Source organism: Maricaulis maris (assembly GCF_003634045.1).
GTDB classification, from domain to species: Bacteria; Pseudomonadota; Alphaproteobacteria; order Caulobacterales; family Maricaulaceae; genus Maricaulis; species Maricaulis maris.
Map to the genome: position 1 here is coordinate 111,991 of NZ_RBIM01000005.1, position 230,686 is coordinate 342,676.

The window sequence follows — 230,686 nt, forward strand, 5'->3', positions numbered from 1 at the left end:
AGGATGATGAGGATTTCGGCGAGTTCAACATCGACAAGGACGAGGACCTCTAGGCCTCTGCTGTTGCGCTGCATTTGACGCGCAAAAGAGGCTTGATCCCGGTGAAAACCGGGACTAGGTTCCGCGCCTCTCGCCGAGGGCATGATCCTGATTGCCCACGGTGACCCGAGTTTCGGGGCCATAGCTCAGTTGGGAGAGCGCTTGCATGGCATGCAAGAGGTCGTCGGTTCGATTCCGTCTGGCTCCACCAAGATCAAACCCCGCCGGTTCCGGCGGGGTTTTTTCTTGAAACAACGGACAGGATTCGGAATTTCGTTGTTCGGTCAGTCGGGCATATCATTCCAACCCAGCCGCAGCTGCCAGGCGGCGCGCCGGGCCGCCACGTCGTCGTCGGATGTGTTGGCCTGCTCGTCGGCGAGCACCGCGGCTTGCTGTGCCGCGTCATCATCGCCCAGCTCGGCCGCGAGCTCGTAGAGGACCCTCGCCTCGACCGGGTCGGTCTCACCCCAGCCCGGGTCCAGCCAGCTGTCTGCGAGTGCGATCAGCGCCAGCGTATCGCCGGCCTCTGCCCCGGCCTCCCAGGCCCGCCGGGCGGCGTCCGGGTCAAGTGGACCGGCCAAACCTTCGGCGGCACCGATTCCGAGAATATAGTGGGCCCGCATCAGGTCGGATTGCCGGTCCAATGCGTCGCGGGCCAGGGTGACGGCTCGCGCCGCGTCGACCTCGCCATCACCGTCAAACATCAGGGTTTCTGCCAGTGTCAGGCTGGCGAGCGGACCGAGTTCGACGTCGGACAACAGGGTTTCCAGGATGGCGATGGCTGCGTCGCGCTCGCCGTCATAATCATACAACATCAACTCGGCGAGATCGTGACCGGCGGACGGATCCGCGGCCTGCCAAGCGAGCTCGAAGAAGGCGCGGGCGCGGTCGATATCCGGGTCGACGCCGAATCCGTCGCGATAGATCACGCCGAGCATGTGATTGGCGGGAGCCAGGCCGGCATCCGCCGCCTGCACCAGCCAGTACCGACCCGTTACCGTGTCGGGTTCGCCCTCTTCGGGAAAGCTGAGTTCATAGCCGTAGGCATAGGCCGCCTCCGGGTCGCCGCTCTCGGCCATTTCCCGCAGGCTGGGGGGTGGGGTCTGGGCCATGGCAGGGGCGCTTCCCAGCGCCAGCCAGCCGGCCAATAGGCATGCACCCAGCAGACATATGCGCAGCATGTCGGGTCTCCTGACAATCTCAAGCGTCAGGTCACCACAATCTTGCTGAACCGGTGATGAGTACCCTGTTCAGGCGGTTCAGGCCGCGTCGCTGGCCGGTTCTCCCGCCAGGACAGCGTGAACGGCGTCGGTATTGGGCGCGGCACGCAGACGTTGGCGGACATCCTCACGGCGCAGCAGGCGGGAAACCCGGGCCAGAGCCTTGAGATGTTCCGCGCCGGCGTTTTCAGGCGCCAGCAGCATGAAGATGAGATCCGCGGGCCGACCATCGATGGATTCGAAGTCGACCGGCGTTCGGAGCCGGGCGAAGACGCCGACCACTTCGTCCACACCGCTCAAGCGGGCATGGGGAATGGCGACGCCCTGTCCGACTCCGGTCGAGCCGAGGCGTTCGCGCTGGAGCACGGCATCGAAAATCGTCCGGGACGCTTGTCCCGTCAGACCGGCAGCCAGTTCGGACATGGCCTGGAGGGCCTGTTTCCGGCTGGACGCACCCAAATCAATGCTCACGCCCGCATTCGGGATCAAATCTGCTAACGCCATTGTTCGACTACTCGCTCCTAGGCCGGCTCTGAGCGATCTTCCCGCGCCGGGTTCAGCCATCCGATATGGCCGTCCGGTCGCCGGTAGACGATGTTGAGACCACCATTGGCGGCGTTGCGGAACATGAGGAAGGACGAATCCGCCGCATCCAGTTCCAGCGACGCCATGCCCACGGTCAGGGTGCGGACTTCTCCGACCTGTTCCGCGATGACGATCGGCTCCGGCGCACCATTGAGCGGCGCGCCACTTGTGTCGTCCTCCTCATAATCGTCCTCATCTTCAACATGGCTGTCGCGCATGCCCTTGAGGACGACGATGGGGAGACTTTCGGCCGGAAGTTCGGCCTTGTTGTCATTGTGGTGGTTCTTCAGTTTCCGCTTGTAGCGGCGGAGGCGCTTCTCCAGGCGCTCCATCGTGTTTTCCGCTGCCTTGTAGGCGTCATCGGCTTCGCCGTGGGCCTGCAGCATCACCCCCGAGGGCAGATGCACTGAACATTCGACGCGAAAGCCTGTGCCCTCGCGCGAAATCGATACATAAGCTTCACCGGGACGGTTGAAGTATTTGGCAACTCCGTCTTCGACGCGGCCGAGAATTTGCTCCCGCAGCGCGCCACTGACGTCGATACCCTTGCTGACCACCTGAATATGCATGCGCTCCTTCCCGCCGGCCATACACCGGCACGTGAGGCGTTGACGTGCAGTTCCGCCTCTCCTCGGAAAGCGGGCGGAACCTAGTCGCGGGCCGCGGGGGGAGTCAATGACTGTTCTCCGGATGCCAGCGGGCCGCGATCTCGGTGGAGATTTCCACCGGGGCGCCCGGACAAGCGATCCCTAGCCAGCACGTTTGAGCATACGACGACGCTGGACCGAGGACGGGATGTTGAGCGCCTCCCGGTATTTGGCCACAGTCCGGCGTGCGATTTCAATCCCTTCATCACGCAATTGTTCGACGAGGCTGTCATCGGACAGCACGTCATCGGCCGATTCCTGGCCGATCATCGTCTTGATCCGATGGCGGACAGCCTCGGCAGAGTGGGCTTCCCCGCCTCCGGCCGACGGGATTGCGGAGGTGAAAAAATATTTCAGTTCAAACATGCCGCGCGGAGTTGCGACATACTTGTTCGAGGTGACCCGGCTGACGGTCGACTCATGCATGCCGATCGCGTCGGCCACGGTTTTCAGGTTGAGCGGGCGCAGATAGGCGACGCCATGGGCCAGGAACATGTCCTGCTGGCGCACGATCTCGCTGGCGACCTTCAGAATGGTCCGGGCGCGCTGATCGAGGCTTTTGACCAGCCAGGACGCATTCTGCGAGCACTCGGTGATGAAGGTCTTGTCGGTTTCCGACTTGGCGACGGCGGTGATCTCGTTGAAATAGCTGTTGTTGACCAGCACGCGCGGCAGGGTTTCCGAGTTCAACTCGACCTGCCAGCTGCCATCCGGCGACTGGCGGATGAAGACATCGGGTTCCACGGCGCGGGTCGAATCGACCCCGAAGGCATGACCCGGCTTCGGGGTCAGGGCGCGGATCTCGGCGATCATCTCGTCGAGATCCTCATTATCGACACCGCACAGTGATTTCAGCGCGGCATAGTCGTGCTTGGCCAGGCGTTCCAGATTGTCGAGCAGGGTGGCCATGGCCGGGTCGAGCCGGTTCTTGTCCTTGAGCTGCAGGGCCAGGCATTCCGGCAGGTCGCGTGCCATCACGCCGGCAGGATCGAAAGTCTGGGTCAGGACGAGCACCGCTTCCACGCGTGCCCGGTCGACGCCGAGCTGGGCCGCGATCTCATCGAGATCGGAGCGCATGTATCCGTCATCATCGGCGAGATCGATCAGGTGGGCGCCGATCAGGCGGTCGATCGGATCGCGGGCGGCGACCGAGAGCTGATTGTGCAGGTGATCGGCGAGGGAGATGTCGCGCGAGGAATTGGCGATCGCGTCATAATCTTCGCTGGCCGGGCCGCGACCGCTTCCGGCGGTATAGTTCGAACCGGCACCGGCGCCCATGGCTGCGCCGCTCTCGACACCTTCAACGCCGGACAGGTCCGACTTCGAATCATCGCCGTGCATCATGTCGGTATCGGCATCCATCGAATCATTGGCGTCGGCCGATGGTGCCGCGAGTTCCAGCTCGCGCGGCTCGCCCTGACCTTCTTCGCGCAATGATTCGGTGGATGTGTCGCGATCATCGCGTTCGAGCAACGGATTGCGTTCCAGTTCGCCTTCAACGAACTCGGCAAGCTCGATATTCGAGAGCTGCAACAGCTTGATGGCTTGTTGGAGCTGGGGTGTCATCACCAGGGATTGTCCCTGACGCATGTCCAGCTTCTGCATCAATCCGGCCATGTGAACCTCTGTTTGGTACGTTTCATGCAGAGGTTAATCAGCCAAAGCTTTCTCCGAGATAAACGCGGCGCACGTCTGGGTCGGCGCGGATCTGGGCCGGCGAGCCTTCGAACAGCACTTCACCCTCGTGAATGATCGTGGCTCTGTCCGTGATTTCAAGGGTTTCGCGGACATTGTGGTCGGTAATAAGAATCCCGATTCCCCGCTCTTTCAAAAAACGGATCAGGTCGCGGATATCGGTGATGGCCAGCGGATCAATGCCGGCAAAGGGCTCATCCAGAAGCATGAAGGAGGGGCGGGTCGCCAGGGCGCGGGCGATTTCCATGCGACGCCGTTCGCCGCCGGACAGTGACGGTGCCGGGGCCTTGCGCAGGTGCGATATGCGCAGCTCTTCCAGCAATTGATCGACCAGGGCATGGCGGGCATCGCGGTCTTTCTCGACCACTTCGGCAACAGCCAGAATGTTCTGTTCCACGGTCATGCCGTGAAAAATCGATTTTTCCTGCGGCAGATAGCCGATGCCGAGCCGGGCGCGCTGATACATGGGCAGGCGCGTGATGTCCTCGCCATCCAGCAGGATGCGTCCGTAATCGGCTTCGACCAGGCCGGTGATCATGTAAAAACAGGTCGTCTTCCCGGCGCCGTTGGGGCCGAGCAGGCCGGCCACTTCCCCGCGCTGCAGGGATACCGAGACGCCTTTGACGACGGGCCGTTTGCGATAGGCCTTGCCGATCTGTTCGACGACGAGCCCGCCAGCCGGTTCGGTTTCGGCCGCAGGCATGGGTTCGGTAAGCGCCATGAAAAACGTGTCCTTGTGCCGGCAGCCGGAAATCAGCCTTCGGGTGTGTCAGACGATTCGGCCTCGTCGGTGGTGCGGGCCGGTTGCAGGACCATGCGCACGCGCTCGCCGGTGCCGGCTTCGCCGAAATTGGAATTGCCGGTCGCCAGATTGTTCACGAAACGATTGGTGGTGATCACATTATCGCCCTGGGTGATGACGACCTCGCCGGTCAGGGTGATGATCTCCTCGGCCATCTGATAGACGCCGCGGTCACCGCGCGCGCGCTGGGCCGGTGTGATGTAGAAAACATTGTCGGTGGCGACGATACGGTCGATATCGCCCCAGCCACCGCCTTCGCCCTCGCTTTCGCCATTATAGTACACGTCCATCCGGTCAGCCTGCAGGCTCGATTCGCCCTGCACGACGTGGACATTGCCCAGCCAGACGATGTGGCGCTCGGCGTCAAAGACCTCGAATGTGTCCGCTTCGATGTCCAGCGGAAGCGAGGAGTTGCCGATCTGGGCCAGGGCGGCATTGCCCGTGAGTGCAGCGCTCATAAGCCCGGTCAGGGCGATAGCAAGCAGGCGCATCATTGATTTCCTTCCTCGGGCGGCGCTGTCGTGTCGGGCGCGGTTCGGTCCTGTACCAGCCGTGCCCGGACATTACCGGAAAAGATGATGTGATTGCCACCATCGGAGATTTCATAGCTGTCGGCCCGGATTGTACCCATCGGGCCGGTTCCTTCCACCGCTTCCTCACCGGTCACGCGCTCATCTCGCAGGAAGATGCGGGCGTGGTTGGACTGGAATCTGTAGCCGGCGCGGGTCCGGAAATTGACGTCTGAGTAGAGATCGAGAATGCGATTGGGCAGATCGTAGCGGCCGGATTCTGCCAGCACTTGCGACACATCGGTGCCGGCTTCGAGAAAGTTATAATCGAGCCGGGGGCGCTCGAGCTCGGTGACGCCATCGGCGGCATCACGGCGCCGTATCGCGACGTCGGCCGTCACCGCATAGGGGGTGAGGTTTTCGTCCCGGCCTGTGAAACGCGGATTGGTCATGCGTACATCCGTGCTGACCGACTCGGTCTCGCCGACAGCCGCGCCACTCGACCCGAGGACCAACTGAACCACCAGCAGGCCGGTTATCGTCAGGGCGCCTGCCGTGAAGAAGAGCCGCAGGCCACGAACGAAGGCGGTTCGACGCCGGGCAACGCTCAACGCCAAGGCACGACGCGGCTCCCATCGCGCATAGGCGTTGGATTGCTGCGGCTGGAAGCCGGAAGGGGCGGTCAAGCTGGTCACCGGGTCAAATACATCCGATTGGGTCGTCGCACACGACCCTCGCGCCAGAAAGACCAGTCTTTGCTGGCCTTTTCAAGGCGGCCGCGGTCAGGAATGAGCAAAAATGTCGATTTCCGGCCAGCCGGCGAGGTCGAGACGGGCCCGCGTCGGCAGGAAATCGAAACAGGCCTTGGCCAGATCCATCCGTCCTTCCCGCTCGAGCATCATCGTCAATACGTCGCGCAGCTTGTGCAGGTGCAGCACATCCGAGGCGGCGTATTCCAGCTGTGCCGGCGACAATTCGGCGGCGCCCCAGTCCGAGGATTGCTGCTGCTTGTTCATGTCGGCGCCGACCAATTCGCGGGTGACATCTTTCAGGCCGTGGCGATCAGTATAGGTGCGGGCCAGTTTCGAGGCGATCTTGGTGCAGAAAATCGGCGCCATCGTGACGCCGAGATATTTCTCGACCATGGCGACGTCGAACCGGGCAAAATGCAGGATTTTCTCGACCGCCGGGTCGGCCAGAACCCGCTTGAGATTGGGGCAATCATAGGTCGGTCGGTCCATCTGCACGACATGGGCATCGCCATCGCCGGCCGATAGCTGGACCACGCACAACATGTCGCGGGTCAGGGACAGGCCGAGGGTTTCGGTGTCGACGGCGACGATCGGGCCGAGGTCGAGATCGGCGGGCAGGTCGCCCTTGTGGTAGTGCACAGTCATGGCGTCATCCTTGTTTGGCCCTGCGTCTAGCGCCGCGCGGCGCGCGGTGCAATGCGCGCCAGCTTGTCGGCGACGCTGATTTCATCATCGCCGTTGAGGAATTGCGGTGTTTCCAGCTCGGCCGACGGATTGCCGGCGGCAACCGCGTCCAGCATGGCGGTTACCGCGCGCCCATCCTCAGTGGCGAGCCAGGCGGCACGCCGCGCCTCGATGGCAGCTGACGTGGCACCCATCGTCTCCGGGCTCAGGCGGTCACCGGTGGTGCGGGCATCGTGCGGCCGGTCGCCAGCCATCACCGCCAACATGTCGGCACCGACATTCGGCAGGTAGTGTGATGGCTCGTAGAAGGTCGGATGGGCCTCGGTCGCGTCGGCACCCGGTGCCGCGACGGCTGCAAAGGGTCTGAAACCTGAGAAGTCCCAGACTTGTGCGCCATCGCCCGGCAGGCAGGCGTCGACGGGTTCGCGGTCGGCATGGCGGGCGAATGTGTCGGCGAGCGCGGTGCGGAAGGCGAGGTAGTCATCGCCGCGCCCGGCCCGGAACAGGGCTTCCTCGCGCCAGGCATGCAGCGGATGGATGAAGCCGATGACCTGCACCCCTTCCGCCGTCAGCCGGTCGAGCACGGTCTCGAACAGGGCCAGCCGTTCCGGATCGAAGCGATAGCCGAGATAGAAGCGATAAATGCCCCGGGCACCGCTTTCATAGCGCGTCCGCTGGGCGCCGGCCGGATAGGTATCGGCCCAGGGCACGCGCGGCTGCGATCCGGTCAGATTGTCGGCGATCAGCTGGATCGAGGCGCCGAACGTGCTGGGCGACAGGGCGACCCGGGCGCGGGCGAAATCGGCATTGCCGTCGCGCAGTGCCGACAGCCAATAGGTCGCCTTGGCCTTGGAATGGGTGCCGAACTCGTCGAGATCAAGCCCGATCACGACGCACTGCAAGGTCTCGCTGCCGGCTGCCAGGGCGGCCGCTTGCGACAGTTCAAAAATATTGGTGCCGCGCATGCCGGCATTGATGAAGCCGTCCGGCAAGTCGGCCGGATCACGCGGGAAACCATCGACCGTGCGCGATGATCCCAGGATGAGCGCGCGTTCGCCGCCGCGGGCCAGCTGGTCGCCGACATGGACCCGGCCGCCATCCTCATAGAGGCGCGTATCGCGAACGGTCAGGCCGGGAAGGTCCGGCGATCCCATGATGCCGAACGGATCGATCAGCGCATTGAAGCCCGCAAACCCGGCCAGGGACGCAAACAGGGCAATCAGCAATGTCACGGCATAGCGGTGCATCTCGGCGCGGTCCTAGAAGGTGTAATAGATGAATTCGGAGGTCTTCCAGGCGTTCAGCACCGACAGGAAGAGCAGGAAGGCGGCGCCGATGGCGGCCAGCCGGGTGAAGCGCCAGCGCAGGCCGGGTTTGGGTTTGATCTGGGCGTCCTTGAGAGTCTGTTCGTCGATCACATCGGCAAACAGTTCCGGCGTGTCGGGCAGCGACCAGACCAAAACCAGGCCGAACAGGACCCAAGCGACCAGCTCGGTCGGGACACCTTCGAGGCCGAGACCCGAAAACCCGAACATGCCAGCCAGTATGCGGCCGGCACCGGACCAGGTCTCGGCCCGGAAGAAAACCCAGGCAATGGTCGTGAAGGCGAAGGTCAATCCGATGGCGATAAAGCGGCGATGGCCATCGAACCAGCCCTTGGGTCCCCACTTGTTCCAGTAATGGTTCACCGTCAGGCCAAGGCCATGCAGCCCGCCCCAGATCACAAAGGTCCAGGCGGCACCGTGCCAGAGGCCGCCGAGCAGCATGGTCGCCATCAGATTGATCGAGCGCCGCGTCTCGCCATGCCGGTTGCCGCCCAGCGGGATGTAAAGATGGTCGCGCAGGAAATGGCTCAGCGTGATGTGCCAGCGGCGCCAGAACTCGACCACCGAGGCGGATTTGTACGGCCCGTTGAAATTGACCGGCAGGCGGAAGCCGAGGCAACGGGCCAGGCCCAGCGCCATGTCGGAATAGCCCGAGAAATCGAAGAAGATCTGCAGCGCATAGGCAATGGCTCCGAACCAGGCCGCGACCAGGCCTGGCGTGTCGCCGCGTTCGGCCATCGCAAACAGCGACGATGCGTAAGGCTCGATGCTTTCCGCAATCAGCACCTTTTTGGCCAGGCCGACCGCGAACAGCGACAGGCCGACGCCGAGATTGTCCCAGAGATCGTCCTTGCGTGTGGTGTCGTTGAATTGCGAGGCGATCTGGTGGTGCTGGATCAGCGGGCCGGCGACGATGTGCGGGAAGAAGGACACAAACAGGGCGTGCGCGAAGAAGCGGCCCGGATCGGTCTTCCGGCGTGCCACATCGACCAGGTAGGAAATCTGCTGGAAGGAGAAGAAGGATATCGCCAGCGGCAGGCCGAGGCCGAGCTCGGGAATATCCAGCCCGGTCAGCGCATTGATATTGCCGGCCAGGAAGTCGGCATATTTGAAAAAGCCGAGCAGGGAGAGGTTGAAGATGATGCCGATGGCCAGCAGGGGCTGGTTGCCCCATCGACGCATCAGTCGCGCCACGATGTGGTTGATGATCACTGAGCCGAGCAGCAGCAGGACGTGGCGGATGAACCAGAGCGAGCGGATCAGGCTCTCAAGCGTCCAGCCGTCCAGCTCGTGCCAGGGTGCCCGCGACAGGTCCCACCACGCATAGAAGAAGAAGCTCGCGGCGGCGAGCAGTGACAGCGCCGTCCAATGCGAGATGTAACGCCGCGCCAGATAATAGGTGAGCAGCACGCCGGGCAGGAAAAGGAACAGGAATTCGAAGGAATTGAAGATCATTGCCGCGCCGCACCGGAAGTCGCAGCGACGCTAGCCCTCCCCCGTCCAGGCGGCAAGGCAGGCCTGCACGCGGCAGCGTTATCCACAGGGGGCGCCTCCTTTTGTGACATTTGGATGTCTTAACGGGGTGTAAATGGAAAAAATTCTGCATCAAAATGTCCACGAGGGTGATGCAATAGCCTTAATTTTCATGCCATGCGGTCCATTACGAAAACTTTCGAACGATCCGTATACGGACTTTACATTCGCGGCATGATCTGTAACATTAGTGTCATACACAATCCTATCGAGTTTCTCGCAGGAGGGAGACCACATGAAAAACCAAAGCAAAATGATCGCCGCTTCCCTCGCCGCGTCCTTCGCCTTCATGGCACCGGCCCCGGCCCAATCCCCCGACAGTGGGGAAGCATTCCTTCTCGAAATGATGGGCGAACGCGCCTGGGAAGTATCCTGTCAGTTGACGCAGGGTGATGGCGACAGTGTCGCAACCCGCGAGCGGGGCCGCGGCCTCCTCGACAATGGCCGCTTCTCCGTTGGCGACGTCGTCGGTGGCCTGTGCACCTATTCGGTGCCGGACCGCGGTGAGCTGCGCCTCACGCTGCATGTCGAACATACCCAGCTGGAATGCCCGTTCACGGTCACCGAGGCCGGCTTCTGCCGCGCCTATCTCCAGCCTGGCGACAGCGGCAGCTTCAATGTCCAGCGCCGCTCAACGCCGGTCGCGACCGGCTCGTAAGCGCCACATGCGATAACCTGTACGAAGCACGACAGGTAAAAAGACGCCCGGCTGCCTCCCCCGCAGCCGGGCGTTTTCGTGTGGATGTCTGATCCGGTGGTGACCGGACCGGACGGCGCAATCCTAGTCCGGCAAGTCAATCGAGTTCATGATCGCTTCGACTTCCGGCGCGACCGCATCATAGTAATGCAGCTCCGGCGCCATGAAGAGCACCAGGTCGAGCCGGTCATCATGCGCGATGGTGGCGGCCTCGCCCTTCACCCGCATGCCATTCTGCCAGATGCCGGTCAGGCCGAAGCGCAGCCCGTCGACGCCGTCAAACTCTGCCGGCCGGATCAGATCGGCCTCGACATCGCTATAGCCGATCATTTCCAGGCTCGATGTGATGAATTCGACGATTTCGAACTCGCTCGACCCGGCGGTGTAGAGCGGCATTTCAACATTGCGGCGGGCGCGCACGAGGCCTTCGGAGTCAGGAATGGAAACCAGGTGGACCCGGTTGAGCAGAACGCCGTCCTGCGTCAGGAACTCGCCATTGGTCGCCGGATTGATTTGCGACGGCCAGCGCGACCAGTCTTTCTGCAGCATCACCGAAAAGTCACCCTCGGTCTCGAACGGTCCGGCCGGTGCGGCAACCGGCACAACGGCGCAGGCGGAAAGGCTGGCGGCGACAAGGCCGCAGATCAGAAGGCGTTTCATGGTTGTGTCCCCGTCAAGTCAGTGATCAGGCGTTCGATCAGATACCGGTCGCGTGCCTGGGGTGAATGGTCGAGATAGGCCTGGAAGGCTGCTGCAGCTGCCGGGTTGTCGCCTTGTGCCCGGCGCATCTCGCCGATAGCGCGCCAGGCATCCGCCGGTGCGTCGGCGTGGCGGGTCGCCGCTTCAAACTCGGCCAAGGCGAGCGCGTCATCGCCGTCATCGGCCCGCATCGCATAAATGCGGCCGCGCGCATATTGCAAGACACCGAGATCCTCGCCCTGCCCGGCCAGGCGATCAACCAGCGCCAAGGTGGCGCCGTGGTCTCGCCGTACGATATGCATGTCCAGCCAGTCCTGAAGGAAGGGGCGGATGATCCGGCGATAAGCGGCGCGATCGCCGTCATGGACGGGCAGGTCCGCAGCCTGGGCGGTGAGTGATGCAATGCGTACATCAATATCGGGATGCGTGCCGAAAACCCCGCCATCATTGCCCCGGCGGGTCACCTCGTCATGGTCGGACGCGGTCAGTTCATCCAGGAGATTGCTCCAGATTGCCGCGCCGGCATCGGCGGAGTAGCCGGCCTCGGTGGCATGGATCAGCCCCTTGGTGTCGGCCTCGGTTTCCTGGGATCGCGAGAAGGACAGGGCGCCGCCATAGGCGAGAAGCGAGCCGAATGATGACAGTCCGCCGCCGCCTGCCACACCGATGACGCTGCCCAGCACCGTGGAGGTGACATTGGCGTTGCGCATGGCGGCATGACGTTCGAGGAAATGGTTTTCCTCGAAATGTACGAATTCATGTCCCAGCACGAAGGCCAATTCATCGGTGGTTTCCGCGCGCAACAACAAGCCGGTATTCACGATCGCCATGCCGTTTGGCGCCATTGAGGCATTGAAAGTGGGCGATTCCAGTATGTAAAGGCGCAGGTCGTCGCAGAATGTGCCGGCCACCTCACAGATGCGCGCATTCACCCACGCGTTGAGCGCCGGGTCGGAATTGAGTTGTCCCGAGGCCTGCAGTCGGGATTCGGCTTCATCGGTCTGGTACCACAGGCTGGCTTCCGTCGATGACAGGTCCATCGGACGATCGCCGGCGCTGCGAACCCCGTGGTCGGTCGAGGCGCAGGCAGCAAGGCTCACTGCGAGGCCGGCCGCAAGGCCGAGCCGGGTCAGGGAGTTCAGCATCGGAGCCGCCCTATTCGAGCGGCAGATTGTTCAGAACGCGCGTGACGATGCCGGCCGACTCGCCTTCGTCGCGCGCATCGCCAAGCGTGGCCTGTGCGCGCTCAACGATATCGCCAGTCTCCAGATCGATGATCGTGCCGATCGTGGCCCGGACATTCTGCGATGGCGGGGTGAAACCGGTCGCCGTCCCGACTAGGACCTGGGTCATGAACACGCCGCCGCTTTCGATCTGCGAGTAGTGATCGACGAAAATCGCGCGGTCGGCATTGTAATGCTCGCGCAGCAAGGATGCTGTCTCGCCCAGCGTAATGTCGTGATTGCTGCCCCGGCCGCCCTTGTGCGGCATGTTCAGATCGGCCGAGGCTGAGACCAGTTCGAACAGGTAGAGCAGTTGCTGGATCTCGTCAGCGTGCTGCGCATCGCTGTCAAAGCCTGTCACCGTATAGCCGGCGGAGGAGATCTGGTCGCTGAAATGGCCGCGCAGATTATTGGTCGCCGCCTCGGTCCAGTCGGCACGCACTTCGGCACCACCGGTGGTGATGAAGATGATCTCGGCATTGGGTTCCATGATCAGGTACTGCGCCGGCGCATGGCCGTCGGCAGGGGCGTCATCGGCATGAGCAGAAAACGGCGCAATGAGTCCCCCGACCGCCAAGGTGGCGGCCAACGCAACATGTTTCATGGATAGTCCCCCAGAATATTTCCGGTTCATCCTGAAAGGCGGCGCCCGTGTCCGTCAAGTCCGATCTCACGTAAGGTTGTGGATTTTTGCACCAGTAGGCGCGCCGGATCCGGCAATGCACTGCGAAATCATACCGAAGAATTCCGGACAACCTGCCCGTCGGCGCGACGGGTTTATTCCTTGAAAGGAAAGCAATGGTGCCCAGGAGAAGACTCGAACTTCCACTCCCTTGCGGGAACTGGCACCTGAAGCCAGCGCGTCTACCAATTCCGCCACCTGGGCAGGTGTGCGAGGCGCGGTAACTAAAGCCGGGGCGGGGCGCTGTCAACGGGCTGATTGCACGCCGCGCTGTGTTCGACACTTCAGTACCGTGCGCATTGCCGCATGGACAGGCGCGCGGTTTTTTGGTCTATCCCGGACAAAGCCTATTTGCACGAGGGCATTCCATGCTGCGAGACGAGATCATCACCGTGTTCGGCGGGTCCGGCTTTGTCGGGCGTCATGTGGTTCGGGCGCTGGCCAAGGCCGGCTACCGGGTGCGCGTCGCCTCGCGCCGACCGCATCTGGCGCAGGACCTGCGGGTCATGGGCGTGGTCGGTCAGGTCCAGCTGGTGCAGGCCAATTTGCGCGTTCCGGCCTCGGTCGAGCGGGCGCTGGATGGTGCCGCTGGCGTGGTCAATCTGGTCGGTGTTCTCAATGAGGGCGGTCGTCAGACCTTTACCCGCCTGCATGCGCTGGGCGCCAAGACGATCGCCGACACGGCGGCGGCGATGGGCATCGAGCGCATGATCCAGGTCTCGGCCATTGGCGCCTCGGACGACAGTGCCTCGCGCTATGCCCACACCAAGGCCGAAGGCGAGGCTTCGGTGCTGGCGGCCCTGCCGCAGGCCACCATCCTGCGGCCCTCGATCGTGTTCGGCACTGAGGATGGTTTCTTCAACCGCTTCGGCGCGATGGCCCGCTTCGTGCCGGCCCTGCCGCTGTTCGGTGGCGGCAAGACCCGGTTTCAGCCGGTCTTCGCCGGCGATGTCGGCAAGGCTGTCCTGGCGGCGTTTGAGCGCAGCGATGCGCGCGGCGAAACCTACGAGCTGGGTGGTCCCGGCATCTATACATTTGAAGAGCTGATGCGCTTCATCCTGGCCGAGATCGACCGGCCGCGCCTGCTGCTGCCCTTGCCCTGGACAATCGGCAAGGTGATCGCGACGATTTCCGAACTGGTCGGCGCCCTGCCGCTGATGCCGACCCTGATCACCAATGACCAGCTGGTGCAGCTGAAGTCCGACAATGTCGTGTCGGATGGCGCCAAGGGTCTGTCTGATCTGGGTATTGTGGGTGAAACCGTCGAAGCGATCGTGCCGAGCTATCTGGTCCGCTATCGTCGTTATGGGCAATTCCACGAACGCGAAGCCTGAGCGGGTTTCAGTCCTGGTGAGTTTTTGACGGGCCGCGTGTCAGCGCGGCCCGTTTTCATGCCGATTTGGTCGCGGTGCTGTGGCGAAACCAGGCAAGCAGCGGCAGTCCGGCGGCGAGGACCAGCATGCCGCCGAGCCCGAGTGGCCCGTTCCACGGCCATTGCGGGGCTGACAGAAAGATCAGTGACGCGCCGGCGACGGCATTGAGCGACCCGTGCATACCGGCGGCGGCTATCAGCCCGCCGCGCTCGCGCGCCAAGGCGTGATAGGGTGTCCACAGGATTGTGAAGACCGTCATGACCGCGACACCGGTCCATCCCAGGCCGGGATAATTATAGCCCATCAGGATAATCGGGCCGTGCCAGATGCCCCAGATGGCACCAATCACCAGGCACATCGGCCAGAAGCCGAGGCCGGCCAGTCGCGGCTGCAGCCAGCCACGCCAGCCGATCTCCTCGCTGATCATCAGGAAGACCGTGTTGAAGGCGATGCCAACCGGCAGACCGATCGCGAATTGCAGCGTCAGCAGGGTTGCCGGTTCCATCGGCACGGTCTGTCCGCTCGCCTCGACCTGGGCGACCAGGAAGGCTGCCGGATCACCAGCAGGCTGTCCGGACAGGGCAAGAGTCACGATGACCGACAGGGCGCAAATGGTCACCGGGACCAGCCAGGCCAACAGGGTCCAGCGCAGGACTTGCGCGACCCGGAAGCCCCGCAGGCCCAGCGCCGCGAGGCGACGGCCCTTGTCAAACAGGAGGCTGGTCACCAGAGCGGCGACGCCGGGCCCCATCATCATGAGCGCGAGCAGGCCGGCGCTGCCGAGCGGGCCCTGGGCGCCAAGGCCACCCGTTGCGTGAATATACCCGGCGACACTCCAGCTCGACGCAAAGGCAAGCAACAGGAATACGGTGATGGCACGCATGGCGGAGTCCCCTCCATTCGTCTCAGGGCTTTGAGCATGGCCCCGAGACATTATGGCGTCACTCTAAATAGCGAAGGCCAGCAGGGCGAGACCCAAGGCGATGCGATAGAGGACGAAGGGCAAAAACCCGATCCGGTCGACCAGCTTCATCAGAACTGCAATCGCCGCCCAGGCTGTCACGAAGGACAGGCCAGCCACGATCAGACCGTCTGTCAGGCTGGCGCCACCGCCATCGGCACCGGCGCGGGCCAGTTCGATCATTGAGATGAAGCCGAACGCGCCGATCACCGGGATTGCCATCAGCATGGAAAAACGGGCGCTTTCGCTGCGGGTCAGTCCCAAAGCGCGGCCGGCGGTCATGGTCACGCCTGAACGCGAGGCGCCGGGGATCAGGGCGAAGAGCTGGGCCAGTCCGATCAGGGCGGCCTGTTTGAAACTCATCGTCTCGATTGTGTGGATTTTCGGGCCATAACGGTCGGCGAGCCAGAGCGGCAGGGCGAACACCAGGGTCGAGATCGCGATCACGGTCGGCGAGCGCAGCGTATCGACGAGGTCAAGGGCGACCAGGGCGCCGGCGATGATGAAGATCGGCGGCATCGAAGCGCCGACCAGCAGCGCGATTCGCCCGCCCGGCGTGAGACGGCCTCGCAGCAGGGCCAGCTTGCCGAGGGCGACTGAGCCGATGTCACGGCGGAAATAGACCAGCACGGCGAGCAGCGAGCCGGCATGCGCCATGACGTCGATCAGCGGACCCTGGTCGGCTTGGCCGGTCAGTTGCGGGGCGAGGATGAGATGGGCCGAGGACGAGATCGGCAGGAATTCGGTGATGCCCTGAACGAGCGCGAGAATAACGAGATAGATCAGGCTCATGGCAGGGTCCTGCGGCAATCGGGCGGGCCGATAGTCGGGCAAAGCAGCGCGCTTGGCCAGTGCTCCGTTCGCCCGGCTGCAGGCGGGGCGCTGCGGCCTGATTGACGCCGGCGGCGTAGCGGACCAAAACCGCAGCAAAGGATATCGCCATGCCTCATGACTTCGCCGCCGGTCCCGGCGGACCCGGACGTCTCAGCCCGAAGGATGCGCTCAGCCATACCGGCCAGGCGACGGCGGCGTCTGTGGTTGTCGCCCTGATCCTGACCCTGACCAAGGCGGTTGTCTGGTGGATGTCCGGGTCGGTCGCCCTGCTGGCTTCGATGGCCGACAGCCTGCTCGATCTGACCGCCTCCCTGACGGTCTATCTTTCGGTGCGATACGCTGCCGAACCGGCCGATGCCGAACACCGGTTCGGGCATGGCAAGGCGGAGGCCTTTGCCGGCATATTGCAGGCGATTTTTGTGGCGATGTCGGCGGTGTTGCTGTTGCGCGAAGGCGTCGAGCATTTGTTCAACCCGGTCGAAATCCGGGCCGGTGGTTGGGCGCTCGGTGTGATGGTTCTTTCTATCGTGCTGACCGTAGGCCTGCTCGTGATCCAGACGCGGGCCGTCAGGGAGACCGGATCGGTCGCCGTTGAGGGGGACAGGGCGCATTATTTCTCGGACCTGGGCGCCAATGGCGTTGTCATCATCGGCATTCTCGGTGCCACGCTGGGTGGTTGGTTCTGGCTCGACGGGCTGGCGGCACTTGCTGTTTCAGGCTGGCTGTTCTGGACCGCCTGGGGCGTGGCCCGGTCGGCCGCCGATCAGCTGATGGACCGCGAACTTCCCGACGCGGCGCGTGACCATATCGCGGCATTGGCGCGCGATGATCCACGTATCATTGACATTCACCAGCTCCGCACCCGTGCCGCTGGTCCGCTGGTCCATATCCAGTTTCACATGGCACTGGATCCGGGCCTGTCCCTGCGCGAGGCGCATACCATCCTGATCGAGTGCGAGCGTCGCTTGCTGGCCGCCTATCCGGCAGCCGACATCATCATCCACGCCGATCCGCACGGCGAGGCGGAACCGCATGGTGGTGAATTCTTCAATACAGAAACCACGTCCAAGGACGCTTAGACTTCCGGTTGAAGCGGGTTAGCCTGATACCATGCGAACGCTCCACTTCTGGCCCCTCGACCCGTTTTCCCGACAGGTTCGCCTCGCGCTCGAGGAGAAATCCCTGCGCCATGACCTGCAGCTGGAAGTGCCGTGGGAGCGTCCGGACGATCTCTTGTCGCTCAATCCCGCCGGCACGACGCCGGTCCTGGTCGATGAGAGCGGCGGCGGCCGCCGGGTGATCGTCGAGAGCCGCGCCATCCTGGAATATCTCGAAGAAACAACGCCCAGCCCCTGCCTCTTGCCGGGCGGACCGGCGGAGCGCGCCGAGGCGCGCCGTCTGGTGGACTGGTTCGACCGCAAATATGATGGCGAGGTCAACGCCTATCTCCTGCATGAAAAACTGGAGAAGCGGGCCCAGGGCCTCGGCGCTCCCGACCCGGCCGCCCTGCGCGCCGGGCGCGAGCATCTGCGCTGGCATCTCGACCATCTCGCCTGGCTCTTGGAAGCCCGCGACGGCCTCGCCGGGCCGCGCTATACGCTGGCCGATATCGCCGCCGCCGCCCACCTGTCCTGCGCCGACTATCTCGGCGATGTGCCGTGGGACGAGTTCGAGCCGGTCAAGCAATGGTATTCCCGCGTCAAATGCCGCCCGGCCTTTCGCGGCCTCTTGACTGACAAACTGCCCGGTGTTCCGGCAGCGGCGCATTATGCGGATCTGGATTTTTGATGATGCGATTGTTCGTTCTGATTGTCTTGCTGTTTGGTTGGCTTCCGGCGGCACCAAGTCTTGCCCAGAGCGCGGACAATGCCGCGGTCTCATTTGAAGATACCCAGCGTGTCATCGAGTGGGTGAATGATCGAAATTCGGTGTTGGGGCAGATGGTAGTCGCGCCGGCCCGATTGGTGGCAGTCGTTCAGGAGTTGCGGCCGCTGCTGGAAACGCAAGAAGACCCGGAACGGCTTCGCCAGGCTTTTGACGAGGCGATCGAAAGATTGATTCGTGCCCAAGAACGAATGTCGGAGGCGAATGCGGGGCTATCCGAAGCGCCGGTCGTCGCTGGAGACGAGTCACAAAGCCATCGCCTCGAAGCGTCCCGGCGTTCCGTGGACCTGATTCATCGGCAGGCTGACGACATTCTGGCGCGAGGCATCGCCGAGTTGCGGAGCACCCGTGACAGTTTGGAATCTGCCAACTTCACATTGCGGGTTTTGAGCGTTGATGCCGAGATAGCGCTGCTTGAGGCCAACATCCTGCAGAAAGAAACGATGCGCTCAAACGACCCAACAAATCCAGGGAGTCTTGCAAATCTTGCGAGTGAGCAAGTGTTGAGAATGAACAGAGACCTGGCGGTAATGGTGCGGAGTTGGATCGTCGGCGAGGGACTCGAAACCGCGTTGTTTCAGGCGCAGATCGTTGAGCAGTATCGCGATCTGATAATGGCGCAGCAAAGCGGTATCCGGCGCATTGTCTACGAGCAACTCAATATATTGGAGCAGTCGCTTGTCGATATGCCCGACGATGAGCGCACGGAATGGTTTGCATCCTTTACCATGCTATCTGAGTTTTTTTTGGCCTACGAGGAAACAGCAGACCTGCTGCTCGAAAGTGCCGGTGTGATCGACGACTTTCTTGACGTGTATCCTGATGCTGAGTCGGAACAACACAGGCTGCAAATCATTGGTCAAACGGCGCAACGCCTCAACGCGCTAACGCTGCGCCGTAACGAGTTGCTTGTCAGGCAAGACCGAATGGCCAGCGAGGTCGCACAGGCTATGGAAAATCATTGAACGGCCAAGACCTCAAATCCCTCGCCCTAGAGCTCGGCTTCTCCACCGCCCGCATCTGCCGGGCCGACGAGGCCTGGTCTGCCGGTGAGCGTCTCGCGGAATATGTCGCCGACGGGCATCACGGTTCGATGGCCTGGATGGAAGAGACGCTCGAGCGGCGTCAGCATCCCACCGCCATGTGGGCGGACGCAAAATCTGCCGTGGTGGTCGGTCTGAATTACGGGCCGGAGCAGGATCCGCTGCCTTTGCTGGAGCGGCGCTCGGAAGGCGTGGTTAGCGTCTATGCGCAAAACGCCGATTATCATGATCTGCTGAAGAAGCGTCTGAAACATCTGGCGCGCGCCTTTGCCGAGAAAACCGGCAAGCAGGTCAAGGTCTTCGTCGATACCGCGCCATTGATGGAAAAGCCGCTGGCGGAAAAAGCGGGTGTCGGCTGGCAGGGTAAACACACCAATCTGGTCAGTCGTGAGTTCGGATCCTGGCTGTTTCTGGGGGTGATGCTGACCGAGGCCGAGCTGGAGCCGGATGAGGCCGAACGCGACACCTGCGGCTCGTGCCGGGCCTGTCTCGATATCTGCCCGACAAGGGCCTTTCCTTCGCCCTACCGGATCGATGCACGGCGCTGCATTTCCTACCTTACCATCGAGCACAAGGGCGTCATTGCGGAGGAATTCCGCAAGCCGATGGGCAACCGGATTTATGGCTGTGATGATTGTCTGGCGGTTTGCCCGTGGAACAAGTTCGCGCAGACCAGTGTGGAAACGGCCTTTCATCCACGGCCGGAGCTGAAAGGCCCGCTCCTCGCTGAACTGGCGGCACTTGATGACGCGGCTTTCCGGCAGGTCTTCACAGCGTCGCCGGTCAAGCGGATCGGTCGGGACCGTTTTGTTCGCAATGTGATGATTGCGGTCGGCAATTCGGGTGATCCGGCCTTGCTGGCCACGGTCGAGGCGGGGCTTGAAGACGCGTCGGCCCTCGTCCGCGGCATGGCAGTATGGGCGTTGGCACAGCTCGATCCGGGCCGCGCGCGGACCCGGGCCGAACGCGATGCCGAGGCCGAAGGCGACGAAGCTGTTCGTGCTGAATGGCGGGCCGTGTCGCGGTCCGGCGATCAAACGGTTTCGTATTGAGGGGATATTATCCTTTTGCGGACAGATTGACGGCTTGGAATTTTGTGACAACGCGTCGGGGGGGCGCCAGTCATGGCTCTACGATACAAGGGGCGTCACCGATGACGTCGACTGATTTTCAATCCGACATGGCGTCCGACACGATCTCGGTGCTGATCTGTGAGAACAGCTCGGTCCAGCTGCGCATCCTGTCCGAAGCCGTGCGCCAGGCCGGCTACAGCGTCCAGACGGCCGGCAGCGCTGAAGAGGCGTTGAGGCTATTGCAGCTCGTGCCCGTCGACATCTTTCTGACCGGTATCGAGGTCGGGGTCGTTTCCGGTCTTGAGGCCTGCTGGTCGCTGAAGTCGAACAGCGAAACCGAGTCCGTCTACACGATTGTGGTGACGGCCTCCGGCGAGGACCGGCGGCTGGAAGAATCGCTCGATGCCGGCGCTGACGATTTCATTCGCAAGCCGGTCAACATGACCGAACTTCGCGCACGCCTGCGGGCCGCCAGCCGTCTGGTGCGGATGCAGAAACAGTTCCGCCGCCTGGCCGAGACCGATGCGCTGACCGGTGCCGCCAACCGGCGCGCCTTCATGCAGTATCTCGACCTGCAGGTGCAGCGCGCCAGCAATGATGATTTGCCGCTCTCGGTGATCATGATTGATCTGGATTTTTTCAAGGCGATCAACGACACCCATGGGCATGCTGCGGGCGACAAGGTGCTGATCGAAGCGGTCGCGGCAACACAGGGCTGTCTGCGCACCGGGGACATGCTGGGGCGCATCGGCGGCGAAGAATTCTGCGTGATCCTGCCGGGTGCCGGCCTGCATTCGGCAGCGCTGGCCGGCGAGCGCATTCGCGCCGCCCTCGAAGCAATGGACATTGTCAGCGATGCCGGAGCGGCTATCCCCGTCACCGCCAGCCTCGGCGTGGCGAGCCTGGCGTGCGGTGATCTGATTTCGGCGCCGGACGCCTTGTTGCAGGCCGCCGACACGGCGCTCTATCGCGCCAAGGAAAGCGGCAGAAACCGGGTCGTCCTTGACGGGGCCAATGATGATGAGCCGCCCGCCTTGCAGGCTGTCGGGCTTTAGTCAGCCGCTGCCTGTCGGCGCGCTTCCAGAATGGCGCCGCGCAGGAGAAGTGTCGGGATGTCGTCGGGTTCCTGCTCACGGGCCCGCTGCATGTCCTGCCAGGCGAGGTCGAGTTGACCGGTGGCAAGCCGGACCTGTCCGCGATAGCGCCATCCTGCCGCCAGCCAAGGCGCGATCTCGATCAGTCTTTCCGCGTCGGTGCTGAGGGCGGCCCAATCATTGCGCCCGGCGTGCAGCCCGGCACGTGCCAGGCGCGCCGGGATAGCGTCGGGCTGCAGGGCCAGTGCGGCGTCATAAGCGGCGGCCGCGTCGTCCAGCTGGCCGGCCATGAAGCGCGTATCTCCGGCCAAGGTCAGAAGTTCGGTGCGTTCGGCATCGACCATGCCGATAGCCGTGCCATCGGCGAGATTGACCAGGATGTCGGCGCCGATCTCGCCCTCGCCAAGGGCAATCAGGGCCCGCGCCTCACACACTTCTGCCGGCCAGCCACCGCCCTCGATGCGCCAGGCCTGGGCCCGTTCAAGCGCGTCGGTCGCGTCGATCTGAACCTGGCCGAGACAGGTGTCGAACCGGACCCGCTCGCGATAGGCCGCGTCGTTCTGGGCATGAAGGGGCGGGGTGGTGGCCAGCGCCAGAACGCAGGCAGTGAGGGTAAACCGCATCGGGTAACTCCATCGGTACGGGCCGGCAGGGATCAGGCCGGCGGATACAGCGGCGAGACCCCCCCCCGGACCGGCCTCGCCTTGTCCAGATACGGCAGGATGATGGTGTGACGATAGCCCCCTTGGCATCTAAAAGCGGGTTTGTTTTCCGGCGCGAGCTATGGAAGAAGAAGGCAGGCTAGCGCGCGCGCCATGCCGCATGCTCGAGGATGTCCGGCTTTTCATGATCCTTCTCCAGGTTATCCCGGAACTAGACGCCGGCGGCGCCGAGCGGACCACGCTGGAAGTTGCCGAGGCGGTCATCGAGGCCGGCGGACGGGCCGTCGTGGCCAGTCAGGGCGGTCGTCTGGAAGAGGAGCTGGCGGCGCTGGGGGGCGAACTCGTGCACCTGCCGGTCGCCAGCAAGAACCCGTTTGTCCTGTGGTCGAACATGCACGCCCTGATCCGGCTGATCCGAAGCGAGGGGGTCGATATTGTCCATGCCCGCTCGCGGGCGCCGGCCTGGAGTGCCAAATGGGCCTGTGACCGGACAGCGGCGCATTTCGTGACCACCTATCATGGCACCTACAATGCGCGATCAGCCCTGAAACGTCGTTATAACGCGGTCATGGCTGCGGGTGAGCGGGTGATCGCCAACTCGAACTTCATTGCCGACCATGTCCGCGCCGAACACGGTGTCGGAGAGGACCGGCTGGTCGTCATTCCGCGCGGCGTCGATCTGGCGCGCTTCGATCCGGCCGCGGTTTCGCAATCCCGCATTGACACCTTGCGTACGCGCTGGGGTCTTGACGGGTTGGGAGATGCACCGTGCCTTCTTCTGCCTGGCCGGCTCACCGGCTGGAAGGGCCAGCGTGAAGCCATCCGGGCACTCGCGGCCTTGCCGCCGGACGGGCCGTCACCGCACTTATTGCTCGCCGGTGATGCCCAGGGGCGCGACGCCTATGTCGCGGAGCTTGATGCCCTGGCACTTGAACTGGGTGTGCCGGAACGGGTTCACCGGGTCGGGCATTGTACCGACATGCCGGCCGCGCTCGCTCTTTGTGACCTCGTCCTGACCCCGTCGGTCGAACCGGAAGCCTTTGGCCGCACGGCGGCCGAGGCGGGCGCCATGGGGCGGCTTGTCATTGCCGCCGATCATGGCGGCGCGCGCGAAGTTGTTGAGCACGGCAAGACCGGCTGGCGTGTTCCACCCGGCGATCCGGCGGCGCTCGCGAAAGCCATCGCCGACGCGCTTGCACTCGCGCCCGATGACCGCGCAATCATGGTCGCTGCGGCGCGCGATCATGTCACAACGCATTTTTCTACCCGCAGCCTGCAAGCTTCGACTTTGCGGGTTTATCATGAGGTCCTAAACTCACGCCCATGACCGAGCCGCAGCGCGACATAACCTATATCCTTCATTGGGGTGACCTGACCGCGACCGTGCGCATGCTGGCCGCCGCGAAAACCATTCGCGACACCTATCGCCGGGACCGGATCATCCTGCTCACGACGTCCGATTTCGAGAGCCTGCTCAAACATTGCCCCTGGTTCAATGCGATCGAGACCGATGCCTGTCCGGATACGCGTCCGATGGCGGGCCTGCGCGACAAACGGTTGAAACTGGCCAAGCCCGCGCGTGTTTTTGATCTCGTCGGCTCGGCGGACTCGCGCAAGATCAAGGGCAATTTCCGCTTCGCGAAGACCAAGTGGCACGAGGTTGCTCCTGTGGCTGACGCAGGCGTGCACCCGGTCGATGCCGCGGCCGGTGTGCTCAACGGTGTGCTGGGCTTTGAGCCAACCCGCTTCCCGCTCGGCGGCGCCCCGGCCCCCGATGCGAGCTGGGTCGATTTCCTCGCCAAGCAGTCGCGCATGCTCGATCCGGAATATTTCGGGCTCAATGGTCCCTTCGCCCTGCTGGCCCCGGCCGGGGACAGTGTCAAACCGGCCCTGCGCTGGCCGAAAGAAAAATGGGCCGCTCTGGCGCATGAGCTTTTGCAGTCCGGTATTACGCCGGCATTGATTGGCGGGCCGGACACACGCGATGTCGGTCGCCATGTCTCGCAGGTGACGCCGGGTGCGCGGGATCTGACCGGTAAGGCGAAACTGCCGCAATTGGCGGGCCTTGCCCGGCGGACGCGCTTTGTGTTCTCCGAGGATACGCCGCTGATCCATTTGCTGACAGCGTCCGGCGCCCCGGCGCTGGCGCTCTATGGCAATGTCGATGATCCGGCGCCGCTGGCCCCGCGCGGCCCGTCTCCGGTCATTCTCATGCACGCCACCACGCTGGCCCAGGTGACGCCGGAAGAGGCAATTGCCGCGATGCGCTTTGCCGGTGGATTCGCTGATGCGCCGGCGGCAGCGTGAGCCGCTTTGCAGACTTGCCAATTGTGATCATTTCACCATAGTGCCCGCCTCCCGGCGGACCTGAGGTGCATTTTGCCTGTTTAGGGCTTGATCCAGCGCCCTCCCGGGAGGATTAGTTAGGTTCAGCTTTGGGGCAACAAGGGAGAAGATGCCATAGCCCGTAGACCGCACGCTGCGCAACCGCCCAAGAAAGAGGGCCCGCGCATTAACCGGGATATCCGCGTACCGCGGGTGCTCCTGATCGACGAATCTGGAGAAAAACAAGGCATTATGCCGACTGAAGCCGCTATTGAAGCCGCTGAGGAAGTCGGACTCGACCTCGTTGAAGTGTCGCCCAATGCCGATCCGCCCGTTTGCAAGATCGTCGATTATGGCAAGCTGAAATACCAGGAACAGAAGAAGAAGGCCGAGGCCAAGAAGAAGCAGAAGATCGTCGAGATCAAAGAGATCAAGATGCGTCCGAACATCGATGTGCATGACTATGAGGTCAAGACCAAGGCCATGCACCGCTTCTTCGAGGCCGGCGACAAGGTCAAGGTGACCCTGCGATTCCGGGGCCGGGAAATGGCTCACCAGGATCGCGGCATGGACATCATGAACCGGGTCAAGGAAGACTTCGGCGACGTGGCCAAGGTCGAGTTCGAGCCCAAGCTTGAAGGTCGTCTCATGGTCATGGTGATGGCGCCGCGCTAGCGCGTGCTGCCTTGCGATCAATGAAAACGGCGTCCCATCGGGGGCGCCGTTTTTTGTTGCCGGTCAGCTGGCAGGTTTGGCGGGCTCTTCCTCGACATGTTCCAGCTCATCCGTCCGTGCCAGTTGCGGGAAGAGGCGGAACCAGGCGGCGGCTGTGACCAGCGCCATGCCACCGCCCAGCAGGACGGCGCCGATCGGGCCAAGGAAGCGGGCGGCAACCCCGGACTCGAATTCGCCGAGCTCGTTCGAGGCCGAAATGAAGATGAATTCAACCGCCGAAACCCGTCCGCGCATGCCCAGTGGCGTGGCCAGCTGTATGATCGATTGCCGGATGAAGACCGAGATCATGTCGGCCGCCCCGGTCACCGCCAGGGCGATCATGGACAGGATCAGCACTTCGGACAGGGCGAAGCCGATCATGGCGACGCCATAGACGGCGATGGCGCCCAGCATCCAGGCGCCGATGCGCCGGGTCAGCGGCCGGGTCGCCAGCAACAGCGCGATCATGGCGGCACCAATGGCCGGCGCAGTCCGCAACAGGCCCAGGCCGACCGTGTCGGTATGCAGCACGTCGCGCGCAAAAACCGGGAGGAGCGCGGTCACGCCCCCGAACAGCACCACCACCAGGTCCAGTGAAATCGCGCCGAGCACGACCTTGTTGTCGCGGACATAGCGCAGACCTTCGATCACCATCGACAGGCCGCGCTGGCCTTGCAGTTTTTCGTGGCGCGGCGTCCGGGCGGTGGCGATGAAGCCGGTCGCCAGCAGCAACATGGCCGCGCTGACCAGATAGACCGTGGTCGGGCCGAGAATATAAAGCAGACCGCCGATCGCCGGGCCGCCGATTGCTGCTGCCTGGAAGCCAAGCGAGTTCCAGGCAATGGCCTGGCGCATATCGGCGCGCGGCACGATCCGCGCCATCAGGGCGCTGGACGCGGCCGGTGAGAAGGCATGGGTGACGCCAAGGAAGCCGGCGGCGCCAAACACGATCACCAGCGTGACCGGCCCGGTAAAGAAGGGGCTTATCGCCAGCGCGATGGCGCAGGCCACCCGGATGAGGTTGGTGGTTACGAGGATGAATTTGCGGTCGAGCCGATCTGCCGCCTGTCCGCCGAGCAGGGACAGGAAAAAGACCGGCGCGAACATGGCCAGGCCAACGAATCCCAGCAGCAATGCCGATTCCTCGACCGAGCGGGTCTGGCGGGCGACATCATAGACCTGCCAGCCGATTGCGACGGCCTGCATCTGCCGTGCGGCAGACAGCAATTGCCGCATGATCCAGTAGTGACGATAGGCCTGGTTGGCGAAGATCGAGAGGGAGGGTGTCAGCACGCGGCAAATCCGATCTTTGCCTTGCGGCAGGACGTGGTCGCCGATTAACCCGGTTTCGCCGGAAAATTCAACAGGCTGGAAGATCGGGCCCGGGCTGTGCCGCATTACCGCCGCGTGTGTGCCGAAATGGCGACTCACCCGTTCAGATGATGTTCAGCGCCGGGGATTTCTGATGAAATCAATGAGAAAGCATGATCAATTGATGCGCAATCGGATCTGCGTCGTGACGTCCACCGGACAGGAGACATGATGAACGGCCCCTGGATTTTCGCCCTTTTGCCAGCTCTGGCGCTGACCGCATCGGTTGGCCCGGGTATGGCGCTGGCCGTTGCGGACGGTCCGGGCGAGGGGGTTTATCTGTCGGCCGGGTTCACACCGGACCCGCAGTCTGTCGAGCTGGCCTTCGAGGCCCGCCTCGATGCGACGGCGGAGATATCGCCGGATTGCCACGGTTATATCAGCGGCAGCACGCCGGATGTCGCGGTCTATTATAACGCCGGATCCTTCCCGCTCATCCTGTCGGCCAGTTCGCACGAGGACATGACACTGGTCGTCAATGCGCCTGATGGTGCTTGGTATTGCGATGATGACAGCGGCAGCGGTCTCAACCCGTCGATCCGTTTCGGCGAGCCGCAATCCGGCAATTACGACATTTGGGTCGGACGCCTGCTCGGTCCCGGCCCGGCGACAGCACGCCTGTCGATTTCGGAACTTTACAGCGAGTGACACTTCAATCCTGGGGGAGAGAGACATGAAGTTGAAACTGATGACCGGAGCCGCGATGGCGGCCATGCTTGCGATCGCACCTGCCCACGCGATCCAGGACCCGAACGCCGCGCCGGCTTACGGCTCGAGTGATGTGAATGCCGGCTTCGTGCCGGACCCGATCTCGGTCGGGCTGCGTGCCGGTGGCGCGATGCCGGCCAGCGAAGCCTCGGAATGGTGCCCGGGCTTTGTCAGCTACCAGCCATCCTACAATCTCAACTACGATGCCGGCAGTTTCGACCTGTATCTGTCTGCCGCGTCGGATGTGGATACGGTCCTGCTGGTCAATGCGCCGGATGGTAGCTGGCATTGTGATGATGACGGTGCCGGCAGCGGTCTCAATGCGGGCATGCTGTTCGAAGCGCCGCAGAGTGGTGTCTACAATATCTGGGTTGGCACTTTTGGCTCGGGCGGCGGCTACGAGCCGGCCATGCTGCATATCTCCGAACTTGGCTTTGAGGACGATAATCCCTACTCGCAGGCACCGTCGGCCGACCTGCCGCCGGAGTATGGCACGCTGAGCCTGTCGGAAGGTTTTGCCAATGATCCGCGCACGCTGAATGTTGAAGCGGGCGGCCCGGTCGAGCTGGACCGCTTCGCCGACGGCATGTGCTGGGGGCAGGCTGATCAGGCGCCGGACCTCTGGGTCGACTATGCCGGCAGCGACACATTTGACCTCTATGTTTCGATGCAGTCGGACTCCGACACCACGCTGGCGGTACAAGCGCCTGACGGGGCTTGGCATTGTGATGATGACAGCGCGGAGAACCTGAACCCGGGTGTCCAGATCCGCGACCCGCTGCCGGGCCGCTACGCCGTCTGGACGGCCCGCTACTCGTCCAACCAGCGCGTGCCGGCGACGGTTTATGTGTCCGAACTCGGCTTTCTCGGCATGGTCGATGAGCCAGCCGTGCTCGACTATTCGCTGCCGTCGCAGTCCGGATCGGTTTCGCTTGATGCCGGATTTGTCCCGGATCCGTATAATGTCGATGTCATGGCTGGCGGCGATACCGATGTCTACGAGGCTGTCGGCGAGTCTTGCCGTGGCTGGGCCGACAGCGCTCCGGACTTCGACCTGAACTACCAGGCCGGCGATTTCGATCTCTACCTTTCGGCCACGTCGGACAGTGACGCGACGTTGATCGTCAATGCGCCCGATGGCAGCTGGCATTGTGATGATGACAGTGCCGGTGAGCTCAATCCGGGTCTCGTGTTCGATGAGCCGATGTCCGGTCGCTACGACATCTGGGTCGGAACCTATGGCGAATATGATGCCGGTCCCGCGACCCTGCACATTTCCGAACTCGGTTTTGGCGGTGGCTTCCTGCCCGAGACCCCGCTCGATTATTCGCTGCCGGCCAATTACGCCGATGTCGAACTGTCCGGCGGTTTTGTGCCCGACCCGTATCTGGTCGAACTGATGGCCGGCGGTGATGTTGAAGCTGAGTCGGCGGCGGACCGTTCCTGCCGGGGTTTCGTGACCCTGGCCCCGGATGTCGAGCTGACCTTCGAGCCGGGTGGCCTGGATCTCTACATTTCGGCCGTCTCCGACCGCGACACCACGCTGGTGATCAACGGGCCGGACGGCGAGTGGTATTGCAATGATGACGGCGCCGGCAATTTCAATCCGGGTGTCCGCTTCATCGAGCCGCAAGCCGGTGTCTACGACATCTGGGTCGGCACCTACTCGTCGGGTCCGGCGGCTGACGCCGTGTTGGCGATTTCCGAACTCGGTTTCCACGAAGACTAAAGCCGCGCAGCGCGCGGGGATCGGAAGGGCGGCCCCAAAGGGGTCGCCCTTTCTCGTTGTGCCGGGAAAATTTCTGGTGGCGCAGTTAGACGGTTTGCAAAGTCTGGATGTTATACTATATCATCGACATATTGCAGCCGGATCGACCATGCCCCTTCATCGTCATATCTCATCCAATCAGGGCAAGTTCGACGCCACTGGCGTCGGCCTCTCGGTCCTTTGTATCGCACACTGCCTGCTACTGCCCGCCGCCGCCGCCGCGACACCGATGCTGGTGCCGGAAGCAGGCGCCCTGTTCGGCCTCAGCCATGATTGGCATTTGGCGCTGTTGGCGCTGGCCGCGCCGGTGTCGCTGATCGGGCTGGGCTGGAGCGTCAGGACAACACGGGCCGGCTGGCCGATTTTCCTGGTGGGCCTGGTCGGGCTTGCGGTCATGGCAACGGGGGCCTCGCACCTGTTCTCGCCATTGGCCGAAACCGCCCTGACCCTGACCGGGGTGACCATCCTCGCCGGCGCCCATTTCGCGAATTGGCGCTCCCGGGCGAAAGCCGGCCATGTGCATGAGCGCGATTGCGGCCTGTGTGACGACCACGCCGTGTGACGCCACGCGGTTTGACGACCGACAGTCCTGACGCCGCAGCGCTCGCCGACTCGCATCACCGCTTGCAATCAGGCGGATTGTGCGTATAAACCCCCGCTTCCAACACCAGCCAACCGGGCCAAATCGACATGCCCGCTGGCTGAACCATCCATCGGATGCGCGCGCCGCGTCCTGCAAAGGAGATGAAAATGTCGAAGATGAAGACGAAGAGCGGCGCGAAAAAGCGCTTCAAGCTCACCGCCACGGGTAAAATCAAGGCGGGCCAGACCGGCAAGCGCCACGGGATGATCAAGCGGACGCCCAAGCAGATCCGCAACAAGCGCGGCCAGGTGACCCTGTCACCCCAGGACGCCAAGATCGTCAAGAAATACATCCCGAACGGCCTTTAAGCCGCTGGCACCGAGTAGGAGCACTTAGATATGTCTCGAGTTACATCCGGACCGGCGACCGCTAAACGCCACAAGTCAGTCATCAAGAAAGCCAAGGGCTATTACGGCCGCCGCAAGAATACGTTCCGCGTTGCCGTCCAGGCCGTGGAAAAGGCCGGCCAGTACGCCTATCGCGACCGTCGCGCCAAGAAGCGCAATTTCCGCTCGTTGTGGATCCAGCGCATCAATGCCGGCGCCCGCCAGTATGACATGAATTATTCGGTCTTCATGAACGGCCTGACCAAGGCCGGCATCGAAGTCGACCGCAAGGTCCTCGCCGACATCGCCATGCACGAGCCGGATGCCTTCAAGGCCCTGGTCGACCAGGCGCGCGCGGCTCTGGGCTAAGCCCCCGGAACATCGAATGTCGAAAAGGCCCGCCAGCGCATCGTTGGCGGGCCCTTTTTGTTTGCGGCAGAAACCCCCTCATCCCCCCTGCGGGGACCTTCTCCCGCGAGGGGAGAAGGCGCATGAGCCAGCCGCTGGCAAGAACGCCCTCTCCCCTCGCGGGAGAGGGTGGCCCGAAGGGTCGGGTGAGGGGGCCTTCCGGCCACAGCGCCAGACGCCGCAAGCATTTGCCACCCTCTCAGCCGTCACTCCCGGTCGACACACAAAACCCCAGCCGCTAAATCCAATCCCGACCGTATGGGACGACACGACATGACCGACACTTCCAATCTCGACACGCTTGAAGCCGGGGTCCGCAGCCAGATCGATGGCGCGACGGATGAGGCCGGGCTGGACGCGGTGCGCGTTGCGGCGCTGGGCAAGAAGGGCTCGGTTTCGCTGATGATGCGCGAGCTGGGCAGGATGAGCCCGGAAGAGCGTCAGGTGATGGGCCCGGCGCTCAATGGTCTAAAGACCCGGCTCAATGACGCCATCGAGGCGCGCAAGGCGGATCTGGAAGCGGCGGCCCTGAATGCGGCGCTGGCGTCGGAGACGGTCGATGTCACCCTGCCGGTGCGACCGGAACCGAAGGGCTCGCTGCACCCGATCACACAAGTGATGGAAGAGCTGGCGGTGATCTTCGCCGATATGGGTTTTGCCGTCGCCGAAGGGCCGGATGTGGAGACCGATTTCCACAATTTCACCGCCCTGAACTTCCCCGAAGGTCACCCGGCCCGCGACACCCAGGACACGTTCTTCATGAAGCCGGACGCGGAGGGCCTGCGCAAGGTTCTGCGCACGCACACCTCGCCGGTGCAGATCCGCACCATGCTGGAAGGCAAGACGCCGATCCGCATCATCGCGCCGGGCCGTGTCTATCGCTGTGACTGGGACCAGACCCACACGCCCATGTTCCATCAGGTCGAGGGGCTGGTGATCGACAAGGAAACCCATATGGGTCACCTCAAGGGCACGCTGATGGATTTCATCGCCGCCTTCTTCGAGACCGACCAGGTTGAGGCGCAATTCCGCCCGCACCATTTCCCCTTCACCGAACCCTCGGCCGAGATGGATGTGCGCTATGAGCGGGTCGGCGATGCGGTGAAGGTTGGCTCCGGCGACAAATGGATGGAAATCCTCGGCTGCGGCATGGTCCACCCGAATGTGATCCGCAATTGCGGCCTCGACCCGGACGAATATCAGGGCTTCGCCTTCGGCATGGGCGTCGACCGTCTCGCCATGCTCAAATACGGCGCGCCGGACCTGCGCGACTTCTTCAATTCCGACGTCCGCTGGATGGCGCATTACGGCTTCAGCCCGCTGCTGCAGGCCAATCTGGCGACGGGGCTGAGCTGAACCGATCATGTGGCGCTGGCTCACAAATAACCACCAGACGCTGACAGGCGTTGGCGCGATGCTTGTGGGTGTCGCAGCGCTGTTCGTCGCCTGGGATCAGGGCCGGGTTATGCGGGCGCAGCAGCATGGGGCGGTGGTGCCGGTGCTGCAGCTTGACGGCTTTGTGAGCTCCACCCCCGACCTGCGCAGTGTTGGTCTGCGTGTCGTCAATAATGGCGTCGGTCCGGCGATGATCGAAAGTGTCAGCCTGAGGCGTCGTGGTGTGGTGTCCGATAACTTCGACGCGCTGATTGCGCTGTTGCCGGTTGGGTTCGATCGATCCTGGTCGAGCGTAAATGGCCGGGCGTTGGCGCCGGGCGGCGAAGTCGAACCGGTCATGTTCATGTGGGAGCGTGGTTCGCTCAGCGAGGATGAGCTGGGCGCGCTTCTGGCAGAATGGCAACACTGGTCTGTCGAGGCCTGTTACTGCTCAGTCTTCAATCGATGCTGGACCTCCTCGTCCGGCAATGCGGGTCGGTCCCCTGTGCGCAGCTGTCCTGCGGTCGATGTTGATCCGTTTGAGCGCATCGGTGTGGCCGGCGGACCGAACGGCGGGCAGGCTTCACGCATCGCCACCGGGGCGGAGGTGCCAGTCCCATGAAATCGATCATCGCCTGGCTCAAATCCAATCACACCGCCATCACCTCGCTGGCAGCGATCCTGATTTCGGCCATTGCGCTGTTCGTGGCGTGGGACCAGTCGCGGGTGATGCGGGCGCAGCAGCATGCCGATGTCTGGCCGGCGGTGCAGGTTGAGACCCAGATGTCGACCGAGGATGGCCAGCACATCTTTCTCGTCGGCATGACCAATGACGGCATTGGTCCGGCCCTGATAAACCGGATCGACGCGGTCTTTGCCGGTCAGCCACTGCGCCACTGGGAAGAGATGGGGACGCGTCGGCCGGAAGGTCTGCCCCGCCCTGACATGTGGACCGGCGGCAGCCAGGGCGCGATCCTCGCGCCGGGTGAAACCGTCATCTTGGCGCAGATCACCTGGCCAGCGAGCGAGGAGCGCTGGCCGCTCATAGGTGAGTATCAGGCCGACTTCTTCGCTGTCACGGTCGAGGCCTGTTACTGCTCCGTCTATGGGCGGTGCTGGACGGCCCTTCGTGATGGCCGGACCAATCATCCCGAACCGATCGACGCCTGTCCGGCGGCCGATCCGGATTCCAACTTGTAAGTGACGGCAGGAGCCGACGATGAAATTCCCGCTTTCTTGGCTGAAATACCATCTGGAAACCGACGCCTCCCTTGAGGCGATTGCGGAAGCCATGACCATGGCCGGTCTGGAAATCGAGGATATCGACAATCCGCTGGAGAAGTTCGCGGCCTTCACGGTCTGCCATGTCACCCATGCGGAAAAGCATCCAGACGCCGACAAGCTGAAAGTGTGCACGGTCGAGACGGTAGATGGCACCAAGCAGATCGTCTGCGGCGCTCCGAATGCGCGCACCGGCATGTATGCGATCTATGCGCCGCTGGGAGCCTATATTCCGGGTCTCGATTTCGCCCTCGACAAGAAGCCGCGCAAGATCCGCGGCGTCGAGAGCCATGGCATGATGTGTTCGGCCAAGGAGCTGGAGCTCGGCGAGGATCATGACGGCATTATCGACCTGCCGGAGCCCTTCGAGATCGGCACGCCGGCGGTAGTCGCGCTCGGCATGGCTGACCCGGTCATCGATTTCGAGGTGACGCCCAACCGCCCCGACTGGCTCGGCGTGCGCGGCATTGCCCGCGACCTGGCTGCAACCGGCATCGGTACGCTCAAGACCCATGATATCGACGCCATCCCCAGCAACTTCCCTTGCCCGGTCCAGGTCGAGCTGGACTGGCCGGAAGCCTGCCCGGTCTATGCCGGTCGGGTGATCCGCGGCGTCAAGAATGGCGAGAGCCCGGACTGGCTGAAAAAGGCGATCAAGGCGATCGGCCTGCGTCCGATCAATTTCCTCGCCGACATCACCAACATGATCTCGGTTGATCGCTGCCGTCCGCTGCATGTCTATGACCTGGCCAAGCTGGAAGGCCCGATCCGGGCCCGTCGCGGCCGCGGCGAGGCGGATCGGTTCGAGGCGCTCGACAACAAGGAACATGTGCCCACCGAGGACCAGTGCGTGATTGCCGACGACGCCCGTTGCCATGGCTTTGGCGGTGTCATGGGCGGCACCTATTCCGGCGTTTCGGCTTCGACGACCGATGTCTTCATTGAAAGCGCCTGGTTCGAGCCGCTCCTGGTCCGGGCGACGGCCAAGGCGACCGGGATCGACAGCGATGCCAAATACCGCTTCGAGCGCGGTGTGGATCCCGCCTCGCCGCAGGCCGGCATCGAGCAGGCCACCGAGCTGGTTCTGAAATATTGCGGTGGTGAAGCCTCCGAGGTGATTGTCGCCGGTGAAACGCCGGCAGCACCGGCCGCCATTGAATTCCCGATCGCCGAGGTCAAGCGCCTCACCGGGCTCGACCTGCCGCGCGCTGAAATTATCCGCATCCTGGAAACCCTGGGCTTTGCGCCTGCGGGTGAAGGCGATGTCCTGACCGTCGGCGTGCCGAGCTGGCGCATGGATTGTTCGCTAAAAGCCGATCTCGTTGAAGAGGTCGCCCGCATCCATGGCTTTGACAAGCTCGACGCCGTCTCCCTGCCGCGCCCGCCGGTTCGCCGCGAAGCGCCGGCCACGGTGATGCAGCTGCGCGCCCGTCATGCCCGTCGCGCGCTTGCCGGCCGGGGCTATAGCGAATCCGTGACCTGGTCCTTCTGCAACACCGAACAAGCCAAGCTGTTTGGCGGTCATGGTGAGGGGCTGGAACTGGAGAACCCGATTTCCTCGGAACTGGACGTGATGCGTCCGACGGCACTGATCCACCTGCTCACCGCGCTGCAGGCCAATGCGGACCGGGGCCAGGATGATGCGCGCCTGTTCGAGGTCGGACCGATCTATCTCGACGACAGTGACAAGGGCCAGAAACTGGTCGCGACCGGCGTGCGTCGCGTCGAGGCTGGTCGACATTGGGCCGGCACGCGCCAGCCCGACATTTTCGACGCCAAGGCCGATGCCCTTGCGGCACTGGCGGCTGCCGGCGCCCCCGTCGACAATCTTCAGGTCGTCGCCGAGGCGCGTGATTGGTGGCATCCGGGTCGTTCCGGCGTGCTGCGCCTGGGTCCCAAGAATGTGATGGCCGAGTTCGGCGAGGTCCATCCTGCCGTGCTCAAGGCGCTCGATATTGATGGTCGTGTCCTGGCGTTTGAAATCGTGCTCGACGCGATCCCGCAGCCCAAGAAGGCGTCCGGCCTCAAGGCCCGCACGCCGCTGGAACGAGCCGACCTGACGCCTGTCACCCGAGATTTTGCCTTCCTGGTCGACAAGTCCGTGGCCGCCGACACGCTGGTCCGCGCCGCCAAGGGCGCCGACAAGCAGATGATTTCCGACGTCTCCATCTTCGACGTCTATGACGGCAAGGGCGTGCCGGAGGGGCAGGTCTCACTGGCCATCGAGGTCACGCTGCAGCCGCGCGACAAGACATTGACCGAAAAAGAGATCGAGGCCATCGGTGCCGGCATCATTGCCAAGGTCGAAAAGGCCACCGGCGCCAGCCTGCGCAGCTGATCATGGTGCCCGCCGCAAGCGACTGGGCGGTACCGCCCGAGGCGGAGCGGGCCGACTATGTGATCGCGGCGGTCATGACCGATCCGTTGGCGCGCGAGGTCTTGGTGCGGGCGCATGGGCTCGGACTGCCGGATTGGGCGTTGATGGCGGGGGCTGTCTACAAGGCCGTGTGGAATGCGTTGACCGGTCGGGCGCCCGGTCACGGGATCAATGATTATGATCTCGCCTATTTCGACGCCAGCGATCTGAGCGCCGAGGCGGAAGCCGCGATTGTGGGACCCGCCGAAGCCCGCTTCGCCGATTTGCCGGTGCCGGTCGAGGTCTGCAATCAGGCCCGCGTCCATATCTGGTTCAATGCGCAATACGGCACGCAGCGCACGCCGCTGCGCGACACGACTGACGCGCTGCGCCATTTTGCCTCCAAGACGCACTCCGTCGCCATTCGGCTTGATCAGCAGGGCCAACCGGAGGTGTTGGCACCGTTCGGACTGGACGCCGTGTTCAGCCGCACAATCCGTCCGATGGCGGGGGTGGCGCATCCGGAAGGCTGGAACCGCAAGGTTGCCGGACAGGCCCGCATCTGGCCGGAACTCGAATTCGTCAAGATTCCCGTCTGACGAGAATTTTGGTCTATATAATTCTATTTATACGAGAAAATGGCGGCGACTCTCGTCCCGGCGGCCGGAATTTTTTGCGCTATCGCGCGTGAGGCGTATGGCGGAGTTTCGGTACAACCGTTAGGGTGGTTAACAGAAAGCTAATGGCAGCGTCGGGCCCGGCCCGGAGGAGTGTGTTCCCGACATGGAGCGAGTGACCGCCCTGCTGGCCCAGGCTGCCGCAACCATTCTCGTTCTGATCGGGTTGGTCGTGGTGCTCGGTTTTACCCACGCCCGGGCCTATGACGCCGGTTATTGCTCTGGCCAATACTGCGCTGATGACGAGGCCGGTTGGTGGCCCTTCGGCCAGTCGCGGCGCCCCCAGACCCAGTCGGGGAGTGCACCGCCTGGCAGTGTGATCACGCATGGGTCGCCGGGGACCAGCTATCCCGGCAGCGACACGCTCTATCCAGATCCGCCACCCGATGTCCGCGGCACCTCGTCCGGCTCGAACGGGGCGACGACAGGCTCCGGCAGCGGGTTGAGCCTCTCCACTGGCATTGCCGGACCGGGGTCCTCGGTTCAGGGCCGTCCGATTTCCCGCCCACCGGTCTTCACGCGCGACCCGGGCGAACGCATCTGTTCGCCCGATCATTACGGCGTTGATGATGCGGCCATTGCCCGCTGCTGGTTGCGCGTCGGCGATGCCTATCAGGCCGTCGACCGGATCGACGAGGCCCGTGCCGCCTGGGATGAGGCGCTGCTGATTGGCTCCTCTGTTGGCGGTGCGCAAGCCTCCCTGGTGGCGCATCAGCGCCTGCAGGCCGCTGTGCTGGAACGCTCCTGCCCCGCCACACCGCAGAGCCTGGCCCGTATCGCCTATGGTTTCGACCAGACCGAAGATGATGGCGACATCATCGAGCTCGTCCTGCGCCAGCGCGCACTCGCGGCGCTCGGCTATTACAATGGCGAGATCGACGGCAGTTATGGGCCGATGACGCGTCGATCGGTGCGGGACTTCCAGGGTGATCTCGGTTTCGATCTGACCGGCGTCCTGACCCCGGCGGAAACCGTGACACTGGTCTGCCATGCCGCCCTCACGGCGCGTGATGCTCATGCCCAGAACCTGCTCGGCATCATGTTTGCGACCGGGCTCGGCCTGGAACAGAATATCGACACCTCGCTGGAATGGCTGGAGACCGCAGCCGAGCGCGGCCATGCCGGCGCCAATTTCAATCTCGCGGTGATTTATGGCACCGGCACTGTCCAGGGCAGTTATCGCCTGTGCGGCATTGTCGAAAGCCCTGAACGGGCAGACAGCTATCTGCGCCGCGCGGCCGATCTTGGTCATGACCGGGCGCGACGCCTGCGCAGCGTGGTCGGCGTGTCCGGAGAACCGGCGGTGCGCTGGTCGCGGATCTCCGAAGCGCTGATCAATGACGCCGTCGCCAATGATGACCGTTTCTATCTCGCCTGGCAGCGCCGTGTTGACGAGATGCGCCGCGCCAACGGCAGTGAACTGCAACAGCCCGGCTGCTACCAGGCAGCGATGGACGGAGGCCAACCCGCCGCCGAATAGGTGGACGGATTTGGGAGGATGATGATGACCAAGACCCCGATGAAGACGCTGATGGTGATGCTGGTCTCGGCGACCGCGCTCGGCGCCTGTTCAGGCCATGGCCGGGCCAACCTTCCGCCCGCTGGCCCGACCCAGCCCCCGGTCGTTCACCATCGCCCGCCGGTAATGGTCGACACGGTCGGCCCGGCGATCGCGATGTGCCTGGTCGACACGCTCGCGGAACAACGCTTGGCCATGCTGGAAGAGGTCCACGCCTATCGCGAGGAGATCCGGGCCGATGCCCACACCAGCGCCAATGTCGCCGACAGCCGGACGCAGGAAATCATCGCCGCCTTCGAGACCGATCTCGACGCCTCCTACCGTTTCGCGACCTCATCCTGCCGCACCTATAACCGTTGCCTGGAAGAGAACCGTTTCGATGAGGCCGCCTGTCAGGACACGGCAGCGCTCTGGCATGATGGCCAGGATCGCTTCCACGACCTGTCGGAAAGCCTGGCCGCGGTTCGCGAGCGCATTGCCTCAGGTTGCTCCGATTGCGCCCCGCCGCGTACACATGGGCGTGACGGTCGTCACCATCGCGACCACGCACCGCGCCGCCGTCATTCGGACGAGACGATCGGGTCTGTTTTCTCGACCGACGGACATTGATTTCCGCAGCCGGCCTCCCCGTGTTGATGGGCGTCACGGCCGGCACGCTCGGCGATGGCTTGGCGCATGATCTGGATGGCCGAGCTGGTAAACAGGCCGGCCATGATCGCGGCCACGGCAAGGTCGGGCCAGGGCGTGGCCGTCCAGGCCACGAGGCCGGCTGAGGCGAGAACGGCGAGATTGCCGATCGCGTCATTGCGCGAGCACAGCCAGACCGAGCGGACATTGGCGTCGCCATCGCGCCAGCGCATCAGGATCAGCACGCTGGCGAGGTTGGCAATCAGTGCCAGCACGGCGATCGATCCCATCAAGCCGGCTTCGGGCTGCACCGTGAACACGGTCCGCCAGATGGCCAGGCCGAGAATGGAGACGCCGATCAGCAGCAGGCTGGCCGCCTTGATCAGCGCCGCATTGGCCCGCCACGCGGCGGGCTTCCCGATCACATAGAGTGACAGGCCATAGGTCGCCGCATCGGCGGCGAAATCGAGGGCGTCGGCCTTGAGTGCCTGCGATTGGGCGGCCGCGCCGGCCAGCATCTCAACCACGAACATGATCGCATTAATGGCGATCACCGCCCACAGCGCGCGCCGGAAGCCCGGCGAACTGCCATCGAATGCCTCTGCGTGTCCACACCCCGCCGACATGGCTTGTCCTCGTCCTGTTTTCTCAACTAGGCTCAACCCTAATCCCTCTAGTGACTGGAGGTTCAAGGGGCGATGTCAGATTTTTCCATAGGCACGCTTTCGCGCAAGACCGGTGTGAAAATTCCCACCATCCGATACTATGAATCGATCGGTATGCTGGACGAGCCCGGGCGGTCGCCGGGTGGTCAGCGGCGCTATGACGGCGCCCATCTGGAACAATTGCGCTTCATACGCCATGGCCGCGATCTTGGCTTCGGGCTGGATGATCTGCGAGCCCTGCAGGACCTGTCACGTCAGCCCGAGCGGTCCTGTGAGGCGGCGGACCGGATCGCGCGTCAGCAATTGGCCGATGTCGAGCGGCGGTTGGCCGGTCTGGCCGCCGTCAAGCAGGCGCTGGAGGGTATGATTGCCCAATGCTCACACGGGGTGATGGATGATTGCCGGGTCATTCAGACCCTGTCCGATCACGGCCTGTGCGATGTCGAGCACTCACCCGATGGTCAGACGCCGAGGAAGGCCGGGTGATAATGCAGGCTGGCGACACCTGACCGCGGTGGCGGCCCGTTCAGTGCTCGGACCTGGAAGGCCGCCGCGAACTGCCCGTCCGGATCACCGGCCCAGGACCAGTTCCAACTGGCCGCCGCCGTGAAACCGAAGCGCTGGTAGTAATCCGGCTCACCCAACACGACACACCAGGGCACGCCTAGCGTTGTCAGATAGCTGATGCCAGCCTCGATCAGCGCCACGCCGATGCCGCGAGCCTGATGCTCCGGGATGACCGCAACCGGGCCAAGGCCGACGCCGTGCCGCTCGCTGCCATCATCGCAGCGCGCCGTGACCGGTGAGAACATGACGCAGCCCACGACTTGGCCGTGATCTTCCGCCACCAGTTCAAGCGTGTCGGCGTCGGCAGCCCGCAAAGCCGTGACGAGGCGCGCTTCGCCCGGACCCGGGAAAGCGGCTTTCAGCAGGGTGTCGACGCCGGTTTCATCATCGGGTGAAAAGGCCCGAATCTGCATCAGAACGGCAGCCAGGCGCGGCGGCGGGAATAGGCGAGATAGCCGATATTCGCGCCCGCCCGCAGGCCAACACCCGAGCGGATCGGGGCCAGGGTCACGTCGTCGGCACGCTGGTAATTCACGCCCAGACCGGCAACGAAATAGGCCGTGCCCTCAACACCCGGGAAGCGTTGATAGAGCCGGTCCACATCGTCGAGATTATAGACCAGCACAAAGACCCGGCTGGCATTGCCACCGGCGTCAAAGCCGATCGACGGGCCGCGCCAATAGACTTTCTGCCGCTCGGAGAGGCCGCGCAGGGTCAGATAGCCTTCGCCATAGCGCAGGCCGATGCCCGCAGCGCCGGCGACTTCCTCGCCCGCGATATAGCCGACCGGTCGTCCGAGATCGGAAAACACGCGTTCCAGGGCGCTGGCAGCCGCCTCGGCGGTGACGCCGAAGAAGTCGGACACCGCATCGACGATCTCGTCCTGGGAATAGGCGTCGACCGGTTCGGAATACTCGCTCGGCTGGCCGTAATCGGTGGTCTGGCGGTCCTGCGCCATGACCGGCGCGGGTACGCCGAGGGCAAGCGCAGCGATGACAGTCATGAGGGCACGCATGGAAAACTCCACTGGCAATTAGGACCTGTTGCTTCTGACAGGCGAATACGGCGACAGAGCGGCGAAAGGGTTATGGCTTCGTTAACGTCGCCGGACGACCGTGACATGATGAAGCGTCGCGGGTGAAGCAAGGGCAGGCATACGGCATGGCGAAACAGGAACATGGTGTGATGGCCGCGAGGCTGGCGGATGGGTGACATGCTCGCCATTCGCGGCGGCGGTGCGGTCTGGTTTGCCAGCAATTCGGTGCGCCATCCCGGCGAGGTCCAGCACGTCGAGCGGCATGAGGCGGTGACCGGTGACACCACCGAACGTCTCGCCTGTACTCATATCGGGATCGACCAAGTTGCAGACCGTCAAGCGGTCACCCTGTCCCGCCCGGATGGCGTATGGGGCGCGGAAATGGGTGTCAATGCGGCCGGCGTCGTGGTCAGCCACAAGGCGGTGCACTCGCGGCGGGTGATGAAAAAGGGGGCGGCGCTTCTCGGGATGGATCTGGTCCGGCTCGGGTTGGAACGCAGCAGTTCGGCGCATGAGGCCGCCGCGATCATCATCCATCTGCTTGAAACACATGGACAAGGCGGGCCTGCCGGCTGGCGCGGCCGGGGTCATCGTCATGACAGCAATTTCCTGATCGCCGACGCCGCCGAGATACTGGTTCTGGAGACATGCGGGCGCGAGTGGCGCTTGGACCGGGTCCGAAATCATGCCGCGATCTCGAATGCCTATTCACTGGAAGGCCCGGTGACCATGGCATCAGAGGGTGCACCCACTGACGGTTTTGGTGCCGATGATGAAGCCTGGCTGCGGCGGCATTTCGGGCGGGCAACCGCGCGCCGGGCGGCCGCACTGACCCGGCTCGAGGGGTTGGAAACGCCCGGCTTTCAGGGGCTTGCTGCAATCCTGCGGCATCATGATCGCGGTGATGGTTTCACCCCGGGGTCCAAGCGGGATCTTTGTCAGCATCATGGTGGGTTTCTTCGTCAGGATCATGCTGTCAACGCGATGCTTGCTCGCCTTGCGCCCGATGCGCCACCGGCGATCGCGATCACCGCAACCAAGACGCCATGCATCTCGCTCTTCCGGCCGATCACTTTCGACGCGTCCGCCAGTCTGCTCGACCCCGCCCTGTGGGCCCAGGGCGCGGCCCGGCACGACGCTCTGGCGCGTGATCCGGCGGCTCGCGAGCAAATGCGCAACCGGATCGCCGCCGCCGAGACTCATATCCTGACCGCCCTCGAAGCCGGCCGGGCCGATATTGCCGAGACCTTGGTCGCGGCTTGGGACGAGCATGATCTTGCGGTCGGGGGGCGCGAGCCCGATGCGCCAACTGTTGCTGCCGACTGATGGGCGGATCGTTTCAGGGTGCAGATGGTGAAATCTTCATTTTTGCAACGGCCCGCGGACCGTTAGTGTGCGGCAATAATTTTTCGGGGAGCATTTCACATGCGCAAACTAATGATGATCACCGCGAGCACGGCCGCACTTTTTGCCGCCGCCTGCACGCCCGCTGACGAGACCGTCGAGACGGATGAGACCAGCGCGATGACCGAGGCGGCAATGACCGAGACGAACGAGACCGAAGCCGCTGAAGTCGCGAGTTTCGACAACCCGCTTCTGGCGGAATGGACCGGCCCCTATGGCGGCACGCCGGACTTCGACAATGCCAGCCTCGACGATCTGCGCGACGCGCTGCGTGAAGGCATGGCGCTTAACCTGGCCGAGATCGATGCCATCGTCGCCAATCCCGAGCCGGCGAATTTCGAAAATACGATCCTCGAACTCGAGCGGGCCGGTGCGCCGCTGGGCCGGGTCTTCTCCTATTGGGGCATCTGGTCGTCGAACATGTCGTCGCCGGAATTCCGCGATATCCAGCGTGAAATGTCCTCCGAACTGTCGGCCTTCAGCTCGCAGATCACCCAGAATGAAGCGCTTTTTGCCCGGGTCCGTGCGGTCCATGATGGCGCCGAGATGCAGACGTTGACGCCGGAGCAACAGCGCGTCGTGGTGCTGACCTATGACGGGTTCGCCCGCAATGGCGCAACGCTGGAAGGCGAAGCCGCCGAACGTTATGCCGCGATCAATGCCCGTCTGGCCGAGCTGCACACTGATTTTGCCAATAACGTGCTCAATGATGAGGGCGATTACGTCACCTATCTGACGGCGGATCAGCTTTCCGGCCTTCCGGCCGACTTCGTGGCCGCGTCAGCTGCCGCCGCTGCCACGCGCGGGCGTGAGGGCGAATACGCCATCACCAACACCCGCTCCTCGATGGATCCTTTCCTGACCTTTTCCGACGAACGCGATCTGCGCGAGCAGGTGTGGACCAATTATTATTCGCGTGGCGACAATGGCGGCGAGTTCGACAATAACGCCATCATCACCGAGATCCTGCAGCTGCGCGACGAGCGTGTCGGCCTTTTGGGCTATGACAATTACGCCTCCTGGCGTCTGGAGAACCGCATGGCCGGCACGCCCGAGCGGGCCATGGAGTTGATGGAAGGCGTATGGACAGCCGCCGTCGCGCGCATCGAGGAAGAAGTCGCCGACATGCAGGCGCTCGCCGATGCCAATGGCGATGACATCACCATCCAGCCCTGGGACTATCGCTATTATGCCGAGCAGGTCCGCTCGGCCCGCTACGACCTCGACAGTGAAGAGGTGAAGCAATACCTGCAGCTCGATAATCTGCGCGAAGGCATGTTCTACGTCGCTGGCGAACTGTTCGGCTTTGCCTTCCGTGAACTGCCGGAGGGCGAGGTGTCGGTCTGGCACCCATCCGTGCGCGTGTGGGAAGTCACCAATCGCGACACCGGCGCCAATGTCGGCCTGTGGTATCTCGATCCCTTCGCCCGTCAGGGCAAGCGGTCCGGCGCCTGGGCCAATTCCTTCCGCTCACACACCACGATTGATGGCCAGACCAATGTGCTGGCCACCAATAACTCGAACTTTGTTGAGGGCGCCCCGGGCGAGCCGGTGCTCGTCTCCTTCGACGATGCGACGACCTTCTTCCACGAATTCGGTCATGCGCTTCATTACCTGTCCTCCAATGTCGATTATCCGACCCTGAATGGCGGCGTGCGCGACTACACTGAATTCCAGTCGCAATTGCTCGAGCGTTGGGTGCTCACCGATCCGGTGGTCAACAACTACCTGACCCATGTCGAAACCGGCGAGCCGATGCCGCAAGCCCTGATCGAGCGCATCCGTGCGGCGGCCAATTTCAACCAGGGTTTCTCGACCGGCGAGTATCTCGCCTCGGCCCTGATGGACATGGTCTATCACACCACCGACCCGGCCGAGATGAGCGATCCGGACACGTTTGAGCGGGAGACCCTGGCGCGTCTCGGCATGCCGGATGAGATCGTGATGCGTCACCGTTCGCCGCATTTCGGGCATATCTTCTCGGGCGAAGGCTATTCGGCCGGCTATTACGGATACATGTGGGCGGATGTCCTCACCGCCGACGCTGCCGAAGCCTTCCAGGAAGCACCGGGTGGTTTCTATGATCCGGAGGTTTCGGCCCGCCTGGTCGAATATCTCTTCGCCCCGCGCAATTCGATGGATCCGGCCGAGGCTTATCGCCTCTTCCGCGGCCGCGATGCCGACGTGTCAGCCCTGATGCGTGATCGCGGTTTCCCGGTCACCGAATAGGCGACAGGTCATCCTGATGAACAGGGCCGGCGGGGCAATCCGCCGGCCTTTTTCATGGGTGATCAGTCTGGCGGGTCGGTCACCCCGAAATGCGGGCCGGCGCCCAGGCCGGCGAGGCGGTCGCGGGGATTGTAGAGCTGGCAGGCTTTCAGGGAGAGGCAGCCGCAGCCGATACAACTGTCCAGCCGTCCACGCATTTGCGTCAGCGCATCAATCTGCTGGTCGAGGCGATCCTTGAGGCTGGCACTGATTCGCGCCCAATCGGATTGGGTTGGCGTGCGCCGGTCGGGCAGGGAGGTCAGCGCATCGCCGATCTCGCGAATGGACAGCCCCAGTTTCTGGGCGATCAGGATGAAGGAAATGCGCCGGACATCGGCGCGCTTGAAACGGCGTTGTCCGCCCGTATTGCGGGTCGGCTGGACCAGCCCCTTGTCCTCATAAAAACGGATGGCCGACACGGCAACACCGGTGCGTTCGGCCAGCTGCCCGATGGACAGGGGATCTGCGGCCGTGGGGGATGTGACTTTTTCCGAATGCAAAGCTTGACCTCAACTTAGGTTGAGCAACTATCTCACAGCCTGTTCAAGCGGCCAAGCCGGTCGCGGTACAGGAGATTTTCATGACAGATGCGATGCTCGAACACGTCAATGTGACGGTCACCGACCCTCAAGCCACCGCCCGCCGCCTGACCGAATGGTTTGGCTGGCAGGTGCGCTGGCATGGCCCGGCCAAGAATGGTGGTACCGCCTACCATGTTGGCGGCGAGGCCAGTTATGTCGCCGTCTACGCCTATCCCGAGCCGACCGATATGCCGACCGGGCGGCTCAACCATATTGGCGTTCTGGTCGATGATCTCGACGCCGCCGAGGCGCGGATCAAGGCCAGTGGCATCCACACCCACTCCCATGCCGACTATGAACCGGGCCGGCGTTTCTATTTTGACGATCCGGACGGGATCGAGTTCGAAGTGATCAGCTACGCCTGATCCGGCGACGGATTTCATTGGCAGGCGGGGCCGTTGCCGTTAGCGTCCCGGCATGGACGATCTTTACGCCCCGCCTTCCACTGACAGAACGGATCCGAAACGCCCCTTGGCCGCGGCCCGGGCGCTCGACCCGACGCGCTATGTCGGGGCGGAAGCGCTGGCCCTTGATCAGCGCGAAATCCTGTCGCGCGGCTGGCAGGTCGTGGCGCCGGCCAGTGCGCTGTCCGAACCCGGGGATCATATCGTGCGCGAGATCGGCGGCGTGCCGATCCTGCTGGTGCGCAATGGCGAGGGCCGGCTCAACGGGTTTTTGAACATCTGTCGCCACCGCGCCGGACCGCTCGCCCTGTGCGATGGCGAGGGCGCCAAGCGTCTGCGCTGCGCCTATCACGGCTGGGCCTATGACCTCGATGGACACCTACGCACGGCGCCGGAGATGCAGGCCGCCGACGGGTTTGATCATCGGGACATCGCGCTGGAGCGCATCGAGACTGAAGTCTGGAACGGACTGGTTTTCGCCCGCACGCGCCTCGGGCCGGGTTTTGCCGACATCATGGCCGGGATCGACGATATTGTGCCGACCGGCGCGCTGGACGGGCTCAACCACCATCACAGCCGGATTTATGACGTGGCCTGCAACTGGAAGGTCTATGTCGACAATTATCTCGAAGGCTATCACCTGCCCTTCGTCCATCCCGACCTGACCCAGGTCGTTTCTTATCCCGACTACAAGACCGAGCTGGCGCGCTTCTGGTCCCTGCAACGCTCGCCGGTCGACGCCGAGACCGAGGCCTATGCGGCCGGTGAGGCGCTCTATTTCTTCATTTATCCCAATACCATGCTCAACATCCTGCCGGGCCGCATGCAAACCAATCGCGTGGTGGCCAACGGGCCGGATGCCTGCCGGGTCGAGTTTGATTTCTATTATGCCGACGGCGAAGCCGGCCGGGCCGAGGCCGATGATGCTTTTTCCGACAGCGTCCAGGACGAGGATCGCATGATCTGCGAACACGTCCAGAAAGGCCTCGCCTCCGGCGCCTACCAGCCCGGTCGGCTCTCGCCCGACCAGGAGGCCGGCGTCTGGCATTGGCACAATCTGCTACGGGATGCCTACGCCGCTTGTGGCTGACGGGTTCTGCGTCCGGGGGGACAGACGACCATGACAGACCACAAGACGGCAGCGCAGGACGCTGCATCGCTCGCCAAGCCGGCGCACAAGACGATCGGCTTTTGGGGCTGCTGGTCCCTGGTGGTGGGGATCATGATCGGATCCGGCATTTTCATGCTGCCCGCCGTCCTCGCCCCCTACGGCTTGATGGGGTTTTCCGGCTGGCTGGTGACGGCCGGCGGCTCGATCCTGCTGGCGCTGGTGCTGGGCCGGCTCGCCCATCGCACCACCCGGACGGGTGGTCCGATCGCCTTTGCCCATGACGCTTTCGGCGACCTCACCGGCTTTCTCGTCGCCTGGGGTTATTGGGCCTCCTACTGGATTTCCATCCCCGCTGTCGCGATTGCCTTTGTCGGCTATCTGACTGTCTTCATCCCGGCCCTGAGCGCTTCGCCGATGGCCCAGATGGGTTGCGGGCTGGCGCTGATCTGGGGGTTGGGCCTGATCTCGCTGCACGGCATCCGCGATGCCAGCATCGTGCAATTATTGACCACGATCCTGAAACTGGTGCCGATCTTCGTGGTGATCGGCGTCGGTTTCTTCACCGGCGATGTCGCCAACCTGCCCGAGATCAATCCGTCCGGTGGCGGTTTCTTCCCGGTGCTGGCCGCGACCGCGCTCTTGACCATGTGGGCCTTTGCCGGCCTCGAAGCGGGAACCGTGCCGGCCGGTGATGTCCGCGATGCCGCCCGCACCGTTCCGCGCGCGACGGTGGTCGGCACAATCACGGTCGCCCTCATCTACATCGCCGCGACCGCTGCGGTCATGCTGGTTGTGCCGGCTGCCGACCTGGCCAGCTCCACCTCGCCCTTCTCCGATGCGGCCCGTGTCCTGGGTAGCTGGGGCCCCGGCCTGATTGCCATCGGGGCGATGGTGTCCACGGCCGGGGCGCTCAACGGCATCATTTTCCTGTCCGGCCAGATGCCGATGGCTCTGGCGCTGGACCGGCTGGCACCCGCTGCCCTGGGTCGACGCAACAAGGGCGGCGCGCCACAACTCTCCCTCCTCCTGTCGCTGGGGCTGGGTTCGATCCTGCTGGTCGCCAATTACTCGCGCGGCCTGGTAGGCACCTTCACCTTCCTGGCGATGATGAGCACGGTCTGCCTCCTGCTGCCGCTGCTGGTCAGCGCGGTGGCCGAGCTACGCCATTCATGGCGATCCGCCAGAGGCTGGGCCATCATCGCCCTCGCCGCTGGCGCCTATGCGGCCTTCGCCGTCCTGGGTTCCGGTCTCGAAGTGCTCGCCTGGGGTGGTGTTCTGATCCTGGCTGGCTTGCCGGCCTACTGGCTGGGCAAGCCAAGGCGCGAGGCAGGCGTCCCCTGACTTGACGGGCCAGGGCAGCCGCCGGGCGGCATTGGGAACGATGAGGCCCGTTGCCGTCAGCCAGTGAACGGCTTGGGCGGCGCCGAAAACAGACCATAGGCCAGCGTCGAGGCGTAATAGGCGAAGGCGGTATCGGGATCGACACCCCGGACCCAGTCGCGCAGGTCATAGGCCGAGTTGAGGGCGCCCATGATCGCCTGGCTGGCGACCAGCGGGTCGACAGGCCGGACCGAGCCTTCGGTGATGCCGTCGATCATCATGCCGGCGAAGCGGCGCGCCATCCGGTTGGAACGGTCGAGCACATCATTGCGCAAATCATTCGGCAGGGCCTGCAAGGCAGTCGTTCGCAGCAGCGGGAATTCACTGAATAGCTGCACATTGAGCAGTGTCGCGATGGAGGAGGACAATTGCTGCCACTGATTTCCGCCAGCCTTGGTGGCGGCGCGCTGGACCAGCGACACGCGGCCATAGGAGCGGCGGAAGCATTCCAGCACCAGCTCGTCCTTGGCCTCCAGATGGTGGTAGAAACTGCCCTTGGTGACATTGAGTTCCGAGGCAATCTGTTCGACCGAGGCGCCGCGATAGCCGCGCTCATTGATCAGGAAGGTGGCGGCGCGGGCGAAATTGCCCGGCATGCCCTCGATCCCGACCTTCAGCTCCGACTCATCGATTGGCAGGAGTTCGGGCGCCCACTTGGCACCGTCACGAGCGATGCCATGCTCGAAGATCTCGACCATGCGGTGGATGACGCGGTCATAATCGCCGGTGGAATACTGCGACAGCCAGGCTGGCAGCCAGAACATGTTCTGGACCAGGACATGGGCGCGGATCGTCCCGAGGATTTTCTCTTCCGGAGTCCTGGGCGCGTCGAAAAACGTCCGCAGCTTGCGGAAGACCTGCACATAGCGCGCGGTCAATTCGCTGCCGAAGGGCTCGTTGAGGGCGCGGATGTCGGAGATCACCGCAATCGGCCGCTCGATCTCGGCATTGATGCGGGCCTGCAGGTCGAAATTGAGACGGACATACCGCTCGACCCGCGCTTGCGGCGTCGGCTCGGCGGCGGCTTCCGCGACCAGGGCTTCGATGCGTTCAAGCGCGCGTTCGAGCACGGCGGCCGCCAGCAATTCCTTGCGTTTGAAATAATAGGTGATGCTGGTTGTGTTGAGTTGAACCAGCTGGGCGACGTCAACAAATGTCATGCCGCGCACGCCATGCCGGTTGATCAGCGTGGCGGCGGCGTCGAGGATCAGCTCGCGCTTCTGGTGGAAGCGGCGGGTCTTCGCCGAGTCGATGGTTTTCGGAGTCGCATTCATATCATTCGCTTAGCAGAGTTTGTTGATATCGTCACGCGATCGGGCGCGCGCGCTGCCTTGATCTCCCTTCTGGCACGATAGCAAAATCGGTATGGATTTCTCCAGTCCGGGTGAGCTTTATGAAGTGGTTATGAAAAAACGACTTCATGCGTCATCTGCCAACTTGCGTCGCCGCATTCTAACCATTTACCGAGGAAACGGTATGGTCTAACTTTGCTGCAGCGCGAGATCGCGCGCACGGATTATCACAATCGGGACAGACCATGACTGCAGCGACAGCGACGCCGCCGCGCGACGAGATGGATTTGCAACGCCTTGAGACTTGGCTGGCTGGCCGGATCGACGGCTTCGCGGGGCCGGTTCGGCTCGCCAAGTTTCCCGGCGGCCAGTCCAACCCGACCTATCGTCTTGATGCGGGCGACCGGTCCTATGTGTTGCGCCGGAAACCGTTCGGTCCGACCCTGCCATCGGCGCACGCGGTTGATCGCGAGCATCGCCTGATCGCCGCCCTTCACCCGACCGGCTTCCCGGTTGCCCGGCCGGTTGCCCTGTGTGAGGACGACACGGTGATCGGGTCGATCTTCTATGTGATGGAATTGGTCGATGGGCGCTCGCTTGCCGATGGCTCGCTGCCCAATGAAACACCGCAGGCCCGCGGGGAGATGTATCGCGGGCTGACCACCGCGCTGGCCGATCTTCACAATATCGACCCGGTGGCGGCGGGTTTGGGCGATTATGGTCGGCCGGGCAATTATTTCGAACGCCAAGTCGGTCGCTGGACCAAGCAGTACCGGGCCTCTCAGACCGACGACATCCCCGAGGTGGAAGGGCTGATCGACTATCTGCCGCGCACCGTGCCGGAACAGACCCGCACCTCGATCATCCATGGCGACTACCGCATCGATAATGCCCTGTTCGAACCGGAGGGAACCCGCATCAAGGCGGTCCTCGACTGGGAACTTTCAACGCTCGGCGATCCGCTGGCTGACTTCACCTACTACGCCATGCAGTGGGCGATGCCGGCGGAGGCAGGCGGGGCCGGGCTCGACGGGATCGATTTCCAGGCCTCCGGCATTCCGACCCTGGATGAGACCGTGGCGCTTTATTGCGATCTCACCGGGCGCGACAGCGTGCCGGCGATGGACTGGTATTTCGCCTATAACCTGTTCCGCTTGGTCGGCATCGTCCAGGGCATCAAGAAGCGGATCATCGACGGCAATGCCTCCAGCGACAAGGCCGAGGCGACCGTCGCGCGCCTGGTGCCGTTGGCAGTCAGTGCCTGGGATTTCGCCCGCCGTGCTGGTGCCTGAGCCGGGCCTGCTGCCGGCGTCAAATCCGTAACGACACACGATCGGGGAAAGTCACATGTCCATGTTCAGCCTGGCGGGCAAGGTCGCCATTATCACCGGGGCCGCATCCGGTATCGGTCGTGCTTCGGCCCTCTTGTTTGCCGAGGCCGGCGCCAAAATCCTGGCCTGTGACCGCTCGCCGGATGTGGCGGCCACGGTTGCCGCCATTGAGGCCGCCGGCGGTGAAGCGAAAGCGCTGGAAATGGATGCCGGGTCCGAGCCTGATGTGATCGGTGCCGTTGCAATGGCGGTGGAGACATTCGGTCGTCTGGACGTGGTCTATGCCAATGCCGGCATCACGGGCGGTCTTCCCGACTTTCTCGACACCACGGCCGACACCTTTGCCGAGGTGTTGCGCGTCAACCTGATCGGACCCTTCCTGGCCATCAAGCACGCCGCCCCGGCCTTGATGAAATCGGGTGGCGGCTCGATCATCTGCACCGCCTCGGTCGCCGGGCTGCGCTATGGCGCCGGGCCGGTGGCCTATTCAGCCTCGAAGGCGGGTGTAATCAATCTGGTCCAGCACGCCTGCCAAAGCTTGGTCGGTACCGGAATCCGGGTCAATGGGATTTGCCCTGGCTTGACCGAGACCGGGATGACGCAGCCCCTTTTCGACCATGCCCGCGCGGCTGGCAAAGGCGACCGGATCGGTCAGCTCAACCCGCTCCAGCGAGGCGGCCAGCCCGATGAGATTGCGGCAATGGCCCTCTTTCTCGCATCGCCGGCATCCAGCTATGTCAATGGACAGGCGATCGCGGTTGATGGCGGATTGTCGACCTCCCACCCGGTGGCGCCGTCGACCCAGCTCGCCGCCCGCGCCGCCCTCGACAAATTCAAGGATGACTGATGTCGCTGCCGCAAATCCTCGATGCCGCCCAAGTCTCCGACAACACGCTCACCGCGCAGTTACCGGACACCTGGATGCAGGGCCGGACCGCCTATGGCGGGCTGACGGCGGCGATCGCGCTGGATGCGACGCTGCGGTCGCAACCGGATCTGCCGCCGCTGCGCTCGGCGCAGATCGCCTTTGTCGGGCCGTTGGCCGGTGAAGTTGTGGTGAAGACCGAACTTCTGCGTCGCGGCCGGACGGCAGCCTTCATCGAGGCCAATGTCTATGGTGATGGCAAGCTGGGACTGAAGGCGCTGTTTGTCTTCATGATCGGTCTGGAGTCGAGTATCGACTATGCTGAAGACGCGCGGCCGGAAGTCCCCGATTTTGCTGACGCCGCCCCGGCCATGGCCAATCCGGATCCGAAATTCTTCACCGGTCATCTGGAATACCGCCATGGCCTGGCGATCGATGAGCGCCACACGCCGGACTTCATGCGCTGGGTGCGTCTGAGGGAGCGTGACGGCCTGCATCCGATGGTCGAGCTGATGGCGATCGGTGACGCCTTGCCGCCGGCCGCCATGGCCCTATTCGAAAAGCCGGGTCCGATCAGCTCGATGACCTGGCAGATCAATCTCTTGACCGCCGAACCGGTGACCACGGATGGCTGGTGGCTCAGTCGTTCCACCGCCGACCTTGCCCGCCATGGCTCGTCCAGCCAGCTCATGCTGCTCTGGAATGCCGACCGCGAGCCGGTCATCACCGGCATGCAGAGCGTCGCAATCTTTGTCTGATCTGTGATGAAAACAGGGCGAACCGCTTGGTCCGCCCTGTTCCCGTCCGTCGCCCCGGCCCCGGGGCGGTATGGTTTGTCCTATCGACCGTGTGCGGCCGCCTGGCTGCTGACCAGGTCGATCAGATCGCCTTGCGCGATACCGACATCGAGCAGGTGCAGGCCCCAATCAGCCAGGATGACGCCATTGGCCACAACGTCGCCGACAATGTCGTCGGTGCGTGGATCGGACGGGTCGCCATGCACGGTGATGGCATAATAGCTGCCATGTTCATTGTTCAGGCATTGCCCTGTGATCATGCCGGGAACGCGCACGAAATCCGTCGAGATCGGTGCCCCACCCTCGACCCAGGGTCCGGCTTCCACAGATGAGGTGAAGGCACCATTCGTGGCCAGGTAGGCTACCAGATGGGCGTCGGAATTGCCGGCCAGATCGCCGGGATTGGTGCAGGCCACCTCGACCGCGGGATCCGGCAGTTTGCCAAAGCGCGAGGCCTCCGGCGGCGGGGCGTCGCTGCGGAAGGAAACATAGCCGATGAAACAGCCGGTTTCCTCGTCCGCGCGACAGGGCGGAACGGCCTGGAATGAGCCGCCGACCGGTTGGCCCGGGGGCACGGCGATATTGTAGCCGATCAGCATGGCCGACAGCATGTTGTTCTGGATTGCCTCGCCATCGACGACACGGGCGACCAGTTGTTCCAACATGCGCGCGCCCTGGGAGTGACCGATCAGCACATAGGGGCGACCGTTATTGTCGTGCTCCATGTAGTGGGCGAAGGCAGTCTGGACGTCGAGATAGGCGGTGACGCCGTCGGCGGCGACCGGCTGGCCGGCCATCATTGAGCGCAGCGCGGTCAGCGTGACCTGCCGGTACATCGGCGCATAGGTGCGGCAGACCTCGCCGAAGCGCGCGAACTGGGCCGCGATCACGCGGTTTTCCTCGTCATTGGCGACCATGTCGGAATTTGGCGTCAAATCGTTGGAGACCGTTGGATAGACATAGAAACAGTCGACCCCCGGATCTTCGGCCGCGACAAATGGCTCGACATGCATCGATCCGTCCGCCTCGACGATCGTGGTGTCGAGATCGATCGTGCAGGCGTCCTCCCGGCCGGGTCGGCACAGCCAGTTTTCGGCGGCGTCATAATCCGGCGGTGCGTAAGTCGGCGGTTGGGCCAGCAGGGTCGTGCCTGCCATCATCAGTGTTGCGATCAGCATCGCGTCTCTCCCCTCGAAATGACCGGTTGTCCGGTTCGGTTCAGGCCTGTTCGGTCTCGAACAGGGGCTTCAATTCACTCTTGACGATCTTGCCATTGGCATTGCGCGGCAGGGTCTCCCCGGAAAACAGGATGCGCACCGGCGTCTTGAAAATGGCGAGGCGCTCGCGCACCCAGGATTTGAGCTCGTCTTCGCTGGCGCTGAGGCCCGGCGCGAGGTGGACCACGGCGGCCGGCTCCTCGCCGAGCGTGCGGTGGGGGATGCCGACCAGGGCGGCATCGGTCACGGCCGGGTGTTCGTAGAGGGCATTCTCGACCTCGCTCGAATAGATGTTTTCGCCGCCGCGGATGATCATGTCCTTGGCGCGGTCGACAATGAAGCAGAAGCCTTCCTCGTCGATCCGGGCCAGGTCGCCGGTCCGGATCCAGCCATCAATAAAGGTCTCCGCCGTCGCCTCTGGGCTATTCCAGTATCCGGCCACGATCTGCGGCCCGCGCGCCCACAGCTCTCCAACCTCGCCGACCGGTAATTCGCGGCTGCCATCAGGTGCCATGACGCGGATGTCCGACACCGCCACCGGCGGCCCGCAGCTGTCGGGACGGTTGAGATAGTCCTCCGAGGAGTGGCTGGTCACCGTCGCCGAGGTCTCGGTCATGCCCCAGCCATTGCCGGGCAGGGCGCCGAAGACATCCTTGATCTTTCGCACCAGTTCCGGTGCCGAAGGCGCGCCTCCATAGGTGATCGCCTCAAGCGAGGACAGGTCATACTTGTCGCGATCGGGGTGTTCGATCAGCTGCCAGGCAATTGTCGGCACGCCGCCGGTCGTGTTGACCTTCTCACGCTCAATAATCTGGAAGGCCTTCACCACGTCCCATTTCGGCATGAAGACCATTGTGTGTCCGGCGAAGACTGCGCCCATCAGCCCGGCATTGCAGGCGGTGACGTGGAACAGTGGGATCACTGTCAGCATGACTTTGGGCGATGGCGCCGGCGGCGCCTCGCCACGCCGCAGGCAGGTGCGGGCGCCGGAAAAGGCTGACGACAGAATGTTGGTGAGGATATTGCGATGTGTGCCCAGCGCCCCTTTCGGATTGCCGGTCGTGCCGCTGGTGTAGAAAATCGTGGCCGGATCGTCGGGCGCAATATCGACATCCGGCAGATCGCCCTCGGGCAGGCCGGAATAACGGTCCGGCGTGCCGATCAGGTCCTCCAGCCGACGGGCTGGCGCATCCGGCGCGGCATCGCCGCGACTGACCAGGACATGTTTGAGATCCGGCAGACCGTTCGTTTCCGGGCCGATCCGATCCCAGCGCTCGGCATCACAGATCAGCGCTCTGGCGCCGGAATCCTTCAACCCGTAGGCCAGTTCCGCACCGGTCCACCAGGCATTCAGCGGTACGATGATCGCGCCCAGGCTGGTGACGGCGAAAAAGGCGACCGGCCATTCCGGCAGGTTTCGCATGGCCAGTCCGACACGGTCGCCCTGGCCGATGCCCATCGCCGCGAGTTCGGCAGCAAGGGCGCGGGTGGCGCGGAACCAGGCTTCATAGCTCACGCGTTCATTCTCGTGGATGGTGAAGGTGCGGCCGCCGTGATTGCGGGCGTGTGCAGCCAATTCCGGCAGGCTGCCGAGTGCGTTCTTCCAGGCGCGCGTTTCGACGCCGCGGATGGTCACGGTCTCCATCTCGAACTTTGCCCCGGGTGCACACAGCAGGGCCGTCGCCTGCTCTAGCGTGCAGGCGGGCCAGTCGGCCGGCATGCCCAAGCTCGCGACCGTTTCGGTCGCTTCTGCTTGATTTTCCATCCCCAACAAAATCCTGTTATCGGTTTGCTGCAATATTTGTTGAGGTGACGATAATGTCGAACGATATTTATCACAAGGCCACGTCATAACGATCTGGCGCGTCTGGTGGTTGTCCACTATATCGAATTCAGGGTATGCGGCATTGCGAAGATGATTAGTGCCCGGTAGGACCGGTTGAGCGATGCGGACAACAGCCCGGTCACGGGCAAAAAATCAGGAGATGGTGATGACGGTTATCAGTACGCGCAAGGATGGTGAGGTTCTCGTCGTTACCTCGAACAATCCGCCGGTCAACGCGCTCGGCCAAGCTGTGCGGAAGGGTCTTGCTGATGCGATGGCGGAGGCGGCGGCTGACGACGCCATCAAGGCGATTGTCATCACTTGCGAGGGGCGCACTTTCTTTGCCGGTGCGGACATTACCGAATTCGGCAAGCCGCCCGTTGGCCCCTCATTGCCCGAGGTGATCGACACCATTGAGGCCAGCACAAAGCCGGTCGTTGCCGCGATCCACGGCACGGCGCTTGGCGGCGGGCTGGAGGTTGCGCTGGGTTGTCACTACCGTATCGCCGTCGCGTCGGCGAAACTCGGCCTGCCGGAAGTCAAACTCGGCATCCTGCCGGGTGCCGGCGGCACCCAGCGCCTGCCGCGCGTGGTCGGTGTCGAGGCGGCCCTGCCGATGGTGGTCAAGGGGGATCCGATCCCGGCCGCTGCCGCCGAGCGCATTGGCCTGGTCGACAAGCTGGTCGCCGATGACGGCCTCGCCGAGAGCGGCGTGGAGTTTGCCCGCAATATCGTCGGGGCAGCCAGCCATCCCGTTTCAAGCGCCAGGATCGACATGATCGATCCCAGCCTGGGCGACGCCTTTTTTGATGAATTCCGCAAAACCGAGCTGCGTCGCCTGAAAGGGTTCGAAGCGCCGGAAGCCTGCATCGAGGCGGTCCGCGCCGCCATCGAGCTGCCCTTCGTCGAGGGTGTGAAGAAGGAGCGCGAGCTGTTCGGCAAGCTGGTCACAGGGACCCAGTCACGCGCCCTGCGCCACGTCTTCTTTGCCGAGCGTGCCGCCAGCAAGATTGACGACATCCCCGCCGACACGCCGATCCTCCCGATCTCAAAGGTTGGCATTCTGGGCGCCGGCACAATGGGTGGCGGGATCGCGATGAATTTCCTGACCGCCGGCATCCCGGTCACGATCCTCGAGCGCGAGCAGGCCCCGCTGGATCGTGGCGTCTCGATCATCCGCAAGAATTACGAACGCTCCGCGGCGCGCGGCAAATTCACCGCCGAACAGGTCGAGCAGTGCATGGGGCGCCTGACGCCGACGCTGGAGATGACTGACCTGGCCGATTGCGATCTGGTCATCGAGGCCGTGTTCGAGAATATGGATGTGAAGAAAGAGGTCTTCGCCAAGCTCGACGCCATCGTCAAACAGGGCGCGATTCTGGCCTCGAACACCTCCTATCTCAATGTCGATGAGATGGCGGCGGTGACCAAGCGTCCGGAATACGTGCTCGGCCTGCACTTCTTTTCGCCAGCCAATGTGATGCGTCTGATGGAGATCGTCCGGGCGGAAGAGACCGCGCCTGCCGTCCTCAAGACGGCGATGGCCTTGTCGAAGAAGATCGGCAAGGTCGCCGTGGTTGCCGGTGTGTGCCATGGCTTCATCGGCAACCGCATGCTCTCGCCGCGCCAGCAGGCCGCCAATACCCTGCTGATGCAAGGCATCACGCCGTGGGCGGTCGATGATGCGTTGACGGATTTTGGCTTGCCGATGGGGCCGTTCCAGATGGCCGATCTGGCCGGGCTCGATCTCGGTTGGGACAGGGAGACGTCCAAGGGTGAGACCATTCGCGACGTCCTCTGCGAGCGCGATCGCCGGGGCCAGAAGAATGGCAAGGGTTTTTACGATTACGGTGAAAACCGCCAGCGCACGCCCTCGGCCGAAGTCGAGGAGATTATCGCGTCCTTCGTCGCCAAGTCCGGGCAGGCATCGCAGTCATTCTCGTCCGAAGACATCCGCAATCGGTTGCTCTTCCCGATGATCAATGAGGGCGCGAAAATTCTGGATGAGGGCATGGCGCAGCGCGCCTCCGACATCGATACCGTGTGGATCAATGGCTATGGCTGGCCGGCTTATACGGGCGGTCCGATGTTCTGGGCTGACACGATCGGTCTGGATGTGGTGGTCGAGGGGCTGAAGGCCTTCGGCCATGATGTCTCGCCTTACCTCGCCGACAAGGCGGCCAAGGGCGAGCGCTTCAACGGTTAGGACGTATCGGCCCCAACCAGCCGATCGGAGCGGACCTATCCCTTCCCGGGTCCGCTCCACCCCTTTGCCTGGAGCTCCGCTTTCACGGCGTCTGTGTGTTCTCCCAGGCCGGGGGCGCGCGTGGTGCCGCCGGTGTCGCTGCCTGACATGCGGATCGGTGACCGCAATCCGGGGATCCCGTCCGAGCTGATCGCCAGTCCCCGCACGTGAACCTGCGGGTCCGCAAAGGCGTTCTGGATCGTGTTGATCGGGCTGCCGGGCACGCCATTGGCTTCCAGCATCGCAAGCGCTTCGCTTCGCGTCAGCTTGCCCAGGCAGGTCGAAAGGCTTGCTGTCAGTTCGGCGCGATTGCCAACCCTCTGGGCGTTGGTCCTGTTTGCGGCGATCACGGTCTCGTCGAGAGCAAGCGCATGAGCGAGGCGCTCGAACTGGCTGTCATTGCCGCAGGCGATGATGATGTGGCCATCGGCGCAGGCAAATTCCTGATAGGGCACGATGGAGGGGTGGGCATTGCCGATGCGGCGCGGCGGCGTTCCGGTCGCGAAATAATTCATCGCCTGATTGCCCAGTACGCCGACCATTGAATCCAGCAAGGCCATGTCGATGTGCTGGCCCTGGCCGGTCCGTTCGCGCTGTGCCAACGCGGCCTGGATCGCGATGGTGGCGTAGAGTCCGGTGAAGATGTCGGCAAAGGCGACGCCGAGGCGTTGCGGTGGACCTTCGGCCGCGCCGGTGATGTCCATCACGCCGCTCATGCCCTGGATTGCTAGGTCGTAGCCAGCCCGATGGGCGTAGGGGCCGGTCTGGCCGAAGCCGGTGATCGAGCAATAGACCAGGCGCGGATGGTCGGCGGCGAGGCTGGCATAATCGAGTCCGAATTTGGCGAGTCCGCCGACCTTGAAATTCTCGATCACCACATCGGCATCAGCGATCAGGGCGTGCACGAAGTCGAGATCATCGGGATTTCGAAAATCCGCGGTGACCGAGCGCTTGCCGCGATTGCAGGAATGGTAATAGGCCGCGGCACGACCGCTCTCATGCTCGATCCAGGGTGGACCCCAGCTGCGCGTATCATCGCCCGCCGGGCTTTCAACCTTGATCACATCAGCGCCGAGATCGGCGAGCGACTGTCCGGCCCAGGGGCCGGCCAGGATGCGGGCCAGTTCGACGACTTTCAGTCCGGTCAGCGCGCGGTTCGCCGGTCCTGTCATTCGTTGATTTCACCGGTGTCGAGGAAGGGCGAAGCGTCGAGATTTTCGGCGTCCATCAGCTCGGCGATCCGCTGTAGCGAGGCAATCAGCATGTTCTGTTCCCAGGACTGAAGCTCGCGAAAGGCGCGCAGGAAGCCGGCCTGCAGGAGTTCGGGCGCGTTTTCACCGGCGGTCCTGCCGGTCTCGGTCAGGCGCGCCATCACCACGCGCTTGTCAGTGTCGCTCTTGACCCGTTCGACCAGCCCGGCCTGGGTCAGGCGGTCGAGAATGGAGGTGATTGTGGCCTGGCTGAGTGACACAGCGCGGGCAATCGCGCTGGGCGAAAGATTGCCTTGCTTGCGCAGCGTGTCGATGACGACCAGCTGCGGCGCCGTAAGGCCGGTTGCCTTGACCAGGCGTTTGGACTGGAGGTCGATGGCCCGGGTAATCCGTCGCAGGGCCACAAGAATTTCGTCGTGATCGCTCATTCGGCTCGCCGTTTCAGGGTGCCCGACTCATGTACCCGCAGCCTTCGGGCTTTCCAAATGGAATCGGCGGAAAGCGGACGTCGGAATTTTTCGATTTCAAAGAATAAGGTCGGCAAAAATCGCTGCAGGAACAGGATCAAACTTCGCCGAAACCTGTCACATCCATGTAACGGTTGGATTTTAGCCTTATTTTACAGCGTGTAAGGTCGGTGGTTTCGGCTGCTTCCCTGCCAGGCACCCTTGGTGTTGAAAGTTTCAACTCAAAGCATACTGGTCAGCGCGTACCGGAAACTCTACACAGCCACTTGAACCGTAACGCCACAAGGGACTGTCATCACGTCATGCTGAAGCAACGGGCACTTTCAACAACCATTCTGACCGCCGCCACATTGTCGCTCGCCGGAGCCGGCCTCGCCGCCGCCCAGGTCGACGTTATCACCGTGACTGCGACGAAGCGCGAGCAAAGCACGCAGGATATTCCTCTTGCCGTGAACGCGATGAATGAGGAGACGCTGGACGAGCTCGGCGTCGATATCTTCACCGATTATCTGCAGCAATTGCCGGGCGTGACCGCCGGTGGTTCCGGTCCGGGCCAGGCCACGATCTATATTCGCGGCCTTGCCTCGACGACACCGAACCTGACCACCGCCGGTGTGGCCGGCCTGGCGCCGAATGTCGCCCTTTATCTCGATGAGCAGCCGGTGTCGCAGCCGGGCCGTAACCTTGATGTCTACGCAGCCGACCTGGCGCGGGTCGAGGTTTTGCCGGGGCCGCAGGGCACGCTGTATGGCGCGTCATCGCAGGCCGGTACCGTGCGCCTGATCACAAACCGTCCGGACCCGTCCGGCTTCTCCGCCTCGTCGAATTTTGCAGTCTCCTTCACCGAAGGCGGCGAGATGTCGAACAAGGTCGAGGCCGTCGTCAACGTTCCGGTGGCCGACAATTTCGCGCTCCGCGGCGTGGTCTATGTCGACCAGCAGGGCGGCTATATCGACAATGTTCCGGGCACCCGCAATGCGTCGGAATCGGCCCGTTTCCGCCCTGCGGGCACGATGCGCGACAATGGTGTTCCGGTGAGCACGACGCGTGCCGGTTTCCAGTCCACGGCTGATCTGTCCGGGGTCACCTTCCTGGACGCCAATAATTCCTCCCTGCTGGAAAAGGACTTCAACGACACCACCTATTCCGGTTTCCGTCTGAGCGCACTGTATGACTTCAATGCGGACTGGTCCCTGACCGTCATGCATATGCAGCAGCAGCTGGACTCCGAAGGCGTCTTCTTCATGGACCCGGAACTCGACGATCTGGAAATCCAGCGCTTCGAGGAAGACGAGCTGGATGATTATTTCCACAATACCAGCTGGACGCTGGAAGGTCGCCTCGGCGCCCTGGAAATGGTCTATACCGGCGCCTATACCGACCGGAATACCGATCAACGCGTTGATTATTCTGACTATCTCTTCGTCGGCCAGTACCTGCCCTACTATATCTGTGACGGCTCGGTCTCCTATCCGGGAGCGGCGGCGCCGTCGGGCACCTGCCAGCCGCCGAACCTGTTCGTGCAGTCGGACACGCGGACCAAGGTCTTCACGCAGGAATTGCGCTTCAACACGCCGGCAGACCGCCGCATCCGCGCGACCTTCGGCGGCTTCTATTCCGACATGGAAGTGGCCGAGCGCAATGACTTCACCTATCCCGGTTCCGTCAATGCGATCTCCTTCGACGGCGTAACCACCGGTTTTGCCCCGAACTATCCATTGACCAATCTCGCAGTGACGGGTGCCGTCGGTTCGGCCTCACCGGGCTATTTCTCCGATCCAGGCCCTTTCCCGGCCGGTGTGATCTTCCGCAATGATGTGCTGCGCACGGATGAGCAGTATGGCATTTTCGGTGAGACGACCTTTGACCTGACCGAGCAATTCTCCATCACGCTGGGTGCCCGTTATTACGACATCGAAGTCGATCTGGTGGGCAGCGCGAACGGGTCCTTCTACAATTTCGGACAGACCGACGACGCCCAGGTCTTCGGGACGAATATTTCGGCCCTGTATGCGCCGGACAACCCGTTCGGCAATCCGGATGTCGCCGCGACAGACGGTTTCATCTTCAAGGGGACGCTGGAATGGCGCCCGACGGACGGAGCGCTCTTTTACGCGACCGTCTCGGAAGGCTTCCGCCCCGGCCTGCTGAACCGCCCCGGCGGCGCTGCGGGTCCTGGTGGCTATACCGTACCCTACGCGTTGGAAACGGATGATGTGATCAATTACGAGTTCGGCTGGAAAACCGACCTCTTCGACAATCAGGTCCGCTTCAACGGCAACGCCTTCATGGTCGAGATCGAAAACCTCCAGACGACGATCTTCGACCCGTCCATCACCAATCTCTTCTTCTCGGACAACGCCGCCAACGCGGAAATTCGTGGCCTGGAAGGTGATGTCACCTGGGCGCCGGCCGATATTGAAGGCCTGACTGTCGTCGGTGCCTTCTCCCTGCTCGACACGGAAATCACCGAAGTCCTGACCCCGACCGACGACATCGTGGTCGGCTCGGAGCTTGCTTTCGCGCCGAGTTATCAAGCGAATTTCCGGGTCCGCTATGAGTGGTATCTGGAAAACGGCATGATGGCGCACGTGATGCCGCAAGTGACGATGACCGATGACAGCTATTCGGATGTGATCGAAATCAACAAGGCGGATGTTGAAGGCTACACGTCGCTGAACTTCACGACGGGCCTGACCGGGGAAAGCTGGTCGGTTGAGCTGTTTGCCAACAATCTCACCGATGAGCGCGGCGAGATTGCCAACAACTTCGTCTTCGATCGCGAACGCGTCACCGTGATCCGCCCGCGCACGATCGGGGTTCGGGTCGGGGTGCAGTACTAGCCCCTGACAAGCTGTTGGCCTGAGGCCACCATGGAAAGCGTCCCCGGTGCGGGACGCTTTCTGTGTTCTGATTGATCGGTGGAGGCCCCTGCGTGGCGGAAGAGACGGACATCCATGTCCAGGCGCTGAGCACGGCGCAAAAGCAGATGTATGACAGCCGTTTCGAGGCGGCTTTGGAGACGATCCGGCCGGTGCTGGATGCGTCTCCGGACCATGCGGATGCTCTCTACATGCAGGCCGTCTGCGCCCGTTATCTCAAGCGTTATGACGAAGCGCGCGAGGCGCTGGACCGGATCAAGCGTACCGCACCGGATTTCGGCCGGGCTTTCCAGGAAGAGGGGCATCTGTTGCGGGCGATCGGCGACAATCACCGTGCCCTGACCGCCTATCAACGCGCCTGCCGCTTCAATCCGGCCCTCGTCGCCAGCTGGCAGGCCCAGGCGGACTTGTTGCAAACGGCTGGCCGTCCGGCGGAAGCAGGCAATGCGACCGCGCAGGCGGAGCGGATCACCGCCCTGCCGCGTGAATTGGTCTCGGTCACCCATCTCCTGCATGAAGGCAAGCTGCTCAAGGCCGAGAAACTCTGTCGCGCCTTTCTCCAGAAAACACCCCATCATGTCGAGGCGATGCGACTCCTGGCCGAATTGGGTAACCGCTTCGGGGTGTTGGAAGATGCGGATTTCCTGCTCGAAAGCGCGATCGGATTCGAGCCGGGCAATACCCAGCTGCGCCTCGACCACATCCAGGTTTTGCGCAAGCGTCAGAAATTCACCGCCGCCCTTGAACAGGCGAAACACCTGTACGACAGCGACCCGGACAACCCGGTCTTCAAGTCGCACTATGCGATCGAGTGCATGCAGACCGGCAGCTATGACGCGGCGCTGCGCCTGTTTGACGAGATCCTCGATACGCTGCCGAACGACCCGGCGACCCTGACGTCGCGCGGCCATGCCCTCAAGACGCTGGGGCGCCAGGACGAGGCGATTGCCAGCTACCGGCAGGCGTTTGCCAGCAAGCCGGATCATGGCGATGCCTGGTACGGGCTGGCCAATCTGAAGACCTATCGTTTCACCGACGATGAGATCGCTGCCATGCAGGCGCTGGAAGCGGGCCCCGACCTGGCTTTCCAGGACCGGGTTCATATCAGCTTTGCCCTGGCCAAGGCGTTCGAGGATCGCGACGAGATCGCGCAATCTTTCGGCTTCTACGAGAAGGGCAATACGCTCAAGCGCATCCAGGCCCGCTATACGACGGAGCAGATGGAAGAGGAGCTGCGGGCCCAGGCCGAAATCTGCACGGAAGACCTGTTTGCAGCCCAGGCCGGGAAAGGTTGTCCGGACGCTGACCCGATTTTCATCGTCGGACTGCCGCGCGCCGGCTCGACCCTGCTGGAACAGATACTGGCCTCGCACAGCCAGGTCGATGGGACGCTTGAACTGCCCAATATCCTGGCGCTGTCGCACCGGCTCAGGGGGCGCCAGCGCCTGTCCGACAAGACGCGCTATCCGCGCATCCTGCACGAACTCACTGCCGACCAGCTGACCGAGCTGGGCCAGGACTATATCGACAATACCCGCATCCACCGCGCCGGCGCGCCGCGCTTTACCGACAAGATGCCGAACAATTTCCGCCATATCGGCCTGATCAAGCTGATCCTGCCCAATGCGCGCATCATTGATGCCCGGCGCCATCCGATGGCGTGCTGCTTCTCAGGTTTCAAGCAACTCTTCGCCGAAGGCCAGGAATTCACCTATGGCCTCGAGGAGATCGGGCACTATTATCGAAACTATGTCGCGTTGATGGATCATTGGGACCGGGTTTTGCCCGGTCAGATCCTGCGCGTGAACTATGAGGACGTGGTGGCCGACCTGGATAGTCAGGTGCGGCGCCTTCTCGATTTTTGCGGCCTGCCCTTCGAGCAGGCCTGCCTCGACTTCCATGCCACCGAGCGCGCGGTTCGCACTGCCAGTTCGGAGCAGGTCCGCCAGCCGATCTTCGATAGCGGTGTGGCCCAGTGGAAGAAATTCGAACCCCATCTCGCCCCGCTCAAGCAGGCGCTTGGTGAGGAACTCCTGGCCGAAGCCGGACAAGGGACATCATGACCAAACGCTTTTACAAGACCGACTATGAGACCGGACAGGACAATATCTCCTTGCTCGGACTGGATGTTCACAACCCGGTCTTCTTCATTTCCGCTGTGGCGATGGTGGCGTTCGTCTCGACCGCGCTGATCGCGCCGGAGACGGTCGCGACCGGATTGTTTGCCGCCCGCGACTGGGTCCTGAACACGTTCGACTGGTTCTTTGTGCTGGGCGTCAATCTGGTCTTTGTCTTCTGTCTCGTGGTGATGCTCTCGCCGCTGGGGCGGCTGCGGATCGGCGGCAGCGATGCCAAGCCGGATTTCTCGACGAAGTCCTGGCTCGCCATGCTGTTCTCTGCCGGAATCGGTATCGGGCTGATGTTCTGGGGCGCGGCCGAGCCGCTGGCCTATCACACCGAATGGTTCGGCACGCCGCTTGGCGTTGAGCCCGGCACCGAAGAATCGGCGCGGCTGGCCCTGAGTGCAACGATGTTCCATTGGGGCCTGAACGCTTGGTCGATCTACGCGGTACTCGGTCTTGCATTGGCCTACTTTACCTTTTCCAAGGGTTTGCCGCTGACGGTCCGGTCCGCCTTCTACCCGCTTCTGGGTGAGCGCATCTGGGGTTGGCCGGGGCATCTTATCGACCTGCTGGCCGTTGTTGCGACCTTGTTCGGCCTGGCGACCTCGCTCGGCCTCGGAGCCCAGCAAGTCGCCAGTGGTCTGGATTTCCTGTTCGGCATCGATCCGGGCATCATCACCCAGATTGTGGTCATTGCCTGCATTACTTCGGTCGCCATCATCTCGGTGGTGCGCGGGCTGGATGGCGGGGTGAAAGTCCTCTCCAACATCAACATGGCCATGGCCGGCATCTTCTTGCTCTTTGTTTTCATCGTCGGGCCGACCCTGATCATCGCCAACGGCTTCTGGGAAAACACGATCAACTACATCCAGGACTTCCTGCCCCTGTCCAACTGGGTCGGGCGCGATGATACCGAGTGGTTCCACGGCTGGACGGTCTTCTACTGGGCCTGGTGGATTTCCTGGTCGCCTTTTGTCGGCATGTTCATCGCCCGCGTGTCCAAGGGGCGCACGGTGCGCGAATTCCTCGTGGCCGTGATCTTCGTGCCGATGCTGATCACCATCGCCTGGTTTTCGACTTTTGGTGAGACGGCGATTTTCCAGCATGAGAACGGGATCGGAGAGCTGTCGGACGGGGTTGGCGATGTTTCGCTGGTCCTGTTCCAGATGCTCGAACATCTGCCGTTCGCAGCGATCACCTCCGGCATCGCGATTGTTCTGGTTTTCGTCTTCTTCGTGACGTCGTCGGACTCAGGCTCGCTGGTCATCGACTCGATTACCGCGGGCGGAAAGCTGCATGCTCCCGTGCCGCAGCGCATCTTCTGGGCTTCGATCGAGGGTCTGGTGGCCGCTGTGCTGCTCTATGGCGGCGGCGCCCAGGCGTTGCAGGGATTGCAGGCGGGGGCCATCACCGTGGGGCTTCCCTTCACCGTGGTTCTGCTGGTTTGCTGCTATAGCCTGTGGAAGGGTTTGTGGTCGGACCTGCGCGCGCTGCGGGCCATCGAGGCCGCCCGTGCCCTTGCAGTCAAATCCGGGGAGCCCAGCTGACCCGGGCCAGCCGGTCCGGGCGGGCTAAAGCCATTTCATCAGTCGGAAAATCCAGATCTGCACCGCGCTGATGCCGGCCAGTATGACCAGGAATATCCAGAAGGCGCTTTGCAGGTCGGCGCCGGGTATGCCGCCGACATTGATTCCCAGCAGCCCGGTCAGGAAGCCCAGCGGCAGGAAGATCGCGGCGACCAGGGACAGCACGTAGAGATTCTTGTTCATCCGGTCGGCCAGCGCATTGGCCAGCTCGTCCTTCACGATCTGGGCCCGTTCGCGAATGGCGTCCAAGTCTTCCAGATAGCGGGTGATGCGGTCGAGATTTTCCTGCAGGCGACGACGATGGCCGGTGCTCAGCCAGTCCAGCTCGGATGTGCGCAGATAGGCGATGACGTCGCGCTGCGGCGCGAAATAGCGGCGGAAGATGATCGCCTGCTTGCGCAGGGCGGTGATTTCCTGGCGCTCGGCGATCGACGGGGTTTCCATCACCCGTTCCTCGACCTCGTCGAGCCGTTCATGCAATTCGGTCATGACCGGTTCCATGCGTTCGAACAGACGTGCCGAGAGCTGGCCGACGAACTCGCCGGCATCCTTGGGGCCATTGCCGGCCGCCAGCTTGTCCTGGATGTCGCGCACGGCCTTGAGCGGGCGGCGCTGGACCGAGATGATGCGCGACGGGTCGACCCACACGCGCACCGAGACCATGTCCTCGGGCTGGGCGTCGGCGTTCAGATTGACACCGCGCAGGATCATCATGGCGCCGTTCTCGAACTCGAGCAGGCGCGGTCGGGTTTCGTCGGCAAGCAGGGCGTCGATGATCAGCGGGTCGAGATAGTCGAGCTCATTCTCTATCCAGGCGCGGCTGGCTTCGTGGCGGCCGTCCAGATGGACCCAGGCGAGGGCATCGTCTGCGATCTCGTGGGCGACGGCGGCTCCGCTCAGCGGGCTGGCCCGGCCATCGCCGCTGATGGACGCGGCGTAGAGGATGCCGGCGGTATCGTCCATTTCAGCCCTCCGTGGGTGATGGGGATGACTTGATGTGTACATCGCGTTGCGGGAAGGGGATCTCGATGCCGGCGTCGCGGAATTTGCGCCAGATCGCAAACATGACCTCGCTCTGCGGCGCCCAGCGCCCTTTCACGACATCGTCGATCCAGAACAACAGGGTGAAGTCGACCGAGCTGTCGCCGAAATTGCGCAGGAAGCATTGCGGAGCCGGATCCTCGATCGTCGACGGATGTTCGCGCGCGGCTTCCAGGATGAGGGCCTGAGCAGCCTCCAGATCGGATCCGTAGGACACGCCGATCCCGACTTCGATCCGGCCGCGGGTATTGGTCAGCGTCCAGTTGGTGACACGATTGGTGATCAGGTCTTCATTGGGGACGAGGATTTCCTTGCCATCGACTGTTTCAATCAGCGTGTAGCGGGCGCTCGACTTGCGAACGAAACCGGTGACGCCGTCAGGCAGTTCGATCAGGTCATCCTGTTCGACCGAGCGTTCCAGCAGCAGGATGAGGCCGGAAATGAAGTTGGAGGCGATTTTCTGCAGGCCGAAACCGAGGCCGATACCCAGGGCGCCGGAGAAAACGGTCAGCGTCGTCAGGTCGAGACCCATCAGGTCCATCGTCACCAGGAAGGCGATGACATAGAGCACGATCTGGAAGACCTTGGTGATCAGGATGCGGGTGGTCGGGCGGATCCGGGTGAGCGCGGTGAGCCGCCCCTCGACCACCGCCGAGACGATGGCTGTTGTCCAGAATACCAGCGCCAGCACCAGCACACCGCGCAGCGCGTCATAGGCGCTAACCGACAGGCTGCCGACGGAGAATGTGAGCAGTGGCGTGTCGAGATAGTCGCGGACCAGGTCGAGATGCCCGGTCGTGCCGGCGACGACCACGCCGACCAGGGTCGCGAACAGCAGGATGCCGGCCCAGGCGCCATTCGGTTTGATGAGCGACAACAGGAAGGTCTTCATGCCGGCCACGTCCTCATTCGATCACGTGCATGCGCGCACTCTCAACCAGCCGTACTCCGCGTCCCGCTTGGAGGCAAGCGCTTGTCCAGCCTCAATAATCGCGCCGCCAGCGGATTGCGACGCTGGCATCTGTATCGGCAGAGACACGCGACAATACGCTCAGGTCGGGCGTCAGTGCCCATTCGATAAGCGCTTCATTGATTGCGGCGGCACCAGTGCTGCCGATCTCGACGTAAACATTGTCGCCAAAGCGTCGGCCGCCGACGACCGAGAGCTCGCCATTGGCTCCGGTCGAGATGTCGAGCCGGTCGATCCCGGCCAGGTCGCGCAGCTGGCCCACCACGTCGAGCAGGCTCTGTCCCGACAATTGCGCAGCCAGCTGCGCGGCTTCGAGCGCCCCAAGCTCGTTGACCGATTGGTCGAACAACAAGCGGGCAATGATTTCATCTTCCGGCAGGGCCGGGTCGCTGCTCAGTGTAATGGTTGGCGCCTGTACGGACCCGGTGACCCGGGCCGAGGCGCGAAAGCCGGTGCGCGCATGAATAGCGGTCAGATCAACCCGGGCATCGCCGGGCGCGCCATCAAAGGTCACGGTGCCGTCGGCCAGGCTGAAGCGGCGATTGAACACGAAGGCCGTACCGCCCACCAGGCTCGCTGTGCCGTAGAGCGAGGGTTTTGACTCAGGCCCCGTCACATGCAGGTCGATGCCCCATTCCGAGGTGAAGGCGCGTGACGAAATGTAGAGGCCGTTATTGGCCCGCACACGGTAATCGAGACGGATGGGCAGGCGGGCCTCATTGAGGGCGCGTCGATCCTTGGGCAGATTGATCTCGATCACCTGCAATTGCGGAATGGAGGCGGCCCCGTTCAGCGTTGGCTGGGTGCGCAGTTGGTCGATCCGGGCGTCTCCACCGACCAGAAGGCCGTCGGCATCAAGTGTGAGGTCGACATCACCACTGGCCTGCAGCGTCAGCGCCGGGCGGTGCACGGCGACGAAGCGCTGGAATTCGATGTGGGCGGACCCGGTCCGTGCGCCGTCCCCGTCCAGGTCCACGCGACCGCTGCCGGAAAGCAGACCCTCGCGATTGTCGCGGGCGGAAAGGCGGGTCAGTTCGATACCGGTTTCAGTCAATGTCAGGTCGATTTCACTGTCGGTCACGAGACTGCCGGCCGTGGCCGCGTTCACCCGTCCCTCGCGCAGGGACAGCGTGCCATCCAGATGCGGCGCGCCCACCGTGCCGGACAGCGCAATGCGGCCATCGATACGGCCGGCTTCCAGCAGGATGTCCGAGGGCAGCAGCAAGGCGGCCAGGGCCATCAGCTCGCCTCGCGCTTCAATCAGCCCGGACAGGGCTGTGTCGGCATTGCCGAGCGGGCGGGTGATATCCGTTGTCGGACCGGCCCGATGGATATCACTGGTCGCCTCCAGTCCACCGCCGGTGAGCGAGACGTGGACGCGGGCTTCGTCGTCGATGGATGCGGTGGCATGAAGCGTGATCTCCGGCATGTCGGGCAAATCGCCAGCCAGAAGCCCTGCCGCGTCGAGCCGGGCCGTGCCGCGCCAGAACCCGTCGCTCTCCCGCAGCTCAGCGGCGCCGGACACGGTTCCCTGTGTTGCCGGCATTGCTGCGATATCGGCCAGCACGCCGACCGGCAGATTGTCGATGGTGAGGTTGGCGATCGGGCTGGCGCCCGCGGTTCTCAAGTCGAGATCGAGGCGGCCTCCGCCGAGGGTGAACGCAGCCGAGGCCGCCACGCCATCCGGGCCTGTGGCGACGCGGATCGGCGCTTCGGTGGCCCAGTTGTGGGCAGCCCATTTGCCCGAGGGCGACAGGCTGATCGAGGCACCATCTTCGGCCAGGACGATTTCGCCGGTCGCACTGAGATCGAAATTACTGCGCATCCGGCCTTCAACGCGGCTTGTGACGGCGAGGCCCGACAGCGGACCGGACAGGGAGAGGCTGGCCATGTTGAGGTCGGCTGCGCCGAGGCGTTGGGGTTCCAGCGCCAGTTCGGCGTCCAGCGTCCCACCGGCAAGGTCGTCGAGACCGGCGACAAACCCGGCGCTGAGCGACATGAGCTGATCGCGCTCTGCGTCCATCGCGATGGTCAGTTGGTCTTCGAACACTCGGGCCGAACCGGTCAGTGCGATGTCGTTGACCCGGCCGTTGGCCACCGTCAGCGTCATGTCACCATTCTGGCGGCGAAGCGCACCGTCGAAGGCCATGTCGCGGCCATTGTGCTCCGCCGTGAAAACCCATTCCAACGCCGTTCCCGCGTTCTCGCCCGAGCCGGACAATTGGCCGCGAATACCGAGGCGCGGCCCGTCCAGGATCACCGGGCCGCCCTGCAGCCGCTGTGTGGTCGTCACCGACCGCAGTCGCAAGGCTTCGCGATCCCGGACCAGCCGGAAGGCCGTGGCCAGCTCGCCATCGATTTCCAGCGCCGCGACCGGAAGGGCGCCGGACAGGGCGAGATCGCCACCGGCCTGCCAGTCGCTGGTGCTCTCGAAATAACCGGTCAGTGTCAGGTCCATTGCGGGGCTGCGGGCATTGAGGGCGGCGATGTCCCAACCGGTTTCGGTCGGCTCCAGCCGCGCTGTGGTCATCAAGCCGTTGAGCAAGCCCTGCGCGTCGGCCGGCCAGCTGGCATCGCGGGCATCGGCCGTGAGTTCAATGGCGCGGTCCGGGCCGATTCCAATATCGGCAGACGCCGAACCGGCCAGCTCCGGATGAAGCAGGCCGAGGTCTGCCACAGTGATCGATGCGCTACCGACCGGCCATTGTGCGCCGGACGGCAAATGTCCGTCGGCGATCATCGTGATTGCGTCGGAACGGACCGAAAAGCCCGGTTCGACAAGCCAGCCTGTTGTATCGCTGTCATCGGCCAGCACACCGGATATACGGACCCGGTCACCGGCCAGCGCGTCGATCTCGGGCGTGCCGGTGCGCAAGGCATCAAGGTTGAGATCCAATTCGAGCCGGGGACGGCCTTGTCGGAATGACAGGTCGAGACCTCCGGTGACATCGTCGATGCGAGCGCCAGGTACAATGAGTCCTGTAATGACGGGCTCGATATGCATCGACACGGCGCCGGCCCGCTCGATACGGGCGTGCCCGGCGAGGCTGTCCAGGCCGACGCGCTGACCGGACAGGCGGTCGACGAGCGCCGGGCTGATTTCGAATTCGGCCATGACCGTGGCGCTGGTCATATCGCGCAGGACGAGGCGGCTTTCGGCGGTTTCCAGTACGATCGATCCGATGCCGAACCCGCCGTCGCGCGATCCGTCTGCTGTGGCATGCACTTCCGCGATCTCGGCGGCCAACGGTTCCGGTACCAGCCCCCAGCGGGCCAGTTCCACATCCGCCATGGCTTGCCAGACATTGGCGTCCCAGCTGATTTCGGCGTCGGCCCAACGCTCTGCATCGCCGGTGAGCAGTATGCGGCCTTCGCCGTGTGTCGGGTCGCCATCGACCTGCCCGTCCAGGCGGACCGCCCGCCCGGGCATGCGCAACAAGGCGGCGAGCGTTCCGTCCGGCTCGCCAGTTGCGGTGAGGGTGCCGTTGACCCCGGCTTGGTCGAGGACGAAATCGGCTGTGAGCCGGTCCCCCGCGGCATCGAGCCGTTCGACATTCATGGTCAGGCGGCTGGTATTGGCGCGAAGCCGGGCGCTGGCCTCCAGCGCCAGCAATGCCTGCGGGCCGGCAATTCCCGCGGCGAGATCAAGTCGGGAAATGCTGAAATGATCAAGATTGATGGCCGGAAGCTCTGGCAGTCGGATGTCCTGCGCTTCGCCGGCTGCGTTCGGGCGATCGGCCAGCACCGGCTGGCGGGTGATTGTCACCTGGTCGATCGTCGCGGCTTCGATGTTGATCGGGCGCGACAGCAGGCTGCGGGCCTGCCAATCCAGCCGGATGTCTTCGGCGGTCAGCCAGATGCCGTCGTCATCGCTCAGGGTCAGCTGGTCGATCCGCAGCCGGGATAGCGGGTCACCCCGCACACCCGAGATCGAGACCCGGCCCAGGCCCGGTATTTCACGTCCTTCGAGCTGGTCCGCCACGATCCAGCGGCCGGGTGCCTGGCTGGCCGCGAGACGCACGCCGACTGCCAACAGGACCAGCCCCGCAAGGGCAAGACCGGCCAACGTCGCAACGCGGCGAAGGAGGGGCAGGGCGGTCATCGCTAGAAGGCCTGGCCGAGACTGAGATATATTTGCACCGTCGGTTCGCCGCTGCGGCGATCGAGCGGCGTGGCGATGTCGATGCGGACCGGTGCGAAGTCGAAATAATAGCGGGCGCCGAAACCGATCGCCGTGCGCATGCCGCCAAGTTCCGGGGCGTGGCTGTCGGTGGCGATGGCGTTGTCGACAAAGGCGACCGCGCCCCATTGCGGTGTGACGCGCCAGCGCAGCTCTGTGGAGACTTCCACCACTGACAGGCCGCCAAACGGTTGGTCGTCGCTGCCGATCGGGCTGAGTGACTGGTATTCGAAACCCCGGGCCGAGCCACCGCCGCCGGCAAAGAAGCGTTGGTCAGCGGCCAGGCTTGTCGCTGATGTGCCGAGCACGGATCCGACACGCAGCCGGGTGGCTGCGACGACGGTTTCGCTCAGCCGGTGATAACCGGAGGCGCGCGCCTCGACACTGACGTAGCGGCCGTCCTCATCGCCGAAGGTCAACGCTGGCGTGACTTGCAATGTGGCGCGCAAGCCTTCGGTCGGATCCAGCGGGTCATTGCGGCTGTCATACCCGCCGGAGAGGCTGAGCGCGGCGGTTTGTATGTCGCGCTCGCCGGTCACGTCGGTCACCTGTGAGCTGTCGAGCGAGACGCCGGCGCCATAGGTGCGGCGCTGGTCGGAACGGCGGATGATTTCAACGCCGACTTCGACTTCGTCCTGGTCGTAGGCGTCGGTGGTTTCCCGCGTCAGGCCGGAATGCAGGAACAGGGTCTGGGCGTGGCGCCGCCAGTGCGGGCGTTCCAGTCGCGCGGTCGCCGATTGGTTCAGCGTGGCGAGCGTGGCCGACAGGGTCAGGGTTTCGTCGTTGCCAAACACGTTGCGGCGGGTCCAGCGGATGTCGCCGCCTGCCCCTTCGCTGGTCGAATAACTCAACCCGGTCTCGACCGTATGCCGTTCGGCCTCTGTCAGGCTGACCTCGACGCTGCGTTCTTCGCTGCCGTCAACTTCCGGCCCCAATGTGACCCGGGCTGACTGGACGCTGGCCAGGCTGTCGAGCCGGCGTTGATAGGCGAGCATGTCCTCCCGACTGGCGACGTCACCGCGTATCAAGGGGGAGATGCGCGCAATGAATTGCGGGTCCCACACGCCCGTGTCGCGGCTGACCTCGCCATAGCGTGAGAAGGGGCCGGGCTGGAAGCGGAAGGTGATCAGCCCGTCCTGGCCGGCATGGTCGATGACGACTTCGCGTTCGAGCAGTTCGGCGTCCGGCCAACCGTCATTCTGTAATGCCCGCAAGGCACGGGCCTCGGCGTCAATGACCGGTTGGGCGAGCAGCGGCGCGCCCGCCGTCAGCGGTATGGAGGCAAGCGCCAGGCCGCGCGCAGCGGCATCGTCACCGGCGTTTACATCGATCCGGCCGATCGTGAATTGCGGTCCCGGCAGGACGCGCAGGCGGGCGCCACCGGCATCGTCGACAAATGTATCGACCCGGGCGGCGTAGTAGCCGCGCGACCGTAGCAAACGACGCGCTCGGTCGGCCGCGGTTCGGGCGTCGCGCAGGGCGCTTGTCGCCGGCAGGTCGGCGGAGGCGTCACGCTCGCCGATGGCGGCTTCCAGCGCTGCCAGCAAGTCGGAGTCGCGCACGCCCTGCACCCGCGCCAGCGGTTCGGCATGGGCCGCAGCGCAGCTAAGCAGGACAAGGGCTGGCAGAAGGGCGGCTCTCAAACCGGGTCACCTTGGAACACGAGCATTTTTTATAGGGCCCGTGCCGGCAACTGTCCTCCCCTTTTGTAGGATCAGGCTGTGGGTTGCGCGGGTATGCGGCCAATGAGGTGTCCGTTGGCGGCGCGCAGCTGGACCGTAGCGGTCGTCCTGGCAAGATGGAGTTCACGGTCGACCGTGTGATGTCCCTATGTTAGGGGTAACATGATTATCGACAAAGACGCTCAACCGCCGCGGATCGTCAAGCAGGAAGCCGGACATGGCCGAACTCGTACCCGTTGAACCCTTTGATATCGTTGTCTTCGGTGCGACCGGGGATCTTGCCTTGCGCAAGCTTATCCCGGCGCTCTTCCACCGTTGGTGCGACGGCCAGATCACCGAAGACAGCCGTATTATCTGCGCCTCGCGCGACAGCATGGAATCCAGCGCCTTCCAGGACATGGCGGCGACCCATGTGATCAGCGGCAAGGCTTCGGCGGAGCGGCGTGACAAATGGGCGACCTTCGCCGCGAAGCTGACCTATGTATCGGTGGACGCCAGCAGCGAAACAACGGGTTGGAGTGATCTGGCCGCAGCGCTTGATCCGGACGAGAACAAGATCCGCCTCTATTATCTCGCCCTGCCGCCGTCGATCTACGGCGCGATTTGCGCCGGCCTCGCGGCACACAAGCTCAACACGCCCAATGCGCGCATCGTGCTGGAAAAGCCGATCGGATCAAATTACCACACGGCCCGCGCGATCAATGACAAGGTCGGCGAGGTGTTCCGCGAGAACAATATCTTCCGGATCGACCATTATCTCGGCAAGGAAACCGTCCAGAACCTCCTGATCCTGCGCTTTGCCAATTATCTTTTCGAGCCGATCTGGAATGCCAATGGCATCGACCATGTCCAGATCACGGTCGCGGAGTCGTTGGGGGCGGGCAAGCGTGCGAGCTATTATGACCGCTCAGGCGCGCTGCGTGACATGGTCCAGAACCATTTGCTGCAATTGGCCTGCCTGGTCGCAATGGAGCCGCCGGCATCGCTTGATCCGGACGCGGTTCGAACCGAGAAGCTCAAGGTTCTCAAGGCACTGCGCCCGGTCAACGCGTCCAATGTGACGCAGGACGTGGTGCGCGGCCAGTACCAGGCTGGCGCTGTTGAGGGTGAGACGGTGCCCGGTTATGCCGAGGAAGTCGGACATGCGACGCAGACCGAGACCTTTGTCGGCGTGCGGGCCCATGTCGACAATTGGCGCTGGGCCGGCGTGCCCTTCTATCTGCGCACCGGCAAGCGGATGGCGTCGCGGCGTTCGGAAATCATCGTCCAGTTCAAGCCGATCCCGCACGATGTGGTGGGCGCGACCGAAGGTGCGATGCATCCCAACCGGCTGGTCATCCGGCTGCAACCGGATGAGGGCGTCAAGCTGATGTTGATGACCAAGGATCCGGGACCGGGTGGCCTGCGCCTTCGGTATGTCCCGCTGAACTTGGCCTATGCCGAGCATTTCGATCACGATTACCCCGACGCCTATGAGCGCCTGTTGATGGCGGTCGTGCGCGGCAATCTCAGCCTCTTCATGCGCCGCGACGAGGTTGAGGCCGCCTGGCGCTGGGTTGATGGCATCATCCAGTCCTGGGACGACAGCCAGGCCAAACTCTACGGCTATCAGGCCGGCACCGACGGGCCGACCCAGTCCGCCCTTCTGCTCGCCCGCGAGGAAAGGGAGTGGTTCGATGCCCTTGGCACCTAGCACCCTGCCGGCCGTGATCGAGCATGCCGACAAGTCGGCCATGGCCGAAGCGTTGAGCGGGCCGATCCGCGATGCCCTCACTGCGGCCATCGCGAGGCGCGGTCGGGCCGTGTTTGCGGTGTCGGGCGGATCAACGCCGGAAGCCCTCTACAAGCGCTTGGCGATGGTCGATCTCGATTGGGCAAAGGTTTCGGTCGTATTGGTCGATGAGCGCTGGGTTGAGCCGGGCGAGGCCGGATCGAATGAAAGTTTCCTGCGCGCGACGCTGATGACCGGCAAGGCTGCGGCAGCGCAGCTGGTCGGGCTCAAGGCGAGCGGCGATACGCCGATCGACGGCTTGTCGGCGGTGACCGAGCGTTTGGCCGCCATCGGGTTTCCGCCGGATGTGGTGATCCTTGGCATGGGCGAGGACGGGCACACCGCATCCTGGTTCCCGCGCGCTGACGGGCTGGACGTGGCGCTTGCCGAAGGCGGCGGGCCGGTCGCCGCCATTCGCGCCAAGCAAACTGCCGTGACCGGGGCGTTGACGGATCGCATCACGCTGACCCGATCGGCCCTCGCCGGGGCGGGGCTCAGCCTTCTCCTGCTGGCCGGGGATGGCAAGAAGGCCGCCCTGGACGCCGCCCTGGCCGACGGACCGGTCGCCGACATGCCGGTGCGCGCCCTGTTGCGGTCCCCCGACGACCGGCCTGAAATTCACTGGACGCGTTGATCGCGCCCAAAGCAACGGAAGACGATCATGACCCAGTCGATCCACGCGACCCTTCGCGCCGTCACCGACCGTATCCGCGAACGCAGTGCGCCGACCCGCGCCGCCTATCTGGCGCAGATCACCGGCGCCCGTGAAACCGGCCGCAACCGTTCGACGCTGTCCTGCGGCAACCTTGCCCACGGCTTTGCCGCTTGTGGCGGGGAAGACAAGCGGGCGCTCAAGGATGGCGGCTGGGTCAATGTCGGTATCGTCACGGCCTATAACGACATGCTGTCGGCGCATCAGCCGTTCGAACCCTATCCCGGCCTGATCAAGAAGGCGCTCAACCAGGTCGGTGCCGTCGGCCAGGTCGCCGGCGGCGTGCCGGCGATGTGTGACGGTGTCACCCAAGGCCAGCCGGGCATGGAGCTGTCGCTCTTCTCACGCGACGTCATCGCGATGTCGACGGCGGTCGCCCTGTCGCACAACATGTTTGACGCGGCGCTGTGCCTGGGCGTCTGCGACAAGATCGTGCCGGGCCTGCTGATCGGGGCGCTGCGCTTTGGCCATCTGCCGGTGATCTTCGTGCCGGCTGGCCCGATGCGCTCCGGCCTGCCCAATCCGGAGAAGGCCAAGGTTCGTCAGCTCTATGCCGAGGGCAAGGTTGGTCGTGAGGCGCTGCTGGAGGCGGAAAGCAAGAGTTATCACTCGCCGGGCACTTGCACTTTCTACGGCACCGCCAATTCCAACCAGATGCTGATGGAGATCATGGGCCTGCACATTCCGGGGGCCGCCTTCGTCAATCCGGCCGATCCGATGCGCGAGGCATTCACGCGGCTTGCTGCCCAGCGGGCCGCTGCGATCACTGCCGACAAGGCCGAGTATGCGCCGATGGGCGAGATCGTCGACGAGCGTGCCATCGTCAATGCGATTGTCGGCCTGCATGCCACCGGCGGCTCGACCAATCACACCATTCACCTGATCGCGATTGCCCGCGCTGCCGGCATATTGGTCGACTGGAGCGATTTCGATGCCCTGGCCGACATCACGCCGCTTTTGTGCCGCGTCTATCCCAACGGTCCTGCCGATGTGAACCATTTCCACGCCGCTGGCGGGTTGGGTTATGTCATCCGCGAACTGCTGGATGCCGGCCTGCTGCATGAAGACGTCAAGACCGTCATGGGACAGGGATTGCGCGCCTATGCCACCGACGCCCTGCCGGACGGCGACGGCATCATGTGGCAAGCTTCTCCGGCGCAATCTGCTGATCTCGAGATTGTTCGCCCGGTGGCCAAGCCTTTCTCGGCCGATGGCGGACTGAAACTGCTGGATGGTGCCCTCGGTCGCGCCGTGATCAAGGTTTCGGCCGTGAAGGACGAGCATCGCATCGTCGAGGCTCCGGCCATCGTATTTGAAAGCCAGGACAGCTTCCTTGACCGGTTCAAGGTCGGCGAGCTCGATCGTGATTTCATCGCCGTGCTGCGTTTCCAGGGGCCGCGCGCCAATGGCATGCCGGAACTGCACAAGCTGACCCCGGCCTTGGGGTCGTTGCAGGATCGCGGTTTCAAGGTGGCGCTGGTTACCGATGGTCGGATGTCGGGCGCGTCGGGCAAGGTGCCGGCGGCCATCCATCTCAGCCCGGAAGCGGCGCTCGGCGGTCCGGTCGCGAAAGTGCGCGATGGCGATCTGATCCGGCTCGACGCTGTGACCGGGGATCTGGTGGTCACGGCTGAAGGCTTCGATGACCGCCCGCTCGCGACCGCGCCGTCGGTTGTGCAGGCCGGGATGGGCCGGGAGCTTTTCTCGGGCTTCCGTCAATTGGCCGGTCCGGCCGAGGAAGGCGCGCTGGCCATCCCTGATCTCGTCACCGCTTCACAGGCGGATGCGGCATTGATTCCGGCCTGACCTGCCATCATCCTGCCGCAGACAGGCGAGATGCTGCGGACCGTCCGGAAATGTGTGCCCGGACCTGAATGGATTGCAGAATGCAGGTGCAAAGAATTTTGCTGACAGCCGGTCTCGCGCTGGCCTTGGCGACCGGTATGGCAAGCGGGACCGCCATTCCGGACGAGGCCGTCTGGCGCGCTCCGGCCGTGGCGGGCGAAACCCGGATCGAGGCTCGCTACGCCTCGTCCGTGTTGTTTTTCAAGGTCGGTGAAATCACGCTCAATGCAAGCTTCGGCGAGCAGGCGTACTCAGCCGGCAGCCATATCGAAGCCGCCGGTCTGGCGGCCTTGTTCGCCGATTTTGACATTCGCGCCGAGGTGTCCGGTGAAGGGGCCGCCGGTGCCCGGGAGCCGTCTCGCTATACACATGTTGAGCGTACGGGCGACAAGGTGCGGTCGGTTGCCGTCGATTTTGCCGGTCCGGTTGCCCGATCTGATGTCGAACCGCCTTTCGGATCATGGGGCGTGCCGCCGGCCAGCGAATCCGACCGGACCGGTGTGATCGATCCGATGACCGCCTTCTTTGAATTGTCGCGCCGGCTTGAGGACGGGGAAGGTTGCCAGGGCCGATTGCCGGTCTTTGACGGCAAGGCGCGTTATGATCTCAGGCTCGAGACTGTTGGCCGGGATAATGTCCGGACCCGGGGTTGGCGCGGCGAAGCGCTTGTCTGCCACGCTTGGTATGAACCCATTGCCGGCTATGACCCGGAGGATTACCCGAGCGAGCGCGAGTTGCGGCATCCGCTGGTGCTGTGGTTGGCGCCGGTCGCGGGGGACGGGGCCTACTTGCCGGTTCGCCTGCACACGCGGGCCGGTTTTGGCGGTGTCACAATTGAGCTGATGGATCTCGCGGTCGGATGACACGCTGCCTGATGGCGGGAATTTAATCTCGGACCGTGACCGGCATCACATGTTGCAGGGCAACATACTGCTAGATTCGCAAGACCGCTCAACGAGCGGCCCCAAACTCCTGGCCGCAGTTCGCTGCGTCAGGATCGGCGGGGCGCAAGTCCTTGCCCATGCGAAGCCCCAACTTCGCCTTGCGTCCCGCCGCAATTGGGCCGATGCCGACCGAAAGTTGCGCGGGATGCGGGCTGGTTGGTGTCGAAATTTCACCACGGGAGTCTTCAGTCAGACAGGGTGACAGCTGTCGCCGGACCCGACGCCGTTCGAGCGCAGCGACCGTGGTGCCCATGACGAAGTGCAGCACCATCCCGGTCAGGCGCAGCAGGCCCGGAGACACCGGAAACGTGTTGAAAGCTTTGTTTGTTGGCGTTTGTGGTGACGGCTACTGGTTGCACAGGGCGTGCGAACCGCCAATTATGTCGGTCTGCGATTTGGGGGCCGGGCATGAGTGTGGGCACACGCTACAGGGCATTCATCAGTTACAGCCATCGCGATCAGCAATTCGCCCGCTGGCTGCACCGACAGTTGGAAACCTATAATATTCCGTCGCGCCTGGTCGGTCGAGAAACGAAGCAAGGCACGGTTCCGCGGCGCCTGACCCCGATTTTCCGGGATCGCGAAGATCTGGCTGCGACCGGAGACCTGACGGCCTCGGTGCGGGATGCGCTTGCCAATTCCGATGCCCTGATTGTGGTCTGTTCACCCGATGCGGTTGTTTCGCGTTGGGTCAACGAGGAGATTCGCGCCTATCGACAGCTCAACCCGGGTGGTGTGGTGCTTGCGGCTGTTCTGGCCGGCAATCCCGACTCCGATCCGGAGGCGGAACCGGGCGAGACTTGCTTCCCGCCCGCCTTGTTGGAACCCGGTGTCGATGGTGCAACGGTGGCCGAACCGGTCGCGGCTGACATGCGTCGCAAGGCTGACGGACGTCGCATGGCCTTGCTCAAACTGGTCGCCGGACTGCTCGGAATCAGCCTCGATCAGCTGATCCAGCGGGATCTCCAGCGTCGCCATCGGCGTGTGACCGCCATCACAGGCGCGTCCTTGTTGCTTTCGGCTATCATGGCGACACTGACGCTGCTGGCCGCCTCGGCCCGGTCCGAGGCAATCCGGCGCAAGGCTGAGGCCGAGGACCTCATTGAGTTTATGCTGAATGATCTGCGAGACAATCTGGAACCGGTGGGTCGGCTCGACGCGCTGGACGCTGTCGGGGCGAAGGTGATCGAATATTATGATGGCCAGACCGATCGTGAAATGACCACAGACGAGCTTGGCCGCCGGGCGCGCGCATTCCATCTCCTTGGCGAGATCGACAGCGCCCAGGGTGATCTCGACAATGCCTATCAGCATTTCCGGATCGCCTATGAGTCGACCAGTCGCATCCTGGCGGTCGAACCGACCATGGCCGAGCGCATATATGAGCACGCCCAGAGTAGTTACTGGGTTGGCTATTTTGCTTGGCGCCGGGGTGATCTGGACATGGCCGAGCGCCGGTTTGTCGAATATCGCGACCTGGCCTATCGCCTTCTTGAGATCGATCCGGCCAATTCCGAATGGCAGGCTGAAGTCGCGTATGCGCATTCCAATATCGGTACGCTGCAGACGGCGCAGCGGAATTGGGATGGGGCGCTGGTCGCGGCCAGCGCTGCGCTCGAGCAATTTCGCATCATCGCCGACGGTCGGCCGGACAATGATCCCGCCTGGATGGAGGTCGCCGAAACGCTGGCCTGGGTCGCATCAATCTCGGAGATTACGGACGGGCGCGACGCGGCTATTGCCGTGATCGAAGAGCAATTGGCGCTGTATGACAGTGGTCGGGTTGATCCGACCGATGACTGGCGTGTTCGCCGGGCTGTCATTGCTGCAGAATATGCGTTGGCCCGCCTGCTGATCGCTCCGGGTTGGCGCACTCCTGAGGCCGATCTTGAACGGGCTCTCCAAATTCTTGAACCGGCCTCCTTCGAGGCGGCGGCGCTGATCGCCCATGAGCCGGACAATCTGGAATGGCGGCTGATCGGCGTGCGCGAACGTCTCTGGCAGGCCCAGGCCGAATTGTATAACGGCCGGATTGAAGCGGCGCGCAATGCCTATGTGGCAGCGACCGGCTTTATGGCGCATGAGGCCTGGGGCGCGGCAGAAGGCGCCCGTTTTGCCATCACGCGTCTGCATGCCAGCCTGATCGAAGCGCGCATATTTGCGGCTCGCGAGGATTATGTTGCGGCGCAGACCTCGGTGGAGCACATGTTGACCACGCTGGGTCAGGTCGATGACTGGTCCGGCGCGTTGGAGCGCGCACCCTACTATTATTCCGCTGGAGCCAACACGTTGGCAGATGTGCTTGATGCACAGGGGGAAAGCGTGGAAGCGCGACGTATCCGTGAAGACATTGTGCGCCGCCTCGATCCCATTCGTGACCGGATTCGGACCGATTCCGCTGCCGAGCTAGAATATGCTCGGGAATCGCTCGAAGGCGCGCTCACGAGCGCGCAGTAAACTCTGCCGACCCTGCAGGCGGGTCGGGATTCGCGAAATGCCAGAGGGGGACATCCAAATGGCTGTGATCGACAAGGACGCGTTCGACGGGTCCATCGTCCAGGAAGAATTGTTGGGCGCGTGTGGCCTGACACCTACGCAGACGCAGATCAGCCTGATCGCTCGGGCCAGCGACGGTTTCACCGTCATGAACGGTAGCGATGCCGGGCGGGAAATGTTTGACGATGCGGAGATCGCCCAGATCTTTGTGATCTTTGCGGAAACCGTGAATGACTTCGCCAATGCTGACAGCGCGACATTGCGCACGGCGGTGGCAGCGGCCCTGGCGGGCATGTGGACGCCTTGTTCTGCTACCAATCCATGCCCCTTTGACCAGAATGTGCATGGCAACACCCGGATCATCTTCAATGTCCATATTCCGGGTTGGGGGTTTGAAGAGGCGCGCATCAAGTTCAAGGGGATCGACCCCTCGGGACAGTTCTGTGGGCTGGACTGGCTGACCCTGAATGGTGAAAACTGCAAGCCCTACAGTTTCCAGATTCAGACCAAACCGGTTGAGGCGCCTGCCGACTATGAATACGCGCTCTTCATCACGGCGTCACAAGATGCCGGTGAGCAGAAAACACGGGTCATTATCGATCCGTCGATCCGCCTCACGCCGCCCTGATCGGTGGCTTAGTCCGCCGGGTGATGCCGTTAGCCCGGAGCGGGCGCGTGCGTGAGCGGATCATTGACCGTTTCAACCAGGGTGATCTCGCCCGGGCCTATGATCTTTGTCAGGACGGTCTTCGTGACCGTCCTGATGATTTTTGGCTCAAGCATCGCGCCGTGTTGTGTCTGATCCGCTCGGGGGCGCTCGAGCGAGCGTCCGCCGCCTATCATGAATACCGGCTCGCTGAAATTCGCCATGATGAGGACTGTCTCGCCGTCGGCGCACGTCTCCTCAAAGCGCTGGCACTCGAGTCGTCGGGTCAAGCTTTCGCCCGGTTCGCCCGTGAGAGTGCCCGCAATTACGCTGATGTGCACGCGCGGACCGGCGGCCACTACCCAGCGATCAACGCCGCCAGCATGTACATGCTGGCCGGAGATCCGGGGCCCGCTGAAATCTACGCCCGCAAGGTGCTCTACGGTAGTTTCGATACCGCCACGGCGTCCCGCGAACAGGCATATTATCGACAAGCATCGCAGGCCGAAGCCTATCTCCTTCTTGGCGACCTCCCGACCGCCCGTTCGACGCTTCGCGAGGCCTTCCGGTTGGACCCCGACAATCATCTGGCACATGCCACGACCTTGCGGCAGTTAAGGTTGCTGGTCGCCGTCCTGGGACTCGATTCAGATTGGCTTGCGCCGCTTGAGCCACCACGTCCGGCGCACTATGCAGGCCATATTTTCGGCTTGGGCGCGGGCGAGGGGCAACTGGACAAGGGCCAGGAAGGCCGGCTGCGTGATACGGTCGAGCTGATGTTGGCGCGCCATCATGTGGGGCCTGTCCACGGGGCGCTGGCTGCCGGCTCGGATATCGTTATCGCTGAAGCCGCCCTGGCGCGGGGTTGCGAGTTGAATGTGGTGCTGCCGGCCCCGGTTCCGGCGTTCTTGGACGCCTCGGTCCGGCCCTTCGGCGAGGCCTGGGTGCACCGCTTCGAGGCCTGTCTCGAACAGGCTGAAAAAGTGGTCGAACTGACGTCGGACCGCCGTATTGTTTCGGTTCAGACGCTGAACTTCGCCAGTCTTGTTGCCATGGGCATGGCGCGTATGCGAGCGAGTGTCCTCGCCACCGAACCCTTGCAGATACTGGTGTCTGAAGCGGATGATGCCGAAACCCCGGCGGGTTTTGGCACCTTGCATGACCGGGATGTCTGGAGCGTCTGCGGACTGGATCAGGTCCGTGTGCCCTATCCGGGCCAGCGATCATCGATCCGCACCAAGCCCGCTGCCGATGAAAATCCCGAGCCCGGTTTTCGCCCGGCCATGCGGGCCATGCTTTTTCTTGATGTGGCCGGCTCGACTTCGGTGCCCGATGATCGCGTGCCGCATTTCGTGCAGGCGGTGCTCAAACCCCTTGCTGCGTGCTGCGATGCGCTGGCGGACCCACCGGTCCATGCCGATAGCTGGGGGGATGGCATGTTCCTGGCCTTTGACCGGGTGGAAGACGCGGCGCGCGCAGCCGATACGCTGCGGCAGGCCTTTGCCGATATCGACATGGATGAACACGCCCTGCCGCCGTCGCTCGGCCTGCGGATCGCCGGTCATTTCGGCCCCGTGCATGAAGGCGAGGACCCGTTGCAAAAAAGGCCATCCCTGTTTGGCGGACAGGTTGCGGTCGCGGCGCGGATCGAGGCGGTCACGGTTCCCGGGTCCATTTTCGTCAGCGAAGCCTTCGCGGCGGCACTCGCCATGTCGTCCTATGCGTTCCGAAGTGAATATGTCGGCCAGATCCGGATTGATGCAGTGATGCCCGACCAGCGGCTCTACGCATTGCGGGCCTTGCCGGCGAATGCAGCCGCCAATCTGCGTCGCAGCCGGTCAGCTCGATCCACGCAACCGGTCTAGTTGGTCGGGGTCTACGAGTTCGATCCGGTCACGCAGTTTCTCAAGCAGGCCTTTTCGCTGCAGGTCATTGATGGTTCGCGAGGCAGTTTCGCGTGTGGAGTTCACACGCAAGGCCAGCTCCTTCATCGACGGAGCCGGTGCGATGACCCGGGCGCTGCCGTCGGATCCGACCGGTTTCGACATGCGCAGCAATTCGGCATAGATGCGGCCGGGCGCCGACAGGGCCGACAACTCGAACATGCGTTGGGTGGTGTGCTGGACCCGGCGCGCCAGAACGCGGGACAGGGCGAGGCCGATCTCGCCGTGACGACGTATCAGGCCGAAAAACGCCTCTCCGCTATAAATGGCCAGATCGCATTCGGTTTCCGCGATGATGCCGGAGATTCGCGGTTGCCCGGTCAGTGCGGCCAGCTCGCCAAACACAGCGCCGGCTTCGAAGGCATCGAGCCAGATTTCCTGCCCGTTTTCCGACAGCAACACGACCCGGGCGCGCCCGCCCAGCAACAGGAAGACCCGATCATCGGCTTCGTCCTGGGCAATAATGACAGTGCCTGCGGCCACACGGCTTCGTTCGGCCTGGCTCGCCATGCCAAGGCATGCCGCCTCCTCGCGGATATCGAGATCCGTCAGGGCAAGGTTCCAGGCCGTGTCGAGCTTCATGGGTCCTCTCGCGGGCCGACGCCGGGCGCGCGTCGCGATGCCCGACACCCGAAACTAGATATCTCACACGAAAATGCCAGCAAATTCGGTCGCTTGTCCTGCGCTCGCCCGGGATTGGAATCGCCATTTGCCGAAATGATGGCTAGCGTGGGTGAACACTGTTCTCTGGGAGGAGAAGATGCGGTTATTCTTGGGTGCCCTGACCGGGCTTGCGTTGATATTGGTGGGGTGTGGCGAGCGTCAGGCAGCGGTCGATGTGACCTCAGGCTCGGATGCGGCGGGTTTCCTGCCGGCATCGGACGCAACGGCACAGGCCAATGCCCGCCTTGCCCGAACCCTTGACGGTCTGCCCTCCGAGGATGAGGCACTGGCCAATCGCGGTTTTGTCGCCAGCGACGAGAATTTGACAATCACCGACCCGGATGGCGCGGTCATCTGGCGCCCCGCAGATTATGGGTTTCTCGCCCCGGAGCCGGCGGCCAGTGTCCATCCCGGCCTTTGGCGCCAGGCCCGACTGAACCAGATCCATGGATTGTTCGAGGTCGAGCCCGGCATCCATCAGGTGCGCGGATATGACCTCGCCAACATGTCGGTGATCACGGGTGAGACCGGCTGGATCATCATTGATCCGCTGACCTCGGTCGAGACGGCCCGGGCGGCGCTCGATCTGGTCAATCGGGAATTGGGCGACCGCCCGGTCAGCGCGGTCATTCTGACCCATTCCCATATCGATCATTTTGGCGGTATCGGCGCGGTCGCGGGGCCGGAGACGCCGATCATTGCCCCGGCCGGTTTCCTGGAGGCGGCGGTCAGCGAGAATGTCATGGCCGGGATCGTGATGGGGCGGCGGGCCGGCTACATGTATGGCACGCGCTTGCCGCGTACGCAGCGCGGTCATGTCGGATCGGGTCTGGGCAAGCATCCGGCACTGGGAACCCACACGATTGCGACGCCGACCCATGTGATTGATGAGACCGGCCAGACCTTGGAAATTGACGGTGTCCGGATGGAATTCCAGTATGCACCGGAGACCGAGGCGCCGGCCGAGCTGACGGTGTTTTTCCCTGACCTCCGGGCCTGGTGCGGCGCCGAACTGGTCTCGCGCACCCTGCACAATCTCTACACGCTTCGCGGGGCCGAGGTGCGCGATGCCCTGGCTTGGTCGGCCGCCATTGCTGAGGCGCTGGACCGGTTCGGGCCGCGGACATCGGTCATTTTCAACAGCCATCACTGGCCGGTCTGGGGCCAGTCCGAGAGCCGGGCGTTTCTGACCGCTCAGCGCGATGTCTATAAATACATCCATGACCAGACACTGCGACTGGCGGCGCAAGGGTTGGGTCCGGACGAGATCGCCGAGACCATCACCCTGCCCGAAAGCCTCGCCGGGGTGTTCGCGGTGCAGGGCTATTACGGCACGCTCAAGCACAATTCGCGGGCGGTCTATCAGCGCTATTTCGGTTGGTTTGATGGCGTGCCCGCACATCTTGACCCGATACCGCGCGTTGAAGCGGCGCAGCGTTATGTTGAGGCTCTGGGCGGCGTTGATGCTGTCGTGATGCAGGCCAGCCAGGCACTCGATGCCGGCGAGTATCGCTGGTCGGCGGAGCTGGCCCAGCATGCGGTTTTCGCGGCGCCGCGCGAGGATGCGGCGCGTGAGGTGCTGGCCCGGGCCTATGAGCAATTGGGCTATGCCGCCGAATCCGCGCCCTGGCGTGATTTTTATCTGACTGGAGCTTTTGAATTGCGTCACGGTGTCGAAGCGGTGGATGCGACGGCGGCGGGATCGGCCATCCTGCAATCCATCCCGCTGGACATGTTCTTTGCCGCCATGGCGACCCGGCTCGACGGCAACCGGGCGGCCCGGCGTGACCGGGTGTTCAACTTTGTCTTCGCCGATGTTGGCGAGACCCATGTCATCCGTCTGTCCAACGGCGTGATGCACCATCAACAGGCCGAAGCGGTTGCCGATGCCGATGCCAGTGTGACGCTGACACGAGCCTTCTGGCTGCGCCTGCTGCAGCAGGAGGCGGGGCTGATGGAGATGATCGGGTCGGACCAGTTTGCCATCACCGGTGACCGGTTGGCCCTGCTCGGATTTTTCGCCATGCTGGAACAGCCGCAACCGGATTTTGCCATCGTCACACCGTGAGCGGTGGACAGCAGGCTTTTCCCCGGACGGGAAAACCTGATTAAGTGGAAGTTCAATGATCCCGGGGGGTTCCATGTACCGCGCCATTCTCGCTGCCAGCCTTGCCTTTTTCACCGTCAGCGGAGGCGCGTTCGCGCAGTCGACACCGTTCGAGACACGATACGACCCGGCGATTCCCGATGCGCGGGCCGCTTTCGGCTATGAGTTCGGTGAAGAGATCACCCCGCCACAGGACGCGGTCGATTACCTCTATGCGCTCGAAGCCGCCGCGCCGGACCGGGTCGAGGTGGTGGAATATGCCCGCAGCTGGGAAGGCCGGCCGCTGGTCTATGCCGTCATCGCGGCCCCTGATGTCTTGGCGCGTGCCGACGAAATCCGGTCCGGTCTGGCCAGTCTGGCCGACCCGCGCGGACTGGACGCGGCCAGTCGGGACAGATTGATTGCGGATCTACCGGCGGTGGTCTGGCTGTCCTACGGCGTGCATGGCAATGAGATTTCGTCGACCGATGCCGGCCTTCGCACGGCTTATCACCTGGTGGCGGCGCAGGGTGATCCGATGGTCGAGAGTATTTTCGACAACACCATCGTGGTGATCGACCCGACCCAGAATCCGGATGGTCGCAACCGTTTCATCCAGTCCTTCCGCGCCGCGCGTGGTCTCGAATTCAGTGGTGACCGTTATACCGCCGAACATGACGAGCCGTGGCCGGGCGGGCGCTATAATCACTATCTTTTCGACCTCAATCGCGACTGGTTTGCCCGCACCCAGCCGGAGACCCGTGGCCGCACCGATGCGATTCTCGACTGGCGCCCCGTCGTGGTCGTCGATGCCCATGAGATGAGCGGCGACAGCACCTATTTCTTCGCGCCCTCCGCCGAGCCCTTCAACCCGGAGATCGTGCAGTCGCAGCGCGATGCGCAAGCGCTGATCGGGCGTAATCACGGGACGTGGTTCGACCGCTTGGGCTATGCCTTCTTCACCCGTGAAGTCTATGACGCCTTCTATCCCGGCTATGGCGACATGTGGCCGACCCTGCAGGGCGCGGTCGCCATGACCTATGAGCAGGCTTCGGCCCGTGGTCTGGCGTGGCGTCGCCGCGATGGCTCGATGCTGACCTATGCCGACGGCGTCAATCATCACTTCGTTGCCTCGCTCTCGACCGCCCAGGTGGTGGCCGAGAACCGCGAACGTTTCCTCACAGATTTCGTGGAATTCCGGGCCAGCGCCGCGGCGTCGGTCGATGACCCGCAGGCCATGGTCTTCTCGCTCAGCGGCAATCGCTGGGGCGCCGAGCGCATGGCCCGCAATCTTGCCGCCCAGGGCATTGAAGTCGGTCGTATCGCCGCCGGCACATCGGTCTGTGGCGCCCGTTTTGAGGATGGTGGTTTCCTGGTCCGTTTCGACCAGCCGGCCGGCCGGCTCGCCCGGACGCTGATGGAGCCAACCACTGATCTGCCCGCCGATTTCATGGCCGAGCAGGAACGTCGCCGTGCTGACGGTCTGGGGCATGAGCTTTACGACGTGACCGCATGGTCGCTGCCGTTGATGAACAATGTCGACGCCACGACCTGCCGCCGCACGCCGTCGATCGCCGCCGAGCCGGTCGAGCCGGAAATGCCGATCGAACGGGTCACCACCACCGACAGTGCCGAATGGGGTTATGTCATTCCGTGGAGCGATGCCGGTCAGGCCCGACTGGTCGCCGCCCTGGGGCAGGCCGGGATCGCCATGCGTACCTCCGGCCAACCCTTCCGCATCGGCGATCGGCGTTTCCCGAGCGGGTCCGTTGTGGTGCCGCGTTTTGGTGCGCCGGCTGATCTCGACGCGCTGGTCAACCGTCTGGCCGCCGAAAGCGGCGCCCGTTTCGAAGGCATGTCGTCGAGCTGGGTTGATGAAGGACCCAATCCGGGCAGTGACAATTTCCGCACGCTGCGGGCGCCGCGTGTCGCCATGCTGTGGGATGAGGGCACGGATCCGACCTCGGCGGGAGCGACCCGCTATGTGCTGGAACGGCGCTATAATATTCCGGTTTCGGTGATCCGCACCGGCACGGTCGGGCGCGCCCGGCTGAGCAATTATGATGTGCTCATCCTGCCCGAGCAGGGTTATGGTGGTCTGTCGGGCGCGTTGGGGAATTCCGGCGCATCGGCGATCCGTGACTTTGTCAGCGAGGGTGGTGTCGTCGTCGGTCTCGGCGATGCCACGCGTTGGCTGGCGTCGAGCGATGTCGGCCTGATCCCGGCGCAACGCGAGCGGGCCGCCGATACACCGCGCGACGGAGCGGCGGGAACCGGCCCGGTCGTCGACGGCACGGTCCTCGCCAATGAAGGCGAGCTGCGCGTGCTCGAAGCTGAAGCCGGTGCCTTGCCGGACTCGTCGCCGGGCGCCCTGGTGCAGGTTACGGCCAACCCCAATGCCTGGATGGCATCGGGATATGGCGGCGGCGCCGCGGCCCTGGTCACCGGTTCGGACATTTACGCCCCGGTCTCGCTGGACGATGCCACCACGGCGCTGCGCTTTGCGGCCCGCGACGAGCTGATCGCCGGCGGCTATCTGTGGGACGAATATGCCGACCAGCTGGCCCTGAAACCCTTCGTGCTGTCGACCAGCCATGGGTCCGGCCAGGTCGTCGCCATCACCCAGTCACCGACCACGCGGGCCTATCTCGAAGGGCTGGACCTGCTCTTGCTCAACGCGGTGTTGTTGGGGCCGGCGCATTCGCGGGCGCTGAGATAGGTCAGCCCCCGCCCTCGATCTCCTCGCGCAGGGCTTCCAGCTCCAGCCAGCGGTCTTCCTTGTCGGCGCGTTCCTGCAGGGCTTCGCCGAGGCGTTTTGAGACCTGGGCGAAGCGGGCGCTGTCGGCGAAGAGAGCCGGGTCGGCCATGTCCGCTTCGAGCTTGGCGATCTCTTCGCTCAGCTTGTCGATCTCGGCGGGCAGGAGTTTGAGGGCGTAGCGGTCCTTGTTGGCCATGCGGCGGCGTTCCGGCTTGGCCTCGGCAGCAGAGGCAGGCTTTGCAGCGCCCTTTGCAGACCCGGATTGTTTGCCACCGGTCTTGTCGAGGGCGCTCACACCGGCGCCGCGCTGGGCGACCATGTCGGAATAGCCGCCGGCATATTCCTGCCAGACGCCATCGCCTTCCGCGATGAAGACGGCGCTGCAGCAGCGGTCGAGGAAGTCGCGGTCGTGCGACACCAGGAAGACCGTGCCGGCATAGTCCGCAATCAGGCCCTGCAGGAGATCGAGCGTCTCCAGGTCGAGATCATTGGTCGGTTCGTCGAGCACCAGCAGGTTGGACGGCAGGGCCAGCGCCCGCGCCAGCATGATCCGCGCCCGTTCCCCGCCGGAGAGGACATGGACCGGCGTGTTGGCCTGTTCCGGCGGGAAGAGAAAATCCTTCATGTAGGCGACGACATGCTTGGTCTTGCCGCCGACCTCGACCTGATTGCCGCTGCCTTGGGTCAGGGCTTCCGACAGGGTCCAATCGTCCTTCAGGGCGACGCGTTTTTGGTCGAGTGAGGCAATCTCCAGCTTGGTGCCAAGGCGGACAGTGCCGGCATCCGGTTCCAGCTGACCGGTGAGAATGTTCAACAGCGTTGTCTTGCCGGCGCCATTGGGTCCCACGAGGCCGATGCGGGCATTGCGGGCGATCTTGGTCGAGAAGTCCTTGACGATGGCGCGTTCGCCATAGCTCAGCGAGACGGATTTGGCCTCGGCGACCAGCTTGCCGCTTTCGCCGGCCTCGGATGTCTCCAGCTTGACGGTGCCTTGTGGGCCGCGATGGTCGCGGCGTTGTTGTTTGAGGGCGTTGAGCTCGCCGAGGCGGCGGACATTGCGCTTCCGGCGGGCAGTCACGCCATAGCGCAGCCAGTCTTCCTCGCGAACGATCTTGCGGTCGAGCTTGTGCAACTCGTCCTGTTCCTGCTCCAGCACGGTGTCGCGCCAGCTCTCGAATTCGCCAAAGCCTCGGTCGAGCTGGCGGGTCTGGCCGCGATCGAGCCAGACGGTCTTGCGGGTCAGGTTTTCTAGGAAACGGCGGTCATGACTGATCAGGACAAGGGCCGAGCGACAGTGGCGTAGCTCCACTTCCAGCCATTCAATCGCCGGCAGGTCGAGATGGTTGGTCGGTTCGTCGAGCAGCAGGATGTCCGGGTCCGGTGCCAGGGCGCGGACCAGCGCGGCGCGGCGGGCCTCGCCGCCGGATACCTGTGCCGGCGTCTCGTCGCCGGTCAGGCCGAGGCGTTCCATCAGATAGTCGGCCCGATAGTCGGCATCGCCGGGCGCCAAGCCTGACATGACATAATCGCGGATCGTGGCGTGTGCGGACAGGTCTGGGTCCTGTTCGAGATAGCGCACGGTCGCGGACGGGTGGACGAAACGATCGCCCTCATCGGCTTCGACAAGTCCGGCGGCGACTTTCAGGAGGGTGGACTTGCCTGACCCGTTGCGGCCGACAAGGCAGAGGCGTTCGCCTTCCTCAACCTGCAGGTCGGCGCCGGCGAGCAGCGGTGTGACGCCGAAGGTCAGGTGGATATTCTGGAGGGTGAGAAGCGGTGGAGCCATGTGTCACCGCATACAAGTCCACGGCTTGCGGGTCACCCGTTTCCGGCAGGATTCCGGCTCGAAAACGGGAGGGGGGACAATCCGGGTCCAGCGTCCCCCTTTCGCCAATCCTGAACAAAGCCTCATTTGCGCCATAATGGGGCGCGGCCTAGGTTCTCGCCCAAAGGGACACAAGAGGGACGCCGGCGCGAGCGGGCGAGGGACAATCATGCTGACGATCAACAATCTCACCAAGACCTATGGCAATGGCGTACGCGCCATGGACGGGGTCACGCTGGACATTCCCAAGGGCATGTTCGGTCTGCTCGGCCCGAACGGTGCCGGCAAGTCGACACTGATGCGCACCCTGGCAACCCTGCAGGCGCCGGACAGCGGTACGGCGACCTTCGGTGAGATCGATATCGTCAAGGACCCTAAGGCACTACGCGCCACGCTGGGCTATCTGCCGCAGGACTTCGGCGTCTATCCGCGCATGTCGGCGCGGGCCATGCTTGACCATCTCGCCGTCCTCAAGGGACTGACCAACGCCAAGGAACGCAAACAGGTCGTCGAAGCCCTGCTGGAACAGACCAATCTCTCCCAACATGCCAAGAAATCCGTCGCCTCCTATTCCGGCGGCATGCGCCAGCGCTTCGGCATCGCCCAGGCGCTCTTGGGTGACCCGCAACTGATCATCGTCGACGAGCCGACCGCCGGCCTCGACCCGGAAGAGCGCAACCGCTTCCACAATCTCCTCTCGGAAATCGGCGAGAATGTCGTCGTCATCCTGTCGACCCATATCGTCGAGGACGTCGCCGATCTCTGCCCGAAAATGGCGATCATGAACCAGGGCAAGATTGTTGCGGCGGGCGTGCCGGCCGATCTGGTGAAGGCGCTCGACGGCAAGGTCTGGTCGAAGACGGCCGCCAAGTCCGATCTGGCCGAATTGCGCACCCGCCACAACGTCATCTCCGAACGCCTGACCATGGGGCAGGTGATGATCCGTGTCCTGGCCGACAGCCAGCCGGGTGATGATTTCGCGACGGCGACGCCGGATCTGGAAGATGTGTATTTCTCGACCATCCGCGGCGGCCAGTCCGCTGCGGCGGCCGCTTAAGTCTCAACCCAGCTGAAAGGAGCACATCATGCTCTCCAAGATCGCCGGGTTCGAGATCCGCTATCAGATCTTCTCACCCGTATTCATCGCGGTTTTCGCGATCTTCTTCCTCCTCGTCTATGGCGGGGTCACCATTGACAACATCCAGATCGGTGGCGGCGGCGCGACCAATATCAACTCGCCGAACGCCCTGACCATCAACGTCCTGGTCTTTTCGCTCTTTGGTGGGCTGATTCCGGTCGCTTTCCTGTCGTCCGGCGTGATCCGGGACAAGAGCTTCAAGACTGAAGAGCTTTTCTTCTCACGGCCCATCAAGGAATTCGACTTTGTCCTCGGCCGTTTCATCGGCGGATTCCTGGCGACCGGCCTGTGCTTCGCCAGTGTGCCACTGGCATTCCTGGTCGGCTCGGTGATGCCGTGGCTGGACCAGGAGTTGATCGGTCCGACACGGTTGGGCTGGTTCGTCTACGTCTATCTGGCTTTCGGTCTGGTCAATATGTGGGTGGTCGGCACAATCCTCTTCACGGTCGCCAATTTCACCCGCTCAACCATGCTGGTCTGGGCCGGCTTTGTTGGCCTTCTGGTGCTCTACTTCGTCGGCTCTGCCATTGCCGGTCAGGAACCGGCCTTGCGCGAAACCCTCGCCCTGATCGATCCGTTCGGCTTCAACACTTTCGGTGAGGCGACCCGCTATTGGACGGCGTTCGAGCAGAACAGCCAGGTGGTCCCGTTCGAGGGCACCCTGTTGGCCAACCGCCTGCTCTGGATCGGTATTGGTCTGGCGCTGCTGGTTTTGAACCTGGTTACCTTCCGCTTCCGTCGCGGCAATGCCGGGGGCGGTGCCAAGCGCAAGTCGGCGGTCGCCGCCACCGGCGCCAATCATGCAATCATGGACATCAAACTGCCGCGGGCGACGCCGAATCTCGGCGGTTCAGCCGCGCGTCAGCAATTTGCGGCACGGGTCGGCTTCGAGGTGAAGGGTGTTGTGTTCAACATCGCCTTCTGGATCATCCTGGCGCTGGGCCTGTTCAATACGATCCCGGGGTTTTTCTTCGCCAACGGGATTTACGGGACCGACAACTTCCCCGTCACCCGCGTGATCATGAACACGATCAACGGGGCCTATTCGATCATCCCGCTGGTCATCGTGATCTATTATGCGGCCGAGCTGATGTGGCGCGAGCGCCGTTTCGGCTTCAACGAGATCACCGACTCGACGCCGACGGAGAGCTGGGTCTTCATCACCGCGAAATACGTTTCGATGGCGGTCGTGATCACCTCTCTGGCCGTGGTGGCCATCCTGGCGGGCATGCTGTCCCAGCTGATCATGGGCTATCCCGTTCTGGAGATCGGCCAGTACGCCATTCGTGGCGTGATGGAGCTGATCATCCCGTTTGTTCTGTTGTCAGCCTTGGCGATCTTCTTCCAGGTCGTGTTCAACAATCGCTGGCTCGGCATGGCGGCCATGCTGGTCTATTTCGTGGCATCTCTGGTGATGAGCCAGGTCGGTTTCGACCATAATCTCTACCAGTTCGGAGCCTCGCCGGGTGCGCCCTATTCCGATATGAACGGGTATGGCCATTTCCTCGGCATTTCGCTCTGGTTCACGGCCTATTGGGGCTTCTGGTCGCTGCTGCTGATGGTGTTTGCCTATCAGTTGTGGAGCCGGGGCGCACTCAGCTCGATCTGGCAGCGCATTGGCCGTCTGGTGTCGGGCTACTCGCCCGCCACAGGCCTGGTCGCCCTCATCGCCCTTGTCGGCGCCGTCGGCACCGGAGGCTGGATTTTCTACAATACCAACATCCTCAACACCTATATCTCGGGACCCGACCAGCGGGGCTTGGCGGCGGAGTATGAGCGTCAATATCTGCACCTGCAGGACGTGTTGCAGCCGACCATTGTCGAGACGGCGTATGACGTCGACATCTATCCGTCCGACCGCCGCTATACGGCCACCGGTCACTATGTACTGGAGAACAAGGAAGACACGGCGATCGACACGCTGTGGATTTCCTATGGACAGGGCACGACCATCGTCTCGCAGGAGATCGAAGGTGGTTCACTGGCGACGTCAGATGAAGGTTTTTACCTCTATTCCTTCGATCTCGGCACGCCGCTCGAGCCCGGTGAAACCCGGCGTTTCGACTTCACGGTCGAGCGCAACAATCCGGGCTTCCGCAATTCCGGTAATGTCGGGACGGTCAATCACAACGGCACCTTCTTCAACAATAGCGAGTCGATGCCGATCATCGGCTTCAACAGCAATTGGCGCCTCACCGACCGACAGCAACGCCGCCGCGAAGGGATGGAGCCGATCGAGCGCGCCTTCCCGCTCGAGGACGAAAGCCATTGGTATGAGAACGGGATCACCAATTCCGACTATGTGACCTTCCGCTCGGAAGTCTGCACGTCGGCGGGTCAGACCGCGATCGCACCGGGCTATCTGGAGCGCCAGTGGGACGAAACGGATGAAAGCGGTCGCGACCGCGCCTGCTTCGAATACGTCATGGATCGCCCGATCCTGAACTTTTATTCGTGGCTGTCGGCGGACTATGAGATGGCCGAACGCGAGACCGACGGCATTCTCTATCAGGTCTTCTACCATCCCGATCATGCCTGGAATGTGGAGCGGATGCTGGAAGCCGGTGAGGACTCGATCGGATATTTCTCCGAACATCTCTCGCCCTACCAGTATCGCCAGTACCGCATCCTGGAATTCCCGGCCTATGCGACATTCGCCCAGGCCTTCCCGAACACCATCCCGTTCTCGGAGGGCATCGGCTTCATCGCCGATCTCTCGGATCCGCAGGACATCGACTATGTCTACTACGTGACCGCCCACGAAGCGGCACACCAGTGGTGGGCGCACCAGGTCATGTCGGCGAATGTCCAGGGCGGCACGATGCTGATCGAGACTTTCGCCCAGTATTCGGCCCTGATGATCATGCGCCAGGAATATGGCGAGGATCACATGCGTCGTTTCCTGAAGTTCGAACTCGACAGCTATCTGTCGGGCCGGGGCTCCGAAGCGATCGAGGAGCAGCCGCTTTATCGGGTCGAGAACCAGCAATACATCCATTACCGCAAGGGCGCGGTGATCATGTATGCGCTGCAGGACTATATCGGCGAGGAGACCGTCAACCGGGCCATGCAACGCCTGATCGACGAACGGGCCTACTCGTCCGAGCCCTATGCGACGACGCTGGATTTCCTGCGCATCCTGCGCGAGGAGGCCGGTCCCGAGCATGAGGCCATGATCCATGACTTCTTCGAGCGTATCGTCCTGTTTGATCTCAATGTGACCTCGGCCACGGCGAGCGAGCGGACGGATGGTCGCTGGGACTTGGTGCTGGAGATCGAGGCTCATAAATACGAGGCTGATGGCGCTGGCGAGCAGACCGAGGAGGCCATCGACTATCAGATCGATATCGGCGTCTTCACGGAAAATCTCGATGATGCGTATGAGGGCACGGATCACGTGCTCTACATGGACAAGCACCGCATCAATGAGACCACGATGCGTATCGAGCTGATTGTGGACGAAGAGCCGCGCTATGCCGGCATCGACCCCTACAACAAGCTCATTGACCGCAATTCGGACGACAATCTGATGCCGGTCACGATTGAATAGGGTCGGCGAGCGTTGACGGAAAAGCCGGGCCTTCGGGTCCGGCTTTTTTGTGCACTGCCGGCAAGGTCACTCCAGCAGGACTTTCGGCACGCCATGGCCGCGATCACGCGTCAGGCTGCGCAGGAAGGAGGGGAAAACCTCCATCGCGTCACGTGCCGACAGCGAGCCGGGATCGCGATGCTGCCACCAGTAATCCCAATAGGAAGTCACATGGGTGAGCGCCGACAGGTCGCTGCCGAAATGGAAAAAATAGCCATCCGCCTTGAGCAGGAAATTACGGATGGTCGTGGCCTCGCCATTGGCACAAAAACGCTCGAACTCGTGATTGAAATCGTCGAGCACGGAGACCAGGGCAGCCCAGCGTTGCCGGGTTTCCGTGAGAATGTATCGGCGGATCTCGTTGATCTGCTGGCGCTCGTTTGCGGATGCGCCCCGGATGACCAGGTCATCCATGTCGATCACAAAGCGGCGCAGGCGATCGGTCACGTCGTTGAGCTTCCAGCGATAGTAAAGCACGCCCTTCCAGCCGAACATGCCCTTGACGAACTCGTCCCGGGTCATGCCCAGCGTCTGGCGCAGGGCGTTCATCTTCTCGGTTTCCTCGCCATTGATCAGCTCGATGGCGAATTTCAGTGCCCGCTCATCATCCTCGGCGAGGTTTTTTTGTCCGAAGGCCATAGCGACGACGCTGGCGATCTGGCGAGCGACATAGGCCTGCATGGCCTTGCGCTCTTTCGGGGCGATATCAAAATAGCGTGGATCGACCGGCCGTTCATGCTTGAGGAATCGGTCCGCAAGCAGAAATGGGTCGAAGGAGGGCAGGGCGGCGAGTTCCCGCAGACGGTCGATATCGGCATCAAGGCTGTCACCGCTTGATGATGCGAGATCGAGAAACTTGCGCAATTTGGGCAGGCCGCGACGCTCCTCGATGAACAGGGCGTGGCCCCCCATGCCGAGATCGTCAATGGATACCGGGATGATCAGCTTGGTGACCACCGCCAGTTCCGCCGGCAATATCGCCCGTTCGTGCGGACGAACCGTGTGCTTGATCAGGAAGGCGTGATTGAGCCGTCGATGCTGGAAAACCGGGCGTCGGTCAAAGTCGAAATCGTGTGCGTGCCGGCGGCTCGTCGACCAGAGATCGAAGATTCGGCTCGTCGTGCCGCCTTGCACCAGTCGTTTCAGATTAGAGTCCATTTCCGCCCTTGCCCGGCCCAAATCCGGTAAACCGGCACAATAGCCGTCATATCTCTCCAAACCGTAATGATCGTGCACGGACGAACAGTGGTCGCGGCGTGTGGATCGGTGACCGGATGGACGCGACACCGTCGGCGCCGGCGCTTCGAGGGATGGTGGCCCGGGTGTCAGGCGACACCGATCGCCTGCACGACAGGATGCGGGATCGGCGAGCGCGTCCGCCGTCGAGCGTCGTCAATCCGGGTTGCGCTACCCGGTGAGAAACGGGTCACGCTGGCGATGAAGTCCGAGAACAACATCATGGCTTCCCGGGCCTGCAGGAAGCCTTTCGAGTTCTGCTTGGCCCAATAGCTCCAATAGCCCGGCACATGGCTGACGGCGGAGAGGTCGCTGCCGACATCATAGAACAGGGTCGGGGCCTTCAACAGGAAGTTCCGGAACCCATTGACATCTTCGCCGCGGCAGAAGCGGCCGAAGACGTGTTCATATTCGTCCATTACCGAGGTCAGATTCTTCCAGCGGTGCCGGGTTTCCTCGATGATCGAGCGGCGCATGTGCTGCAACTCGTTATACTCGTGGTCCGACGCGCCGACGATGCTGACGGCCTTGAGCTGTGTGATGAAGGATTTGAGCGCACTGAGCGCTTCGCTCATGCACCAGCGATAATAGAGGACGCCCTTCCAGCCGAAAATGCCCGATTTGAACTCGATCTCGGTCATGTCGAGGGATTTGCGCAGGGCCTGCATGCGCCCGTCGAGATCGCCGGACAGGAGCTGGCGGGTGAACCGCATCGCGCGCTCATCGTCGCGCCCGCCATCCTCTTCGCCAAAGGCCAGGGCGACGACGGAGACGATTTGCTTGGCGACGGACTGCTCCATCCGTTCGACCTCGGCATCGGTGATGTTGAAGTAACAATCATCGATCGGGCGGACATGATCGCGGAAGCGTTCGGCCAGAAGAAACGGGTCGAAGGACGGCAGGGCCGCGAGTTCGCGCAGGCGGATCAGGTCGAGATCGAGCAGGTGGGGCTCGTCCTTGCGCTCGAACAGGGTCCGCATCTTGCCGGCAAAACCGATTTCTTCGACGAAGACGGCGTGCCCGCCCAGCGCCAGGTCATCATGGGCCAACGGCACGAGAACCTTGGTCACCACAGGCTGGTTCGACATCACATAGGGGCGTTCATGGGCCCGCACCGTGTGTTTGACTATGAAGCAGCGATTGAGCCGGCCATGCAGGAAAAATGGATTGTCGGCATGGGCGTCATACTCGCCATATCGACGGGCAATGGAATGCAGGTCGAGAATGCGTGACGTCGCACCGCCCTTGACGATGTTGCGCAGGTCAGACCGGACTGTTTCGCGGATACGGCTCATCGTCACCTCGCTGTCGGAATTCGAGGCTAGCCCAGCCGGATTTAAGGTTCGGTCTTTGCCGATGGCGGCATTCAAAACTCAATTGAATCGAATGCCGATTGATTAGGTTAACGTGACGCCGGCTTGAGCCAGGCGAACAGCAGGCCGGCGATCAATCCGCCTGCTGACAGCGTGACAAGTCCACCCAGTTCACGACTGGCGGCGATGGGTGTGATCGTCGAACCGAGAAGTTCGCGATAAACCAGCGTGATGCTGGTGATCATCACCATGACGGCCACTGCGCCGGCCAGTGAGAATCCGACCGGTCGCCAGATGCCGCCGCCCAACAGGGCGGCGATCCATCCGGCGGCCGGGAAGGCAATTGAAAACCCGACAAGCAGGAGCGCAAGCAGGGTCGGTGCAAAGCCCTGCAGGTCGCGCAGGCTGGCATCGAGACGAACCGCAAACGGAATCTCGGCGCCGATCCGGGCCAGGGCCTGCAGATCGACATGAGTGTTGGCGATGCTGACCAGCACGGTTCCGACCAGCACGGCCAGGAGATGGATCGCGATCATTCGCAACAAGGTCATGCCAGCCTGTCTCCCGGACACTCTACAGCCGGCTGCAGAGCCTATAGTGTGGCGCTCAAGGCGACAATTCGGGAGTTGGACATGCGGTCAATCATATCGGTGATCATTGCGGGCATGCTGATGACGTCGGCGGCATCGGCACAGACCCTGGAGACCCGGGTTTCGGGGCTTGAATATCCGTGGAGCCTGGCCTTCCTGCCCGATGGCCGCATGCTGGTCACCGAGAAACCCGGCCGCTTGCGCATTGTTGACGAGACCGGTCTGGTGGCCACCCCGGTGGGGGGCGTGCCGGACGTGTTGTGGTCGGGCCAGGGCGGGCTTCTGGACGTCGCCCTGTCGCCCGGTTTCGAGACCGATCACCTGGTTTATCTGAGCTGGAGCGGTGGCAGCGTCGACGACAATACGCTCTATCTCGGGCGTGGTCGGCTGCAGGGCGGCACGTTGGTCGACTTCGAAATCGTGTTTGAAGCCATGCCGCACCGCCGGACCGATGTGCATTATGGTGGCCGCATCGCCATGATCCCGGCGGAGGCAGACGCGCCGCCGAGCCTGCTCATCGGCATCGGTGATGGTTTCGATTATCGCGAGGAAGCCCAGAATCCGGACACGCATTTCGGCACGTTCGTGCATCTCTTGCTGGACGGCCAACCGGTGCAGCGCACCTTCGAACAGGCAGCGCCCGGCGTGATCTCGATCGGTCACCGCAATCCGCAGGCGGTGGTCCATGATGCGGTCAACCGGGTCATCTATAGCCATGAGCACGGGCCACGCGGCGGTGACGAGATCAATATCCTGGAGGCATCCAGCAATTATGGCTGGCCGATCACCAGTCACGGCATCGACTATACCGGCGCATTGGTCACGCCGTTCGAGGCTTATGCCGGCATGGCCGAGCCGCTGCACGTCTGGGTGCCCTCGATCGCGCCGTCCGGCATGGCGCTTTATCAGGGCGAGATGTTTCCGGAATGGCACGGCGATCTGCTGGTCGCTGCCCTTATCCCTGGCGATGCCGGTGTGCCGTCAGGCCATGTCCGCCGGGTCGATCTGGACGATGGCGACGTGGTCGGCGAGGAGATCCTGTTCGGCGAGGTCGGTGCGCGGATCCGCGATGTCCGGGTCGGGCCGGATGGCGCGGTCTGGCTGTTGACGGACGAGGCCGATGGTCGCCTGATCCGTGTCAGCCGGGACTGATCATTCGGCCGGTTGGGCGTCGCCATTCTCGTCAGCGCTGGCATCGCGGCGTTCAAAGCCCAGCCAGCGGGCCAACCGTGACGGCGCGCCGAGCAGGACCGGGGTGAGGAGCAGGGTGAGCAGGGTTGAAAAACCCAGTCCCCACACCACCGCCGCCGACAACTGAACCCACCACTCACTGGCCGGACCGCCGATGGACAGGGTTCCGTGCGCGAAATCGGCATTGATCTGGAACACCATTGGCAACAGACCGAAAATCGTCGTGATCGTGGTCAGCATGACCGGACGCAGGCGCTGGGCCGCGGTGCGGACAATCGCCTCATCAACCGGCATGCCCAGACCGCGCAGGCGCTGGAAAGTGTCGATCAGGACGATATTGTTGTTCACCACAATGCCGGCCAGCGTCACCACCCCCGTTCCCAAGAACAGGATGGAGATATAGGGGAAGGTCAGCATCACACCGAGCAACACGCCGACGACCGACAGGACAACCGCCTGCAGCGTCAGCACGACATGCCAGAAATTATTGAACTGCCACAGCAGGATGACCGCCATCATGAAGAGCGAGGCCAGCATCGCGCCGCCGAAAAAGGCGCCGGCTTCGGCATTTTCTTCGTCGGCGCCGAGATAATTCACCTCGACCGAGCGGGGGATGCTGCCGTCGGCGACACGCTCATTGATCCAGCCGCGCAGCTCGGTCAGCAGGATATTGCCGGCATAACCCTCGGCGGCGTTGGCGCGCACGATCAGAACCCGCTTGCCGTCGCGGCGTGAGATTGAGTCAACGCGCTGACGGGCTTCGCGGGTGACGAAATTCGAGATCGGAACGGCACCGGTCGCGGTGTTCACGCGCAGGTCGTCGAGACGCGAGATATCGCGGTCGGCGGCCGGGAAGCGGACCCGGATATCGACTTCTTCATCGGCGTCATCGGGGCGATAGCGGCCGACGAGCGTGCCCGTGGTGACCAGCTGCACGGCGGCGCCCAGCTGGGTCACGTCGGCACCATAGCGACCGGCCTCTTCGCGATCGACATCAAGCCGCCATTCCACGCCCGGCAGCGGCAGTGTGTCGTCAATGTCGGCCAGCCCGTCCATCTGGTCGAGATATCCGCGGACCAGACGCGTCGCGGCCTCCAGCGCCGGGGCGTCATTCGAGCGCAGTTCAATCTGGATGTCCTTGCCGACCGGCGGCCCCTGTTGGAAGGGGCGCACCTCGATGATGACACCGGGAATGCCGGTCATGGCGTCGCGGATGCGGCGCTCGATGAGGCGACCATTGGGGCGCTGCCCGAACGGTTCGAACTCCACGAAGATGCGCGCAACACTGTCGGCGGGCGCGGCCCCGACCCCGTCGAAAGGCGAGGCGCCGGGCGGTGTGCCGGCGACGGTGTAATAGCCTTTGATGCCCTCAATCCCGGCCAGCCGGGTCTCGGCTTCCAGGGCCAGTTCATACTGTTCGGTCGGCGACATGTTGCCGCGGGCGCGGACGAAGACGTAGAGCTGCTCCGGTTCCGCATCGAGGAAAAACTCGGTGCGCATGTTGGATGCGGTCGCGCCGAAACTCATCACGACACTGACGACGATCACCAGGGCCGCGACCGAGACCATGGCCGGTCGCTTGACCAGCCGGGCGATGGTGCGGGCATAGGCGCCGGTCAGGCCGGGCAGGTCGGTGGGATCACTGTCTTCCTGGGCGTTGAGATGGGCGACCGCGCTGTCGGGATCGACCACGCCGCCCTTGCGACCAAAGACCGAACCCAGGGTCGGCAGGAAGATCAGCGCCATGACCAGGGCAGACGTCAACACGAAGATCAGGGTCATCGGCAAGAAGGCCATGTATTGGCCGGGAATGGAATTCCAGAACAGGAAGGGCACAAAGGCGGCCAGCGTCGTGCCGGTCGACGACACGATCGGCCAGAACATGCGCTTGCCGGCGCTGGCATAGGCCTGTTTGCGGGTCTCGCCCTCGGCCAGTTTGCGGTCGGCATATTCGACCACGACGATGGCCCCGTCGACCAGCAGGCCGACGGCCAGGACCATCGCGAACATGACCATGAAATTGACGGTCAGCCCGTACAGGTCGAGGAGCAGGAAGGAGAACAGGAAGCTCGACGGGATCGCGATGCCGACCAGCAGGGCCGAGCGCAGGCCGAGGGCGGCGACCACGATGATCAGGACCAGGATGATGGCCAGCATGATCGAGGAGGTCAGGCTCTGCAGGCTGTCGCGGACATAGGTCGACAGGTCGAGCGAGAAATCATGCCGGATGGTTTCCGGCCAGGTCTCGGCAATCCCGTTGGTCAGCGCCCGCACGGCCGCTGCTGTCTCCATGATGTTCTCACCCGAACGGCGCACGACCTGCAGCGTATAGGCGGGCGCGCCGTTATAGCGGGCGAAACTGTCGGCATCCTTGAAGGTGCGGCGAACCGTGGCGACATCCTGCAGGGTGACGACCGTGTCGCCGGAGCGGGTCAGCGGCAGATTGAGGGCGTCGTCGGCCTCCTCGAACAGGCCGGGAACCTTGACCTGGAAACGGGCTTCACCGCTGTCGAGCGAGCCGGCGGCGATCAGGCGATTATTGGACTGAACGGCGTTGAACAGCTGCGCATAGGTGACGCCATAGGTTTCCAGCCGGGCCGGGTCGATGACGATTTCCAGCACTTCCTCGCGCAGGCCCTGAATGTCGACCTGGAGGATTTGCGGCAGGGCCTCAAGCTCGTCCTCAAGCATGCGGGCGGTGCGATAGAGAGCCCGTTCCGGCGCTTCGCCATAGATTTGTACGGCGATGGTCGGTGCGAGGGCGGAGTTGAATTCCTGGATGACCGGTTCGCGCACATCCTCGGGATATTCCCGACGCGCCATGTCGACCGCCTCGCGGACATCGAGGACCGACTGGTCGGCATCGAAGGGAACATCGAACTCGGCGACGAGTGTGCCGGCGCCGAGCGCAGCCGTTCCGTTCAGTTCTTCCAGCCCTTCAATGGCGCGCATCTCGGTCTCGGTCGGGCGCACGATCAGGCGCTCGGCGTCTTCCGGCGAGATGCCATCCAGCGGAACCGCGACGATGACGAAGGGGAAGGGGATGTCCGGATCGGCTTCGCGCGGCAGGGTGATAAAGGCCAACAGGCCGGCGAGCAGCGCGCACACGAAGATCGCCAGGATCATGCGCGCCCGGCCGATCGCGAAGTCGACAATGCCGGTCAACGGCCTGCACCCTCCGGCCGCACCTCGACCCGGGTGCCATCGGACACGAAGTCCTGGCCCAGCACGATGACGTCCGCCGTCTCCGGCAGACCGCTGATCCAGACTTGCTCACCATCATCGCTCAAGAGCTCGATCGGCAGGAAGCGGACCGTGTCACCATCCTCGATGATGCGAACACCCAGATCACCGTTGGAGTCGAGCGCCAGGATGGAGGCGGGCACGCGGTGCGCCGGTTCCGGTGCCAGGTTGAGGCGAATTTCGGCGGTCACACCCGAGCGGATCGCGCCGTCCGGATTGGGCACTTCCAGTTCGACGCGGAAGGTGCGGGTTGCTGGATTGGCGCGTCGTTCGACGAAGCGGATAGTGCCGTCAACCTGTTGCCCGCTGAGCAGGCGCGCGGTGCCGGGCATGCCCGGTTGCAGCGAGCCGACATCGCGTTCGGCCACTTCGGCGATGATCAGGATCGGATCGAGCTGCAGCACCGTGCCGCAAGCGTCGCCGGTGCGCAGGAAGTCGCCGATCTCGGCGTCGCGGCCATCGAAATATCCGTCGAAGGGGACGCGCAGTTCGATATTGGCCAATTCCTCGCGGGCGGCCCGCAGCTGCGCCCGGGCGGCATCGCGAACGGCTTCCGCCGCGGCGACCTGGTTGGCCGAGCGGTGGCCACGGGCCAGCAGTTCGGCGGCGGCATCATATTCCAGCTGCCGGGTGCGCAGTTCGGCTTCCGCCTGATCGACGGCGGCGCCGCGGGCATCGACATCAAGCCGACACACCACATCGCCGGCCGAGACCGGGCTGCCTTCCAGAATGGGTGCTTCAACGACACGGCCACCGGTTTCAGCCCGCACGGTGACGGCGCGGATCGCTTCGGTCCGCCCACGCAGGCGCAATTCCGCTGGCCGCGGTGCTGCCGTGACGGTGCGGGTGACGACTTCGAACAGGGGCTGGTCACCGGCCGACGCATCGCTTTCGGTGACCGCATCACTGCGGAAGACAGTGCCAAGGGTAAAAAGCAGGACAACCGCGACAAAGATGCCTGCCGCAGAGAGGTAGGAGGTATTCAACTTCATGGCCAAAATGTTCTCGTCGGGTGTCGCTCGACGCGGCGCCGATCCGGCGAACGCCGTTTACCCACCAGAGATACCTCCCATCCCGTTTTGTGGCGAGAAGAAATCCGCGACAAATTTGTCGCGCCCTTCCGCTCGTTTGATTGTCAGGCGACCTGACCGGCACACCAGCCGGACGACCATGCCCATTGAAAGTTGTATCCGCCAAGCCAACCCGTTACGTCAACAACTTCTCCGATGAAAAACAGCCCGGGCGCGGTGCGGGCTTGAAGGGTCCGGCTGTCCAGCGATGCGGTGTCGACGCCGCCCAGCGTGACCTCGGCCGTGCGATAACCTTCCGACCCCGTCGGGGTGAGCGGCCAGGCGGCCAGACGGTCGGTGAAAGCCTGCAGTTTCTTGTCCGACTGGTCGGCGAGATTGCCGGCCAGGCCGGCCTCCTCAACCAGCATCTGGGCGAGGCGTTTGGGTATGTGTTCGGCCAGCGCGGTCTGTATTGCCTGGCGGCCATTGTGCTGACGGGCGGCGCGCAGCAGGGCGAAGAAATCCAGATCGGGCCGGATATGCAGCCGGATTTCCTCGCCTTCCCGCCAGTATGAGGAAATCTGCAGGATGGCCGGGCCGGACAGGCCGCGATGGGTGAACAGCATCGCCTCTTCAAAACGGGTTTTGCCGTGACAGGCCGCGCCGTCGACGGCAACCCCGGCAAGCGGCTTGAAACGGGTCAGCGTGTCGGGATCGAAAGTCAGCGGCACGAGGCCGGGCCGGGTCTCGACCAGGCCAAGGCCGAACTGGCGGGCGACCTCATAGCCAAAGCCCGTGGCGCCCATTTTCGGGATCGATTTGCCACCCGAGGCGATGACAAGGGAGGCCGTATCCAGTGTCGATCCGTCAGACAGTGTGACGGCAAAGCCCTCGCCCTTGCGCTCGACGCCGGTCACCGATGTCGAAAGGCGCAGCTCGCCACCCGCCTTGCGAAGATCGGACAGCAGGGCGGCGATGATGTCCTTGGCGGAATGGTCGCAGAAGAGCTGGCCCAGCGTCTTTTCATGCCAGGCAATGCCATGGCGATTGACCCAGTCGATGAAATCCCACTGGGTGTAGCGCTTCAGCGCTGACTTGGCGAAATGCCGGTTCTGCGACAGGAAATTTTCCGGCGTGGCGTGCATATTGGTGAAATTGCAGCGCCCGCCGCCGGAGATGCGGATCTTCTCGCCCGGCGCCTTGGCGTGCTCGATCAGCGTGACCGAGCGCCCGCGCTTGCCCGCCTCGATGGCGCACATCAGACCGGCGGCGCCGGCGCCAATGATGACGACATCACGGGGTGGCATGGCTCAGCCGGTGACCCGGTCGAGCCAGTCGGCAAAGGCGTCGATCTGGGCGTCGCGGCCGATCTCGTTCATCGTTTCGTGGCGGAAATTCTTGAGCACTTCCAGGCGAACATCGGTCAGCCCGGCCTTCTTCAGGCGTTTGGCCAGGGCCTGCATCGATTTGCCACCCTCGGTCGCCGGGTCTTTCGAGCCGGCTATCAGGTGCATCGGCAGGGCCTTGGGCAGGGCGGCCAGCTTGCTGTCATCCTCGGCATGGGCGACGCCTGTGAGAAAATCGCGCCACAGGGAGACCGTCGAGGGCCATCCGCTCAGCGGATCATTGACGTAGGCATCGACCTCATCGGTATCGCGCGACAGCCAGTCGGCATCGCTGCGGCCTTCCGGGAAGCGCTTGTTCCAGGCCTTGAAGGTGAGCGTGTCCAGCGTGTGGCTGGTCGCCAGCTTGCCGCCGCCGAACAGGGCTTCAAAGAAGAGCACCAAGCGCATCACGCCCTTCAACGGGCCGAGCGCCATATTGCCGTTCCAGATCGCCGCCGCCGTGACGCTGTCGGGCGCGCGAAGAATGTGATTGAAGGCGATCACCGAGCCCATGGAATGGCCGAAAATCACCAGCGGCAGGCCCGGCCAGCGACGCCGGGCCTCGGTGTGGACGGCGGCGACGTCCTGCATCAACTTGTCCCAGCCATTCTCGTCGGCAAAGCGCCGTGGCCCGCCGTCGCTGGATGTCGTCGCGCCATGACCGCGATGGTCCTGGGCGATGACGTGATAGCCGCGTCCCGCCAGCTGCGCCGCCATGCGGGCATAGCGTCCGGCATGTTCGGCGAGGCCGTGATTGATGTGGACGATGCCGCGCGGTGTGGCGGTCGCATCGTGGGTATGGATCGCCAGATCGGCCCCGCTGGGGCTGGCCAACCGTTCGAGCCGGAATTCAGTGTCGCTCATGCATCCTCCCGTTTGGTCATGAACCTAGCGCGTTTTCTCCGGCGCCGTCAGGGCTATAGTCACAGTCGCAATCGGGGAGGATGGCGATGTTTTCCAAACGCAAGGCACTGCTGGCGATCGATCAGGGCACGACCAGTTCGCGGGCGGTGATCTTCAAGCCGGATGGCGATGTCGTGGCCACCGCCCAGCGTGAATTCCAGCAAATCTATCCCAAGCCGGGCTGGGTCGAGCATGACCCCGACGTGATCTGGGCCACCGTCCGGGCCACCGCCCGTGAAGCCCTGGCGGCGGCCGACAAGGCCGGTGTCCGCGCCGAAGCGATCGGCATCACCAATCAGCGCGAGACGACCCTGGTCTGGGATCGCGCGACGGGTGAAGCGATCCACAATGCCATTGTCTGGCAGGACCGGCGCACCGCCGAGCGCTGCGCGGCGCTGCGGGCTGAAGGTCATGAGGCGATGGTCACGCAAAAGACCGGCCTTGTTCTCGACCCCTATTTCTCGGCCACCAAGATCGCTTGGATACTTGATCGTGTCGACGGCGCCCGGGCTCGCGCCGAGGCGGGCGAGCTGGCTTTCGGCACGGTCGACAGCTGGTTGATCTGGAAGCTCACCGGTGGCGCCGTCCATGCCACCGATGCGACCAATGCCAGCCGCACGGCGCTCTATGACATTACCGCCAATCGCTGGGATGAAGACCTCTGCGCCCTGTTCGATGTGCCGCCTGCCCTGTTGCCCGAGGTGCGCGACAGCGCGGGTGATTTCGGGGTGGCGGACAAGTCGGTATTGGGACAGGCGCTGCCGATCACCGGGGTTGCTGGCGACCAGCAGGCGGCGGCCATCGGTCAGGTCTGCCTGGCGCCCGGTGAGATGAAATCAACCTATGGCACCGGCGCTTTCGTGTTGATCAATACCGGCGACAAGCCGGTCCGCTCCGGCAAGAAACTCCTGGCCACGATCGCCTATCGCATCGGCGGAAAGACGACCTATGCCCTGGAAGGTTCGGTGCTGTCGGCGGGCGCCACGGTGCAATGGCTGCGTGATGGTCTCGGCCTGATCGCCAAGTCGTCGGAGATCGAGGCACTGGCCCTGAGTGCCGATCCCGATAGCGGCGTTTATCTGGTGCCGGCTTTCACTGGTCTTGGGGCGCCCTATTGGGATGCCGAGGCCCGCGGCGCGCTGGTCGGGCTGACCCGGGGCTCGGGCCGGGCCGAAATTGCCCGGGCGGCGCTCGACAGTTCGGTGCATCAGACTTGCGACCTGCTCGATGCGATGGCGGCCGATGGTGTTGAAGCGCTCAGCCTGCGGGTCGATGGCGGTATGGCGGCCAATGACGCGTTTCTGCAACGCCTCGCCGACCTGACCGGGATCGAGGCGGTGCGGCCGGTCAGCATTGAGGCGACCGCCTGGGGCGCGGCCTTCCTGGCGGGCCTGGGCTGCGGCATGTTTTCCTCACTCGAGGATGGTCGCAAGCTGTGGGCGGCCGACCGCCGCTTTGCTCCGGAGACGGACGAGGACCGGCGGAGGGCAGACCGCAAGGGCTGGCATGAGGCCGTGGCCCGGGTCCGCTCCGACGCTGTGTGACAGGTCAGGCCGATAGCGCCCGGTCGAGATCGGCGATCTGGTCGGCCGGACTTTCCAGCCCGATCGAGAGCCGGATCAGGCTGTCGGCGACACCGGCTTCGGCCCGGGCTTCCGGTGACATCGAGGCATGGGTCATCAGGGCCGGAATGCAGCACAGGCTTTCCACCCCGCCCAGCGACTGGGCCAGCGTGAAAATCTCCAGCGACGAGACGACGTCGCGCGGAGCGGGCGCGCCCTTGGCCAGTTCGAGGCTGATCAGCTGGCCGAACCCGTCCTGCTGGCGCAGGGCGAGGGCGTGGCCGGGGTGGCTTTCCAGTCCGGGATAATCGACCCGGGCGACGCGCGGATCGGCGTCCAGCCATCTGGCGACCTGAAGCGCGCTCTCGCACTGGGCCTTGGCCCGCAGCGGCAGGGTGCGCAGGCCTCGCAGGGCGAGATAGCTGTCGAAGGCGGCGGCGCCCGTGCCGACGCAATTGGCCCACCAGGTCAGCTCGGCGACCCGTTCCGGATCGGCGCAGCACACCACGCCACCCACCATGTCGGAATGGCCGTTGAGGAGTTTGGTCACCGATTGCACGGAATAGTCCGCGCCCCAGTCGAGTGGCCGCTGCAGGACTGGCGACATCACCGTATTATCGACGGCCAGCTCGGTGCCGGCATTGCGGGCCAGGCGCACCAGGCCCTTGATGTCGGTGATGCGCAGGCGGGGATTGGACGGGGTCTCGGCGATGATCAGGGCGGCGTCCTCGTTGAGGGCGTCGGCGACCTTGTCGAGATCGGTGGTGTCGACATAGACCGGCACCAGACGACCGCCGCGACCGCGGGCATCGAGCAGGCGCCGTGTGCCGCCATAGGCGTCGTGCGAACAGATCACCCGGGCGCCATGTGGCAGGTCGTGCAGCAAGAGGTCGATCGCTGCCATGCCTGATCCGGTGACGATGGCCCCGGCGGCGTTTTCCAGCTCGGCGATGGCGTCGGCCAGCAGTGAACGGCCCGGATTGGCGGTACGGGCATAGTCGAAGGCCGGCTGGATCGCCGGGTCCTCGCGCCGATAGGCGGTCGACAGCGACAGCGGCGGGATGACGGCGTTCCAGCTCCGGTCGGTGTTCAGACCGGCCCGGATGGCCTTGGTGCGTTGATCGCTCGACATGTCAGCTCCCGAAAATCTCGTCCAGTGTGGCGCCGATGATAGCGTCTTCCTTGAGGAAGGCGTCATGGCCAAAGACAGAGCTGAGCGTGATCAGCCGGCTCCGCGGTGTCCGCTTGGCGGCGTCGGCAATCTGGTCGGCGGGCACAAGCCGGTCCTCAAGCGCTGCGATGTAGGTCACCCGGCATTTCAGACCGCCGACCTCGACCCGGTGTTCGTCCATCGACCGTGACAGGGCAAGGAAACGTTGCGGGTCGACCGTGTCGGCCCAGGCTTCGCCACGCGCCGCCAGATAGGTGGCGACACCGCCGGCATCGCGGCTGTCCGGATCAGGATCGGCGAAGCGGGCCTCGAATTCGTCCGGTGTGCGATAGGTCGTCATGGCGAGGCGGCGGGCCAGGTCGAGTCCGGCCTTGCCATCGCCCAGGCGCAGCGCCATTTCGACCGTGTCGCGCTGGATCGAACGCCAGGCCTTGGCCATCTCGCTCGAGCGGTCGGCGGCCGAGATCACCACCAGTTCGCGCACCCGCTCCGGGGCCAATTCGGCCAGCGCCAGCCCGATCATGCCGCCATAGGAGGAACCGACAATCGCCAGGTCGCGAATATCGGCCGCGTCGGCCAGGGCGAGAATGGCGCGGGCCTGGTCCTGTGTGGTCGGGAAGGGATGGATGTCGGCGCCGATGAAATCAAAGGACAGGATGCGATGGCGATTGGTATCGATCGGCTTGCCGGGGCCGGCCTGTTGACGCCACCAGCCTTCGCCCTCGACCGTGTCGGAGACATGGCGGTCAGACGAGATGCCGCCGAGGACCAGCACGGCCGGTGCGCCGTCCGGGCCGGTGATGCGTCCTGTGATGCGGACCGGGGAACCGGTCGCGGTCAGGGCGATGGTCGAGATGTCGCGACATCGCAAGGCGGGTGGATGTTCCAAGGTCACGCTCATCGCGTCCCGACCCTGTCCAGCAGCGCCCGGACATCTGACAGCACCGAGCCGGCGGTCGGTGCCTGGCCGGCACCCTTGCCATTGAGCACGATGGTGGTGCCGCTGGCGCAGCGGATTTCGACGGCGTTTTCCTCATTTTCGACCCGCGCCAACGGGTGGTCTTCCGGCAGGGCGATCAGGCGGACACTGGCGCTGACCCCGTCCTCGCCGGCGACCAGTTCAGCGAGCTGGCGATAACGCAGCCCGTGTTCGCGGGCCCCCAGTATCTGGCCGACCGAGAGGTCGAACAGGCTGTCGGCCGGGATGGTATGGGCGTCCGGCGCGATATCGAAGGCGGTGCGGGCGATCAGGGCCAGCTTTGCGGCGGCGTCCAGCCCGTCCAGATCGGCGCTGGGGTCTTCCTCGGCAAAACCGGCGGCCTGGGCGGCGGTTATGGCGTCGTCAAAGCCGATGCCGTTTTCCAGCAGGCCGAGTACAAAATTGGAGGTGCCATTCAACACGCCGCGAACCCGGGTGATGGTCTCGCCGGCAGCTTTCAGGCGGGCGACGGTCTCCAGCACCGGCACGCCACCGCCAACCGCGGCGGAATAGGCAAAGCCGGTGCCGGCGCGGCGGGCGCGGGCTTCAAGGTCCGGGCGGCGGGCGATGACAGCCTTGTTGGCAGAGATGACATGGATGCCGCGTTCGACCGCGAGGGCCAACGCTTTCTCGGCAGCGGCGCAATCGGGAAGGCCGTCAATGACCAGGTCCGGCCCGGTATCGAAAGCGGCGGCGAGATCGGTCAGCCAAGCATAACGCTCATCGCCCCTGCGGCGTGGCTTGCGGGTGACGATGGCGGCGATCTCGACCTGGGCTTCCATGGCTTCCAGCCCGGCCAGGACACCGGCATTGACCGTGCCGCAGCCCAGCAGGACCACGCGCAAGCGTGGTGTCAGAGCCGTCGCCGGCATTGTGTGAAGGGGGTAATCAAGCGCCGCAACCAGGGACATCGAACCACAATCCGTCTGGGCGGATAGCGCGGCACGCCGATTGCGGGATGCTGCCGAGGCGAAAATATGCGTGGCGTTTGCCGGGCCTCGTCTGATCCGCTTTAGCCGCACTTTTTCCGCGCCCGCAAGCTAGACATCAAATCGGCGCGACTTCACGTATAAAGATATGTTTATATGTGTCAAGGGCGAGCTTGCATGGAGGCCGCCGCCTACCGCCTTCCCGCCCGACTGGCGGCGCGGATGCGCCAGAGTGGAAAGCCCGGTCCGGCCGGCGGGAAGGCGGTCTGTTTGACGGTCTCCTTTCCTGGATTTGAGTGATCGACAGGCCGGCCCGCGCCACGGCGCTTACGCCTGGCGGTTCGGGCAGTTGAGGGGTGCGAGGTGCCTTGCCGGTGCCTTGCTATGTAAGTTTTGTGTGTGGCGCCGGGGGCACCTCGCACACGGAGATTTGGTCAGGGCCGTTACCGGCCCCGTCTCGAAACCGACAGGAACAAACGGTCGAGCTTTGTGCCGCCGTCCTGCCGATGGCCACGCCGGGTTGGTCTGGCGGTGTTTCCAGGCAACCGGACGAGCTCCGTACTCCCAACGCCCCCGGATCACCAATCCGGGCCTCGAGTGACGCGGGACAACGGGGATTATCCGCCAGGTTTGACGGGCGGGGATAAGTTTTTTGAAATTTCCCGCCCCACACACCGTCATCCCGGCGCAAGCCGGGACCCAGTCTGCGAGACAAGCTATTGCCATGCTTGGCGAAAACGCGTGTGCGAGACTGGGTCCTGACTTCCGTCAGGATGACGGTTTTTGAAGCGCAGGGCGGGGATAAACGCCCACTTTTCTTCCCCACGTGTGGGGAAGGAGGGTCGATGGCGCCGAGCGAGTCTTATCCTGGTGTCATCCCGGACGCAGGCCCGGCCCCGAGCCGGGCGGAGATCCGGGACCCATTATCGCGAAAGCTGGCAGAACCGGGCTGATGGGTCCCGGGTCTTCGCCCTGATCAAGTCAGGGCTCCGCCCGGGATGACAAGCACGTGGGTGTCGGCGGGCCTGTCCGCGCCGTCAGCGCCGGATTCTGCCAAGCCCCGACCCTTCACAAACCAAAGCACATTTCTCCCGGCCGCAGCCCCGCAAAAGCGGGGCGGAGAGCCGGGACCAACCAATCTGTCCTGCAAGCGATGAGTCTCCCGTCGGTCCCGGATGGCGCGGCGCGCCTCCGGGAAAAATGCAAGGTGAGGGAAAACAACGTCCTGCCCCCGCTTGCGGGGGAAGGTGCCCCGGATCAAATCCGGGGCGGAAGGGGAAACGCGTCAGTGTCCCGCCGCCCATCACGGGCGAGGACCTCAAGACTAGGTCGACACAAACGCCTTCTCGACCACGAAATCCGCCGGGGCTGCATTTGAGCCTTCGATGAAATTGCGGTCGAGGCAGATTTGTTTGACGTCTTTCAGCAGGCCTTCCGAGCCGCAGATCATGACGCGGTCGACAGCTGGGTCGAGGGGCGGGACGCCGAGGCGGTCGAAGAGTTCGCCGCTTTCGATCATGTCGGTGACGCGGCCTTTCACCGGGCCGTCCTCGCGGGTGACCGAGGTGAAGTGGACCAGCTTCTCGCGGGCAAATTCGCCGATCAGCTCGTCATCCTTGACCGCTTCGACCAGCTCGACGCCATAGGTCAGCTCGGCGGACTGGCGGCAGGTATGAGTGAGGATGACCTCGTCGAATTTCTCATAGGTCTCGGGATCGCGGATCAGGCTGGCGAAGGGCGCGATGCCGGTGCCGGTCGAGATCATGTAGAGGCGTTTGCCGGGCTTCAAGGCATCGAGCACCAGCGTGCCGACCGGTTTGCGGCCCAAGAGGACTTCATCGCCGGCCTTGATGTGCTGCAGGCGCGAGGTCAGCGGCCCGTCCGGCACCTTGATCGAGTAGAAATCGAGCGCCTCATCCCAGAACGGGCTGGCGACGGAATAGGCGCGCAGCAGCGGTTTGCCGTCCTCCTTGGGCAGGCCGATCATGATGAATTCGCCCGAGCGGAAGCGGAACGTATCCGGCCGCGTGATGCGGAAATGGAAAAGCTGGTCGGTGTAATGGCTCACCGACAGCACCGTCTCAACCGTATAGGGGCCGGGCTTGGCGGAGATCGCATTCTTCGGGGCAGGCGCGGTCGCGGTCATGGTCATCGTCTCGTACTCGGTTTTGTCGGTGAGGTCTGTCTGGCTCAGCGGTCAGGCCGTCACGCGCGGCGCTTCGGTATCGGCCCAGGGCGGAACAGGCAAGCCCCGCGAGGACAGGAAGTCCGGGTTGAACAGCTTGCCAGCATAGCGCGCGCCGCTGTCGCACAACATGGTCACGATGGTCTTGCCGGGACCGAGATCGCGGGCCAGGCGGATGGCACCGGCGATATTGATACCGGCCGAACCGCCCAGGGACAGGCCCTCGGTCTTCACCAGATCAAACAGGATGGGCAGCATTTCCGCGTCCTCGACCCGGTAGACATGGTCGACCTCAAGGCCTTCCAGATTGCCGGTGATGCGGTTGACGCCGATGCCCTCGGTGATCGAGGAGCCCTCGCCCTTCAGCTCGCCCTTGGTGTAGTAATTATAGAGCGCGGCGCCGGCCGGATCAGCGGCGCCAATGGCGATGTCGGGCCTTTGGGCGCGGAGGGCCTCGGCAACGCCGGCCAATGTGCCGCCGGAGCCGACGGCACAGATGAAACCGTCAATATTGCCGCCGGTCTGATCCCAGATTTCCGGGCCGGTGGTCAGCTTGTGGGCGCGCTTGTTGGCCAGATTGTCGAACTGGTTGGCCCAGATCGCCCCGTTTGGCTGGCTCTCATTGAGTTCTTCGGCCAAGCGGCGCGAATAATGGACGAAATGGTTCGGGCTGGAGAAGGGGGCGGCATCGACTTCGATCAGACGGGCGCCGAAGGAGCGGATTGCGGCCTTCTTTTCTTCCGACTGGGTGCGCGGCATGACGATGATGACGTCATAGCCCAGCGCGCCGCCGACCAGGGCGAGACCGATTCCGGTATTGCCGGCCGTGCCCTCGACGATGGTGCCGCCCGGTCTCAGCGAGCCGTCAGCCTCCGCCTCGCGCACGATATTGAGCGCGGCGCGGTCCTTCACGGAGCCGCCCGGATTGAGGAATTCGGCCTTGCCGAGGATTTCGCAGCCGGTCGCGTCGGACGGGCCGTCGAGCCGGATCAGCGGCGTATTGCCGATCAGGTCGAGCACATGTTTGGCAGACACGGGCGGTGTCCTTTCGTCTGTTCTTTTATTCGGCGGCGACTTGCGCCGGGGTGTGGATACCGCATTCGGTCTTGGACTGGCCAAGCCAGCGGCCCGAGCGGATATCGCCATCGGCCTGCACCGGCGCGGTGCAGGTCCAGCAACCGATCGAGGCATACCCCATATCGGTCAGCGGGTGTCGCGGCAAATCGAAGCGCTGGAAATAGTCCTCGATCGCGGCAGCGTCCCAATTGGCCAGCGGATTGACCCGGATGCGGCCATTGATGCGCTCGACAACGGGCAGGCTCATGCGGCCGCCGCCATGGAAGCGTTTCCGGCCGGTGATCAACGCGTCGTAGTCGCCGATGATTTCGTCCAGCGGGCGAACCTTGCGCAAGGCGCAGCAGGCGTCCGGGTCGCGGCGCCACAGGCGATCATCACTGTCTTCGCTGGCAACCTCTTCGGCGTCCGGCTTGAGCAGGCGGATATTGCTCAGGCCAAGCTGTTCGGTCAGCTGGCGCTGGTATTGTTCGGTCTGGGCGAAGAGACGGCCGGTATCGAGGAAGATGACCGGGGTCGCCGGATCGATCTGGGCGATCATGTGCAGACCGACAGCGGCCTCGGCGCCGAAGGAGGACATGATGGCGACCTTGCCGACCCACTCATTCCTGATGGCATCGCGCAGGATGTCCTGCGGGGTCATGTCGCGATAGCGGGCATTGAGCGCGGCGAGGTCGTCTTCCGGCCGTTTGTGGCGGTGGCGGAAGAGTGGTGTGACATTGCCCCGGCCCGGCTGGTAGGCGTGGGCAAAACGGGTGCGGGCGCGAGCCCAGTCGGCTTCCAGCCCTTTGCGATCGGGATCGACATCGTCAAAGCCGACGCGTATCAGGTGCTGGGCCTGGTCGGGAATGAGATCGCCGACGGCGCGCAGCTTGCCGGTGTAACCGGCCCGCTCGCGCAGCTGGGTCGCCAGGGAAAAGCCCCGGCCGTCATTGAATTTGGGAAAGCGGATATCGACCCGCACAGCCCCGGCGATCTCGGCCTCGGCCTCGCGCCAGTCGGCATCGCCGTCCAGCTCCACGATGCGTCCACCACCGGCGGCCAGTTGGGCGTCGGCGACATTGCGGGTTTCGGTCTTGCGATCAAGCGTCAGCATAGATGGCCTCCTTGAAGGCGTCGGATCCGACACGGCGCAGCGTGTCGATGAAGCGCTCATTGTCGGCGCGAATGTCGAGATAGGTTTCCAGCGCGCGGGCGATCGCGGCGGGGACGTCCTCACCGGCCAGGCCCTTGCCGATGATCGAGCCGATGGCAGCATCGGCCCCGAAGGCCCCGCCCAGGGTGATCTGGTAGAATTCCTCACCGCGCTTGTCGACGCCGAGCACGCCGATATGGGCAACATGGTGGTGGCCGCAGGCATTGATGCAGCCATCAATCTTGATGGTCACATCGCCGGCCTTCTCCGACAGGCCCTTTTCCTCCAGCAGGCTGGAAATCGCTTGGGCGATCGGGATCGAGCGGGCATTGGCGAGATTGCAATAATCCAGGCCCGGGCAGGCGACGATATCGGTGGCGAGGCCGGCATTGGCAACGGCGAGACCGGCGTCGACCAGACCATTCCAGACGGCCTCGATGTCCTCATTGCGGACATGCGGCAGGATCAGGTTCTGGTCCGGCGTGGCGCGGATTTCGTCAAAGCCAAAACGCTCGGCCAGATCGGCGACGGCGTCCATCTGCGTGTCGGTGATATCACCGGGCGTGCCGCCGATGGGTTTCAGCGAGATGACCAGCGAAGACAGGCCATCAACCGCATGGTCACGGCGATTGCGGTCGAGCCAGCGGGCGAAGGCACGGTTCTCCGTCACTGGAACGGGCGTCGGTTCGACCGCTTTCGGCTGGTCGAAAAAGCTGCGGATGCGGGCGATTTCCTCGGCCGGGAGTTTCAGCTCGCCATCCCGGATCACCGCCCATTCATCCTCGACCTGGCGGCTATATTCCTCGGCGCCCAGGGCTTCGACCAGGATCTTGATCCGGGCCTTGTAGAGATTGTCGCGGCGGCCGTGCTGATTGTACACGCGCAGGCAGGCGGTGAGGTAGGACAACAGGTCCTCCGGCGCCAGGAAGGGATTGATCAGCTGGGCCAGGCGCGGCGTGCGGCCCTGGCCGCCCCCGACCCAGACCTCAAATCCGGTTGTCCCGGCCTCGTTCCGGACGATCTGCAGGCCGATATCATGCACGCGGATGCCGGCGCGGTCGGCCTTGGCCCCGTTGACGGCGATCTTGAACTTGCGCGGCAGGAAGGTGAATTCCGGGTGGAAGCTCGACCATTGGCGCACGATTTCGGCCCAGGGGCGACCATCTTCCAGCTCGTCGGCGGCGGCACCGGCAAACGGGTCGGCGGTGACATTGCGGATGCAATTGCCCGAGGTCTGGATGGCGTGCATCTCGACGGCGGCGAGGCGGTCGAGAATGTCGGGAATGTCGACAAGGGCCGGCCAATTGTACTGGATATTGGTGCGCGTCGTGAAATGGCCATAGCCGCGGTCATAATCGCGGGCGATGCCGGCCAGGGTGCGCATCTGGGCGCTGTTGAAGGTCCCGTAGGGGATCGCCACCCGCAGCATGTAGGCGTGCAGCTGCAGATAGACGCCATTCATCAGGCGCAGCGGCTTGAACTGGTCCTCGGTCAGACGACCGTCCAGACGGCGTTCGACCTGGTCGCGGAATTCCGCGATCCGGTCCGCCACCATGGCGTGGTCGTAGCTGTCATACTTGTACATGGGTCACGCGGTCGCTTGTGTGTGGGTGGAGCCGGTGGTCGGGCCGGTCAGGCGGATGCCCTCGCGGCGCCATTTCTGGCCGCCGGGCCTGTGTGATCCCGGCACGTCATCCTCGAGATCAATCAGATAGGCGCCGACGGCGATGTGACTTTCATCCGAGGCGATTTCGAGCGTCGCATCGGCCTGATCCTCGTCGAGACGGGCGGCCTCGGCGAGATCGGTCGACCACTGGCCGGTGGCGGTGCGATAGATCACCCGGCCATCGGTGAGGCGGTTGGCGGTCACGGTCTTCATGCGAATTGCTCCCGCTCGGCCGGAGCCTTGGCACTGCCCGCCAGGGCGGCACCGGCAACCTCGCCGACAATCATGATCGTGGGACCGGAAATAGCCTCGCGTTCGACCAGGGCGGCGAGATCGCCGAGCGTGCCGAAGACACGGCGCTCCGTGTCCAGCGTGCCGTTCTCGATAAGGGCGACCGGCGTGGAGGGATTCCGACCGGCCGCAACCATCTTCGCCTGGATGTCCGGCGCGGCGCCGACGCCCATGTAGAAGACCGTCGTGGAGTTGGGTGCTGACAGGGCCCGGTAATCGGCGTCCGGCCCGTCCTGCTTGACCACGCCCGAGGCAAACGTCACCGATTGAGCATGGTCGCGATGGGTCAGGGGAATTCCCGCGGACGCGGCGCAGGCGACGGCTGCGGTGATGCCCGGCGTCACTTCGACTGCGATACCGGCGGCGCGAACCACGTCCAGCTCTTCGCCGCCGCGCCCGAAGACAAACGGGTCGCCGCCCTTGATGCGGACCACGCGCTGACCCTTGCGGGCCTCGCGGACCAGAATCTGGCCGATCTCGTCCTGCGGGACGGGGTGATGACCCTTGGTCTTGCCGACATCGATGCGCAGCGCATCGCGGCGGGCCAGATCCATCACGCCTTGCGAAACCAGGCGATCATGCACGATCACATCGGCCTCGCGCAGCAGGCGGGCGGCCTTGAGGGTGAGGAGGTCGGGATCGCCGGGACCGGCGCCGACCAGATGGACAATGCCGGTCTTGGCGGACGTCTCGCCGTTCAGCTCACGCAGCATTTCGCGGCGGGCGCCGATCTTGTCACCGGCGAGGGCGAGGTCGCGGGCCTTGCCGCGCAGGGCGCGTTCCCAGAAGGCGCGGCGGTCGTCGAATTTCGACAGGACAGACTTCACCGTGCCGCGCAGTTCGCGGGCGAGATCGGCAATGACGCCGATCCGTGCCGGCAGGACCTGTTCGATCGCGGCGCGGATATCGACCGAGAGGACCGGCGCGGCGCCGCCGGAGGCGATCGAAACGACAATGCCGTCGCGGTCGACAATGGCCGGGGTCTGGAAGTCGGAGGCGGCGGGGCTGTCGACGATATTGACCAGCGCGCCTTGGCTGCGGCCCCAACGGGCCAGCTTGGCCACGTCGCGGTCTTCACCGCCGGCCAGGAAAATCAATGTCGCGCCACGGAGGTCCCGCCGTGTCGGCACACGGCGGATTATCTTCGCATATTGGGCGATATCCGAAGCAACAGGATCATGGGTCTCACCGGTGAACCAGAGCAACCGGGCTGGGGAAGACACGAACAGGCGTGCTTTCGGCTCGGCCATCGGGCCATGCCCGACAACGATCACCGTCTGTCCATCTAGGGGAATGGAGGCAGGAAATACACGCATGCTCACTCGTCCGATCCTGCGCCTTCGTGGCGCGACGAGTTCAATATTTCTATTCGGTGCAGCGATTTCAAACGACGATTATTGGCTTTTGACGTTAGAAAAACTAAAGTGATGCCATGGTCCAGACATCCCGCCTCCCGCCCCTCAATGCCCTGCGCGCCTTCGAGGCGGCTGCCCGGCTTGAGAGCTTTGCCCGCGCCGCCGATGAGTTGGCGGTGACGCCGGGGGCGATCAGTCAGCAAATCCGCCAGCTGGAAGAGCATGTCGGCGCGCCGCTTTTTGTCCGTCAGGGGCGTGGTTTGGGGCTGACCGAGGCGGGCCGTGCTGCAGCCGGCATCACGTCGGAAGCCTTCGAGACCCTGGAACGCGCCGTCTCCCTGATGCGCCAGCCCGTCCATCGCCGCGCGCTGACCGTCTCGGTCGCGCCCTCCTTTGCCGGCAAATGGCTGGCACCGCGCCTGTTCCGCTTCCAGGAGGAAGTGCCCGGCGTGGAAGTCTGGATTGCGGCAACGTCGGAACGGGTCGATCTGGCCGCCGGCGCCGCCGATCTGGGCATACGCTATGGCCCGGGCGGTGACATGACGCTGCACGAAGAGATGCTTCTGGCCGAGGAAGTCCTGCCGGTCTGCTCGCCCGATCTCCTGCGTGAGGGTCCGCCGCTCGCCCGGGCCCAGGACCTGCGCGGCCAGACCCTGCTGCACGATGCGTCACCGGAGACCGAGGTCGACGGCGCCGACTGGGCCTCCTGGCTCAAGGCCCGCAATGCACGCGGTGTCGACGTGTCCGGCGGCGTGCGCTTCAACCAGTCCGCCCTGGTGATTGATGCTGCCGTCGCCGGTCGCGGCGTCGCGCTGGCCAAGCGCGCTTTGGTGCAAAACGACCTCGCCAGTGGCCGCCTCGTCGCCCTCTTCGCTGACGGCACAACGCCGGTCCGCTCGGCCTATCACATCGTCACCGCGCGAAACCGGCCCCTGAGCCCGGACGCGCGGGCGTTTATCGCCTGGCTGAAGGCAGAGGCGCGGGTGCATGAGCATTCGGTGGATGAGCTTTAGGGGCACGTGGACGAGGGCGCTTGCGCTCAGCTGCCCATTCATCGCTTGCCGGGAGTTCGCGCTATCCGGATTTCAAGGTCAAGGGCGCGTACGCGCCGCTTCGCGGTTTCACCCTTGAGCTTGAAATCCGGATAGCGCCTGCTGGCTGACAAGCGATCTATGGGTATTTCCGCGCGTGGCGCCGAGTTCCAATAAATCTCCTTCCCCCGGCATCCCACGGTCGCGGCGCAGCCGCGATCCGGGGGATCTCAGCCAAACCGTCGACGGGGTAGCGCAGGTCCCCCGGATGCCCGCTTCGCGGTCCCCGTGGGATGGCGGTGGGAATGTGGCTATTGGGCAATACAGACGGGCATATAGCCCGCCACAATAGTCTTCACCGTCGGCGCCGGCGTCAGCACCTCAACCCGATCCGGCAAAGCGTCCGGCCCCGCCGCATAGCCCTCGAACGCCCAGGCCCACACACGTCCTTGCCAGCAAACCAGCGGCGCCCCGTCAGGCTCGGCGCGAAAAAAGACGCCCTCTGGCAGCTCCAACAGCTTCGCCTCAAACGTCACCTGCTTGCGTGACCGTGACATCACCCGCGCCTTGTGGAGGACTCGATCCATGTCCGGCGCGCGATGTGGCAAGTCGGGATGCGCCTTGGCAAAAGCCTCGCGAAACCGGTTGAAATCCTCTCGGCGGCATTCAGCGCAGGGACGATGTCCGGCGGCGAGTGCGACGGCTTCGTCGGTGAAAAAGAGCTCGGTATACCAGCCTGGGGCCATCAATTCGCGGCGGCGCGCCTTGAAGGCGAGGGTGCAGGTCACCCAGGCCTGGTGTTTCCAGCGCGCGGTGCCGAGTTGCTGGCGGTCATCATGCAGGATGCCGCGATTGCCCATCAGCGTGCCGCGGGCGCTGTGGGCGCAGATTTCGCCGGTGGGCGTGACGCGGTTTTGCAGCGGGGTGGTGCGTGTCATGGGGTGAGGGTGGCGGTTGAGGCGGCGCAGGGCAATCCGGTTCTTGTGCCCCACATTTGTCATCCCCGCCGGATGTCCCGCGCAGGCGGGACGAAGAGCGGGGGCCTAACTGGTTGCTACCAGCTAGGTCCCTGACTTTCGCCCGGCCTTCGCCGGGCTTCCATCAGGGATGACAATCAAGGGCCCGACTACTTGCAACACGTCCCCGTTACCGCCAACATCTTGCAACTCACTCGCACTAACAAACAAACCCGTTCGCAAACGGTCGCTTAAGGGGGAAATCGCTTGACCCTTGGCGCGTTCACCATGTGAGATTGGTTTCAATTCTGCGACCCTCGACGGTCGCCGGCCCATAACAGTACGGGCGAAAGCCCGGGGTGAGGAGCATGAAGCCGACCGATACGCGCGATCCCGACTATTTTCACAAGGTCGTGGATTGCCAATGGGCATGCCCGGCACACACGCCGGTGCCTGAATATATCCGTCTGATTGCGCAAGGTGAATTCACCGAAGCCTATCTCGTCAATCGTCGTTCCAACGTCTTCCCGGGCATTCTCGGCCGGGTCTGCGACCGCCCCTGCGAGCCGGCTTGCCGGCGTGGCCGGGTCGAGGAGGAACCGGTCGCGATCTGCCGCTTGAAACGGGTCGCTGCCGACCATCGCGACGAGGTGAAACATCTCGTGCCGCAAAAGCCGGCCAATACGAATGGCAAGAAGATCGCCCTGATCGGCGCCGGTCCGGCGTCCTTGACCGTGGCCAATGATCTCGCCCCGCTGGGTTATGAGTGCACGATCTTTGAAGCGCATCACCGTCCCGGCGGGCTGATGATCTCCAACATCCCCTCCTTCCGCCTGCCGGAAGAAGTGCTGGACGAGGAGATCGGATACATTCTCGATCAGGGCGTCGAGCTGAAGACCGGTCACCGGATCGAGAGCCTCAAGGCCTTGAGCGAGAGCGGTTATGACGCAGTTTTCATCGGCTCGGGTGCGCCCAAGGGCAAGGATCTGAAGATCGAGGGCCGCGACGAGGCCGACGCCAATATCCATATCGGTATTGACTGGCTGGAAAGCGTCGCCTTCGAGCATACCGACAAGATCGGCAAACAGGTCCTGATCATCGGTGTCGGCAATACGGCGATGGATTGTTGCCGCACCTCGCTGCGCCTCGGCGCCGATGATGTGAAGGTTATGGCCCGCAAGCCGCGGCAATTCTTCAAGGCTTCCCCCTGGGAGCTGGAAGATGCCGAGGACGAGAATGTCGAAATCCTGGTCAATCACTCGCCCAAGCGTTTCGTGGTCGAGAATGGCAAGCTGACCGGCATGGAATTCGAGCTGATGGAGTACCAGCTCGATGAGGACGGCCAGATCACCGACACCAGGATCGCCGGCACGACCATCATCCCCTGCACCGATGTCATCCTGGCCATCGGCCAGGAAAACGCCTTCCCCTGGATCGAGCGCGATATCGGGATCGAGTTCGACAAATGGGGCGTGCCGATCGTTGACGAGAAGACCTTCGAGTCGACGAAGAAGGGCATCTTCTTCGGCGGCGACAGCGCCTTTGGACCCAAGAATATCATCTGGGCGGTCGAGCATGGGCACCAGGCGGCAATCTCGATCCACAAGCATTGCGAGGCGACCGACCTCAAGCAGCGCCTGCCGCGCGGGGTCAATCTGCAATCCGCCAAGATGGGCGTGAATGAGTGGATGTATTCCAACAGCTATACCGGCGAGCATCGTCGGCAGATGCCGTTGGCCGAACTCAAGGCGCGCCTCTCCAATCGCAAGATGGAAGTCGAGACCGGCTATACCGCGGAGCAGATCGCGACCGAGGTCCAGCGCTGTCTCAATTGCGACGTGCAGACCGTGTTCGAGGCACCGCTGTGCAAGGAATGCGATGCCTGCATGGATATCTGTCCGGTCGATTGCCTGTCGATCGTGCCGGTCGCAGAGGAAGCCGAGCTGCGCCAGTCGCTGCGGGTGCCGGCCAATAACAAGGACCAGGCCCTGTTTGTCTCCGAGCCGCTGAAGGATACCGGGCGGGTCATGGTGAAGGACGAAAATCTCTGCCTGCATTGTGGCCTGTGCGCCGAGCGTTGTCCGACCGCAGCGTGGGACATGCAGGACGCCGACATCTTCATTCCGCATGTCGACGATGAAACGAAGAAAGTGGCGGCCGAATGAAGGATCTCGTGGACGTGTCAGGCGAAGTCCGGGTCAACGACTTCGTCATCAAGATCGGCAATGTGAACGGCACCGGTTCGGCCTCGGCCAATGGTCTTCTGATGAAGGCGATCTTCCGCATGGGCGTGCCGGTGGTGGGCAAGAACCTCTTCCCCTCCAACATCCAGGGTCTGCCGACCTGGTATGAGATCCGTCTCACCAAGGATGGCTATATGGCCCGCTCGGGCACGGCGGAATTCATCGTCGCCATGAATGCCGAGACCTATAAACAAGACCTCGCCGAGGTCTCACCGGGCGGCTTCCTGCTGTATGACTCGACCTGGCCGCGCCCGGACCTGCACGCGCGCGCCGACGTCACCGCGATCGGCGTGCCGCTGGCGCGCCTGGTCAACGCCGCCTTCGACAATGCCCGCACCCGCGTTCTGATGAAGAACATGGCCTATGTTGGAGCCGTCGCCGGCCTGACCGGGCTGGATGTCGAGGTCATCCGCAATCTGGTCAAGGAGATGTTCGGCACGAAAGAGCATCTTATCGACGCCAATATGAAGGCGATCGGGCTGGGTCTGGACTATGTCCGCGAACATTTTTCCGAGCCGCTGCCGCTGCGCATCGAGCCGATGGACAAGACCGCCGGTCACATCATGATTGATGGCAATACGGCCGCCGCGCTGGGGTGTGTCTATGCCGGGGCGACCTTTGGCGCCTGGTACCCGATCACGCCCTCGACCTCGTTGATGGATGGCTTCAAGGCGTTTTGTGAGAAATTCCGCGTCGATCCCGACACGGGCGAGAAGAATTTCTGCATCATCCAGGGTGAGGACGAGCTGGCCTCGGTCGGCATGGCCATCGGCGCCGGCTGGAATGGTGCACGCGCCTTCACGCCGACCTCCGGTCCCGGCATCTCCCTGATGAGTGAATTCATCGGCTTTGCCTATTATGGCGAAGTGCCGGTGGTGTTGTTCGACGTCCAGCGCGCGGGGCCGTCGACCGGTCTGCCGACGCGGACCCAGCAGTGCGACATCACCCTGGCCGCCTATGCCAGCCATGGCGACACCAAGCATATCCTCCTCTTCCCGGCCAATCCGAAGGAATGCTTCGAGATGGCGGTGCAGAGTTTCGACATTGCCGAACGCTTCCAGACCCCGGTCTTCTTCATGACCGATCTCGATATCGGCATGAATGACTGGATGATCCCGGAGCTGGACTGGGATGACAGCTACCAGCCCGATCGCGGCAAGGTGCTGACCGCCGACCAGATTGAAAGCCTCGAGAAATTCTACCGTTACGAAGACCGTGACGGCGACGCCATCGCCTGGCGGACCCTGCCGGGCACGCACCCCAAGGGCGCCTATTTCACGCGTGGCTCCGGCCATAACTGGAAGGGCGGCTATACCGAGGATGCCGAGGAGTACAAGGTCGTGCTCGACCGGCTGACCACCAAGTGGAAGAATGCCGCCAATGCGGTCCCGGCACCGGTCATCACACGCTGCGGGAAGGATGCCCGGCGGGCGATCATCTCGGTTGGCGGTTGTGACGGGGCTGTGCTGGAAGCGCTGGACCGTTTTGCCGAGAATGGCGTGAACCTTGATTATCTGCGGGTTCGGGGTTTCCCCTTCAACGCTGAGGTCGACCAGTTCATTGACCAGTATGACGAGGTGTTCGTAGTCGAGCAGAACCGCGACGGGCAATTGCGCTCGCTTCTGGTCAACGAGACCGAGGCGCCCAAGCACAAGCTGGTCTCGATCCTCGATTATGCCGGCATGGCCGCCAATCCGAAATTCATCATCGAGGGCATTTCCGCCCATCTGGAAGCCCTGGGAGACGTCGCATGACCTCCATGAGCAAGCCCTTCATCGACAAGCACCTGCCGAAGAACAAGCTCGGCCTGTCGGTCAGGAATTATGAAGGCGTGATGTCGACCCTGTGTGCCGGTTGCGGCCACGACTCGGTCACTGCCGCCCTGGTCCAGGCCTTCTGGGAGCTGGACCTGGCACCCGAGAGCGCCGCCAAGGTGTCCGGCATTGGCTGTTCGTCCAAGACGACCGCCTATTTCATGGGGCAGTCCCACGGCATCAATTGCGTGCACGGGCGCATGCCGTCAGTGGCGACCGGTGCCAATGCGGCCAATGGCGATCTCAATTATATCGGCATTTCCGGTGACGGGGATTCCCTGTCGATCGGCTTCGGGCAATTTGCGCACGCCATCCGGCGAAATCTCAACATGCTGTATATCCTGGAGAATAACGGCGTGTACGGGCTGACCAAGGGGCAGTTCTCGGCGGCGGCCGATTATGGCTCGAAGTCGAAAAAGGGTTTGGCCAATGACCAGATGCCGATCGACCCCTGCGTTCAGGCGCTGACCTTGGGTGCGGGTTTCGTGGCGCGGGCCTTCTCCGGTGACAAGTCGCAGCTGATCCCGCTGATCAAGGCCGGTCTCAAGCACAAGGGCTTTGCCCTGATCGACGTCATTTCGCCCTGCGTGACCTTCAACGACCATGCCGGCTCGACCAAGAGTTATGCCCACACCTACAAATACTATCATCCGCTGGTGCACACGGATTTTGTTGCCCATGCCGATGAGACCACCGGTGCCTATGACAAGGACGGGGCGATGCGGGTGACGATGGCTGATGGCGGCGAGCTTTTCCTGCGCAAGACGGCGGATGACTATGATCCGCGAGATCGGGCGCAGGCGATCGAGACCTTGTTGATGAACAAGAGTGAGGGCGAGATCCGCACCGGTCTTTTGTATCTCAACAGCGATCTGCCCGACATGCAGGCCGCCAACAAGCTGCCGAAAATCCCGCTCAACCAGGTGCCCTATGAGCGTCTGACCCCGGGCAAGGCGGCGCTGGCCAAGCTGCAGTCGCGCTATCGCTAAGAGCCGTTGAAGCGCTCGATCCGCGGTGCCGCATCATTGGCGGCGGCGCGGGCGGCGGGACTGTCGGCCAGTCCGGCGAGGGTGATGTGGATGAAGCTGGCGCCGGTCTCATCGCGGATCGGCGTGTAGCGAACCTGCCAAAAACGATCCGAGCGGTAGCGGTCGACCCACACCGCGCTGGCGCCCAGTATATTGCCCTCGAGCAGGCCCTGCCGCGTCAGGGCGTCGAGATCGCTGATCAGGCGGTCGAGGGCCGGCGCGTCGTGGATCTGGCGATTGTTGGCCAGGAAGTCGCGCGCCATGTCGGCGCTGGCCGCCTCGACGCTGGGGCCGTCCGGCCCGGTCTGCAGCAGCAGGCAGGGAAAGGGGCTGTGATCGACCGTTGCGCGTAGGTCATCGAACAGCGAGCGCGTCCGTGGGTCCTCGGCCAGTCTCATGATCGCCTCGGCGACCGGCGCGGGAGGCAGGACAAGACCGGCCTCCAGGCGCGAGACATAGGTCTGGCTGACGCCGATGAGCTCGGCCATCGCGCCTTGTTTCAGCCTCAACCTCAGCCGAAGCGAGCGGACCGTCTTTGCCCAGTCGATTTCCAAGACGGAATTCTAACCCCTTTGAATCTTGGGATTATCTTGCCGCCCCACGGAGATGAATGAGCACTCATAAAATATGAATTATCCACGCCCGGATGGGTGATGGACGCGCCTAGAAACCCAGGGCCCGGCCAACATAACCGGGCAGGTCCGACATCAGGGCGCCGAGCTCTCCGCGGGCCCAGGCCGGCAGGAAAATCGCCAGCACGACGCTGATGATCAGGCCGAGAAAGGCGCGCAACACGTCCGAGGTGACGTCCCACAGGGCGGCCATTTTCGAGCGCAAACCGGCAATATAGGCGATGGCGATTTCGCGGCCGGCCAACATGCCGAGGAAGACCCAGGTCGTGCTCATCGGCACGTCATTGACCTCTTTGAAAATGTACAGGATGACGCCGTAAATCAGGTCGATGGCGGTGGCGGCGCGGATATCGGTCGAATTGGTTTTCGACAGGACGATTTTCTGGATCTCGCCGCCGCGATTGCGGAAGATGATCGCGTGCAGGGCCAGCATCACGACGGTGGCGAATATCAGCAGGAATGGCGAGAAGGTCACCTGGGTCTGCATGACCGCGACACCTTCCTGCAGGACCGGCAGGCCGGCATCATCGAGCACGGGAACCAGCTCGGTCGTGCGCGGCAGGAAGATGAAGATATTGGCCAGATCCTGCATCAACCACTGCGCCCACAGGAAAGCGGTGGCGGCCCATTGCGCGACATACCAGATCGGGTTGTGCGGTGCGTCCTTGGTGCGGTCGATCCAGCGCTCGAAAATCCGCGAAATGATCATGTAGACGAAGAAGGCGGCGCTGATCGCGACGATGTAGCCAAGCGCCGACTTGGTCAGCATTTTCGGCAGTACGCCCTCGGTGTTGGCGCCGCCGGTCAGGGCGAAGATGGTCAGGACCAGGAAGGTTGTCGAAACCGGGATGCCGTAGCGGGTCAGGATGAGCAGGAAAAGCGGTGGAATGGCGTGCCACCACTGAACGCCGCCATCAGGATAGGGCAGCGAGTTGAGCCGGTCGAAGGCGATGTCGCCATTGCCGCCGAAAAAGCCCCACAGCATGACCACGACGATGATCGAGCAGGCATAGGCCCACAATACATACCAAGGGCGTTTCGCGTTGGAGCTGAGGAAGGTGCCGAGCGTCTGGATCGCGTCATTGGCGACGATAGAGTAGGCGGCGATGAGAAATCCGATGATCGAGAAGATCCAGACCGCTGTGTTCAGATCGGCCATGGCCGGCACTCCTTTGGAGACAAAACGCCGGGGCAGGTAGCAAACCCGGGGGGTATCGATCAATCAGAGTCGCACCATCCTGCCGCAATTTCACACAAGTGTCGTAAATGCCTGCGCGTTTGCGTCTGATTGGTTGCTTTAAGCTCCAGTCTTCACAAAGCCACCAAAGTGAGTTATAAAATATAACCGCCGATGACCGGCACCGGCGCGCCCTCTCGCTCCGGAGATGCGCACATGTCCGACACGACTTTGAATCTTGATGTCCAGGCCATTCACTGGCCGTCCGTGATCCGCCATTACCGACTGTCGAAAGGCCTGAAACAGGCCGCTATGGCGCATGATCTCGGTGTCACGCAGACCATGATCTCGCGCTGGGAATCCGGCGGCGCCATCCCGTCGCTCCGCATTCAGGAGCGGGTTTTCGACTTGTACTGGGCGTCGCAGACCTCGGTCTCGCGGTCAGCTTGGCTGGACCGTATCGGACGCCACCCCGCTGTGGTCGGGGTGATCAATGCAGACGGGCGCATCCTGCGCGCCAGTCGCGGCTTCCGGCGCAGCCTGGACTGTTCACGCCATGCCCTGGAAGGACGCTATATCCACGAGGCATTTGAGGGCGACTGGCCGGCGCTTCATGAGGCGCTCGTCTCGTCGGGCCTGTTTGAGGGGCGCGTCGCGTCGGCCGAAAGCATCGACGCCATCACCTTCCTGGCGCCTGACGGTGAACGCCGTCGCCGCTTTGTTCATGGCCTGCATCGCCCGAGCTTCCTGCCGGGGCCGGAAATCGTATGGTTGTTATCGGGTGCCGATGTTTCCGAGCGGGTACATGCAGATGTCTCAGCCCGCCTCGGTGGATCGAAAGTCATCAGGAAGGCGATCTAGACGATGGCAGGTGCGGAGATTGTCAGCCGGGCCGATCCTGATTTCTGGCGTAATCTGCTGCGCCGCTACCGCTTCACAAACAACGTCAAACAGGCTGCACTCGCTTATGATCTTGGCGTTACCCAAGCGATGGTGTCGCGCTGGGAATCCGGTGCGGTGCAACCGGCGGCCGACATGCAGGAACGCATACGGGCCCTGGCCGGTACACCCGAAGATATGGCGTCGCCGCTTGTGGGTTGGCGCAATCATGTTGCGTTCCAGCCAGGTATCGCTGCAGTCGTGGACCGCGACGGGCTGATCGAAACCGTCAGTTCCGGCCTGCTCCGCGATGCCGAGATGGCGCGGCCGCAAATTGAAGGCAAGCAGCTCGAGGCGATATTCATTGGCGATGTGATCGAGCTCTTCAACACACTCATGGAAAAAGGTTTCTTTGACGGCGCGCAGGAAAGCGCCGAAAGTGCAGACCGGTATTGTTTTGCCAATTCACATGGTAAACGCGATATTGGGCCGGTGCATGGACTGCACTGGCCGCATGTGGCCGAAGATGGAACGGTCCGGTGGATGCTGACCGGGGCACGGGTCAGCGCCAAGGAGTTCGAGCTGCTGCGCGAGGAATTGGGCGGACAGGTCGCACTTTCCGGTGATGACTGAACCCGCAAGGGGGGCGGAGTGGTACAAGACATCAAGCTGTCGATGACGTCGAGCAAGGTCAATTGGCCGTCGGTCATTCGCAATTTCCGAATGTCGAAACGGCTCAAACAGGCTGCCCTGGCGGCAGACCTTGGCGTGACCCAAGCCATGATCTCGCGCTGGGAAAACGGCGATAGTGAACCGCCCGAACGGATCAAGCGCCGGATGGCGGAACTGGTCCAGGATGCGTTCGTCATCGCGCCGGCGCCGACCTGGGTCGATCTGGTCTCGCTCAACCCGTCGATCGAATTCGTCACCGACTCCATGGGCATGATCAAGGCGATCTCACTCGGCGCGCTCGACCTGTTCGGTATCAAGCGCAATGAGATCGAGGGCCGCAATATCCGTAATTTCCTGGGCGGCGATTTCTCCGCTGCGCTGGAGCAATTGCGTGCAGAGGGCATGTTTCAGAACAATCTCGCCTTTGCTCAGAGCATCGGCACGCTGGAAGTCAATGTGTCGGCTGGCATGCAGTCGCTGCTGTGTGACTTCATCCATTGGCCGCGGATTTCCGAGGCCCGCACCGTCTATTGCATCCATTCCGGCGCCACGCTTGACGAAAAGCGCTATGCCGCCCGGCTGGAAGAGCGCGGCGACAAGGTCGTGGTGCGTCGGACTTTTTAGGCGGGCGATACCCCGGACACAAAAAAGGGCGGCTCCGACGAGCCGCCCTTTTTCGTTGTGAAGCGCGGCCGACTACTCGCCCAGCTGCGCATCCCGCAGGGCGCGGAACTCATTGCCCTCATACCAGTTCGGCCAGTCGTCCGAATTGGCCAGACGCGAGCCGACATTGAAGAACAGGGTCGTATCCTCGACCATGCCGGACATGTCCCAATCGGCAGAGTATTCATCCGCCGGGCCGTGATAGCGGTTGGCCCGATAATCCTCGCCCATGGCTTCGCCGGCTTCGCGGCCGCCATCACGCAGGTCAAACCCGCCATCGGCGTAGAGCATCGGCACGCCCTGCTTGGCCAGCGAGATATGGTCGGAACGATAGAAATAGCCGGCTTCCGGATTGGGATCCGGCACGATGTAGCGATCCTGCTCGGCGGCGGCTTCGGTCAGGACATCTTCCAGTTCGGACGCACCGTGACCAACCACGACCACGTCGCGGGACCGGCCCGAAGGCAGGATGGCGTCGATATTGATGCCGCCCACGGTCTGGCCGTAAGGCACGATCGGGTTTTCACCGTAATAAGCCGAACCCAGCAGGCCGGACTCTTCGGCCGTCACCGCCAGGATCATCACCGAACGCTCCGGCGGGTTGGCGACGAAGGCTTCGCCGATATCGAGAATGGCGGCGGTGCCGGTCGCATTGTCGACGGCGCCATTATAGATGCCGTCCTCGCCTGCTGGCACGTCGCGGATGCCGATATGATCCCAATGTGCCGTGTAGAGTACGTACTCGTCCGGACGGGTCGTGCCGGGCACCAGGCCGACGACATTGCGCGAGTCCAGGGTTTCGGCGGAATTCACCAGATGGGCCGATGCCGTGAGGCCAGTCATCGGCACCGCTTCAAAGCCCGGCTCGGCGGCGGCGGCGGTCAGCGCGTCGAAATCCAGTCCGGCAAGGTCGAACAGTTCGCGGGCGCGCGGCTCGGTGATCCAGCTTTCGACATTGGCGAAAGTGCCCTCGCCGGGCTCGCGGGCGAGATCGAGCTGGGTGCCGGACCAGGACCCGGAGACCACATTCCAGCCATAGGAGGCGGGGGCGGTCTGGTGGATCAGGATGACGCCGGCCGCGCCCTGGCGGGCGGCTTCCTCATACTTGTAGGTCCAGCGGCCATAATAGGTCATGGCATTGCCGTTGAAGAGCCCGCTGTCGGGATTGGTAAAGCCGGGATCATTGACCAGCATGACAACGGTGCGGCCCTCGACATCCAGGCCTTCATAGTCATTCCAGCCATATTCCGGTGCCACGACGCCATAGCCGACAAAGACCAGCTCGCTGGCGTCCAGTGAGATGTCGCTGGAATTGAGCTTGGACCAGTAAACGACATCCTCGCTCATCGAGAGGCCGAGCGGTTCGCCGTTGAAGGCGATATCGAAACTGGATTGTTCGGCGTCCAACGTCACGGCAAGCAGGGAGACAGGCTGGAAATAGCTGCCCTCATAACCTGGCGCGAGGCCGATGCGGGCCATCTCGTCGGCGATCCACTGGCTGGCGGCAATGCCGCCGGGCGTGGCCGGGGCGCGGCCTTCGAAGGAATCATCGGCCAGCGTCGAAATGCGATGGCGCAGGTCGGCCTCGCTGATCGCAGCGCTGGTCATGCTTTCGGTATGGCTGGTGCCGGTGTCGGCCGCAGGCGCAGCGGCCGTTTCCGTATCGGTTTCACTTGCCGGCGAGCAGGCGGCAATGGTCAGGGCGACCAGCGCTGCGGGAAATCCGGTATGTTTCATCTCAACCCCCTATCAATCATTGGGCAATGCCCATTTTCTGTGCAACATCGTGCCTGCGTCGCGGCGCGCTGCAAACTAGCGCAGGCAGGCGATCGATGGAAATCGGGTTTGACCAAACCTGAATGACCATTCATGTTCGCGTCGATGGAGAGCGACGCATCGCACGGTCGGACAACGACCGGCAGGCCTTGAGGGGAGAGATCATGGCGAGTGAAAAGACCGTCGACGAGGGTCGGCAATCCGGAGGTGCGGGATACCGAACCTATGTCATGGTATTGCTGTTTCTGGTCTACACATTCAACTTTCTGGATCGCCAGATCATTTCCATCCTTGGTGAGCCGATCAAAAATGAGTTTGATCTGACCGATGAGCAGCTCGGCGCCCTCGGCGGGTTTGCCTTCGCTTTTCTCTATTCAACATTCGGTGTCCCGATCGCTTGGTTGGCGGATCGCTGGAGCCGAACCTGGATCATGGCCATCTCGCTCACATTGTGGAGCGCTTTCACTGCGGTGAGCGGCCTGGTTCAAAATTATACCCAATTGTTCCTGGCGCGGATGGGCGTCGGTATTGGTGAGGCTGGCGGTGTTGCGCCCGCCTACTCGATCATCGCTGACTATTTTCCACCCGACCAGCGGGGACGGGCCCTTGCTTTTTACTCGCTGGGCATTCCTGTCGGCAGCGCATTTGGGGTCATCGCCGGGGCACTGATTGCCAGCGGAGCGATTGGCGACGGACTCGATTGGCGCGCAGCCTTCATCATTGTGGGTGTCGCGGGCGTCATTCTGGCACCGATTTTCCGGCTGACAGTCAAAGAGCCCAAGCGTGGCGTTTATGATGCGCCACGACCGGTCAGCGAAGGGACGAAGGCGCCTGGCCTCCCGACGGTTCTCGGCTTTCTTTCCAAGAAGCCAAGCTTTTGGTTCCTCGTTCTGGGCGCGTCCTGTTCGTCCATGATGGGATACGGGATTTTCTTCTGGATCCCGTCATTCCTCGCTCGCAGTTACGGGCTGGGCCTTGTCGATCGCGGCTGGCTATTCGGCGGCATCCTGTTCGTTGGTGGATGCATCGGAATTTTGATGGGGGGGGTTCTTGGGGACCGGCTCGGAAAAGCAAAGAAATCTGCCTATGCAAAGGTACCGGCATTCGCATTCCTGCTGACATTTCCATTTTACGTGGCAGCTGTATTGGCCCCGAATATCTACATCGCCTCGGTTCTTTTCCTGGTGCCAACCGCTCTCGGTTTGATGTGGCTCGGACCGGTATTGTCCGCGTTCCAGCATCTGGTCCGCCCCAGCATGCGCGCGACTGCATCCTCGATTTTCCTGCTAATCAATAACCTGCTTGGCATCGGTGTCGGCGTTTACGTGCTCGGAAAATTGTCGACAATGCTCGAGCCGACCTTTGGGGAGGAGTCGCTCCGCTATTCCATTCTCCTAGGGTCGCTGCTCTATATCGTTGCGGCAATTTTGTTCTTCGTCGCCGCCCGCACGCTTGAGCGCGACTGGGAAAAAGATCCAGACACGGTCCCCGTCCCGCAGGCCGAACTGCCGACGGAGGCTGAACCGTCCTGATGGCTGACGCGCACTTCACCGATCATTTCTTCGAGACTGCGGATGGTCCGCGCATTCACTGGCGCGACTATCCGGCCATGGGCGAGGAGACCGGCCTGCCGGTCATCTGCCTGCATGGTCTGACCCGCAATGTCAGGGATTTCGAGGATTTCGCGCCGATGGTCGCGGCAACCGGCCGGCGGGTGATTTCGATCTCCTCGCGCGGTCGCGGCCAATCCGATCATGATCCGGTGGTCGCGCGGTACCAGCCACCGACCTATGCCGGGGACGTGATGGCACTGCTGGCTTCGATCGGCCTGTCGCGCGCGGTCTTTGTCGGGACGTCGATGGGCGGCTTGATGATCTTCATCATCGCCAGCCTGCAGCCAAGCTTGGTCGCTGCCGCCGTGATCAATGATATCGGTCCGGAAATCGCCACCGAAGGGCTCGACCGGATCAAGTCGAATGTCTCGAGCCGCGATCCGGTCACGGACTGGGCGGATGCGGCGGCGCGCACACGTCTGTCCAACCTCGCGGCCTTTCCCAAGCGTGATGGCGATACGGCTTTCTGGGAAGACTTTGCCCGCAAGACCTGGGTCGAGCGGGAGGATGGCAGCATCGCGCTGGCCTATGACGGGGCGCTGGTCGGCCAGATGGATGAGGGCGGGCCGCTGCCCGATCTCTGGTCCTTCTGGGAACCCTTTGCCGACATACCGACCCTGGTCGTGCGCGGTGGCATATCCGATCTGCTGACGCCGGCAACCGTGGCTGAGATGAAGCGCCGCAAGCCTGACCTGGCGACGGTCGAGGTGCCCGATGTCGGGCATGCGCCTTTCATCACCGAGCCGGAAGCGTGGCAGGCGGTTGAAGCCTTCCTGGGTCAGGTCGACTGATCAGCTGAAATGTCGGGTGATGAGGTCGGCGTCCGGCTTCTCGTTCCAGAACAGGCGTGATCCGGTCGCGCTGTCGAGTTCGGCGGCGCACAGATTGCCGGTCTTCACCTTGGCATTGCCATCATCGCCGCTCAGTGCCGCGTGCATGTAGCGCAAAATGCCGTTCGAGGTGATCACCAGGGCGAGGCCCCTGGTTGATGCCGCGTCGGCCATGGCGGCGAGGGCGTTGGCCTTGAGCTCGGCATTTGACGGTGACCAGTCGACCCCGTCCGGGCGGGTGTGGCGCTTGTCCCAGCAATCCAGCGCTTCCTGGCCGAATTCGGCAATGATCTGATCATTCGACTTGCCGCCCCAGGACCCGTAATCGATCTCGGTCAAGCGGGTGTCGATCTCGATTTCGCCGGCAAAGCCGGTCAGTCCGGCGACGATCTCTGCCGCCCGGCGGGTCCGCTTGAGGGGGCCGCAGATCAGGCGGGCCGGGATGGCGCCCGCCGCCTTCAGGGCCTCACCCAGCGCGCGGGCTTGCGCCTCACCGCTCTCGACCAGGGGCAGGTCTTCCTTTGCCCCGACCCAGACCGGTGTGTCGCCGGGGCCGAATGTATTGCCATGGCGGGCGAGCAGGATCCGTCCCATCAGACCAGCTCGCCTTCAGCGGCGATTATGCCCTCGACCCGGACGGCGTCTTCCGGCGCGTCCACCGACCAGGCCGAACGGCCGCGATAGTCGGTCAGCACAACACGGATCGGGATGCCGTTCTCGAGCGCCCGCAACTGTTCCAGGCTCTCGGTCAGCTCGAACGGGGTCGGCTCCAGCGCCACCAGCTCTTCCAACGTATCGCGGCGATAGCCGTACAGGCCGATATGCTGGTAGGTCGGCGCACCCTCGTTCGGTTTGCGGCGGAAGGGGATGACATTCTTGGAGAAATACATCGCATCCATCGCCTTGTTGAAGACGACGGTGGTGCCCGAGGCTGACCCGTTGGCCTTGTCGGCGCGCATGCGGGCCTCGGTCTCGGCGGGCAGGGCGATCGCAGGCGTTGCCATTTGCAGCGACGGGTCGGCGCGCAGGGTTTCGGCGACACCGCCGATCACCCAGGGCGGGATCAATGGCGCGTCGCCCTGGACGTTGATGACGATATCGGCGTCGCTGGTCAGACGCTTCACCGCGTCCAGCGCCCGTTCGGTGCCGTTGCGACAGTCCGGATCGGTCATGACGGCCTCGCCGCCGGCGGCTGCGACCGCGTCCATGATCCGCTGATCGTCGGTGGCAACCACAACCCGGTCGACACCGGGCGCTGCCGCGGCGATGCGCCAGACGCGCTCGACCATCATCCGGCCGGCGATCATGGCCAGCGGCTTGCCGGGAAAACGGGTCGATCCGAAACGGGCGGGAATGACGGCGAGAACGGACATGGCGAGCCTCAGATCCAGTGATCACCGGCTTGTTCCACAAGACGGGGCCAAAGGCCATATCTGCCCGGGCGCGACGTCAGACACAAAAATTACAATCGCGTAATGCTCAGCGGCGTGTCTTGGCAGTGTCGGTCAAATCTCTAATCTCGCGCGCTTTGTTGCCATGCCGTATCAGAGAAAAACGGGTGGCTTGGTGGTCAGGGGTATTCCACATGAAGCGTCTCGGTTTGATTTGCGTTCTCGCCTTGATGGCGTCCGGCTGTGCATCCTATGAGGGCACGGATTATGAGGGACAGTCTCCGCGCGAGCGTTTTCTCGAAACGGTCGCGCCGGAGGGTATGCGTCGCGTATGCACGTCGGAGCCGGTTCTGGGTACGAATCGTCGCGAACAAGTTTGCACCAATGTTCCCGAGGATGATGCCGACGAGACAAATTGAGGCTGATGCGAAGGGTCTTTTGCTTCGCTCGAAGATCAGGCATATGTCACGCAATAACACCCGGCCCCTGGGCCGGGTGTTTGCAATTTCATGCCTGCCAACCTTCGAAGAGACCCCGACATGCGCCATTTCCTTTCGACCGCAGATTGGACACGTAACGAACTTCAGGGCCTGCTCGACCGAGCCAGTGCTTTCAAGTCCGGGGCGGTGAGCCGATCGCTCGAAGGCAAGTCGGTGGCGCTGGTCTTCTTCAATCCGTCGCTGCGCACCCGGACGTCCTTCGACATCGGCACGCAGCGTCTGGGCGGCCACGCCATTGTGCTGGACGCCAAGGGCGCCACCTGGCCGATGGAATTCGGTGATGGCGCGGTGATGGATGGGGACAAGGAAGAGCATGTGCGCGAGGCGGCGCGTGTCCTGTCCTCCTATGTCGACCTGATTGCCATTCGCTGTTTTCCCGAGTTCAAGGACTGGCAGGCCGAGCGCGAGGACCCGCTGATCGAGGCGTTTGCCAAGCACGCGACCGTGCCGGTCATCAACATGGAAACCATCGTCCACCCCTGTCAGGAGCTGGCCCATATGCTGGCCCTGCAGGAGCGCATGGGACCGATTGCCGGCAAGACTTATCTCCTGACCTGGGTGCCGCACCCCAAGCCGCTCAATACGGCGGTGGCCAATTCCTCCCTGCTGATCGCCTCCAAGTTCGGCGCCAATGTCCGCATCCTGGTGCCGGATGAGGCCTATCGCCTCGACGAGCGCTACATGTCGGCGGCAGAACGCTTTACCGCCGAGGGCGGCGGCTCGGTGACGCTGACGACCGATGTCGAGGCGGCCTATGATGGCGCTGATATGGTCTATGCCAAGAGCTGGGGCGCGCTGCCGTTTTACGGCAATTGGGGCGACGAGGCGCCGCTGCGGGCCAAGGGCGCCGACTTCATGATCACGCCGGAGAAGATGGCGCTGACCAACAAGGCCGCCGTCAGCCACTGCCTGCCGATGCGCCGCAATGTGAAGATCGCCGATGCCGTCGTCGACAGTCCCGCCTTCATGGGGATCGAGGAGGCGGCCAATCGCCTGCCGGTGCAGATGGCGGTGATGGAAACCCTGGCGGCCCAAGCCGGAGGTGCAGAATGACGTCGAACGCACCCGGGGTTCGTCAAACGATTGTGCAATTGCTGTCGCACATGCGCGACGGCAAGGAGATCCGTGAATACCTGCACCGCTTCTCCGGCATCGACCAGGAGCGCTTTGCCGTCATCAAGGTCGGCGGTGCTGTCATCCAGGATGATCTGCACGGCCTCGCTTCGGCACTGGCCTTCCTGCAGACGGTCGGCCTGACCCCGGTGGTGGTGCATGGCGGCGGTCCGCAGCTTGATGCGGCGCTCGCCGCCGCCGACATTCCCACGGAACGGATCGACGGTTTGCGGGTGACCCGCGATGCCGCCATCCCGATCATTCGCGATACGCTGACACAGGCCAATCTGACCCTGGTCGATGCCATCCGCGATGCGGGTGGTCGTGCTGCGGCTGTGCCGCGCGGCGTGTTCGAAGCCGATATCGTCGATGCCGCCCGCCTCGGCCGGGTTGGAGAGCCCAGCCGCATCCATCTGGATCTGGTGGGGTCGGCGGCCCGCGCCGGCCAAGCCGCGATCCTGGCCTGTCTCGGCGAGACACCGGACGGCACGCTGGTCAACATCAATGCCGATGTCGCCGTGCGCGCTCTGGTCCATGCGCTGCAGCCCTACAAGGTGGTCTTCCTGACCGGCACCGGCGGCCTGCTGGACGAGGATGGCGATATCCTGTCCTCGATCAATCTGGCGACTGATTTTGCCGACCTGATGCAGGCTGATTGGGTCAATGGCGGCATGCGGTTGAAGCTGGAGGAGATCAAGCGCCTGCTCGACGATCTGCCGCTCTCCTCCTCGGTCTCGATCACCCGTCCGGCGGAACTGGCCCGCGAACTCTTCACCCATGCGGGGGCCGGCACGCTGATCCGTCGCGGCGAGCGCATTGTGGCGGCTGACAGTAAGAGCGCACTCGATCTCGATCGTCTCGATACGCTGGTCCGCACCGCCTTCGGGCGCCAGACCGTGGCCGGTTACTGGGACGACCTCGTCGTTGACCGGGCCTTTGTCACCGAGAGCTATCGTGCTGCAGCCATCACGACGCGGCTGGATGGCTATGTTTATCTCGACAAATTCGCCGTGCTCGACGAGGCGCGCGGTGAGGGGCTGGGGCGGACGGTCTGGCACCGTCTGGTCGATTATGCGCCGGAAATGATCTGGCGCTCACGCACAGCCAACCCGGTCAATGGTTTCTATTTCGAGGAATGCGACGGCGCGATCCGGCGCGATGAGTGGACCGTGTTCTGGCGCGGCAACATGGATCCGGCCTCGATCACCGGCGTGGTCGAGAAAGCGTTTGCCCTGCCGCCGACGCTCGAGGCACCGTTATGAGTGCCCGGCGGGTCGGCCTGGTCGGCGCGCGTGGCCATACCGGACGCGAGCTTCTGCGCCTGATTGCCGGGCGCGATGACCTGGAGCTGGTTTTCGCCAGCTCGCGCGAATGGGCCGGCAAGCGGGTTTCCGAGATGGCACCGGAGATCACGACGGATCTGGTCTTCGAGGCATTGGGACCGGCGGCGGTCGGCGCTCGCGACGTCGATGCCGTCATCCTGGCTCTGCCCAATGGAGCCGGCGCGCCTTTCGTTGCGGCGATCTCGCCCGACACCGTGATTGTCGATCTGTCAGCGGACTACCGCTTTGACGATGACTGGGTCTATGGCCTGCCGGAAATTCATGGCCGTGACCGGCTGGCCGGGGCCACCCGGATCGCCAATCCGGGGTGTTATGCCACGGCCGGTCAGCTGGCGATCGCGCCGCTGCGCGGCCGCCTTGTCGGCGATGCACATGTCTTTGGCGTGTCAGGCTATTCCGGCGCCGGCACGACGCCGTCGCGCAAGAATGACACGGCGGCGCTGGCCGACAATCTGATGCCCTATGCGCTGAGCGGGCATCTGCACGAACGCGAAATGGCGCGTCACAGCGGTGAAGGCGTGCGCTTTAGCCCGCATGTGGCCGCTTTCTTTCGCGGTATTGTCGCAACCACGCATCTCACACTGGACGCCCCGATGACGCTGGCCGAGGTCGAGGCGCTCTATGCCCGCGCCTATGCCGGCGAGGCCTTGGTCACAATCATCGACGGAATCCCGGAAGTGCGCGACGCAGCGCTGCAGCCGGGCGCCGTGATCGGTGGTTTCACGCTCGACGACAGCGGTCGCAAGCTGGTCGTCGTGACCGCCCTGGACAATCTCCTCAAGGGGGCGGCCGTGCAGGCGATGCAGAATCTCACACTGGCGCTGGGGTTGCCGGAAGGCGCCTATTCGTCCCCGCCGCTGTAACCCCGCACCGGCGTGGTGTCGTCAGCCGCGTCATGCGCCTGCCATCGGATTTCATAGGCTTCGTCGCGCTCGACCCGTTGATGACCCTCAGCGACCCACAGGGAAAAGTCGCGGGTGAAGGGACCGTCGAGCGGAATGGCCAGCGTGCCGACCGGTTCAAAGACAGCAAAGTCTTCCCTTAGCCGCGGCACTTCGAGCGGGCGGTTGGATACAATCAGGAGCCGGCCCTGCGGATCCTCGTCCAGCGGCCAGACATCCTCGGCATGATTGGTCGGACCGGCATGGCGCAGCCACATCGCAGTCCGCCCGTCCAGCTGTGGCGCGTAGCGCTGCATCTGGTGGAAGGTGTTGCGATCATCAAACACGATGAGTGCGTAATCGTCGGCCGCGGCGGCAGCAATGATCCGTTCGGCGGTCACGTCCCAGGCGCGGATCCGCTTGGTCGCATCGCCGGCGCCGAGTGCTTCGACCAGGGCCGGGCTGGCCGCCAGCGCGATTGCAAACAGGCCGATCAGCGTGTGCAGTCCGATCGACCCGTACAGCGCCCAGCGACGCCATGCTGCACCGCGCAACAGAAAGGCCAGGACCAGTAAGGTTCCAGCGACATAGGTGGCCGCGGCCCAGTTGGCATGGGCGCGGGAGATGAAGGCCTGTCCGGTCACCACCAGCAGCGGCGGCAGGGCATAGAGGACCAGCAGGCGCTGGTCCGGATCGATGCGCAGGAAGCGGGTGACGGTCAACCAGAACACGGTCACCAGGACGCCGAAAGTGAGCGGGCCGAACACGCCGGGCTGGGCCGCCAGGAATTCGATCAGCTCACCGGGATGGAAGAGGTCATTGCCCCAGTTCGCATTGGCGGCGGTATGGCTGACGGTCGCAAAGTCATTGGCGGCATTCCAGGCCAGGTTCGGCGCCAGCAGGAGCAGGAAGATCGCCGCCGCGATGCCGCCATGCGGGCTCAGCAGGGCGCGACGTACGGCTGGATCGAACACCAGGGCGAGGCCGGTCGAGACCAGAAAATAGATCATTGCGTATTTCGACAGGAAGCCGAAGCCGAGCGCGACGCCCAGCCCGATGGCGGCGCCCCAACCGCCACCGGCCCGCAGGCGCAGCAGGGCGTAAAGCCCGCCGGACCAGGCGCTGAAAAGGACGGCGTCGGTTGAGATCACGAAGCCGGACAACCAGATAGCCGGCATGGTGAGGTAGAGCGTGGCGGCCCAGAAGCCGGCCCGTTCACCCCATAATTGCCGGGCGCTGAGCATCAGGAAAATCGCGGTTGCGGTATGCAGCAGGGGGGCCGGCAGCCGGATCGCAAAATCACTGTCGCCGAACAGGCTGGTCGACAGGCCGATCAACCAGGCGATCATTGGCGGCTTGGAATAGTATCCCCAGTCGAAAACGCGCGACCAGACCCAGTATTGGGACTCGTCCTGATAGAGCGAGACCGGACTGACCGCGAGGGCCAGGATGCGCAGGATCGCAAAACCGGCGATCAGCAAGAGCGCAGCGTGTCGCCACGAGATTCGACTCGGCAAGGAAGATGTGTGCGACTCGGTCATGTCGGGTCCGGAAGCTGCCAAAAAGTGTTACATTTTCGCCGCAGCCTATGCGCTTTTCGACTCCGACCGTAAAGGGCCGCGTGGATAAAAAAAGCCGCGGTCTGAATTCCCGAGTGGCGGATTTTGAGGTTTTGTGCGGCTGCACACACACATCTTGCGATTTGTTGCGGTTGCGAACGCCGTCGTCACTCGCGTGCGACCCGGACGCTGTCACAAAAGCTTCGCCCAGCTGTCTTGGAAAGTTCGACCGGTCGGCGTAGACGGCCCCTGCTTCGTACGGGGAACCCTCCCCGCTCTTCGGTTTATCGGGGGACATGCTCAATGTCTTTTACTAAGAAACTTTCTCTCGGCACGGCGGCTATCGCCCTGCTGGCCGCAGCTCCGGCTGCTGTTCATGCTCAGGTGACGTCGTCGCAACTGCGCGGCACGGTCATTTCTGAAGCCGGCGCGCCGGTGTCCGGTGCTTCGGTCACCTTGATCCACCTTCCGTCCGGCACGTCCGAGACCGCCACGACGACCGGTACCGGTTCGTTCTTCGCGTCCGGCCTCCGCGTTGGTGGTCCTTACCGCCTGTTCGTGTCCGCACCAGGCTTTGAAGGCGACGTGATCGACAACCTGATGCTGCAGCCGGGTTCGCAAGCTCCGATCAGCATCCGCCTTTCCTCCGCCACCACCGATGTCATCACCGTGACCGGCCAGGCGATCAACTCGATGGACCTCAACAATGGCGTCGGTTCGTCCTTCTCCTCGCGTGACGTGTCCAACGCGCCGTCGCTCAATCGCGACCTGATCGACACGCTGCGCCTCGACCCGCTGGTTTCGCAGTCGGGCGAAAGCTTCATGTCGATCGCCGGCCAGTCGCCGCGCTTCAACGCCGTTTCCATCGACGGTTCGCTGCAGCAGGACAATTTCGGCCTCGGTTCGAACACCTATGCCACGAGCCGTTCGCCGATCAATATCGACATCGTCGAGTCGGCCTCTGTCGTCGCCGCCGAATACTCGGTCACCTCGGGTAACTTCCAGGGTGGTCTGGTCAACGTCGTGACGCGTTCGGGCACCAATGAGATCGACGGCGCTGCCTTCTACTACCGCGCTGACGAAGACTTCCGTGGCAATGTCACGGACGGCACCTTCGTCCCGTCGGTTCCGTACGAAGAAGAAGAGTACGGCATCTCGATCTCCGGTCCGATCATCGAAGACACGCTGTTCTTCCTGGTCTCCTACGACGAGTATACCGCTGCGGCTCCGACCGATCGTTCGGCGACCTATGAAAACGCCGGCATCGACCCGGCTTTCTGGACGACCCTCAACACGATGGTCCAGAATGAGCTTGGTTTCGACATCGGCTCGCGTCCGCTGCAGGAATCCTACCCGTCGACCTCCGAGCGCCTGCTCGCCAAGTTCGACTGGAACATCAACGAAGACCACCGCGCTTCGTTCACCTACCAGAACACCCAGGAAGTCGACACGTCGACCTCGGCCTACAACTTCGACACCGCCTTCTACGGCGTTCCGGTTGAAGTCGAAGCCATGACCCTGCAGGTCTTCTCGGATTGGTCGGAAAACCTCTCCACGACCCTGCGGATCTCCAACACCGAGCTGGTCAAGAGCCAGAGCTGTGGTGCCGGTTCCGACCAGCCGCAACTCTCCTTTGACGGCTGGACGGTCGCCGAGCTTGTCGGCACCCCGCTTGAAGGTCTCGCCACGTCGAACCTCAACAACATGATTGCCGGCTGCGACATCTACCGCCACGGCAACGAGTACAACGACACCCGTCTCGTCGTGTTCGGTTCTGCCGACTACACCTGGAACGAGCACGTCTTCACGGTCGGCGGTGAGTACGAACAGTTCGACCTGTTCAACCTCTTCGGTCAGCAGTCCAACGGCGAGTTCACCTTTGCTTCCCCGCAGGACCTGATCGACGGCATCGGCCGCGTCGAGTACCGCAATGTCACCACCAACAACGCCCTCGACGGTGCTTCCAGCTGGGGCTATGACCGCTTCACGCTGTTCGCCGAAGATACTTGGCAGCTGCGTGACGATTTCTCGGTCAATTTCGGCATCCGCTACGAGCGTTACAGCCAGGACGACGAGCCGTATTCCGATCCGGTCATCGCCGGCCTCTATGGTCGTGACACGGCTGCTAACCTGGATGGCAAAGACATCCTGATGCCGCGTGCCGGTTTCCGCTGGGATGCCGCTGACCGCACGACGGTTTCCGGTGGCTTCGGTCTCTTCTCCGGTGGTTCGCCGCTGGTTTGGACCTCCAACGCCTTCCAGACCCCGACGGTTTACTCGCGTCTCGACAACGCGACGATCACGAGCCTGACGGTGCCGCAGGCGCTGCTCGACGACGTTGCTTCGCAAGCCCCGGTCTCGATCGACATGATCGACCCGAACTTCGAAATTCCGGCCGATTGGCGCGCTTCTCTGCGTCTCGACCAGAGCTTCGACATGGTGTTCGGTGGCCTGGACTTCGGCAGCGACTACGTCTTCACGGCGCAGTACCTGTACTCGAAGGCCGAAGACGGCTTCGCCTGGCGCAACCTGGCTCAGCTTGAGCTTGGCTACACCCAGGGTGTCGCTCCGGACGGCCGTCCGATCTACGCCGACCTCGACGACCTCAATGAAGCCAACCTCACCATGCTGTCCAATGCGGATGGTGGTGAGAGCCATGTCTTCACGCTGGCCCTGTCGAAAGAGTATGAAAACGGCCTCGGCTTCAACGTGTCCTATGCCTACCAGGACGTTCAGTCCGCCCTGTATGACACGTCTTCGCGCGGCATCTCTTCCTGGCGTTCGCAGACGACGTCTGACCGGAACAATGTTTCGGCAGCCACGTCGATCTACCAGGTCGAAGATCGTTTCGTGACGGCCTTCTGGTACGAAACCGAGTTCTTCGGTGACCTGACCACCCGTCTCGACCTGATCGGCGAATTCACCTCGGGTACCCCGTACAGCTATAACTTCAACGTCAGCTCCTCGAACCCGCTGTTCGGCCGCGCCGGCCAGGGTGAGAGCCCGTATGATGGCGATCTGCTGTACATCCCGACCGCCAGCGACAGCAATGTTGTCTACGCGTCCGGTTTCGACCTCGCCGGCTTCGATGCCATGATCGATGGCAACGGCGTCGCCCGTGGCCAGATCTTCGAAGAAAACTCGCTGACCTCGCCTTGGAACCAACAGTGGGACCTGCGCATCCAGCAGGAACTGCCGTTCTTCTCCAGCGCGGTTGACCAGTGGGTCGGTGACAACCGCCTCAACATGGTGGTCGACATCTTCAACGTCGCCAACCTGCTCAATGACGAGTGGGGCACCCAGGTCAATGGTCCGTCGTACAGCCAAGCGCCGATCGTCACTGCCGACCTCGTGACGGCTGCCGATGTCGCCGCCAACGGTGTTGACGGTGCCACGGCCCTGACCGGCGATGCGCCGCGTACGAGCTGCGCCACGGCCGGTTCCTGCGTGTATCGCTTCAATGCCTTCAACGACTTTTACGCGAACTCCACGGCCAGCCGTGGCAGCTCGCTGTACTCGATCCGCGTCGGCATCCGCTACGAGTTCTAAGAACTCAAGCGACTGCAAACTCTGGAAGGGCGGCCCTCGGGTCGCCCTTCTTTTTTGCGCCTGGCCCCGTCATTTTTGCCGCTCGCCAAGCGTGCGGCTGCGTGATAGGTGCGCGGCCATGACGATTGACCTGCCCCACGAAACCGCCCGCCAATCCCGCCTGTTCACCTGCTGGCCGTCCGATGCCGAGCTGTGGGAGGACAATCTCGAACCGGCCCAGGCCGAGTTTGCGGCCTTCCTGAAGGCTGTGGTCGCGCCGTCGGCGACCGGGGTGACGCTGGATCTCACAATCCTTGCCTCGACGGCTCAGGCCGAAGCTTCAGCCAAGCGCGCGCTGGGGCACCGGGCCCGTGTTGTCCGGGCCGCCTTTGGCGATGTCTGGGCGCGTGATACCGGCCCGGTCTTCCTGCGCCGCGATGGTGAGCCGGTGGCGGTGCGCTTTCGTTTCAATGGCTGGGGCGGCAAGTACGAGCTGCCCGGCGATGACGCGATTGGCGGCGTGATTGCCAAGCTGGCCGGTGCGCGGGAAGTCGCGGTCGACCTGGTTGCCGAAGGCGGCGCGCTGGAATTTGACGGTGAGGGCACGCTGATCACCACGCGGCAATGCCTGCTCAATCCAAACCGCAATCCCGGGCTTGGCGAAGCCGACGTCGAAGCCGTGCTGAAACAGACGCTGGGTGTCGACAAGGTCTTGTGGATCGATGAGGGCCTGGTCGCCGATCATACCGACGGCCATATCGACAATATCGTCCGCTTCGCCCGTCCCGGCGTGGTGGTCTGCCAGAGTCCGTGGGGCGATGATGACCCGCAGGCCGAGGTGCTCGCGGCCATTGCGCGCCAGCTCGCCGGGATGACCGACGCCCGCGGCCGCCACCTGCAGGTCTGCCGCATACCCTCACCGGGCCGGGTTGATCTCGGTGATGGCGAAGTGGTGCCAGCCAGCCACATGAATTGGGTCATCGGGCCGCGCCATGTCGTGGTCCCGGTCTATGGTACATCGGGCGGTGAGGCGGCGGTTACGGCCCTGCGTGGAATTTTTCCCGATCATGAGGTGGTCGGCGCCTCGGCGCGTGCCATACTCACCGGTGGAGGGGCGTTCCACTGTGTGACCTGTCACCAAGCCGGAGAATGAGGATTGATCCGATCCACACTGACAGCCCTGTTCTGTCTCGCCAGCCTGCCCGTTGCCACCACGGCCTTGAGCGCCCAGCCGGTCAGCCCGTCCGACCCGGCCGCCGCGCCGGTCACCTACCCCTATCTGGAGACCCTCGAAGCGCGCCTTGATGCGGCCATGGCCGATCGCCGGATTGTCGGCCTGGTGGCGGCCGTGATCGAGGATGGCGAACCCGTCTTCTATTACACCCACGGTGAGACCGCGGCCGGGTCCGGCGAGGCGGTGACGCCGCAAACCCTGTTCCGGGCCGCCTCGGTCTCCAAGACTTTCACCGGCACCTTGTTGGGCCTGCTCGAGGCGGAGGGGCTGGTCGACCTGTCGGCGCCCGTTCCCGGCGACGTCCTGCGCCTGCGTGGAGACCGCCAGCCGACGCTGGAGGAAATTGCCAGCCACCGCACCGGCCTGCCGCCCAACGCCTATGATCTCGATCTGGAGGCCGGTCAGGCCCCGGACCGTATTCGCCAACGCCTGGCAAGCGTCGACCTGATGTGTCCGGTGGGGGATTGTTATACCTATCAGAACATCGCCTTTTCGGCGCTGGAGCGTGTCGTCGCGCAAGCCACCGGTGAGGATTTCTCTGCCGCCTTGCGCGGTCGTTTGATCGAACCGCTCGGATTGCCGGCGGCCTCGGTCGGCACCGCTGCCCTGACCGCTTCGCCGTCCTGGGCACGGCCGCACAGCGGCTGGCGCCGGATCATCAATCTGCCGGGCGATCCGTCGACGCCCTATGACGACATCCCGTCGGCCTCAGGGCTCAACCTGTCGCTGGAGGACATGATCGTCTGGGCGCAGCTGCAATTGGGCACACGGCCCGGCCTGTCCGATGCGGTGCGAAGCCGCATCCATTCGCCGCTGACCGACACGCTGCGCGAGACGCGCCGGCTCGGCGAACTGCGGGCCCGGGTCGATCAGACCTGGTACGGACTCGGCTGGCGCATCTATGACTGGGAAGGGCGGACGCTGGTCTTGCATTCCGGCTATCTGTCCGGTTATGGAGCGCAAATCGTGCTTGAACCGGAGACCGGTTTCGCCTTTGTGGCGCTGTGGAATTCCGACAATCGTCCGGCCTGGTGGCTGTGGCCGACAGTGATGGATCTGCGGACCGGCAACGGGCCGGGCACTTGGCTTGATCGCTTCGAAGAGGACTGACCCGATGGCAAGAACGATCAAACTGGCCGGCCTGCAGGCTGCTTTCGGCACCGATATGGATGCCAATATCGCCACGGTCAGCGCTCTGATCCGTGAGGCCGCCGACCAGGGCGCCCAGGTCATCCTGCCGCCGGAACTCTTTCAGGGCCCGTATTTCTGCAAGGTCCAGGACGAGGCCTTTTTCGCCACCGCGTATCCGGCGACGGAGCATCCCTGCGTCACGGCGCTGCAGCCGCTGGCGGCCGAGCTGGGCGTGGTCATCCCGGTCTCGATCTATGAGCGCGACGGGCCGCATTACTACAACTCACTGGTGATGCTGGATGCCGATGGCGCGGTCATGGGTGTCTACCGCAAGAGCCATATTCCGGACGGGCCGGGCTATATGGAGAAATTCTACTTCCGGCCGGGTGATACCGGTTTCAAGGTCTGGGACACGAAATTCGGCAAGATCGGGGTCGGCATCTGCTGGGACCAATGGTTCCCGGAAGCGGCGCGGATCATGACCATGATGGGCGCTGAAGTTCTGCTCTATCCGACCGCCATCGGGTCGGAACCGCATGATGACAGTCTCGACACGGCGGCGCGCTGGCAGCGGGCGATGCAGGGGCATGCGGTGTCGAATGTGATCCCGGTCCTGGCGGCCAACCGGATCGGCGATGAAGGCGGGCAGGTCTTCTATGGCTCGTCTTTCGCGGCCAGTCATACCGGCGAGAAGATCAGCGAGCTCGGTCGCAGCGAGACCGGCATTGTCAGCGGCGAGTTCGATCTGGACTATCTGCAGCGCCATCGCGCCGCCTGGGGCTTTTTTCGCGACCGGCGTCCCGATCTCTACGAACCCTGGTTCACGCCGCGCTCGTCCTGATCGCGGTGCCCGCCCGGTCCTGAACGGCGCCGCCGCCCGGTCGGCAACAGCATCACCACCACAAAGGCGACGGCAATGGCCGGCCAGCCAAAGGCGATGGCCTGGTCAGTCTGTCCCTGGGTCAGGCTGAAAGCGGAGGCGGTCAAGCCGCCGGCAGTCACGGTCGCTGCAGTGAGCAGCATGGCAAGGCTGTAGCCCATGCATTCCTCCAACACCCCCGGCTGGTCGTTATCATCGACCCCTCTGTGGCATCACCATGGCAGAAATCGGCTAACACTTGGTTTCCGACAGCGCGTGGTCGGGGCGCGGCGTCGGCGAGGGTGGACGGGAGAGGTCCCAATCCCGTATCACGAAAGAACTTTGTAATGTAAAGTGTGGTTGCATACGTCAGAGGAGATCGAGATGCGTACCACTCATGCGAAGCTAGGCCTGATCGCCCGGACCCATCACTTGCCGACACAACGCCTGCCAGCCGGATTGTCGGCCCGGTCCGGCCTGGCCCTCATCAGCTTGCTGGCCAGCCTGGGTCTCACCGCCCCGGCCCTTGCCCAGGACGACCCGCAACCGGCCCTGCCACTGCCCGGTGAAGCGCTTGCCGGCCTGGTCGGCGAGTGGGAGGGCTCCGGCTGGTCGATGAGCCGGACCGGCGAACGCCAAACCTTCGATGTTTTCGAGCGCGTCGAAAGCGTCGGCGGCGGCCGCGCGGTGATGATCCGCGGCCTCGGCTACGGTCCCGCCGGTGCCGGCCGCGACGGTCATCTCGCGCACGATGCGGGCGGCTATGTCACGCTCGGCGAGGACGGTTACCGCATGCTCGCCGTGGCCCTGAGCGGCGGGCCGGAAAGCTATGAAATGGTGATAACAGACGGCGGTTTCAACTGGACGATCCCGCTCGGCCCGGCCGGTCATGTCGCCTTCGAAGCCGTCTATGACGAGACCAGCTGGACCGAGACCGGCGAATATTGCAATCCGTCGGGCGCCTGTTTCCCGACCCTGTCGATGACCCTGACCCGGGTCGCTGACTGACGGCCCCTAGTGGGCGTTCACCAGCGCGCCGAGAATGCCGTCAATGATGAATTGGGCGGCGAGGGCGGCGAGGATGACACCGAGGATGCGGGTGATCATGGCGGCCATGGAGTCGCCGATGACCCGCATCACCGGGCCGATCGCCAGGAAGGTGATGAGACAGATGAGCAGGATCACACCGGCCGCGCCCAGCACGACGCCGCGCTCGGTCCAGCTGCTGGCATCCGACATGTAGAGCATGACCGTGGCGATCGCGCCGGGGCCGGCCAGCATCGGAATGGCCATCGGGAAGACCGAGATATCATCCCAGACTTCCGGATGCGCGTCATGCTCGTCCATGATGGTCTCGGCCCGGCCTTCGCGGCGCTCGGTGCGCTTTTCGAAGATCATTTCCAGCGCCATCAGGAACAGCAGCACGCCGCCGGCAATGCGGAAGGCGTCGAGGCTGATATGCATGGCGTTGAGCAGCCAGCCGCCGCCCAGCGCAAAGCCGAGCAGCACGCCGGTCGCGATCACCACCGACTTGATCGCCATGGCGCGCTTGTGCGCCTTGGGCGCGCCATTGGTCAGCGACGCAAAAATCGGCGCGACGCCGGGCGGGTCGATGGCCACGAAAAACGTGACGAGGGCAGTGGTGAAAATCTCGAGCATGACGGCATTCCTGTTTCAGTCGCCCGCATAACCGGGACTGCGAGCGAGGTCACGGAAAATTTCGCGCATGGACGGGCAGGATAGCCATGCAATTAAGCTGGGCGTTCAGTCCTCGGCCTCGTCACCTTCACCTTCCCGGCGACCATCAACCAGCTCCCAGCTCGCCTCCCAGCGGGGCTTGGGTACCGGCCCGCCGGCCTGGCGGGCGCGGCGAATGCGTTCCGCGTCCTCTTCGATCTGCAGGTCGATCTCGACCTCCTCGATGCTGGCACCGACGGCTCTATACCAGGCGGCCTTGGCCGAGCGCCGGGCCGCCTCGGCCTCATCATTCAACCGGATCTGCTCGCGGGCCAGCGCCACATCGGCCCGGGATTGGGCAATGAAATCCTTGGCCAGGTCGAGCAATGCCCGCGCCGCCCCGGTCATCCCCTGCATTCAGCGCCAGAGCGGCGGCGCCGAGGCAATGGCGGCCGGTTTCCGGCGCGCCCGCGGCCTCCCCGGCCGGCCGTGCCTGGATGATCGCCGCGCGCTTGCGCAGACGATGGCGGGCGGGGAGGCGACGTGACATGGGCTATCCTTTCCTGATGGCGTGAGTGGAGGGGTCGGGCAGGTTTGCCCGCGCCACGGTGTTGCCACCTGGCGATATGAGGGGTGCGGGGCCCGGCCGATGCCGGTTTTCTTTGACAATGTGAGTGGCACCGGTGGTACCCCGCACACGGAGATTTGGTCAGGGCCGTTACCGGCCCCGTCTCGAAACCGATGGGATGAGGCAGTCGAGCTTTGTGCTGCCGTCCCATCGATGGCCACGCCGGGTTGGTCTGGCGGTGTTTCCAGGCAACCGGACGAGCTCCGTACTCCCAACGCCCCCGGATCACCAATCCGGGCCTCGAGTAGCGCGGGACAACGGGGATTATGCGGTGGCGCCGATGGGGGGCGGATAAGTTTTGTGATTTTTTCGCTTCAGACACTGTCATTTCGGCGCAGGCCGGGGCCCGGTCTGCGAGGCAAGCTGTTGCCATGCTTGGCGAAATCGCGCGTGCGAGACTGGGTCCTGACTTCCGTCAGGATGACGGTGAAGGGGTGCAGGGCGGGGATAAGCCGCCTCTCCCCGACCGGGGAGAGGTCCCGGAGCGCGTCAGCGCGCAGGGGGTGAGGGGCGCGCCGCAAGGCGGCGCAAAGGAAAGTTTTTAATGGGCGCCGACGCGCCGCCCCTCATCGGCCCTGCGGGCCACGTCTCCCCGGTCGGGGAGACGCACCGCGTCCGGTTTCTGTCCCCCACACGCACCCCCCTCCCATTTTTCCCGGGCGAAGACCCGGGACCGACGGAACGAGGTTTCAAGCGCTGAGCCTCCGGTCGGTCCCGGATCGTGCTGACGCACGTCCGGGAAAAATGGAGTGGAGTGGGCGGCTCGCTTCAATACCAACTCCACCTTGTCATCCCGGACGTATGCCCGGCCCCGAGCCGGGCGGAGATCCGGGACCTATTGTCGCGAAGGCTCGCAGCGCCGGGCGTATGGGTCCCGGGTCTGCGGCCTGCTTGCGCAGGCCATTCGCCCGGGATGACAACCGAAATTTGCCCCCAACAAAAAAAGCCCCGGCGTCGCCGCCGGGGCTTTTTCTTTGACGCAGAACCAAGCGCTTAATCTTGGAACATATCCCCATACCGATGCCGGGGACGCTTTTCCCAGTCTCTCCGGTGATAGACGTCCGACGCAATAACCGGCGCCACCGTGCTCGCTTCCGCAAACACCATCTGTTCCAGCGCCACGTCGACCTTGCCCCAGGAGCAGGCTTCCTTGAGCGTCGAGGAGGAGCAGGCGCCGTCGCGGACGTCGGCGACGGTGATCTGGACGGCGTAGGCGTGCATGGGGACTTCGACGCCGAGGATTTCGGCGCAGACGACCGTGTCCTGGGCGAAGTTCTTGGGGACGCCGCCGCCGACCATGAACAGGCCCGTCTTGCCAGCCTTGATCTTGATGTCGGTGAGCTCGCGGAAATCGGCGACGCTGTCGATCGAGAGATAGGGCTGTTTGGCCTTCATCCGCTCGACCTGGTGCTTGACCAGGCCGAAGCCGGCGGAACAGTCCGAGAAGGCCGGGCAGAAGATCGGCACGCCCTGCTCATAGCATTCCTGGACGAGTGAGCCTTGCTTCTTGGCGTTGCCGTCGGCCAGCCATTTGCCCATCGCCTTGATATAGGAGCGCGATGAGCGCGGGCCGGGCTCCAGGAGGTCGGCGATTTCCAGTGTGGCGGCGTCGCAGGCCTGCAGCTCTTCCTCGTCGATATAGGTGTCGTAGATGCGGTCGATATAGAGATCGCGCAGCTCGCGGTCGTCGGGGATTTCGCGGGCCTGGTAATGCTTGAAGCCGAGGGCTTCGAAGAAGTCCATGTCGACGATGGAGGCGCCGGTCGAGACGATGGCGTCGACCATGTTGTTGCGCACCATGTCACGCCAGACATGCATGCAGCCACCGGCGCTCGTCGAGCCGGCCAGGGTCAGGATGACCGAGCAATCCGGATCGGCGACAGCCTGTTCCAGGATGCGGGCGGCACGTGCCGCATCGCGCGAGGTGAAGGACATCTTCTCCCAGGCGTCGATCATGTGGCGGCCGTCAAAGGCGGTGATGTCGATATGTTCGACCGGGTTGGACAGCAACTCGGCCTTGCGGTTGGATTTATCGCTCATGAAAGTCTCCCCGGGCCCGTGTCAGCGGACCCGATTGATCAGGCGCGTCGTTTCAGACGCGGGCGGCGCCGGCGGGCGCGGGCAAAATTGATGACCTTGGCGTCATCGTCTTCGGCTTGGTCAGGCTGGGCTTCGAACATAGACGGCCACGGCATATCCTCAACCGCCACGCGTTCGATTGTGCCGAAACCGTTGAAATCCGTGGCCAGCGCGGTGCCATAGGCGCCGAGCATGCCGATCTCGATAACGTCGCCTTCGCGGATGTCGGCCGGCAGTTCGAACGGGCCGGGAATGGCGTCCAGGCTGTCACAGGTCGGTCCGAAAAAGCGGAAGGACGCGGTCTGTTCGCCGGCCTCGTCAAGCGGCCCGCTGGCGCGGGGACGATGCAGGCGGACCGGGAAGGGCCATTTCGCATGCGCCGCGTCGAACAGGCGGCCATAGGCGCCGTCATTGAGATAAAGGGCGTCACCCTTGCGCAGCTCGACGCGCGTGAGGACCGACTCGGCCTCGGCCACCAGGGCCCGGCCGGGTTCGCACCACAGGTCCGCGTTTTCCAGCACCATCATCTCTTCGAAGGCGTCTTCGATGGCGGTGATGTAGTCGTCCATGCGCGGCGGCACCATGCCCGGATAGATCGAGGGGAAGCCGCCACCGACATCGACAATGTCGACGGTGACACCGGCCTGCACAATCAGGCGGCTGGCTTCCAGCATGGCTGAACGATAGGCGGAGGGCTGCATGCACTGGCTGCCGACATGGAAGCTGACACCCAGCTCAAAGGCATGGGCGCGCGCCTTGCGGATCAGCTCGGCGGCCTCATAGGCGGGCACGCCGAATTTGCCGGCCAGCGAGAACATCGCCCCGTCATTGGACACGGCCAGGCGGACGATCAGAGTGACGTCGTCAGCGTGATTGGTCTCTTCCAGGATCTTGGCCAGCTCGGCTTCGCAATCGAGCGCAAAAATCCGCACGCCGAACTCGTAATAGGCACGACGGATCGACTCGCGGCTTTTCACCGGATGCAGGAAAGCCATGCGGCTGTCGGGACAATGCTCCGCCACCAGCTGGATTTCCGGAATCGAGGCGACGTCGAAGAAGCGCGTGCCGGCCTTGTGCAACGCCTGGAGAATCCACGGCGCCGGGTTGGCTTTGACAGCGTAGAGGACTTCGCCCGGGAAATTGTCCTGGAACCAGCGCCCTGCTTCGGCAACGCGGTCCGGACGTACACAGACGACCGGACTTTCTACGTGCCGCGAACGGACCAGGTCCAGGGGAGTATGGTACGTGTGCAATTCACGTGACCCCCTGTTAGCAGTTAACCCAATCCGGCATCGTCACCTCCGCCGGGAAAAGCGCGATTAAAGTCAATTTCCGGGCGTGTAAAGCGGGAAATTTGCGGCGGCTGAATTTTCGTATCGGCATGGCGGTCTCCCTTTGCGGAGTGGCGCACTTTGCGGATCGGATCCGTGACATCGGACGGTCGCGCATCGCTACCGGTTAGGCAAGCCCGCAAAATAATTCCGTATCCGGATCAAAGAAAAGAAATGCTCTGCTTAGTATAATGTTTCGGCATTTCCCGAATTGACTGTAAACGAAGCGTTACATTCCGCAATGTCACAAAAATTTCAAACATCAATGCTTCGTTTGTGGCGGAATTGCCACCGTGGTGATTTTCTCAACATGGACAGCATCTAGCGGGTCATGACCCTCCCTGTCCCCAGTACTGGTAGGCCCGCCGTGTCGCATCCGGTCCTGAATCAGAACTGCAGTGTCATGCAGCCGTAACAATGCTGATGTTTACCCGCCTCCCGAGTGATCGGGGCGGAACGGGTCCCCTCGGTCGTCGCTGAAATTCATCCTTTCCCGGGGGACTTCCATGTCGGTGAAGCAAAACTTTCGCAAGCTCCTGCTTGTGTCCACTTCCTGCGCGTTTTTCGCGGCGTGCGCGGATACATCCATCTCCTCGCCAGGCAATACCAATGTCGGCACGCCTCCGGGCACCGGCGGCGGTGGTGGTGGCGGTAGCCAGACCACGATCGATCTGATCCCGGCCGGCGGCTGCGGCACCGGCTCGGTTCGCGAGACGTCTGTCACCAATGGCGACATCACGATCAATGCCTGTGAGATCACCGGCAACATCACCCAGAACACGACGATCGCGGCCAATGCCGGCGTGATCATCACCGGTCCGGTCTTTGTCGGTGTTGATGGCGGTGGTTCGGCGACGCTGGAAATCGGCGCGGGCGCGACCCTGTTCGGTTCGGCCGGTTCTGACTACCTGGTCGTTTCCCGCGGCTCGCGCATCGAAGCGGTCGGCACCTCGGACTCGCCGGTCGTCTTCACCTCGCGCCAGGACATTGAAGGCACGGCTGCACCGCTTGACCGCGGTCAGTGGGGCGGCCTGATCATCAACGGTTTCGCGCCGATCAATGCCTGTATCGATGGTACGGCTGCCGGTGGCTCTGCCGATTGTGAAAAGTCGGGCGAAGGCTCTTCCGGCCTGTTCGGCGGCGACAATCCGGCCGACAATTCGGGCATCCTGCGCTACGTCCAGGTCCGCTATGCCGGCTTCCTGATCAACAATGAAGACGAGCTCAACGGCATTGCCTTCCAGGGCGTCGGTTCGGGCACCGAAGTCGACTACGTCCAGGTCTCGAACAATGCCGATGACGGCGTCGAGATGTTCGGCGGTACGGTGGACGTCAGCCACCTCGTCCTTACCAATATCCGTGACGACAGCTTCGATTACACCGATGGCTGGATCGGCCGCGCCCAATTCGTTCTCGTCCGCCAGTCCGGCGACGATGCCGACCAGGGCTTCGAGTTCGACAATCGTGGCTCCAACAACACCCTGCTGCCGCGCTCCAACCCGCGCATCTCCAACTTCACCCTGATCGGTGAACGCGGTGCTGCCGAGTCGGATGACGGCATGCTGATCCGCGCCGGTACCGCCGGTGAGTTCTACAACGGCATCGTGGTCGACTTTGGCGAGCAGTGCCTCGACATCGACGACGCCGAGACCTTTGATCGTATCGGCGCTTCCGGTGCCGCTGGCGATGAAGACCTCATCATGCAGTCCATCGTTCTCGATTGTACCGAGAACTTCGCGGAAGCCGCCGGCGATCCGGTCGACATCTCGACCTGGTTCCTCGGTCAGCCCAACAATGCCGAGATTGACAATTCCATGTCCGGCGTGTTCCCGGGCCCGGTCGAGCAGGCCGTGACGGCCTTCGACATCAATGGTCTCGACAGCTGGTTCACCGATGTCGACTATATCGGTGCCTTCTCGGGAGCAGAGACTGCGGCCTCGAACTGGGCTGCCGGCTGGACCTTCAACCTGTTTGCCGATCCGGGCTGTCCGACGGGCACCACGGAATCGGTCGAAATCATCGACGGCCAGCGCATCTGCCAGATCTCCGGCAATGTGACGTCCGATCTGCACCTGACCCGTGGCTCGATGTATGAGCTCATCGGACCGGTCTTCGTCGGCGTTGACCGCGGCCCCGATCCGGCCAGCCCGCTGCCGTCCGGCATCGAAGTCGAGCTGACCATCGATCCGGGTGTCACCGTCTTCGGTTCGGCCGGTTCCGACTATATCGTCGTTACCCGCGGTTCCACGATCCGCTCGAACGGCACCCGTACCGCACCGGTCACGCTGACCTCGCGTTCGGATGTCGAGGGCACGGTTGGCGCCAATGACCGCGGTCAGTGGGGCGGCCTGATCATCAATGGTCGCGCCCCGATCAATGCCTGTATCGATGGTACGGCAACCGGCGGCACGGTCGATTGTGAAAAGTCGGGTGAAGGTTCTTCGGGCCTGTTCGGTGGCGCCACGCCAACCGATGACTCGGGCAATATCTTCTACACCCGTCTCCTGTACGCCGGCTTCCTGATCAACAATGAAGACGAGCTCAACGGCATTGCCTTCCAGGCCGTCGGTTCGGGCACCGAAGTCGACTACGTCCAGGTCCACAACAATGCCGATGACGGTGTCGAGATGTTCGGCGGCGCGGTCGATGTGAGCCACCTGGTCCTGACCGGTATCCGCGATGACAGCTTCGACTACACCGATGGTTGGGTTGGTCGCGCCCAGTTCGTGATCGTTTCCCAGTCTGGCGACGACGCCGACCAGGGCTTCGAGTTCGACAATCGCGGTTCCAACAACACCCTGCTGCCGCGCTCCAACCCGCGCATCTCCAACTTCACCCTGATCGGTGAACGCGGTGCAGCTGAATCGGACCAGGGCATGCTGCTCCGGGCCGGTACGGCGGGCGAGCTCTATAACGGCATCGTGGTCGACTTCGGCGAGGACTGCCTCGACATCGACGATCAGGAAACCTTCGACCGTATCGGCGCCTCCGGTGCCGCTGGCGACGAAGACATCATCATGCAGTCGATCGTTCTCGACTGTACGACGAACTTCGATGAGAGCGCCGGTGACACCACCGATCTCTCGACCTGGTTCCTGGGTCAGGCCAACAATGCCGAGATCACCCACACGATGACGGGCTATGCCTTCATCCCGGGTAATGCCGGTGTCGTGCCGGGCGCGACCGAACAAGCGGTCACCGCCTTCGACATCAATGGTCTCGACAGCTGGTTCGTCGACGTCGACTACATCGGCGCCGTCGAGGATGCCAACGACACCTGGTACCAGGGCTGGACCTTCCGCCGCACGCAGTAACGCAACCGCCTGATCCGGTCGGCCTTCGGGCCGGCCGGAGACGGTGTCTGTCAATCGCAGTCACATGGTGATGAAGATGAAAACCACACGATTTGCGCTCTCGGCTGCGTTGCTGGCGTCCACGACGCTCGTGCCGGTCGGGGCCCTCGCCCAGGACAATGATGAAGATGTCATCGAAGTCCGCTTCCAATACATTCCTGATGACCGCCGGGTGACGTCGGAAGTCGCCGCCTCGCTGTCGATCGACGACTTCGAAACCACCGGCGATGGCGATCTCGCCGCGGCCCTGGTCCGGGTCACCGGCCTGTCCACGACGGGCGGCCGTTTCGTGATCGTTCGCGGTCTCAACGAGCGTTACTCCAACACGCTCCTCAACGGGTCGCCGATGCCGTCGCCGGAACCTTTCCGCCGTGCAGCTCCGCTCGACCTCCTGCCGACCAACGTGCTGTCAAACGTCCTCGTCCAGAAGACGTTCTCGCCGGAATTTCCGGGTGAGTTCGGCGGCGGCGTGATCGGCATCGAAACCGCCACCCTGCCGGACGACCGCTTCTTCAGCGTCTCGATCAGCGCCAGCGGCGATACGGTCACGACCGGCAATCACGGCCTGACCTATGGCGGTTCTGACACCGATTGGCTGGGCTATGATGATGGTCTGCGCGACATGCCGGCTGAACTGGCCGCCATTTTCGACACGACCCGCGTCGGCAACAATCTGCCGGCCGATCAGCAACAGGCGATCGGCCGCTCGCTGGTCAATTCCGAACTCTGGGTTGTCCAGGAAATCGACACCGACGCCAATGGCTCGATCTCCTTCGAAGCCGGCGAGCGGTTCGACTTCGACAATTTCTCGCTCGGCATTCTGGCATCGGCTTCCTATTCCAACGATTGGGAAACCCGTGAAGGCCAGCGCGGCAAAGGTGCCATCGGCGCCGGCGACGAGCTGATCTATGAAAACGGCCCGCCCAGCGAAGACCGCACCGGTCTGGCCCCGCTTGGCGAAGGCATCAACAATTTCTACGGCACCGAAAACCGGATCGAGGCCTCCGGCCTTCTGTCTGTCGGCGTCGATTTCTACAATGACCACTCGATCTCCTTCATGACGATGGCGCTTCGTTCGACCTCGAAAGAGGCCCGTATCGAAGAGCAGTACAATGCCGGTTCGGCCGCCGTTGTGCGTGGTGACTACACCGAGTGGTTCGAGCGTCAGGTCCTGTTCAACCAGCTTCGCGGTGAACACCTGTTCGAAAGCCTGGGTGGCCTGTCTCTCGACTGGCGTCTGTCCGATGCCACGGCGACCCGCGATGCGCCCTATCAGCGCTTCGTGAACTACCAGTATGAAGTCGTTCCGCAGACCTACCGGTATGAAGGCGACATCAACGACAACTTCACGCGTTTCTCGGAAATCGAGGACAATACGCAGGACGCCGGTTTCGACCTCGCCCTGCCAGTGTCCTTCGGGGGCCTGGATGCCGAGCTGAAAGCCGGCTACTCCAACACCTCCCGCGAGCGTGATGCCTATACGCGCCAGTTCGCTTTCGAACAGGGTTCGGACGGCATCCCGGCGGATCTCCTGTTCTCGCGCATCGATCATATCTTTGCCGAGCAGAACATCGTCGACTCGCGTCTGCGTCTGGTTGAAACGGGCGGCCTGACTTTCCCGGAAGCCTATAACGGGACCCTGCACGTCGAAGCCTATTATGCCGGCGTCGATGTTGGCCTGACGGATTTTGTCCGTGCGGCTGTGGGTGCGCGTTTTGAAGAGGGCGTGCAAAAAGTCGACACCTTTGCCTTCCCGGCAAATGCGGCGGACAGCGGCCTGCTCGAAACCCGGATCGGCGAGGACTATGTCCTTCCGGCCCTGACCCTGACCTGGACCTTCGCTGACAATCTTCAGCTTCGTACCGGTTACTCCCAGTCGATCGCCCGCCCGCAATTCCGCGAGCTGGCCTTCGCCGAATTCTTCAACACCGATACGGACCAGCGTTTCCAGGGCAACCCGTTCTTGGTCAATACCGAGATCGAGAGCTACGACGCTCGCCTGGAATACTATTTCGGTCGTGACCAGTTCGTCACGGTCGGCGCCTTCTACAAGGTGCTGGAAAACCCGGTCGAGGAATACATCATCCCGATCGGTGACGGGCTGAACACCTCCTTCATCAACGCACCGGAAGCGACGTTGACGGGCGCCGAGTTCGAGTTCGAGAAGTCCTTCGACTTCTCGGGTCGCTGGGACACGCCGTTCTTCAATGACCGTGAGTGGTTCATCAAGACGAACTACACCTACATCCAGTCGGAAGTGACGGCGGATGGCACGGTGACGATTGCCCAGGGTGCCTTTGGCCGCCCGACGGCGATCGAGCTGAACGCCGCTGGTTTCGTGGAAGATGGCCGGGCCCTGCAAGGCCAGTCGGAACACCTGTTCAACCTGCAGGTCGGTTTCGAAACCTTCGACGGTCGCGCTCGCGGCGCCCTGCTCTACAACTACACGGGTGAACGTTCGCGCGCTGTGGCCAACCTGTCCGATAATCTCCCCGAGATCACCGAACAGCTGCCGGCCTCGCTCGACTTCGTCTACTCCCGCACCCTCGATCTGGGCGGGAATGACTGGGACTTCGGTTTCTCCGTCCGCAATATCCTGGGCGAGAATTATGAAGCCACCCAATCTGCTGGCGGCGTTGAACTGCCGGTCGACACCTATGACATCGGGACCTCGCTGAGCCTTTCGGTCAGCCGGACCTGGTAGCCAATGAAGACGGGGCGGACCGGCTGGTTCGCCCCGTTTTTTCACAACCCGACGATTAACCGCGAAACGTCGTAAAACTAACGGCGAACCGTCGTAAAACTGACGTACAGCGCGTGTATCCGGGACCGATCCCCGATGGAGCAGGCGCGTTCGGCGCGCAGGCACCGGGGCGTGCAGACGGGCGCTGGAAGCGATGACGCAAACGCGGACAATGGGGCAGGTACGGGATGACCGGATACGCATGCCCGCAATGCTCCGTTTCGCCATCCGCCTCGCCGAATTCCTCCTCCTGATTGCCCTGACTTTCGTCGCCGCCCGTCTGATCTGGCTGGTCGCCTTTGGCGCCAGCGCCAGTGATTTCGAGCAGGACAGCCTCGATCGCAGCGCTGGCACCGTGGCTGCCAGCAGCTATGTCGCCGACATGTCGCGGCTGCGCGATGCCAGCCTGTTCACCGATCCGCGCACCGCGGCGGTGGACCCCGCCATACCGGCCGAAATCCCCGAAACCCGGCTCGCCCTGGTGCTGCGCGGCGTGCGCCGCGGCGCCACGGCCGAGGCCGGCGGCGCGATCATCCAGACGCCGGACAACCGCCAGCGTTTCTTCCGCGTTGGCGCGGAAATTCTCGACGGTGTGACGCTGGAAGCCGTACTGGTCGATCATGTCCGCATCTCGCGCCGCGGCATTGCCGAAGTGCTCTACCTGCGCGCCGAAGACGCCGCCGCAGCCCGTGCCGCCGCGGGCCCGGCCGGGTCGGCGAGCACGGCGCCGTCCGTCAATGCTCCCGTGGCCGACCGTCGTGGCCGGGTCGAAGACGTGGCCGGCCTGTTCCAGGTGCGCGGCCTCTACAGCGGCGAAACACTGACCGGCTACCGCATCGAAGGCGGCAATGACGCCATGCTCTCGGTGCTCGGCTTGCGGGTCAGCGATGTCGTGACCGCGATCGAAGGCCGGCCGGTATCCGCGATCGAGGACCTTTCCGGCCTGCTCGACCGTGAGGACGGTCGCGAGTCCATCCAGTTTTCCATTTCCCGGGGCGGCCTGCCCCTGACCATTTCGAGGACACTTCCGCAATGACCCTGTCTGCGAAACATGCCCTGACGGCGCTGAGCGCCCTGTTCGTCCTCGCCATCATGCCGGCGGCCCAGGTCCAGGCCCAGGACAGTGTGGTCAATTTCAATGAGGCCGAAATCCAGGCCGTGATCGACGATGTTTCGGCGGTGACCGGCTATACATTCATCGTCGACCCCAATGTGCGCGGCCGGGTCACTATCACCTCCCAGGCACCGCTCACCGCCGACCAGTATTTCCAGGTCTTCCTGTCGACCATGCGGGTGCACGGCTACACCGTCGTGCCGACCGCCTCCGGCGCCTATCAGATCGTGCCCGGCCAAGCCGGTGCCCGCTCCGCCAATCCGGTCAATGCCGACCTGCGCGGTGACCAGTTCGCAACCGCCGTGGTCCGCCTCAACCACATCGCTTCACGCGATGCACTGGCCGTTGTGCGACCGCTGGTCGGCACCGAAGGCAGCGTCAATGCCACCGAGACCGGCAATGTGCTGGTGATGGTCGATTATGCCGAGAATATCTCCCGCCTGCGCCAGGTCATCCGCGATCTCGATCGTGACACTTCGGTTGTTGAGATGGTCGAGCTGACCAATGTCTCCGCCGCCGACATGACCCGCATCCTGCAGCAGATGCGCACCCGGTCCGGCGTTGGCGAGGATGAGACCCTGTTCAATGTCGCCATCGCCCCGATCCCGGCCTCCAACACCGTGTTGCTGCGCGGCAATCGCCAGGCGATCGACCAGATGATGGCGCTGGTGCGCCGGGTCGACAGTGTCAGCCAGTCCAATCAGAGCTTCCGTGTCATCTATCTCAGCCATGCCGATGGCGAGGACCTGCTGCCGATATTGCAGCAAGTGGTCGACACGATGGCGTCGACCGATGGCGTCACGCGGTCGCCGTCGGTCTCGCACCATGCGCCGACCAATTCGGTCGTGATCAATGCCGAGCCGGATGTGCAGCGCCAGCTCGAACTGGTGATCCGCCAGCTCGATATCCGCCGCCCGCAAGTCCTGGTCGAGGGCATCATCGTGGAGATGTCAGACACCACCGCCCACGAGCTCGGCGTGCAGATGCTGCTAGCCGGCGGTGATGGCGACGCGCCGATTGCGATGACGCGCTTTTCCTCCAACAATCCCGACCTGCTCGCGCTGACCGGTGCCGTGACCTCGCCCGGCGATGATGACAGCGATCTCAATACCACGCTGCGCCAGGCCGCGATCAATTCCCTGCTCGGCGCGACTGGCGGGACGCTGGGTTTTGGCGGCCAGAATGGCAGTGGCAACTTGTTCGGCCTGGTGCTCAACGCCGTCCAGAGCGATGTGAATTCCAACGTGCTGGCGACGCCCTCCATCCTCGCTCTCGACAATGAGGAAGCCTATTTCCTCTCCGGCCAGGAAATCCCGGTCACCACGGGTGAGGCGCTTGGCTCGAACAATACCAACCCGTTCCGCACGGTCGACCGCGAGGAAGTCGGTGTGAAGCTGTCGGTCGTGCCGCAGATCACCGAAGGCAATACGGTCCGCCTCCACATCGTGCAGGAAGTCTCTTCGGTGGCCGGCACGGTCAATGCCGCCTCGACCGACCTGATCACCAACAAGCGGGAAATCTCGACCACGGTTCTGGCCGACAATGGCGAGATCATCGTGCTCGGCGGACTGATCCGCCAGGAGGACGAGGAGACCAATTCCGGCGTGCCGGGTCTCAGCCGTGTGCCGGGTGTGGGGCGCCTGTTCCGCTCGGAAGGCACGACCAGCCGCCGCACCAATCTGATGATCTTCATCCGTCCCACCATCATCCGTTCGGAAGCCGACATGCGGGCGCTGACCGAGAACCGCTATGATTTCATCCGCAACGAACAGATGGCCGGCAGTGAAAGCGGCACCAGCTCGCTGGAGTCCATCGTCGAGATGATGATGGTCGAGATGGGCCAGGCGACGGCTGCCAGTGCGGAGACGGCGGGTGACTGAGACCGCTGATACCGCCACCGACCGCAGCCCGGTCACCTACTCCTTCGCGCGCCAGAAAGGTGTGGCCTTCCAGCCCGAAAGCCCGAGCGGTGAGGCCGCCGCCTTCCTGCTGCGCAGCGGGGCGGACCGGCGCTCGCTTCTGGAATTGCGACGGGTTGTCGGGCGTACCTGCCCGGTGCGCGAGCTGGCGGCTGACGTCTATGACCGGACCCTGTCTGACCTCTATGCCTATTCCGGCCTGGGTTCCGATGCCATCGACAGTGCCGAAGAGGGCGATGACAGCCTGACCCGCCTGATCGACGAAATGCCGCGCACCGAAGACCTTCTGGACAGTGACAGCGATGCGCCGATCATCCGCCTGATCAATGGCATGATCGCCGAAGCCGTCCGCACCGCCGCGTCCGACGTCCATGTCGAACCCTTCGAGGACCGCGTCTCGATCCGCTACCGGGTTGACGGGGTGATGCACGAAACCGCCTCCGTGCCGCCACGCCTGGCACCGCCCCTGGTGTCGCGGATCAAGGTCATGGCGCGGCTCGACATTGCCGAAAAACGCATCCCCCAGGATGGCCGCCTGTCGATCACGCTGGGCGGACAATCGGTCGATGTCCGTGTCTCCACCCTGCCGTCGCGTCATGGCGAGCGGGTCGTCCTGCGTCTGCTCGACAATTCTGCGGCGCGCTTCCGGCTCGAGGATCTGGGCATGCCGGCGGCCATGCTGGTCGATCTGCGCAAGGCGCTGGCGCAGCCCAATGGCATCATCCTGGTGACCGGTCCGACCGGGGCCGGCAAGACCACCACGCTTTATGCCGGTCTCAACCTGCTCAATGAGGAAACCCGCAACATCCTCACGGTCGAGGACCCGGTCGAATACGCCATTGACGGGATCGGCCAGACCCAGGTCAATGCCAAGGTCGGGATGACCTTCGCCGCCGGTCTGCGCGCCATCCTGCGTCAGGACCCGGATATCGTCATGGTCGGCGAAATCCGCGATGTCGAAACCGCCCGCATCGCCGTCCAGGCCAGTCTGACCGGCCATCTCGTCCTGTCGACCGTGCACACCAATTCCGCCATCGCCGCGATTGCCCGCCTGCGCGACATGGGCGTGGAAAGCTATCTGCTGGCCTCGACCCTGACCGCGATTGTCGCCCAGCGCCTGGTGCGCCGCCTGTGCGGTCATTGCCGCGAGGCCTACACGCCGGACGCGGCCGAACTCGAATTGCTGGGACTGACCGGGCGCACCGACGTGACGCTGCACAAGCCGGCGGGCTGCAGCCATTGCAAGCAGACCGGTTATGACGGCCGGACCGGGCTTTACGAGCTGGTCATGGTCGACGACGCCCTGCGCAAGCACATCCATGATGATGCCCGTGAGGCCGAGATGGCGGCGCACGCCTTCGCCAAGCGCCCGACCCTGTTCCGCAATGGTGTCGAGCTGGCCCTGGCCGGCACGACCAGCCTGGCCGAAGTCCTGCGGGTCTGCCGCGAGGAGGGCGAACGCCATGCCGGCGTTTGAATATGAAGCCCTCGATCCGCGCGGCAAGAAGGCGCGCGGCCTGATCACCGCCGACAGCGAGCTGGCGGCGCGCCGCGAGCTGCGCGGTCGGGCGATGGCGCCGCTCTCCATCCGCCAGGCCGAGGCCGGCCGTTCGGCGGGCTCAAGTGACGGCACGGGCCTGATGGAACGCCTGCGCCAGCAGGACTTGTCCTCGCGCGAACGCATGCTGGTGACACGCCAGCTGGCCAGCCTGCTGGGTGCCGGCATGCCGATCGCGGAAAGCCTCGGCCTTCTGGCCCAGCAGGGCGGACGCCATCATATGCGCCGGGTCCTGATGGCGGTGCGGGCGCGGGTGTCCGAGGGCGAGCGCCTGTCGGACGCGATGCAGGCCTTCCCGAAATCCTTCCCCGCCGTCTATCGTGCCATGGTCGCGGCCGGTGAAACCTCCGGCGGGTTGGAGCTGGTTCTGGCCCGGCTGGCCGATTATCTGGAAAAGGAAGAGGCGGTCGCCAACCGGATCACCGGCGCGCTGGTCTATCCGATGGTCTTGTCCACTGTCGCCGTGGCCGTGGTTGCCCTGTTGATGACCTTCGTGGTGCCGCGCATTGCCGAACAATTCACCGGCATGGGCATGGAGCTGCCGGCGCTGACCAATTTCATGATCGCCGCCTCCGGCATGTTGACCGGCGGCTGGCCTTTCATCCTTGCCGGACTGGCGATCCTGGTCGTCGGCAGCGGACTCATCCTGCGCCAGCCGGCCGCGCGCCTTGCCCTCGACGGCCTGCTCGCCCGCCTGCCGGGCCTGGGTGGTTTCCTGCGCAAGACCGAGGCGGCGCGTTTTGCCCGCACCATGGGCATCTTGATCGAAAGCGGTGCGATCCTGCCGGATGCGCTGCGTGCCGCCCGCCGGGCCAGTTCCAACCGCGCTTTCGGGATCCGGCTCGACCGGGTTCTGAGCGAAGTTGAAAGCGGCCGGGCGCTGACCGACGCGCTCAAGGCCCAGGCCTGGTTTCCGGCCCTGATGCTGTTCATGGTCGCGGCCGGCGAACGCTCCGGCGCGCTGGGGGAAATGTTCCGCCGCGCCGCCGACCAGATGGAGCAGGAGATCGACGGCACGATTGTCGTCGGCCTCAACCTGCTCGAACCCGGGATCATCCTGGTCCTGGGTCTCGTGGTGGTGGTGATCGTGCTGTCGATCCTGCTGCCCATCCTTCAACTCAACACTTTGGCCCTTGGCTAGGGAGGCGTCGATGAGCGACCCGCAAACCAACCGCAAACAGACCGGCGAGACCGACACCGATCCGGAAGCCGGTTTCTCGCTGCTCGAAATCATGATCGCCGTGGTCATCATCGGCATCATGGGCACGATCGTCCTGCTCAACGTCCTGCCGGCCCAGGACCAGGCCATGCTGCAAAAGGCGCGCACCGATATCGCGACGTTGGAACAGGCGCTCGACGCCTATCGTCTCGACATGCGCGAATACCCGTCCTCGGAAGCCGGCCTGCAGGCGCTGGTCGCGCCGCCGCGCGGTGCGGATGCAGCGCGTTATCGCACAGGCGGCTATGTCCGCCGGTTGCAGGACGATCCGTGGGGCAATCCCTATCAATATGTCTATCCCGGCCAGCACGGCATGATGGACATTTACTCGCTGGGCGCCGATGGCCGCGAGGGCGGCGAGGGGCTTGATGCCGATATCGGCAACTGGCAGGGCTGATGCACGCGGGCCGGACATATCGCACCCGCGAGGCCGGACTGTCGCTGATCGAAATCCTCGTCGGGGTGTCGATCCTGGCGACGGTCGCCTTTGCCGTGTCCCTGTCCTTCCAGCCCGCCCGGCCACCGCTCGATGAGGCCGCCGACCGTCTTGCCGCGCGGCTGCAGGTGGCCGGTGAGGAAGCGATAACCTCCGGTGTGCCGGTCGGCCTGGTGATTGATGATTTCGGGGCCGGTTATGCCTTTTACCGCTATGTCGACCAGCGCTGGTGGCCCTTGGCCGACCATCCGGCCCTGCGTGCCCGGCGCTTGCCCGACAATGTCCGGCTGGTGGTCCGCGATGCCATGTTCACGGCCAATGAAGACGATCCGGCGGGTGCCGCTGCCGTGCCGGTGATCTGGTTTGACCCGGCCGGTCTCACCGAACCTTTCCGCCTGCGCCTCGAAACCGCTGAAGCCGCCATCGAGTTGGACTGGCAGGCCGCTGGCGGGCTGAGCCGGCGTGCGGGGCTCTGAGATGACGACGCAGCACACCGATGCCGGTTTCTCGCTGATCGAGATGATGACGGCCCTGGCAATCGTTGCGATCGCCGGCCTGGCCCTGATGAATCTGACACGCACCACGACGCAGAATACCGCCGCCGTTGAAACGCGGGCGCTCGCCGCCCTGGCGGCAGAGAACCTGCTCAACACCGAATGGCTGCGTGCCGATGCGCCGGAAGCGCGCTCGGGTCGTTATGAACTGGGCGGGGTCAGCTATGACTGGCGCACCCGTATCGCCCAGACCGGTGAAGCCGGGCTGGTGCGGATCCATATCGAGCTGACCGAAAGTGGCCAGGACCAGGTCCTGGCCTCGCTCGACACGTTCCGCCGGGTGCCGTCATGAGCGCAGTCGGCGCAAATCCACACGGCCCTGATGAGGCCGGCTTCTCGCTGACCGAAGTCCTGGTCTCGGTCTTCATCTTCGCGGTGATCGGCGTGATTTCGGTCGGCCTGATGTCGACCAGCCTCAATGCCCGTGAACAGAATTCCGGCGTGCTGGAACAGACCGGCCGGATCGACATGACGCGCACGCTGCTGCGCGAGGATCTCGGCCAGCTCGTCCTGCGCCCGGTGCGGACGGCGGATGGACGCAGCGAGGCCTTCGTGTTCGCCGGCGATGCGGATGGTATCCATGGCGCCGCCGCAACGCAGGCAAGCGCCGGTATCACACTGCTCACCCTGACCCGTCGCGGACGGGCCAATCCCGGCCTGTTACGGCCGCGCTCCAGCCTGGCGCGGATCGATTATGTCCTGCGTGATGGCGATCTGGTGCGCCGCGTTCTGCCCTATCCCGATGGCGGCAGTGCCGAGGCGGCCTCGGAAAGCGTGCTGATGGCCGGGCTGGATGCGGTCGAGCTGGACTTTCTGGTCGGCGCCGCCTGGACACCGCGCATCGGCCTGCGCCCCGGCCAGACCGAGATCGCGCTGCCGCGTGCGGTCCGCCTGCGTTATGTCACGCCGCGCCTCGGGGCGATGGAACATGTCGTGCTGACGACGGAGGCGGGCGGATGACCCTCGACGCTTCGCCCTTCGCCCACCGTGAAAGCGGCGCCTCGCTGGTCAGCGCCCTGCTGCTGGTCGCGGTGATGGCCTCGATGTCGATGATGCTGGCGGGCGAGTTGCGCGTTGCGATGCGCCGTTCGGCCAATATGGATGGGCGCGATCAGGCCTATTGGTACGCGCTCGGCGCGCGGGAATATGCCAGCGGCCTGATCGCCAATGCCATGCGCGAGCCGGCCACGGCTTTGCGGCCCGACGCCGGATGGCTGCAGTCGGCGCGCGAATTTCCCATTGAACGCGGGGTTTTGACCGGGCGTATCGCGGACGGAAACAATTGCTTCAATATCAATGGATTGGTGGTTGATGAGGGGCAGGGCCTGCTGGTCGCCGATGCAACCCAGCGCGGCCGGTTCGAGCGCTTGATGTCGGCCCTCGGCGTGCCGGCGACCGAAGCGGGCCGGATCGCCGCTGAAGCCAGCGACTGGATCGACAGTGACAACCGGCCACTGCCCGGTGGCGGTGAGGATGAGCGCTATGCCGGCCTCGCCACGCCCTATCGCACCGGCAATACGCTGATGGCTGAAAGCGGGGAATTGCTTGCCCTCGCCTCGATGACGCCGACGCTCTACCGCTTGATCGAACCCCATGTCTGTGCCCGGCCGGTGGCGGCACCGCTGCCGCTGAACATCAACACCATGACCGGCGATGACTGGCCGCTGCTCGTCGCCGTGTTTGACGGTGCGCTGGGCCGCGTGGCGGTCGAGGGCATCCTGCTTAGCCGGCCGGCGGCGGGTTTTGCCAATGCCGAAGCCTTCTGGACGCTGGAGCCGGTGCAGGCTCTGACGCCCGACGCAAGTTTGCGCGAAGCGGTTGGTGTCGACACCCGGTATTTTGACGTGACTGTCGATGTCCTTCACGACGGTCAGAGCTACCGCCTGGAGGCGGTTTTCGAATGGCGCGGCGGGACCACGCTGCACCGCCTGACACAGAGATACGGATACGCCCAATGAGTCTCGACCTGATCCTCAAACCGGGACCGCAAGACAGTGTCGGCTGGTCGGTGGTGGACCGCCGCACCCAGGCGCGCCTGCGCGATGGTCGCTTGGAAGCTGGCGAAACACTCGACGCCGCCACGGTCGGCTCTGTCGATCGCACGGTGATCCTGCTGCCCGGCGAGCATGTCCATCTGTCCCGCCTTGCCATTCCGGCCCGGTCCGAGCGCGAAGCCCGGCAAGCGGCGCCCTATCTTGTCGAGGACGAGATCGCGGCGCGCCTGGCCGATACGACGGTCCTGCCCGGTCCGCGCGCCGAGGATGACCAGCGCTGGGTCGCCGCCATTGATGCGGCGCTGCTGAGCCAATGGCGCGAACGGCTGGCGCCGCTGGTGGTGCGTCCGGCCTTTGTGGTACCCGACAGCCTCGTCGCCGCCGAGCCCGGCGCTGCGCTGACGCTTTATGACCGCGGCGATGCGGTCCTGTTTGCTTATGATCCCGACATTGAAATCTCTGCCGGTCCGATCGCCGGAGCGGTGGACGCGGCCCTGTTTGGCGCGGTCATCCAGCCGCTCGCCCAGGCTGCCGGCAGCGGCGAGATTGCGGTGTCGCGCTCGCTCGGCCTGACCGGGGCCAATTTCCGCGCCATCGGCCAGGGCGAGATGGATTTGCGGGCCAGCGCCATGGCGCCCGAGCGATTGTCCGCCCTGCCGCGCCTGTTCGGCGAGGCGCTGGTCTCGACCATGGACTGGTCAGCCCTGATCTGGCCCTTGCGACGCCCGGTCCTGATGGCGGCAGGCCTGCTCGTGGCCTTTTGTGCGCTGCTGGGCGGGGAGACCGTTTACTTCCGGCTTCAGGCTGCCCGTTTCGAAACGGCAACGATTGCCCAGTTCAACCATGCCATTCCCGATTTCGGCCGCTCAGTGATCGCCGCCGAGGCCGAGCGCTTCCTGTCGGAACGCGTGGCACGACTGGAGGGCACGGGCAGTTCGGCCTTCTTGCAATTGCTCGCGGCGCTCGACGATCTGACGGCCGAGAGTGATCGCATCCGGATCGATCATGTCCGTTTCGACCCCACCCGGGACGCCCTGTCGGTGGGCGCGACTTACACCGATTTTTCCGATTTTGACGCTCTGAGTGCGCGCGCCGCCCGGCTTGGCCTGCGGCTCGATGATGGCGGCGCCCGCGAGGGCACGTCCGGCATTGAGGGCGAGTTTGTGGTGAGGTTGCCATGATGTCCCTGCTCAACCCGATTACCGCCTGGTGGGAAGGCCTGACCGTGCGCGAACAGGTCATGCTGGGTATCGCCGGCGCGCTGGCCGTGGTGCTCGCTGTCACCGGCTTGATCGTCCAGCCATTGATGGGCGTGCATGACCGCGCGCGCCAGGACTATGCCGCCTCGATGCGGCTCTATCGCGCGGTCGAGGCCGACGCCGACCGTTATCGGATGCTGGCCGCGGGTCAGTCTGCCAGCGACGTGCCGACCCAGTCGCTGCGGGCGGTGGTCGGTTCGCTGGCCCTGCGTCATGACATCGCCCTGGCCCGCATGGTGCCGGGCGAGGATGGTCGTCTGACGGTCAATATCGAACGCGCCGAAACCGCCGCCGTGCTGCGCTGGCTGGTCGATCTGGAGGAGCGCTATGGCGTGCGGCCACAGGCATCGAGCCTGGACCGTGTCGCCGACGGTTTCGTCTCGGCTTCCATTGTGCTCAGCCGGGGAGGGGTGTGATGTTGGCCCGGATCGCTCTTGTCCTTGGTCTCCTGCTGGTCTGGCTGATCGTGTTGATGCCACTCAAGGCGGTTGCCCTGGCAGCCGGTGGCAGCCAGGCGCTGGGCTATCGTGATGTGTTCGGCACGATCTGGCAGGGCCGCGTTTATGGCCTCACCCTCAATGGTGTGCCGGTGCGCGAGCTGGAAGTCTCGCTCGACCCGCTCGCCCTGGTGTCCGGACAGTTGGGCGGTAATTGGCGCCTTGCCGATGCCAGCCTGCGCGGCGATGGCGTGGCGCGCTTTTCGCCGGCATCGCTGGAACTGGGCGAGAGCCAGCTTGTGGTCACGCTTGACCGTCTGGGTCTGGAACCCCTGCCGGGCCTTGATCCGGCGGAGCGTGTCTTTGTCCGGCTGAGCCGGCTTGAAATTCGCGATGGGGCGTGTGTGGCCGTATCGGGCACGGCCCGCACCGGGGCCTTGATCGGGCTGGCACGGCTCTACGGTCGCGACGGTCCGGCCGTGACCGGTGAATTTGCGTGTGTTGACGACCGTCTCGTGTTGGACTGGACGGGTGCCGTCGACGGGTTGTCGCTGGACGGGCGTGTCAGCTTCCGCAGCGAGGGCTATGACTGGACGGCGCGGATCGAGACCAGTTGGCCGGAACTGGCCGACGGCCTGGCATTGGCCGGCATGCAGCGCGATGGCACGGCGTGGCGGGCCGAGGGGAGTGAGCGCTATGGTCCGACGGGCTAGTTTGATCATTGCGGCAGGCCTCGGCATGCTGGCGTTGACGGCCTGCGGCGCGACGACCGGGTCGGTGTCGCGCCTGGCGCCGCCGCCGCCGGTCAACAATGTGCGCCCCGTCGAGGGTGGTGCCGAGCCGACCGCGGGTGCCTTGCCGCCGCAGAGCCTCGCCGATGGTGAGTGTGCGACCTTCTTCTGGACCGTCGATGAGGCGCATCGTTTCCTCGTCTTTGAGAACGAGACCGAGGGCTTTGCCCGGATTTTTGCCAGCGGTGCCGCACACGGTTTCTACGTGCCGCCGCGCGAGGGGGGTTATGTTTCCGGCGACGCCTATCAGCGCACCTATGTCGACACGGACCGGCAGCTCGATATCCGCCTGACCGGTGTGATCGGTGATCCGCTGGAGACCGGTTTGCGCATTGACCGGGCGGTGATGCGGGTCGAGCAACCCAATGGCCAGCGCGTCGTCATCCCGCTGCTCGGCCATTATCGCTGCCGGGCGCGCGCGGCAACGCCCTAGAAGGCCGGGAACAGGCCCGGCCCGTAGGCGCGGTGGACCCAGCCGGCAAAAAAGCCGAGCGCCAGCCAGGGTCCAAAGGGGAAGGGTTGGCCGGCATCAGGCGATTGGCGCCGGATCAAGGCGATGGCGCCGATAGCGACCAGGGCCGACAGGGCGCCGACGAGGACGATGAGCGGCAACAGCCAGCCGCCGCACCAGGCGCCGGCGGCGGCCAGGAGTTTGGCATCGCCGCGGCCCAGCCCGTCGCGCCCGCGCAGGCGGCGATAGCCGGTCTCAATGGCGACGAAACTGCCATAGCCCAGGGCGGCGCCGACGAGCGAAGCCCCGGGCGTGCCAAGAAGGATGGCATTCATCAGGATGCCGATCGCAATCAGGGGCAGGGTCCCGATGTCCGGCAGGCGCAAGCTGCGGGCATCGGTCCAGGCGAGCCAACCAAGGGCGATAATGAGGATTATGGTCGCGAGGTGAATGTGAATCATTCCCGTCCTGTCACAAAAGTGTAATACGCGTGGGCCACAAGGTCGGGACTTAATCGGGGACAGATACAATGACAGACGCCGCGCTGGCGCTCCAAGCCGAAAATCTGCGCATGACATTCGGCGAAACAAAAGCGCTCGACGATGTCAGCCTGGCTGTGAAGCCTGGCGAGATGGTTGCGCTTATTGGCCCGTCCGGTTCGGGCAAGTCGACCCTTCTGCGCGTCGCTGCAGCGCTGCAGGTTGCCGATGCCGACAGTGGCCCGGTTGCCGTGCTTGGTCGCACCATGCAGCAGCGTGGCAAGCTGTCCGGCGGTGTGCAGCGCAATCGGATCAAGCTCGGCTTCATCTTCCAGCAGTTCAACCTGGTCGGTCGCCTGTCCCTGTTCCAGAATGTGCTGGTCGGTGCGCTTGGTCGTCTGCCGACCTGGCGTGGCGTGTTCGGGATCTTCCCCAACGACGTCAAGCAGGCGGCGATGGATGCGCTAACCCGGGTCGGTGTTGAAGGCTTCGCCGCGCGCCGGGCCTCCAACCTGTCCGGCGGCCAACAGCAGCGCGGTGCCATTGCCCGGGCGCTGGTCCAGGGCGCGGAAGTCCTGTTGGCCGATGAACCGATTGCCTCGCTAGACCCGGTCTCGGCCCGCAAGGTGATGGAGACGCTGCGCGCGCTCAATCTGGACGACAAGCTGACCATCGTCGTGACCCTGCACCAGGTCGACTACGCCCAGCGCTTCTGTGACCGCATCGTCGCCCTGAACAAGGGCCGCATCGTCTATGACGGTCCGGCCGATGGCCTGTCGCGTGACAAGTTGATCGAAATCTACGGCCCCGAATTCGAAACCGCTCTCGAAGGGGGAGAGGCGTGATGACAACCGTTCTGACCCAGTCTTTCCGCGGCCTCGCCAAGGCCTGCCTCCTTCTCGCCGCCCTGACCCTGGCCGCTTGTTCCGGGTCCGCCGACCAGCCGCGCTCGGCCGCCGGTGGCGCCAGTGCTGCCGACACGGCCGACGGTCCTCGCCGTGTCCTCAATTTCGGAATCATCGCGACCGAGTCTTCCTCCAACCAGGAGACCAATTGGCGTCCCTTCATAGAGGCGATGTCGGACTGGACCGGCTATGATATCGAACCCTATTACGCCTCGGACTATGCCGGCGTGATCCAGGCCATGCGCTATGACAGCGTGCAATTTGCCTGGTTTTCCAATTTCTCAGGCCTGCAGGCGGTGCGCCGGGCCGGCGGCGAGGTTTTTGCCAAGGCGACCTATCCGGATGGGTCACAAGGCTATCATTCGGTCCTTCTGGTTCCCAATGAAAGCCCGATCCAGAACCTCGACGACATTCTCGCCTGTGACGGCTCCCTCGATTTCGGCATGGGTGATCCCAACTCGACCTCCGGCTATCTCGTGCCATCGGCCTTCATTTTCGCGCCGCGCGGCATTGATCCGAACGAGTGCTACAACTCGGTCCGCAACGCCAATCACGAGGCGAATGCGGTGGCGGTCGCCAATGGCCTGATCGATGTCGGCACCAACAACACCACCAACATGATCCTGCTCGAGCGGTCGCGCCCGGACATGTATAACCGGCTGCGTGAAATCTGGCGTTCGCCGATGATCGGCACCGACCCGATCATCTGGCGCGCCGATCTCGACGTCGAGGCGAAGCAGCGCCTGCAATACTTCTTCATGAATTACGGCCGCATGGGTACGCCGGAAGAAATCGCCGAGGCGCGGGCCGTTCTCGAACCGCTTTATTTCGGGACCTTCCTGCCGGCGTCGAATGCCCACCTCGATCCGATCGTGCAGCTGGAAATCGTGCGCGACCTGACGAATGTGCGTCACGATACTGATCTGACCGACGAGGAACGGGCCAGCCGTATCGCCGAGCTGGAAGCCCGGTTGGCAGAAGTTGAAGCCGGCAATACCGGGCTGACCAGCCAGGGCAATTCCTTCGAACAGATCACCAATGAGGCCGACGGTCAGACCCGCACCGCCGAGTCGGGACCGGACTGGATGATGGGCGGTTTGCTGCTGGTCATCGCGGTTGGCGGGCTGGTGCTTTTGCTGTGGGCTTCTTCGCCACGCGGGCCGGGTCCGAAAGTGCCGCTGATGGAGCGCATTGCCAATGCGGTGATCGCCGCCGGCGTTGTCGTCGTCCTGGTCTGGAGTTTCAACTCGGCCGACATGGATCGCGCCTATCTCCTGGTCGAAAATGCCGACGATATGGGCGAGTTCATTTCCGGTTTTCTGCCGGATGACATCGCTGATGCCGGCTCGCGCGCGACCTATTGGGAAGCCTTGTCGAACGGGTTCGAGGAAGCCTTTCCGCAAATGGTGGTGACGGTGCAGATCGCCATCTGGGGTACTTTCATCGCCATTGTCTCGGCCATTCCCTTCGGCCTCTTGAGCGCTCGCAATGTGGCGCCGGGCTGGGTGGTGCAACCGGTGCGGCGATTGATGGATGTCTTCCGCTCGATCAATGAGCTGATCATCGCCCTGGTCTTCATCGCCGCGGTCGGATTGGGGCCATTGGCCGGTGTGATGGCGCTGGCGGTCCATACGACCGGCGTGTTGGCCAAATTGTTCTCGGAGGCCGTCGAGTCGATCGATCACGGGCCGGTCGAGGGTGTCCGGGCAACCGGTGCGCGGCCGATCCACGAGGTGATCTGGGCCGTGATTCCCCAGGTCGCACCGCTCTGGACCTCCTTCGGTCTTTATCGTTTCGAGTCAAATGCACGCTCGGCGACTGTGCTCGGACTCATTGGTGCCGGCGGTATTGGCCAGATCCTGTTCGAAGCCGTCCGGGCCTTTGACTATCAGCGCACGGCCGCGATCGTGATCGTGATCGTCGTGGCGGTGAGCGCGATCGACGTCATGTCGCAATTGCTGCGCAAGCGACTGACCTGATTTTACGGGGATAATCGAAAAAAGCCCGGAGCGTTGGTGCTCCGGGTTTTTTTTTGGCCGCAGGAGAATGCAACAAACCTGTCACGAGAGCGTTGCAAAAGTGTCATCGAGTCCGAGTACGAGTTTTTGCGAAATATCGAATTTGTAGCAAAAGCTTCACTTAATCGACGCCCCTTTGACACATTGTGCCTATAGCGCAGCGGATCAGAGCGGCGTCCTGATGATCTCGGGACTGCCATCGTGACCGGACATTTTTTTGCGAGCACCTTCTTGGCTGCCAGCACTGCCCTTGCCCTTGCGACGACCGCAACCGCCCAAGAGGCGGATGGTTGGGAATTCGACGGCGTGCCGTCGTGGAACGATGTTGCGAGCGGCGACAGTTTCACTTTCCGCGGCCGCGTTTATCTCGACTATGGCGATATCGATTTCACCACCGGCGGTGTCCGGACCGGTTATGCCGACAGTGAGATCCGCACGGCCCGCCTCGGCGTGACCGGCACGGTAAGCGGTGTCGGTTATGTCGCTGAATTTGACCTGATCAACGACGCGGTCGCCGCCAATGATGTCTATCTGGCCTTCGATGCCGGCCCGGTCGGCATCAAGATCGGTCACATGAAGACCACCAACTCGATCGAGGAGCTGACGTCCTCACGCTATATCACCTTCATGGAGCGCGGCCTGGGCACGGACTTGTTCGGCCTTGATCGCCGGATCGGCGTCGCCATGCTACACGCCGGTGATGGCTATTCGCTCAGCGTCGGCGCCTATGGCGGACGCCCGGGTGACTTGACCCAATCGGTCGCGCTGGATGACAGCTGGGCCGTCTCGGCCCGAGCGAGCCGGGCTTTCACGGTCAATGACGCGACCGTCCATCTCGGCGCCTCGGTCCGCCATCTCGACTATGGCGACGCTGGCACCCGTATCCGGGTCCGTCCGCAAACCCATATCACCGACCGGATCGTCACCGCCGACTTCCGGCCCGGCCGCGCGCTCGGCGAGGCCGACAGCGCGTTTCTCCGGGGCCTGGAGTTCGCGGCTGTGAACGGGCCCTTCCACGTCACTGCAGAATGGATGGTCCAGTCGATGGACGGGCCGGCCAGCGACCCGGATTTCGACACCCGGTTCGTCAGTTTCGGCTGGTTCCTGACCGGCGAGACACGCAGTTATTCAGCCAGATCCGGCAAGTTCGGCCGGACCCGCCCGACGACGGCCATCTCGAATGGCGGTCCCGGCGCGTGGGAAATCGCGGTTCGCTTTGACCGGGCCGACCTGGACTCCGTCGCCGCCGGCGAACTCAACACCATCACCGCCGGTTTGAACTGGTATCTGGAAGACCATGTTCGCGTGATGGCCAATCTTGTCGATGGTAGGCTGTCCGTTCCCGGGGCCGCAAACACCGACGTGTCGGGTGCACAGCTTCGACTGCAATGGGATTTTTGAAACAGAGCGGGATGGTGAGGGCTGTCCCGCATCGCTTAGTGGCAAGGAATGAATGACATGAAACTTCAGGCCCAATTCGCCGCCCTGGCCGCGGTCCTCGCGATCGCCGGTGGTGCCGAGGCGCAGCAACGCGAGCAAATCCGCATTGTCGGCTCGTCCACCGTCTTTCCCTTCTCGACCGCCGTGGCCGAGAGTTTCGGAGCCAAGACCGGTCTTTCGACCCCGGTTGTGGAATCAACCGGTTCGGGCGGCGGCCTTCGCCTGTTTTGTGCCGGTGTCGGTACGGAGCATCCCGATATCGTCAATTCCTCGCGTCGCATGCACGGCTCGGAATATGAGCGCTGCCAGGACAATGGCGTGCGCGAGATCACCGAAGTGCGGATCGGCTTCGACGGCATTGTGATCGGCGCGGCTGACCGCGCTGCCGCCGACGTCGACATTTCGCTGGAGCAGGTCTGGCTGGCGCTGGCCGCCGAGGTCCCGGCGGACGACAGCTGTTCCAGCTTCATCGCCAACCCGAATGAGCGCTGGTCTGACATTGATCCGTCGCTGCCGCGCCAGCGGATCGAAGTGTTCGGCCCGCCGCCGACCTCGGGCACGCGCGACGCCTTTGTCGAGCTGGCCATGCAGGATGGTGCCCGGGAAATCGCGTGCATGGACACGCTGCGCGACAATGACCGCAACCGTTTTGAGCAGATCGCCAGCCGCATTCGTGAGGATGGCCGCTGGATTGATGCCGGTGAGAATGACAACGCCATTGTCCAGACCCTGGTCAACACGCCGACCGCCTTCGGTGTCTTCGGTTATTCCTTCCTCGATCAGAATTCCGATCGCATATCGGCTGTTTCGATCGATGGAGTCGCACCGGAGTTTGAGGCGATCGCCGACGGTAGTTATCCGGTTTCGCGCTCGCTCTTTTTCTACGTAAAGAACCAGCACGCGGCGATCATTCCCGGACTGGCCCAGTATATCGACGAATTCACCTCCGAAGATGCCTGGGGCGAGTTCGGATATCTCACCGACCGCGGTCTGATTCCGCTCCCCGATGCGGAGCGCGATGCGACCCGTGAGGCCGCCGTCAACCTGAGCGCGATGACGCAATCGCCGGAATAGGGTTTTACCCTTCGGCACAAGGAAGCGGGGGCGGCCGGTCGGGCGCCCCCGTTTTGTATGCGGTGGGGCGGCGCGATTATTGGAAGATGTGGGTTCGGTTTGTTGGCCAAAGTCCGGATCGCCTGAGCCCGCACTTCCAACGAGGCGCCGACAATTGTCCCACCCGCGTCAAAGCCGCTGCCATACAAATCCGGTGTCGCCCCTACGGGTCAGGCCGGACTCACCTGAATGGTGGCTCGTCGAAGCTTCTCAGCTTGCGCGAGTGCAGGGCGGCGCCCTCATCGCGTTTCAGGATTTCCACCGTCTCGATCCCGGCGGCCAGGTGTTCGGACACCGAGCGCTGGTAGAAGAGATTGGCCGCGCCGGGCAGTTTCAGTTCGCCGTGCAGCGGTTTGTCCGAGACGCAGAGCAGGGTGCCATAGGGCACCCGCAAGCGCAGGCCATTGGCGGCGATGGTAGCGGATTCCATGTCGACGGCGATGGCGCGGGACTGGTTGATACGCCGGGCCTGGGCGGCATAGCGCAGCTCCCAATTGCGGTCGGCATAGGTGGCGACCGTGCCGGTGCGCAGACGTGATTTCAGGGTTTCGCCGCTATCGCCGGAGACCGAGGCAACGCCCTGTTCCAGCGCGATCTGGATTTCCGCGATCGGCGGGATCGGGACTTCCAGCGGCAGGTCCTCGTCCAGCACCGCATCATAGCGCAGATAGGCGTGGGCCAGCACATAGTCGCCGAGCCGCTGCGAGTGGCGCAGTCCGCCGCAATGGCCGATCATCAGCCAGCATTGCGGACGCAGCACGGCGAGATGGTCGGTGATCGTCTTCGCGTTTGACGGGCCGACCCCGATATTGACCAGGGTGATGCCGCGACCGCCCGGAGCGATCAGGTGGTAGGCCGGCATCTGGAAGCGGCGCCAGGGTGCGCCCTCGACCACGGCATGGGCGTTCGGCGTCGAGGCATCGACGCGCACATTGCCCGCTGCCGAAAAGGCCTCGTAGTGATTGTCTTCCTTCAGCTGGCGGATCGCCCAGGCCGTGAAGGCGTCGACATAGCGATGATAGTTGGTGAAGAGGATGAATTGCTGCGTGTCCTCATAGGGCGTGCCGGTGTAGTGGCGCAGCCGCTGCAGCGAATAATCGACCCGCGGCGCCTCGAACAGGGAGAGCGGTTTCACCGCCTCCTGTTGCATCACCTTCAGCCCGTTGGGCAGATCATCATTGACCTTCGACAGGTCGGCATAGGGGAAATGACGCACCAGCTCGGCCGGCGTCGCCGCGTTCATGTCGAGGTCTTCGGCGCCGTCGAGCACGTAGGAGAAGGGAATTTCAGTCGCCGACGGCCCGGTCTCGATGGTGATCTCATACTGGTCGGCCAGCAGGGTGAGCTGTTCGATCAGGTAATCGGCGAACAGGGTCGGGTGGGTGATCGTGGAGGCGTAAAGCCCGGTATCGGTGAATTTGCCGAAAGCGCGGCTGATCGGCGGCGGCGGGCCGTCCGGCTCATAGGTCACGCGCAGTTCGGGATAAACAAAGGCCCCCGACCGGCGTTCTTCGGGAGATGGCGGCGGTCCGCCATCAAGGAAGCTCTTCAACGCGGTCTGGAGGCGTTCAACGGACATTTGGTAGAGCGCTTCGAGCTGCTCTACCGCTTCAGCGGGTGTCTTTGCGACCTTATAGTCTTTTTTCATCGCCGCTCTCATGCCCGATTTTTCCGTCCGGATAAAGGGCAAACCAGCTATGCACGCGTCACGATGTGTGCGCCGGGCCGGCAGCGCTCGATATATTCCCTCCGCGTCCGGAGCAGTTGAACCGCGGACCCGGTCGCACCGCGAAAGCGCGCCCGGGTCCGCAGCTCCCCCCTTAGAACCGCCGGGACACGCCGACCCGGCCGCCGACCCCATCGGCGCCATCGACCCCGGTGGCCCAGCGCCCGGTTACATCCCCGAACACCTGCCAATTGCCGACCGCTCCGGTCAGTCGCAACCCGGCCTCTGCCCCCATGCCGGCGAGCCGTGTGCGGTCGCTATAGCCGGTGGCCAGCGTCGTGGCGCCTGAGTCACGGCGGTTAAGGTCGGCGATGGCCGTCGCTTCCAACTGCCAGTTCTCGGACAGGGATTGGCTGAGAACCGCGCCGGCCCGGACATGCAGGCTGTTCACGGCGCCCGGCGTGATCTCTCCACCCGACGACGCGTCGGTGAAGCTGTCGATCTGGGCATCGGTCCACACCACCTGCATCAAGGGTTGCAGGCTTGCAGTGCCGGAAATGTCGAACCGTGTGCCGACCTCGACACTCGCGCCGAGTCCCTGGCTGTCGAGCTTCACACTGTCGAGTTCGAGGCTTCTGTCGGTCCCCCAGGCAACCAGGTCCAGATACCGGCCGCTCGAATTCGACGTCCAGCCCAGCGCAAAGCCGAGCGCGTTGGTATCAACATCGAGCTGTTCCGGTGCCAAGCCGGATTGGACCAGATCGGTGCTGCTTTGTGCCGTGTGGAACATCAGCGTGCCGGTCAGCTGGCCGTTCTCGAGCGTGGTGTTCACCAGATCGGCACCCAGCAGGATGGCGGTCTGTTCGGTGTCATAGACGACCCCACGCGCATCGCCCTCAAAGGCATCGAAGCGAACCTCGCCCCACAGTGCGGCATCACCGGCCATCCGCGAGCTGCCACGGCGCGCGGCGCGGCCCTGCAGCAGGCTGGAGTCGAGCGCGTCGATGACGGCGGGAAGCGCAATCGCGCCCGCCGCATCCGGCGTGTAGCCCAGTGAAACCAGGCTGACCGAGGTGGTCCCGCCTGCCGCTGCGGCATGGGATTTGTCCTGGCTGGCGCTGGCACCCGAGATATCGATATCGAACACTTCCCCGCCCCAGGCGAAGGCGCCATCGGCCAGCGTGATGTCGCCATGGGCGCCAGTCACTTCGACCAGGGCTCCCTCGAAACTGCCGCCGCTGGCGGCATAGGGCGACAGGTAAAGCACGATATCGCCGGTCATCATGCCGTCGATGCGGACCTGGTCCGCCGCCAGCAGGCTGCCATTGCCGATGCCCAGATCAATGCCGATATCGAGGTCGCCGTCGACATCGCCGGTCAGGATGGCAACATCATCGCCGCCTTGGTCGAGCAGTGAGATGGTCAGGCCATCCGGCGCGAAGATGTCGCCGATGAGCTGCCCGGTGCTGGCACCATCATCAAAGAAGAGGAGGCCGGAGCGACGGTCGAAGTCAAAGACTTCCAGATCACCGCGCAGGGTGATGCCATTGCCGAGACGCAAGCTCGCATCGCTCAGACTGATTGTCGCAAGCGACCATTCGACCGGTGTTTCGGAGGCAATCACCAGGTCGGCATTCTCCGCAACATTCAACTCTTCAAACGAATTGAACTGGCTTGGGTCGATCACCCCTTCCCAGCCACTGAATTGCACCATGTCGTGGCCGTCGCCGCCCAATGTGGTGCCAAGGCCGGAAATATCGGCGCCGGCAAAGATCAGAAACTCATCGTCACCACGTCCGAACCACACATCGCCGGCAATCGAACCGGAAATGCTGAGGCGGTCGTCGCCCGGATTATAGAGGTCGCCATCGGGACCCGACACCAGCTGGTCCGCCGAGTAGAAGGCATAGCCATTGGTCGATTCAAGGTGACCGTCCGCGCCGATCGAGACGTCGGAGGACCCGGCATCGACGTAGATGCCATGACCGAACTGCTCCATGCCGGGCAGGCTGTGGTCGATCGCGCCCGATGCGCGAACATTGCCGAACACATTGATCTCGACATGGCCTGCCCCGCCGCCATCCGGATTCGTCGGGTTGGACCGGGAAATGCCCCCGATGGCGGTCGCATTGGTGCCGGTCACGGTCACATCGCCGAGCGTTGTGATATCGACCTCGGCTCCTGAACTGCCCGCACCGACAATGCCGAAGGAATAGTCACCTTCAACGGTGACATCGTTGGCCAGGATATCGACCCGACCGGTGTGGCTGGTACCAAGGATACCAGTGCTCCAATTGCCGCGGGTTGTCACCGTTTCCGTGACCCGGATCGTGACCGAGCCATTGCCGGTTTGCGCAGCGACACCACGGCCATAGTCACCAAGCGCGGTAATATTGGCCGCCCGCACGCTGACATGCGCATCATCAGCGGTCACCAGGATTGCATCTGCATAGCGCCCGGCGACACTGGCGGTCTCGACATCAACATTGATGTAACGCCCATCCAATCCGGTCGGATCTTCCCATATGTTGCGGATCTCGATGCCGCTCGATTCCGCCCCCATCGTTGTGATTTCATTGGCCGTGACACTGACGTCGACGTCGTTGAAGATACTGATGCCGCTGGCTTCGTCGCCGGTCGTCACGATGCTCCCGCTCGATGTCAGATCAACAGCGCGCGCGCCGACAAACATCTGGATACCATCAGACTCATCCCCTTCAGTTGCGATCGTATCGACCGAAATCTCCAAGCTGCCGGAACCCGAAGGATCCAACACGCGAATGCCGGCCGCCTGATCGCCGGACGTCAAGATGCTGTCAGCCTGGATGCCGATGGAGCTGGCGCCAAATTCCGCGCCCTCTGCGGCTTCATCAATGGTAAGATTGATGCCGATGGCCTGGTCGCCCGCCGTTGAAATCAGACCGGCCTCGACGGCGATCTGCTCATGGCGGGCGGCGCCTTCAGCGGACGGCATGTCGGCCGCATCAATCTGGAGATCGATGCCGGTCGAGCCGAAGCCCTGGGTCTCCACACCCTGCGCAATCAGACCAATCCTGCCGCCATCCGATTCAACAAGGATGCCGGTCGACGAATCGCCGACCGTTGAAACGGCGCCAAAAGCGGCAAACAGATTCGAATTTTGCATGTTCAGATGGACTGCATCGGAGTCGAAGCCCGTGGTGACGACCTGCTCCACCAACATTTCCGAATAGCCGTCGATCGCTTCCACATTGAGGCCGGCGACATGTTCGCCTGCGGCCATGATCGACCCGCCTTCGATCAGGACGACCCGGCCGCCGGCCGTCACGCCGGAGGAGAACAGGCCCTCGACAGTGACTTCGCTGAAGCCGAGGCGGACTGTGTCACCGAAGACGCTGACGGCGGTCGAATTCTGGCCGGTTGTCGAAACCAGTCCCTGCAGCCCGACACTGACATCGCCCCCGCCCACGACCGAAACGGCGCCGGCAAAGTCCCCTTCCGTGCTGACATTGTCTGCCATCACGACGGCATCACCGCTGACGGCCTCCGCGACAATGGCGGCCGATCCGTTGCCGGTGGTCGAAACATCGCCGGTCTCCAACGTGATATCGCCATTGCAGGCCACAAGGTCGATCGCGCCGGCGGCGACACCTAGTGTGCTCACCCCACCGGCAAGGTCTGCGGAGATATCGCCTTCGCACGAGGTGGCGATCACGCCCGATGCCTGGTAGCCCTGTGTCGAGACCAGGCCGCCAACCGCGATATTGACGTCACCGAAGCCGAGCACTGAAATTCCGGTCGAGCGCTCGCCCTCGGTCGACACGTCGCCCGACACGGCGATGTCGACCGTGCCGTCCGGGGTTTGTGCGTCCACCCCGGGGGCATCATCGCCGGTCGTGGTCACGCTATCGACGTCGATCACGATATCGCCCGAGGCGGTATTGGCGTCGATCGCGGCTATTCCGGTCCCGACGTAATCACTGCCCTGGATGGTAATGTCCTGGGCAAAAGCCGGGCAGGCGAGTGCGGCAATCAGAGCCGTGCTGGCCAGAAATTGGCGACGGAAACATGTCATGGTCAGATATCCCTCATTGGCGTTGTCCGGCTGATCAGCGCGAGCGTCACCGTTCGGACAGGTCACATGACCTGGCCGCTCCAGTGAGGCATCATCACCTCGATCAGATTCCGGAATTCGAATGTGTCAGCGTCTGCCTGTCAGGCGTTCGAGCATTTGGTTCCACCTCCACAGCCATTCGCCGCGACGTCGTCGCATCAAGCATCGAATGACCGGCCAGCCCGCGACCCCCGCGAACCGCCCCTCAGATCACCCGTACAAGCTGGCATGCGCGTCGCAGGCGGGGAATACGGTGATTAACGTAGGCTGGTCGTTTAATTGTCCGGGCAAACCAGGCGCGCCATGACGCCATGCCCCGCTGTCGACCGGATATCGAGTTCCAGACCGCCCAGTTCGGCCAAGCGGAACATGATTGTGCTTCCCAAGCCGGAGCGGGTGATGTCACGACCGCTCGTCGCGGGCTCGCTCGTTTGATCATCCACCCGGAACCCGCTGCCATCGTCCGCGACACACAAGGCCCAACCGTTCGTCGTACGGCGCACGCCGAGGACGACACGCGTGCCACCGGAATGGGTCAGGGCATTGGCGACCAGATTGTTCATCACATGCTCCAGGACCGCCCGGTCGGCGATGAGATGGCGCCGGGTCGGCACAACACGGATCGAAACGCCATGATGCGAGGCGAGGCTGGCGAAAGACGTGGCGAGACCGGTCAGGAGCGCGTTGACGTCGATCTCGTCCCGGCTGGCCTTCTGGTCGTGCAGGTCCAGTTGTGACAATTCCAGGATCGAGGCGATCAGGCCGGAGATATGCCGCAGGGTGAAACGCTGGCGGGCGATCATGGTCATGACCCGGTCCCACTTGCCCTCGGCCGCGAGTTCCTCGATCGCCGAGGCATTCAGATCCAGCGCATAGATGGGCTGGCGGATGTCATGCCCGGCGGCCGACAGCAGAAAGGAGGAAAAGCCGAGCGCCCGCTCGGCCGCGGCGCGCGCCTCATTGTACTTCCAGGTCAGGTAATAGCGGCGGCGGGCACTGATCGAAAAGGCGATGCTCAACACCACGGCAAACACGCAACCGGCAAGCAGCACAATGGTTGGCCCGACGACCGGATAGGGCACCACGTCAGCCCAATAGATGACATTGGCGACATAACTGCCCGCATAGGCTGTCGAGGCGATCGCAACGCCGCGGAGCTGGGATGACAAAGCCACGCCGAGGCCTAGCATCTGGACCGACATCCAAAAGCTGTTGAACACCAGCATTTGCTCCAGCTCATAAGCGTTCGCCAGCGTATGGGGGTAGAGCGAAGACACCGTCACGCCGGTCGCCGTGGACATCATCAGCCAGATCAGGACCACGCGCCGCGGCCAGCGGTCACCATTTTGCGGTCGCGCCACCAGGAGCCAACCCCCCATGGCAAAGCCGAACAGCGCCGTCGCGATCCGCGAACCAAAAACCGGCAACAGGTAGGAAGTGTCGGTCAGATACATCAGATCGATCGTCCCTGCCGCCAGCCAGGCGATCGAGAAACCGATCAGGGTCAATCCGCTCTGGAACCGTTCATTCGGCCATGAAAAAACTAGATAATCCGCCTCGACGCCGCTATCGTCAAAACGGGCATCATGCCATCGGATTTTGAGCGTATCCTGGCCCTTCAGGTCGTCGTCGATCTTCATCAATTTCCTGTTCCCGGTGCCGCGAAACAGTCGCCAGTAGTAGAGCCAATCGACCATATGCCAAGCGATCAATCGACAATTGCCGACACGTCGCCCATCAGCCTTGTGGTTATCGACGACCATGCCCTGGTCCGCGACGCGATCGCCACCGTGGTCGAAATGAGTGATCATTTGACGCTCGATGGTGAAGCAGCCGATGGCCGCAGCGGGCTTGATCTGATCGAGCAACGCCAACCTGATATAGCCCTGGTCGACTTCTCCCTGCCCGACATGACCGGGGTCGATGTGATTGCGCAGGCCCGGGCCAAGAACAGCCGGACACGCTTCCTGATCCTGACCGGGTCGCCGCTCGATTCGCGCGAACGGCGACAGCTCGCCGGCATCGCGGATGGCTTTCATCACAAGGAAAACGGCCGCACCGCCCTGCTTGCGGCCATCAAGCAGACCTTGGCCAGTCCGCGTCCGCCGGAGCCCCCGAATACGGATGAGGCAAATGAGGCCTTGCTCAAAGCCGGCCTGCTGACGGACCGTGAACGCGATGTCGTGCGGGAGATCGCTCGCGGACGCAGCGTCGAACTCATCAGCGAACGGCTGGGCATCACCACAGCGACCGTCCGCAAGCATCGCGAAAACATCATGTACAAGCTCGGCGTCACCTCCTCGACCCAGCTGGTACGCACGGCGATGCAGATCGGCCAGTACTGAACTGCCATCGCCGCCGCCCAGACTGTCAAAACTCGTATCCAGCCACATTCAGACGTTGGCTATCGACGCCTGAACGGATATGCACGCCGGTTGCCCGGCAAGGGCCGCGATACGGAGAGTTCAACATGGAACATGCGCAAAATTGGGTCGTCCTGAAATTTGGCGGCACCAGCGTTAAATCGCTGGCCGATTGGCGTGTGATTTCCAAACGGATCGAAGCGGTGAGGGCGGACGGCAAACGCGTCTTCGTCGTCCATTCCGCCATCGCCACCATCTCCAACCTGCTCGACACGCTGGTCGCCAAGGCGGTCGACGGTGAGGGCGAGGACGAGCTGGCCGCGATCAAGGCGCGCCACCTGGAGCTCGCCGCCGAACTCGGCGTCAATGGCGAGGCCCTGCTGGCAGAGCATTTCGAAGCGCTCACCCGGCTGCGCGCCGGCCTCGCCCTGACGGGTGACGCCTCACCGCGCCTCAAGGCGCGCATCATGGCTCAGGGCGAGCTGATGGCGACCCGGCTTGGCCAGGCCTGGCTGGCAAAGGAGGGCACGGACTCGATCTGGCTCGATGCCCGCGACCATCTTGCTGCCCTGCCGGCCTCTGGTGCGCGCGGTTATCTCGCCGTCGACTGCCAGCATGACCGGGACGAAACCCTGTCACGCCTGTGTGCCGACCTGCCACCGGTGATCATCACGCAAGGCTTCATCGCGCGGCGCGAAGATGGCGACACGGCGCTTTTGGGACGCGGCGGGTCGGACACCTCGGCCAGTTATTTCGCGGCCAAGCTGGGCGCCGAGCGGATCGAGATCTGGACTGATGTGCCCGGCTTCTTCTCGGCCGATCCGCGCCTGACCGGCGCCGCGCGCCAGATACGTTCCCTCGCTTATGCCGAAGCCCAGGAACTGGCCTCGATGGGCGCCGGCGTGTTGCATCCGCGCGCCATCTCACCGGTCCGCAAGGCCGGGATCGAGATGCAGGTCTTGTGCACCCACCGCCCGGACATGTCCGGCACCACGATCTCGGTCAATCCGTCCGAGGATGCGCCGCGCCTGAAAGCGGTATCGGTCAAGCAGGGCGTGCGCTTGATCACGCTGGAAACCGACGGCATGTGGCGCGCGTCCGGCTTTCTCTCGCGCGCCTTCGAGCCCTTCGCCCGCCATGGCGTCTCGATCGACCTGGTGTCGACCTCGGAAACCTCCGTCACCGTCTCGCTGGATGATGATCCGGGCCTGACCCCGGATGTGCTCGGCGCGCTGGAGGACGACCTGGCCGAAATCGCCCGCGTCGAGATCATCGAGAATTGCGCCGCCGTCAGCCTCGTCGGTCGCGGCGTGCGCGCCCTGCTGGCCCAGTTCGGCCCGGCCATGGAGGCCTTCGCCCATTATCCGGTCCGCCTCGTCTCGCAGGCGGCCAACGATCTCAACCTCACCGTTGTCGTCGATGGCGATCAGGGCAAGCCGCTCTGTCGCCGCCTGCATGACCAGCTGATCCAGCCCAAGCCGATGGACAAGACCTTCGGCCCGTCCTGGCGTGAGATCGGCGAGAACCTGACCGACACCGCTCCCGCCGGAACCGGCACCTGGTGGCGGGCCAAGCGGCAGGCCCTGCTCGATCTCTGCCCGATCGATGGCGCGCTCTATGTCTATGACCTCGAGACCGTGAAGGCCCGCGCCTCGGCGGTTGCCGGCCTGAAAGGCCTCGATCGCGGCTGGTATGCGATGAAGGCCAATGGCCATCCCGACATGATCCGGACCGCGGTTGCGGCCGGGCTGGGCGTGGAATGCGTCTCGATCAATGAAGTCCACGCCGCCCGCAAGGCGGTGCCCGACCTGCCCGTCGACCGCATTCTGTTTACGCCCAATTTCGCGCCGAAAGCGGAATACGCCGAGGCGTTGGAAATGGGTATCCATCTCACCCTTGACGGACTGCACCCGCTGCGCGCCTGGCCGGAGATTTTCAACGGCCGCAAGATCACGCTGCGGATCAATCCGCAACGCCCGGAAGGCCATCACAAACATGTCCGCACGGCCGGGCCGGAAGCCAAATTCGGCCTGCATGCCGACGAGTTGGCCGAGGCCAAGACGCTGGCCTCCAAGGCCGGCGCTATCATCAACGGTCTGCACGTGCATTCCGGTTCGGGCATTTCCGATCCCGACCACTGGCGCCGCGTCGGCCTCTTCCTGGTGGAGACCGCCCGCGACATGCCCGATGTCGAAATCCTCGACCTGGGTGGCGGTCTCTCGGTCGATGAAGCCTCCGGCGTGCGCCGCATCGACATGGCGGCGCTGGACCAGGTCCTCTCCGACCTCAAGACCGCGCATCCGAAATACCAGCTCTGGATCGAGCCGGGCCGCTATATCTCGGCCGAGTCCGGTGTGCTGCTGGCCCGCGTGACCCAGCTCAAACAGACGCCGGATGCGCGCTTTGTCGGCATCAATACCGGCATGAACTCCCTCATCCGCCCGGCCCTCTACGGTGCCCGCCACGAGATCGTGAACCTCACACGCCTCGACGAAGCGGCCGCTTACGTCGCCGACATTGTCGGCCCGATCTGCGAAACCGCCGACCGATTGGGCGCCCAGCGCCTGATGCCGGAGACACAGGAAGGCGATGTCATCCTCATCGCCAATGGCGGGGCTTATGGGCGGGTCATGGCGTCGAGCTACAACATGCGCGAACCGGCGGGTGAGGCTGTGATCTAGCCGCCCGCCTCACCCCGACCCTGCGTTTTCATCCCGGATGGAAACGCAGGGCGGCGGCCGAGGCGCATGCGCAAACTCGCAAACAGTGTCAGGCCGATAACCGTCAGCACTGGAGCCGACAATGCCAGCGGCGTGCGCAGGACGGGCGGCAGTACGGAATTATTGCCGAAAAAGAAGATGAAGCTGGCGATGAAGAGGGCAAAGCCCATGCGCCAGATATGCCGGGTCAGGCGTTGGCGGGCATTCGCAGGTCCGCGCCGCAGGGCCAGGACATCAATGCCGGCAATCCAGAACGCCACACCGCCAAGGCTGTAGAAGGCCACGGGCGGCAAGTCGTTCAATGTGCCCGAGGGCAGGTTGGCGACCACCAGGCCAGAGCCGACCGCCGCGATGGCGACGAGGGAGATAAGGCCGGCGGCGACACGCTCGGCCCACCCGCTGATTCGGGCGGCGGCCATCCAGCCGGTCGTCACGGCATGCCCGGCCAGCAGGGCCAGGAAGGCCGTGAACAGGATTGAGCGGGCGAGGCTCATATACAGGCCGCTGGCGCAGAGCAGCAGCATCGAGACTACAAATACCCGCCCGGCCAAGCGATGTGTCAGACCGCCCTTGCGGACAAGAAAGGGCGTGCCACCGGCGAGAAGGCAGATCACACCGACCAAGAAATGGAGCTGTCCGACAAGCGGCAGGCTGCTGATGGTGCTGATCATGACGCCGCTCCCGGATGACGGCGTGACCGCTTGAACAGCGTGCGGGCGAGGAAGCCGAGGATCAGCAAGGCCGTCAGCCCCTCGGGCAGGGACAGCCATCCGCTCTCTCGCAACGCCTCGGGGAAGATGCGGGCACCCGGACCGGTGAAGAAGGATCCGACGGCGATGAAATAGGCCAGACCCATGCGCCAGAGATGGCGGGCGATGCGGTGACGCGGGGAGACGGTGCCGCGGACCAGCAGGGTCAAATCGGCGACCGCGCCCATCGCCGTCATCATGGCCAGCAAGAGATAATCCTCGGCGGCAAAACCGAGCAGGCGGCCGGTCTCTGTCTGCAAGGCCATGACAGCCAGTGTCGCCAATCCGGCCAGTCCGACGAGGATGGCGGCCAGGGCCGTCCACTCGAAAGCACCAGGCCGGTGGGTCCGCCAACGCGCCGTGCGCCATCCGGTCAGCACCAGGTAGGCGGCCAGCAGACCGGCGAAGGCGGTGATCAACAGGCGGTCGGGTTCCAGAAGGCCAATCACCGCGCCCGACAGGGCCGTCGCCAGCATCGAGACCAGGAAGAGCGATCCGGCAGCCCGGTGGATGGACTTGCCCTTGGGGGCCAGGAAAGCCATCCCGCCAGCGGCGACACAGAGCGTGCCGGTGAGAACATGAAAGAGTGTGAGCAATTCGGGCGTCATGCTGGATTCCTGATTTGGCCTGTGTCAGAGAGCGAGGCTCGCAACATGTCGGTTTGCGAATGTTTCCGCGCCTCGCCCTGCAGGCGCGGACACCGGACATGTCCGGGCCAGCCGGTCCGGACAGGCAGATTTCAGCAAGGCGCAATGCCCCCATGAGCCCATCCGCCTCTCTCGACCTGCTGCCATTTGCCCTGGCTTCGGCGGCAAGCGGACAGGCCCTGCTCTGCCTTCTTGTGGTGTTGAGCAGCCCGGCCGCAGCGCTGCCGCGACACTGGCTGGCCGGGCTTTTCACCCTGCTTGCCATCCTCGCCTCCGGCCCGGTCGTGGCGGCGATCCTGCCCGGTGGGCAAGCGCTGATGGCCGGGCTCCTGCTGGTCGCACTCTACGCGCTGCCGCCGCTGTTCTGGGGCTATGTGACGGCCCTGACGCGGCTGGGCCCGGACGCGCCTGCGGCGCTCTCGCTCTGGCATTGGGTCGGGCCGGGACTGGCCCTGGCCTGTGCCGGGCTGGTCTGGACGCTGCCCGCAGAAAGTGTCGAGTTCATCCTGGAGACCGGCGAACTGCCGGGCGGGACCCACGCTGCGGCAACTGTCCTGTGCGTCTTCGTCCTGGTGCTGGCCTGGAATCTGGTGTCGGGCGTCTATGTCCACCGCATCCTGTCGCGCCTGAACGCCTACAGACGCGCCCTGCGCGACCATTTCTCCAATACCGAGCGCCGCGAACTGGCCTGGCTTCGCGTCATGATTGTCGCGATCGTCGGCGTCTGGCTGGCGGTCATGGCGGTGCTTGTCTGGGACAATCTGGTCGCCAGCCTGACGCTTCCGCCCGTTGTTGGCAGCCTGCTGGTCATACTGCTGACGGTGATGCTGGCCGCGCGTGGCCTGTCACAATTCCCGGGCCTGGCGACGGTCGAGCGGGTCGACGGGGGCACGAATGTCGCCGCGCCGGATGACGAGACAGGCCCCAAATACCGCAAGTCTGCCCTCGAACCGGATCACGCCGCGCGCATCGCCGCGCGCATCGAAGCCGTCATGGTCAATGACGCGCTCTATCTCGACCCCAACCTGTCGCTGCCGAAACTGGCCAAGGCCATCGCCGTACCGGCCAATCTGGTCTCCCAGGTTCTCAACCAGAACCTCGACACCACCTTCTTCGACTACGTCAATCGCTGCCGGATCGCGGCGTCGCTGCCAAGGGTTCTCGCGGGCGATGCAACCGTCCTGACCATCGCACTGGATGTCGGCTTCAACGCCCGCTCGACCTTCTATACCGCTTTCAAGGCCGCCACCGGCCAGACCCCAAGCCAGTGGCGGGCCAGCCAGAGCACTGAGCCGGGATAGCGCGGCACGGACTGTCGCGCGCTTAGCGCGTCAATGGCACGCCTTGTTCAGGGCGGCGAGGCGCCAGTAATTATAGGGCAAGGGTGCAAGGAAACCGGCCAGCAGCATGATCGGAATCACCCACCAGGTGAGCATCGCGCCGCCGGTCAGCCAGACATCGACGCCATTCATCACCGCTTCCATGGCGATCATCGAGATGAAGGACATGCCGATGGCCGTCTTGAAGGCCGTGGCCAGCGCCATCTGCCGTGACAGGATGATTGTCTCCAGGGCGATCGAGGTCAAAAGCCCGTTGACGATGGCCAGGCTCATGACCGCCAGCATCGGCCAGCCGAAATCGAAGACCTGAAAGACGGCGATCGTGCCGAAATCGCCGATCGAACAGCCCAATAGACACCAGGCCGTATTCTGTGACGCCGTGCGCCAATGGCTGGTGTCGGACCAGAAGGCGGGGCGCGTCAGGGAAGATGCGGGGGCGGACATGTCATACTCCTTTGTCAGCAACCGTGCGGGACGCTAATGCTTCCAGTAACTGGAAGGTCAAGGAGGAGTTGATGCAGATCAGCGAGGCCGCCCGGCGGGCCGGATTGCCGGTCAAGACCGTCCGCTATTATGCCGATATCGGCCTGGTCCGGCCACCGGCGCGGACCGACAGCAATTACCGTGACTATGACAGCGCCGCGCTGGCCAAGCTGGTCTTCGTCCGCCGCGCCCGCGATTTCGGCTTCTCCATCCCGGAATGCCGCGAACTGCTGGCGCTTTATGAAGACCGCGACCGCTCGAGCGCCGATGTCCGCGCCCTGGCCGCCGCCCATCTGACCGAGATCGAGGAAAAACAACGCCAGCTCGCTGCCCTGCGCGACGAACTCGCCCATCTGGTGAACGCCTGCCAAGGCAATGACCGCCCCGATTGCCCGATCCTGGATCGGCTGGAGGCGGAATAGCGGCCCCCAAGACCATGCTTGCCTCTCTCCCCGTCATCCCACGGTCGCGGCATCGCCGCGATCCGGGGGACCTCGCCCACCCAGTCAACGAGCAAGCTGGGGTCCCCCGGATGCCCGCTTCGCGGTCCCCGTGGGATGACGTGTTGAGGGAGTGGAGGTAGAGGCGCGCGCGGCGCATTCCCCGCCCTAAACCACTTGCCGAGAGACAGCCGTATCCGGGTCTTCAGCTCAAGGGTGAAACCGCGAAGCGGCGGCTGCGCCGCCCTTGACCTGAAGACCCGGATACGGCCCGCTGGCTGACAAGAGGTTTATGGAGGGTTGTGCGCGGGGGCGCCCATCGCCCTATGGCCCGATCCACATGGCCACGCCAAATGCGAGATACATCAGGCCCCAGAGCCCGGCCTGTGTCCGGAAACTAGCGGTAGGTCCCCACCCCCAGCGCCGAATCAACGCATCAGCCTCATCATCTGTGCGTGCGCCGCGCCTGCGCACGAACCGACGCAATCCCATTGCCATCATTCCGCCGGCGCCAGCCCGCAGAAAAACAACGGCAACGTCATCACGAAAGGTCTTGTCCCTTATTTCCCAGCGGGCGAGCCAATAGGTGGCGGGGACAAAGGGCAACGTAACGAGACAGCCGAAGCCTATATCGACAAGGGTCGGCTGTTCTGCCCTGAGAATTGTCGTCATCACCGCAATCATAAGGCCGACGGCCATCAGATAGATGCTGGGCCTGTGATGTTCAGGAAGCTTTGCCTCATCGATTTGTTCGAGCGTGAAGTGCTCATCGACCAATCCAATCAGGCGGTCGATGAAGACCGGCGGATACTCTTCGCGGACGAGATCAGCGCGCACATCGGCCAGCAACACCTGCTTGTCGACGGCTGCCGCCAGTTCGGTGCCCCCTGCTCCCACGCTGCCCCTACTCCGCCGGCTCTTCCGTCTTCTCCACCTTCATCTTGTCGAACATGCCCCACACGCCTTCATCGCCGTGCCAGTCGCCCTTGGTGGCGCCCTTGGAGTATTCGGTGGCTCTGGCTTCGAAGAAGTTGGCGTGCTCGACGCCGTTGAGGATTTCCGACAGCCAGGGCAGCGGGTGTTCCTTGACGCCGTAGATCTTCGGCAGGCCGAGCTGGCCGAGGCGCCAGTCGGCGATATAGCGGATATAGTTCTTGATATCGTCCGGCGTCATGCCTTCGACCTCGCCGGCCTCGAAGGCCAGATCGATGAATTTGTCCTCCAGGCCGACCACGGTGCGGCAGCACTCGGTGATGTCGTCCTTGACCTCCTGGGTCAGGGCGCCGGTCTCCTCGGCGAAGGCGTGGAAGAGCTTGATCATGCCTTCGCAGTGCAGGCTCTCATCGCGGATCGACCAGGTCACGATCTGGCCCATCCCCTTCATCTTGTTGAAGCGCGGGAAATTCATCAGCATGGCGAAGGAGGCGAACAGTTGCAGGCCTTCGGTGAAGGCGCCGAACATGGCCACGGTGCGCAGGATGTCGGCCTCGTTCTCGACCCCGAAACGCTGCATGTAATCATGCTTGTCGGCCATGGCCTGGTATTCCATGAAGGCCGAGAATTCACTGTCCGGCATGCCGATCGTCTCCAGCAGGAGCGCGTAGGCGGCGATGTGGATCGTCTCCATGTTGGAGAAGGAGGCCAGCATCATCTTCACCTCGGTCGGGCGGAAGACGCGGCTGTAACGCTCCATGTAATTGTCATTCACCTCGACATCGGACTGGGTGAAGAAGCGGAAGATCTGGGTCAGCAGATTGCGCTCGCCATCATTGAGCTTGGTCGCCCAATCCTTGCAGTCCTCGCCCAGCGGCACTTCTTCCGGCATCCAGTGGACCTGCTGCTGCTTCTTCCAGAAGTCATAGGCCCAGGGATAGCGAAACGGCTTGTAGGAATGCGAGGTGGTCAGGAGGCCCGGCAAATTCTCGGTGGCGGTGGTCATGATGTCAGCTCTCCTGCTTGGCGTCAGCGACCTGGATGGCGCGCGCCCGAATCAATGCGATGAACACAACATATTGTGTTCTTGGTTTCCAAAACGTCTACAGCTTGATCAGGCTTGGCTGACCGCGACTGTGGAAACTGCCCGATTCTTGAAGCGGGGGGCAGACTTGGGCACATCACGATTTCTGTCGGTGAGACTTATTCCGCCGGTCGGACCCGCAACTCTGCCTGGCTGTGCAGCACTCCGGCCCGCATGACATGGGTCAGGCTGCGATAATGGGCGATATCCGCGCGCGGATCCTCGGCCAGGACGACCAGGTCGGCCATCAGCCCGGCCTGCAGCGTGCCGAACTCATCGGCCCCGTCCATCGCTTGCGCCCCGTTTCGGGTCGACAGGGTGATGATCGCTTCCGGATCGAGACCGGCCGCCTGCATCGCTTCCATCTCCCACAGGATGGAGGCGCCATGCACGGTCAGCGGATTTCCGCTATCGGTGGCGGTGGCGATCCGGCCGCCGGCGGCGTGCACGGCCATGAGATTGTCCTGCATGATCACCATCTCGGCACCACCCCGCTCCAGCGCCGGATAGGCCCAATTGGCATTGAGCCGGCCAGGCAGGCCCGGCGTCATGCGTTCGGGATGGTTGATGCGATCGAGCAGGGCGTCATCGACACAGCCATTGGGATCATCGACTGGTGCCGCCGCTTCGAACACCACGCTGGCCAATGCTCGCGTCCAGTTATTGCCGACAACCAGTGTCGGCGCATAAACCGCGTCACTCTCGGTCAGAAGGTCGAGGAATTCCGCATCGACCGGCTGGTCCGACACGCTGTGGACCAGCATGAAGGCACCGGCCCGCAGCGCCATCTTGGCTTCGCGCAGCGAGGTAGCGTGCACGATCATCGGCAGTCCGGCCTCGCGCGCCGCCGCGCCGGTCGCCATCAGGACGGCGTCGAGGCGCTCGCGATCTTGCTCGCGCGGCGCCAAATACCAGACCTTGACCGCATCAGCGCCAATCTCAACAAGGCGGGCGACATCCGCCTCCACATCCTCGATGCTCTGCATGTCGAGGAAGAGCGGCTGGTCGGCAGCACCCCCGGTCATGAAGGCCTGATTGCGCCCGGCATGGGTGATCAGGGGACCCGCCGCCCGGACGTGAGCGCGGTCCGAACGCGCCGTGTCGACGGATTGCTCGCCGGTCACCGTCCAGTCAGCGCCGCCCACGTCGAAGACAGCCGTAATCCCCGAACACAGCCAGGCGCGGTGCCAACGGTCCGGATTGGACCGGAGCTCGGCGACCACGTCGGAATAGGCATAGACATCCCGCACCTCGAAGGCATCCGGGCGGCCGTCCAGCCATCCGGTCTGGGCGAAATGGACATGGGCATCGACGAGTCCGGGCGTGATGTAATGGCCGGTCAGATCAATGCTCACAGCGCCCGCAGGCAGCGGACAGTCCTGCGCTGTCCCGATACAGCCGATCCGGTCGCCCTCGACCAGGATCACACCATTTTCGATGGCCGCCGCGCCCGTCCCGTCAATCAGGGTCGCTCCAATGATGGCGGATACAGGCTCGTCGCCGGACGGCTGTGCCTGGCAGGCGGCGCCCGTGAGGGCAAAAACGCAAGCGCCCGCCAGTGTCTGGATACGTGTCATGAAGCCCCCGATCATGGTGCAGATTTGCCAGACTCAGAGCCTGACATTCAGGCCGGCCCCGGTCAAAACCTGACCGCGTCCTACCAGCGCCAGTTCACCGTGACAGCGCCGAATTCCTCAGTCTCATCGAAGGAGCGGACACCGGCAACATGGCGGTATTCGCGGCGCACATAAGCCAGCGACAGATCCGCCTTGCCCATGCGCACGGCGATCCCGGCCTGGGCGTCGCCGATGACTTCGCGCTGGGTGAAATACATGGCGTTCTGGAAGTCGATCCCGGCACCGGGATCATACATCAGGGCGCGTCGGTCGGCCCCGGCGAAGACATACCAGGCGGGGCTTTCAGCCAGATTGTCCTGGCGCAGGTATTGGCCGACGCGGACTTCAGCGCCGGCGCTGGTGGCGGAACCGTCCGGACCGACACTGACCGCGGCACGCGGGGTAAAGCTGACATCAAGCTCCTGACCGGAGCCAGTGGTTTCGAAAGCGCGCTCATAGGCGACGGCAATGGTCGGCGCGCGCTCGCCGCGTGACAGGACCACGGGAGAATAGCCGTCATTGCGGGCCGAAAAGAGCTGATGGGCGCTGTCGGTGCGGACATCCTCCAGCACGGCCACCTCGATCACACCGGCTTCGCCGAGATCAATCCGGTTGCCACCCACCGGCGTCAGACCGGCCAGGGCATTGCCACCAATCGGGTCATTGCTGAGGGACAGCGCCGACAGGGCCACCCGCGCCGCATCCGGCGACAAGGGGCGGACATCGCCCTCGGCCATCATCTGTTGCTGGATCATTTGCGATGAGGATGCCCAGCCCGACGCCGCGTCACCCGGCTGCGTCAGCACCCAGCTAACGCCACCGAGCGCAATCAGCCCGGCCGTCAGTACTTCTGCGGCACGTGTCGTACCCATCACGCATCTCCCCCAAGCGCGACAAAAGCAAATCAAAGCACGCGATGCATGCTGATTCACCTGACGGGAGAAAAGGTTAACGCCGACACTCCGGCCGGTCCAATGAAAGGAATGTTGCAACGCGGCAGCGGTGCGAACCGGACACAAAAAAGGGCACCTTGCCGTGCCCTTTTTCGGCCGGTCCTACCCCCTCGGTCGGACCGGCGATCTGTGTGTCCCGCCTATTGGCAGGCGAGGCATTCCTCGTAATCGGTCGGGGCTGCCTCGGCCATGGAGACTTCGGCGTCGGCCTTCTTTTCGGAGCCGGCATAGGCGGCCCGCTGGATCGACTTCGAGCGGCAATAATAAAGCGACTTCACGCCCTTCTCCCAGGCCGACCAATGCAACATGTGGAGGTCCCACTTGTTGACGTCGCCGGGCAGGAAAATGTTCAGCGATTGCGACTGGCAGATATAGGGCGTGCGGTCGGCGGCATGCTCGATCACCCAGCGCTGGTCGATCTCGAAGGCGGTGCGGAACAGCGCCTTCTCGTGCTCGTCGAGGCAGTCGAGATGCTGGACCGAGCCTTCGTGCTCGAGAATGGACGCCCAGATACCCGGCGTGTTCATGCCCTTGGCGTCCAGCGCCGCTTCCAGTTGCGGGTTCTTGACCGTGGTCGAACCGGACAGGGTCTTGTGGGTATAGACATTGGCCGGGATCGGCTCGATGCCGGCCGAAACGCCACCGCAGATGATCGAGATCGAGGCCGTCGGGGCGATCGCCAGCTTGTGCGAGAAGCGGGCTTTCACGCCGGACGCTTCGGCATCGGGGCAGGCGCCGCGCTCTTCCGCCAGCTTCACCGAGGCGGCGTCAGCCGCCGTGCGGATGTGCTTGAACAGCTTGAGGTTCCACGATTTGGCCATGGCGCTCTCAAACGGCGCATTCATCTGCTGTAGGAAGGTGTGCATGCCCATCAGGCCAAGCCCGACCGAGCGCTCCTGGATGGCGGAATAGACGGCGCGGTCCATCTCGGCCGGCGCGCGGTCGATGAAGTCTTGCAGCACATTGTCGAGGAAGCGGTAGATGTCCTCGATGAAATCGGGCTCGTCCTTCCACTCCAGATATTTCGCCGCATTGAGCGAGGACAGGCAGCAAACAGCCGTGCGCTCCTTGCCGTTCTGGTCGAAACCGGTCGGCAGCATGATCTCGGCGCACAGGTTGGACTGGCGCACCTTGAGACCCAGCTTGCGCTGGTGGGCCGGCAGGGCGCGGTTCACCGTGTCGGAATAGATGATGTAGGGCTCGCCGGTCTGCAGGCGCAGCTCGATGATCTTCTGCCACAGCTTGCGGGCATTGACCGTCTTCACGACTTCGCCCGATTTCGGCGATTTCAGCTCGAATTCGGCATCATCCCGCACGGCTTCCATGAAGGCATCGGAGATGTTGAGGCCGTGATGCAGGTTCAGGGATTTGCGGTTGAAATCGCCGGACGGTTTGCGGATTTCGAGGAATTCCTCGATTTCCGGGTGGTGGATGTCGAGATAGACGGCGGCCGATCCGCGACGCAGCGAGCCTTGCGAGATCGCAAGGGTCAGGCTGTCCATCACGCGGATGAAAGGAATGATGCCGGAGGTCTGGCCGATTTCGCCGATCTTCTCGCCGATCGAACGGACATCACCCCAATAGGTGCCGATACCGCCGCCATTGGACGCGAGCCAGACATTCTCCGTCCAGGTGCCGACAATGTCGTCGAGGCTGTCGCCGACGGAATTGAGGAAGCAGGAGATCGGCAGGCCGCGATCAGCGCCGCCATTGGACAGGACCGGCGTCGCCGGCATGAACCACAGGCGCGAGATATAGTCATAAAGGCGCTGCGCGTGCTCGGTGTCATCGGCATAGGCCGTGGCAACACGGGCAAACATGTCCTGATAGCTCTCGCCCGGCAGGAGATAGCGGTCTTCCAGCGTCTTCTTGCCGAACTCGGTCAGGAAGGCATCACGCGACGGATCGATCCGGACGCTTTCAACCACGCGCAGATGCGAGGCATCGCCACCATGCGATTTGGGCTTGCCGCGTCGGGTTGTCGAAACCGTCTGGCGGGTCGATTCCACGGTCTGTGTCGCGGCGGTATCCAGTGGCGTCATGGTAAGTTTACTCCCCAAGCCCGAGGCAAAAAATCCCTGTTGCGCCAGCCCCAATGCTGCGCACCGAACAAACCCAAAGGTCGTTAGAAAATCTGTATAGTGTGTCGCTGTCGCCAGCCGACCCAACATATAGTGGATCAAAGGCGGGGCGCTGGTCAACGGGGAGAATGATCCTTGAGCGGATTTTTTGGTTAACAAACCCCTAATAAGATATGCGCCCCGTCACACATCGTTAACGGGGCGCATCTCCGTGTCCAACAAGGATTAACAGCCGTTAACCCTGGCTCAGTCGAGGTTCAGCAGTTCCGGGTCGCCGCCCTGGGCCGCGATGTTGATCGTCACCGTCCGCTCACCGGCGAAACGGTGAAGATAGTGCGGCCCGCCAGCCTTGGGACCCGTGCCAGACAAGCCTTCTCCGCCAAACGGCTGCACCCCGACAACCGCCCCGACCATGTTGCGATTGACGTAGATATTGCCGGCCGGCACCAGCGACTGAATTTGCCTGTGGAAAGATGCAAGACGCGAGTGGATGCCCAGGGTCAGGCCATAGCCCTTGTCCGCGAGCTCAGCCGCAATGGCCGCCAATTCCTTGCGCTTGTATCGCACGACGTGAAGAATCGGCCCGAACACTTCGCGCTCCAGCAGGTCGAGCGAGGGCAGTTCCACCAGGGTCGGTCCGAAGAAGAAGCCGCTGTCGAACCTGTCACCGACATCAATTTGTTTGATCACCCGGGCTCCCGCCTCCATGCGCTCGACATGGCGAAGCAGGATCTCCCGGGCCTCATTGTCGATCACCGGGCCGACATCGGTCGCCGGGTCGGCGGGGTCACCGACCTGAAGCTCGTCCATGGCACCGGCCAGCCCCTCGATGATCTCGTCGGCCGTGTCTTCCGGCAGGAAGATGACCCGCAGGGCCGAACAGCGCTGCCCGGCAGAGCCGAAGGCAGACTGGATGGCGTCGTCGATCACCTGCTCCTTGAGTGCGGTGGTGTCGACGAACATGCCATTGAGACCACCGGTCTCGGCGATCAGCGGTGCAATCGCGGTCTCCCGTGCCGCCAGCGAGCGGTTGATCAGGCGCGCCACCTCGGTCGAGCCGGTAAAAGCAACGCCGGCGGTGCGCGGATCGGTCGTCAGCGCCGCCCCGACAATCTCACCGCGCCCGGGCAGGAGGTGCAGCACGTCGGCCGGCAGACCGGCCTTGTGGAACATCTTGACGGCCTCAAAGGCGATCAACGGCGTCTGCTCGGCCGGTTTTGCGAGCACGGTATTGCCCGCCGCCAGCGCCGCAGCGACCTGACCGGCGAAAATCGCCAACGGGAAATTCCACGGGCTGATGGTGACGAAGACACCGCGCCCCTTCATGCCGAGATGGTTGGTCTCGCCCGCCGGCCCCGGCAGGCGCACCGCGCTGTCGAACTCGCGCTCGGCCTGGGCCGCATAATAGCGGCAGAAATCGACGGCCTCGCGGACTTCGGCGATCCCGTCGGCCAGGGTCTTGCCGGCTTCGATCGCCATGATCGCCAGCAGGCGATCCATCTCGGCTTCCATGGCATCGCCCATGGCCCGCAGGATGGCGCCGCGCGCCTTGCCGCCGCGGCGGTCCCAGCCCGGCTGGGCGGCAACAGCACTGTCAAAGGCGGTGTTCACATCATCGACCGAAGCATCGACCACGGAGCCGACCTGGCGCGACATGTCGACCGGCGACATGACCTGGTGCGCCGCTCCGTCGACCTCATGCCCGGCCACCAGCGGTGTGGCATTGAGCTCGTCTTCCCGATTGAACGCCTCGAAGGCGCGGGCAACACGCTGCCGCGCAGCGGCCTGCGACAGGTCGAGTCCGGTCGAATTGGCACGGTCCTCGCCATAAAGATCCTTCGGCAAGGCGATCTTGGTGTGGCGGTCGATTGTCTTGGCGACCTCGAACGGGCCGCTGGCGACCGTCTCGACCGGCACTTCCGGATCGAGGAAGGAGTGCACGAATGAGGTGTTGGCGCCGTTCTCCAGCAAGCGCCGGACGAGATAGGGCAACAGGTCTTCATGGCTGCCGACCGGCGCATAGACCCGGACCGGCGTGTCCGGATTGATCTGGGCGTCGGCCTGATAGAGCGCCTCGCCCATGCCGTGCAGGCGCTGGAATTCATAGGACTCGACACCGGCCTGCTGTGCCAGCTCGCGCACCGCCGCCAGCGAATGCGCATTATGGGTCGCGAACTGGCCGTAGATCGCGTCCGGGGCCGCCAGGATGACGCGGGCACAAACCAGATAGTTGAGATCGGTCGCCGGCTTGGTGGTCCAGACCGGAAAGTCCGGCCAGCCGTTCTGGTGCGCGTATTTGATCTCGCTGTCCCAATAGGCGCCCTTGACCAAGCGGACCATGAAACGGCGCCCGGTAGCGCGACCCAGCTCGATCAGCTGCTCGATCATCCGGCGGGTGCGTTTCTGATAGGCCTGCACGGCGAGACCGAGACCATTCCAGTCGGCCAGCTCCGGCGCCCGGGCCAGCTTGTCGAGCAATTTCAGCGACAGGATGAGCCGGTCGGCCTCCTCGGCATCCAGGCAAAAGCCGATATCATGCGACTTGGCGGCGATCGCCTGTTCCAGCACCAGCGGGTAAAGCTCCTCGAGCACCCGCTTTTCCTTCACCGCGTAATATTTCGGGTGCAGGGCCGAGAGTTTGACCGACACACCGTGCACGCTCTCCACCGGCCCGTCGCGGCGCGCCTTGCCAACCGCCTCGATCGCTTCGAGATAGCGCTTGTGATAGCGCGCCGCGTCCTTGGCGGTGCGGGCGCCCTCGCCGAGCATGTCGAAGGAGCACAGCTCGCCCTCGCCCTTCTTGGCGCGCTTGAGGCCTTCCTTGATGGTCCGGCCCAGTACGAATTCCTCGCCCATGATACCCATGGCGCGGAACACGGCGGCGCGGATCACCGGTTCACCCATTTTCTGGGTCAGCTTGCGCAGATAGGTGCCGGGGCTTTTGCGCGCTTCCGGATCAACATCGATCAGATTGCCGGTCAGCATCAGGCCCAGCGTCGAGGCATTGACCAGCCAGCTTTCCGAGCGGCCCATGTGTTCCGCCCAGGCGCCGTCGGAGATTTTCTCGGCGATCAGCTTGTCGGCGGTGGCCGCATCGGGCACGCGCAACAAGGCTTCGGCCAGGCACATCAGGGCCAGACCCTCGCGGTTGGACAGGGTGAATTCCTGCAGGAAGCTGTCCATCAGCCCGCGCGCCTTGGTGGTCTTGCGCGCCGTCCTGACGAGGTCGATCGCCGCCGTACGCACACGTTCGCGCGCCGCCTCATCAAGACCGGTCGCTGCGGCGAGGTCACGGACCGCCGCCGTTTCATCGGCGAATTTCACCGAATCGAGATCATCCCATCGCATCATGTCACGAGCCTGGACATTCATGGCTGAAACTCCCTATTCAGCAAATGAACGGCGCGGACAATGGTCCGGGGTTTTGACAAGGGCAAGCGAAGTCTTCCGCTCTTTTGTCTTCGGGTTCAGTTGCCTTGAACGGTCCAAACAGGGAACGCCCTTCGACTTCGAGCCAAACATTGCGCGGCGACGGGTTCAAGCCCGCAACGATCACAAATTTCTTGCCCGTCAGGGCCACGCCGGCGCCGATGTCTCCCAGCGCCTGGTCACTGCATTTTTCTGATGGTTGGCGCCAACCGCTTTCTTCGCTTCAAGCCGCGCCATTCACCGCTATGCTGTGCGCCGACATTGTCAGCCCGCCCGGCTGGGCGCGGCTGACCACCCGCACGACCCGGCGCCGCGCGCCAGACCGATACAGGATGCCATGACCGACGCAATCCCCACCCCATCCAAGGCGGCCGATACCGACAACGAGATCGACGACGAGATCGACTCCAATACCGACAATGGCGATGATCGTCCCCAGCGTATCATGCTGGTGACCGACGCTTGGGAACCGCAAGTCAATGGTGTGGTCCGGACCCTGTCGCGCACGGTCGAGGAATGCCGCGCCATGGGTCACCAGGTCGAGGTCATCCATCCCGGCCTTGGTTACAAGACCTTCCCGATGCCGACCTATCCCGAAATCAAGCTGGCGCTCGGTGCCCGCAAGGACATCGCCCAACGCTTCAAGGCCTTCGAGCCGGAAGCGATCCATATCGCCACGGAAGGTCCGCTCGGACTGGCCGCGCGGCGTATCTGCGTGAAGTGGAAGCTGCCCTTCACCACCAGCTATCACACCAAATACCCCGAATATATCAATGCCCGCTTCCCCTTCATCCCGGTCGGGTTGGGCTACGCTTTCATGCGCTGGTTCCACAATGCCTCTGGCCGGGTGATGGTCACCACACCGTCGATGCGCGACGATCTCGCTGCGCGCGGTTTCAAGAATCTGACCGCCTGGGCCCGTGGTGTCGATGTCGACCTGTTCAATCCGGACAAGCGCTTCGTCGGCGGCGAGGATGTCTATGCCGGCCTCGAGCGCCCGATCTATGTCAATGTCGGCCGGATCGCGGTCGAGAAGAATATCGAGACCTTTCTCAAGCTCGACCTGCCCGGCACCAAGGTGGTGGTGGGTGACGGCCCGCAGCGTGAGGAATTGCAGGAGCGCTATCCTGACGCGGTCTTCCCGGGTCCGAAATTCGGTCCCGAACTGGCGCGCTGGTTCGCCGATGCCGATGTTTTTGTCTTCCCCAGCTGGACCGACACATTCGGTCTGGTCAATCTGGAGGCGATGGGTTGCGGTACACCGGTCGCGGCCTTCCCGGCCCATGGCCCCAAGGACATCATTCCCGGATCCGGCGGTGGCTTCATCAATGATGATCTGCGCCAAGCCTGTCTCGATTGCCTCGAGATCGACCGCGCGGCCCCGCGCGCCCACGCCGAGAAGCATTCCTGGCGGCAATGTGCGATTGATTTCGTGAAAAACCTGAAGCCTCACCCCAAGCCTGAACGTCGCCGCTTCTGGCGCCGTCTGCGCAAGCGCAAGACGTTGTACTAGCGGCGTCTCGCAACAGCCGGTCCCGCAGTGTTGGTTTGGGGCGCTTTATGACAACCAAGCCAATGCCGCCGGGGCGGGGCTTGGTGAAAAATGGACGGTGGGTGTTTGAGGCGAGCGTCGCGCCTCGCATCCGGGTCTTCTTCAAATTAGTATAAGATGAGAATAGCGATCACGGATACTTAAGTAAAAATTTGATACTTCGAAGAGTCGAAATCATTCCCAAGTATGGTTCCAAATTTATCGTCATACAACTCTTTTCTAATAAATATCAAGTCGACTTGCCATAGAGCGTCATCGAAATAACAAGGCTCTACCATATCAAATATTTGAAACTTTCGATCCGACATAAATGACATGACTTCTATAATGTTGTCTTTGGTCGCCTCGACAATGACAACGGCGCACCTTGATAGAAAGGTGCATGACCCTTTCAATACACCGATCTCGCTACCATCCGTGTCGATTTTTAGAAGACAATTTTCGACTGTCTCGAATTGGTCAAAGCAAGAATCCAGAGAAATCACCTCGACGCTTCGTTCGCTTCCGTTTTCGCCGACCACCTTGATGTGCGCGCTCGAGTTCAGGGAGCCCGGCTCGCCCAGTATGCGCATTGATGTGACACCGTCTCCGCTGCCGACAGCCTTCGGGACCAGCGTGTAGTCAAGCTTGCTATAGGCTTGACTGATAATGTGCGCACACTCTTCCACCGGTTCGAACAGGAAGTGATGCACGTCGGGAAAACTATCGATGAGTTCGAAAGTGCCGTGCAACACGCCCACGTCAACGACAGCATCCACAGGGATTCCGCGGCGGCGCAGCACTTGGAGCGATTCCAGCTTCCTGGGGGAGCGGGCTGACCTGGCCAATCCCAACCGTCTGCGAACTCGCCGGGCGAATCCGACGAGATGCTTCAGTGGGCCTTGTGAAGTGGCAGTCACGTGTAACTAGCTCCGCTAATTTTTGAACGCTGCGGGCGTCAGATCGCCGCATTCCTGGTCACTCTGCAGTTACGCTTTGATCGTACTCCGACCATTGCCCAGAGCCTCATACGCGGCGAGAACTTGATCAATCGGGCCGTCCATATGCACTTTGCCATCGTGTAGCCAGAGTCCTCTGGTGCAATTTGTCTGCAACAGGCTGGCGCTGTGAGAGGCGAGCACCAGGATGCCGGCACGCCCGACGAATGTCGCCATCCGCTCGTTGGCGGCCTTGCGAAATTTCGCGTCGCCGGCAGACAACCATTCGTCGAGAATGAGGATATCCGGTTCGAAAGCAGTGGCGATGGCGAAATTCAATCGCATGCGCATGCCGGCAGAATAGGTGTCGACCGGGAGATCGATGAACTCACCCAGTCCGGCGAAGGCCGCGATTTCTGCTCGACGTTCCTCGATTTCCGCACGCGTTCGCCCGGACGCAAGCCCTCGCAAGGTGATGTTCTTGTTGCCGGTTGCCTCGCTGCGCATGCCCAGATTGATGTTGACCAGGCTGGTTCGTTGCCCCTCGACGACAATCGAGCCTTTTTCCGGGGGATAGATGCCAGCCAGAGCCTGGAGCAGCGTGGTTTTCCCCGAGCCGTTCGCCCCGACCAAGCCCAAGCGCTCGCCTTCATGTACCTCGAACGAGATGCCATCGAGGGCACGAACACCCTTGATGTATCCCCGACCATCGCGGACCAAGCGCTGGGTGCCACCAAAACCTTCAGCTGCATCGAGCGGTGCTGTCTGGGTGTCGAGCGAACTCCGCGCACGATTGAACAAGGGATAGGTGACGGTGAGGTCCTGAACGAAAATGTGAGACATGGCTGATCTTATAACCAATACGGCAAGCGGCGGCGGAATATGGCCGCTGATAGTGCGGCCGCCACCCAGACCGCGACGGTCACCCCGAAAACCACCAACCAGCTTGTCATTCTCGGCATCTCTCCCAAAAAAGGAGCTCTGAAAATTTCGACATAGTGCGTCAAGGGATTCAAATCCGCCGCAAACGCGCGGGCTCCATCGAGTCCCTCGCGCACCCACAGTATTGGTGTAACAAAAATCAACAAGCGCGTGATGGAAGCCACCAAGTGTCCGGCATCTTCGAAACGAGCCGCAATCAGGCCCAGCAGATATTGGGCGGCAATGGCGTTCAGTACATAAATTGCGAGCGCAGGTATGGCCATCAGCGTAATCAGGCCGGGAGTCCAGCCTGACCATATCATGATTGGAAACACCACGGCCATTTGAAGAGAAAAAGTCACGAACGACCGAAACAGGCTCCGGTAAACATGCACTGAATAGGGCAAGGACATTGCCTTGATCCAAACACGGGACGACGTGAAAACTTGGCAGCCGTCGAGAAAATTCCCCGAGATGAAGATGAAAGCCGCATAGCCCAACGCGACGTAGACGATGAAATTTTCCATTTCGCGGCCTGACAGGGCGGAAAAGAAAAACGACACGCCGCAGACAAACATCAGGAAGGACAGGACGATCCAAGACACGCCGAGCATGCTGCGCCGGTAGCGTTGCTGGATTTCGTCCCAGGCAAAGGTTCGCCATAGCTCGACCATCAAGAGGCCTGCCCACAAATCGTCCCAAAAGCCGCGAACACCACTGGCAGCGTGAAGGTCATACCGTCTGTTCTGGATGTTCATGGCTTGTCGCTACAGTTCGGTGGCTGCGATGTAATCAACGCTGACCTAAATGACCCGCGAAGCGGTGTCCATCCTGTTCGGTGGCCAGCTGGGCAATTCGAACCGGCCGCACAGACGACGGGGAAATGCCCACGGGGCTCCGGTCTTGTCACTCCACCGTCACCGATTTGGCGAGATTGCGTGGCTGGTCGACATCCGTCCCTTTCAGGGAGGCGATGTGGTAGGCCAGCAACTGGATCGGAATGGCGGTCACGAGCGGGCGGACGATTTCCGGACAATCCGGCATCGCCAGGATATGCGACGCCACGCCGTCCGCTTCCTCGGCGCCCTTTGCATCGGTGATCAAGATCACCTCTGCTCCGCGCGCGGCGACTTCCTGGATGTTCGATAATATCTTCGCGAACAGCGCATCATGGGGCGCCGTCACCACGACCGGCTTGCCCTCTTCAATGAGGGCAATGGGGCCATGCTTGAGTTCCCCGGCGGCATAGCCCTCGGCATGAATATAGCTGATTTCCTTCAGCTTCAGTGCCCCCTCCATGGCCAAGGGGTGATAGGTGCCGCGGCCCAGGTAAAGAACATTCTCTGCGGACGTCAGGCGGTGCGCAATCTGTTCGATCTGAGGCTCGATTGCCAGAACGCTATTGATCAATCGCGGCGCCTCGAGCAGGGCCTGTACAAGTTTGTGCTCGGTCGCCTCGTCGAGTTGGCCACGCGCCCGGCCCGCACCAACAGCAATACAGGCGAGCGCGGCGAGCTGCGCGGTGAACGCCTTGGTCGAGGCCACCCCGATTTCCGGGCCGGCATCGGTCATGGCGACGACATCCGCCTCGCGGGCGATAGACGACTCCGCCACATTGACGACAGCCAGGGTGCGGGCCCCGACTTCACGGCAATAGCGCAGTGCTGCCAGTGTGTCGGCTGTCTCACCGGACTGGGAAACGAACAGCGCCCCGTCGCGCGCAGAAATGACCGGCTCCCGGTATCGAAATTCCGACGCAACGTCGATTTCGACTGCCAGCCGCGCATATCGTTCGAACCAGAATTTCCCGATGGATGCCGCGTAGAAAGCCGTGCCGCATGCGGTCGCGACCATTCGGTCAATATTGGCCCAATCCAGCAGGGTGCCAGTCCGGAGCCGACCTGCATCCAGATCGAGATAACGCGACACCGTGCGTGCGATCACATCCGGCTGTTCATGGATCTCTTTCTCCATGAAATGGCGGTACGCGCCCTTGTCTGCGAAACCGGCAATCGCCCGCGAAATCTGCACCGGCCGCTCCACCGTGAGGCCGTTCGTGTCAACAATGCTCGCTCCGTCGGCTGTCACAACCGCACGATCACCCTCTTCGAGGTAGATGACCCGGTTGGTCCAGCCGGCGAGAGCCATGGAATCGGAGCCGATATAGCCTTCCCCGTCGCCCAAGCCGATAACCAGCGGGCTGCCGGCCCGCGCCACCCAGATACGCCCGGGCACGTCGGCATTGATTGCCGCCAATGCAAAGGCGCCGCAAAGCCGATCGACCGCGGCGTCGAATGCCGCGTCCATTGTACAACCCGAATTGAGACCCGAATTGATGAGGTGGGCGACGACTTCCGTGTCGGTCTGACTTTCAAACGTGAATCCCTCGGCTATCAGGGCTTCCCGGAGTTCAACATAATTCTCGATGATGCCGTTATGGATGATCGCGACGGGTCCGGAGGCATGCGGGTGCGCATTTGCCTCGGTCGGGGCGCCGTGTGTCGCCCAACGCGTGTGACCAATACCGACAGGTCCGTCGAGCGGATCGGTCGCGATCCGGGCTTCCAAAGCGGAGATTTTTCCCGACGCGCGCCGTCGCTCCAGGCCCGATGCAGACACCACGGCGACCCCCGCAGAATCATACCCGCGGTATTCAAGGCGCCGAAGCCCGTCAACAAGCCGCGCCGTGACCTGACCCGACCCTGCAATTCCCACGATTCCGCACATCACCGACTCCCGATCCATCGCGCCAGCAGGCTGCCGCGCGCCGAGTTAAACAATACTGACCAGACAAGTAGCATGACGCACCGGGGTCATGCAGACGCGTGCAGTCAACAAGTGCTGCAGGAGATTACAACCTGAGCCCGGCGTTACATAGCCAGGTTGGCGACAGGTCAAGAATTGGCCATGCCGGTCCCAAGCTCGCCGTCAAATCTGCTGGTCGAAAGCACCGACCTCCGGGTGGGCACCCAGCTCAGCCTGGATTGTCGAGAACACGGCTTTCACATCGTCCGCGCTCACCGGGCTTTCGACCACGACAACAAGATTGGGGGTGTTCGAGGAAGCGCGAACCAATCCCCAAGCACCGTCTTCGAGCGTGAAGCGGACGCCGTTGACGGTGTTGACGTCGACAATCCGGCGCCCCGCAATGCGCTCGTCGCGGTCTGCCTTGAGCTTGTAAGCGGCCACAATCCGCTCCACCACGTCATATTTCACCTCGTCCGCGCAGGCCGGTGACATGGTCGGTGAGCCATAACTGACGGGCAGGGCGCGGCGCAGGTCGGCCATCGACCTGTCGGGGTTGCGATCCAGCATCTGCAACACTGCGCGGGCCGCGATGAGCCCGTCATCATAGCCGCGGCCGATCGGTGGCTGCAGGAAGAAGTGCCCGGACTTCTCGAAGCCCGCGAGCGCGCCCAATTCCTTGGAGCGACGCTTGATATAGGAGTGACCGGTTTTGAAATAATCCGTCTTGCAGCCATGCTCGGCGAGGATCGGGTCAATGGTGAACAGGCCGGTTGATTTCACGTCAACCACGAAGGTCGATCCCGGGTGCAGCGGCGCGAGATCGCGCGCCAGCATCAGGCCGATCTTGTCGGCGAAGATTTCCTCGCCCTCATTGTCGATCACACCGCAGCGATCACCATCACCGTCAAAGCCGAGGCCGACATCGGCGCCATGCTCCAAGACAGCGTCGCGCATCGCGTGCAGCATTTTCATGTCTTCCGGGTTCGGATTGTAGCGTGGGAAAGTATGATCGAGTTCGCAATCCATCTCGATCACCTCGACACCCATTGCCCGCAGCGCTTGCGGGGCGAAGGCACCGGCCGTGCCATTGCCGCAGGCCGCAACGACCTTGAGTGGCCGCTCGATCGCGACATCTTCGGCGACGTCGGCGAGATAGCGCTCGGTAACGCCCGTTTGGCGAACATAGCCACCGCCGCTGCGGGTCCGGCCCTCGCCGGCAAGGACAATCTCCTTGAGCCGGCTCATCTCGTCAGGACCAAAGGTCAACGGACGGTTGGCGCCCATCTTGACGCCAGTCCAGCCGTTGGAGTTATGACTGGCCGTGACCATCGCCACGCAGGGTATGTCGAGGTCGAACTGGGCGTAATAAGCGACGGGCGACAGCGCCAGGCCGATATCATGAACCTCGACGCCCGCCGCCATAAGGCCGACTTCCAATGCCTGCTTCACGCTCAGCGAATAGCTGCGGAAGTCATGGCCAACAACGATTTTCGGGGCAACACCGAGTTCGTGGATCAGCGTCCCCAAACCCATCCCCAGCGCCTGGACGCCGTACAGGTTGAGGTCGGGTGGAGTATCTGATCCGGGGTGCCCGAACCACCAACGCGCATCATACTCGCGAAAACCGGTTGGCTTGATCAGGGCTTCGGTTTCAAACTCCCAGGAATTGGGCGTCAGCTTGGCATGGGGCTTGGTCGTCATGGGAACACCGCTTCTTGTGTGACAGGCAGGGTGGATCTCGCGACGAGCGCAGCCCGACGGGCTGCACCCGTCGGGCTGTGATCAGCCGTTGGGACGTCCGACGCTGGTATAGGCAAAGCCGGCATTGGTGGCTTCGTCCAGCGTGTAGATATTGCGGAGGTCGACAAGCACGGGGGCTTTCATCGTCGACTTCAGGCGTTTCAGGTCCAGCGCGCGGAACTCGTTCCACTCGGTGATGATGACCAGAACGTCGGCGCCTTCGGCACAGAAATAGGGGCCGGAGACAAACTCGACATTGTCGAAGAGTTTTTCGGCTTCCACGGTGCCGGCCGGGTCAAAGGCCCGGATGGTCGCACCGGCACGCTGCAGGGCCGGAATGATCTCGAGGCTCGGCGCATCACGCATGTCGTCGGTATTCGGCTTGAAGGTGACGCCGAGCACCGCCACGGTTTTGCCCTTCACATCGCCACCGCAGGCGGCGATGACCTTGTCGGCCATGGCGCGTTTGCGGGCATCATTGACCTCAACGACCGTCTCGATCAGGCGCAGCGGCGCCTCGTGATCTTGGGCCGTGCGGGTCAGTGCCAGCGTGTCCTTGGGGAAACAAGAGCCGCCATAGCCGGGTCCCGCATGCAGGAATTTCCCGCCGATCCGGTTGTCGAGCCCGACGCCCTTGGCAACTTCCTGGACATTGGCGCCGACCTTTTCGCACAAATCCGCAATCTCGTTGATGAAGGTGATCTTCATCGCCAGGAAGGCGTTGGCGGCGTATTTGATCAGCTCGGACGTGCGACGCGATGTGAAGACGATCGGCGTCTCGTTGAGGAAAAGCGGGCGATAGAGTTCATTCATCGAGGTGCGGGCGCGGTCATCATCGGTGCCGACAACGACGCGATCCGGCCGTTTGAAATCATCAATCGCAGCACCCTCGCGCAGGAATTCCGGGTTTGAAACGACGGCAAAATCAGCGTCGGGTCGCGTCTCGCGAATGATCCGCTCGACTTCATCACCGGTGCCCACCGGCACGGTCGATTTGGTGACAACCACCGTGTAGCCGTCCATGACTTCCGCAATTTCCTTTGCGGCAGCATAGACATAGCTGAGGTCGGCGAAGCCATCGCCGCGGCGCGACGGGGTGCCGACGGCAATGAAGACCGCGTCGGCGGCCTTCACGGCTTCGGCGAGGTCCTGGGTGAAGGAGAGGCGACCTTCACGCACATTGCGCTGAACGAGCAGGTCAAGGCCCGGCTCATAGATCGGAATGCCACCGGAATTCAGCGTTTCAACCTTGCTGGCATCCTTGTCGACACAGACAACTTCATGCCCGAAGTCAGCGAAACAGGCTCCCGACACCAGTCCGACATAGCCGGTTCCGATCATTGCGACGCGCATGATTATTCCCTCCAGTTCCGATCAATGCCGGTATCGCCGACAGGACAGCGGGGCGCAAGGAGGTAATGCCGCGAAATCTCCGCATATCCCTGCAGTGCCAGCAAAGCTTCAAATGTCCGGCGAAAAGCCAAACAAGCGCCGGGATTGTCAACAGCGCAGCGACAAAAAAAACGCCACAGCGCGGGTTCGGCGGGTCACAGGCGAGCGGGCGTGCAGGCGCCGCCACGCATTCGCGATGATGTTGGATCCATTTTCAGATCGTACGGGTCAAGATCATCGCAAGGGGGGTGGTCTCGCTGGCGGCTTCCCCAACGGCATGGCCCGCGGCAATCAAGGCTCGTGAAGGCGGCGCCGTTCCGACACACTTTGGGCGCGCGCCGATCTGACGAAATCTGCACCGACCCACCCGTTTGGGCGATTGTCGGTGCCCGCCAAATCCTGCCTTTTCCACGCGACGAGTTTTGTCTGGCCGCGCCCATTTGCGCGTCAGGCATCCGGGTGTGTGCCGGGGGGCGCCACCCATGGCCGGTCCGTTCCAGACCATCGGGGCGGGCCGGCCAAGGTATTCGAGTTCAGGCAGGCGGCGCCATCCACGCCGCAGACGGGGATTGAAGATGATCACGCAGCTGGTTTCACAAGCGCTTCGCGGCGCGCGTCATGCGCTTCAACAACCGGCCAAGGCGGGCATATCGGTCTTGGCAGCCCTTGCGGGCGTCATGCTGGCAACGGCGCCCGTCCTGGCTTGGGCGATACCGGCGCCGGTATCGCCGCGGCTCGAATACTTCTCGGGGCCCACTTACACCAACCTCGATGTTATTAGCGTGGTTGCCCAGTTCGACTCCGATGTCGTGAACGTCGATGCGAGTGATTTTGTCGTCACCGGGACAACCGCCACGGTCACGGCATTTTCCGCGCTCAGCGCGTCGCGGTACCAGATCGAAATATCGGGTGGAAACCTGGCCGGTCTGAATGGTGAGGTCTATTTTAACCTTGCAGCGGGCCAGGACATCGAAAGCTCGACAGGAGCGCCCCTCACCAATCTCGCACCGAGCTATGGCGACTCCCCGGTGACGGTGAACAATACCCAGCCCATTGGCACCTTCTCCAGCACCAGCTCCGGCACGGTCAGCGGGACATTCTCGATGGCGGTCTCGTTCACGCCGCATGAGGGAAATGCGGACGATATCACCGGCTTTGGGCAGTCTGATTTCGTGGTCACGAACGGAACCGTCACCAATCTCAATCACTACACCGCCGATCGTGCCGTTTTCGATGTCACGCCGACCGCGACAGGAACCGTCACCGTCGAACTGCCTGCGGGCTCGTATTATGATCAGGCAAGCAATCCGAACCTGGCGTCGACCCCGTTCACGATCGAGGCTGATCTCGACCCGCCGGAAGTCGTCTCGATCACGCGGCACGATCCCGCGACCGAGTACACGAATGCTTATAGCCTGGCGTGGCGTGTTGAATTTTCCAAACCGGTATCGGATGTCAGCAGCAACGATTTCCTGGTCAGCGGTTCTACCGCGGCCGTGCACAATATTTCTCGTGACGGCGACGGGGACGACGTTTGGCTGGTGTTCGCGAGCGGCGGCGATCTCGGCGCCGAAGGTTTCGCGAGCGAGGTCGGCTTGGGCTTCAGTGGGTCCCAGAACATCGTCGATGATGACGACCGCGCCCTCTCTGACACCGTGCCGTCCGGCGCCAATGAAACCTTTAAGGTCTCACGCGTCCAGCCGACCTTGCGCGATGTTCTGCGCTACGACCCGACTGGTGACCGAGCCAGTGCTGATTCGGTGACCTGGGACTTCGCCTTCTCGTCGATTTCCAGCTTTTTTGACCTCGAGCCCGATGATTTCAGGTTGACTGGAACCACGGCGACGCTGTCGGTCGAGCGATACTCGGTGGGATTCTACGTCACCGCGTCGGGTGGAGATCTCGCTGATCTGGATGGCCTTATTGCTATCTCCATCGATGGCGTGAACCATTTTGACGAGTACGGCAATCGCCTGTCCTCGCCTAACCCGACCGGGATCTGGGGCACCTATTACGATATGGACAACACCGCACCGACGGTGGAGTTCAGCGCCGCAAGGCCGAGCGTTCCGGGCGGGTCCTTCTCCGTTTTCATCCAGATTTCCGAGGATTACGACACGTTTGATGCCGACGACATCGTGGTCGGTAATGGCTCGGTCACGTCCTTCTCACCCAATGCCCAACGTCGCTTCATCGACATTGAGGTGACGCCTGACGGCGAAGGTGAGGTGACCATTGATGTGCCGGCGGGCACGTTCAATGATCTCGCTGGAAATCCGAACATGGCCGCCGAGCAGGCGTCCGTCATCTCGGATGCAACACCGCCGACCATCACCAGCGTCGAGTTTGTGACGACCGGCGGCTCGCCCACCAATTCCGATACGCTGACCTGGAAAATCACGGTTTCCGAACCGGTGCTTGCGTTCGACCGGTTTGACTTCTTCGTGCCCCAGATCGGTGGTCTTCCGACGGTGACCAATCCCGAACCGACTGTCTATCTGGTTGAAGTGTCGGGCGGCGCCCTGCCTGACTATAACGGGACAGTGTCGCTGCAGCAGGCCGGCAGTTTCAGTATTCGCGACCATTCCAACCTGTATATGGAATCGGGCGCTGTGGTCGGTGGTGGCGCTGCCGAGTGGACAGTGACGATCGACAATATCGCGCCGGAAGCCGGCATCGTGTCGAGCCGCTCGAGTGTCGCGGATGAATTCCCGATCCTGATCACCACGACGGAAGCCACGCGAGCAATCACCGCGGGCGATATCACCGTGACCAATGGCACGATTGACGGTCTCAGCACGAGCGGCACTCAAACCACGGTCCAGATCGTGCCGACGAATGTTGGCGAAGTGCTTGTGCAATTGCTGCCTGGAAGCGTCACCGATCTGGCCGGCAATGCGAACACATACACCGCTTCCTTGAGTGTCCAGTATGAAGTGACGCCGCCAAGCCTCGTCTCGATCGAGCGCTTCAGCCCGACAACCGAAACCACCAATGAGGATCAAGTCGCATGGTTGGTGACCTTTTCCGAGACGGTTGAAAATGTCGGCCCGGGGAGTTTTGTGTTTTCCGGGGCTGATGCGGATCTGGCCGTCTATCCCGTCAGGGGCGGGCCCGGGCCCGGGCGTGGGCAAGCGCCGAGGCCGTCCAGCAGCGATTCCGGTGAAACCGGCACCGCATTCCAGGTGATCGCGTATAATGGGGATATTCCCGATCATGACGGTCTGGTCACGCTGACGGTCAGCGGCGCCAACACCATCACCGATCTGGCCGGGCTGGACCTTGTCGGCACAACGCCGACCGGCGCCAACGACAATACGTTTTATCTGGCCAATGACGTCACCGCTCCCGGTGTGGTCATCAGCTCCGACGCCACAGATCCGGTCGCCGGTGCCTTCACGGTCTCGGTCGCGTTTGATGAAGTGGTCACAGGTCTCGAACTGAGCGAGTTCGTGGTGACCAATGGGGTGGCGTCCAATCTGACCGGATCCGGTGACAGCTATACCGTTTTGATCACGCCGAGCGCCGATGGCGATGTGGTCGTGGAACTGCCGCAAGGTGCTGCCAGTGACGCCGCCGGCAATGGCAATGATGCCGCGACGCCGTTCACGATCGGCGCAGACTTCACGGCGCCGACCGTCACCCTGGCCTCTGCGACCGGTGATACGGTTGCTGGCCCATTTGGTCTGGTTGTCAGCTTCTCGGAGCCGGTCACGGGTCTCGCCCTGGGCGATTTCATGGTCGTGAATGGTGAGGTGTCCGATCTGGCGGGATCGGGTGCCGACTACACGCTGACGGTGACACCGTTGTTTGAAGGCAATGTCACCATTCATCTGGCGGTGGGTGCGGCCATTGATGCAGCGGGCAACGCCTCGGTCGCTGCTGAAACAGCCACGGTCACAAATGATCTGACCGGGCCGACTGTGGTGCTGTCCAGTGATGTGACCCTGCCGGTCACCGGATCCTTCACGCTCACCATCACCTTTGGCGAAGCTGTCACCGGGTTTGAACTGGCCGACCTGGTGGCAACCACGGCGAGCCTGTCCGACCTGGCCGGTGAGGGCGCGGTTTACACCGTGCTGGTCACCCCGCAGGCCGGCAGCCTGTTGACGGTCGATCTTGCTGCGGATGTTGCCACGGATGGCGTCGGCAATGGCAACAGCGCGGCCGAACAATTCTCGCTCATCCTCGACAACACGCCGCCGGTCCCGGCTTTCAACCTGCCGGGCGATACCGTTGAAGGGGCTTTCACAGCCGGCATCACCTTCTCCGAGGATGTCACAGGCTTCGACCTGTCCGATATTGTCGCGGTGAATGCCGACCTGTCAGAATTCACGGTCGTCGGGGCGGCGGAATATTCTGTCCTCGTCACGCCGCAGACCATTGGTACGATCAGCTTGTCGATCACGGCTGATGCGGCGACCGACGCGGCCGAAAACGGCAATACGGCTGTGACTGCCGAGATCGAAGCCATCTCGCGTGCCATTGAGGTCTCTGTTGATCTCGGCGAGGAGGTGATCGACCCCACCGATGTGTCGGCCGAAGCCAGCATCTCCAATCCGGGCAGTGAGTCGGTGGCCTTCCGGGTCGAGGTTGATGTGCCGTGGCTGGATGTTGACCCGATGTCGGGCACGATCCCGGCGCTTGGTGAACTCGACCTGACCATCACGGTCAACGCCTTGGCCAACGAGTTGGAAGCGGGCACCTATACCGGCACCATCACCGTCATCAATCTCGATGGTGATGCCATCGCCAAGGGGCCGAATGCTGTGTCCCATGCGGCGGGTGACACGATCGTCGTGGCGATCCCGCTGACGGTGACGATCGCCGAGCGTCGTGGCACGATCCAGCTGGTCTCGACCACACCGGGCGGTGTCCAGCGTGACGCGACCTTCGGCTTCGCCTCCAGCGATGCCGATCTTGACGGGCTCAGCCTGACCACGGAGAACGGCTATGCCGAGACCACGCCGGTCCGCAAACTCCTGGGCCAGTATGATGTCACGCAAAGCCTGCCGCAGGGCTGGCGTCTGGATACGCTGAGCTGTGTCGGGGATACCGATGGCGGCAGTGTGATCGATCTGGCCGCCGGCCGTGTCGACATTGATCTCGACGCCAATGAAGACATTGTCTGCACCTTCGCCAATACGCGGGACGAGGCGGAAATCCGGCTAGCGACCCAGCGCACCATCCGCAATTTCATGGTTCGCCGGGCTGATCGCATCCTGGATGCGGCGCCGGACCTGACCCGTCGCTTGCGGGATCGCGACACCCGTTCGCCGGGGCAGTTCTCTGCCGACATCAATGGCGGCACGCGCATGATGGCGATGTCGACCAGCCTCTCGGGCATGCGCAATCATGCCCGCGACAGTGCGCCGCAAATGGATGCGGCGCCGGGCGCCACCCATCCGCGCGGCGAAGGCCTGGATGTCTGGCTGTCGGCGCGTTATTCCTCGCTCTCCGATGACCGGACAGGCGAGGGCACCGACAGCGCCTTCGGCGTGCTGCAGCTCGGTGCTGACTGGTCGGTGGGCGACGGCACGCTGGTTGGTGTCCTGGTCCAGCGTGACTGGATGGACGAGCAGACCGACGATATTGCCGAGCGGGCCGGCGGCATCCGTGGCGCCCGTGTCGGTGGCACCGGCTGGCTGGCAGGCCCCTATGTGGTGCATCAGCTGACCGACGGGGTCTGGTTCGACGCCATGGCGCTCTACGGCCAGTCCAGCAATACGGTCGATCCTCTTGGCCTCTATGAGGACGAGTTCGAAACGAGCCGCTACTTGCTGCGCATGAATTTGAGCGGTGAGTGGCAGTCCGGTGCCTGGCGTATCCGGCCGTCGGCCAGCCTGGCGCATTTCGAGGAGACCCAGGACGCCTATGTCGACAGTCTTGCCATCGACATCCCGTCGCAGACCATCGCCATTGGCCGTCTCGAAGCCGGGCCGGAATTTGCCTATCGCTTCGCGCAGGCCGACGGTGGCTGGTGGGAGCCGAGCCTCGGCCTGACCGGGGTGTGGGACTATAATCCCGCCGAGCTGCTGAACGAGAACGGCCTTCTGGTCGGAACCGGCGATGTCCGCCTCGACGCGCGGCTGGGCCTTCAGGGTCAGTTGGCGCCGGGTGCATCAATCGCGCTGGAAGCGGATGTGTCCGGTCTTGGTGACGGCGACTTTGAGGCTCGCTCGGCCCGCATCGAACTGCGCCTGTCCTTCAACTAATCGGACGGCGTTGCGGCAAGCCTGCGGCGGGCCTGTTCGAGATCGGTTACCGTGTTGATATTGAGGAAGGCATCGCCAACCGCGAAATCAACACGGTGCGCCGCCGCCGCATCGGCCAGGGCGGCCAGGGCCGGGCCGGAGCCGGGCGGGAGGTCCGCCAGCAGCGCCAGCAAAGTGTCTGGTCGCCAGGCGCTGAAAGCCGGCTGCAAGCGCCCGCCGGATTGCGCCACGGCCGGCAGCGGGTCGGCGCATAACCGGTGCACCAGATCTGTCGCGAGAAAGGGCGTGTCGACCGGGACGGTGACCAGGGCCGGGTCTGTGGCGCCGACCGCGATCACATGTCGGGCCGCTGCCAGCAGGCCGGCGGCGGGACCGACCGGACCGTCCTCCGGGTCGGGCAGGGTGGCAAGCCCGCTGCCATAATCATCCGGGCCAGCGATCAGCACAGTATCGACCTGGGGCGTCAGGCGCGTGATGACATGGTCGATCAACCGCCGCCCGCCGAGTTCAAGCCCGGCCTTGTCGACACCGCCCATCCGTCGCGATTGCCCGCCGGCCAGGATGATGCCGAAGCGCGTCACGTCACCGCCACGAACCGGCCGCGACTGGCGGCATAGAGCCGGATATTGGCTTGTTTCGCCCTGTCGATGGCCAACAGGGTCGGCGCTGACAGGCTGGCCAGCGCCGGCATGCCGGCCCGGGCGGCCTTCTCGATCAGCTCGTAGGAGGCGCGGCTCGACATCACCAGGAAACCGTCAAACATGTCCTGCCCTGTGTGCGCCAGGGCGCCGACCAGCTTGTCGAGCGCATTGTGGCGACCGACATCCTCGCGCGCCGCCAGGATCGACCCGTCGCACCCGGCCCAGGCGGCCGCATGCACCGAGCGGGTGCGCGCATTCAGCGGTTGCCAGTCGGCCAGCGTGGCGAAGGCGGTCGCCAGCGCGGCTTCGGTGACATCCGCCGGCGTGTCTGCGACGCGGGGCAGGGGCGCGGTCAGGGATTCGGCATTTTCCAGCCCGCACAAGCCGCAGCCGGCCCGTCCCGGCAAGGTGCGGCGACGGCGGATCAGGTCGAAGCGTTCCAAGCGTTCGGCGTTGAGGGTGATGTGAAGATCGACCCCGAGCGGCTGGTGGATGATCTCGATGGCCTCGATCTCGCCGGCCTGCCGGACCAGTCCTTCGGACAGCGAAAACCCGATCGCGAAATCCGCGAGATCGGCCGGCGTCGCCAGCATGACGGCATGGTTGCGGCGGTTATAGGTGATCGCGACCGGGACTTCATTGGGCACGGCCCAGCGTGTCCCGTCCGCCAGCTCGACATCGCTTGCTGTCGCCGCGGCCTCGCCGCTTTCATGGATGACGGGCGTGTTATTCAGCCGGTTCGACACGGCTGTCCTTCTCGATACGGCGGCTCGCGGCGAGTGTGTCGGCATAGTCTTCCTGCCAGGGCGAGCGGTGATTGGCGGGGCTCACTTCAACCGCCGTCACCTTGTATTCCGGACAGCTGGTCGCCCAGTCGGAATTCTCGGTCGTGACCACATTGGCGCCGGTGCCGGGATGGTGGAAAGTCGTATAGACGACACCCGGCGCCATGCGTTCGGAATGCTTGGCCCGCAGGGTGATTTCACCCTTGCGGCTGCGCACCGAGACCCATTGCCCGTCCTGGACACCGCGCGCCTCGGCATCGCTGGGGTGAAGCTCCAGCACGTCCTCTTCATGCCAGCGCGTATTCTCGGTCCGCCGCGACTGGGCGCCGACATTATACTGGCTGAGAATGCGGCCGGTGGTCAGGATGAGCGGGAATTTGCGATTGGTGCGTTCGGTGGTCGGCACGAATTCAGTGACCACGAAATGCCCCTTGCCGCGCACGAAACCGTCGACATGCATGATCGGCGTGCCCTGTGGCGCGCGTTCGTCGCAGGGCCATTGCACACTGCCATCGCTGTCGAGACGGGCATGCGAGACGCCGGCAAAGGTCGGCGTCAGGGCAGCGATCTCGTCCATGATGTCGGCGGGACCGGCATAATTCATTTCGGCATAGCCCATGGCGTTGGTCAGCGCCTGCGTCACCGCCCATTCCGCCATGCCGGTCTTGACCGGTATGGCCGGGCGGACCCGGTTGATGCGGCGTTCGGCATTGATGAAACAGCCGTCTTTCTCGAGGAAGGAGGTGCCGGGCAGGAAGACATGGGCAAAGCGCGCGGTCTCGTTGAGGAAGAGGTCCTGCACGATCAGGATGTCGAGCGCCCGCAGGGCGGCTTCAACATGCTGGGTGTTCGGGTCGGACTGGGCGATGTCTTCGCCTTGCACATAAAGGCCCTTGAACGTGCCACCGCAGGCCTCGTCGAACATGTTGGGAATGCGCAGGCCCGGTTCGGCGTCCTGCGGGCTTTGCCAAGCGGCTTCGAACGTGGCGCGGGTGGCGTCGTCGCTGACATGGCGATAGCCGGGATATTCGTGCGGGAAGGAACCCATGTCGCACGAGCCCTGGACATTATTCTGACCGCGCAGCGGATTCACGCCGACGCCGCGCCGCCCGATATTGCCGGTCGCCATCGCCAGATTGGCCATGCCCATCACCATGGTCGAGCCTTGGCTGTGTTCGGTCACGCCGAGCCCGTAATAGATCGCCGCCCGGCCACCACCCGCATAAAGACGCGCGGCAGCGCGGATGTCCTCGGCGGCCACACCGGTGATGGCGGCCGCGGCCTCCGGTGAGTTGGCCTCATCGCGGATGAAGTCGAGCCAGTCGGCAAAACTGTCGGCCTCGCAGCGCTCGGCGATGAAGGCCTCGTCGAGCAGGCCTTCGGTGGCGGCGACATGGGCCAGCGCGTTGACCAGGGCGACATTGGTGCCCGGCTGGAGAGCCAGATGGTGGGCCGCTTCGATGTGCGGCGTCCGCACCAGATCAATGGCGCGCGGATCGGCGATGATCAGGTTGGCCCCTGCGCGCAGGCGGCGTTTCATCTGCGAGGCGAAGACCGGATGGGCGTCGGTTGGATTGGCGCCGATCAGCAAGATGACATCGGCCTCTTCGACACTGTCGAAATCCTGGGTGCCGGCGGAGGTTCCATAGGTCTGTTTGAGGCCATAGCCGGTCGGCGAATGGCAGACCCGGGCGCAGGTATCGATATTATTGTTGGCAAAGGCGGTGCGGACCATTTTCTGGACCAGCCAAACCTCCTCGATCGTACAGCGCGAGGAAGAGATGGCGCCGATCGACTTGCGGCCATGCGCGGCCTGGGTCGCTTTCAGGCGATCCGCTGCAAAGCCGATGGCCTCATCCCAGGACACTTCCCGCCAAGGCTGGTCGATATTGTCGCGGATCATCGGCGCGGTGATGCGGTCGGCATGGGAGGCATAACCCCAGGCAAAGCGGCCCTTGACGCAGGAATGGCCGTGATTGGCCTTGCCGTCCTTGTCCGGCACCATGCGGATAACCTGATTGCCCTTCAGCTCGGCCTTGAAGGAGCAACCCACCCCGCAATAGGCGCAGGTGGTTTTCACCGTCCGGTCCGGCACGCCATGCTCGACGACCGCTTTTTCCTGCAGGGTGGCCGTCGGACAGGCCTGCACACAGGCGCCGCAGGAGACGCATTCCGAATTGAAGAAGTCCGGCCCGCCGACCGAGATGTGTGAGTCGAAACCGCGTCCCTCGACCGTCAGCGCCAGCGTGCCCTGGACCTCGTCACAGGCGCGCACACAGCGCGAGCAGACAATGCATTTGGACGGTTCGAAATCGAAATACGGGTTGGAGACGTCCTTCGCCTGCCCGCCATGGTTCTCACCGGCCAAGCCATAGCGGACATCGCGCAGGCCGACAGTGCCCGCCATGTCCTGCAGCTCGCAATCGCCATTGTCGGAACAGGTCAGGCAATCGAGCGGGTGGTCGGAGATATAAAGCTCCATCACCCCGCGGCGCAGGCGCGCCAGCCGGTCCGATTGGGTGGTGACCTTCATGCCCGGCTCGACCGGTGTGGTGCAGGAAGCCGGCGTGCCGCGCTTGCCGTCGATCTCGACCAGGCAGAGCCGACAGGAGCCGAAAGCCTTCAGATTGTCAGTGGCGCAGAGTTTGGGGATTTGCGTGCCCAGTTGCGCCGCCGCCCGCATCACGCTGGTGCCTTCCGGCACGGTGACATCGAAGCCGTCTATCTCCAGCGTGACAGACCGGGTGGCGCCACGCGGCGCCGGTGTGCCGAAATCAAGGTCCTGGTCGAGGGGCATGACGAACTCCTACTCGGCGGCCTGACGGGTGAAGTCTTCGGGAAAGCGCTGGATGGCGCTGCGCACCGGCATCGGTGTCAGCCCGCCCATCGCGCACAGCGAGCCATCCGTCATCAGCTCGCACAGGTCTTCAATCAGGGCGAGATTGTCGGCCACCGCCTCGCCGGCAATGATCTTGTCGAGCATTTCACGGCCACGCGTCGCGCCGACCCGGCAGGGCGTGCACTTGCCACAGCTCTCGATGGTGCAGAATTCCATCGCAAAGCGGGCTTGCCGCGCCATGTCGACCGTGTCGTTGAAGACCACGATCCCGCCATGGCCCAGCATACCACCGATCGCCGCCAATGCCTCATAATCCATCGCGACGTCGAGATCAGCATCGGCCAGATAGGCGCCCAACGGACCGCCGACCTGAACCGCACGCAGCGGTCGACCCGACCGCGTGCCGCCGCCGAAATCCTCGATCAGCGTGCGCAGCGACACGCCGAAGGCCAGCTCGATGAGGGCGCCGTGCCTGATGTCACCGGCGAGCTGGAAGGCCTGGGTGCCGCGCGAACGGCCGGTGCCGAAATCGCGATAGGCTTCGCCGCCATGCTCCAGGATCCACGGCACGCTGGCCAGGGTGAGGACATTGTTGACGATGGTCGGCTGTCCGAACAGGCCGGAGATGGCGGGGATGGGCGGTTTCGCCCGGACCTCGCCGCGCTTGCCTTCAAGGCTGTTCAGCATCGAGCTTTCTTCACCGCAGATATAGGCGCCGGCACCGGTGCGGACCTCGATGTCGAAATGATCGCCGTCGCCCAGTCCGGCAAACAGCCCGGCCTCGCACCAGATACCGATTGCGGCCGTCAGGGTGCGGATGGCGTGCGGGTATTCCGAGCGTAGATAGACCAGCCCGCCGGTCGCGCCGATGGCGCGGGCAGCAATGCACATGCCGGCGATCAGGGTGAAAGGGTCGCCCTCCATCAAAAGCCGGTCGGCATAGGTGCCGCTATCGCCCTCATCGGCATTACAGCACAGCCAGGTCTGGTCGCCCTTGGCCTTGCTGGCCGTCTCCCATTTGATCCCGGCCGGAAAACCGGCCCCGCCGCGGCCGCGCAGGCCGGAGGTTTTGACCGTCTCGATGATCGCGTCCGGGGTGAGCGCCCTGGCGGTGTCCAGTCCGGCGCGGCCGCCGGTCGCAATCCAGGCGTCCAGATCGAGCGGGTCGTTGAGGCCGCAGCGGGCGAAGATCAGTCTTTGCTGGCGCGCCAGTTGTGGGATCGCCGCAACCGGGCCCAGCGCAAGCCTGTGATCATCGGGAAATCCGGCGGCGACCAGGTCGGCAATATCGCCGGGTGTGACCGGGCCAAAGCCCCGGCGCTCGCCATCGCGTTCGATCTCGACCAGCGGTTCCAGCCAGAACAGGCCGCGTGAGCCATTCCGGATGATGCGGCAGGTGTCGGGCAGGGCAGCGGCCAGCTGGTCGGCAACCTGATCCGCCCCAACCGAGATGGCGGCTGAATCACCGGGAATGAAAATGCGATCCGGGGGCGTGTTCATTGCGGTTCCGCCTCCACGATCTCGCGGGCTACGAGTTCGGACATCAGGCGATCGGCATCTATCCGTCCGATCGGTGTCTCGTCGAGCAGGGCGGCCGGGCTAAGCGCGCAATTGCCCAGGCAATAGACTGACCGGATTTCCAGCGCCGGCTCGTCGCCCTCTGTCACACCGAGTGCCCCCAGACGGCGTTCGATCTCCGCCGCGGCCGCATCGCCGCCCGCGGCCTGGCAGGCTTCGGCGCGGCAGAGTTTGAGCACATGGCGGGCGCCGGGCTGGCGTTTGAAATCATGATAGAAGCTGACCACGCCGAGCACTTCGGCCCGGCTCAGATTGAGTGCGTCGGCGAGCGTGGCGATGGCGGCGTCCGAGACAAAGCCGGCGCTGGCCTGGATGTCGTGCAGGATTTCGATCAGCCCGTCGGGCCGGTTCCCCTGACGAGCGCAGGCGGCGCGGGCCGTCTGGTCATCGATCGTGTCGATCAACATGGGCATGGTTTGGCGCCAATCTCCCCGACAACGCCGTTCAATGCCGGACAGTATGACGCGTTCGCGTGCGCTTCCCAAATCCTCAGGCCAGCCAATCGGGTTGCGGTATCCCGCGACGGATTTTGCGCCGGATTGAACCGCCGACGAGTCTTGAGCTGGTGAGCTGTCTCGCCTAGCGTTCGGCCGTCGGGGAGTATCGAAATGTCTGCCGCCAATGCGAAACCATCGAGCCATCGCGCGACAAGTGCCTGGTGTGGCACATGAATGTGGGCGAGCGCCGGATCGCGCTGGTCGATGATCACCGCATGTTTGCAGATGGGTTCGGCGTCCTGCTGGCCTCGCTGAGGCCGGACTATCAGGTCCGGACATTTGACGAACCGATCGCTTTTCTGCGCCTGGTCGAGACGGCCGAGGCGTTCGATCTGGTCATTCTCGATCTGGTGATGCGCAGCATGAATGGCCTTGCCGTGCTGGCGGCCATGCGCGAGCGCAAATGTCGCGCGCCGGTGCTGATCATTTCGGGTATCGGTACCGAACCGCCGCTGGCTGAAATGCGGGCACTGGGCGCGCGCGGTTTTGTTCACAAGACCGCCGATACCGAGACACTGGTTGCGGCAACCGATGCGATCCTGGCCGGGCGGAGCTTTTTTCCGACCGTGTCCGCTGCGGGCGGTGAGGATGGCGACGGGACGGACGGGTTCGACGATTTGCCGCTCACTGATGGTCTGCCGTCCCTGGCGCCGCGGCAGTTGGAGATCCTGCACCTGATCGGCCGGGGCGAGACCAACAAGATGATCGCGGTGGCGCTCAATATCAGCGAAAACACCGTGAAATCGCATCTCCGCGCGATCTTTGAAGCGCTGGGGGTTCACACGCGCACCGCCTGTGTCCGCAAGGCACAAGCGCTGGGACTGATCTGACAGCCGGTTCCGAAACGGGCGGGGTTCAGTCGGCGTGTGGCGGATGCGCCAGGCTGTCGAGCAGGGTCTGCCGCAGCTGTGCCGGATCGGTGGGCTTGGTCAGGACGGTGACGTTGTCGAGGCCGGCCAGTTTCTCGAACTGATAGACATCACCGGTGAGCAATACCGCGGGAATGTCGGCCGCGACTTCGCTGCGCAGGGCAGCAATCGTCTCCAGACCGTCCTCGCCGTCGGCGAGCCGCTTGTCGACGATCAACAGCGCGGGTTCCGATGTCGCCCAGCCCATCAGTTCGATCGCGTCCGCGCCCGAGGCCGCCGCGATCACCCGACACTTCCAGTCGGTCAGCAGGATTGACAGCGCATCACGCACCGAAGACTCATCCTCGACGAGGACGATCAGGGGGGCGCCGGTGATCTCTGCGGGACTCGGTGAGGCCGGCGCGGCGATCTCGCCAACCGGCTGACAGGCCAGCGTGATGCTGGCACGCGTGCCTTCGCCGGGGGTCGAGTCGAATGTCAGCTCTGCACCGAGCTTGCGGGCGAGCTGCCGGACAATGGGCAAGCCGAGGCCGAGCCCTTTCGGCGCGTTGTCCCGGGTCGGTGCGAGCTGCACATATTCGTCGAAGACGCGGTCAATCGCGTCGGCCGGGATGCCGTTGCCGGTGTCACAAACCTCGATCCGGACACGATCGCCGTCGCGGCGCGACTGAAGGGATACACGCCCGCCGGCAGGCGTGAACTTGACGGCGTTCGACAGCAGGTTGCGCAGGATGCGGGCGACCAGCAAGGGGTCGCTGTCGAGCACGGCCGGCTCGAAACGGGTCTCGAGCGCAATCTCATTGTCGTGCGCCGGTTCGGCGAATTCCTGTTCGAGACCGGTCAGAACCGATGTCAGGTCGAAGGCGCGCGGCTTGGCCACGATCGCGCCGCTGTCGAGCCGTGCCGTCTCAACCAGCGCCTGGAGCAATTGCTGCTGTGCTTGCCAACAAGCTTCGATCTTGTCGAGCAGGGCGGTCTGGTCCGGGCGTTCCATCAGCGGCCGCATTGCGCCGATGAAAAAGCCCTGAGCCTGCAGGGGCTGTGACATGTCATGGCTGGTGGCGGCAAGGAAGCGAGACTTTTCGGCGCTGACTTTCTCGATCAGCGCGTTCTTTTCCTGCAGGCGCCGGGTCAGCTCTCGATTGCGCTCGGCGGCCAGCATTTCCTTGGTCTGTATTTCGGCCCGTGCGCTGACCAGCAGGCCGAAGCCGTAATAGATCAACAATCCAAGCCCGATCAGCCGCAATGGGCCATCAATGGTGATCAGCCAGTAGGCCGAAAAAGGGACCAGCGTTGCCGTCGCCAGGGCGATATAGGTCGACCGGTATTCAGCGCTGGGCATCATCCCGCCGACCGTGATCGCGAAAACCATGTTGATGGCGATGAAGAGGTGGAGCAGGGAGCCGGCGTCGAGAATGGCGATGGCAAACAGGGCCCAGATCACGCCGGTCAGGCCTGAAATCACCACATGGCCGGTCAGGTAGCGTCGGTAATTTGTCCGGTCGACGCCATCGGGAACCGCCAGTCGCGGGTAGAGAAAGACGATGCCGACCATACTGCCGGCGGCTGCGACCCAGCTCGCAGCAACGGCAAATTGGCCGGCCAGCATTATCAGGATGGCGAGATAAAGGATGACGCCGCCAATGATCAGGCAGGACATGCCGGTCCGGTCGCGTAACAAGCGCGCCTGGCCCATCCGGACCTGTTCGAGATCGGTGGCGGCAGGTTCGGTCGCCGACGCTGGGTCCGGCATGTGGCGGGTGGTGTCGGTCACGACCACGGCTCCCGGAGGTGCGGCGCCGGGGATCGCCACGCATTCAACTGGTCTGCCCCAATCCTGCGTCAAATCTGCCACCGCGTTGAATGCGGCTCAACCACCCGTTCGGGTGGCGCTTGCAGTCTCGGCGTCGGCAGCAATTTTCTTCAGGTTCGATGCGTGGCTGGCCTGGTCGATCGGGTAACCCCGGATAACGGCGATCATGGCCAGGGTGAAGACGGCCGGCAGCCAACTGGCCATCAAGCGGATTGTCACCAGGGCCTCGCCGGTCACTGCGTCGGGCGCATAGCCACTCAAGGCCAGCAATCCACCGACGAACAACGCCGTCAGACCGGCCGTGACTTTCTGGACGAAGGTCGCCAGGCCGAATGCGCGCGCCTCGACCCGGGTGCCGGAACGGGCGTGTCCATGATCGATGACATCCGGCAGCATGGACCAGAACATGACCGGCACCGCGGCACTGCCGGTGCCGATGACGGCAATCGCGATCAGGGCGGCGCCTGGCGGGGTCGTCGGCGCCAGGCCGAGGGCGGCATACCCGAGGGCGGCGAGGCCGAGGCCGCACATCATCGTCAATCGTTTGCTGGTGCGGGCGGCGAGCATCATCCAGGCCGGCGCTGCGACGATCATGGTGAGAACGGGGGTGGCCAGTATCAGCGGTACGAGGTCCGGCTGCTGCAGGACATGATTGGCCAGATAGAGCAGCGACTGGGTGAACATGCCATAGCCCAGTGTACCGAGCAGCATGAGGACGAGCAGGGCCTGGAAGGGCCGGTTCTGCCGCGTTGCCGATCCCAGGCCGCGAAGATCCGCCGTCAGGGTCGAGGGGCCGCTTGTTGGCGGCAGCGGCGGCGCGATGCGCATCAGCCGGGCGCACAGCAAGAGGACCAGGCCGGCGACGAGGCCGATCGCCAGCGCCGCGATGGCATGACCGCTGGCGGCGGCAATCGCCGGTATGGTGACCGCCACCATCAGTCCGCCCAGACCGGCGAAAACGACCCGGGTTGCTGACAGGGCGCTGCGCTCGTGGCCATTCGGGGTGAGCCGTGCCGGCAGCGCGTTGTAAGGCATGCTGGCGCAGGTGAAGGCAGTGCGAAAGGCGAGATGGGTCACCAGCGCCCACAGGGCGATGAGCGCCGTGCCGTCGAAGGGCTGGGTAAAGACGAGGGTGAAGCTCAGCCCGGCCGGCAGGGCGGACAGGCCGATCAGGTGCGCATAGCCACCGTCCTGGCGTGCCCGGCGTTCGGCCCAGCTGGCGATCAGCGGATCGGAGACCGCGTCCCACGCCATGCCGATGAGGTAAATCGCACCCGCCAGCAGGGGCGGCAGGCCCAGCACGTCGGTATAAAAATATAGCAGGAAGAGGGCGCAGCCCTGCCACAGGGCAACAAATGCGAAATCGCCGACGCCATAGCCAAGCCGGCGCCCGAGTGTCAGCCGCTCGGGCTGCAGCGGTGGGGGCGTGGGCGTACTCGCCGTCGATGGGGGCTGATGAGTCACAGTGAATTCCTGATCGGTTTCCCGGAAGGTGTGGGTCGGCGCGCGCCAAGGCTTCATTTCATGAATAGTCGAATTCTTCCGTCGATCAATTTGATTTCAAACGGTTTTCAAGTGCTCTCGTGCGCACCGCAATCTGTGATCGATCCGCCCCTCAGTCCCGATCCGCCCGTCCCAGCCGAATATCGTCCATCTTGCGGCGCAGTTCCGGTTCCCATTCCTCGGCAATGGCCTTGACCCGGGCGACCAGCTCCTTGTTTTCGTGGGCGGGGATGGTGGTGTCATAGACGTCGGCGACCTCGATCATGGACCGACGGTCGGTCATGTCGAAGGTCCGGGCCATTTCCAGCGCCCGCTCGTGCTCAATACCCAGGGCCTCGAAGGCCGAGCGGCCGATTCGGATCGAGCTGTCATAGGTCTCGCGAATGATGTCGCGGCAGCCCAGCTCGTAGAGCTGGTAGACATGATCGCGATCAACGGCGCGGGCGATGACGTGAAGGTCGGGATAGGTCTGCAGGGCATAGCTGACGAGGGCATTGATCTGGTCGCGATTGTCGATGGCAACGACCAGCAGGCGCGCCTCGGCAATCCCGGCCGCATGCAGCAGGTCGGGCCGGGTGGCGTCGCCGAAATAGGCTTTCATCCCGAAGGCGCGCAGCATGTCGAGCTGGGCATAGGAGTAGTCGACCACCGTGGTGGGAAAGCCGGCGGCGTGGAGCATCCGGTCGACGATGCCGCCGACCCGTCCGCGCCCGGCGATGATGATGGGGTGGATTTCCTCGATCGTGGCCTCGTCGCGTTCGGCCTGTTCCGACGAGAAATGCGGTGCGATCAGCTTGTCGTGGATGATGAAGAGCAGCGGCGTCAGCAGCATTGACATCGCGACGATGAGCGAGAGTCGTTCGGCGATGTCGCCGGGCAGCACCGCATTGGCGACCGTGAAGGACAGCAGGACGAATCCGAACTCGCCGGCCTGCGCCAGCCCGAGCGCCAGCAGCCAGCGGTTGGAGCCGCGCACCTTGAAGATGATCGCGAGGCCGTAAAGCACAGCCGCCTTGATCGCGATCAGGCCCAGTGTCAGCCCGATCATCAACAACGCATCGCTGAACAGCAGTACGAAATTGATCCCCGCACCGACCGTCATGAAGAACAGGCCCAGCAACAGGCCGCGGAAGGGGTCGATGTCGGATTCCAGCTCATGCCGGTATTCGCTGTTGGCCAGCACGACGCCGGCGATGAAGGTGCCCAGGGCCGGTGACAGGCCGACCAGCGACATCAGCAGGGCGATGCCGATCACCATCATCAGGGCGGCGGCGACGAACAGTTCGCGCAGGCCGGTGCGGGCGATGAAGCGGAAGAGCGGTCGGGTCAGAAAGCCGCCAATCAGCACGACCACGCCAACCGAGGCCAGGGTGACCAGGCCGGCAGCCCAGCCCGGCAGGTGGGCGACCAGGCTGAGCGCCTCGCCATGCCCGTCAGCACCGTGATCGCCGGCATGCGACATCGCTTCGACCAGTTCCGGCAGGGCCAGAAGCGGGATCAGGGCCAGCATCGGGATGACGGCGATATCCTGGAACAGGAGGACCGAGAAGCCGGCCTGGCCGCCATCGGATCGCATCATACCCTTCTCGTTGAAGGTCTGCAGCACGATCGCGGTCGAGGACAGTGACAGGACGAGTCCGACCGTGAGCGCGACCGACCAGCCCAGGCCAAGTGCCAGCGCGACCAGCGTCACGGCGAGCGTCGTGCCCAGCACCTGCAGTCCGCCGAGGCCCAGCAGCCGGCCGCGCATCGCCCAGAGGCGTTGGGGTTCGAGTTCCAGCCCGACCAGGAAAAGCATCATGACCACGCCGAATTCGGCGAAATGCTGGATCGAGACGACGTCGACGCCCAGCATTCCGAGTGCGGGGCTGATGGCGATGCCGGCAATCAGATACCCCAGAACCGAACCCAATCCCAATCGGGTCGCGATCGGGACGGCGATCACGCCGGCGATGAGGAAGGTGAAAGCGAGTAGCAGGAAATCGGTCATTGGCCCCCCGGCGCACACCCGGATCAACGGGCAATTTGTCGCCAACCTAGGGGGCATCGACCGGTTTGCCCAGATGGCTGCTTCCGTGTCCTGGCGGGACGGCTTGCCGGGTCGGTGTCAGGATTGTCGGGGTGGGACGAGGCCCGGCATCAGTGTCGCTGGCGTCGCGCCAACCCGCCTAGGAAGCTGGTCAGCATGCACATGTTGCGTTGCAGCAAGCAAAGTTTGAAAAAGAAATTGCCACCGGTGTCATTGTTGTGCAGCATGGCGTCGATCCATGCTGGCAATTTCGTCTTCAGCTCCAGCTCTGTTTGGAACTGGATCAGTCGAAGCGGAAATGCTACCGGTGTCATTGAGAGGTCGATGGCGCTGTTCAGGGTCAAGAGTTCAAACGCGGACCGGAAACCGGCCGCTGCGGGGAGGAAATGATGAGAAATTCTAACATGCCAACAGGCAAGCTGCGCCTTCTGGCCGGCTGCGCCACGGCCAGCCTGGTGCTCGGGACGGCGTTGGGGGCAACGGCCCAGGCCCAGGATGAGCAGGCTCAGACCAGTGACGTGATTACGGTTCAGGGCTTCCGGAGCAGCCTGGCCCAAGCGCTTGATGTAAAGCGTGACTCGAACGGCGTTGTTGACGCCATCGTGGCCGAAGATATCGCGGCGTTTCCGGATCTGAACCTGGCCGAATCGATCCAGCGTATTCCGGGCATCTCGATCAACCGTGTTGCCGGTGAGGGGCGCCAGATCACGGTTCGCGGTCTGGGATCGGACTTCACCCGCGTTCGCATCAACGGCATGGAAGCCATGTCGACGACCGGTGGTTCCGATGCCTCGGGCGGCTCGAACCGTGGTCGCGGCTTTG

General features: G+C 63.5%; 183 protein-coding genes and 2 tRNA genes (2 of these 185 running past the window's edge). 96 read left to right on the forward strand and 89 right to left on the reverse strand.

The window, feature by feature from the left end; translation table 11 throughout:
- Together C7435_RS11345 and C7435_RS11350 are read left to right on the forward strand one after the other, a co-directional pair.
- Nucleotides 1-53, forward strand: partial view of a TIGR02300 family protein gene (locus tag C7435_RS11345; RefSeq protein WP_075191439.1) — the 3' portion only. 400 nt of this gene lie to the left of the window's left edge; the window shows 53 of its 453 coding nt (coding positions 401-453); its start codon lies off the left edge, out of view; its stop codon occupies nucleotides 51-53.
- A 121-nt stretch (nucleotides 54-174) separates the two neighbouring features.
- A tRNA-Ala gene (locus tag C7435_RS11350) sits at nucleotides 175-250 on the forward strand.
- A 73-nt stretch (nucleotides 251-323) separates the two neighbouring features.
- On the opposite strand, the gene C7435_RS11355 is transcribed toward C7435_RS11350, so the two are convergent.
- The 10 genes from C7435_RS11355 to C7435_RS11400 form a co-directional block, all read right to left on the reverse strand.
- On the reverse strand, nucleotides 324-1,220 hold the full coding sequence (locus tag C7435_RS11355; protein ID WP_121211602.1) for a tetratricopeptide repeat protein: 897 nt from the start codon (nucleotides 1,218-1,220) through the stop codon (nucleotides 324-326).
- A gap of 78 nt (nucleotides 1,221-1,298) precedes the next feature.
- Nucleotides 1,299-1,763 (reverse strand): PTS IIA-like nitrogen regulatory protein PtsN, encoded by a 465-nt coding sequence (ptsN, locus tag C7435_RS11360; RefSeq protein ID WP_075191414.1) that lies wholly within the window; start codon nucleotides 1,761-1,763, stop codon nucleotides 1,299-1,301.
- Between the two features lie 17 nt (nucleotides 1,764-1,780).
- The gene (hpf, locus tag C7435_RS11365; protein WP_075191484.1) at nucleotides 1,781-2,413 is read right to left on the reverse strand and encodes a ribosome hibernation-promoting factor, HPF/YfiA family; all 633 of its coding nucleotides are present in this window, start codon (nucleotides 2,411-2,413) and stop codon (nucleotides 1,781-1,783) included.
- A gap of 180 nt (nucleotides 2,414-2,593) precedes the next feature.
- The gene (gene rpoN / locus C7435_RS11370) at nucleotides 2,594-4,108 is read right to left on the reverse strand and encodes an RNA polymerase factor sigma-54 (protein WP_075191413.1); all 1,515 of its coding nucleotides are present in this window, start codon (nucleotides 4,106-4,108) and stop codon (nucleotides 2,594-2,596) included.
- A gap of 37 nt (nucleotides 4,109-4,145) precedes the next feature.
- Nucleotides 4,146-4,907, reverse strand: coding sequence for an LPS export ABC transporter ATP-binding protein (gene lptB, locus C7435_RS11375; protein ID WP_083635255.1), 762 nt, complete (start codon nucleotides 4,905-4,907; stop codon nucleotides 4,146-4,148).
- A gap of 32 nt (nucleotides 4,908-4,939) precedes the next feature.
- A complete protein-coding gene (locus C7435_RS11380; protein ID WP_158025648.1) occupies nucleotides 4,940-5,479 on the reverse strand; it encodes an LptA/OstA family protein in 540 nt (179 codons plus the stop codon).
- Nucleotides 5,479-6,183, reverse strand: a complete 705-nt coding sequence (lptC, locus tag C7435_RS11385) for an LPS export ABC transporter periplasmic protein LptC (RefSeq protein WP_075191482.1) — start codon at nucleotides 6,181-6,183, stop codon at nucleotides 5,479-5,481. Before lptC ends, C7435_RS11380 begins: the two co-directional genes overlap by 1 nt.
- Before the next feature lie 96 nt (nucleotides 6,184-6,279).
- Nucleotides 6,280-6,894 carry a ribonuclease D gene (locus C7435_RS11390; RefSeq protein ID WP_075191411.1) on the reverse strand — a complete coding sequence of 205 codons (615 nt, stop codon included), beginning with the start codon at nucleotides 6,892-6,894 and terminating at the stop codon, nucleotides 6,280-6,282.
- A gap of 26 nt (nucleotides 6,895-6,920) precedes the next feature.
- Nucleotides 6,921-8,180, reverse strand: a complete 1,260-nt coding sequence (locus tag C7435_RS11395) for a hypothetical protein (RefSeq protein WP_121211604.1) — start codon at nucleotides 8,178-8,180, stop codon at nucleotides 6,921-6,923.
- A gap of 12 nt (nucleotides 8,181-8,192) precedes the next feature.
- Nucleotides 8,193-9,713 carry an MBOAT family O-acyltransferase gene (locus C7435_RS11400; protein WP_121211605.1) on the reverse strand — a complete coding sequence of 507 codons (1,521 nt, stop codon included), beginning with the start codon at nucleotides 9,711-9,713 and terminating at the stop codon, nucleotides 8,193-8,195.
- Between the two features lie 313 nt (nucleotides 9,714-10,026).
- Here C7435_RS11400 and C7435_RS11405 point away from each other — a divergent pair, with 313 nt between their 5' ends.
- Nucleotides 10,027-10,449: a hypothetical protein gene (locus C7435_RS11405; protein ID WP_075191408.1), complete on the forward strand. Its 423-nt coding sequence runs from the start codon at nucleotides 10,027-10,029 to the stop codon at nucleotides 10,447-10,449.
- A gap of 123 nt (nucleotides 10,450-10,572) precedes the next feature.
- On the opposite strand, the gene C7435_RS11410 is transcribed toward C7435_RS11405, so the two are convergent.
- From C7435_RS11410 to C7435_RS11425, 4 genes are all read right to left on the reverse strand, one after another.
- The gene (locus tag C7435_RS11410) at nucleotides 10,573-11,148 is read right to left on the reverse strand and encodes a hypothetical protein (protein WP_121211607.1); all 576 of its coding nucleotides are present in this window, start codon (nucleotides 11,146-11,148) and stop codon (nucleotides 10,573-10,575) included.
- Nucleotides 11,145-12,332: a M48 family metallopeptidase gene (locus C7435_RS11415; protein WP_121211609.1), complete on the reverse strand. Its 1,188-nt coding sequence runs from the start codon at nucleotides 12,330-12,332 to the stop codon at nucleotides 11,145-11,147. The genes C7435_RS11410 and C7435_RS11415 overlap by 4 nt, the downstream gene beginning before the upstream one ends.
- Before the next feature lie 10 nt (nucleotides 12,333-12,342).
- Complete coding sequence (locus C7435_RS11420) at nucleotides 12,343-13,014, reverse strand: hypothetical protein (protein WP_121211611.1); 672 nt, start codon at nucleotides 13,012-13,014, stop codon at nucleotides 12,343-12,345.
- A 195-nt stretch (nucleotides 13,015-13,209) separates the two neighbouring features.
- Nucleotides 13,210-13,296: transfer RNA gene (locus C7435_RS11425), tRNA-Leu, on the reverse strand.
- 164 nt (nucleotides 13,297-13,460) lie between these two features.
- On the opposite strand from C7435_RS11425, the gene C7435_RS11430 reads away from it, so the two are divergent.
- Nucleotides 13,461-14,426, forward strand: a complete 966-nt coding sequence (locus C7435_RS11430; protein WP_121211613.1) for a complex I NDUFA9 subunit family protein — start codon at nucleotides 13,461-13,463, stop codon at nucleotides 14,424-14,426.
- Nucleotides 14,427-14,481: 55 nt separating this feature from the next.
- Here C7435_RS11430 and C7435_RS11435 read toward each other — a convergent pair whose 3' ends face one another.
- Both C7435_RS11435 and C7435_RS11440 read right to left on the reverse strand, forming a co-directional pair.
- Nucleotides 14,482-15,348: a CPBP family intramembrane glutamic endopeptidase gene (locus tag C7435_RS11435; RefSeq protein ID WP_075191403.1), complete on the reverse strand. Its 867-nt coding sequence runs from the start codon at nucleotides 15,346-15,348 to the stop codon at nucleotides 14,482-14,484.
- A gap of 63 nt (nucleotides 15,349-15,411) precedes the next feature.
- A complete protein-coding gene (locus tag C7435_RS11440) occupies nucleotides 15,412-16,218 on the reverse strand; it encodes an undecaprenyl-diphosphate phosphatase (protein WP_121211615.1) in 807 nt (268 codons plus the stop codon).
- Nucleotides 16,219-16,367: 149 nt separating this feature from the next.
- On the opposite strand from C7435_RS11440, the gene C7435_RS11445 reads away from it, so the two are divergent.
- From C7435_RS11445 to C7435_RS11465, 5 genes are all read left to right on the forward strand, one after another.
- Nucleotides 16,368-17,339 carry a cation diffusion facilitator family transporter gene (locus tag C7435_RS11445; RefSeq protein WP_121211617.1) on the forward strand — a complete coding sequence of 324 codons (972 nt, stop codon included), beginning with the start codon at nucleotides 16,368-16,370 and terminating at the stop codon, nucleotides 17,337-17,339.
- A 31-nt stretch (nucleotides 17,340-17,370) separates the two neighbouring features.
- Complete coding sequence (gene fzlA, locus C7435_RS11450; RefSeq protein ID WP_075191400.1) at nucleotides 17,371-18,048, forward strand: FtsZ-binding protein FzlA; 678 nt, start codon at nucleotides 17,371-17,373, stop codon at nucleotides 18,046-18,048.
- The gene (locus C7435_RS11455; protein ID WP_121211619.1) at nucleotides 18,048-19,109 is read left to right on the forward strand and encodes a hypothetical protein; all 1,062 of its coding nucleotides are present in this window, start codon (nucleotides 18,048-18,050) and stop codon (nucleotides 19,107-19,109) included. The genes fzlA and C7435_RS11455 overlap by 1 nt, the downstream gene beginning before the upstream one ends.
- Complete coding sequence (queG, locus tag C7435_RS11460; RefSeq protein WP_121211621.1) at nucleotides 19,106-20,239, forward strand: tRNA epoxyqueuosine(34) reductase QueG; 1,134 nt, start codon at nucleotides 19,106-19,108, stop codon at nucleotides 20,237-20,239. Before C7435_RS11455 ends, queG begins: the two co-directional genes overlap by 4 nt.
- A 101-nt stretch (nucleotides 20,240-20,340) precedes the next feature.
- A complete protein-coding gene (locus tag C7435_RS11465) occupies nucleotides 20,341-21,315 on the forward strand; it encodes a GGDEF domain-containing response regulator (RefSeq protein WP_083635253.1) in 975 nt (324 codons plus the stop codon).
- Here C7435_RS11465 and C7435_RS11470 read toward each other — a convergent pair.
- On the reverse strand, nucleotides 21,312-21,977 hold the full coding sequence (locus tag C7435_RS11470) for a hypothetical protein (protein WP_121211622.1): 666 nt from the start codon (nucleotides 21,975-21,977) through the stop codon (nucleotides 21,312-21,314). The genes C7435_RS11465 and C7435_RS11470 overlap by 4 nt on opposite strands.
- Nucleotides 21,978-22,200: 223 nt before the next feature.
- Between C7435_RS11470 and C7435_RS11475 the strand changes: the two genes are divergently transcribed.
- The 3 genes from C7435_RS11475 to infC all read left to right on the forward strand — a co-directional run bounded on the left by C7435_RS11475 (nucleotide 22,201) and on the right by infC (nucleotide 25,016).
- A complete protein-coding gene (locus C7435_RS11475; protein WP_121211877.1) occupies nucleotides 22,201-23,343 on the forward strand; it encodes a glycosyltransferase family 4 protein in 1,143 nt (380 codons plus the stop codon).
- The gene (locus C7435_RS11480) at nucleotides 23,340-24,323 is read left to right on the forward strand and encodes a glycosyltransferase family 9 protein (protein WP_121211625.1); all 984 of its coding nucleotides are present in this window, start codon (nucleotides 23,340-23,342) and stop codon (nucleotides 24,321-24,323) included. The genes C7435_RS11475 and C7435_RS11480 overlap by 4 nt, the downstream gene beginning before the upstream one ends.
- A 153-nt stretch (nucleotides 24,324-24,476) precedes the next feature.
- Entirely contained in the window at nucleotides 24,477-25,016 is a 540-nt protein-coding gene (gene infC, locus C7435_RS11485) for a translation initiation factor IF-3 (protein ID WP_075191395.1), read from the forward strand.
- 63 nt (nucleotides 25,017-25,079) lie between these two features.
- On the opposite strand, the gene C7435_RS11490 is transcribed toward infC, so the two are convergent.
- Complete coding sequence (locus C7435_RS11490) at nucleotides 25,080-26,348, reverse strand: MFS transporter (RefSeq protein WP_233350763.1); 1,269 nt, start codon at nucleotides 26,346-26,348, stop codon at nucleotides 25,080-25,082.
- Between the two features lie 246 nt (nucleotides 26,349-26,594).
- On the opposite strand from C7435_RS11490, the gene C7435_RS11495 reads away from it, so the two are divergent.
- The 12 genes from C7435_RS11495 to C7435_RS11545 all read left to right on the forward strand — a co-directional run bounded on the left by C7435_RS11495 (nucleotide 26,595) and on the right by C7435_RS11545 (nucleotide 38,095).
- Nucleotides 26,595-27,074, forward strand: a complete 480-nt coding sequence (locus C7435_RS11495; protein ID WP_121211627.1) for a peptidase S1 — start codon at nucleotides 26,595-26,597, stop codon at nucleotides 27,072-27,074.
- A 25-nt stretch (nucleotides 27,075-27,099) separates the two neighbouring features.
- Nucleotides 27,100-28,863 (forward strand): hypothetical protein, encoded by a 1,764-nt coding sequence (locus tag C7435_RS17170; protein WP_170150448.1) that lies wholly within the window; start codon nucleotides 27,100-27,102, stop codon nucleotides 28,861-28,863.
- A 148-nt stretch (nucleotides 28,864-29,011) separates the two neighbouring features.
- Complete coding sequence (locus tag C7435_RS17175; protein WP_170150449.1) at nucleotides 29,012-29,464, forward strand: MerC domain-containing protein; 453 nt, start codon at nucleotides 29,012-29,014, stop codon at nucleotides 29,462-29,464.
- Between the two features lie 188 nt (nucleotides 29,465-29,652).
- Entirely contained in the window at nucleotides 29,653-29,853 is a 201-nt protein-coding gene (gene rpmI, locus C7435_RS11505) for a 50S ribosomal protein L35 (protein ID WP_075191477.1), read from the forward strand.
- A gap of 30 nt (nucleotides 29,854-29,883) precedes the next feature.
- Nucleotides 29,884-30,240 carry a 50S ribosomal protein L20 gene (rplT, locus tag C7435_RS11510; protein WP_075191392.1) on the forward strand — a complete coding sequence of 119 codons (357 nt, stop codon included), beginning with the start codon at nucleotides 29,884-29,886 and terminating at the stop codon, nucleotides 30,238-30,240.
- A gap of 312 nt (nucleotides 30,241-30,552) precedes the next feature.
- Entirely contained in the window at nucleotides 30,553-31,635 is a 1,083-nt protein-coding gene (gene pheS / locus C7435_RS11515) for a phenylalanine--tRNA ligase subunit alpha (protein ID WP_121211631.1), read from the forward strand.
- A gap of 7 nt (nucleotides 31,636-31,642) precedes the next feature.
- Entirely contained in the window at nucleotides 31,643-32,275 is a 633-nt protein-coding gene (locus tag C7435_RS11520) for a hypothetical protein (protein WP_121211632.1), read from the forward strand.
- Entirely contained in the window at nucleotides 32,272-32,853 is a 582-nt protein-coding gene (locus C7435_RS11525) for a DUF8453 domain-containing protein (protein WP_121211634.1), read from the forward strand. Before C7435_RS11520 ends, C7435_RS11525 begins: the two co-directional genes overlap by 4 nt.
- Before the next feature lie 19 nt (nucleotides 32,854-32,872).
- Entirely contained in the window at nucleotides 32,873-35,272 is a 2,400-nt protein-coding gene (gene pheT, locus C7435_RS11530; protein ID WP_121211636.1) for a phenylalanine--tRNA ligase subunit beta, read from the forward strand.
- A gap of 2 nt (nucleotides 35,273-35,274) precedes the next feature.
- Nucleotides 35,275-35,889, forward strand: a complete 615-nt coding sequence (locus tag C7435_RS11535) for a nucleotidyltransferase family protein (RefSeq protein ID WP_075191387.1) — start codon at nucleotides 35,275-35,277, stop codon at nucleotides 35,887-35,889.
- Nucleotides 35,890-36,073: 184 nt separating this feature from the next.
- Complete coding sequence (locus tag C7435_RS11540; RefSeq protein ID WP_075191386.1) at nucleotides 36,074-37,447, forward strand: peptidoglycan-binding protein; 1,374 nt, start codon at nucleotides 36,074-36,076, stop codon at nucleotides 37,445-37,447.
- A 24-nt stretch (nucleotides 37,448-37,471) separates the two neighbouring features.
- Complete coding sequence (locus C7435_RS11545; protein ID WP_143743098.1) at nucleotides 37,472-38,095, forward strand: hypothetical protein; 624 nt, start codon at nucleotides 37,472-37,474, stop codon at nucleotides 38,093-38,095.
- On the opposite strand, the gene C7435_RS11550 is transcribed toward C7435_RS11545, so the two are convergent.
- The gene (locus tag C7435_RS11550; protein WP_075191384.1) at nucleotides 38,047-38,739 is read right to left on the reverse strand and encodes a cation efflux transmembrane domain-containing protein; all 693 of its coding nucleotides are present in this window, start codon (nucleotides 38,737-38,739) and stop codon (nucleotides 38,047-38,049) included. The genes C7435_RS11545 and C7435_RS11550 overlap by 49 nt on opposite strands.
- 72 nt (nucleotides 38,740-38,811) lie before the next feature.
- Between C7435_RS11550 and C7435_RS11555 the strand changes: the two genes are divergently transcribed.
- Nucleotides 38,812-39,264 carry a MerR family transcriptional regulator gene (locus C7435_RS11555; RefSeq protein WP_121211638.1) on the forward strand — a complete coding sequence of 151 codons (453 nt, stop codon included), beginning with the start codon at nucleotides 38,812-38,814 and terminating at the stop codon, nucleotides 39,262-39,264.
- Here the strand turns inward: C7435_RS11555 and C7435_RS11560 are convergent.
- Together C7435_RS11560 and C7435_RS11565 are read right to left on the reverse strand one after the other, a co-directional pair.
- On the reverse strand, nucleotides 39,240-39,758 hold the full coding sequence (locus C7435_RS11560) for a GNAT family N-acetyltransferase (RefSeq protein ID WP_121211640.1): 519 nt from the start codon (nucleotides 39,756-39,758) through the stop codon (nucleotides 39,240-39,242). The two genes, C7435_RS11555 and C7435_RS11560, sit on opposite strands and share 25 nt — an antisense overlap.
- Nucleotides 39,758-40,360, reverse strand: coding sequence for a DUF1134 domain-containing protein (locus tag C7435_RS11565; RefSeq protein ID WP_121211641.1), 603 nt, complete (start codon nucleotides 40,358-40,360; stop codon nucleotides 39,758-39,760). The genes C7435_RS11560 and C7435_RS11565 overlap by 1 nt, the downstream gene beginning before the upstream one ends.
- Before the next feature lie 189 nt (nucleotides 40,361-40,549).
- Here C7435_RS11565 and C7435_RS11570 point away from each other — a divergent pair, with 189 nt between their 5' ends.
- The gene (locus tag C7435_RS11570) at nucleotides 40,550-41,707 is read left to right on the forward strand and encodes a carcinine hydrolase/isopenicillin-N N-acyltransferase family protein (RefSeq protein ID WP_121211643.1); all 1,158 of its coding nucleotides are present in this window, start codon (nucleotides 40,550-40,552) and stop codon (nucleotides 41,705-41,707) included.
- Between the two features lie 99 nt (nucleotides 41,708-41,806).
- Nucleotides 41,807-44,014, forward strand: coding sequence for a M3 family metallopeptidase (locus C7435_RS11575; protein WP_121211645.1), 2,208 nt, complete (start codon nucleotides 41,807-41,809; stop codon nucleotides 44,012-44,014).
- Nucleotides 44,015-44,076: 62 nt separating this feature from the next.
- On the opposite strand, the gene soxR is transcribed toward C7435_RS11575, so the two are convergent.
- Nucleotides 44,077-44,553, reverse strand: a complete 477-nt coding sequence (soxR, locus tag C7435_RS11580) for a redox-sensitive transcriptional activator SoxR (protein WP_121211647.1) — start codon at nucleotides 44,551-44,553, stop codon at nucleotides 44,077-44,079.
- Between the two features lie 80 nt (nucleotides 44,554-44,633).
- On the opposite strand from soxR, the gene C7435_RS11585 reads away from it, so the two are divergent.
- Genes C7435_RS11585 through C7435_RS11595 form a run of 3 tightly spaced genes read left to right on the forward strand, consistent with a single transcriptional unit; the run spans nucleotide 44,634 to nucleotide 47,490 of the window.
- Nucleotides 44,634-44,999: a VOC family protein gene (locus tag C7435_RS11585; RefSeq protein WP_121211649.1), complete on the forward strand. Its 366-nt coding sequence runs from the start codon at nucleotides 44,634-44,636 to the stop codon at nucleotides 44,997-44,999.
- A gap of 52 nt (nucleotides 45,000-45,051) precedes the next feature.
- Nucleotides 45,052-46,128 (forward strand): SRPBCC family protein, encoded by a 1,077-nt coding sequence (locus C7435_RS11590; RefSeq protein WP_121211651.1) that lies wholly within the window; start codon nucleotides 45,052-45,054, stop codon nucleotides 46,126-46,128.
- 30 nt (nucleotides 46,129-46,158) lie between these two features.
- Nucleotides 46,159-47,490 (forward strand): APC family permease, encoded by a 1,332-nt coding sequence (locus C7435_RS11595; RefSeq protein ID WP_121211653.1) that lies wholly within the window; start codon nucleotides 46,159-46,161, stop codon nucleotides 47,488-47,490.
- Between the two features lie 56 nt (nucleotides 47,491-47,546).
- Here the strand turns inward: C7435_RS11595 and C7435_RS11600 are convergent, their stop codons facing one another.
- Nucleotides 47,547-48,803 carry a TetR/AcrR family transcriptional regulator gene (locus C7435_RS11600; protein ID WP_075191375.1) on the reverse strand — a complete coding sequence of 419 codons (1,257 nt, stop codon included), beginning with the start codon at nucleotides 48,801-48,803 and terminating at the stop codon, nucleotides 47,547-47,549.
- A 263-nt stretch (nucleotides 48,804-49,066) separates the two neighbouring features.
- Here C7435_RS11600 and C7435_RS11605 point away from each other — a divergent pair, with 263 nt between their 5' ends.
- The 3 genes from C7435_RS11605 to C7435_RS11615 all read left to right on the forward strand — a co-directional run bounded on the left by C7435_RS11605 (nucleotide 49,067) and on the right by C7435_RS11615 (nucleotide 51,775).
- Nucleotides 49,067-50,113 (forward strand): phosphotransferase family protein, encoded by a 1,047-nt coding sequence (locus tag C7435_RS11605; protein ID WP_075191374.1) that lies wholly within the window; start codon nucleotides 49,067-49,069, stop codon nucleotides 50,111-50,113.
- Between the two features lie 61 nt (nucleotides 50,114-50,174).
- A complete protein-coding gene (locus tag C7435_RS11610) occupies nucleotides 50,175-50,999 on the forward strand; it encodes an SDR family NAD(P)-dependent oxidoreductase (protein WP_407658364.1) in 825 nt (274 codons plus the stop codon).
- Nucleotides 50,999-51,775, forward strand: coding sequence for a thioesterase family protein (locus tag C7435_RS11615; RefSeq protein ID WP_233350764.1), 777 nt, complete (start codon nucleotides 50,999-51,001; stop codon nucleotides 51,773-51,775). Before C7435_RS11610 ends, C7435_RS11615 begins: the two co-directional genes overlap by 1 nt.
- Before the next feature lie 80 nt (nucleotides 51,776-51,855).
- Here C7435_RS11615 and C7435_RS11620 read toward each other — a convergent pair whose 3' ends face one another.
- Nucleotides 51,856-52,992, reverse strand: coding sequence for a DUF3089 domain-containing protein (locus C7435_RS11620; protein WP_121211658.1), 1,137 nt, complete (start codon nucleotides 52,990-52,992; stop codon nucleotides 51,856-51,858).
- 40 nt (nucleotides 52,993-53,032) lie between these two features.
- Nucleotides 53,033-54,796 carry a class I adenylate-forming enzyme family protein gene (locus C7435_RS11625; RefSeq protein ID WP_121211660.1) on the reverse strand — a complete coding sequence of 588 codons (1,764 nt, stop codon included), beginning with the start codon at nucleotides 54,794-54,796 and terminating at the stop codon, nucleotides 53,033-53,035.
- A 226-nt stretch (nucleotides 54,797-55,022) separates the two neighbouring features.
- Here C7435_RS11625 and C7435_RS11630 point away from each other — a divergent pair, with 226 nt between their 5' ends.
- Nucleotides 55,023-57,062 (forward strand): 3-hydroxyacyl-CoA dehydrogenase NAD-binding domain-containing protein, encoded by a 2,040-nt coding sequence (locus tag C7435_RS11630; protein ID WP_121211880.1) that lies wholly within the window; start codon nucleotides 55,023-55,025, stop codon nucleotides 57,060-57,062.
- 35 nt (nucleotides 57,063-57,097) lie between these two features.
- Here the strand turns inward: C7435_RS11630 and C7435_RS11635 are convergent, their stop codons facing one another.
- Both C7435_RS11635 and C7435_RS11640 read right to left on the reverse strand, forming a co-directional pair.
- Entirely contained in the window at nucleotides 57,098-58,273 is a 1,176-nt protein-coding gene (locus tag C7435_RS11635) for a CaiB/BaiF CoA transferase family protein (protein ID WP_121211662.1), read from the reverse strand.
- Entirely contained in the window at nucleotides 58,270-58,740 is a 471-nt protein-coding gene (locus C7435_RS11640) for a MarR family winged helix-turn-helix transcriptional regulator (RefSeq protein WP_075191369.1), read from the reverse strand. The genes C7435_RS11635 and C7435_RS11640 overlap by 4 nt, the downstream gene beginning before the upstream one ends.
- Before the next feature lie 341 nt (nucleotides 58,741-59,081).
- On the opposite strand from C7435_RS11640, the gene C7435_RS11645 reads away from it, so the two are divergent.
- The 3 genes from C7435_RS11645 (at nucleotide 59,082) to C7435_RS11655 (ending at nucleotide 65,331) form a co-directional block, all read left to right on the forward strand.
- The gene (locus C7435_RS11645; protein WP_121211664.1) at nucleotides 59,082-61,622 is read left to right on the forward strand and encodes a TonB-dependent receptor; all 2,541 of its coding nucleotides are present in this window, start codon (nucleotides 59,082-59,084) and stop codon (nucleotides 61,620-61,622) included.
- Nucleotides 61,623-61,768: 146 nt separating this feature from the next.
- A complete protein-coding gene (locus C7435_RS11650) occupies nucleotides 61,769-63,724 on the forward strand; it encodes a tetratricopeptide repeat-containing sulfotransferase family protein (protein WP_170150467.1) in 1,956 nt (651 codons plus the stop codon).
- The gene (locus tag C7435_RS11655; protein WP_121211668.1) at nucleotides 63,721-65,331 is read left to right on the forward strand and encodes a BCCT family transporter; all 1,611 of its coding nucleotides are present in this window, start codon (nucleotides 63,721-63,723) and stop codon (nucleotides 65,329-65,331) included. The genes C7435_RS11650 and C7435_RS11655 overlap by 4 nt, the downstream gene beginning before the upstream one ends.
- A gap of 24 nt (nucleotides 65,332-65,355) precedes the next feature.
- On the opposite strand, the gene C7435_RS11660 is transcribed toward C7435_RS11655, so the two are convergent.
- The 4 genes from C7435_RS11660 to C7435_RS11675 form a co-directional block, all read right to left on the reverse strand.
- On the reverse strand, nucleotides 65,356-66,333 hold the full coding sequence (locus C7435_RS11660; protein WP_121211670.1) for a zinc transporter ZntB: 978 nt from the start codon (nucleotides 66,331-66,333) through the stop codon (nucleotides 65,356-65,358).
- 1 nt (nucleotide 66,334) lies between these two features.
- Nucleotides 66,335-67,303 carry a mechanosensitive ion channel family protein gene (locus C7435_RS11665; RefSeq protein WP_075191364.1) on the reverse strand — a complete coding sequence of 323 codons (969 nt, stop codon included), beginning with the start codon at nucleotides 67,301-67,303 and terminating at the stop codon, nucleotides 66,335-66,337.
- A 91-nt stretch (nucleotides 67,304-67,394) separates the two neighbouring features.
- Nucleotides 67,395-71,483 (reverse strand): translocation/assembly module TamB domain-containing protein, encoded by a 4,089-nt coding sequence (locus C7435_RS11670; RefSeq protein WP_121211672.1) that lies wholly within the window; start codon nucleotides 71,481-71,483, stop codon nucleotides 67,395-67,397.
- 2 nt (nucleotides 71,484-71,485) lie between these two features.
- On the reverse strand, nucleotides 71,486-73,204 hold the full coding sequence (locus C7435_RS11675; RefSeq protein WP_121211674.1) for an autotransporter assembly complex protein TamA: 1,719 nt from the start codon (nucleotides 73,202-73,204) through the stop codon (nucleotides 71,486-71,488).
- A 256-nt stretch (nucleotides 73,205-73,460) separates the two neighbouring features.
- Between C7435_RS11675 and zwf the strand changes: the two genes are divergently transcribed.
- The 7 genes from zwf (at nucleotide 73,461) to C7435_RS11710 (ending at nucleotide 83,522) form a co-directional block, all read left to right on the forward strand.
- Complete coding sequence (zwf, locus tag C7435_RS11680) at nucleotides 73,461-74,936, forward strand: glucose-6-phosphate dehydrogenase (RefSeq protein WP_075191361.1); 1,476 nt, start codon at nucleotides 73,461-73,463, stop codon at nucleotides 74,934-74,936.
- Nucleotides 74,920-75,648 (forward strand): 6-phosphogluconolactonase, encoded by a 729-nt coding sequence (gene pgl, locus C7435_RS11685; protein WP_121211676.1) that lies wholly within the window; start codon nucleotides 74,920-74,922, stop codon nucleotides 75,646-75,648. Before zwf ends, pgl begins: the two co-directional genes overlap by 17 nt.
- A gap of 27 nt (nucleotides 75,649-75,675) precedes the next feature.
- Entirely contained in the window at nucleotides 75,676-77,532 is a 1,857-nt protein-coding gene (edd, locus tag C7435_RS11690; RefSeq protein WP_121211677.1) for a phosphogluconate dehydratase, read from the forward strand.
- A gap of 80 nt (nucleotides 77,533-77,612) precedes the next feature.
- Entirely contained in the window at nucleotides 77,613-78,434 is an 822-nt protein-coding gene (locus C7435_RS11695; protein ID WP_170150451.1) for a DUF3108 domain-containing protein, read from the forward strand.
- A 489-nt stretch (nucleotides 78,435-78,923) separates the two neighbouring features.
- The gene (locus C7435_RS11700; protein ID WP_121211681.1) at nucleotides 78,924-80,972 is read left to right on the forward strand and encodes a toll/interleukin-1 receptor domain-containing protein; all 2,049 of its coding nucleotides are present in this window, start codon (nucleotides 78,924-78,926) and stop codon (nucleotides 80,970-80,972) included.
- A 58-nt stretch (nucleotides 80,973-81,030) separates the two neighbouring features.
- A complete protein-coding gene (locus C7435_RS11705; RefSeq protein ID WP_075191356.1) occupies nucleotides 81,031-81,639 on the forward strand; it encodes a hypothetical protein in 609 nt (202 codons plus the stop codon).
- 47 nt (nucleotides 81,640-81,686) lie between these two features.
- Nucleotides 81,687-83,522 (forward strand): adenylate/guanylate cyclase domain-containing protein, encoded by a 1,836-nt coding sequence (locus tag C7435_RS11710; RefSeq protein ID WP_170150452.1) that lies wholly within the window; start codon nucleotides 81,687-81,689, stop codon nucleotides 83,520-83,522.
- Here C7435_RS11710 and C7435_RS11715 read toward each other — a convergent pair.
- Nucleotides 83,496-84,182: a Crp/Fnr family transcriptional regulator gene (locus C7435_RS11715; RefSeq protein WP_075191354.1), complete on the reverse strand. Its 687-nt coding sequence runs from the start codon at nucleotides 84,180-84,182 to the stop codon at nucleotides 83,496-83,498. The two genes, C7435_RS11710 and C7435_RS11715, sit on opposite strands and share 27 nt — an antisense overlap.
- Nucleotides 84,183-84,360: 178 nt before the next feature.
- Between C7435_RS11715 and C7435_RS11720 the strand changes: the two genes are divergently transcribed.
- Together C7435_RS11720 and C7435_RS11725 are read left to right on the forward strand one after the other, a co-directional pair.
- On the forward strand, nucleotides 84,361-86,331 hold the full coding sequence (locus C7435_RS11720) for an alkyl/aryl-sulfatase (RefSeq protein WP_121211882.1): 1,971 nt from the start codon (nucleotides 84,361-84,363) through the stop codon (nucleotides 86,329-86,331).
- Nucleotides 86,332-86,404: 73 nt separating this feature from the next.
- On the forward strand, nucleotides 86,405-89,068 hold the full coding sequence (locus tag C7435_RS11725; RefSeq protein WP_121211684.1) for a M14 metallopeptidase family protein: 2,664 nt from the start codon (nucleotides 86,405-86,407) through the stop codon (nucleotides 89,066-89,068).
- 1 nt (nucleotide 89,069) lies between these two features.
- Here the strand turns inward: C7435_RS11725 and C7435_RS11730 are convergent, their stop codons facing one another.
- The gene (locus tag C7435_RS11730) at nucleotides 89,070-90,893 is read right to left on the reverse strand and encodes an ABC-F family ATP-binding cassette domain-containing protein (protein WP_121211685.1); all 1,824 of its coding nucleotides are present in this window, start codon (nucleotides 90,891-90,893) and stop codon (nucleotides 89,070-89,072) included.
- 208 nt (nucleotides 90,894-91,101) lie between these two features.
- Here C7435_RS11730 and C7435_RS11735 point away from each other — a divergent pair, with 208 nt between their 5' ends.
- Together C7435_RS11735 and C7435_RS11740 are read left to right on the forward strand one after the other, a co-directional pair.
- A complete protein-coding gene (locus C7435_RS11735; RefSeq protein WP_121211687.1) occupies nucleotides 91,102-91,989 on the forward strand; it encodes an ABC transporter ATP-binding protein in 888 nt (295 codons plus the stop codon).
- Nucleotides 91,990-92,017: 28 nt separating this feature from the next.
- Nucleotides 92,018-95,620 (forward strand): ABC transporter permease/M1 family aminopeptidase, encoded by a 3,603-nt coding sequence (locus C7435_RS11740; protein WP_121211689.1) that lies wholly within the window; start codon nucleotides 92,018-92,020, stop codon nucleotides 95,618-95,620.
- Nucleotides 95,621-95,686: 66 nt separating this feature from the next.
- Here the strand turns inward: C7435_RS11740 and C7435_RS11745 are convergent, their stop codons facing one another.
- The 3 genes from C7435_RS11745 to C7435_RS11755 form a co-directional block, all read right to left on the reverse strand.
- Nucleotides 95,687-96,817: a hypothetical protein gene (locus C7435_RS11745; RefSeq protein ID WP_147422685.1), complete on the reverse strand. Its 1,131-nt coding sequence runs from the start codon at nucleotides 96,815-96,817 to the stop codon at nucleotides 95,687-95,689.
- Between the two features lie 167 nt (nucleotides 96,818-96,984).
- A complete protein-coding gene (locus tag C7435_RS11750) occupies nucleotides 96,985-98,190 on the reverse strand; it encodes a hypothetical protein (RefSeq protein ID WP_121211692.1) in 1,206 nt (401 codons plus the stop codon).
- A 107-nt stretch (nucleotides 98,191-98,297) separates the two neighbouring features.
- Nucleotides 98,298-98,759, reverse strand: a complete 462-nt coding sequence (locus tag C7435_RS11755) for a hypothetical protein (RefSeq protein ID WP_147422686.1) — start codon at nucleotides 98,757-98,759, stop codon at nucleotides 98,298-98,300.
- Nucleotides 98,760-98,840: 81 nt separating this feature from the next.
- On the opposite strand from C7435_RS11755, the gene C7435_RS11760 reads away from it, so the two are divergent.
- Entirely contained in the window at nucleotides 98,841-99,950 is a 1,110-nt protein-coding gene (locus tag C7435_RS11760; protein WP_121211695.1) for a PQQ-dependent sugar dehydrogenase, read from the forward strand.
- Here the strand turns inward: C7435_RS11760 and C7435_RS11765 are convergent, their stop codons facing one another.
- The 4 genes from C7435_RS11765 to C7435_RS11780 all read right to left on the reverse strand — a co-directional run bounded on the left by C7435_RS11765 (nucleotide 99,951) and on the right by C7435_RS11780 (nucleotide 106,491).
- On the reverse strand, nucleotides 99,951-103,154 hold the full coding sequence (locus C7435_RS11765) for an efflux RND transporter permease subunit (protein WP_121211697.1): 3,204 nt from the start codon (nucleotides 103,152-103,154) through the stop codon (nucleotides 99,951-99,953). It lies immediately after the preceding gene.
- Complete coding sequence (locus C7435_RS11770) at nucleotides 103,151-104,224, reverse strand: efflux RND transporter periplasmic adaptor subunit (protein ID WP_121211698.1); 1,074 nt, start codon at nucleotides 104,222-104,224, stop codon at nucleotides 103,151-103,153. The genes C7435_RS11765 and C7435_RS11770 overlap by 4 nt, the downstream gene beginning before the upstream one ends.
- 143 nt (nucleotides 104,225-104,367) lie before the next feature.
- Nucleotides 104,368-105,549 carry a BaiN/RdsA family NAD(P)/FAD-dependent oxidoreductase gene (locus tag C7435_RS11775; RefSeq protein WP_121211700.1) on the reverse strand — a complete coding sequence of 394 codons (1,182 nt, stop codon included), beginning with the start codon at nucleotides 105,547-105,549 and terminating at the stop codon, nucleotides 104,368-104,370.
- Nucleotides 105,550-105,552: 3 nt separating this feature from the next.
- Nucleotides 105,553-106,491: an alpha/beta fold hydrolase gene (locus C7435_RS11780; protein WP_121211702.1), complete on the reverse strand. Its 939-nt coding sequence runs from the start codon at nucleotides 106,489-106,491 to the stop codon at nucleotides 105,553-105,555.
- Nucleotides 106,492-106,577: 86 nt separating this feature from the next.
- Between C7435_RS11780 and glpK the strand changes: the two genes are divergently transcribed.
- Nucleotides 106,578-108,074, forward strand: a complete 1,497-nt coding sequence (gene glpK, locus C7435_RS11785; RefSeq protein ID WP_121211883.1) for a glycerol kinase GlpK — start codon at nucleotides 106,578-106,580, stop codon at nucleotides 108,072-108,074.
- Nucleotides 108,075-108,078: 4 nt separating this feature from the next.
- Here glpK and C7435_RS11790 read toward each other — a convergent pair whose 3' ends face one another.
- The 9 genes from C7435_RS11790 to cysG all read right to left on the reverse strand — a co-directional run bounded on the left by C7435_RS11790 (nucleotide 108,079) and on the right by cysG (nucleotide 118,838).
- Nucleotides 108,079-109,224, reverse strand: a complete 1,146-nt coding sequence (locus C7435_RS11790; protein WP_075191340.1) for a trans-sulfuration enzyme family protein — start codon at nucleotides 109,222-109,224, stop codon at nucleotides 108,079-108,081.
- 1 nt (nucleotide 109,225) lies between these two features.
- The gene (gene metX, locus C7435_RS11795) at nucleotides 109,226-110,164 is read right to left on the reverse strand and encodes a homoserine O-succinyltransferase MetX (RefSeq protein WP_121211704.1); all 939 of its coding nucleotides are present in this window, start codon (nucleotides 110,162-110,164) and stop codon (nucleotides 109,226-109,228) included.
- Complete coding sequence (locus tag C7435_RS11800; RefSeq protein WP_121211706.1) at nucleotides 110,161-111,153, reverse strand: homoserine dehydrogenase family protein; 993 nt, start codon at nucleotides 111,151-111,153, stop codon at nucleotides 110,161-110,163. The genes metX and C7435_RS11800 overlap by 4 nt, the downstream gene beginning before the upstream one ends.
- A gap of 1,342 nt (nucleotides 111,154-112,495) precedes the next feature.
- Nucleotides 112,496-113,323, reverse strand: a complete 828-nt coding sequence (locus C7435_RS11805; RefSeq protein WP_121211708.1) for a ferredoxin--NADP reductase — start codon at nucleotides 113,321-113,323, stop codon at nucleotides 112,496-112,498.
- A 45-nt stretch (nucleotides 113,324-113,368) separates the two neighbouring features.
- Nucleotides 113,369-114,391, reverse strand: a complete 1,023-nt coding sequence (locus C7435_RS11810) for a cysteine synthase A (protein WP_121211710.1) — start codon at nucleotides 114,389-114,391, stop codon at nucleotides 113,369-113,371.
- Between the two features lie 25 nt (nucleotides 114,392-114,416).
- Entirely contained in the window at nucleotides 114,417-115,526 is a 1,110-nt protein-coding gene (locus C7435_RS11815; RefSeq protein WP_170150453.1) for a phosphoadenylyl-sulfate reductase, read from the reverse strand.
- Complete coding sequence (locus C7435_RS11820; protein ID WP_121211713.1) at nucleotides 115,513-117,150, reverse strand: nitrite/sulfite reductase; 1,638 nt, start codon at nucleotides 117,148-117,150, stop codon at nucleotides 115,513-115,515. Before C7435_RS11820 ends, C7435_RS11815 begins: the two co-directional genes overlap by 14 nt.
- A gap of 3 nt (nucleotides 117,151-117,153) precedes the next feature.
- On the reverse strand, nucleotides 117,154-117,444 hold the full coding sequence (locus tag C7435_RS11825) for a DUF2849 domain-containing protein (protein ID WP_121211715.1): 291 nt from the start codon (nucleotides 117,442-117,444) through the stop codon (nucleotides 117,154-117,156).
- Nucleotides 117,441-118,838, reverse strand: coding sequence for a siroheme synthase CysG (cysG, locus tag C7435_RS11830; protein WP_121211718.1), 1,398 nt, complete (start codon nucleotides 118,836-118,838; stop codon nucleotides 117,441-117,443). The genes C7435_RS11825 and cysG overlap by 4 nt, the downstream gene beginning before the upstream one ends.
- 116 nt (nucleotides 118,839-118,954) lie before the next feature.
- Between cysG and gcvA the strand changes: the two genes are divergently transcribed.
- The gene (gene gcvA / locus C7435_RS11835; protein WP_121211720.1) at nucleotides 118,955-119,890 is read left to right on the forward strand and encodes a transcriptional regulator GcvA; all 936 of its coding nucleotides are present in this window, start codon (nucleotides 118,955-118,957) and stop codon (nucleotides 119,888-119,890) included.
- 329 nt (nucleotides 119,891-120,219) lie between these two features.
- On the opposite strand, the gene C7435_RS11840 is transcribed toward gcvA, so the two are convergent.
- Nucleotides 120,220-120,909, reverse strand: coding sequence for a hypothetical protein (locus tag C7435_RS11840; protein ID WP_121211722.1), 690 nt, complete (start codon nucleotides 120,907-120,909; stop codon nucleotides 120,220-120,222).
- Nucleotides 120,910-121,232: 323 nt separating this feature from the next.
- Here C7435_RS11840 and C7435_RS11845 point away from each other — a divergent pair, with 323 nt between their 5' ends.
- The 3 genes from C7435_RS11845 to C7435_RS11855 are packed head-to-tail and all read left to right on the forward strand — an operon-like array spanning nucleotide 121,233 to nucleotide 125,910.
- Nucleotides 121,233-123,029 (forward strand): FAD-dependent oxidoreductase, encoded by a 1,797-nt coding sequence (locus C7435_RS11845; protein ID WP_121211724.1) that lies wholly within the window; start codon nucleotides 121,233-121,235, stop codon nucleotides 123,027-123,029.
- Nucleotides 123,026-124,861, forward strand: a complete 1,836-nt coding sequence (locus tag C7435_RS11850) for a 2-oxoacid:acceptor oxidoreductase subunit alpha (protein WP_121211726.1) — start codon at nucleotides 123,026-123,028, stop codon at nucleotides 124,859-124,861. Before C7435_RS11845 ends, C7435_RS11850 begins: the two co-directional genes overlap by 4 nt.
- The gene (locus tag C7435_RS11855; protein ID WP_121211727.1) at nucleotides 124,858-125,910 is read left to right on the forward strand and encodes a 2-oxoacid:ferredoxin oxidoreductase subunit beta; all 1,053 of its coding nucleotides are present in this window, start codon (nucleotides 124,858-124,860) and stop codon (nucleotides 125,908-125,910) included. The genes C7435_RS11850 and C7435_RS11855 overlap by 4 nt, the downstream gene beginning before the upstream one ends.
- Here the strand turns inward: C7435_RS11855 and C7435_RS11860 are convergent.
- Together C7435_RS11860 and C7435_RS11865 are read right to left on the reverse strand one after the other, a co-directional pair.
- Nucleotides 125,907-126,503 carry a helix-turn-helix domain-containing protein gene (locus tag C7435_RS11860; RefSeq protein ID WP_170150454.1) on the reverse strand — a complete coding sequence of 199 codons (597 nt, stop codon included), beginning with the start codon at nucleotides 126,501-126,503 and terminating at the stop codon, nucleotides 125,907-125,909. The two genes, C7435_RS11855 and C7435_RS11860, sit on opposite strands and share 4 nt — an antisense overlap.
- Nucleotides 126,504-126,612: 109 nt before the next feature.
- Nucleotides 126,613-127,740: a hypothetical protein gene (locus C7435_RS11865; protein ID WP_121211731.1), complete on the reverse strand. Its 1,128-nt coding sequence runs from the start codon at nucleotides 127,738-127,740 to the stop codon at nucleotides 126,613-126,615.
- 234 nt (nucleotides 127,741-127,974) lie between these two features.
- Between C7435_RS11865 and C7435_RS11870 the strand changes: the two genes are divergently transcribed.
- From C7435_RS11870 to C7435_RS11880, 3 genes are read left to right on the forward strand one after another with little or no spacing between them, the layout of a single operon-like run.
- A complete protein-coding gene (locus tag C7435_RS11870; RefSeq protein WP_121211733.1) occupies nucleotides 127,975-128,619 on the forward strand; it encodes a helix-turn-helix domain-containing protein in 645 nt (214 codons plus the stop codon).
- Nucleotides 128,620-128,622: 3 nt separating this feature from the next.
- Nucleotides 128,623-129,270 (forward strand): helix-turn-helix transcriptional regulator, encoded by a 648-nt coding sequence (locus tag C7435_RS11875; RefSeq protein ID WP_121211735.1) that lies wholly within the window; start codon nucleotides 128,623-128,625, stop codon nucleotides 129,268-129,270.
- Between the two features lie 18 nt (nucleotides 129,271-129,288).
- Entirely contained in the window at nucleotides 129,289-129,933 is a 645-nt protein-coding gene (locus tag C7435_RS11880) for a helix-turn-helix domain-containing protein (protein ID WP_075191587.1), read from the forward strand.
- 72 nt (nucleotides 129,934-130,005) lie between these two features.
- Here C7435_RS11880 and C7435_RS11885 read toward each other — a convergent pair whose 3' ends face one another.
- Nucleotides 130,006-131,709, reverse strand: a complete 1,704-nt coding sequence (locus C7435_RS11885; protein ID WP_121211737.1) for a M28 family metallopeptidase — start codon at nucleotides 131,707-131,709, stop codon at nucleotides 130,006-130,008.
- A 122-nt stretch (nucleotides 131,710-131,831) separates the two neighbouring features.
- Between C7435_RS11885 and C7435_RS11890 the strand changes: the two genes are divergently transcribed.
- Both C7435_RS11890 and C7435_RS11895 read left to right on the forward strand, forming a co-directional pair.
- The gene (locus C7435_RS11890) at nucleotides 131,832-133,280 is read left to right on the forward strand and encodes a spinster family MFS transporter (protein ID WP_233128359.1); all 1,449 of its coding nucleotides are present in this window, start codon (nucleotides 131,832-131,834) and stop codon (nucleotides 133,278-133,280) included.
- Nucleotides 133,280-134,152: an alpha/beta fold hydrolase gene (locus C7435_RS11895; RefSeq protein WP_075191585.1), complete on the forward strand. Its 873-nt coding sequence runs from the start codon at nucleotides 133,280-133,282 to the stop codon at nucleotides 134,150-134,152. The genes C7435_RS11890 and C7435_RS11895 overlap by 1 nt, the downstream gene beginning before the upstream one ends.
- On the opposite strand, the gene C7435_RS11900 is transcribed toward C7435_RS11895, so the two are convergent.
- Together C7435_RS11900 and kdsB are read right to left on the reverse strand one after the other, a co-directional pair.
- The gene (locus C7435_RS11900; protein ID WP_075191584.1) at nucleotides 134,153-134,785 is read right to left on the reverse strand and encodes a histidine phosphatase family protein; all 633 of its coding nucleotides are present in this window, start codon (nucleotides 134,783-134,785) and stop codon (nucleotides 134,153-134,155) included.
- The gene (kdsB, locus tag C7435_RS11905) at nucleotides 134,785-135,564 is read right to left on the reverse strand and encodes a 3-deoxy-manno-octulosonate cytidylyltransferase (RefSeq protein WP_075191583.1); all 780 of its coding nucleotides are present in this window, start codon (nucleotides 135,562-135,564) and stop codon (nucleotides 134,785-134,787) included. Before kdsB ends, C7435_RS11900 begins: the two co-directional genes overlap by 1 nt.
- 212 nt (nucleotides 135,565-135,776) lie before the next feature.
- Here kdsB and C7435_RS11910 point away from each other — a divergent pair, with 212 nt between their 5' ends.
- The 4 genes from C7435_RS11910 (at nucleotide 135,777) to argC (ending at nucleotide 139,401) form a co-directional block, all read left to right on the forward strand.
- Entirely contained in the window at nucleotides 135,777-136,001 is a 225-nt protein-coding gene (locus C7435_RS11910) for a hypothetical protein (protein WP_075191582.1), read from the forward strand.
- A 120-nt stretch (nucleotides 136,002-136,121) separates the two neighbouring features.
- Nucleotides 136,122-137,135, forward strand: coding sequence for an N-acetylornithine carbamoyltransferase (locus C7435_RS11915; RefSeq protein WP_121211738.1), 1,014 nt, complete (start codon nucleotides 136,122-136,124; stop codon nucleotides 137,133-137,135).
- The gene (locus C7435_RS11920) at nucleotides 137,132-138,457 is read left to right on the forward strand and encodes an acetylglutamate kinase (RefSeq protein ID WP_075191580.1); all 1,326 of its coding nucleotides are present in this window, start codon (nucleotides 137,132-137,134) and stop codon (nucleotides 138,455-138,457) included. The genes C7435_RS11915 and C7435_RS11920 overlap by 4 nt, the downstream gene beginning before the upstream one ends.
- On the forward strand, nucleotides 138,454-139,401 hold the full coding sequence (gene argC, locus C7435_RS11925; RefSeq protein WP_121211740.1) for an N-acetyl-gamma-glutamyl-phosphate reductase: 948 nt from the start codon (nucleotides 138,454-138,456) through the stop codon (nucleotides 139,399-139,401). The genes C7435_RS11920 and argC overlap by 4 nt, the downstream gene beginning before the upstream one ends.
- On the opposite strand, the gene C7435_RS11930 is transcribed toward argC, so the two are convergent.
- Entirely contained in the window at nucleotides 139,380-140,960 is a 1,581-nt protein-coding gene (locus tag C7435_RS11930; RefSeq protein ID WP_121211742.1) for a glycosyltransferase family 39 protein, read from the reverse strand. The two genes, argC and C7435_RS11930, sit on opposite strands and share 22 nt — an antisense overlap.
- Before the next feature lie 321 nt (nucleotides 140,961-141,281).
- Here C7435_RS11930 and C7435_RS11935 point away from each other — a divergent pair, with 321 nt between their 5' ends.
- The 4 genes from C7435_RS11935 to aguB all read left to right on the forward strand — a co-directional run bounded on the left by C7435_RS11935 (nucleotide 141,282) and on the right by aguB (nucleotide 147,712).
- On the forward strand, nucleotides 141,282-144,527 hold the full coding sequence (locus tag C7435_RS11935; RefSeq protein WP_121211744.1) for a TonB-dependent receptor: 3,246 nt from the start codon (nucleotides 141,282-141,284) through the stop codon (nucleotides 144,525-144,527).
- 118 nt (nucleotides 144,528-144,645) lie between these two features.
- The gene (locus C7435_RS11940; protein ID WP_121211745.1) at nucleotides 144,646-145,659 is read left to right on the forward strand and encodes an agmatine deiminase family protein; all 1,014 of its coding nucleotides are present in this window, start codon (nucleotides 144,646-144,648) and stop codon (nucleotides 145,657-145,659) included.
- Nucleotides 145,660-145,662: 3 nt separating this feature from the next.
- Entirely contained in the window at nucleotides 145,663-146,850 is a 1,188-nt protein-coding gene (locus C7435_RS11945) for a serine hydrolase domain-containing protein (protein ID WP_233350765.1), read from the forward strand.
- Between the two features lie 4 nt (nucleotides 146,851-146,854).
- A complete protein-coding gene (gene aguB / locus C7435_RS11950) occupies nucleotides 146,855-147,712 on the forward strand; it encodes an N-carbamoylputrescine amidase (RefSeq protein WP_121211747.1) in 858 nt (285 codons plus the stop codon).
- On the opposite strand, the gene C7435_RS11955 is transcribed toward aguB, so the two are convergent.
- Nucleotides 147,679-147,912: a hypothetical protein gene (locus tag C7435_RS11955; RefSeq protein WP_121211749.1), complete on the reverse strand. Its 234-nt coding sequence runs from the start codon at nucleotides 147,910-147,912 to the stop codon at nucleotides 147,679-147,681. The genes aguB and C7435_RS11955 overlap by 34 nt on opposite strands.
- A gap of 202 nt (nucleotides 147,913-148,114) precedes the next feature.
- Here C7435_RS11955 and C7435_RS11960 point away from each other — a divergent pair, with 202 nt between their 5' ends.
- The gene (locus tag C7435_RS11960) at nucleotides 148,115-148,738 is read left to right on the forward strand and encodes a hypothetical protein (RefSeq protein ID WP_121211750.1); all 624 of its coding nucleotides are present in this window, start codon (nucleotides 148,115-148,117) and stop codon (nucleotides 148,736-148,738) included.
- 6 nt (nucleotides 148,739-148,744) lie between these two features.
- Here the strand turns inward: C7435_RS11960 and C7435_RS11965 are convergent, their stop codons facing one another.
- The 4 genes from C7435_RS11965 to C7435_RS11985 all read right to left on the reverse strand — a co-directional run bounded on the left by C7435_RS11965 (nucleotide 148,745) and on the right by C7435_RS11985 (nucleotide 153,367).
- Nucleotides 148,745-149,389 (reverse strand): MarC family protein, encoded by a 645-nt coding sequence (locus C7435_RS11965; RefSeq protein WP_121211752.1) that lies wholly within the window; start codon nucleotides 149,387-149,389, stop codon nucleotides 148,745-148,747.
- A gap of 105 nt (nucleotides 149,390-149,494) precedes the next feature.
- Nucleotides 149,495-149,824: a hypothetical protein gene (locus C7435_RS11970; RefSeq protein ID WP_121211754.1), complete on the reverse strand. Its 330-nt coding sequence runs from the start codon at nucleotides 149,822-149,824 to the stop codon at nucleotides 149,495-149,497.
- A gap of 1,204 nt (nucleotides 149,825-151,028) precedes the next feature.
- Nucleotides 151,029-152,075, reverse strand: a complete 1,047-nt coding sequence (locus tag C7435_RS11980; protein WP_075191568.1) for a 1,9-bis(guanidino)-5-aza-nonane synthase — start codon at nucleotides 152,073-152,075, stop codon at nucleotides 151,029-151,031.
- 38 nt (nucleotides 152,076-152,113) lie between these two features.
- Entirely contained in the window at nucleotides 152,114-153,367 is a 1,254-nt protein-coding gene (locus tag C7435_RS11985; RefSeq protein WP_121211756.1) for a type III PLP-dependent enzyme, read from the reverse strand.
- 584 nt (nucleotides 153,368-153,951) lie between these two features.
- Here C7435_RS11985 and C7435_RS11990 point away from each other — a divergent pair.
- The 15 genes from C7435_RS11990 (at nucleotide 153,952) to C7435_RS12060 (ending at nucleotide 171,255) form a co-directional block, all read left to right on the forward strand.
- A complete protein-coding gene (locus C7435_RS11990; protein ID WP_121211758.1) occupies nucleotides 153,952-156,759 on the forward strand; it encodes a beta-helix domain-containing protein in 2,808 nt (935 codons plus the stop codon).
- Nucleotides 156,760-156,835: 76 nt separating this feature from the next.
- Nucleotides 156,836-159,502 (forward strand): TonB-dependent receptor domain-containing protein, encoded by a 2,667-nt coding sequence (locus C7435_RS11995; RefSeq protein WP_121211889.1) that lies wholly within the window; start codon nucleotides 156,836-156,838, stop codon nucleotides 159,500-159,502.
- A 241-nt stretch (nucleotides 159,503-159,743) separates the two neighbouring features.
- Nucleotides 159,744-160,577, forward strand: coding sequence for a type II secretion system protein N (locus tag C7435_RS12000; RefSeq protein WP_170150455.1), 834 nt, complete (start codon nucleotides 159,744-159,746; stop codon nucleotides 160,575-160,577).
- Nucleotides 160,574-162,535 carry a type II secretion system secretin GspD gene (gene gspD / locus C7435_RS12005; protein ID WP_121211761.1) on the forward strand — a complete coding sequence of 654 codons (1,962 nt, stop codon included), beginning with the start codon at nucleotides 160,574-160,576 and terminating at the stop codon, nucleotides 162,533-162,535. Before C7435_RS12000 ends, gspD begins: the two co-directional genes overlap by 4 nt.
- The gene (gene gspE / locus C7435_RS12010) at nucleotides 162,528-164,051 is read left to right on the forward strand and encodes a type II secretion system ATPase GspE (RefSeq protein WP_121211763.1); all 1,524 of its coding nucleotides are present in this window, start codon (nucleotides 162,528-162,530) and stop codon (nucleotides 164,049-164,051) included. Before gspD ends, gspE begins: the two co-directional genes overlap by 8 nt.
- Nucleotides 164,038-165,273 (forward strand): type II secretion system inner membrane protein GspF, encoded by a 1,236-nt coding sequence (gene gspF, locus C7435_RS12015; protein ID WP_121211765.1) that lies wholly within the window; start codon nucleotides 164,038-164,040, stop codon nucleotides 165,271-165,273. The genes gspE and gspF overlap by 14 nt, the downstream gene beginning before the upstream one ends.
- A gap of 10 nt (nucleotides 165,274-165,283) precedes the next feature.
- Nucleotides 165,284-165,748, forward strand: a complete 465-nt coding sequence (gene gspG, locus C7435_RS12020) for a type II secretion system major pseudopilin GspG (protein WP_121211766.1) — start codon at nucleotides 165,284-165,286, stop codon at nucleotides 165,746-165,748.
- A complete protein-coding gene (locus tag C7435_RS12025; protein WP_121211768.1) occupies nucleotides 165,748-166,263 on the forward strand; it encodes a GspH/FimT family pseudopilin in 516 nt (171 codons plus the stop codon). Before gspG ends, C7435_RS12025 begins: the two co-directional genes overlap by 1 nt.
- Before the next feature lies 1 nt (nucleotide 166,264).
- The gene (gspI, locus tag C7435_RS12030; protein WP_075191610.1) at nucleotides 166,265-166,633 is read left to right on the forward strand and encodes a type II secretion system minor pseudopilin GspI; all 369 of its coding nucleotides are present in this window, start codon (nucleotides 166,265-166,267) and stop codon (nucleotides 166,631-166,633) included.
- Nucleotides 166,630-167,301: a type II secretion system protein GspJ gene (locus C7435_RS12035; RefSeq protein ID WP_121211891.1), complete on the forward strand. Its 672-nt coding sequence runs from the start codon at nucleotides 166,630-166,632 to the stop codon at nucleotides 167,299-167,301. The genes gspI and C7435_RS12035 overlap by 4 nt, the downstream gene beginning before the upstream one ends.
- Nucleotides 167,298-168,299 (forward strand): type II secretion system minor pseudopilin GspK, encoded by a 1,002-nt coding sequence (gene gspK, locus C7435_RS12040; RefSeq protein WP_121211770.1) that lies wholly within the window; start codon nucleotides 167,298-167,300, stop codon nucleotides 168,297-168,299. The genes C7435_RS12035 and gspK overlap by 4 nt, the downstream gene beginning before the upstream one ends.
- Nucleotides 168,296-169,516 carry a type II secretion system protein GspL gene (gspL, locus tag C7435_RS12045; RefSeq protein WP_170150456.1) on the forward strand — a complete coding sequence of 407 codons (1,221 nt, stop codon included), beginning with the start codon at nucleotides 168,296-168,298 and terminating at the stop codon, nucleotides 169,514-169,516. Before gspK ends, gspL begins: the two co-directional genes overlap by 4 nt.
- Nucleotides 169,513-170,010: a type II secretion system protein M gene (locus C7435_RS12050; RefSeq protein ID WP_121211773.1), complete on the forward strand. Its 498-nt coding sequence runs from the start codon at nucleotides 169,513-169,515 to the stop codon at nucleotides 170,008-170,010. The genes gspL and C7435_RS12050 overlap by 4 nt, the downstream gene beginning before the upstream one ends.
- Nucleotides 170,010-170,744 carry a type II secretion system protein N gene (gspN, locus tag C7435_RS12055; RefSeq protein WP_121211774.1) on the forward strand — a complete coding sequence of 245 codons (735 nt, stop codon included), beginning with the start codon at nucleotides 170,010-170,012 and terminating at the stop codon, nucleotides 170,742-170,744. Before C7435_RS12050 ends, gspN begins: the two co-directional genes overlap by 1 nt.
- The gene (locus tag C7435_RS12060) at nucleotides 170,728-171,255 is read left to right on the forward strand and encodes a hypothetical protein (RefSeq protein ID WP_143743114.1); all 528 of its coding nucleotides are present in this window, start codon (nucleotides 170,728-170,730) and stop codon (nucleotides 171,253-171,255) included. The genes gspN and C7435_RS12060 overlap by 17 nt, the downstream gene beginning before the upstream one ends.
- Here the strand turns inward: C7435_RS12060 and C7435_RS12065 are convergent.
- A complete protein-coding gene (locus tag C7435_RS12065) occupies nucleotides 171,252-171,734 on the reverse strand; it encodes a prepilin peptidase (protein WP_075191553.1) in 483 nt (160 codons plus the stop codon). The two genes, C7435_RS12060 and C7435_RS12065, sit on opposite strands and share 4 nt — an antisense overlap.
- A gap of 68 nt (nucleotides 171,735-171,802) precedes the next feature.
- On the opposite strand from C7435_RS12065, the gene phnC reads away from it, so the two are divergent.
- The 4 genes from phnC to C7435_RS12085 all read left to right on the forward strand — a co-directional run bounded on the left by phnC (nucleotide 171,803) and on the right by C7435_RS12085 (nucleotide 177,189).
- Nucleotides 171,803-172,597 carry a phosphonate ABC transporter ATP-binding protein gene (phnC, locus tag C7435_RS12070; protein ID WP_075191552.1) on the forward strand — a complete coding sequence of 265 codons (795 nt, stop codon included), beginning with the start codon at nucleotides 171,803-171,805 and terminating at the stop codon, nucleotides 172,595-172,597.
- Nucleotides 172,597-174,636, forward strand: coding sequence for a phosphonate ABC transporter, permease protein PhnE (gene phnE / locus C7435_RS12075; RefSeq protein ID WP_121211776.1), 2,040 nt, complete (start codon nucleotides 172,597-172,599; stop codon nucleotides 174,634-174,636). The genes phnC and phnE overlap by 1 nt, the downstream gene beginning before the upstream one ends.
- Before the next feature lie 240 nt (nucleotides 174,637-174,876).
- Nucleotides 174,877-176,076 (forward strand): OprO/OprP family phosphate-selective porin, encoded by a 1,200-nt coding sequence (locus C7435_RS12080; protein WP_170150457.1) that lies wholly within the window; start codon nucleotides 174,877-174,879, stop codon nucleotides 176,074-176,076.
- Between the two features lie 57 nt (nucleotides 176,077-176,133).
- Complete coding sequence (locus tag C7435_RS12085; protein ID WP_075191608.1) at nucleotides 176,134-177,189, forward strand: substrate-binding domain-containing protein; 1,056 nt, start codon at nucleotides 176,134-176,136, stop codon at nucleotides 177,187-177,189.
- 220 nt (nucleotides 177,190-177,409) lie between these two features.
- Here C7435_RS12085 and C7435_RS12090 read toward each other — a convergent pair whose 3' ends face one another.
- From C7435_RS12090 to C7435_RS12100, 3 genes are all read right to left on the reverse strand, one after another.
- Nucleotides 177,410-178,876 (reverse strand): AMP nucleosidase, encoded by a 1,467-nt coding sequence (locus C7435_RS12090; protein WP_233350766.1) that lies wholly within the window; start codon nucleotides 178,874-178,876, stop codon nucleotides 177,410-177,412.
- Between the two features lie 172 nt (nucleotides 178,877-179,048).
- Complete coding sequence (locus C7435_RS12095) at nucleotides 179,049-182,948, reverse strand: autotransporter domain-containing protein (RefSeq protein WP_147422688.1); 3,900 nt, start codon at nucleotides 182,946-182,948, stop codon at nucleotides 179,049-179,051.
- Nucleotides 182,949-183,262: 314 nt separating this feature from the next.
- Nucleotides 183,263-184,627 (reverse strand): ATP-binding protein, encoded by a 1,365-nt coding sequence (locus C7435_RS12100; RefSeq protein ID WP_158025655.1) that lies wholly within the window; start codon nucleotides 184,625-184,627, stop codon nucleotides 183,263-183,265.
- Nucleotides 184,628-184,684: 57 nt separating this feature from the next.
- On the opposite strand from C7435_RS12100, the gene C7435_RS16980 reads away from it, so the two are divergent.
- Together C7435_RS16980 and C7435_RS12105 are read left to right on the forward strand one after the other, a co-directional pair.
- The gene (locus C7435_RS16980; RefSeq protein WP_170150458.1) at nucleotides 184,685-185,332 is read left to right on the forward strand and encodes a response regulator transcription factor; all 648 of its coding nucleotides are present in this window, start codon (nucleotides 184,685-184,687) and stop codon (nucleotides 185,330-185,332) included.
- Between the two features lie 125 nt (nucleotides 185,333-185,457).
- Nucleotides 185,458-188,031 carry a bifunctional aspartate kinase/diaminopimelate decarboxylase gene (locus C7435_RS12105; RefSeq protein ID WP_121211785.1) on the forward strand — a complete coding sequence of 858 codons (2,574 nt, stop codon included), beginning with the start codon at nucleotides 185,458-185,460 and terminating at the stop codon, nucleotides 188,029-188,031.
- Here the strand turns inward: C7435_RS12105 and C7435_RS12110 are convergent.
- Both C7435_RS12110 and C7435_RS12115 read right to left on the reverse strand, forming a co-directional pair.
- Entirely contained in the window at nucleotides 188,028-188,741 is a 714-nt protein-coding gene (locus C7435_RS12110; RefSeq protein ID WP_121211786.1) for a DUF2306 domain-containing protein, read from the reverse strand. The genes C7435_RS12105 and C7435_RS12110 overlap by 4 nt on opposite strands.
- Entirely contained in the window at nucleotides 188,738-189,427 is a 690-nt protein-coding gene (locus C7435_RS12115) for a DUF2306 domain-containing protein (protein ID WP_121211788.1), read from the reverse strand. The genes C7435_RS12110 and C7435_RS12115 overlap by 4 nt, the downstream gene beginning before the upstream one ends.
- A 152-nt stretch (nucleotides 189,428-189,579) precedes the next feature.
- On the opposite strand from C7435_RS12115, the gene C7435_RS12120 reads away from it, so the two are divergent.
- Complete coding sequence (locus C7435_RS12120) at nucleotides 189,580-190,767, forward strand: helix-turn-helix transcriptional regulator (RefSeq protein ID WP_170150459.1); 1,188 nt, start codon at nucleotides 189,580-189,582, stop codon at nucleotides 190,765-190,767.
- 30 nt (nucleotides 190,768-190,797) lie between these two features.
- Here C7435_RS12120 and C7435_RS12125 read toward each other — a convergent pair whose 3' ends face one another.
- The gene (locus tag C7435_RS12125; protein WP_075191607.1) at nucleotides 190,798-191,250 is read right to left on the reverse strand and encodes a DUF4396 domain-containing protein; all 453 of its coding nucleotides are present in this window, start codon (nucleotides 191,248-191,250) and stop codon (nucleotides 190,798-190,800) included.
- Nucleotides 191,251-191,321: 71 nt separating this feature from the next.
- On the opposite strand from C7435_RS12125, the gene cueR reads away from it, so the two are divergent.
- Nucleotides 191,322-191,711, forward strand: coding sequence for a Cu(I)-responsive transcriptional regulator (gene cueR, locus C7435_RS12130; RefSeq protein WP_121211791.1), 390 nt, complete (start codon nucleotides 191,322-191,324; stop codon nucleotides 191,709-191,711).
- Nucleotides 191,712-192,053: 342 nt separating this feature from the next.
- Here the strand turns inward: cueR and C7435_RS12135 are convergent, their stop codons facing one another.
- The 6 genes from C7435_RS12135 to putA all read right to left on the reverse strand — a co-directional run bounded on the left by C7435_RS12135 (nucleotide 192,054) and on the right by putA (nucleotide 201,768).
- Nucleotides 192,054-192,626, reverse strand: coding sequence for a hypothetical protein (locus C7435_RS12135; protein ID WP_121211793.1), 573 nt, complete (start codon nucleotides 192,624-192,626; stop codon nucleotides 192,054-192,056).
- Nucleotides 192,627-192,633: 7 nt separating this feature from the next.
- Nucleotides 192,634-193,668, reverse strand: a complete 1,035-nt coding sequence (locus C7435_RS12140; RefSeq protein ID WP_075191541.1) for a ribonucleotide-diphosphate reductase subunit beta — start codon at nucleotides 193,666-193,668, stop codon at nucleotides 192,634-192,636.
- A 197-nt stretch (nucleotides 193,669-193,865) separates the two neighbouring features.
- Nucleotides 193,866-195,323, reverse strand: coding sequence for an amidohydrolase family protein (locus C7435_RS12145; protein ID WP_158025654.1), 1,458 nt, complete (start codon nucleotides 195,321-195,323; stop codon nucleotides 193,866-193,868).
- Between the two features lie 80 nt (nucleotides 195,324-195,403).
- The gene (locus C7435_RS12150; RefSeq protein ID WP_075191539.1) at nucleotides 195,404-196,234 is read right to left on the reverse strand and encodes a lipid A-modifier LpxR family protein; all 831 of its coding nucleotides are present in this window, start codon (nucleotides 196,232-196,234) and stop codon (nucleotides 195,404-195,406) included.
- Between the two features lie 221 nt (nucleotides 196,235-196,455).
- Complete coding sequence (locus C7435_RS12155; RefSeq protein WP_075191538.1) at nucleotides 196,456-198,357, reverse strand: ribonucleoside-diphosphate reductase subunit alpha; 1,902 nt, start codon at nucleotides 198,355-198,357, stop codon at nucleotides 196,456-196,458.
- A 285-nt stretch (nucleotides 198,358-198,642) separates the two neighbouring features.
- The gene (gene putA / locus C7435_RS12160) at nucleotides 198,643-201,768 is read right to left on the reverse strand and encodes a bifunctional proline dehydrogenase/L-glutamate gamma-semialdehyde dehydrogenase PutA (RefSeq protein WP_121211794.1); all 3,126 of its coding nucleotides are present in this window, start codon (nucleotides 201,766-201,768) and stop codon (nucleotides 198,643-198,645) included.
- Here putA and C7435_RS12165 point away from each other — a divergent pair.
- Nucleotides 201,767-202,021 (forward strand): hypothetical protein, encoded by a 255-nt coding sequence (locus C7435_RS12165; protein WP_121211796.1) that lies wholly within the window; start codon nucleotides 201,767-201,769, stop codon nucleotides 202,019-202,021. The genes putA and C7435_RS12165 overlap by 2 nt on opposite strands.
- A 249-nt stretch (nucleotides 202,022-202,270) precedes the next feature.
- Nucleotides 202,271-203,338, forward strand: coding sequence for a glycosyltransferase family 4 protein (locus C7435_RS12170; RefSeq protein WP_075191605.1), 1,068 nt, complete (start codon nucleotides 202,271-202,273; stop codon nucleotides 203,336-203,338).
- Between the two features lie 179 nt (nucleotides 203,339-203,517).
- On the opposite strand, the gene C7435_RS12175 is transcribed toward C7435_RS12170, so the two are convergent.
- The 6 genes from C7435_RS12175 to C7435_RS12200 all read right to left on the reverse strand — a co-directional run bounded on the left by C7435_RS12175 (nucleotide 203,518) and on the right by C7435_RS12200 (nucleotide 211,056).
- Nucleotides 203,518-204,276: an FkbM family methyltransferase gene (locus tag C7435_RS12175; RefSeq protein WP_121211800.1), complete on the reverse strand. Its 759-nt coding sequence runs from the start codon at nucleotides 204,274-204,276 to the stop codon at nucleotides 203,518-203,520.
- 69 nt (nucleotides 204,277-204,345) lie between these two features.
- Nucleotides 204,346-205,137, reverse strand: coding sequence for an ABC transporter ATP-binding protein (locus tag C7435_RS12180; protein WP_121211801.1), 792 nt, complete (start codon nucleotides 205,135-205,137; stop codon nucleotides 204,346-204,348).
- 8 nt (nucleotides 205,138-205,145) lie between these two features.
- The gene (locus C7435_RS12185) at nucleotides 205,146-205,973 is read right to left on the reverse strand and encodes an ABC transporter permease (RefSeq protein WP_075191535.1); all 828 of its coding nucleotides are present in this window, start codon (nucleotides 205,971-205,973) and stop codon (nucleotides 205,146-205,148) included.
- A gap of 148 nt (nucleotides 205,974-206,121) precedes the next feature.
- Complete coding sequence (glmS, locus tag C7435_RS12190; RefSeq protein WP_075191604.1) at nucleotides 206,122-207,942, reverse strand: glutamine--fructose-6-phosphate transaminase (isomerizing); 1,821 nt, start codon at nucleotides 207,940-207,942, stop codon at nucleotides 206,122-206,124.
- Between the two features lie 201 nt (nucleotides 207,943-208,143).
- Nucleotides 208,144-209,664 (reverse strand): phosphomannomutase/phosphoglucomutase, encoded by a 1,521-nt coding sequence (locus tag C7435_RS12195; protein ID WP_121211803.1) that lies wholly within the window; start codon nucleotides 209,662-209,664, stop codon nucleotides 208,144-208,146.
- 81 nt (nucleotides 209,665-209,745) lie between these two features.
- Complete coding sequence (locus tag C7435_RS12200; RefSeq protein ID WP_075191533.1) at nucleotides 209,746-211,056, reverse strand: UDP-glucose dehydrogenase family protein; 1,311 nt, start codon at nucleotides 211,054-211,056, stop codon at nucleotides 209,746-209,748.
- A gap of 614 nt (nucleotides 211,057-211,670) precedes the next feature.
- Here C7435_RS12200 and C7435_RS12205 point away from each other — a divergent pair.
- Nucleotides 211,671-217,310 (forward strand): Ig-like domain-containing protein, encoded by a 5,640-nt coding sequence (locus tag C7435_RS12205; protein ID WP_170150460.1) that lies wholly within the window; start codon nucleotides 211,671-211,673, stop codon nucleotides 217,308-217,310.
- On the opposite strand, the gene mobA is transcribed toward C7435_RS12205, so the two are convergent.
- Genes mobA through C7435_RS12230 form a run of 5 tightly spaced genes read right to left on the reverse strand, consistent with a single transcriptional unit; the run spans nucleotide 217,307 to nucleotide 223,566 of the window.
- Nucleotides 217,307-217,891, reverse strand: coding sequence for a molybdenum cofactor guanylyltransferase (gene mobA / locus C7435_RS12210; protein ID WP_121211807.1), 585 nt, complete (start codon nucleotides 217,889-217,891; stop codon nucleotides 217,307-217,309). The two genes, C7435_RS12205 and mobA, sit on opposite strands and share 4 nt — an antisense overlap.
- On the reverse strand, nucleotides 217,888-218,697 hold the full coding sequence (gene fdhD / locus C7435_RS12215) for a formate dehydrogenase accessory sulfurtransferase FdhD (RefSeq protein WP_233350767.1): 810 nt from the start codon (nucleotides 218,695-218,697) through the stop codon (nucleotides 217,888-217,890). The genes mobA and fdhD overlap by 4 nt, the downstream gene beginning before the upstream one ends.
- Nucleotides 218,678-221,533 (reverse strand): formate dehydrogenase subunit alpha, encoded by a 2,856-nt coding sequence (gene fdhF, locus C7435_RS12220; protein WP_121211811.1) that lies wholly within the window; start codon nucleotides 221,531-221,533, stop codon nucleotides 218,678-218,680. Before fdhF ends, fdhD begins: the two co-directional genes overlap by 20 nt.
- A gap of 9 nt (nucleotides 221,534-221,542) precedes the next feature.
- The gene (locus C7435_RS12225; protein ID WP_121211813.1) at nucleotides 221,543-223,075 is read right to left on the reverse strand and encodes a formate dehydrogenase beta subunit; all 1,533 of its coding nucleotides are present in this window, start codon (nucleotides 223,073-223,075) and stop codon (nucleotides 221,543-221,545) included.
- A complete protein-coding gene (locus C7435_RS12230; protein ID WP_075191527.1) occupies nucleotides 223,072-223,566 on the reverse strand; it encodes an NAD(P)H-dependent oxidoreductase subunit E in 495 nt (164 codons plus the stop codon). Before C7435_RS12230 ends, C7435_RS12225 begins: the two co-directional genes overlap by 4 nt.
- Before the next feature lie 254 nt (nucleotides 223,567-223,820).
- Between C7435_RS12230 and C7435_RS12235 the strand changes: the two genes are divergently transcribed.
- Nucleotides 223,821-224,480, forward strand: a complete 660-nt coding sequence (locus C7435_RS12235) for a response regulator transcription factor (protein ID WP_121211815.1) — start codon at nucleotides 223,821-223,823, stop codon at nucleotides 224,478-224,480.
- Between the two features lie 25 nt (nucleotides 224,481-224,505).
- Here C7435_RS12235 and C7435_RS12240 read toward each other — a convergent pair whose 3' ends face one another.
- From C7435_RS12240 to C7435_RS12255, 4 genes are all read right to left on the reverse strand, one after another.
- Nucleotides 224,506-226,293 (reverse strand): ATP-binding response regulator, encoded by a 1,788-nt coding sequence (locus C7435_RS12240; RefSeq protein WP_147422691.1) that lies wholly within the window; start codon nucleotides 226,291-226,293, stop codon nucleotides 224,506-224,508.
- Between the two features lie 96 nt (nucleotides 226,294-226,389).
- Complete coding sequence (locus C7435_RS12245) at nucleotides 226,390-227,796, reverse strand: MFS transporter (RefSeq protein WP_170150461.1); 1,407 nt, start codon at nucleotides 227,794-227,796, stop codon at nucleotides 226,390-226,392.
- Between the two features lie 151 nt (nucleotides 227,797-227,947).
- Nucleotides 227,948-229,825, reverse strand: a complete 1,878-nt coding sequence (locus C7435_RS12250; RefSeq protein ID WP_121211820.1) for a cation:proton antiporter domain-containing protein — start codon at nucleotides 229,823-229,825, stop codon at nucleotides 227,948-227,950.
- Nucleotides 229,826-229,974: 149 nt separating this feature from the next.
- On the reverse strand, nucleotides 229,975-230,208 hold the full coding sequence (locus C7435_RS12255; RefSeq protein ID WP_121211822.1) for a hypothetical protein: 234 nt from the start codon (nucleotides 230,206-230,208) through the stop codon (nucleotides 229,975-229,977).
- 45 nt (nucleotides 230,209-230,253) lie between these two features.
- Between C7435_RS12255 and C7435_RS12260 the strand changes: the two genes are divergently transcribed.
- A protein-coding gene (locus C7435_RS12260) for a TonB-dependent receptor (RefSeq protein ID WP_121211824.1) crosses the window boundary here: on the forward strand, nucleotides 230,254-230,686 show its beginning. 2,336 nt of this gene lie beyond the right edge of the window; the window shows 433 of its 2,769 coding nt (coding positions 1-433); it begins with the start codon at nucleotides 230,254-230,256; its stop codon lies off the right edge, out of view.

Coding starts and splice junctions, on each gene's coding strand:
- C7435_RS12185 (WP_075191535.1), bottom strand. CDS start 205,973: ATGAACATCCAGAACAGACGGTATGACCTTCACGCTGCCAGTGGTGTT.
- C7435_RS11820 (WP_121211713.1), bottom strand. CDS start 117,150: ATGTACAAGTATGACAGCTACGACCACGCCATGGTGGCGGACCGGATC.
- C7435_RS12195 (WP_121211803.1), bottom strand. CDS start 209,664: ATGACGACCAAGCCCCATGCCAAGCTGACGCCCAATTCCTGGGAGTTT.
- C7435_RS11840 (WP_121211722.1), bottom strand. CDS start 120,909: ATGACAAATGTGGGGCACAAGAACCGGATTGCCCTGCGCCGCCTCAAC.
- C7435_RS11630 (WP_121211880.1), top strand. CDS start 55,023: ATGACGGTTATCAGTACGCGCAAGGATGGTGAGGTTCTCGTCGTTACC.
- cueR (WP_121211791.1), top strand. CDS start 191,322: ATGCAGATCAGCGAGGCCGCCCGGCGGGCCGGATTGCCGGTCAAGACC.
- C7435_RS12105 (WP_121211785.1), top strand. CDS start 185,458: ATGGAACATGCGCAAAATTGGGTCGTCCTGAAATTTGGCGGCACCAGC.
- C7435_RS11395 (WP_121211604.1), bottom strand. CDS start 8,180: ATGCACCGCTATGCCGTGACATTGCTGATTGCCCTGTTTGCGTCCCTG.
- glpK (WP_121211883.1), top strand. CDS start 106,578: ATGTTTTCCAAACGCAAGGCACTGCTGGCGATCGATCAGGGCACGACC.
- C7435_RS12035 (WP_121211891.1), top strand. CDS start 166,630: ATGAGCGCAGTCGGCGCAAATCCACACGGCCCTGATGAGGCCGGCTTC.
- glmS (WP_075191604.1), bottom strand. CDS start 207,942: ATGTGCGGAATCGTGGGAATTGCAGGGTCGGGTCAGGTCACGGCGCGG.
- C7435_RS11855 (WP_121211727.1), top strand. CDS start 124,858: ATGACCTCCATGAGCAAGCCCTTCATCGACAAGCACCTGCCGAAGAAC.
- C7435_RS11825 (WP_121211715.1), bottom strand. CDS start 117,444: ATGAAGACCGTGACCGCCAACCGCCTCACCGATGGCCGGGTGATCTAT.
- C7435_RS11435 (WP_075191403.1), bottom strand. CDS start 15,348: ATGCGTGCCATCACCGTATTCCTGTTGCTTGCCTTTGCGTCGAGCTGG.
- C7435_RS11550 (WP_075191384.1), bottom strand. CDS start 38,739: ATGTCGGCGGGGTGTGGACACGCAGAGGCATTCGATGGCAGTTCGCCG.
- C7435_RS11935 (WP_121211744.1), top strand. CDS start 141,282: ATGTCTTTTACTAAGAAACTTTCTCTCGGCACGGCGGCTATCGCCCTG.
- C7435_RS11355 (WP_121211602.1), bottom strand. CDS start 1,220: ATGCTGCGCATATGTCTGCTGGGTGCATGCCTATTGGCCGGCTGGCTG.
- C7435_RS11585 (WP_121211649.1), top strand. CDS start 44,634: ATGACAGATGCGATGCTCGAACACGTCAATGTGACGGTCACCGACCCT.
- C7435_RS11410 (WP_121211607.1), bottom strand. CDS start 11,148: ATGAAACGCCTTCTGATCTGCGGCCTTGTCGCCGCCAGCCTTTCCGCC.
- metX (WP_121211704.1), bottom strand. CDS start 110,164: ATGAGCGTGACCTTGGAACATCCACCCGCCTTGCGATGTCGCGACATC.
- C7435_RS11875 (WP_121211735.1), top strand. CDS start 128,623: ATGGCAGGTGCGGAGATTGTCAGCCGGGCCGATCCTGATTTCTGGCGT.
- C7435_RS12165 (WP_121211796.1), top strand. CDS start 201,767: ATGGCTGAAACTCCCTATTCAGCAAATGAACGGCGCGGACAATGGTCC.
- C7435_RS11545 (WP_143743098.1), top strand. CDS start 37,472: ATGACCAAGACCCCGATGAAGACGCTGATGGTGATGCTGGTCTCGGCG.
- C7435_RS11990 (WP_121211758.1), top strand. CDS start 153,952: ATGTCGGTGAAGCAAAACTTTCGCAAGCTCCTGCTTGTGTCCACTTCC.
- C7435_RS12170 (WP_075191605.1), top strand. CDS start 202,271: ATGCTGGTGACCGACGCTTGGGAACCGCAAGTCAATGGTGTGGTCCGG.
- rpmI (WP_075191477.1), top strand. CDS start 29,653: ATGTCGAAGATGAAGACGAAGAGCGGCGCGAAAAAGCGCTTCAAGCTC.
- gspD (WP_121211761.1), top strand. CDS start 160,574: ATGACCCTGTCTGCGAAACATGCCCTGACGGCGCTGAGCGCCCTGTTC.
- C7435_RS11475 (WP_121211877.1), top strand. CDS start 22,201: ATGATCCTTCTCCAGGTTATCCCGGAACTAGACGCCGGCGGCGCCGAG.
- hpf (WP_075191484.1), bottom strand. CDS start 2,413: ATGCATATTCAGGTGGTCAGCAAGGGTATCGACGTCAGTGGCGCGCTG.
- C7435_RS11720 (WP_121211882.1), top strand. CDS start 84,361: ATGCGGTTATTCTTGGGTGCCCTGACCGGGCTTGCGTTGATATTGGTG.
- C7435_RS11555 (WP_121211638.1), top strand. CDS start 38,812: ATGTCAGATTTTTCCATAGGCACGCTTTCGCGCAAGACCGGTGTGAAA.
- C7435_RS11910 (WP_075191582.1), top strand. CDS start 135,777: ATGAAGCGTCTCGGTTTGATTTGCGTTCTCGCCTTGATGGCGTCCGGC.
- C7435_RS12145 (WP_158025654.1), bottom strand. CDS start 195,323: ATGACACGTATCCAGACACTGGCGGGCGCTTGCGTTTTTGCCCTCACG.
- C7435_RS11980 (WP_075191568.1), bottom strand. CDS start 152,075: ATGAGCGATAAATCCAACCGCAAGGCCGAGTTGCTGTCCAACCCGGTC.
- C7435_RS12225 (WP_121211813.1), bottom strand. CDS start 223,075: ATGAACACGCCCCCGGATCGCATTTTCATTCCCGGTGATTCAGCCGCC.
- C7435_RS12125 (WP_075191607.1), bottom strand. CDS start 191,250: ATGTCCGCCCCCGCATCTTCCCTGACGCGCCCCGCCTTCTGGTCCGAC.
- phnC (WP_075191552.1), top strand. CDS start 171,803: ATGACAGACGCCGCGCTGGCGCTCCAAGCCGAAAATCTGCGCATGACA.
- C7435_RS11850 (WP_121211726.1), top strand. CDS start 123,026: ATGAAGGATCTCGTGGACGTGTCAGGCGAAGTCCGGGTCAACGACTTC.
- C7435_RS12060 (WP_143743114.1), top strand. CDS start 170,728: ATGGTCCGACGGGCTAGTTTGATCATTGCGGCAGGCCTCGGCATGCTG.
- C7435_RS12150 (WP_075191539.1), bottom strand. CDS start 196,234: ATGGGTACGACACGTGCCGCAGAAGTACTGACGGCCGGGCTGATTGCG.
- pheT (WP_121211636.1), top strand. CDS start 32,873: ATGAAATTCCCGCTTTCTTGGCTGAAATACCATCTGGAAACCGACGCC.
- kdsB (WP_075191583.1), bottom strand. CDS start 135,564: ATGTCCGTTCTCGCCGTCATTCCCGCCCGTTTCGGATCGACCCGTTTT.
- C7435_RS11755 (WP_147422686.1), bottom strand. CDS start 98,759: ATGACCTTGTTGCGAATGATCGCGATCCATCTCCTGGCCGTGCTGGTC.
- C7435_RS11805 (WP_121211708.1), bottom strand. CDS start 113,323: ATGACCATGACCGCGACCGCGCCTGCCCCGAAGAATGCGATCTCCGCC.
- C7435_RS11865 (WP_121211731.1), bottom strand. CDS start 127,740: ATGGCCGATCTGAACACAGCGGTCTGGATCTTCTCGATCATCGGATTT.
- C7435_RS11730 (WP_121211685.1), bottom strand. CDS start 90,893: ATGGCTCCACCGCTTCTCACCCTCCAGAATATCCACCTGACCTTCGGC.
- C7435_RS11800 (WP_121211706.1), bottom strand. CDS start 111,153: ATGTCCCTGGTTGCGGCGCTTGATTACCCCCTTCACACAATGCCGGCG.
- C7435_RS11390 (WP_075191411.1), bottom strand. CDS start 6,894: ATGACTGTGCACTACCACAAGGGCGACCTGCCCGCCGATCTCGACCTC.
- C7435_RS11885 (WP_121211737.1), bottom strand. CDS start 131,709: ATGAAACATACCGGATTTCCCGCAGCGCTGGTCGCCCTGACCATTGCC.
- C7435_RS12050 (WP_121211773.1), top strand. CDS start 169,513: ATGATGTCCCTGCTCAACCCGATTACCGCCTGGTGGGAAGGCCTGACC.
- C7435_RS11815 (WP_170150453.1), bottom strand. CDS start 115,526: ATGCTGACGCTTGATCGCAAGACCGAAACCCGCAATGTCGCCGACGCC.
- C7435_RS11780 (WP_121211702.1), bottom strand. CDS start 106,491: ATGAGCGACACTGAATTCCGGCTCGAACGGTTGGCCAGCCCCAGCGGG.
- C7435_RS11570 (WP_121211643.1), top strand. CDS start 40,550: ATGGGTGACATGCTCGCCATTCGCGGCGGCGGTGCGGTCTGGTTTGCC.
- C7435_RS11610 (WP_407658364.1), top strand. CDS start 50,175: ATGTTCAGCCTGGCGGGCAAGGTCGCCATTATCACCGGGGCCGCATCC.
- C7435_RS11615 (WP_233350764.1), top strand. CDS start 50,999: ATGTCGCTGCCGCAAATCCTCGATGCCGCCCAAGTCTCCGACAACACG.
- C7435_RS11495 (WP_121211627.1), top strand. CDS start 26,595: ATGATGAACGGCCCCTGGATTTTCGCCCTTTTGCCAGCTCTGGCGCTG.
- C7435_RS11420 (WP_121211611.1), bottom strand. CDS start 13,014: ATGAAACATGTTGCGTTGGCCGCCACCTTGGCGGTCGGGGGACTCATT.
- C7435_RS11465 (WP_083635253.1), top strand. CDS start 20,341: ATGACGTCGACTGATTTTCAATCCGACATGGCGTCCGACACGATCTCG.
- C7435_RS11890 (WP_233128359.1), top strand. CDS start 131,832: ATGACCATTCATGTTCGCGTCGATGGAGAGCGACGCATCGCACGGTCG.
- C7435_RS11930 (WP_121211742.1), bottom strand. CDS start 140,960: ATGACCGAGTCGCACACATCTTCCTTGCCGAGTCGAATCTCGTGGCGA.
- C7435_RS11405 (WP_075191408.1), top strand. CDS start 10,027: ATGAAAAACCAAAGCAAAATGATCGCCGCTTCCCTCGCCGCGTCCTTC.
- C7435_RS11605 (WP_075191374.1), top strand. CDS start 49,067: ATGACTGCAGCGACAGCGACGCCGCCGCGCGACGAGATGGATTTGCAA.
- C7435_RS11845 (WP_121211724.1), top strand. CDS start 121,233: ATGAAGCCGACCGATACGCGCGATCCCGACTATTTTCACAAGGTCGTG.
- C7435_RS11750 (WP_121211692.1), bottom strand. CDS start 98,190: ATGAGCCGTATCCGCGAAACAGTCCGGTCTGACCTGCGCAACATCGTC.
- C7435_RS12140 (WP_075191541.1), bottom strand. CDS start 193,668: ATGACCACCGCCACCGAGAATTTGCCGGGCCTCCTGACCACCTCGCAT.
- C7435_RS11920 (WP_075191580.1), top strand. CDS start 137,132: ATGACGTCGAACGCACCCGGGGTTCGTCAAACGATTGTGCAATTGCTG.
- C7435_RS12095 (WP_147422688.1), bottom strand. CDS start 182,948: ATGACATGTTTCCGTCGCCAATTTCTGGCCAGCACGGCTCTGATTGCC.
- gspF (WP_121211765.1), top strand. CDS start 164,038: ATGCCGGCGTTTGAATATGAAGCCCTCGATCCGCGCGGCAAGAAGGCG.
- C7435_RS11565 (WP_121211641.1), bottom strand. CDS start 40,360: ATGCGTGCCCTCATGACTGTCATCGCTGCGCTTGCCCTCGGCGTACCC.
- C7435_RS12090 (WP_233350766.1), bottom strand. CDS start 178,876: ATGAAAAAAGACTATAAGGTCGCAAAGACACCCGCTGAAGCGGTAGAG.
- C7435_RS11400 (WP_121211605.1), bottom strand. CDS start 9,713: ATGATCTTCAATTCCTTCGAATTCCTGTTCCTTTTCCTGCCCGGCGTG.
- C7435_RS17175 (WP_170150449.1), top strand. CDS start 29,012: ATGCCCCTTCATCGTCATATCTCATCCAATCAGGGCAAGTTCGACGCC.
- C7435_RS11575 (WP_121211645.1), top strand. CDS start 41,807: ATGCGCAAACTAATGATGATCACCGCGAGCACGGCCGCACTTTTTGCC.
- C7435_RS11760 (WP_121211695.1), top strand. CDS start 98,841: ATGCGGTCAATCATATCGGTGATCATTGCGGGCATGCTGATGACGTCG.
- C7435_RS11560 (WP_121211640.1), bottom strand. CDS start 39,758: ATGCAGATTCGGGCCTTTTCACCCGATGATGAAACCGGCGTCGACACC.
- C7435_RS12250 (WP_121211820.1), bottom strand. CDS start 229,825: ATGACCGATTTCCTGCTACTCGCTTTCACCTTCCTCATCGCCGGCGTG.
- C7435_RS12115 (WP_121211788.1), bottom strand. CDS start 189,427: ATGACGCCCGAATTGCTCACACTCTTTCATGTTCTCACCGGCACGCTC.
- C7435_RS11470 (WP_121211622.1), bottom strand. CDS start 21,977: ATGCGGTTTACCCTCACTGCCTGCGTTCTGGCGCTGGCCACCACCCCG.
- lptB (WP_083635255.1), bottom strand. CDS start 4,907: ATGGCGCTTACCGAACCCATGCCTGCGGCCGAAACCGAACCGGCTGGC.
- C7435_RS11455 (WP_121211619.1), top strand. CDS start 18,048: ATGATGCGATTGTTCGTTCTGATTGTCTTGCTGTTTGGTTGGCTTCCG.
- C7435_RS11535 (WP_075191387.1), top strand. CDS start 35,275: ATGGTGCCCGCCGCAAGCGACTGGGCGGTACCGCCCGAGGCGGAGCGG.
- C7435_RS11590 (WP_121211651.1), top strand. CDS start 45,052: ATGGACGATCTTTACGCCCCGCCTTCCACTGACAGAACGGATCCGAAA.
- C7435_RS11480 (WP_121211625.1), top strand. CDS start 23,340: ATGACCGAGCCGCAGCGCGACATAACCTATATCCTTCATTGGGGTGAC.
- C7435_RS11625 (WP_121211660.1), bottom strand. CDS start 54,796: ATGGAAAATCAAGCAGAAGCGACCGAAACGGTCGCGAGCTTGGGCATG.
- argC (WP_121211740.1), top strand. CDS start 138,454: ATGAGTGCCCGGCGGGTCGGCCTGGTCGGCGCGCGTGGCCATACCGGA.
- gspG (WP_121211766.1), top strand. CDS start 165,284: ATGAGCGACCCGCAAACCAACCGCAAACAGACCGGCGAGACCGACACC.
- C7435_RS11595 (WP_121211653.1), top strand. CDS start 46,159: ATGACAGACCACAAGACGGCAGCGCAGGACGCTGCATCGCTCGCCAAG.
- fzlA (WP_075191400.1), top strand. CDS start 17,371: ATGCGAACGCTCCACTTCTGGCCCCTCGACCCGTTTTCCCGACAGGTT.
- C7435_RS11735 (WP_121211687.1), top strand. CDS start 91,102: ATGCTGACGATCAACAATCTCACCAAGACCTATGGCAATGGCGTACGC.
- zwf (WP_075191361.1), top strand. CDS start 73,461: ATGGCCGAACTCGTACCCGTTGAACCCTTTGATATCGTTGTCTTCGGT.
- C7435_RS11740 (WP_121211689.1), top strand. CDS start 92,018: ATGCTCTCCAAGATCGCCGGGTTCGAGATCCGCTATCAGATCTTCTCA.
- C7435_RS11705 (WP_075191356.1), top strand. CDS start 81,031: ATGGCTGTGATCGACAAGGACGCGTTCGACGGGTCCATCGTCCAGGAA.
- gspK (WP_121211770.1), top strand. CDS start 167,298: ATGACCCTCGACGCTTCGCCCTTCGCCCACCGTGAAAGCGGCGCCTCG.
- C7435_RS11895 (WP_075191585.1), top strand. CDS start 133,280: ATGGCTGACGCGCACTTCACCGATCATTTCTTCGAGACTGCGGATGGT.
- C7435_RS11955 (WP_121211749.1), bottom strand. CDS start 147,912: ATGGGCTACAGCCTTGCCATGCTGCTCACTGCAGCGACCGTGACTGCC.
- C7435_RS11700 (WP_121211681.1), top strand. CDS start 78,924: ATGAGTGTGGGCACACGCTACAGGGCATTCATCAGTTACAGCCATCGC.
- C7435_RS11995 (WP_121211889.1), top strand. CDS start 156,836: ATGAAAACCACACGATTTGCGCTCTCGGCTGCGTTGCTGGCGTCCACG.
- C7435_RS12025 (WP_121211768.1), top strand. CDS start 165,748: ATGCACGCGGGCCGGACATATCGCACCCGCGAGGCCGGACTGTCGCTG.
- C7435_RS11775 (WP_121211700.1), bottom strand. CDS start 105,549: ATGCCACCCCGTGATGTCGTCATCATTGGCGCCGGCGCCGCCGGTCTG.
- C7435_RS12120 (WP_170150459.1), top strand. CDS start 189,580: ATGAGCCCATCCGCCTCTCTCGACCTGCTGCCATTTGCCCTGGCTTCG.
- C7435_RS11915 (WP_121211738.1), top strand. CDS start 136,122: ATGCGCCATTTCCTTTCGACCGCAGATTGGACACGTAACGAACTTCAG.
- C7435_RS11620 (WP_121211658.1), bottom strand. CDS start 52,992: ATGCTGATCGCAACACTGATGATGGCAGGCACGACCCTGCTGGCCCAA.
- gspI (WP_075191610.1), top strand. CDS start 166,265: ATGACGACGCAGCACACCGATGCCGGTTTCTCGCTGATCGAGATGATG.
- C7435_RS12065 (WP_075191553.1), bottom strand. CDS start 171,734: ATGATTCACATTCACCTCGCGACCATAATCCTCATTATCGCCCTTGGT.
- edd (WP_121211677.1), top strand. CDS start 75,676: ATGACCCAGTCGATCCACGCGACCCTTCGCGCCGTCACCGACCGTATC.
- C7435_RS16980 (WP_170150458.1), top strand. CDS start 184,685: ATGCCAAGCGATCAATCGACAATTGCCGACACGTCGCCCATCAGCCTT.
- C7435_RS12085 (WP_075191608.1), top strand. CDS start 176,134: ATGAAACTTCAGGCCCAATTCGCCGCCCTGGCCGCGGTCCTCGCGATC.
- C7435_RS11525 (WP_121211634.1), top strand. CDS start 32,272: ATGAAATCGATCATCGCCTGGCTCAAATCCAATCACACCGCCATCACC.
- C7435_RS12235 (WP_121211815.1), top strand. CDS start 223,821: ATGAATGTGGGCGAGCGCCGGATCGCGCTGGTCGATGATCACCGCATG.
- C7435_RS11655 (WP_121211668.1), top strand. CDS start 63,721: ATGACCAAACGCTTTTACAAGACCGACTATGAGACCGGACAGGACAAT.
- phnE (WP_121211776.1), top strand. CDS start 172,597: ATGACAACCGTTCTGACCCAGTCTTTCCGCGGCCTCGCCAAGGCCTGC.
- ptsN (WP_075191414.1), bottom strand. CDS start 1,763: ATGGCGTTAGCAGATTTGATCCCGAATGCGGGCGTGAGCATTGATTTG.
- fdhF (WP_121211811.1), bottom strand. CDS start 221,533: ATGCCCCTCGACCAGGACCTTGATTTCGGCACACCGGCGCCGCGTGGC.
- C7435_RS12100 (WP_158025655.1), bottom strand. CDS start 184,627: ATGAAGATCGACGACGACCTGAAGGGCCAGGATACGCTCAAAATCCGA.
- rplT (WP_075191392.1), top strand. CDS start 29,884: ATGTCTCGAGTTACATCCGGACCGGCGACCGCTAAACGCCACAAGTCA.
- C7435_RS11960 (WP_121211750.1), top strand. CDS start 148,115: ATGCGTACCACTCATGCGAAGCTAGGCCTGATCGCCCGGACCCATCAC.
- C7435_RS12110 (WP_121211786.1), bottom strand. CDS start 188,741: ATGATCAGCACCATCAGCAGCCTGCCGCTTGTCGGACAGCTCCATTTC.
- cysG (WP_121211718.1), bottom strand. CDS start 118,838: ATGCGTGTATTTCCTGCCTCCATTCCCCTAGATGGACAGACGGTGATC.
- gcvA (WP_121211720.1), top strand. CDS start 118,955: ATGGTCCAGACATCCCGCCTCCCGCCCCTCAATGCCCTGCGCGCCTTC.
- C7435_RS11870 (WP_121211733.1), top strand. CDS start 127,975: ATGTCCGACACGACTTTGAATCTTGATGTCCAGGCCATTCACTGGCCG.
- C7435_RS11445 (WP_121211617.1), top strand. CDS start 16,368: ATGCCTCATGACTTCGCCGCCGGTCCCGGCGGACCCGGACGTCTCAGC.
- C7435_RS11380 (WP_158025648.1), bottom strand. CDS start 5,479: ATGCGCCTGCTTGCTATCGCCCTGACCGGGCTTATGAGCGCTGCACTC.
- C7435_RS11770 (WP_121211698.1), bottom strand. CDS start 104,224: ATGAAGTTGAATACCTCCTACCTCTCTGCGGCAGGCATCTTTGTCGCG.
- rpoN (WP_075191413.1), bottom strand. CDS start 4,108: ATGGCCGGATTGATGCAGAAGCTGGACATGCGTCAGGGACAATCCCTG.
- C7435_RS12180 (WP_121211801.1), bottom strand. CDS start 205,137: ATGTCTCACATTTTCGTTCAGGACCTCACCGTCACCTATCCCTTGTTC.
- C7435_RS11715 (WP_075191354.1), bottom strand. CDS start 84,182: ATGAAGCTCGACACGGCCTGGAACCTTGCCCTGACGGATCTCGATATC.
- putA (WP_121211794.1), bottom strand. CDS start 201,768: ATGAATGTCCAGGCTCGTGACATGATGCGATGGGATGATCTCGATTCG.
- C7435_RS11415 (WP_121211609.1), bottom strand. CDS start 12,332: ATGCTGAACTCCCTGACCCGGCTCGGCCTTGCGGCCGGCCTCGCAGTG.
- aguB (WP_121211747.1), top strand. CDS start 146,855: ATGGCAAGAACGATCAAACTGGCCGGCCTGCAGGCTGCTTTCGGCACC.
- C7435_RS12155 (WP_075191538.1), bottom strand. CDS start 198,357: ATGACGCCACTGGATACCGCCGCGACACAGACCGTGGAATCGACCCGC.
- C7435_RS11540 (WP_075191386.1), top strand. CDS start 36,074: ATGGAGCGAGTGACCGCCCTGCTGGCCCAGGCTGCCGCAACCATTCTC.
- C7435_RS12000 (WP_170150455.1), top strand. CDS start 159,744: ATGCCCGCAATGCTCCGTTTCGCCATCCGCCTCGCCGAATTCCTCCTC.
- C7435_RS11900 (WP_075191584.1), bottom strand. CDS start 134,785: ATGGGACGGATCCTGCTCGCCCGCCATGGCAATACATTCGGCCCCGGC.
- C7435_RS11640 (WP_075191369.1), bottom strand. CDS start 58,740: ATGAGCGATCACGACGAAATTCTTGTGGCCCTGCGACGGATTACCCGG.
- C7435_RS11745 (WP_147422685.1), bottom strand. CDS start 96,817: ATGGACTCTAATCTGAAACGACTGGTGCAAGGCGGCACGACGAGCCGA.
- C7435_RS11695 (WP_170150451.1), top strand. CDS start 77,613: ATGCAGGTGCAAAGAATTTTGCTGACAGCCGGTCTCGCGCTGGCCTTG.
- C7435_RS11725 (WP_121211684.1), top strand. CDS start 86,405: ATGTACCGCGCCATTCTCGCTGCCAGCCTTGCCTTTTTCACCGTCAGC.
- C7435_RS17170 (WP_170150448.1), top strand. CDS start 27,100: ATGAAGTTGAAACTGATGACCGGAGCCGCGATGGCGGCCATGCTTGCG.
- gspL (WP_170150456.1), top strand. CDS start 168,296: ATGAGTCTCGACCTGATCCTCAAACCGGGACCGCAAGACAGTGTCGGC.
- C7435_RS11430 (WP_121211613.1), top strand. CDS start 13,461: ATGCTGCGAGACGAGATCATCACCGTGTTCGGCGGGTCCGGCTTTGTC.
- C7435_RS11940 (WP_121211745.1), top strand. CDS start 144,646: ATGACGATTGACCTGCCCCACGAAACCGCCCGCCAATCCCGCCTGTTC.
- C7435_RS11965 (WP_121211752.1), bottom strand. CDS start 149,389: ATGCTCGAGATTTTCACCACTGCCCTCGTCACGTTTTTCGTGGCCATC.
- C7435_RS11790 (WP_075191340.1), bottom strand. CDS start 109,224: ATGTCGAGCGATCAACGCACCAAGGCCATCCGGGCCGGTCTGAACACC.
- C7435_RS12200 (WP_075191533.1), bottom strand. CDS start 211,056: ATGCGCGTCGCAATGATCGGAACCGGCTATGTCGGACTGGTGTCGGGA.
- pheS (WP_121211631.1), top strand. CDS start 30,553: ATGACCGACACTTCCAATCTCGACACGCTTGAAGCCGGGGTCCGCAGC.
- C7435_RS11520 (WP_121211632.1), top strand. CDS start 31,643: ATGTGGCGCTGGCTCACAAATAACCACCAGACGCTGACAGGCGTTGGC.
- C7435_RS11645 (WP_121211664.1), top strand. CDS start 59,082: ATGCTGAAGCAACGGGCACTTTCAACAACCATTCTGACCGCCGCCACA.
- C7435_RS12230 (WP_075191527.1), bottom strand. CDS start 223,566: ATGCCCATGTTGATCGACACGATCGATGACCAGACGGCCCGCGCCGCC.
- C7435_RS11970 (WP_121211754.1), bottom strand. CDS start 149,824: ATGCAGGGGATGACCGGGGCGGCGCGGGCATTGCTCGACCTGGCCAAG.
- C7435_RS11665 (WP_075191364.1), bottom strand. CDS start 67,303: ATGAAGACCTTCCTGTTGTCGCTCATCAAACCGAATGGCGCCTGGGCC.
- pgl (WP_121211676.1), top strand. CDS start 74,920: ATGCCCTTGGCACCTAGCACCCTGCCGGCCGTGATCGAGCATGCCGAC.
- C7435_RS11660 (WP_121211670.1), bottom strand. CDS start 66,333: ATGGACGATACCGCCGGCATCCTCTACGCCGCGTCCATCAGCGGCGAT.
- C7435_RS11650 (WP_170150467.1), top strand. CDS start 61,769: ATGTATGACAGCCGTTTCGAGGCGGCTTTGGAGACGATCCGGCCGGTG.
- C7435_RS11600 (WP_075191375.1), bottom strand. CDS start 48,803: ATGAATGCGACTCCGAAAACCATCGACTCGGCGAAGACCCGCCGCTTC.
- gspN (WP_121211774.1), top strand. CDS start 170,010: ATGTTGGCCCGGATCGCTCTTGTCCTTGGTCTCCTGCTGGTCTGGCTG.
- C7435_RS11440 (WP_121211615.1), bottom strand. CDS start 16,218: ATGAGCCTGATCTATCTCGTTATTCTCGCGCTCGTTCAGGGCATCACC.
- C7435_RS11635 (WP_121211662.1), bottom strand. CDS start 58,273: ATGACAGGACCGGCGAACCGCGCGCTGACCGGACTGAAAGTCGTCGAA.
- C7435_RS11670 (WP_121211672.1), bottom strand. CDS start 71,483: ATGACCGCCCTGCCCCTCCTTCGCCGCGTTGCGACGTTGGCCGGTCTT.
- C7435_RS12205 (WP_170150460.1), top strand. CDS start 211,671: ATGATCACGCAGCTGGTTTCACAAGCGCTTCGCGGCGCGCGTCATGCG.